Below are 230,686 nucleotides of genomic sequence, written 5' to 3' on the forward strand. Positions count from 1 at the left end.
AGGACTGGGCTACGGTACCGATGAGGAGGCCGCGCGCGTTATCAAAGGCATGCCCCGTTGGGAACCAGGACGGCAGAATAACCGCCCCGTAGCGGTGCGCTACACCCTGCCCATTTCATTCAACATGGCGGAGTAGCGGTTACGGCAATCGGATTCGGTCTAGGCGAACAGCGCGTCGGGGTAAAGCACCCCGGCGCGCTGTTCGCTTTTAACCTTGCCTAGTGCCAATTGCGTATGAAAAGCAGACTGCGAACAAAGTGGCTATTTTTGAGCGTCACCCTTACTTCAACGGACTTTCCTTGCCATGTTAGATACCAACGCCGACGAGCGCATTGGCGGCCAGAGTAGCCAGCGTCTTAGTCGTTACTTCGCGCTGCTGATGGCCGTTATATACGTTGCCTTAGGCATTTTTCTGTTTCTGGCTCCCGATGGTATGCTCACCCTCTCGCGTACTGCGCGGCAGATTGTAGGTGGGCTATTCGTCCTGTACGGATTAATTAGATTTGTCCGCACCATCCGTCAGTTTTCCCCTCGCTCCCGCCATGACTCCCTTTCGCACTAACCGGCTGCTAACCCGTTTTGACTGGCTATTTACTCTAACCATAGGGGCAGCACTGCTGGCTGGTTGCTCGGGCGGCTCGGGCGATAAGTCAGACGCCAACGATACACCTACCAGCGGCAGCGTGCGGCTGTCGGCGGATGCTACCTTCGAGCCCATTCTCCGCTCGCACGTCGACACGTTCCAAAAAATTTATACGCAGGCCAAGCTCAACGTCAGTTATAAGCCCGAGCAGGAAGTAATAACCGCCCTATTGGATGATAGCGTACGGGCGGTGGTGGTGGCGCGGCAGCTAACGGCCGACGAGAAAGCCGTTTTCGATCAACTGAAGATTGTTCCCCGCACTGCCCATGTGGCAACCGACGGGGTAGCCATTATTGTGCACCCCTCCAACCCGGATTCGCTGCTGACCATGGCCCAGCTGCGTGACATATTTTCCGGGGCCAAAACCCAGTGGAAACAATTAGGTGGCAAAAGCGGCGCGTTAGGCGAAATAACGGTGGTATTCGATCAGAACCGTTCTAGCACAGCCCGTTACGTACAAGACAGCGTTACGCGCGGTGCCGCGCTGGTGAAGAAGGCGTTTGCCAGCGAATCGAACCCTAAGCTCATCGAGTACGTAGCTTCGCATCCGAACGCAATTGGCGTGATTGGCGTTAACTGGATCAGCGACCAGGATGACTCGCAGGTACAGAGCTTTCTGCGCAAAGTGCGCGTAGCCGGTATCAGCCGTTCCGACTCGCCCAAAAAAGCCGATGAGTACGTACAACCGTTTCAGGCATACCTGGCCACCAAAGAATATCCGCTGCTGCGCAACGTGTATATCATCACCCGCGAGGCACGCGCCGGACTTGGCACCGGGTTTGCATCCTTTGTTGCCGGCAACCAGGGCCAACTGATTTTTCTCAAATCGGGCCTGATGCCAGCTACTGGTCAGGTGAGGCTTATTCAGGCTAACCCGCAGTAGCATCTCCACATTTGTCTCTCACATTCATTCACTCACTCTCACCACATGACTATTAAGCCCTGGAAGCTCACTTTCCTCGCTGCTTTTTCGCTTGCCGGTCCGGCTGCCTTTGCCCAAAACGTGCAGAGCGCACAGAAGGCCATTGAACTAGAGCGTTACAGCGAAGCCAAGCGCACGCTGCTGGCGCAAAGCACCAACCCCGAGGCCGCTTTCGAACTCGGCCGTTTGTACCAGATGCAGGAGAAGCCCGACTCGGCGGCTTTTTACTTCAACCGTGCTTCTATCGACCCCAAGTCGCCGAAGTCTATGGTTGCGGCTGGTCGTGCTTTCCTTGCCCAAGGCAAAAAAGCCGAAGCCGAAATTCAGTTTGACAACGCGGTAAAAGCTTCCAAAGGCAAAGACGCGCAGATTCTTGCTTCTATTGGCCAGGCGTACGCCGAAACCAAAACCAAGGACAACCAGAAGGGCATTGATTACCTGAATCAGGCCATTAAGGTGAACAAGAAAGACGACGCGGCCATGCTGGTTGCGATGGGCGACATTTACCAAAACCGCGAAAACGGCGGTGGTGACGCCATGAACGCCTACGACCGCGCTTTGCGTGCCGACCCGAACTACATTCAGGCCTACTATAAGAAAGGCAAGCTGAACGTACGTGCCCGTAACGGCAACGAAGCCTTGGCCAACTTCCAGAAGGTGACTAGCCTCGATGCGAACTACGCGCCGGTGTACCGCGACATGGCCGAGATGTACTACTACGCCAACCAGTACGACCAGGCGGCGCAGACGATGAAGAAGTACACCGACATGTCGGAGAAGTCGGCAAATACGCAGGCGACTTACGCGGCGTTCCTGTACCTCAACAAAAAGTACCCCGAGGCCCTGACCCAGATTCAGGAGGTTTTAGCTAAAGACCCTCAGAACGTGACCATGAAACGCTTGCTGGCTTACACCTATTTCGATATGGGCCAGAACGAGCAAGCCTTGGCCGCTATGGACCAGTACATGAAGACGGTGCCCGCCGATAAGATCATCACCGAAGACTACGTATACCAAGGCAAGATCCTGACCAAGGCCGGCCGAGCCACCGAGGGCATTGCCATCATTGAGAAGGCCGTGAAGGCCGACCCCAGCAAGGCTGCTGATTTGCAGAACGACCTGGCCTCGGCTTACCTCCTCAACAAGGACTACGCCAAGGCCGCCAAGGTGTACGAAGCGAAAATGGCTGGTGGCAAGGGTGAACTGGCCGATCAGGTGCGCTTGGCCACGGTATATAACGCCGGCAAACAGTACCAGAAAGCCGATAGCCTGTACAACAACGTGCTAACTGCCCGCCCGACGTACGCCGCTGGCTACCTGCTACGTGCCCAGAACGCTTACAACCTCGACTCGGACTCGAAGAAGGGGCTTGCCAAGCCGTTTTATGAGAAGTACATCGAGTTGTCGAAGGCTGAAGGTGCTGACCCTGCAAAATTCCGCAGCGGTTTGATCGATGCCAACAACTACCTAGGTTACTACTACTACCTGCAGAAGAACGACAAGGCTACTGCCCAAACTCACTTCCAGCAGGTTCTAGCCCTCGATCCTGCCAATGAAGATGCTACCAAGGCGATGAACGCCATGGCCGGTAAAAAAGCAGCACCTGCTAAAACGGCTACCAAAGCGCCGGTTAAACGCAAGTAATTCCTGCTTATAGAGTGAAAGAGCCCGCAGCTTTAAGGCTGCGGGCTTTTTTATGTGCGGTGCTTACGAGGCCACTTGCGCCGCATACGTTTCCCACCGCTTAAGGGCCGCAGCAAAATCTTCAGGCAGTTCGGTTTCAAACTGGAGCTGCTGCCCGGTCGTCGGGTGTACAAAGCCTAGAGACTTGGCGTGCAGCGCCTGCCGAGGCATTACTTCAAACGTGCGTTCCACAAAAGCCTTGTAGGCGCCGGTACGTTGGCCATACAAAATAGCGGCTCCACCGTAAGCAGCATCGGCGAACAAAGGGTGACCTAAGTGCTTCATATGGGCCCGAATTTGATGAGTGCGGCCGGTTTCGAGGTTGCATTGCACCAGGCTTACATAGCCAAAGCTCTGCAATACCTTGTAGTGCGTTATGGCGTGCTTGCCGTCGGGGCTGCCTTCGGGAAACACGGTCATCAGCTTCCGGTCTTTGGGGTGGCGCCCCACGTTCCCCCGAATGGTACCCGTGGCCTCTTTGGGCACTCCCCAAACCAAGGCCCAGTAAGTTCGCTCAATGGTATGGTGAAAGAACTGCTGCGACAAATGGGTCATGGCCCAATCTGTTTTTCCGATAACCAACAACCCAGAGGTGTCTTTGTCGATGCGATGTACGAGGCCAGGACGTATTTCGCCGTTACGGCCCGTTGGCAGGTTCCGAATGTGCCAGGCTAGTCCATTGACCAATGTACCAGTCCAGTTGCCGTAGGCGGGATGTACGACCATGCCAGCGGGCTTGTTAACCAAGAGCAACTGCTCGTCTTCGTAGGGAATGTCTAACGACATTTCTTCGGGCTCTACCTTTCCTTCACGCGGCGGCTCGGGAAGAATCACCGTTACTACGTCGCCGGGCTTCACTTTGTAGCTCGATTTAGCGGCTTTGCCGTTAACCTGTACCGCTTCGGCCTCAATTCCCGCCTGCACCTTGGAGCGCGACACATTGGGCAAGCGGTTCAGCAGGAATTTATCGAGCCGCATGGGCTCTTGGCGCCCGTCGGCCTGAATGCGGTGGTGTTCGTAGAGTTCGTCTTCGGCACCGGCTTCTATGCCGTCGTCGGGCAGCAGATCGGGGTCTAGGTCTTGCATAAGGCAAACTATAACGACGGAAAACAGAAAGCCGGAACCTCTAACAGGCTCCGGCTTTCATTGCTGAACAAAGAAGTATTACTTCTTTTTGACTTTGGTTTTGCTGTTGGTGGGCGCTGCCGGCGTAGCGGCCGGGGTAGCGGGTTTTACCGAAGCAGCTGGCTGGTTGTTTTGGCCGGGCGTAACGCCCATTTCCTTCAACACGAGGTCCGAGATGTCGCCATCTTTGGGACCGTGCAGCAGAATGGGCGTAGTGCCGTAACCGGCGTCGGAGTTAAAGACATAAGTGTAACCGTTCTTGGTGGCTACGGCATCAATGGTCTTCTGCACCTTGTCCAGCACCGGCTTCAGCAACTGCTGCTGCTTCTGCTGCACCGACTGCTCGGCGTTCTGCTGAAACTCCTGAATAGACTGCTGCAGATTGGTTAGCTCCTTCTCTTTATCGGCCCGAATAACGTCGGTCATCGTGGCAGCACCTTTTTGGTAGGCTTCGCCCTTGGTGCGGTATTCGGTTACTTTGGTATCGAGCTGGTTTTTCAGCTGGGTGCTGTAGTCCTTCAGCTGCGATTCAATTTGCTTGCTTTCGGGCATTTGGCTCAACACGTAATCTACGTTGGTGTAGCCAATTTTGAGGGGGCCAGCGGAGGCAGTGGCCGGGGCCGTAGTCTGGGCCAGGGCGGCGGGCACAGCGGCTACTGTGAGGGCTGCAACAGCCAGCGCGAGGCGAAACGTGCGGGTCAGAATCATTGGGTTGGAAAGCGTCTGGAAGAGTTTACGAGACAAATGTACTTATTCTGGTTTGGAGCCTTTGCGAACGGGCTGCTTGCTCTGAGCGGGCGTCTTCGAAGCCGGGCGTTGGTCTTCAAAAACAGCATCGTCGGCGGCACCACCGGGCGTTGTGGGCGGGGTTACGGTGCGCACCGCGCCTTTCTGCGCTGCTTGGTTGCGGTCTTCAGAAGCCAAACCTAATTCTTCCATAACAAATTCCGTGTAGTCGTGCGCCGGGTTGGTGTAAAGCATGGTTAGGTCACCGGCCTTATCGAACACAATGGCCAGCTGCTTTTTCTTGGCCACTTTCTCAATGGCCTCGAACACGCGGTCCTGCACGGGTTTGGTTAGCTCCTGCCGTTTTTTAAACAACTGGCCCTCGTAACCAAACACCTTGTTTTGGTAGGACTTGATGTCTTGTTCTTTTTTCAGAATCTCATCCTGCCGCTTTTTTTTCATCGGCTCGGTGAGCAGCACTTCCTCGGCCTGGTAGGTGCGGTACAAGCGGTCCAGGTCCTTTTTCTGCGCCTCCACTTCCTTCTGCCAATTCTGCGACAAGGTATTCAGCTCCTGCTGAGCCTGCGCGTACTCCGGCATTTTGCCCATCAGGAACTCCGAATCGACGTACCCAAACTTCTGGGCCGAGGCAATGCCGGGGAGCAGAGTCAGCCACAGCAGCGGCAATACAAACAAAAATCGTTTCATAGGCGGAAAACGCTCAGACCGGGGCATTTGGTGCCCTAACGGATTTGCTGGCCGATGATGAAGTGGAATTTGCTCTTGTCCTGGGTGGCTCCGCGAACCGGTGCTACGTTGTCGAAGCCGTAACCGTAGTCAAAGCCCAGCAAGCCGAATGCCGCCATAAACACGCGGGCACCTACCCCCGCCGAGCGGTAAAGCTTGTACGGATTGTAGTTGCGGTAGCTGTCGAAGGAATTACCGGCTTCGGCAAAGCCCAGCACGTACACCGTGGCCGCTGGATTAAGCGACACTGGGTAGCGCATTTCCATAACAAACTTGTTGTAGGCAATGCCGCCACTCTCGCCACGGCGGGCAGTGGGAATAGCAAAAGTCTCGTTCGGGTCGTCGTAGCCGCGCAGGCCGATAAACTCGGTGCCGGCCAAAAAATTCGCCGCACCCCCAAAGCCCAGACCAGCTCCGCCCAGCTTGAAGCGTTCGAAGGGACCGTAGTTACGGTCCTTATTGTACCGACCAATGAAACCAAAGTGCGCCCGGGTATTCAAAACCAGCTTACCCACCAGTGGGGTAAACCACGAAGCATCGAACATCCACTTGTGGAATTCTACCCATTCGTTCACGTTCGGGTGGGCGCCGGGGAATATGGAGTAGGGAGGCGTGAGATTAAGCGAAAGGGCCAATGCCGAACCACGACGAGTGAAGGTCGGGTTGTCGGTGCTGTTGCGCGAAAGGGTGGTGTTGAAGGTGAAGTTCTGCGCGTCGCCGTTGCTGAACTCAGGCGAAATCGGGAATTCCTTTACGCGGTATTGGCTAAAGGAAAGCGAATTGCTTAGCGTAAAGTAGTCGTCGGGCCAACGCAGGCGGCGGCCTAAGCTTACAGTGGCGCTGTTCACTTTAAAGAAGGAACCATCCCTGATGTCCAGCGCGCTACCCGTTAGGCTTTGCCGAGTAATGCTTTTGTTCAAGCTTACCGAGAAGGAATTTGGCTTGCGGCCACCCAGCCAAGGCTCAGTGAACGAGAAGGAGTACGCTTGGTACTGCAAACCGTTGGCCTGAATGTTCAGACCTAAGCGCTGACCGTCACCGCCTGGAACCGGGCGCCAGTTGCTGAAGTCCCCGGCTTTGCGCAACGAGAAATTGTTGAATACCAAGCCAACAGTGCCGATAAAGCCAGCGAAACCACCCCAGCCACCCGAAAGGGTAATCTGATCAGAGGGCTTTTCCGATACCGTGTAGTTAATGTCCACCGTGCCATCGGCAGGGTTGGGTATTGGATTCATGCCAACTTTCTCGGGGTCAAAATACCCCAAAGAGGAAAGCTCACGCTGCGAACGAATAAGCAGTTCGCGGTTGAATTTGTCGCCCGGCAGCGTCCGGATTTCCCGGCGAATCACGTGGTCCGAGGTTTTCGTGTTGCCGGCTATGTTGATTTCCTTGATGCGGGCCTGTACACCCTCGCTGAGGCGCATCTCGATATCAATGGAGTCGCCTTCGACGCGCGTTTCCACCGGTTCGATGCTGAAAAACAGGTACCCGTCGTTCATGTAGAGCGAGGTTACGTCCTGTCCCGTGGGGTTGTAGTTCAGGCGCTTGTCCAGCGTCTCTTTGCTGTATACGCTGCCTTCCTTAATTCCCAGCACCGAAGAAAGGGTCTTCGAATCGTACAGGTAGTTGCCCGACCACGTAATGTTGCGGAAGTAATATTTCGGGCCCTCGTCCAGATACACTTGCAAGGCCAGTCTATCGGCCTCGCGCACGGTAGCCTTATGAATACCGAACTTACCATTCTCCTTCCCTATCCAGTAGTAGCTACGCTCGGCCTTTATCGTCACTAGGGAGTCACTCGTGATAATGGCATCACGGTAGCCTTCTGCGTTGTAGTATTCCAGTACCTTCTCTTTGTCAGCCTCAAAGTCAGTCCGCTGAAATTTGCCGGAGTTCAGGAATTTATAGGCCTTCTTCTCCTTGGTTTTCTTCATCTGGCCCTTCAGCTTCCCGTCTTTAACCGCTTCGTTGCCGATAAACGTAATTTCAGAGAGGCGCACTTTGGCTCCTTTACGCACGTCTACTACCAACTCCACGCTGTTAGGCAAGGTCGAATCGGGCTCCTGCGTGATGTTCACCGCCGCGTTCATGAAGCCTTTGTCGGTGTAATACTTGCGCACCGTTTGGCGGGTATTATTAAGCAACGCGTCGGTCACTACCTTGCCGCGCACTACTTTAATCTTGTTGCGCAGCTCGTCGGCTTGGGTTTTGCTGATGCCCGTAAAGAAAATCTTGGACAAGCGCGGACGTTCCTTCAGTTGAAAGTTCAGGAACACACGCTGCCCTTCGACACGGTCAACCGCCACGTCGATATCCCCCAGAATACCCTGTTCCCACAGCTTACGGATGGCCCGGCCCAGGTCTTCGCCCGGAATCGAGATTTTGTCGCCCACCTTCAGGCCCGTTAGGCCGATCATGGTGTTCGGGTCGAGGTATCGGGTACCGCTAACGGTAATGCCCCCGATTTCATAGCGCTGCGGCTCCTGTTCGGTGGTAGAAGGCTGGTTTTGGGCCTGTAGCGGTCCGGCGGCTAGCCACAGCAGCAACCACGCAAGGGCCACGGCGCGCAGCCGATAAAAAGAAGAATGCATTCGACGGAAAAACTTACGAAACGGTCAGTTGCTCACTGGTTTTACCGAAGCGTCGTTCCCGGCGCTGATACGCCAGAATTGCTTCGTAAAAATGCTGGCGCCGGAAATCCGGCCACAGTAAATCGGTGATATATAGCTCGGTGTAGGCCAATTGCCAGAGCAAAAAATTGCTAATGCGTTGTTCGCCGCTGGTCCTAATGAGAAGTTCCGGATCGGGTATACCGGCAGTTGCTAACCGGCTCGCCACGGCTTCCTCTGTTACCTCTTGTGGCTGCAGCTTCCCTTCCGATACCTCTTGTGCCAGTTGTCGTGCGGCTTGTGCCAAATCCCATCGGCCGCTATAGCTTAGAGCCAGCACCAAGGTCATTCGGTTGCCAGCAGCCGTTAATTCCATGGCTTCGGCCAGCTCTCGTTGGCAAGCAGCCGGAAGTTGGGAGGTGTCGCCAATAGCTTGTAAACGCACGCTATTTTTAAGCAGCGTAGGTGTCTCCTGCCGAATGGTATGCACCAGCAACTGCATGAGCGCCATCACCTCGTGCTTGGGACGGCCCCAGTTCTCGGTTGAGAAGGCGTAAAGCGTTAGGTAGCCTATACCCAGCTCGGCGGCAGCCTCTACTGTATCCCGAACCGCCGTAATGGCACTTTGGTGCCCGAAGATGCGCATTCCGCCACGCTGCTTTGCCCAACGCCCATTACCGTCCATAATAACGGCTACGTGGGTGGGCAAACGGGTTTGGTCAATAGCGGGGTGAACAGAAGACATGCGTTGCGTTTGCGTAAAGAGGCCGCAAGTTACGCAAATGGTTGCACACGCCCGGGGCGCCGGGAAGCTGTCTTAGCGCAGTAACTTAGGGTTTTGCTTGTAGCTCTCGGGACAGGGTATCTTATAAAAGGTGTAAGACACACTGACACCCGTCAAGAAATACCAATCCTGATCGTGCTTGTTGGCCAGAACAGGGCTTTGCTCACTCACGTTATCCAACAAGTCAGTAAATGCTTTGCGTGCGCCCGTTTCCAAACCGAGGTTCCAGTGCCGCGAAAGCGCCAATTTGAGGCCCACCCCGGCCGGAATAGCAAAGCCAAGCCGCGTAGCCGATACTTTGAAGCCCGGCTGTGGCCCGTCGGTTTTAACCGATGATAAAAAAGGCGCGACTCCTGCAAACACATAGGGGGTGAAGTGGATCTTGTCGCGGCGGTTTCGGTATTCTAGAAAATTATACTCTACTATACCTGCTGCTTCTAATACCGAGCCGCTCATACTGGCTTGCCGGAAAGCAGGTAATGGTAATGCGTTGTTGTTCTCGCCGGTAACGTTAGCATCGGCGGCGCGGAGCATGCCGTATGCCACGTTGGCTCGTAACGTAATGGGTATTGATATATCCTTCCGGTAAAAGGCAAACACCGCGGGCCGGTTGTTGGCTATGCGGTATTCCGGCGACAATTCGCCTTTGTAGGCCAATCCGCCCAGTCCGATACCTAGTTCACTGGTGTTTTGGGCGCTGGTACTGCAAGCAAAAAAAGCACCCCCAACTTGCACGAGGCAAGTGAGGAGTGCTTTTTGTGAGGTTGAGTTGATCATCAAATCTGGCTGCGTTGGCAGGCAGCCAACGATTGATTAACGGAATTTGGGACTCTTGATGCGGGGAGCAAGAATGTAGTTCACCGACAGACCAGTAACGATGTACCAGTCATCTTCATTGCTCTTGCCACGCTGACCACCGGCTTGGTTGGCAGTAGAGTACGTACCATCAATACCTTTGGTGATGTCGTAGCCAAAGTATTGGGCCGCGCCGGGCGTCAGGTCGTTACGATTGGCTACGTAGTTCGTGCTTACGTCGTCGAGGTAGTCGGTGAAGGTTTTGCGCCAGCCGATTTCCAAACCCAGGTCAAAGCTCTTGTTCAGTTTGTAGCGTACACCGCCGCCGAAAGGAAGCGAGAACTGCCACAAGCCGTACTGGTCACCGGTTGCACGCTGGCCTTCAGTGCCGAGGGGCTGGAGCGCAATGTAGTTACCATTCTGGTCCAAACCTTTGGGGTTGTGGTGGAATGCAGCAACACCAGCGAATACATAAGGAACGAAATCCGGACGCTTCAGGTAGTTATTGCGGTTTTCGATCAGGTCAAACACGCCTACTACTGCACCTTCCACGATATCGTTGCGGAAGTTCATGTTGCGGTTGAAGCGGTAACGGGCCTCCGGATCAGTGTCATCGGCGGCTTTAGCGTCGTCGCCGGTGATGCGGCCGTAAGACAAGCTACCACGAACGGAGATACGCGGAGCAAAGCGGTGCATAAAGGTCAAGCCGATGTTCGGACGCGTAGCGGCGAAGCGGAAGCTGGCAATGCTTGGCTTGGGGGTGATGTCCCCGAAGTAGTTCATAGCATTTAGGCTCACGCCCACAGTGTTGTACTGCTTACGCTTGCTGAACTGCTGTGCACTGGCTTGGCTGCTTACCAGCACCAGCGCCAGCACCAGCGACAGGGTGAGAGTCAAAAATTTCTTCATATGGGGGCAAGGTTAAAATATCGAAGTCAAGAGAAGCAGACCCGTGTGGGCACGGTTGCAGTCGGGGACAAAAGTAGCATGCTAAGCCAATTATAAAAACAATTCATAGAAAAAATCCGATGCTTCATGCGCTGAATGCTACGGAATTGCGGCGGTCGAGGCCCCAATTGAGCTTGCTGCGCAAGGTGCTCAGAAAATTAACATGATTGAGTTTAACCAGGCATGCATCAAAAGTTTCACGTCGCACCGCTATTTGCACGCTGTTTTCCACGGGCATCGACCGTGAATCGAGGGACAATAAGCAGTTGTTGCTGCGGCCTTCGATTTCAAAGGAAATGACACTGCGGTCAGGGACAATCAGGGGGCGAACATTGAGATTGTGCGGACATACGGGAGCTATGGTAAAATTGTTGGTTTGCGGTAGCATAACAGGCCCCCCACAACTCAATGAATACCCCGTAGATCCGGTTGGTGTTGAGACAATTAGCCCATCGGCCCAGTACGAGTTTAAATATTCACCGTCGATGTAGGTATGCACGACAATCATGGAAGACGTATCGCGCTTGAGGATGGAAAATTCGTTCAGCCCGAAGTTCAGCCCGCCGAATACATCGGGGTCGGTGTCTACGTGAATGAGGCTGCGACGGTCGAGCACGAAGTGGCCGCGAAAGAGGGCATCGACGGCTTGGGCAATGCGCTCAAGGGTTATGGTAGCCAGGAAGCCCAGGCGCCCGGTGTTTATTCCTAGAATGGGTATTTCCTGGCGGCCCACATAGGTAACGGTATCGAGCAGGGTGCCGTCGCCGCCAATGCTGAGCACGAACTGCGTACCCGTAAGGGAGTCCCCGTGGCGGAAGGTGGTGAGGCCATCAGGTAGCTGCAGGCCGTCGAGGTGCTGGCGAAAAGGTTCGGCAACGCTGATGGTGGCCCCGCGGGCGGCCAGATCATCGAACAAAGCCTGAAGAAAAGGGGCCGCAGCCGGCTCAAAGGGCTTGCCCAGAATAGCAATGCGCATAGCAAGTAGCAGCCTCAATGGCTGGAAGAATCAGATGGGGAATTCACTGCGGAAAAAAAAACCACCGAAGCCATGCCGCGTGCGGGTGTACTCCAGGGTAAACACCCGGTCATAATACGTGACCAGGTGCAAGCCGATGCCCACGCTGGCTAACAGTTGGTTGGGCAATTGGTTGGTGCGCGGCACGGTGCGCTCGGCCACGTACCCGGCGTCGGTAAATGTATTCAAATAGAGCTGCAACGGCACCGAGCCGAAGCGGGGGTCGTTGAAAAATGGCAAACGCAGCTCGTTGGCATCGAGCAATCGATACGAGAAGCCTTGGCGCAGCAAGCCGTAATGCCGGCCGTCCACGACGTACGCGTCGTAACCGCGAACCGAGGCCCGTTTGAAACCGAGGGCATGGCTGTCGGTATAAGCCAGGCGCCGGGCAAAGCGTAACCGGCCTTCTGCGCTGGCACTGTAATAGAAACGGCGGCCGAGGTCGAAATACCGGGCATAGCGGCCCAACAAGCTGGTGATGGGCGGGGTATTAGAGCCGAGGAAAGCGCGCTGCGTGAGGCTGAGCTGCACGAAGCGGCCCGTGAGCGGATACGCGAAAGTATTTCGCTCGTTCACGGTTCGGCTAAGCACCATATCAACGTAGCGGCGCTGGTTTCCGGACAAGAAATACGTGGGGTTGCGGCGGCTGATAGAGTCACTGACCTGCTCGTTGAAATAAAAGCCTTCGAGAGTAGTGAGGCGCTGTACATCGCGGCGCCAGCGCAGACCGCCCGTTACGTACCATCGCTCAATGGGGAAATCTTGGTCGTCGCGGAACGCAATGAGGCTGTCGTTTCGGGTGGTAAAGTCGAGGGCGTGGCTGCGGTAATACGAGCCGCCAGCTGAAATACCGGCGCCGCGCCGGCCCAATTGCGGTACAGTGTAAAAGAGCTCGTAGCGGCGGTTAAAGCCTAGCTGCAGGTTCCCGCGAATTTCTTCGTTACGCCCACGGAAGTTGCTGCGCACGAGGTATAACCCGTAGTCGATCCGGCGCCACCGGTCAGGCCGATTGTACCAAGCCTTAAAGTTGCGGTCGGCAATGCCCAGAACTGGTACCGGGAAGGTATACCAGCGTTCCTGCACGGCGATGAGCACGATCAACTCGCCGTCGCGGCAGGTTATCTGTTGCTGCACACTGGTGAAAAGGCGCAGGTTAAACAGGCGCAAGCGGTTTTCCTCGAGGCGCCCCGTCAGGCTGGCAACGTTCAACGAGTCACCTTCGCGATAGTCGAGCTCGGCCCGCAGAATCCGTTCTTTGGTAACGTTATTCCCCGCGAAAAGCACTTGTTTAACGCGCACCTTTTGGTACCCCGGGCACTGCGTCAGCATCAGGCTGTCAACCGCAAAACGCCGCAGGCTATCGGGAGCCGCTGGCGCCGTGGACGCAAAGCCGAGCAGCCCGCCCGCTAAAAACGCAGCCGCCAGCACCAACCTAGAAGCTCAGGTAGCGCATCAAGGAATCGAGACGTTCCTGATCGGATTCGGTTATTTCGCTGGAGCCACTGAACTGGGCCGTTATAACGTAGCCGAAACGCTCGAGCGTAGCCACGATGCGGCCCATGCTGCCGGTGTTGATTTTCAGGGTGAGCCGGATGCGGTGCGGCTCAAGCTCGTCCTGGGCCACGTGGGCACTGAGGATTTTGGCGTTGTTTTCCTCCACGTAGCGGCTGATCTGGCTCAAGGAGTAGTCGCGCTCGTCCATGGCCAGCACCAGAATGCCGTTGTCGCCGGCGGCACCCGGCAATTGACCGAAGGCCGCGAGGGTGTCGCCCACAGTCACCACCCCAATGTATTCGCTTTCCTCCCCCAGCACCGGCACCAGCTGCACTTTGTTACGGATGGCCATTTCCATCACGGTATAAAAGTGCTGGTCGCGCTGCACGTGCACGTCGGCAAAGCCAAAGGGCACGGTGGAAAGCAACTGGTCGGGGTCGGCGGCCACATCGATGAGGTCGGCTTCGGTGACCATGCCGCGGTATTCTCGGTTTTGCACCACCGGGAGCTGATCCACGTGGAATTCCTCCAGCCAACGCGCGGCTTTGCCAGCTGAGTCGGAAACCTTCAGCGGGGGAATCATTTGATTAAGCAGGTCTTCGGCGAGCATCGAATGCATGGCGGCTCGGGAAAAGCAGTGGAAAGTGGCAACCGTATAAGCGGCAAGCGCCCGGCAGGGTTTTCGGCTGCCGGGCGTGTTGTGTACGGAGGCGGCGCCCGGAAGCTACAAGGCGGAACGAACTTTTGCCAGCTCGTGCTGCCGGATTTGCCGCTCTTACCGGAAAGATGCCTAAATGCTGGCGGTAGGTTGCAAGACTTCCTGCGCCAAGAATGCACGCAACAGGCGGTTGAACGCCTGCGGCCGCTCCATCATGGGGGCGTGGCCACAATGGTCGAGAAAGTGCAGTTCGGCGCGGGGCAGCAGGCGGTTGAACTCGTGAGCTACTACGGGGGGGGTAATGGTGTCGTTCAGGCCCCAGATTAACAGGGTAGGCACTTTAATCCGACTCAGGTCTTTACCGAGGTTATGCCGCTGCGCCGAACGCGCTATGGTAATGATGCGCAAACACTTGGAGTTGGAATTGGTTATACTGAACACTTCGTCGACCAACTCTTTGGTGGCCACTTTGGGGTCGTAGAACGTGTAGGCTACCCGCTCCTGCACATAGGCGTAGTCGCCGCGGCGGGGGAACGAGCCGCCCATGGAATCTTCGAACAGGCCACTGCTGCCGGTGAGTACCAGCCGTTTTACCTGGGCCGGGTGGCGCAGGGTGTACACCAGTGCCAGGTGGCCGCCCAAGGAGTTGCCGAGCACGGTGGTGGGCTCCTGCAGGCCGAGCGCCTTCACGAAATCCTGCACAAAATCGACCAGGCCGGAAATACCGGCGCGGGTTAGCGGCATTTCGTAGAGCGGCAGCATGGGAATGATGACGCGGTGCTCCCGGGCAAACTCGTCGATGACGCCGCGCCAGTTGCTGAGCGCGCCGAACAACCCATGCAGCAGCAACAGTACTTCCCCGCTGCCTTCGTCTACATAACTAAACCCGCTTTGCTGCTTGATCTGTAATTCCATCGTCAACAATAAGCCCGTGCATAACGGCCGAATTGGGGGCCGCATCCTTGCAATTATACGCAATCCGGACCCAATTGCGCAGCAACGACAGCCCGTGCGCGGTCAGCAGCGCCTCAGGGTGAAACTGCACGCCGTAGAGCGGCAGGGTGCGGTGGCGCAGGGCCATAAGTTCGTGGGGCGGCTCAACGGTTTGGGCCAGAGGCACCAACTCGTCTGGAAGCTCGCGCACTACAAGAGAGTGGTAGCGTGTAACGGAAAAGTAGGGTGGCAGTCCGAGAAACAACGACTCGGCAGGCGCCTGCAGGCGAATTTCGGACACCTTGCCGTGCATAGGGCGAGCCCCGCGGGTTACTTCGGCGCCAAAAAACTCACCCAGCGCCTGGTGCCCAAGACACACCCCCAGCACAGGCAGGCGGTTGTGCACGTGAGCCAGTAGGTCCATCATCACGCCGGCGCGGCGCGGCGTGCCCGGCCCCGGCGACAACACCACGGCATCGGCGTTGAGGGCCAACAACTCCGCCAAAGGCACGTCGTTACGGCGCACGAGTACGTCAATGTTCAGCTGCCGGAAATAATCGAGCAGGTTGAAGGTGAACGAATCGAAATTATCGAGCAGCAACAGACGCATCAGGTCAATGACTGAATGACTGAATGACTGAATGAGTCAATGATTGAATGGTTGTTCTCGCAGCAGAACGACCAGCCATTTGACAATTCAGCCTTAAAACACGTTCCGCAGCGTGCTTAGCAGTTCGGTGGCGAAGGGCATGACTACGCCCACCACATTCAGAGCTACGGGTGTAGCCTGCTGCACCAACGGCAGCAGCATGGAATCGTGTGTGAGTTGCTGACCGATGGGCAGGCCCGCAATACCGGTGGCGTAAAGCACTAGGCTCAGGCCCAATACCCATTTAATCAGCCCCGCTGCCCCGCCCAAAATGTGGTCGAGCACGCCTAGGGGGGTGAGGTGAATGGCGCTGCGCACCATCCCCCCTACCAGATGCACGCCCCAGGCCAGCAAGGCAAACACCAGCACGAACGACACCAGCGGCAGCATCCCGAAGGCTTCGCCCACGTAATGCCGCACCAGCGGAATAGCTGCGCCCAGCAGTTTCAGCCCGCCAATAATGCCCAGCACGAAAGCCAGGAGCGAAACGGCTTCCATCACGATACCGCGGCGGAAGCCTTTCACCGCGCCCACGGCCAGCGGCACCAGCAGGAGCAAATCGAAACCCGACATTTCTGCTTAATGTGAAGGAATGTGGCGGAATGTGGCGGAATGTGGCGGAATGTGGCGGAATGTGCGGAATGTGAAAAATGAGCTGAACATGGCCTTATGCATCGGCAAAATCCCTTTCCTCATTCCGCACATTCAGCCCATTCTCGCACATTAGAAATTGGTGTTGTTGAGCAGGCGGTTTACGGTCTGCGAAATGGCTTTGCCGTCGGCCTGGCCAGACAGTTCACGGGCGGCTACGCCCATTACCTTGCCCAAATCCGAGGGCCCGGCCGCGCCCACGCGCTGAATGATTTCAACAAGCTTATCTACCAGATCGGCTTCTGAGAGCTGCGCGGGCAGGTATTCTTCGATAATGGCCAGTTCTGCCAGCTCTACTTCTTCCAGGTCGGAGCGGAACTGCTGCTGGTAGGTCTCGGCGGCTTCGCGACGCTGCTTGGCGGCTTTGTTCAGCAGCTTGAGCTCGGTATCGGTGGTGATGGCGCCGTGCGCACCCTCGGCCGTTTCGGCCAGCAGAATCTGCGACTTGATGCTGCGCAGGGCAGTCAGGCGGACTTTGTCTTTGGCCAGCATGGCCTTCTTAATATCGGCGTCGATGCGTTCTTTCAGCGTCATAGGGCAAGGAAAAAGAAGTGCAAGATTAGCTTTTTTGGGCGCAAGCGTGGTAGCGGGGGCTAGTCTGTGCTGAGCTTGGTGCGTAACTGCCGCAGAAATTCGGCGCGGTCGTCCACGTACAGCGCTACCTGCTTCGTTTGCCGCCGGATGCCGTAGAGGCCGGTTATGGTTACGGACTCGGCGAAAGTAAGTCGTACGTTGGGCGCGGTGAACAATAGCTTGGCCAGGTTCAGGGTCAGCTTGTCGGGCTCCGGCGTATCCCGTAGCTCGTCGGCATGCACAACGGCCTGCACCGGCACCGCAAAACGCCACGCAAACCCTATGCGCACCAGCAACTGGCCGTTTTCGAGCGTGGCGGGCCGTAGCATTACGGCGCGCAGATGAGCCAACAGAAACACCAGCGTGTACACGTCGAGCACCAGCACTACCACGGCCGCTGTGGCGTTCCAGCGGCTGACCAGCATATGCATGGCCGCCGTTTCAATAACCGACAGGGCGCAACACGTTATAACCAAGGCCAGGAAGCCGGAGTCGCGGTGGTTACTGAAAGCCCTTTGACCGGCTCCTACTTCAGGCCGGGCCCACCAGCCCAGCAAGGCGTAGCGGAACATGACCACTTCCGACACGAGCGGCGCCATGGAACGGCGAAAAACCGCGGCGAAAGCCGCGTTCAGGTTTTCCACGAAATCGGCACTGCGCCGCGCGGCTTCGGCGTAGGCGCGCACCAAACGGCGCAGGTTTGCCACGGCCACCACCAGCACGCCTGCTTCCAGCAACACCAAGCTCTGCCGCGCCCAACCTAGGTACTGCTGCTGGCCGGCCGGAATAAGGTAGTAGCCCAGCGCCAGCGCCCCACCAAACGCGCCTACCACGGTGGTTACCGGTAGGCGGTAGCGCCGCACAATAAAGAAGTAGAACAGCAACGGAATGCCCGCCAGCAGATCGAAAGTTACGGCGGCGGGCAGCGCGGGCTGCAGCGCAAACTGCGGCTGCAGGGTAATAAGCCGCTCCACAAAGAGCAAGGCCAGCAGCAAACCGGCAAACCACAGGGCGGGGCGGTAGTTATAGGCGGGGGTGAGCGTCATGGCGGCGGGCTGGGTCCGGTACGTATCTTTGACGGCCTCTCCTCCGACCGCGGCGCCCCGGCTATTTCCAGCGAAGAAACGGCGCCCCTAGCCCAATCAGCGTAAACCTGCACGGCATGACCAAGCTTAGCGTAAACATAAACAAAATTGCTACCCTGCGGAACGCCCGCGGCCACAACCGCCCCGACGTATTGCAAGCCGCCCGCGACTGTGAACGGTTTGGCGCGCAGGGCATCACGGTACACCCGCGACCCGACGAGCGGCACATCCGCTACCAGGACGTGCGAGACCTGAAACCCATCGTGACCACCGAGCTGAACGTGGAAGGCAACCCCACGCCTGATTTTCTGGACTTGGTGCGCGAGGTGCGGCCCGAGCAAGTGACGCTGGTACCCGATGCGCCCGATGCTATTACCTCAAATGCCGGCTGGGACACCGTGCGGCACCAGCAGCAGCTCATGGGCATCGTGCAGGAACTGAAGTCGTACGGCTGCCGCGTGAGCATCTTCCTCGACCCCGACTTGGATATGGTGAAAGCCGCCGTGGGAACCGGCGCCGACCGCATCGAACTCTATACCGAAGCGTACGCCAGTGGCTACCACCACAACCGCGAAGCTGCCGTGGCTCCCTACCGCGCCGCGGCCGAGCTGGCCCAGCAGCTGGGCCTGGGCCTGAACGCCGGCCACGACCTCGACCTCGACAACCTGGCCTACCTCAAACAGCAGCTGCCGGGTTTGGCGGAAGTCAGCATCGGCCACGCCCTCATTTGCGACGCGTTGTACCTGGGGCTCGAAAATACTGTACAGCTGTACCGCCGGCAGCTCGTTTAAGGAGGACTGAGGAATAACGAAAGTGGAATTGCGTGCTTCACGCCTGCCCGCCTCTACCATTCACCCTTCCTCGTTTCTCATCCTTCATTCCGCCTCATGCCCCGTCTTCCCCTCCACGAGTTCCTATCGGGCCCACCCGACGCCCCCATTTTCGATGCGCGGGCGCCGCTGGAATTCGCGCAGGGTCATATTCCGGGTGCGGTAAGCTTCCCCATCTTTTCCGACGACGAACGGGCCCGCATCGGCACCACCTACAAGCAAGTCAGCCAAGACAAGGCCGTGCTGCTGGGCCTCGATTTTTTCGGGCCGAAGATGAGCCAGATGGTGAAGGAAGCCCAGAAGCTGGCGCCCACTAAGGAGGTGCGACTGCACTGCTGGCGCGGCGGCATGCGCTCGGGCGCCATGCAATGGTTGCTGGAGCTGGCGGGCTTTCGGGTGCATTTGCTCGACAAAGGCTACAAGGATTACCGCCGCTGGGCCCTGGCCGAGTTTGCGCGGCCCCAGCCGCTGCTGGTGCTGGGCGGCCTCACCGGCTCGGGCAAAACCGATGTGCTGCACGCACTGGCCCGGCGCGGAGAATCGGTCATCGACCTCGAAGGGCTGGCCCACCACAAGGGCTCCTCGTTCGGCGCCATTGGCTTGCCGCCGCAGCCCACGCCCGAGCAGTTCGAAAACGAGCTGGCCTGGCAGTTGAGCCAGCTGCCCGCGGGTGTTACAGCGTGGGTAGAAGACGAAAGCCGGATGATTGGGTCCGTACCGCTGCCGGGAGCTTTGTTCGAGCAAATGAGCTTGGCCCCGCTAATCGTACTGCAGGTGCCGCGTCCGGCGCGTACCCGCAAGCTGGCCGGTGAATACGGCAGCCAAGACCCACAACTGCTGCGCGAAGCCATCGGACGTATCCAGAAACGCTTAGGAGGCTTAGCCACCAAGGAGGCCTTGGCCGCCATCGACGCCGGTGACATGGAGAAGATGGTGGACATTGCCCTCGACTATTACGACCAAACCTATAGCCACGGGCTCCGCAACCGCCGGAGCACAAGCACACTGAATGTAGTTTCAGATACCTGCGACCCGGAAATTAACGCCGAGCTGGTACTGCGGGCTGTGCGGGAGCAGCGGCTTACGGGCGCTAATCCCCCGTTGCCGGTTTAACCAACAAAGGTGCACGGCATGTACCTGTATAAGCGGCCGGCACAGCACCGGGTCGTACCTTCTGCCCGTTTATCAGCCGAGTCCCGGCTTTGTAGTTTAAAAGGAGTCCGAATACCACACAGGACTTGGTGAGTCACTAGCAGATCATCAGCCCGTACCCGGTACGCACGCTTTATCAGGAAACCAAACCACGGGGTAACGCCGGCCGGACTCAAAACGCGACTGTTGGTATTTTACTATTCTAGCGTAGAACAATAGAAAGTTATTTTGCAGCAATTCACTATTGTTCCGCTCCGGCCTAAACCCGCTTGAATCCCCGCTTTGAGGCACTTCTGGGCACGCTTTTACGGCTTCATATGGCTGTTGGCTAGCACCATACCGAACACAAAGCCCTAACCAAAAAGGGTTTATTCACTTAACACTATCGTTTTATCTTCCTACATTTGCCAGTAGTTGTATCAGCTTCCGCAAATACGGCCTTTGCCTAACGACGTGCCTTAGAAATCGATTTAGGTTTTTAAAGTACCTGTTACAAGCAGAGGTCAGGAAGCTGAGGCAGCCGCAGGTCGCCTTGCATTATTTCCCGAAGCCCTAGCCCCAGGCCCCATCGCAACATAGGTGCTTGAGCGAAGCTTTGGAACGCCCGTTGTTTTCCACACTTTAGTTCACTGCCAGTGCCCCACTTTTATTCTCCGTTACGGGCCGCGCTTTTTTGTTTGTCGTTAGGGGCCGTTCAGGCCTCGGCACAGCAACGCCCTGCGGCTAATCCCTGGCGCGACGAAGCCGCTGCCCGCACCGCGGTTCAGTCCGGCCCCTTCGCCAACCGGCTCGCGCATTCCCGCGCCCTAACGCTCGATGTAGCCGCCATGCGGGCTGCCCTGGCCGCCACTCCGCGCGAGAACCTAAGCGCCCGTGGTACCCAGACCGGTGCCGTGCTGACCTTGCCCTTGCCCGATGGCCGCACCGGCCGCTTCCGCATTGTGGAGGCTCCGGTTATGGAACCCGCGCTGGCGGCCCGTTACCCCAGCATTCGTACGTACACCGGTGTGGGCCTCGACGACCCCCTGGCTACCCTCCGCTGCGACTTTACCGCCCAGGGCTTTCACGCCCAAGTACTGTCGCCGGTTTCGGGTTCCATCTTCATCGATCCGGTTAGCCTGACCGATACGCAGCACTACATCAGCTATTTCAAGAAAGACCTGCGCCGCAGCTCGCTCTCGGACATGACGTGCGGGTTTACCCCGACGCCGGAGCAGGCAGCCCAAACGCTGCCCAGCTTGGCCAATGCGGCACAGCGCACCGGGCAGCGCACCATTAGCGCGCAGCGCTCCACCGCCGCCAGCGGCTCCGTGCTGAAAACTTACCGCTTGGCCATGGCCGCTACGGGTGAGTACACGGCAGCCCGCGGTGGCACTGTGGCCTCGGCACTTTCTTCCATCGTGACCAGCGTTAACCGCGTGGTGGGGGTGTATGAGAAGGAGCTGGCAGTACGTATGGTTCTGGTAGCCAACACCGATCAGCTGATTTACACGAACGGTAACACGGACCCTTACTCCAACACCGACGGCAGCCGAATGCTGGGTGAAAACCAGGATAATGTGGATGCCATCATTGGCACGGCTAACTACGACATCGGTCACGTGTTCAGCACGGGCGGTGGTGGCGTGGCCTACCTGCGCAGTGTGTGCAGCAACGTCAAAGCCGGCGGTGTAACGGGTTCCGCGAACCCCACCGGCGACCCTTTCGATATTGACTATGTGGCGCACGAGGTAGGGCACCAGTTTGGTGGTAACCACACCTTTAACAGCTGCGGCAGCCAACGCAACGCCAGCACGGCGTTTGAACCCGGCTCGGGCACAACCATTCAGGCGTACGCCGGTATTTGCGGGGCTACCAACCTGCAGCCCAACTCCGATCCGTACTTCCACTCCGGCAGTTTCGAGGAAATGCGGGCATTTATTGCCTCCACGGCCTGCGGCAGCAGTTCGGCTACCGGCAACACGGCACCCGTAGTAACGGTGCCGGCCAGCGGTAAAACGATACCGGCCAACACGCCCTTTAAGCTTACGGCTGCCGCTACCGACGCCGAAGGAGACGCGGTAACCTACAGCTGGGAGCAAATGGACCTGGGTGCCACGGCAACTCCCACCGCCACGCAGGTGGCCAATGAGACGGTGCCGCTGTTCCGGGTATTTAACCCTACCACCAGCCCTACTCGCTACTTCCCGCGCCTGAGCGATATTCTGGCCGGCACCACCGTACTCGGCGAGCGGCTGCCCACGGTAACGCGCACTCTGAAATTCCGCTGCACCGCCCGCGACCAGCACAACAGCGGCGGTACGCTCGGCGTAATTGGCGGCGTTGATTACAGCAGCTTCGTGAGCCTGAACGTGACGAGCACGGCGGGCCCCTTCGTAATTACGGCCCCGAACACGGCCGTTAGCTGGGCCGGCAACTCCACTCAAACCGTTACCTGGAACGTGGCCAACACCAACGTGGCTCCCGTGAGCTGCGCCGTGGTGAACATCCGCCTCTCTACCGACGGCGGCCTAACCTACCCCACCTTGCTGGCCGCCAACGAGGCCAACGATGGCACGGCTACGGTAGTAATTCCCAACACGGTTACCAGCCAGGCCCGCCTGATGGTGGAAGCCGCTGACAACTACTTCTTCGACCTTTCCGACGCCAATTTCTCCATTACGCCAGCCCCCACCGGCCTAAGCGTAACCAGCTTTACGCCCACCAGCGGCCCGGTAGGCACCACTGTAACGGTTAACGGCGCCGAGTTTACTACCGGCACCGGCACGCTTGGTGTTACCTTCAACGGGGTAGTCGGCACGCCCACCAACGTTACCAATACCAGCTTCCGCGTACTGGTACCCACGGGTGCCACCACGGGCGCGCTAACGGTTACCAAAGGCAGCGCAACAGCTACGGGCGGCGTGTTCACGGTAACGGTGGTAGCTACGGCCGGCTCGAACAGTCCATTGTGTGCGGGCGGTACCCTGAACCTGACGGCTTCGGGCGGTACCTCCTACAGCTGGACCGGCCCGAACGGCTTTAGCAGCACCCAGCAGAACCCCAGCATTGCAAACGCTACTACGGCGGCCAGCGGCACTTACACCGTAACGGTTACCAGCGGCAGCATCAGCGCCCAAGCCAGCACCAATGTAACGGTGGGTGCCACCCCCGGCACTCCTACCATTGTGCCGGTAGCGCCCAGCGTGTGTGCCGGAAACCCGGTTACGCTCACGGCGTTTGCACCCACCAGCGGCTCGATCAGCACGTCATTGGTAAACGAAAACTTCAACGGCACAGCTACTGGCTGGACTGCAACCAATACGACCAGCGGCGGCGGACCAAACGCGGCTGCCGATACCCAGTGGCAACCATACACCGCCAGCGCCATTACGTTGGGCGGCAACCCGTTCTCGGTTGATGGCAGCCCGTACTACGGGGCCGCTTCTGCCTTGGGCGGCAACGGCACGGCCACCCGTACTCAGTTGACTTCCCCGGTATTTAGTGCCGCCAGCTACACCTCGTTGGAGCTGAGCTTCCAGCACCGCTACCTCTACTCGGCCGTTGACGTGGTAGCAGCCGTGGAAATTTCGACCAACGGTGGTGCTACTTGGGTAGCTGCTCCTTTGGTAGACTACAAAACCAGCGGCGCCGACCAAAGCGGTACCGTAACCATTAACCTCGATACTTACGCCGGCCAAAGCAACCTGCGGGTGCGCTGGCGCTACGAGTCCGGCCGCGGAAACATCTGGGCCGTTGACAACGTGCGGATTACCGGCTCGGTGCCGGCGCCCAACACCTACGCCTGGGCGCTGGTGAGCGGCAACGGCTTGCCCGCCACCACCAACTCGGCCAGCCTGACGGTTAGCCCCACCACCACCTCTACCTACCAGGTTACCGTTACCAACAGCAGCGGTTGCACCGGCGTAGGCATTGTGACGGTAAACGTTACCACCGGCCCCACCTGGACCGGCAACGTCTCAACCAGCTGGTCAGAGCCCAATAACTGGACGGGCTGCGGCGTGCCCAACGCTACCTCCGATGCCCGGATTCCAGCCGGCCGCATGCGCTACCCCAGCCTTCCGGCCGGAACCACGGCGCAGGTTCGCACCCTCACCATTGAAAACGGCGGCGGCCTCGTCATCAGCCCCACGGCCACGCTACAAGTGTCGGGCAGCTTTATTGATCTGAACACGAACGCCTACACGGCGGCCGGCACGCTGCAGATGACGGGCACCAACCCCCAGCTGCTGGGCGTGGGCGGTGTTAACAACCTTGTGCTAACCCTAGCTGGCGGCAGCCTCGACCTGGCTACCAACCTCAACGTTAGCGGCACGCTTACCACTACGGCAGGCCTGCTGAAAACCGGAACGTACACTGTTGTTCTGGGCTCTACCGCCTCGTTGGTTGAAACCGATGCCAGCTACGTGTTCGGCAAGGTACAAACCACCCGTACCCTTGCGCCCGGTACCACCGAGTCGTTCGGTAATATGGGTCTGACGCTGGCCCCCGTTACCGGTTCCCTGGCTCCGGGCCAAACGCTGGTTATCCGCACCACCGGCGCTGAGCTGACGGGCGTGGGCAACAGCCGCAGCATCAAGCGTTACTTCGATGTTCGCCCGGCCACCAACACGGGCTTGAACGTGAACCTGACGTTCCGCTACCTGGCCAACGAGCTAAACGGCATCGGCCAGAACAACCTGATGCTGTTCCGCTCGACCACCGGCACCGCCGGCCCCTGGCAGCCGCAAGGCGCTAGCAGCCGCGACGCCGCTGGTTTCAGTGTAACCAAGACCGGCGTAAGCGCCTTCTCGGTGTGGACTCTTGGCGACGGTCTGCTGCCGTTGCCCATTGAGCTGACTGCGTTTACCGCCGAGCGGCGCGGCGCATCGGTACAGCTTAGCTGGACCACGGCCCAGGAGAAGAACAACGCGTACTTCGCTATTGAGCGTAGCCTCGACGGCCTCCGCTTTGCCCCCGTGGGCCAGGTAGCCGGCCAGGGCACCAGCAGTTCCCGCCACGATTACGCCTGGACCGACGCCAGCCTGCCCGTAGCCACCACCCTCTACTACCGCTTGCGTCAGGTAGACACCGACGGCACAGCTACTACCTCGCCCGTGCGCTCGGTAACCCTGCCCGAAACGACTACCGTACTGGCTGCTTCGGTAGCACCGAACCCCTTCGATACCAAGTTGGGCGTAGCGGTTACGGCTCCGGTAGCGGCCCCCGTCACCTTCGTTCTCACCGATGCCGTTGGGCGCGTGCTGTTGCAGCATACCGCCAGCATGGCTGCAGGCTACTCCGAACTGGAAGTTCCCGGCGCGGCCAGCATTGCCCCCGGTGTATACTTCCTCCGCGTGGAGCAAGGCCGCTCTTACCAAGTGGTAAAAGTGGTGAAGAACTAAAGCGTTACATCGCCGCCAACTGGGCTTTTGCCTAGTTGAGGCTTTGCGAACCATGCCGGGCCGGCTGCTTCCGTGGGGAGGCAGCCGGCCCGAGTGGTTTAAGCCCGGGACCTCCTGTACCTTTACTGTACCGGCCGGGAGCATTTACCCGGTGGGCGGTTTGCCCCGTAAGCCGTTTCTACTCTAACCCGACTTCATGCTTCCCGATACCACCGAACAAATTCGGCTCACTCAATACAGCCACGGCGCGGGCTGCGGTTGCAAAATTGCGCCGAAAGTGCTCGACCAAATCCTGCACACCAGCATTCCACAGGTTCCCGATGAACGGCTGCTGGTAGGCAACGCCTCCCGCGACGACGCGGCCGTGTATGACCTCGGCACCGGTCAGGCGCTGATCAGCACCACCGACTTCTTCATGCCCATCGTCGACGATGCGTACGACTTTGGGCGCATTGCCTCAGCCAACGCCATTTCCGATGTGTACGCCATGGGCGGGCGCCCGGTACTGGCCATTGCCGTACTCGGTTGGCCCATCGACAAGTTGCCGCCCGAGGTGGCGCGCCGCGTAATCGAAGGCAGCCGCAGCGTGTGCGCCGAGGCCGGTATTGCGCTGGCCGGCGGCCACAGCATCGATTCACCCGAGCCCATTTTCGGCCTTGCCGTTACCGGCCTGGTCGACATTCCCAACCTAAAGCGCAACGACACTGCCACCGACGGCTGCCTGCTGTACCTCACCAAGCCTTTGGGCGTGGGCATGCTCACCACGGCCCAGAAAAAAGGGCTGCTGCGTGCCGAAGACGCCCAACTGGCTCCGCAGCAAATGATGCAGCTCAACAAATTGGGGGAGCCGCTTGGTCGCTTGCCGCAGGTAAAAGCCATGACCGACGTCACCGGATTCGGCCTGCTGGGGCACCTGGCGGAAGTGTGCGAAGGCAGTAATCTAACCGCTGAAATCGAATTCGCACGCGTACCGCGTATTGCTGCTGCCGAAAGTTACCGGGCCCAAAAGGCCATTCCGGGCGGTACGCACCGCAACTGGGACTCTTACGGCCACAAGATTGCCCCCATCAGCGACGAGCAGCTTCACTGGCTCTGCGACCCACAAACGTCGGGTGGCTTGCTGGTGTGCGTGGCCCCGGATGGCCGGGACGAGGTAGAAGCGCTGTTGCGCGCAGCCGGAGTGCCGGCCGAGCCGTTTGGCATTTTGCGGGCCCACCGCGGCAGTGAGCCTTACGTTCAGGTGCGTTAGATGCGGCGCTTGCTTTGGCCGATGCTGGAAATAGCCGCCGCCCTGGGCCTTACGGCCTATGGGTTGCGCTGGGTTCTGCGTTTGTTCGGCCGTAAGCGGGTGGTATTCGAAGTAAACTATTGGCGCGGGGTGTATCTGCTGGCTTGGCCGCTAGCCTGCCTGGCCGTGGCCCTGCCCTTTGTAGCCACGTTCTTCTCGGGAACCCGTTCCCCGCTGGAAACCGGGCTGCTGGTATGTCTGGGAATCAGTATGCTGGGCTTCGCCCTGCCGGCTTTCGTGCTGCACGCCCGCTTTTATGGGTGCAACAAAAACACGACCCTGCTCTTCGACCCCAAGCAGAACCGTTTGGATGTGGCCGAAGCCGGTGTACCCCTGGCTTTTGCCCGCCGCGACGTAGTGCAGGTGGAGCGCGTTACCTGCCGCTCGCCGCGCCTGTTCTGGAGCCCCTATGACTACCTGCGCCTGCACCTGCACGACGGCCGCATTATTACCCTTACTTCCTTGCTCACCGATTTAGATCCGTTGACCGATTTTTTGCGCAATACTAATCTGGTTCAGCGGCAGCGCTGGTTTTGCTGGGTCTGAATTTGCATTATGGCAGGCAAGCGCTACGTTGTATCTTTGTAGGAAGCCCGGCTGTAATGTTGGGTTAATTCCCTGGCCATAATGCGCTTACTCTCGCTTTGGTGTGCGTTGCTTTTGCTGGCTCAGGTGTCCTGGGCGCAGGACACGCTTGGCGTTGTACGCCTCCGCCGGCAACTAGCCGCATCAACCACCGACACGGCCCGGGTGCGTTTGTTGAACAGCCTCTGTTATTCCCTGCACGACCAGGCTCCGCTACAGGCCTTGCGCTTCGGGGAAGAAGCCGTGGCACTGGCTCGAAGCACGAAAAACGAGCCAGCCCTGATGCGCGCCTTGCTCCACCTAGGCAGCTGCTACGGCAATCTTTCCGATGGTCCGCAGGCATTGCGTCTGCAGCAGGAAGCCCTGGCTGTAGCACGCCGCCTGCGCAACACCGATGGCATTGTGCGGGCTTACGCCGGCATGGGCGGCATTCACCACGAGCGCGGCGACACGGCCATGGCCTGGCGCAGCTACCGCCGGGCACTGCAGAAAGTGCGCGACCCCGCCGTGAGCGTTCGGTCGCGGCTGATGCTGCTGGGCAACCTGGGCACTTTGTTTTCTTACATGGGCAAGCATGGCCAGGGCCTCAGCTACACCCGCGAAGCCATGATGCTGGCGCGCCGCTCCGGCGACCGGGCGGGCGAATCCATGTACGTTGCCAACCTCGGCACCCATTACCTACAGCAGGAGCGGTACGACGTAGCCGAAGGCCTGCTTCGCAAAGCCCTGTCCATTAGCGCCCCGCTTCAGTCGCCGCGCTACGAAACCAGCCAGATGGAAATGCTGGCCACGGTGCTGCTGCTCACCGATAACCTCACCGAAGCCGAGGAGTTAACCCGGCGCGCCCTGCAGGAGGCCCGCCGCATCGGCTACCAAGAGCGTATTCTGGATGCGTACAACCTGATGGCCAACATCAGCGTGAGCCGTCGCCAGTACGAGCAGGCCTATGACTGGCAGCAGCGCTACATGGCCCTGAACGATTCGTTGAACAGCAAAACGCGTCTCAATACCCTCACGGCGCTGCAAACCCGTTACGAAACCCACGAAAAGGAAAACCAGATTCAGCTGCTTACCCAACAAGGCGAATTGCAACGCGCACATAACCGCGAACTGTGGGCCGCCGTGGGCGCTTTGCTGGTGGGCCTGCTGGGCATAGGCATATTTTACGTGAAGCTGCGCCGTAGCGAGCAGGCATTGGCAGCTAACAATGCCGCCTTGGCCCAGGCTACCGAACAAACCCGGCAACTGGCCGCCAGCAAAGACCGCCTCTACTCCATTGTGGCCCACGACTTGCGAGGCCCTGTCACGTCCTTCGTGGGTGTAACCGAGCTGATCGACTTTTACCTGCGCACCGGCGACGAGAAGGGGCTGAAACGCCTGCCGCAGCAGGTGCGCAACTCGGCTCACAACCTGAACAACCTGCTGGATAACCTCCTGAACTGGGCCGTTAGCCAAACCGGCGAGCTGATTTGCCAGCCCGAGCCGCTGCCAGTGGCACCCTTGCTCGAAAGCACCATGGAACTGCACCGCCCCAGTGCCGAGGCCCGCCAGATTACCGTTACCCTCACCGACCCCGAACACCTCACGGTGCTGGCCGATGCCAACATGACGCGCACCATTCTGCGCAACCTCCTGGCCAACGCGCTTAAGTTCACGCCCGTAGGCGGCGCTATTCAACTTACCGCCGAAGCCTCGCCCGACGGCCAATCCGTTACGCTGGCCGTTACCGATACGGGACCAGGCATTCCACCTGAAAAACTAAGCCAGCTCCTGAATACAGACGCTCCGTTGGCGCGCACGGCGACCGGCGGGGCCCGAAGCGGCACCGGCTTGGGCGTACCGCTGTGCCGGGCCTTTACGCAGCGCCAGGGCGGCACCCTCGACATTCGAAGCACGCCGGGACACGGCACGCAGGTACGCGTGCGGCTGCCACGAGCCGTGGCATAGACCGGTTATCTGGCAGGTCGGCACGGGCCGCAAGCAGCGGCCTCGTGGCGTTTACCCATTCCTTCCGACCTTTGCCCGCATGATGCTTCCCTTGCATTTCCGCGAATTGGGCCAAGGTCGCCCGCTGGTAATACTGCACGGCCTGTTCGGCACCCTCGACAACTGGCAAACCCTGGCTCGCCGCTGGTCCGAGCACTTCCGCGTGATTGTGGTGGATTTGCGCAACCACGGCCGCTCTCCCCACGCAAACGAGCACACGTACGAGTTGATGAGCGCTGACGTGCTGGGTCTGTTTGACCAGTTGCAGCTTGGCAACGACGTTACGCTGCTTGGACATTCCATGGGCGGCAAAGTGGCCATGCGCTTCGCCCTCGACTACCCCGAGCGTCTTGCCCGGCTGGTGGTGCTCGACATTGCCCCGCGCTTTTCCGACATGGCGCATCAGGATGAAATTTTAGCCGGCCTGAACGCCGTGGACCTGAACACGGTGCAAAGCCGGCAAGAAGCCGACGATGCCTTGGCCCAGCACATTCGGCAGCCCGGCGTGCGGCAGTTTCTGCTCAAGAACCTGTACCGCCGCGAAGACAACTCTTTCGCTTGGCGCCCCAACCTGGCGGTTCTCACGGCGGAGATGAATGACATCGGAGCCGAAATCAGCCATGCACACCCGTTCCTGAAGCCGGCGCTGTTTATTCGGGGCGGCCGCTCGAATTATATCAGCACCGAAGACAAGCTGCACAGCATTCCGGCCCTGTTCCCCAACTCGCAAGTGGAAACCATTGTGGATGCCGGCCATTGGATTCACGCCGAGGCGCCCGATCAAGTATTCGAGATGGTGACGGCGTTTACAAATCAGTAACCGGGTGAAGACGCTTTACCTCATTCCCACCGTCCTGGCCGATGACACCGCTACCCAGGTACTGCCGCCTCAGATAGCGGAGCGCGTGGCGTCGCTGTCTTATTTCCTGGTTGAAAATGCCCGTACCGCCCGCCGTTTCATTAAGCAAGTGGCGCCGGCTCAGATAATCGAGGAACTGCGCATAGCCGTTATCGACAAAGACTCCACCGACGCCCAAGTGCGTGCTGCTCTGCAGCCCGTGCTGAAAGACGGCCTCGACGTGGGCGTAATCAGCGAAGCCGGTTGCCCCGGCATTGCCGACCCCGGCGCGGCCTTGGCGCAGGAAGCACACCGCTTGGGTTTAAAAGTGGTGCCGCTAGTGGGTCCGTCCAGTTTGCTGCTGGCCCTTATGGGTTCGGGCATGAACGGCCAGAGCTTTGCCTTTCACGGCTACCTTCCCATCGAGCGGGCCAAGCGCGCTGCCGCCATCAAGCAGTTGGAGCGCACAGCCGTGCAGCAGCGCCAAACTCAGTTATTTATTGAAACGCCGTACCGCAACGGGCAACTGCTGGAGGATTTACTGGCCAATCTGCAGCCCACTACCCGCCTTTGCATTGCCGCCAACCTCACCGCCCCCAACGAGTACTTGCGTACCGATACCGTGGCGGGCTGGAGAGGCAAGCTACCGGAGCTGCACAAGCAGCCGGCGGTGTTTCTGATTGGCATGTAACAACCGCTGTTGTTGCATACGCCTGTCATCCTAACGCAGTCGAAGGGCCTTATCACGCGTGAACGACCATCGTAACAACGACTCGCTCCACGATGACAAGGCCCTTCGACTGCGTCCCAGGATAACCACCGGCTCTTGCGGTGCTGCCTACTTCATCAGTTGGTAAACCACGAACGAGGCTACGTAGGCCAGGCCGGTCATGTACACCAGCTGCAGCATCGGCCAGGTCCAGCCTTTGGTTTCGCGGTAAGTAGTGGCCAGGGTGCTCACGCACTGCATGGCAAACACGTAGAACACCAGCATGGAGAAAGACCGGGCGGGGTTGAAGAACGGCTGCCCGGTAGCGTCTTTCTCGGCCAGCAGCTTTTCGCGCACCGTGCTCATGTCAGCATCCTGGCCCACGCTGTAAATAGTGGAGATGGTGCCCACGAATACTTCGCGCGCAGCAAACGAGGTAATGAGCGCAATGCCGATTTTCCAGTCGAAGCCCAGGGGGCGGATAACCGGCTCGATGCTGCGCCCGAACACGCCGGCGTAGGAGCTTTCCAGCTTGTGCGAGGCAATGAGGTTGTCGGTTTGCTCGGGCGTGAAGCTGCGTTGGGTGGCCTCGGCACGGGCCTGGGTTTCGGCCTGCTCCAGCGCGTTGCCGGGGCCGTACGACGCCAGCACCCACAGCAGTATCGATATGGCCACGATGACCTTGCCCGCCTGAAACACAAACGCCTTCACCTTTTCCACAATGGTGAGGCCCACGTTTTTCCAGCGCGGCCAGCGGTACACTGGGAATTCCATGATGAAGAAGCTACGCTCCTTGGCCCGCAGCACCGTTTTCAGCACCCACGCCGATAGCACTGCCGACACAAAGCCCAGCAGGTACAAGCCCATCAAGGCCATGCCCTGCAGGTTAAAAATACCCAGCACCCGCTCATCGGGCACCACAAGCGCCACCAGCACGGTGTACACCGGAATGCGGGCCGAGCACGACATGAGCGGTACCACGAAAATGGTGATGATGCGGTCCTTCCAATTCTCGATGGTACGCGTGCTCATGATGGCCGGCACGGCGCAGGCCATTCCCGAAATCAGCGGCACTACGCTCTTACCGTTCAGCCCAAACTTGCGCATGATGCGGTCCATCATGAACGTCACCCGCGCCATGTAGCCCGATTCTTCGAGCACGGCAATGAAGGCGAAGAGCAGCGCAATCTGGGGAATGAACATCAGCACACCACCCAAGCCAGCCAGAATACCATCGGCCACCAAGTCAACCAGCGGCCCCTCCGCGCGCTGCTTCAGCTGCCCGCCCAGCCAGGCAATGCCCTGGTCGATGAGGTCCATGGGGTACTGCGCCCAGGCAAAAATGGCCTGAAACAGTAGAAACAGGATGCTCAGGAAAATGAGGTAGCCCCACACCCGGTGCGTGAGCACCCGGTCCAACCGGTTGCTGCTCGATTCGTTTTTCTCGGCCCGCGTAACGCGCACCACGTCCAGCAGCAGCTCCGAAATGCGGGCGTACCGGTCGATGGTTTCTTGGGCCTGCAGGGCCACGGAATTAAAGCCGTATTGCTGGCACAGGTCGTGAATATAAGCGCGGTCGTCGGCCGAGAGGAACTTCAGTCGCTGGTACTGGTGGGCGTAGTGCAGCGCCAGGTAGTCGTTGTGCAGGTTAAAGTAGTAGCGAATCTGCCGGATCATGGGCAGCAGTTCCTCCGAGGGCACATAAAACTGCTGCGTAGGCGCGCCCAGCTCCTGCGCCATTACAATTTTGAGCGCCGTTACCCCCACGCCTTTGCGGGCGTTCATGGGAATAACCGGCACCCCCAACTGGGCTTGCAATTCGGCCACATCTATCTGAACGCCGTGCTGTTCGGCCGTGTCCATCATGTTCAGGGCCAGCACCATGGGCAGCTGCAAATCGGCCAGCTGGGTATAAAGCAGCAGGTTGCGCTTCAGGTTGGAAGCGTCGGCCGTTACTACTACGAAGTCGGGATATTCACTCGAGCCCCGGTCGTAGAGCAAGTCGGTGATGACCTTCTCGTCGAGGCTCTTGGGGTAGAGCGAATACGTGCCGGGCAGGTCAATAATAGCGGCCCGGTGCTGCGGCGTGAGTTGCGCGGTGCCGGTTTTGCGGTCCACGGTAACGCCGGGGAAGTTGCCTACCTTTTGGTTTAGCCCCGTGAGCTGATTAAACAGCGACGATTTGCCCGAGTTCGGGTTACCGATCAGCGCAATGCGGGTAAGCCGGGTTGGTTCGGCCAAAGCCGGTTGTACCGCCGGCCGTTCGGCCTCAATTACTGCCCCACGCCCCATTCGGTTGTTATTCTTTAAGCATGATCGTCGCCGCTTCGCTCACGCGGAGCGAAAGCGTGTACTCCCCATCAACGTGCAAAGTGATGGGGCAGCCCAGTGGAGCACGACCATTAAGCGTTACCTGCGTGCCCGGAATACAGCCCATTTCCAGCAGTTTGAGGGCCATTTCGGGGTCTTTTAAGCAGCAAATCGTGCCGGTCTCGCCAAGGCGCAGATCCTTCACGCTGCGTTGGGCAGTCACAGAAGCAATGGTCGGGAAAGCCACGGGCGGAGTTATTTAGACGAACTATAAACAAAGATACACCGCCCAAAGGTTTCCGCCAAAGCTCACCAAGTACTATTGGGGCAAAGTATCATTTAGTTAAACACAAATTGGATTCTTATAAATATTCGAAGCCGATGCATGGTAACCGATTAAACTGCTTGTATTTTTGACATATAATCCACCGCTTATGCTCAAACGCCTACTCTTTTTTATTGCGCTCGGATGGCTGCTCCCCCAGTTGGTATCGGCGCAGGACAACCGCATCACGGGCCGGGTTGTGGACTCTAAGACCAAAGAGCCCATTCCGTTTGCTTCTATCGGCCTGAAAATCGAAGAAAGCGGCGCCCTCACCAACGAGTACGGTTTCTTCCAGTTAGCGCAGCCCGAAAAGTCGGCCCAAGACTCGCTGGTTATCCAGGCCCTGGGATACTTCCGCAAGGCTGTGTCTGTTAAAAAAGGCGACAAGCTGGAGGACCTCATCATTGAGGTAACCAAGCGCAGCATTGTGCTGAAAGAAGTAGAGGTAACTGCTGGCAAAGTAAAAGCCAAAGACCTCGGTGCCAGTTCCAATACGCCCGGCGAAGGCATGATTCAGGGCATGCCCGGCAGCCAGTACGCCTTCTTCGTGAAAAACGAAAAGGGCAAGAAGCTGGGTGCCATCCGCTCGGTATCGTTCTACATTGGGGAGCACGGCTTCCCGAAAGAGCCGTTCCGGGTACGCATTTACAAGGCCGACGGCGACTACAACGCCCCGAACAGCGACTTGCTGACCGAAAACGTAGTGGTGTCGGCTCCTGGTGGCGGCTCGTGGTTCACCATCGACATGACGCCGTACAACATCATGGCTCCGGACGAAGGATTCTTCGTGGCTATGGAGTGGATTGTGTCGGGCGACAAGTTCTACACCACCAACTTCATGGACAACTACACCCCGTACGGCCAGATTATGCGCCCCACCTTCGAGTTCAAGGAAAGCCGCACCTGGACGTACTCTCTGGGCAAAGGATGGAGCCTGATTACCATGTCGAACGGCTCGGGCTTGCGCTACAACGCCATGATCAAGGCCGAAGTAGATATCTACAAGTAAGCCGCGCTAGCGAAGCACATTATATTGAAAACGGCCCGGGCATACGCTCGGGCCGTTTTCTTTTGCTGTTGACTGAACCACGCAGTTTGGTGCAGACTTTAAGCTGCTGCACTTTTATGCCTTGCAGATCAAGGCTTGCCTTGCTGAAGCACCCAGGCCCGTATAATTTCCTGAGCCTGCGGTGAGAAGATTTCGCGTGGCTGGCCGTTAATCAGCGGCCATTCGGCTGGATCAGCCTGAAAGAGGTGGTTTACGCCGGGTAGCTTCTTGCTGGTCACATGCTTATTGGCTTTCAACCCCTTGGTCAGGGCCAGCAAATTCTCAGGCGCGACGTGCAGGTCGGCAGCCCCGTTGAGTAGCAGCACCGGGCACGTTACTTGGTTAAGCTTCTCTACTGGATCAAAAGCCAGAAAGTGCCGGTAGTGCGACGAGGTGAGTTGGGCCGCGCTGGCCAGGGCTGTGGCCGCGTCCATGGAAGCGTTGTTCTGCCGCAGCATGTTGGCCACCATGGCTTGCGCCTGGGCAGCATCCGGAGCCTGCCGGATAACCTCTACCAATGCTTCCTGTCGCTTAACGGCTGCTTCGATCTGCGCGGCATTAGTGCCCAACGAGCGGAGGATGGCGGCCTGCCGTTCTACCACCAAACTGCTGCCCGGCTGGCCGGCGGCGGCCATTGTAACTACGAAGCTTGGCGGCAACGGCTGGGCGGCTACCAACAAGGCCACATTTCCGCCCTCGCCGTGCCCGATAAGGCCCAAACGGGCAAAATCCACCTCGGGGCGGGTACGCAGGTAGTTTAGCGCAGCCTGAACTTCCACCACGCGTTGCGGCAAGGTGGGTAGAGGCGCGCCGGGTTTGGCATCAACGCGCAGCACGGCCACGCCGCGGCGGGTCAGGTAATCGGCTAGGGCGCCCAACGGACGGTACTCGCCCACCGTAGCGTCGCGGTCGATACTGCCCGCGTCGGCTACCAGTACCACGGTTGGAAACGGGCCAGCGCCCGGCGGTACGGTTAACATGCCGCTCATGGGCTCGGCAGCGGCTGAGAATGTTACTTCGTTTTCGCGGTAAGGGGGTGTCAGGCGTACTTTGGTTTCGCTCCTGGCCCCTGCGGCTACCAATTGCAACGTAAGCGGGGCTTTGTAGCCGGGCTGGCGCCAAACGCCTTTCACTTGCTTGCCATCGGGTGAAATTATGCCTGTGTAGCGGCTGCCTGCTTCCTCGGCACTGAACACCACCGAGTCGCCCTGCATTTCTACGGCTACCGACATCCGGTTAACGCGTTGCAGCGGCACATCCATGGTGGCGTGGTATTTACCTCCCGTAAGCGTTACCACCCGGAATATAACTTCCCATTGGCCACCCGGCACCTTGAGCGGTCCTTTCCATTGCCCGTCTAACGCAATATTCTCAGCCCACGCACCGGTGCTGGCCAGCAGCAATCCAAAGCAAACAGAAAAAAAGCGGAGTAAAAACGTTTGTTTCATGGAAGCTGACAAACTCAAATTTCAGGGCGTGAAGTTGGTAGACCAACGGACCTGACTGCTAAATTATGTCAAATATAATAGCGAAATAAACATATCATATATGAATTGAAGAATTCCCGCAATGAATATTCTTCATCAACGAAACACTGCCTGGATAACAGGGCTATAGACTATCAAATAGTAGTTACGGTATTACTCGGAAATGAACACCCGTTTAACTCGTTCGCTCACGCTTGTCAGCAGCTCGTAGGGAATAGTACCGATGCGACTGGCCAGTTCGGTAAGGCCCAGGCCCTCACCGAATACCACGGCCGCGTCGCCCTCCTGCGCTTCGGGAATTTGCGTTACGTCCACCATGCACATGTCCATGCACACGTTGCCAACGAGTGGCGCACGCCTTCCCCGGATCAGCACTTCTCCCACCCCGCGTGAAAACCGCCGGTCGTAACCGTCGGCGTAGCCAATGGCCAACGTAGCAATGCGGCGCGGGTAGTCGGCGGCTTCGCCACGGCGACCGTAGCCCACAGTTTCGCCCGCTGGCAGCTGTTTGATCTGTGACACCGTGGTGCGTAGGTTACTCACCGGCCGCAGGCCGGCGGGGTCCAGGCCGGCAGCTTCCACACCGTAAAGCCCAATACCGAGGCGTACCATATCGTAGTGCGCCTCAGGAAAACGCATGATGCCAGGCGAATTCAGCGCGTGCTTGATGACGGCGTACCCCAGCCCGGCTTCCACCTCAGCGGCCATACGCTGGAACGCGGCGAGCTGCCGGTGCGAAAACGCGTTGTGCTGCTCTTCATCGGCACCAGCCAGGTGTGTAAGCACACTGGCCACACGCAGAGACGTGGTATGTTGCCGTAGCAGGGCCAGCAGCTCGGGCAAGTCGGTTTCGGTGAAGCCCAAGCGGTGCATGCCGGTATCCAGCTTCAGGTGCACCGCTGGCAGCGGGCCAGCCGCGGCGGCCTGTAGGTACTCGCGCAAACGCGCAAACGAGTAGATTTCGGGCTCCAGGTGGTACTGGCGCAGCAGCCCAAAACTATCGGGCGAGGGGTTCATTACCATAACGGGAAGGCTGATGCCGCTCTCGCGCAGCTGCACGCCCTCGTCGGTGTAGGCTACGGCCAGGTAATCGACGCGGTGAAACTCAAGCAGGTTGGCTACTTCGTACGACGAGCTGCCGTAGGCAAAGGCCTTCACCATTACCATAAGCCGCGTGCCGGGCTGCAGGCGGGCCCGGTAGTAGTTCAGGTTGTGCACCAGCGCGTCGAGGTTCACTTCCAGCACCGTGCCGTGAATCTTCTGCTGGAAGGCTGCTACCACCCGCTCGAACTCGAAGCGGCGGGCGCCCTTGACCAGAATGGTTTCCTGCCGGAACTGATCGGGGTGAAACCACCGCAACAGGCTTTCGGTGTCGGGAAAAAACTGAGCGTCGGCCACGCCCGCGGACAGCAGCGCCTGGTGTTGCCCAATGGCTTCGCCCACAGCCAGCAGCCGCTGTACACCGTGCTGCGTTGCCAGCTGGGCCACACGGCCGTACAACTCGGCGGCGGGTAACCCCGATTCCAGCACATCGGACAGGATAAGCGTGCGGCGGCCGCGGCGGGGCTGGCGTTGCAGCGCATCCAGGGCCAGGTCGAGGCCGGTGAGGTCGTTGTTGTACGTGTCGTCGAGTACGTAGCAGTCGTGAATGGCCTGCTTCATTTCGAGGCGCATGGCCACAGGGTGCAGCCGCTGCAGTCGGCGCTGGATTTCGGCGGGCACAAGGCCGCGCCAGAGCAGCACCACTAAGCAATGCAAGACGTTTTCCACCGATGGCTCGTCGGCAAAGGGCAGGGTGAAGGTGTGCTGCTCGGAGGCGTAGCACACGTGCGCAAGGGTTTGTCCAGGATCGGCGGAGGGTTCCAGCTGCACCTGCACGGCAGCACCAAGCGCCGCGTGGCGCGACCAGGTGAGCCGCTGCACGGAAGCGGGCAGTTGGCCGGCGGCCGCGTGCACGGCGGCGTGGTCGTGGCAGTACACCAGGGTTTCGACCCCGGCAAAGAGCTGCATTTTTTCGGTGGCTTTTTGCTCCCGCGAGGCAAAACCGGCGTCGTGGGCCGGGCCGAGATTGGTGAACAAGCCCAGCGTCGGCTGAATGACGGCGGCCAGACGGGTCATTTCGCCCGGCTCCGAAATACCTGCTTCGAAAATGCCCAATGTGTGCTGCGGGCGCAGCTCCCACACGCTCAGCGGCACGCCCACCTGAGAGTTATAGGAACGCGGCGAGCGGCAGATCAGCTCGTCGGGGCTGAGCAGCTGAGCCAGCCACTCCTTCACAATGGTTTTGCCGTTCGAACCCGTTACAGCCCACACCGGCCCTGTAAACGCGCGCCGGTGAGCGGCGGCAAGGCTCTGGATGGCGTTCAGGCTATTTGCGACTTCAATAAAGCCGGCTTCGGGACAGGCAGCCAGCAAAGCAGGCGGCAGCACCTCCCCCACAAACAAGCGCACGCCGCGGCGGTACAACTCGGGAATGTATTGGTGCCCATCGTGGTGAGGGCCGCGTAGGGCGAAAAACACAGTACCGGCGGGCACGCCCACGCGGCGGCTATCGAGCAGCAAATGCTGCACCGTGGCCGTGGCATCGGCGGCGGGCTGACGAAGAATGCCGGGCAGTACAGCGGATAGTTCGGTGAAGAGCAGCATGGTTCGGCAAAGGTAGCCCGGCCGTGGGGTCTGTTAGCAAAGCGCCGTTATCCTCCCAGCCGCCACGTAATAGAGGGCTTTCTTCAAACCCTTAAAACCCAATCCCGATCCGGAAGCCCTGCTGCACTTTCTGGCCCGATTGCAGGGCCGTGAAGTAATCGACGCGCAATAGCTTGAACACGTGCTCGATGCCGGCGCCTACTTCCACGTAATGCCCGGCTATTTGGGTGCGCAAGTAGTTCAGTGTTCCGACTTCCTGCCACTTCAGGCGGCGCATCAGCGGTATTTTATTCAGGAAGAAGCCGTTAAAGTGGTGGTCGAAATGCGCTTCCACGAAGGATTTACGGGTGGCAAAGCGGTAGTAGTCGAGCAGCTGGAACCGGGTGAAGTCGGCGGCAAACAGGGTTTGGTTGCCCGAAAAATGGCGGTAGTCCATAAACGACAGCTCCGGTTTGCCCAGGAAACCGCCCGCCTGCACGCGGTAGCTGCTGGTCCCCAGCAAGCCAAACTGTACCGACTGCTGAATGCCCGCTTCCAGAAAGGTGTAGCGCACATCGGAGCCGGGCGCGTTCCAGCCCTGGCGCCACGTTAGGCTTAGCAGCGGGTATTTGGAGCCCAGGCTAACCTTGCCGGTAGGCCGCGTGATGTAGCGTTGGCCCGGCCGGTAGTTAACCCACACTTCCGTGGCCAAAGCGCGACTGCGCCCGAAGCCGGAACCCAAAGGCAGTTCGTCGGCCACGGGGTCGTTCGGGGTAAAAGCGCGGCCCGGCACGTCGGTAATCAGCTCGACGGTGGCGTTTTCCAGCTCGCGGCGGTCGAAGTAGCTCACGGCGGCACGCATGTTAAGCCCGTTCAGCACCTCGCTCAGGTACCCTACCTCGGCGCCGCGGCGTTGGTAATACTTGGCAAAGTTGCGGTTGCGGAACAGCGTATAGTTGGTGTTAATAGCCGGCGTGAGCTGGGAATTCGGGTCGAAGTTTTCGATGGTACGCCCCACCACAACCTGTAGCCGGGCCGTGCGCACGGCATCGTGCTGCCAGTTCAGCTCTACCGAGGGGCTGAACAGTTTGGCCTCTACACCGTAGCGGAACGAGGGCGTGAGCCAGAAGCGGCGGCGGTCGTCGGTGTAGCGCGAATACGTGAACTGTGGGTTCACAATCAGGCCTTCCACGGTGCTGTACTGCACAATTTGGAACACCGGTGCCACGTAATATTGCTGCTTGCGGTGCGAGTCGTTATAGGTGTAGCCGCCCAGCAGGAAGCTCTGCGGGTCGAACTTATTGCGCAGGCGGTCGAGCGAATCCTGGTAGGGCTTGGAGTTGCGAACCACCTCGGTGCTGTCCTTTACGCGGTAGTCCTTCAGCTCTTCGTCGGTAAGGGGCACGGGGCGAATCTGCGACCAGTAGGCGCTGTCGCGTTCGTTCACGCCTTTCTCTACCCGCATAATTTCGCCGGGCGCCATTTTCTCCACCTCCAGCAAATCACCGCGACGGGCCAGGGAATCGACCACGGCGGCGGCTGTCTTGCGGCTTTGGCGCTTCACTTGGCGGGCGGCCGCGCGCACGGCGGGCCGCTCCTGCCGGGCTTCGGCCACGGTTTCGGCGTGGACCGGCTCGTTGGAGGCAGGGGCCGGCGTGGCGGCCGGAACCGGGCGGCTGGCGTAGGTGGGCGTAACCTTGTAGCTGGAGAAAACGGCCGTCAGAAAAGCGTTGCCTTTAAAGCCGAAGGCCGAGATGTTGGCCGTGAGCGTTTGGGACTGCATTACCCACACGTGCGGAGCGTTGGGTGCCGGCGCATACTGCTGCTCAATGCGCACGTTGTCCACGTAGTCGAGCTGGGCGTCTTCGTTCAGGGTAAGGGCCACCGAATGAATGCGCCACGTGCCGTCGGCAATGTAAATGTGGCCGGCAAACACGGGGTCGGTGCGGCGGCGTGGCACCACCCGGATCTTGTGCACCAGCTGCCCGTTCTGCTCGGTGGTGCCTTCCAGCACGTACTGGTAAAACAGGAAGGCGTTCGGCGCGATGGGCGAGACAAAGCCGCGCTCGGAAAACGCTTTCAGCACGGGGTTGTAGAAGCTCAGGCCGCGGCCAGCCCCGGCCCGGTTCAGGCTGAACGCCTTGGCGTCGCCGCTTACGCGCGAGGAAATCATGCGCTCCTTCACAATGTTCGGTTGCCGAAACGCCACCTCCGACACCGATTCGGAGAGGTAGATAATGCCGGGCTTTAAATCGGGGCCCACTTTGAACATGCCCAGCACACGGCTAGGCGCATCCTTTAAGCGGGCCAAGGCTTTGATGTAAGTACGCGCCGTAAAAGCGGCCACTTCGCGGCGGTGGTAGTTGCGCCAGTCCATGGCGTGCTGAATAATAGCGAAGGCCGGGTCTTTGTCTTTGGCCCGCACCACCACCTCGCGCAGCTGGTAGTTTTCGGGCGTCATGGTTACGTTGAGCACCGTCACGGTGTCGCCGCCGGCAATGCGCACGCGCTCCATTTGGGGTTTGAAGCCCACGTACAGAAACACAATTTCATACTCGCCGGCCGCTAGCGGCAGCTGGTAATTGCCCTGCTCGTTCGAGGCGGTGTTGGTGGTGGTTCCCTTCACGGCCACGTTGGTGAAACCCAGCGGTTCGCCCTTGGGGTCGGTAACGCGCCCCTTCAGAATACCGGCCGCGCTCAGCAGCGGCAGCAGGCACAGCAACAAGCTCAGTAACGGGAGTACACAACGGATCATAACAAAGCAAGCAATGACAGGCAAGTTAGGCGGTAGAGCCCGTAGCCGGTAAAGGCGTTGCCTGCCTGCGCAAAATTTGTGCGCGACGCTCCATCAACCCTACCGCGGCGACACCGGAATGGCATCGGGCTCTGGTACGGGCAACGGAGCGCGTCGGGCGTGGCGGGCCAGGTACCAGGCGTTCAGCAGCACGCCCGCCAGCACCAGAGCCATACCGGCGTAAGCGCCCGGCGGAAAGGCCTCACCAAAAAAGACCAGGCCAAAACCTAACGCGTACAGGATGCCGAGATAGTTCCAGTTGGCTACTTTCGAGAGCTGCTCGGCCTGGTAGGCCTTGGTCATGTACACCTGGGCTCCTTGGGTAAAAACACCGATGAGCCCTAGCCACAACCAGTCGAGGCCCTGCGGGGGCACCCAGCGGAACAGGCAATAAATAGCCGTGATGGGCAGAGACACCATGGGGAAGTAAAAAACCACCACCAGCGGATGCTCTCGGCCTTTAAGCTTGCGAATGGAATTGTAGCTCAGCCCCGAAAACACCGCCGACAGCACGCCCAGTCCCAGCCAGATCGGCTCCACGCGCGTATCCACGCCTTCGGCCCACAGCACGCCCGCAAACGAGAGCAGAAAGAACAGCCATTGCCAGGGTTTTACGGGTTCTTTCACGATAAAAACGCCCAGAATAGCCGTGAAAATGGGCGCCAGGTACTGCACCGTTACGGCCGTGGCCAGCGGCATTTTCTGCAGGGTACTGAAGTACAGCATGAGGGCAATTGCCCCGGTGGTACCGCGCGCAATCAGGAAGAAATGGTTAGTGCCCCAGGGCCGGATGCGCAGGGCGCGCAGCGTGAGGTAACTGAGCACTACCGAGATGAGCGAGCGGAACAAAATGATTTCCATAGCCGGCAAATGCGGCAGCATTTTTACGCACACGTTCATGAGCGCAAAGCACAGTGTGGAAAGCATCATGTAGCGGACGCCACGGGTAAAAACCATAATTTGAGTACAAAAACAAGACGTCGGCAAAGGTCGGATACTCAAGCGCAAACGCCTACTTCCTGGCTTAAACAAGCCAGGAATTGATCGGTTATATATGGAAATGTGCGCATTGCGTGCTACCTTGTCACTCGGTAATCCACCGGACTTCAAATAGTACAGTGGACTACCAAAATTTGGATGAATCAATCCAACTTGTTTATGTGAGCGAACAGCCGCCACCTTCTGGGTGGCGGCTGTTTTTTTAATTAGTGGGTTTTGCACAAAAAAAATTAGCGCCGCTCCAGCCACCTTCGGGTCCGGCTTCGGCGTAGATAAATACCCGAGCCACTTACTGTGGCAATCCTATTTGCCCCGCCGCCCGCTATGGAAGACGCCCCGCGCAAACGCAAAACCTACACCCCGGGCGAAGCCCTGCAAAAGATTGCCTCCTTTTGCGCTTACCAAGAGCGCAGCCATAAGGAAGTGGAGGACAAGCTCCGCAGCTACGGCCTGGATGAGGAGGAAGCCGGCGAAATCACCATTCGGCTGGTGCGCGAAAAGCTGCTCGACGACGAACGGTTTGCCCGTTCCTTCGTGCGCGGCAAATACCGGCTGAAGAAGTGGGGCCGCCGTCGCATTCGGCAGGAGCTCAAGATGCGCGGCGTGTCGGAGTTCTGCATCAAGGCTGGCATGAGCGAAATCGACGGCGACGAGTATTACCGCAACCTGGTGGAGCTGCTGGAGAAAAAGAACGCGCTGGAAAAGGAGAGCAACCCGCACAAGCGGCGGCAAAAGCTTACCCTGTACGTTACGGCCAAAGGCTACGAGGGCGAGTTTATCCAGGATGCGCTGCGCGAGGTGCTGGGCACCAAGTAAGCCAGCCCACTTGTGTGCTCTGTGGCGGCGCGCTACCGAAGCGGCGCCCGTTCGGGCGGAGCCATTTGCGGTACCAGTACCACCCGGCGGCCGGTGAGGGTTTCCAGCATGGGCCGCAGAATCTGCTCGGCGTTTTGCTGGGTTTGCGCCAGTATGCCCGACTGCAACGCTGCCCGGCGCACGTTCTGCTCGGCGTACTTGTAACCGGCATCCACCAGTTCGGCATCCTGTAAGAAACCGTTTTCCACGCTGTACACTTTGCTGGCGCTGTGGTCGATGCGCCAGGTGCACAGCTCGGGCGCGGGCAAGGCAATGCGCACCACTGAGTCGCCGACGAAGACCACGTCCAGCGGCTTGATCTTGCGCAGGTCCACGCAGCCCACGGCTTCGCCGGCCACAATGAGGGCCACTTTGGCATCGGGCAGAAACCGGTAGGTGCTCTTCTTGTATTCCACCACGTCTTTGAAGCGGTAGCGCACCAGCTCCAGCTTGCCCAAACCCTCGATTTTCTCCAGAACGGTGTTGTGCGTTACGGTTACCCGCGGCTCGGCCCGCAAGGGGTCCAGCCCGGCCAGACTCGGGGCTACCTTTTGCCACAGAAACCAGCCCAGGGCAAGCAGAAACAACAACGGCAACAAGCGGCGCACCAAACGAAACAACGGAACCATAACGTGGGGAAAGGCCAAACTCAGCTCTAAGCTATACGGTAGCGGGCGGCCGGGCGCCGAAACGCTCGGTGAAGCCGCCCCAACCTTGCAGGCCGCCGGTATGCACCGCTACCACCGTGCTGCCCCGCGCAAAGTAGCCGGCCTCAACCAGTGCCAGCGCGCCGTATAGCAGTTTGCCGGTGTACACCGGGTCGAGCAAAACGCGGTGCTGCTGGTAAAACTGCTCAATAAAAGCCAGCAACGGCGCCGAGTAGCGGGCATACCCTCCGAAGTGAAACTCGGTGCGCAGCTCCCAGTTACCCAAGCGGCGGCCGGTAACCTGCTCCGTCAGCGCGTGTATTTCGGTGCGCAACGCGTCGCCCTGGCCCTTTAGCGCCGACACGCCCACTACTTGCTTTTCGTCCTGCAAGCCCACTACCAAGCCCGCCAAAGTACCGCCCGTGCCGCAGGCCACCGTTAGTGCATCAAATGACGCGCCGTGCGCGCCGAGTTCGGCCACTATGTCGGCGCAGCCGCGCACGGCCAGGGCGTTGGTGCCGCCTTCGGGTAAGAGGTAAGCCGGCCCGAACTGCCGGAACAGCTCCGCGTGCCACGCGGGCTCGTGGCGGCAACGGTATTCATCCCGGCTCACCCAATGGAGCAGCATGCCATCGGCCACGCACTGCGCAAGGGTATGGTTTAGCTGCGCGGTTTCGTCGCCACGCACTACACCGATGGTGCTGAAGCCGTAGAGCCGACCGGCGGCCGCCACGGCGGCCAGGTGGTTTGAGTAAGCCCCGCCAAAGGTGAGCAATCTGTCAAACCCCTGATTTTTAGCCTCGAGCAGGTTGTATTTGAGTTTGCGCCACTTGTTGCCGGGCAGGGCCGGATGGTGCAAATCGTCGCGCAGGAGCCGCAGCCGCACGCCGTGCCGCTCGGTTACCGGCTCGGGCAGGTCGGTGAGAATGGGCGACGGGCTTTCGACGAACATGGCGCTTGAAACGACTGACTGGCCTCCGAGATAAAATGAGGGTGCCACGACTGGAAGGCCGTGGCACCATAGTTAACCAGTTGGTTGAGATTAAGCAGCCAGCAGCTCGTCTTGCTCTTTGTCCTGCTCGGGCGGCGTGGGGCGCCGACGCAGGGCGTATACCACGGCCCCTATCAGCAGCAGAAACAGCAGGATGGACGACACCAGCGACACAGTGTTGCCAATGCTGTACTCCTTGGGCTCGAACTTGAAGGTGATGTTGTGCTTGCCAGCCGGTACCGCCATGGCACGCAGCACGTAGTTAGCGCGTACGTGCGGCACCGGTTTGTCATCGAGGTAGGCGTTCCAGCCCTCGGGGTAATAGATTTCCGAGAAAACCACGAAGCCGTCCTGCGCGGCATTGGCTTCGTACTTCAGCTCGTCGGGCGAGTAGTGCGTCAGGCGAATGGTGGAGCCGGCAGCGGTGTAGCTGGTCTTGGGCTGCGGAAACTTGCTCACGTCCACGATGGCCGTGGTTACGGGGTCGAAGGTGCTAAGGGCCGCCATTTCCTGGTCGGCATTCTGCACCGGCTGAATGCCCGACACAAACCACGCGTTGCCCAGTGCGCCGGGGTTTTGCTGAGCCACCTGAGCGCCGGTTTTTTGGTCGCGCCCGATGAAGTAGCGCGCGTTCAGCATGGACGTGATACGCGGGTTATTCTGCGAAATCTGCCGCTCAATCAGTTCCTGGTAGCGGCGCAGTTTAGCCCCGTGGTAACCGCCAATGCTCTTGTGGAAGTACGAGGTATTGGCCTCGTTGAAGGGGTTGTCCACGTTCAGCACCCGGAAGTGCAGCGTGGGGTCGTTGAAAATTTGCTGGTCGGCGGCCGAGGGCACGAACTCCTGGGCCACGGTCTTGTCCTGGAAATTCGACTCGCCGAGGTAGCGTTTATCAACGGCCCACAAATCGACCAATGTAAGCGCAGCCACGAGGCCAGCGGCCACGGTTACCGTAAGCTGCCGGCGCAGGTAAAACCACAGCACAGCGGCCGTAGCCAGAACGAAGAACAAGGAACGAAGCACGTCGGAGCGCATCATGCTGGCGCGGTCCTGCCGCAGGGCATCGAGCGGGAAACCTTGCTGCTGCAGGTTGGCATCGATGGGCGAAGCGAAGTCGGCACCCATTCCGAAGATGAAAGCTAATAAGCAGATACCGGCCGTAATACCCGTAGCTAGTAGCAGCTTGCGGCGCAGCTCGGCAGTTTCGGGTGTATCGGTAGCGCCGGGCAGCTTGGGCACAGCGGCGGCCGAAGCGGCGCGGACGCGCAGCACGCGGGCCAGGGCCAGCACGCCCAGCAGCGGCATGGCCAGCTGAGCAATAACCAAGGCCATGGATACCGAACGAAACTTATTGTAGCCAGGGAAGTAGTCAAACATCAGATCGTTAAACGACGAGAAGTTCTTGCCCCAAGCCAGCAACAGCGAGAGAATGGTACCGATGAGCAGCCACGTGCGCGTACGGCGGTCGGCAATAAACAAACCGAGCACGAACAGCAAACACACCACCGCGCCCACGTATACCGGGCCGCTGGTAATGGGCTGGTCGCCCCAGTACGTAGGAATGCTCTGTAGGTAGTCGCGGAGCTGCACGGGCGGCACGCCGAGGCCAGACAGGGCTTTGCCGGTGGCCGAATTCTCATCGAGCTTGCTCGACGAAGCCCCGCCGTAGTAATTGGGAATGAGCAGCGTAATGCTTTCGCCCACACCGTAGCTCCAGTTAAAGGCGTAGTCACGGTCGAGACCCGAGCCGCTCTCCGGCTGGACCGCGGGCTGGCCCGGTGCCGCAGGGGCCGGCGTCGTTAGTTCCGACTTGCCGCGGATGCTGTACTTACCGTACGTAGCCGTGGTGTACAAACGGCCAAAGCTCACGCCTACGGCCAGCAAAGCGGCCACACCCAAAATGGCGGTGCGTTGCAGAAAGTCGGCTAGGCGCTTTTCCCGGATGGCAAACACCAGCTCCACAATGCCGAAGATGAGCACCAACAGCAGCAAGTAGTAGGTGATTTGCAAGTGGTTGGCCCGCACGTTCATCGTGAGGCCCAGCGCAAACAAAGCCGCGCCCAGCCAGCGTTGCCGCCGGAACGTGACCAGCAAACCGCCCAGTACCAGCGGCGCGTAGGCCAGCGCATACGACTTGGAGTTGTGGCCGGCGGCCAGAATCACCAGGTTATAGCTCGTCAGGCCCACGGCCAGGGCGCCGGTAAGGGCCACCAAGGAGCGCATGCCCAGCGCCACAAACAACAGGTAGCCGCAAAGCAGCGCCACAAACAGGTTGGCCACCACGGCCGGCAGCCCCAGAGTGAAAATGTTGTTCAGGTAGCGCGACAGGTCGCCGGGAAACCGCGTGCCAATCAGGTACGTGGGCATGCCCGAGAACATGGAGTTGGTCCAGAGCGCTTCCTGCCCGGTGGCTTCGCGGTAAGCGGCGGCCTCGCGGGCGCCGCCGTTGAACTGCACAATGTCGTGCTGGCTCAGGGTTTGGCCCTTGAAGACGATGGGCGAGAAGTACACAACCGCCACCACCATGAGGAAGGCAACGGCCAGCAAGTGCGGCAACAGCCGGCGCCAGAGGGGGGCAGCCGTCGTCGGCGAAGCAACAGGGGTCATTCGGGTTGGTTGTTGGTTGATGGTTGGTGGTTTTTGGCTGCTAGTTGCCAGCGTTTGGCGTGGTTGAAAACCAAAACCACCAACCAAACCCAGAAAGCCGAAAAGCAACAAAAAACCCGACCCGCGCGCAGCAGGCCGGGCGTGGGCAGCCCGAAGGTAGGCCGATTATTTTACTTCCTCGAACTCCACGTAGTCGCCGCCGCGGAATTCATCGGTGCCGCGGGCTTTGGTAACGGGCGGTACGTAATCCACGCGTACTTTGCCCTCGGGGCCGGGCGTGGGAGGCGTAGGCGGCGGCCCGAACGGAGAAGTCCCCGGCCCAAACTGCACTCCGCCGCGCTGCATTTGCTTGCGCACAAACGAAGCCAGGGCCCAGCGCAACAAAGCCGGCAACACCATGCGCAGCACCATGGCAAACAGGAAGAAAATGAGCAGACCTTTGAGGAAGAGCATTAGCGCGCAGGTTCGTCAGCGGAAGGTTTAAAGTAAAAGTCACGGTCGGCGGTGCCTTGCAGCTCGGCCGGTGGGCAAGGTACTAACCGCGAATTTGCGCCGCTAGTTTCCAGCACGTAAGGCTGGTAGCCGAGTTCGGCCAGCAGCTGGCTAACGCGCTGGCGGTTGGTGGCGCCGTTCAGCTCGGTTTGGATAACGGGCTGGTGGCGGCGCAGCGTTTCCTGCATGTGCTGAAACACTTCGTGCTCGAAACCTTCCACGTCGCACTTAATGAAGTCGAGACGATCGAACCCGGCCAGCAGCTCGTCGGGCACGCGCATGTTCACGTCGTAGAACTGCCCGTATTGCTCGGCGGGGTTCGAGTCGGCAATTTTGGTCATGCCGTGGTGCAGCAGGCCGTTGCGGGCGGGCGTGCCCATTTTCACCGAGGTGTTCTGCCCGCCCAAAGCGAAAGGCAGCAGCAGCAGGTTGTCGTAGCCGCTGAGGCGCACGTTGTCTTCCCAAATACGCTGAAACAGCGGCACCGGCTCCACGGCCAGTACCTTGCCCTGCGGCCCCACCAGCCGCGACAACGCCACGGAGTAGTAGCCCAGGTTGGCGCCGATGTCGAGGCACACGTCGCCGGGTTTTACCAGCCGGGCCAGGAAAAACAGCTCCGGGTACTTGGCTTTGCCCCACCCCGCCGCCACCAGCCGCAGGTAAATGCGGCTTACGAACCGGATGTAACGCTCGAAGCCGAGCGCGCCGACGAGAAGTTTGCGCAACGCTTTCATGTGCAGGCAAAGGTAGCACCGCGGCGTTACTGCACAGGGGATACCCCCATACGCATGCGTTGTTCCAGCCAAATACTGAAGGCTCCTAAGCCCCAAGCCATAACAGCTTGCCCAGCTAGGCTTGCCAATACGCTGCTCCACATGTACTCAACACCGTCTTGTGCGCTCATAGACAACCACATGGATAGTATTTGAAGTAGAACAGCTACGCCAGCGTATACTCCCGCCGCTGAAGATGTCTGCGGCCAATCAGTCCATTCCAGCGGCTGGTATTTCTGTACTTGCTTCAGGACCAACCACCAAGCACCAATAGTATATGCTACGCCCATTACCCACCCTAGCATAGCATATAGTTGATAGCTATTTGCTGCCACATACAGCAGCAACCAGCTCAAGACTTGACTTAGCAAAACCGACAGTCCTACCACACCCACCGCTATGCTAATGGCACGCCTCCTCCAGTTTGCAGCACGACGCGCGTATCTAATTCCGTTTAGCCAAAGCGCTACCGGAAGGCATAAACCCAGAAAAGGATTTATTACTAGAAAAGATAAGGTGCCCGAACGTCCACCAAATACCTGATTCCAGGCTAGGCCAATTAACAGACTTACACCAATTAAAGCCCATTGTACCCATCTAAGGGAGGCAAAACGCTCCAGACGATACGCCAGCACTGTTGCCAATATCACCAAGCCAGCAAAGGCATACAAACCACCTATTAAGCTAAACATATACATCGCCCCATCGAGCGCATCGGCCCGAACACCCAATGGCAGCAAAAGCGTCGGCAGCAGGCTTAGTGTGCGGAGGATAATACGAGTGCTCATGATGCTCAGCAATATAGAAGCACCAATGTCTGTAGTTTTCTCCTAACGCCACCCCGCTGCGCTCCACCACCGCGACACCCCCGCCGCTACCAAGCCGCCCAGCGTGTACCATGCTACCGTCATGAGCTGGGTTTGCGGGGTGCGGTTACTGGGCCCGTCGCCCAGGCCCAGCGGACCGGGCAGCACCACGCCCCCTACCCCGGCGGCAATGCCCAATGCTGCACCGCGTACCCAAGCATCTTCACCTGAACCCACCAAACTGTAATACAGACCGTTGCTGAATAAGTCACCGGCCATGGTGGCGTTGTACAGGGTCTGTCGGTCAGGCTGTGGAGCGTCGGCGGCGTCCAGAATCTTGCGCAGGCCGCGCATACCGAGGATATCCATGCGCGGCGCGTTGGGTGTGAGCTTGCGGGCCGCTTGGTGTACCAGCGTGAGGGCAATGGCGCCGGCAAAGCCACTTACCAGGGCTTGGATAACGTTAGCGGAATGGTTGGCTTTCATGGCAGTGACAGAAGGTTCTGTTATATCCAAACGAACCCGCATCGGCGGGGTTAAGGGCTTTCGAGGGAAAAATTTCTCCGGAACCTTTGTTCCGCGTTTCCCGCGCCTGTTATATTTGCACTCCCGTTGCGGCGCGTGCGCCCGTCGGGAGCAAAAAGCCTGCTTAGCTCAGTTGGTAGAGCAGCTCATTCGTAATGAGCAGGTCGTTGGTTCGAGTCCAATAGCAGGCTCACGAAGCAAAGCGGCCCGTTTCCTTTTCAGGAAACGGGCCGCTTTCGTTTTTCAGACCAAGCGCGGGCTTAGCCGTTGCGCTTGTTCATTTTCGAGAGGTAGCTGATGCCGAAAGCCAAAGCCAAGCCGCCCACTACCTTTTGGGTGGTGCTCAGCTTGCCCAACTGCCCCGAGGCAGCGTTGCCAAACTTGGTCAGCTGATCGTTGATGCCGCCCATCACGCCACCTTGGGTGTTAGCGGTTTTGCCGGCCAGGGTTTGGTTTACGCCCGAAGGCTGGTTGGCGCTGGAGTTGCCAAAGAAATCGGTGTTGCCGGAAGTGTTGTTGGTTGCCATGATGTAGAAACAGGTTATCGTGGAAAATCAGGGAAGGCCGCAGTTGCAGCGGCTGTTATCTATTCGTAAAGCCGGTCTCCAGGGTTACGGCAAATTCGCCTGTCGTCCATTCAGTACTCCATTATAAGCAGTCCATACGCCGGTCGTTTCACAGGCAGTAACAGCCGCAGCCGAAACAAACAACCGCCTGAAAGGGTCTTCAGAACTGTCGCCATCGGCTGCCTGATGCGTAACCGCGGCGGCACCCGGTCTTGCATTTCCCCGTTACATACCTTTTCGCGTTTATGGCCGAGCGTTTTCAAGACAAAGTGTGCGTAATAACCGGTGCTACCTCCGGCATCGGGCGGGCCGCTGCCGAGCAAATGGGCCGCGAGGGCGGCAAAGTAGCCGTACTCGGCCGCGACGCCAAGGCCGGTCGGGAGGTGGTTAGCGTTATTCGGGCAGCCGGCGGCGAAGCCCGCTTCGTTAGCTGCGACGTAGGCCGCGATGCGCACCTGCGCCGCGCGGTAGAACGGGTGCTGGGTTACTGGGGCCGGGTAGATGTGCTCGTGAACGACGCCGCCACCATGACTTTCGAGCCCATTCTGAAGCTCGACCCAGCCGAGTGGGATCAACTCATGAACGTAAACTTACGGGCCTTGTTTCGGCTGTGCCAGCTGTGTCTGCCCCACATGAAGAACGGCAGTATTGTGGCCATCAGCTCGGTGCATGCTCACCAAACCACGCCCAACGTAGTTCCCTACGCCGCCAGTAAAGGCGCTATGGAAGCCTTTGTGCGGGGCTTAAGCCAGGAAATTCCGCACACTCATGCTCGCATTAACGCCGTAGCCCCGGGAGCCGTTGATACGCCCATGCTCTGGGAAAACCCCAATGTAAAAAGCGGAAAAGAGGAGGTTACCGGCCAAATAGGCACGCCGGCTGAGTTGGCCGAGGCCATCTGCTTTTTGGCCTCTTCCGATGCAAACTTCATCAACGGCACGTCTTTGGTTGTGGACGGTGGGCGACTAGCCACATTATAAATAAGGCCCGCGCCCTTTTATACCACCACATCGGGCTGAATGCCGCCGGGGCCATCGGGGTCGGTGCCGCGGCCGGGCGTGGCGGGCGCCGGTACGCCCAGCACCTGCGCATAGTAGGCCGCGTCTCGCTGAGCATCTTGTCGGGCTTCCACCTCAAAGCGGTTGGCGTAGTAGCCCACTCGCACCGATTCCAGCAGGTATTGCCACAGAAAATTCACCAGTCCGTACTGCCGCACCTGCCGAATGTGGCACATCTCGTGCGCCACCCAGGAAGGGTCGCGTAAAAACTCGCCGCGCGTTACGCCGCTGAGGTGAATAGACTTGCCCAATACCATGGCCACGTTGGGCTGGCCCAGCTTCCAGCGGGCTATACGGGCCAGGGGCGAATGCTCAACAATTCGGGGCAATTCCATAACAAGATTAAAGCAAGAAACGCCTACGCGTTGGTTAAGGCATCAGTTGCTAAGTACAGCAATACTTTTCAGGAACTGAATTGCATTCGCCAAGGAATTTACCCCTGTTTAGTGCCCTAAATTTGGACCCTTAGGCTGTCTGGTCTAGCTTTACCCTATAAGGCCGGATAGAATCTTTCCGTTTTGGCCTGAACAAACAGATTTTTTACCTTCTCCAACGACCTGAACTAGAGAAGAAAAGTACGCCACATGACCCCCTTGGGTCGCCGCCTGGGGGCGGAGTTTCATACCCACACGACGGACAATGAAGAATACCTTTTTGTGTTGCCTCGCCGCTGTTTCACTGGCCCTTTCCTTTTTCTTTGACTACGCACCTGAGTCGCAGGTTGCATCAGCAGCTGGCAGCCCGGCACTGGCCGAAGCCTCCCTGCTGGACCTAACCAGCGGCGACGAAGGCGACCGGCCCACCTTTCGGGATTCGCTGGCAGTTGGCTACTACGCCCAAACCCTCGGCATTAAGGCCGATTACGACGAAGACGCCTCCCTGCTCCGCACCGTGAGCGAATGGATGGGCACCCCCTACCGCTTCGGCAGCAACACCAAGAAAGGCACCGACTGCTCCGGCTTCGTGACCCGCGTGTTTAAGGAAGCATACGGTATTAATCTGGTGCATAGCTCCCGTTCCATGTTCAACAACGTGAAGCGCGTGGCCAAGGACGAAATGCAAACCGGCGACCTTGTGTTTTTCCGCCGCGGCCCCGGCCAGCCCATCTACCACGTGGGTATCTACCTGAAAGACGGCAAGTTTGCCCACGCTGCCACCAACGGCGGCGTTATGGTCAGCTCGCTTTCCCAGGCTTACTACCAGCGCAACTTTTACGCCGCCGGCCGCGTGCCGAACGCCGAGTAATACCCTCATTCGCCCGAAGCTTTCGAAGCCCTTGCTCCACCGCAAGGGCTTTTTTATTTGCTTTGCGGCCTGAAACATGCGCCAATAACTATTTTGGCGCGAAACAGTATAGAACCGCAGTTGCCCGGTTTCCCGCGCCCGCTGATTTTTGGCGGGTTAGCGCCCGGCACCTTCCACTCGTTTCTCCCAACAGCCCTACCAATATGGCTTCCCAACAACCCAACGGCGAGCGAATAGCCTCGTCGCCGATTTTTAAAACGTTCCTCGGTAAAGCCGAAGGCTACCTCAAACAGCCACTGCGCATTAAGCAACTCGTGAACGATGCCTACCAGAAGGCAAGCGAGAAAAACGACCTCGGCACCATTGCCAACGAAGCTTGGCAGAGCATGCAAACGCTGTTTCGTTTGGTAAAAGCAGCGGCTTCGGGCGAATACACTGGCATTCCTACCCCCACCATTTTGGGGGCCATTGCCGTGCTCATTTACTTCCTGAGCCCCATCGACTTAGTGCCCGACTTCATTCCTGTAGTGGGCCTCCTTGACGATGTGGCGCTGATGGCGTGGTTTATGAGCACGCTGAAAACGGAGCTCGACCACTTCCACGAGTGGGAAAGCACCCGGCCCAGCGTAGTGGCCGTATCTGGCAATGCCGGTAACGAACAAGGCGCTAACGCTTCGCGCGGCAGCCACTCCCCTTCGCGTGAACTGGAAAAGGCCGAGCACAGCGTGAGCAGCGGCTCGTTCACCGAAAGCAACGAATCGGCTAAGCGGGCTGGCAAGGCCGACCTACCCGGCGGCTCCAGCCCCGACCCGGCCAACTCAGCCGCTCCTACCGAGCCTCACCACCCCACCATCGACATAACCCCTAACCCGAACGTGGAGGGCGCCAGCACCGCCGGCAGCCGCGACCCAAAGGACACCGGCACCCGCGGTGGCGATACGGGCGGCAACGTGCGCTAGTGTACCCGCCTATCATGAAGCACGAAAGGCCCGCAACCAGTGGTTGCGGGCCTTTTGGCGTTTTTCAGACCCTTGGGCTTAGCGTGCCCGCCGCCCCCCGAGGTGGGAAGCCACGTAGCGAACAAAGTCGCGTACCGTGTTCAACGGCACTTCGTCGGGAATGGTGATGTGGAAGCGGCGTTCCACCTCAAGGATGATATCGACGACGTCTACCGTGTCGAAGCCCAGCTCGCGGCTCAGGTTGCTGGATACACGCAGGCGCTGGGGCTTAATGGCCTTGCGCTTGCTGATGATACGCAACACCTGTTGTTCGATGTTGGCGGGTGCGGAAGTCGTTTGGGGTAGCATGGCTGAAACGACGGATCAGGTAAAAAAGAGGGAAAACGGAAAAAAGCGCTGGTTAGTACTCGGCCAGCACCGGAGGGCGGGCGGCTTCTTTTTCCTCCGCGTCGATGGCGGCGGCCTGGGAAGCTTGCGAATCGGGGTCTTTGCCGGTAATCCAGCCGCGCAGCTGCTCGTTGAGCAGATACATAACCGGGACTACCACAAGGGTGATAATGGTTGCAAAGGACAACCCAAAAATTATCGTCCAGGCGAGCGGACCCCAGAACACCACCGATTCGCCACCGATGAAGAAGTGCGGATTGCCACTGGCAAACAGCTCGTAGAAGTCAATGTTCAGGCCGATGGCCAACGGAATCAGGCCCAGAATGGCGGCCGTAGCCGTCAGAATTACCGGGTTCAGGCGCGTTTTGCCAGCCAGGATGATGGCTTCGCGCAGCGGCATGCCCTGCGACCGTAGCATATCGGTGAATTCGACCAGCAGAATGCCGTTTTTCACCACAATACCGGCCAGGGCAATGATGCCCACACCCGTCATTACGATGCTGATGTTCATGCCCGTAATGGCCAGGCCCAGCAGTACGCCGATAACGGAGAAGATTACCTCGGTGAGAATGATGATGGGCTTGCTGAACGAGTTGAACTGCGTTACCAGAATCAGGAAGATGAGGCCAATGGCGCCCAGACCGGCCAGCGGCAGGAAGTCACTGGTTTCTTTCTGGTCTTCCTCGGCACCGCCCATTTTAATGGTGTAACCGGGCGGCGTGGGGAAAGCCTGCAGTGCCTGCTTGATGTTGGCCACTACATCGGGACCGGTGTAGCCGTTCAGCACGTTCGACGAGATAGTAATTACCCGCTTCACGTCTTTGCGCTTGATGCCGCCGTAGGTGGTTCCGTAAGAAACCTCGGCCACCGAACTGATGGGCACCTGACGAACCTGGCCGGTGGCGTCGCGGAAGGTCAGCGGGGCGTTAACCAGGGCGTCCACGTCGTCGCGGTAGGGCTTGGCATAGCGCACCTGAATCGGGTACTCGTCGTCGGCGGTCTTGAATTTGCTGGCTTCCGAGCCGTAGATGGAGGTACGTACTTCCATGCCAATCTGAGCCGTGCTGATGCCTTCGCGGTTGGCGCGGGTGCGGTCGATGCTGATGGCAATTTCCGGGTTGCGGTCTTCCAGGTTGGAGCGCAGCTGCTCCACGCCGCCAATCTTCAGTGAGTCGATGTAGCGCGTGACCTGCTTGGAGAGGGCCGCCAGCTTCACGTAGTCGTCGCCGGCTACTTCAATGGCAATTTCCTTACCTACGGGCGGTCCGCTGGCTTCCTGATCTACCGATACCTCGGCGCCCGGAATGCCTTTCACCACCTCACGGATTTTGTCCATGTAAATGCTGGTAGCTGGCCCAGTCCGCTCGCTGAGCTCCTTGAACGCCACACCTACTTTGCCTAGGTGCGACTGCGACACCCCTTGAGCCGAAGCTTCGCCAGGGTCGCCGGCACCAATGGCCACGTTGGTAATTACCGATTCTACGTCGGGGTTATTGCGGCCGATGACACCGTAGATGCGGTTCTCCAGCACTTTCGTAACGGAGTCCGTTACGTCTACGCGAGTACCCACGGGCATCTTCAGGTAGGTGTACACAAATTTCGGGTCACCCTTCGGGAAGAAGGCCACCTTGGGCTTGCGGATTCCTACCGCCACGATGGACAGGATGAACAGAACGACCATGCCGACCATGATGCCAACTTGGCGCCAGATGGAACCGCCGGTTACCACTCGAACCAGACTGCCGTAGCCGTTCTGGAAGCGTGGCAAGGCCTTGGTCTGGAACCAAGCAATCATCTTCACAAAGACGAACTTGTCCAGGAAGCAGAACAGGATGACGGTCAGCATCAGGTTGCCCAGGAACGACGAGCCGGCGATGTAACCGATAACAGCAACGACGGCTAGCGCGCCCATGGCGAGCAGGAAGGTACGCGTCAGCTTGGGCTTGTTATCTTCGGCGTGGTGGTCTTCGCGCTCCATGAAGCTCACGGCAAACACCGGATTCATGATGAAGGCAACCACCAGCGACGACATCAGCGTGAGAATGAGCGTAACGGGCAGGTAGTACATGAACGAGCCCACAATGCCGGGCCAGAACAGCAGCGGCACAAAGGGTGCTACCGTGGTAAGGGTACCCGCCAATACCGGCACGAATACCTCACCGGCCGCAAACTTGGCGGCGCGGGGCGTGTCCAGGTTGGGGTGCTCGTGCAGCAGGCGGTGGGTGTTTTCGATAACCACAATAGCGTCATCGACCACGATACCCAGGGCCAGCAGGAAGGCAAACAGCACAATCATGTTCAGCGAGAAGCCGAAGATGGGAATGAGCAGGAACGCCAGGAACATCGAAATTGGCACCGAAAGGCCCACGAACAAGGCGTTGGTGGTGCCCATGAAGAACATCAGGATCAGCGTTACCAACAGGAAGCCGATGATGATGGTGTTGATCAGGTCGTGGAGGGTAACGCGGGTGTCGTTCGAGGTGTCGCCGGTTACAGTAATGGTCAGCTCCTTGGGCAGGCTGCTCTTCGAATCTGCAATGATCTGTTTGATCTTGTCGGAGGCGTCGATGAGGTTTTCGCCCTGGCGCTTTACCACGTTCAGGCTGATGCTGGGCTTGCCGTCGAGGCGGGCGTACGACTCCCGGTCTTTAAAGCCGTCTTCCACGGTGGCAATGTCGCCGAGGCGCACGGCCGCACCGTTCAGGTTCTTGATCTGAATATCGGCAATGTCGGCGGCGCGCACGTACTGGCCGGCCACGCGCACGGCACGTTTCTGGCTGCCCACGTCAATGGTACCGCCCGAAATGGTAATGTTTTCGGAGCCAATGGCGCGCTGAATATCCGAGAAGCTCAGGCGCGAAGCCCGCAGCTTGTTCAGGTCCACGTCCACGTTTACTTGCTGCTCCAGAGCACCTACAATGTCAACCCGGGTAATTTCGGGCAGCGCCTCAATTTTGTCCTGGAAGTCGTCGGCGTACTTCTTCAACTGGCTGACGGTTAGGTTACCGGCCAGGTTGATGTTCATAATGGGCAGCTCGGAGAGGTTCACTTCCTGCACCGTAGGAGGTGTGGGCAGGTCGTTCGGCAGGTCGCTGGAAGCTTTGTCCACGGCGTCCTTAATGAGCTGCTTGGCGTACTGCACGTCCACGCCCGAGTCGAACTCCACGTCTACGATACAGTAATCCTGGTTCGAGGTAGAGCTGATCTTCTTCACCCCGTTCACGCTCTTGATTTCCTTCTCGAGCTGGCGCGTCACCAGGTTCTCGATATCGGCCGGCGAGGTGCCCGGGTATACCGTGGCCACGATGATGCGCGGAATCACGATATCGGGGAATTTCTCCTTGCCCAGCTTGATGTAGGCGAAGATACCCGCGATACAGAGTATCACCGTGATGATGTAAATACTCGTCTTATTGTTAATGGACCAACTGGTGGGTCCAAATTCTTTTTCCACGTCCTGCATGGCTTTTTTAAGCTATTGGCTATTAGCGGTCGGCTATTAGCGTGGTGGATTATTGTTTTTCGGCTGGTAGCGGGTTCTGACGAAGCCGTCTGATGAAAGCGTGGAGCATCATGATTTCTTCCTGGAGCAAAGCCAAAACCAGGTCGGTGGCCGTGGAAGCAAGCAGGGTGGTCTGTTTGGCTATGAGCAGTTGGGTTTCGACTTCGAAGCAGGAACCCAGCGCCATTTCCAAAAACCGCGAGTAGTCCTTCTCACTGCCGCGGCTGCTTCCTTCGGCAATGTTTGAAGGAATAGAAACAGCCGCTCGGGTTAGTTGGCTTCGCAACCCGAACATTTCTTCCTTCGGTAGCACTCGGGCCAGTTCATACACCCCAGCCACGATGTCCATACCGAACTGCCACACCTTTAACTCTTTGTAATTTTTCATGAGGGCAACTGTGGTGCCAGGCGAGAACAACAGCTAACAGCCAAAAGCCATCAGCTAACAGCAGCCTTACAGGCTAACAACCTGTCCTTCGTTCAGATTCTGATACCCAGCCGAAATAACCTGGTCGGCGGGCTTGAGGCCGCTGGTTACTTCTACTTTACCGTTGTAGGTGTTGCCGGTCTGGATAACGCGCTTAGCGGCCACTTTTTTGCCGTCTTTCTGCTCCACCACATACACGTAGCTGTTCTGCTCGTCTTTCTGCACGAGGTCAACGGGCAGCACGGTGGCGTTGGGGCGGTCGTAGTTCTGGATGCGCACCGTGGCCACCATGTTGGGGCGTAGCTGCGCGGCATTCTGGCCGCTGGGCCGCAGCTCTACCAAAAAGGTGCGGCTGGTGGGGTTAATGGTGCGGCTCACGGTGCGTACCGTAGAGGTCATTTCGGCACCGCCGAGGTCGGGAATGGTTACAAGGGCTTTGTCGCCGGCCTTGATGTTGTTGGCATACGCCTCCGATACATCGGCCACGATTTTGCCACCGGCACCGCTCACCAAACGCACTACCGGTACGCCGGGCGCACCGTTTTCACCCACTTTGGCCGGCACATCGTCAACGGTGCCGCTGAACGGCGCCACTACGTTGTACTGGGCGCGCTGGCGCTGCTGGGTAGCCAGGCTGCGCTGCAAGGCCTCATAGTTGTTCTTGGCTTGCAGGTACTGAATTTCGGTTCCGATCTGCTGTTTCCAGAGGCGGTCCTGCTTTTCGTACACGGTGCGGGCCAGCTCCAGGCGGGTGCGCAGCTCGGCAATGCCCGACTCGAGCACCGAGGCGTCCTGCGTGGCCAGTACCTGGCCTTTGCTCACCCGGTCGCCGCGCCGCACGCGGATATCGGTAATTACACCGGGCATGCGGGGCGACACCACGGCGTTTTCGTCGAAGTCCACGCGGCCCTGCACCTCCAGGTAGCTCTTAAAGCTTTCGGGCTTCACGTTGATAACCGATACCGGCGTGGCCATTACCGGGCCGCCCACAGGCTTACCGGTTTTGGCTTCCAGTTGGGCAATCTTGGCCTGGTTGGCAGCTTGTTCCTTTTTTAGCTGGGCCAGTTCGGCAGCGGGGTCTTTTTCGCCGCCGCAAGCGGCCAGCATGGCCAGCGCCAACAGGGCCGCTGAGGTGGTGTATTTCATGGTGCGGAAGCGTTTCAGAGGAGTTTGCGCGGTAGCGGCGGCGGAACGGTTCATGAGAAGCGAAGAAGAAGTCATCTGCTGAGGGGTCGTTCGGGCGTTACCTTATTTCTTGCCTTGGTAAAGGGTACCGGCGGCTTTGCCGTAATCCACTTTCGACACCAGCGCGTCGTACAGCGCCGAGTAGTAGTTGGTCTGGGCTTGGCGCAGGTCGGTTTCGGCCGTAATAACTTCCAGGTTCGAGCCTACGCCCTCCTGAAACTTGATTTTGGCCACGCGGGCCACGTCGGTGGCCAGGTCGAGGTTGGCTTTCTGATTGCCCAGTACGTTTAGCGTGTTCTGCAGCGAAGTCTGGGTTTGCACGCGCTGCAAATCAATGCTCTGCTGCAGCGTGGTGAAGCCTTTGTTTACCTGATCCAAGGCCAGTTTACCCTGCTCGATGGAGTACTTCTTGCGGAAGCCGTCGAACACCGGAATATTGAGCTGCAGGCCCACGCTACCGAAACCAAACCAGTTCTGGTTCACGAAGCCCTGCTCGTTACGCGAGCTGGCACCGCGGAATTCCATCAGGCCGCCAAAGCGGGGGTCGGAACCGTTAAAGCCGTAGTTGGCAATTAGGTTCAGGGTGGGCAGGTAACCCGAGCGGCGGTTGCGCACGTCGAGCACGGCCAAGTCGCGCTGGGTTTCCAGCACCGAGTACTCGATGCGGCTACTGTAGTTAAACCCTTCGCTCAGGCCAATGAGGCTGCCGCGTTCGGCTTCAATCACGGCGGCATCGAGGCGGTCGGTCAACTCCACGGGCTGGCGCTGGTCGAGGCCCATCTGGAACTTCAGCAGGGCCACGCTCAGCTCAATGAGGCGCTGGGCGTTTTGCTGCTCGATTTTCAGGTTGTTTACCTGCACCTGCAACCGGTCTACGTCGAGCTTCTCCACGAAGCCTTCCTTGTAGGTCTGCTGCGTCTGGTATAACAAGGTATCGAGGCGCTGCACGTTGCGAGCCAGCAGGGCCAGCCGCTCGCGGGCTACCAGGCTGCTGTAGTAGGCTTTCGACACCTGCTCCACCACGTCGATTTCGGTTTGCTGCGTCTGCTTTACCGACAGCTGCTCGTACACCTTGGCCGCTTTCAGGCCTAGCAGGTAAGAACCGTTAAACAGCATTTGGGAAGCCGAAACGGCCGTGTTACCGGCGTAGCGCAAACCAAAAGCCAACGGCTGCGGCCCCGTAGACGGAATGGGCGTGGTGGTGTAAGTAGGCGCCAGCGTTACATTCTGGCCGTTGTTCAGGGCCTGCAATTGGGCGGGCGTGAGCGTGAACGGGTCGAGCGTTTGCACGGAACCGCCCCCGAAGCGCGAGAAGTCCACCAGTGACTTTTGCAGCTTAAAGTTGTCGGTGAGGTTCGCCCCCACGTTCACCTGCGGCAGGCCGGCCGAGCGAATCTCGCCCACGCGGGCTACGGCAATCTGCTCGTTAATACGCGCCGACTGCACCGTCGACTTGTTTTTCAGGGCGTAATCAATGGCCTGTTGCAGGCTTAGCTGCAAGGGCGTGTTGGTGGCTACCGGCTGGCCCGTGGAGGGCGTTTGTGCCAGCAATTGGTGCAGCCCCAGGAAGCCCAAGGCAGCTAGCAGCAGCAGTAGGCGGAACGCTTGTTTCATAAAGCGGAAGGATGGGAGGGTGAGGGCGGGTGATTAATCTATTTCCGTCACCTGACGGTATTCGTTGATGAGCTTGTGGCCTTTGAGCGTTGACATGCCCATGAGGAAGTGTTCCACCATTACCGAGTTCACGCGCTGTATGCTGAACTGCCGGGTGGGAAACACGGCGCTGTTGAACATCAGCTCTATTTCGGCCAGGTGCAGGCGGGCCAGCACGTCCACGTCCAAATCGGGACGGTAAAGGCCTTCTTCCATGCCGCGCCGGATGTTGTCGACGGTTTTCTGCAGGATGAAGGTGTTTTTGTGTTGCTCGAACACGGCCCAGGCTTGCGGGTAGTATTTCTGGAGGTCGTGAAAAATGCTGGGGTGAATGCGGGACAGCATTTCCTTGTGCCACTGAATCAGGTTGAACATGGCCTCCAGCGCGTTATTACCGGTGGCAAACACCTCGTGGCAGTTGCATTCTTCCTGCGCCACGTGCTGCTGCATTACGGCCAGCACAATCTGGTCCTTGTTCTCAAACCACTTGTAAAGGGTCTTTTTCGACATGCCCAGTTGCGCGGCAATGTCATCCATCGAAACGCTGCGGATGCCGTTGCGCATGAACAGCTCGACGGCCGCTACCAAGATCCGGTCCTTGATTTCCATACTCACGCCACAAAGGTACGGCGGAAACTTTTAATGAATCCAAAGTTTCCATGTTATTTTTTAGATACATAATCATGTGGCTGGTTGGTTCAATGCTCACGCAGACGCATAAACCACCCGGATACTTTACCATTCCGGGCAAATATTTTCGGGCCGCTATGCAAGCTGGGCCATTTCCAAGCCGCAGCTCTGCACCTCAACCAAAGGAGCCGCTTCCGAACAGTACCTTTGGCCCACTTACTTATCTACTCCCGGTTCCATGCGCATTCGTACCGGCTTCGGCTACGATGTTCACCAGCTGAAAGAGGGCCTGCCCTTCTGGCTTGGCGGCATCCAGATTCCCCACACCCACGGCGCCCTCGGCCACTCCGATGCCGACGTGCTCATTCACGTGATTTGCGACGCGCTGCTGGGCGCGGCCAACCTGCGCGACATCGGTTTCCACTTCCCCGACACCGACCCGCAGTACAAAGGCATCGACTCCAAGCGCCTGCTGCACGAAGTAGTGCGGCTGCTGCAGGAGCGCGGCTACCAGATTGGCAACATTGATTCCACCGTGTGCCTGCAGCTGCCCAAGGTGAACCCGCACATTCCAGAAATGCGCCGCGTGCTGGCCGAGGTTATGCGGGTGGACGAAGACGACATCAGCATTAAAGCCACCACTACCGAAAAGCTAGGCTTTGTGGGCCGCAAAGAGGGCGTGGCCGCTTACGCCACGGTGCTCATCACCAAGGCGTAAGTAAGCCTTACAAAGCGCAAACTCACTTTCTGAGTTATCTTGGTGCAACTCCGGCTTCCGGGCTGCGTCCCGTTGCTGACCACATTTGTTCACTCACCTCCGTTCCCGTCGCCCGTTGCGGCGGCCTCTCTATGTCGAATAAACTGTTTCCGGTACTGCTGCTTGCCGCGAGTCTTATGGCCACGTCGGTTAGCGCGCAGGACACTCCCTCCAAGAAAAAGGTAAAGGTTAAGCGCAAAGCCAAAACCGAAGCTGCCACCACTCCCGCCGCCACCGAGGCCCCCGCTACCGGCCGCCAAGCCCCCGTGGTATCCGATTGGAACGCGGAGTACGGCGCTACCATTAACATGAACGACCTGCGTCAGCACCTCTCGGTACTGGCGTCCGACAAGTTCGAAGGCCGCGAAACCGGCGAGCCGGGCCAGAAACTAGCCGCCGAATACATTTCGCAGCAGTTCAAGGCCATGGGCCTTGCGGGACCAGTTAAAGAAGGCAGCAACCCCTACCTGCAGCAGTTCGGCATGGAGCGCAGCAGCTGGACGGGTACCGGCACGCTGAAAGTAGGCGGTCAGAGCTACAAGTGGATGCAGGATTTCTACGGCTACGGCAGCACACCTTTCCAAACAGAAACCACGCTGCAGCCGGTGTTTGCCGGTTACGGCATTGAGCAGGAAGGCTACTCCGACTACGCCGGCCTGGGCGACGTGAAAGGCAAAGACCTGATTATACTACTGGGCGAGCCGCAAAAAGACGGCAAACCCTTGCTCGGCAAAGAAGGTGCCCCCAGCAAATGGGGCATGGACTACCGCGCTAAGGCCGCCATGGCCACCGAGAAAGGCGCCCGCAGCGTGTTTTTCGTGAATACCGGAGGCAAGGAAGTATACGCCAAAACGGCCGAGCGCCTGGCGCCATACCTGAGCAAGCCCAGCATTTCGTTTGCCGACAAGAAAAACACCCGCGCCGCCACGTTTTTTGTGTCGCCGGCTTTGGGCGCTAAGCTGCTCGGCAGCACCGATGCCGGCCTGACCGCCTACGCCGCCGCTACCAGCAAAGCAGGCAAACCGGCCGCTACCAAGTTCAAGCCCGCCAAGCTGACGCTGAACGCGCCCAAGAAAATTGAGCCGTTTACTACCGAAAACGTACTGGGCTTCCTCGAAGGCTCCGACAAGAAGGACGAAATCATTGTGGTGTCGGCCCACTACGACCACATCGGCATTATCGACGGGCAGGTGCACAACGGGGCTGATGACGACGGCTCGGGTACTGTATCGGTAATGGAAATGGCGCAGGCCTTCCTTCAGGCCAAAGCCGAAGGCCGCGGCCCGCGCCGCAGCATTCTGTTCCTGGCCGTAACGGGCGAAGAGAAAGGTCTGCTGGGCTCGGAGTACTACACCGACCACCCCGTGTTTCCGCTGGAGCAAACCGTTGTCGATCTGAACATTGACATGGTAGGCCGTACCGACAAGGAGCACGAGGGGAAAGCTGACTACGTGTACGTTATCGGTTCCGATAAACTATCGTCGGAGCTGCACAGCATTGTGGAAGCGGCCAACAAGCAGTACACCCAGATCGACCTGGACTACCGCTTTAACGACCCGCAGGACCCGAACCGTTTCTACTACCGCTCCGACCATTACAACTTCGCCAAGCACAAAATCCCGGTGGCCTTCTTCTTCAACGGCGTGCACGATGACTATCACGGCGCCGGCGACGAAATCGAGAAAATCGAGTTTCCGAAGATGGAGAAGCGCGCCCGCCTTGTGTTTCACGCGGCCTGGGAGCTAGCCAACCGCGAAAACCGCATTGTGGTGGATTCAAACAAGCCCTAATGCTTTGTTAAAATGAGCAATCGGCTGATTGTTGCAAGGGCCCCAAGCTCCGCGACAATCAGCCGATTGTGTTTTTAAGCCGCCCGATTTGGCAAGCAGAACTGCCGCCCGTGCCGTACTTTTGGAGCTTGGATTGCGCGAAACTTTAGCCGTAGCTCTCCAGGCTTGCTTCTCACTCCTCCCCGATGCACAAATCCTTACTCTATGCGCTGGCCCTCAGCGGCGCAACCCTGGCTTCGGTAGCTCCGGCTGCGGCCCAGAAAACCAAGGTCAAGGTTAAAACCAAAACGGCGCAGCCCGCTGCTCCGGCTCAACCTGCCACCGATTGGTCGGTTACCTATGCCGGCTCCATCACCCAGGAAGACCTCCGCCAGCACCTTTCGGTAATAGCCTCCGACGCCTTTGAAGGTCGCGAAACTGGCACCAAAGGCCAGAAAATGGCGGCCGATTACCTGGCCAAGCAGTTTCAGGAGTTGGGCCTCACCGGCCCAGTAGCCAACTCCGACAACCCCTACGTGCAGCACTTCACGCTGGAGCGCAGCCTGTGGGACACCGAGAAAATGAAGCTGCAAATCGGAAAGCAGTCGTACACCTGGCTGACGGACTTCTACTCCAGCAGCGACTCGCCGTTTGGCCAGGAAACCACGTTGCAGCCCGTGTTCGTGGGCTACGGCATTGAGCAAGGCGACTACAACGACTACGCCGGCCTCGATGTGAAGGGCAAGGACTTAGTAGCCTTACTGGGTGAACCAACTGCCGACGGCAAAGCCCTGCTGGGCGAAGGTGGCAAGCCTGGCAAGTGGAGCCTGGACTCGCGCGCTAAAACCGCGCTAGCCACTGAAAAAGGCGCCCGCAGCATTATTTTCGTTAACCCGAACGCGGCCAAGTTCACCGAAAACCTCACGCGCTTTAAGCCATACCTGCAGCAGGCCCGCGTGAGCATGCCGGGCAAAAACCTGTCGTTGGGCAAAGACAAAGCCGAGCCCGCACGGGTGTCGGCCTTCTTCGTTTCTACGCCCCTGGGCTACGAGTTGCTCAACACCTCAGAAGCGGCCGTAGCCAAGTACCAGGCCGCCGTGGCGGCGGCCGGCAAGCCGGTTAAGGCTTCGTTCCGGCCCGGCAAAGTGCTCATTCGGGCCCCGCGCAAAACCGAGACGTTTGCCACCGAAAACGTGATGGGGTACATCGAAGGCAGTGACAAGAAAGACGAGGTGCTGGTGGTGTCGGCGCACTACGACCACATCGGCGTCATCGACGGCAAAATCCACAACGGGGCCGACGACGACGGCTCGGGCACGGCGGCCGTGCTGGAGCTGGCCCAGGCCTTCGCCCAGGCCAAGGCCGAAGGACACGCTCCCCGACGCAGCGTGCTGTTCCTGACGGTAACGGGTGAGGAAAAGGGCCTGTTCGGCTCGGAATACTACACCGATAACCCCATTTTCCCGCTCGCTCAAACCGTTGCCGACCTGAACCTAGACATGGTGGGCCGCATCGACGAAAACCACAAGCCCGGCGACCAATACGTGAGCCTGGTGGGTTCCGACAAGTTGTCCTCGGAGCTGCACGCCATTAACGAGGCCGCCAACAAGCAGTACACCCAGCTCGACTTCGATTACCGCTACAACGACCCCAACGACCCCGAGCGCGTGTACTACCGCTCCGACCACTACAACTTTGCCAAGCACAAAATCCCGGTGATTTTCTACACCACCGGCGACCATGCCGACTACCACAAGGACACCGACGACATCGAGAAAATCGAGTTTCCGCTGCTGGAGAAACGGGCGAAACTAGTATTCCACACCGCTTGGGAGCTGGTCAACCGCGACAACCGTATCGTGGTCGATTCCAATAAGCCATAAGCGACTCGTTTTTCACTGAAGCCGACTGGCTGCACGTTGCCCGATATGTTTTGGGCGGGTGCAGCCAGTTTGTTTTGTCGCTTTCTTTGTTGTTGCGTTTCCTATCAGCAGTACCTATGCTCCGTTTTTCGCTCGTTGCCGCGCTGTTCGTCGGTGCTATTGCCGCCGGCACCAGCATTCCGCTCGTGGCCCAGAGTAAGGTTAAAATCAAGACCAAAACCACCGCCGCCAGTCCGGTGCTGGCGGCTTCCGACGCCTTCTCCCCCACCGCCTACGCCGCCACCATTACCGCCACCGACCTGCGCCAGCACTTAACGGTGCTGGCTTCGGATGCAATGGAAGGCCGGGCCACCGGCGAAAAAGGCCAAAAGCTGGCCGCCGAATACCTAAGCAAGCAGTTAGCTGCCTTGGGGCTTCAAGGTCCCGTTACCGGCTCCGACAATCCTTATTTGCAGCGGTTCGAGCTGGTGCGCACTACCCCCAACCTCAACGGGTTGATACGCGCAGGCGGGCGTTCCTTTCAGCCCATGCGCGACTTTGTGGCCGTGGGCACCGCCGTGTTTTCGCCCGATTCGCTGCTGAAACCGGTGTTTGTGGGCTTCGGCATTGAAACCAAAACCTACAACGATTACGCGGGCAAACCCGATGTGCGCGGTCGAGACGTGATTGTGCTGGAAGGCGAACCATCGAACGGCCTGGGTCGCTACCTGCTTAGCGGCAGCCGCCAAGCCAGTATCTGGACTTCCCCCTTCCGCAAGGCCGCGCTAGCCCGCGACAAAGGTGCCCGCAGCATAACCGTGGTATCGTACGCCACCGCGGCCGATTTTCAGCGCCTGGCAGCTGACTTTGCGGCTCCTTTGGCCGAACCCGTGAGTGAGTTGGCCGCGCCGGTTTTGCCGGTTCCTCCTTCGCCCGAGAGCCAACTGGCTGCTGCTCCGCCGGCTTACATCACCACCATTATTACCTCCGGGCCGCTTGGAAGCTTACTGATGGGCGCGAACATAGCGACCATGCGGCGTTACGAAACGGAAAGCTACCGGCTGGGCAAGCCGGCTCCGGCTACGTTTAAACTGGCGCCTTTCGCAGTTGACATTCCGCAGCAACGGCAAGTGCTAGCTTCGGAGAATGTATTGGGCTATATCGAGGGCAGCGACAAAAAGGAGGAGGTGCTGGTGGTGTCGGCCCACTACGACCACATCGGCATCATCGACGGCAAAATCCACAACGGGGCCGACGACGACGGCTCGGGCACGGCGGCCGTGCTGGAGCTGGCCGCGGCCTTCGCCCAGGCCAAAGCCGAAGGCCGCGGCCCCCGCCGCAGCGTGTTGTTTTTGCTGAATTCCGGCGAAGAACTCGGGCTGCTGGGCTCGGAATACTACACCGGCCGGCCGGTGCAGCCGCTGGCCCAAACCGTTGCCAACCTGAACATCGACATGATCGGCCGCAACGACGCCAGCCAGAACGTTCGCGAATCCTACCTCTACATCATCGGCTCCGATAAGCTGTCCTCTGAGTTGCACGCGGTAAACGAAGCAGCCAACGCGCGCTACACTAAACTCAAACTCGACTACCGGTATAACGTTCCGAACGACCCCGAGGAACTGTACTACCGCTCCGACCACTACAACTTCGCCCGCCAGGGTGTGCCGGTCATCTTTTACACCAGCGGCCTGCACCAGGATTACCACAAGGCCACCGACGACGTGGAAAAGATTGAGTTCGACAAGCTGGCCGAACGCGCCCGCTTGGTTTTCCACACGGCCTGGGAGTTGGCGAACCGCGAGCAACGCCCGGCAGTTGACTCCAACAAGCCTTAATTTTTCCCTATAGCAGCAGTGCGTTTCGTACGGAAGTTCGAGGAGAAAGAACTCTCGTCGGGTTTCCGCACTTTACTTTGCATAAATACGCTCACCGTTGACTTCGTGCTGCCATGCCTACCGTTGCCAAAGCCACCCAGTTTCTCGCCGATTCCGACTCGAAAGCCTTCGACTTAGAGCACCGGCGCAAAATCCGCTTCAACATTGGCAAGTACAACGCTGCCGTGGAGCAGGGCATGACGTGGTACCGCGACCATGAGCTGGCCCGCGCCCGCGCCGCTTACCGCAAGTCGCAGATCATCAACAACCTCGACCAGTACCTGCTGCAGTGGGAGGAGAACTTCACCAAGCGCGGCGGCAAGGTTATTTGGGCACAAAACGCGGAGGAAGCCCTGCGCGAAATTGGCCGCATTGTGCAGCGCCGGCGGGCCCGTACCGTGGTGAAGGCCAAGAGCATGACTACCGAGGAAATTCACCTGAACCGCTACCTGGAGAAAAACGGGGTGGAGTCGGTGGAGACGGATCTGGGCGAATACATCGTGCAGCTGAACGGCGAGCGGCCTTACCACATTGTGACGCCGGCCATGCACCTGAGCAAGAAGGACATTGCCGATATCTTCGTCAAGCACCTGAAAATCAAGCCCACCGACGACGCCCAGGAATTGGTGTACACGGCCCGCAAGCTGTTGCGCGGCAAGTACACTTCGGCTGAAATTGGCATTACGGGCGGCAACTTCCTGGTGGCCGATGTGGGAGGCGTGGCCGTAACCGAAAACGAAGGCAATGCCCGCCTTTCGGCCACCTTTCCGCGCACGCACATTGCCGTGGTGGGCATCGAAAAGCTTATTCCCAGCTTGCAGGACCTGGACTTGTTCTGGCCCCTGCTGAGCACCAGCGGCACCGGCCAGCAGCTTACCGTGTACAACACGGTGTACTTGGGCCCGCGTCAGCCGCTGGAAAAAGACGGCCCCGAGGAAATGTACGTGGTGCTGCTCGACAACGGCCGCACCAACCTGCTGGCCCAACCCGACAAGCGCGAAGCCCTGCAGTGCATTCGGTGCGGCGCCTGCCTGAACGTGTGCCCGGTGTACAAGAACATTGGCGGCCACACCTACGAAACCACCTATTCCGGTCCCATCGGCTCGGTTATCACCCCGCACCTCGACGGCATGGCCGACAACAAGCACCTGAGCTACGCCTCCAGCTTGTGCGGCGCCTGTACCTCGGTGTGCCCGGTCAAGATTCCCATTCACAATATTCTGCTGCTCAACCGCCAGCAAGCCGTAAACGAGCACCTGAACGACAAAGAGGAGGAGCGCGGCATTAAGCTCTGGCTCTACGGCATGCAGCACCGCTGGACCTGGGGCCTGGCCCCGCTGGCGGCCAAAAAGTGGGTACTCGACCGCCTGCTGGGCCAGGTAGGCTGGAGCAAGCGCCGTGAGGCCGTGCAGCTGGCGCCTAAGTCGTTCCGGCAGTTGTGGAAGGAGCGCCCGAAAAAGTAGGAAACGCGAAACGGCCGGCATGTACCCGGCCGTAATCAGTTTGCGCAAGCCGGTTGTAGCAATTTCCAGGCCTGTTCTGTGTACGTGGACCCCACCCCCGTCCCCTCCCCCGTAGGGAGGGGTGCGTTCTGGCAAACAACGAAGTCGTCTGGCACCCCTCCCTACGGGATGTCGCGCATCAAGCGAGGTGGGACGGGGGTGGGGTTCCGAGAACCTATTTAAGTATCTTATTGCTGCATGAGCATGGACGTAACGGCCGCTGCCACCGGCCCTTTTACCTCCGGCGAAAGCGAAGGCGACAACCACACCCGGCCCCGGGCCATTAGCTCCACGGCGGCTACCACCGTCCCGTTCGGGCGCACGAACTCGTAACCTACGGGCACGCCGAAGGGCAACGTCATGGGGCGGCCGTCGCGGCGGAGCAGTTGCGCAATGCCAGCTAGCCGGTAACGGCCTGGCCATGGTTGCCGACCGGCAGGCTGCGTGGGAGCAGTATTGCGAACTACGCGGCCGCTACGAAGAAGCCTTGGTGTTTATGGCTAAGCTCACGGTAGCGCCGGAGGTAAAATCTATTTAAACCCACATTTTATGCTCTGCAAAAGCATCAACGGAGTTCATTATGCCTATCCAGCCTTTGCTCAATCCTGACTTCTTGCTTACCTCATTAGGTTCGTCAAGAAGCTGAGGGGAAATTAAATTTTACCTAGCCACGCAAAACAAAAGCCCCGTCGGAACACCGGCGGGGCTTTTGTTTTGCGTGAATTTGAAGAATGCTGTTGTCTTTTCTAGCTAGGCAGGCTTACAGCTCCGAGGCTTCGTCAGGCAGAATCTGGATATCCTGAATAAGCACTTTCTGCTCGATTTGCCGGGCGCGAGAAGTGTTGGCTAAGCCTCCGAGGGCGGTTTCCTTGTAGCGCGTTTCCATGCTCTCCCCCACTTCGCCCAGCGCCTGCACGCACTGATCAACCGGAATAACTGGGTCGACGCCGGCAATGGCAATTTGGGCCGAAGAGAAGGCAATGGCGGCGGCCGAAGCGTTGCGCACCACGCAGGGTACTTCTACCAAACCGGCCACCGGGTCGCAAATAAGGCCCAGCATGCACTGAATGGTAATGGCCACGGCCGCTAGCGACTGGTCGACGGAGCCGCCCAGGCAGTACACGATGGCCCCGGCGCCCATGGCGGCGGCGCTGCCGGTTTCGGCCTGGCAGCCGCCCACGGCACCAGCCAGGGAGGCATTTTGCTCGATGATGAGGGCAATACCGGCGGCCACCAGCAGACCTTCCAGAATGCTGCGGTCTTCCAGCCGGTGTAGGTCCTGCAGCGTTACCAGCACGCCGGGCAAAATACCCGAAGCGCCAGCCGTGGGCGCGGCTACCACACGGCCCATGCAGGAGTTAACTTCTTTGGCACCGAGGGCGCGAGTAATGAGCTGCTTGAACTCCGGCGACAACACGGTAACGGGCGAGGCGGCCACCTTTTTGGCGCCGTTATCAATCATGCCCGAGCGGGAGGTCATGTTTTCCGTGAGGCCGGTGTGCACGGCGTCGCGCATTACGTCGTAGGCGCGTTGCAGTCCGTCCCAAATGTCGGCTTCGGAGCGGCCTTTCTGCTCCATTTCGTAGTCCAGCACGGGCTGCCAGAGCGGTTCGCCGGTGCGGGCGCAGTGCTGTTGCCAGGAGGCAAAATCGGTGAAGAGAAGTGACATGGGGAAAGCGGATTGGGAGCGGGAAAAAGCGACCGAGCAGGCCGATAGGATTACAAACGTACACCGCGCCCGCCGAGTGCCAATAACGGCGTCCTCATTTCAACTGGCTGGCTCGTACCTGCTGCTTCCCATCATACGGGGCTTGTGTACTTTGCGAGGCATTTGACTCCTTTCGGCCATGCCTTCTGCCTTCACCATCAGCACCGACCCAGCCCGGCTTAACATAGCCGTGATTCACGATTACCTGAGCTACCACTCTTACTGGGCGCCCGGCATCAGCCGCGAGCTGGTGGAGCGTTCCATCCGTAACTCGTTGTGCTTCGGAGTGTATGATGCCAATGGCCAGCAGGTAGGCTTTGCCCGCGTGGTATCTGACCGCGCCACGTTCGCCTACCTCTGCGACGTGTTCGTGCTGGAAGCTTACCGCGGGCAGGGCCTCAGCAAGCTGCTCATGCAGCACATCATGGCGCACCCCGAGCTGCAGGGTTTGCGCCGCTGGATGCTGGGCACCCGCGACGCGCACACCTTGTACGAACAGTTCGGCTTTACGGCGCTGGCCAGTCCGGCGCGCTTCATGGAAAACGCCAGGCTCGATCCGTACCGGCAGCCGCAGTAACGCGGCTTAGGCGTTGGCCGCGTCCTTCTCACTCACCAGCTTCACCGAGGCCGAGTTGATGCACAGGCGCAGGCCGCTGGGAGCCGGACCGTCGGGAAATACGTGGCCCTGGTGGGCGTCGCACACGTTGCAGAGCACCTCCACGCGGGTCATGCCGTAGCTGGTGTCTTTCTTGTACTTGATGGCGTTTTCATTAACCGGCTGCGTGAAGCTCGGCCAGCCGGTGCCGCTCTCGAACTTGGTGCGCGAGTCGTAGAGCGGGGTGCCGCAGCATACGCAGGCGTAAAGGCCGGCCTCGTGGGCCTCGCAGTACTCACCCGTGAAGGCGCGCTCGGTGCCGTGCTCCCGGGTTACGCGGTACTGCTCGGGCGTGAGCTGGGCGCGCCATTCGGCGTCGGTTTTCTCCACGCGGCGGTCGGGAGCGGGGTTGCCGTTATTGGCAATGCGGATAACATCGGCCCAGGTTTGCATGGCATGAAGGGTAAAAACCCGTGGTTAGTGAGGTAGCAACGGTTTTCGGGCGCGGCTTGTTTAATAAACCCCGTCGTTTTCCGCATCAGCAAGCTGCCAGTACTGATCCTGTGCCGCCCACCGCTGCCACTGCCGGCGAGCGAAACGCAGAAACGCGGGCGGAGCTGCGCGGAACTCCTTTTCATTTTCGTAGCGGCCCATAACGGCGAAGCCCAACAAATCGTTGGCCAGGGCTTTGCGGTCAAGCGTATCAATGCAACAGGCATTGGCTGGCATGCGTTGGGCCAGCGGCACCGAGTCGGGCGTCACGACCATGTAGCCTCGTAAGGCATACTTGGTTGGGCCTTCGTGCATCACCAGCTTCAGGTTCGAGGGGCTCACGTCGCTGCGGCAGGTGAGTTTGTAAACGAGGGTGGTTTCGGTAGTGCCGTCGGCGTCGAGGTCGGTAATACGGGTGGAGCGCGGCAACGTACCCAGCCACATATCGAACGGGCATTTGCGCACGGCGTCCTGCAGGCGCCACAACTCCCGCCACGCCCCGCCCGGCGGCCGCACGTATTGCCGGGCAAAGAGCTCCACGAACTGCTCGCCCTCCATTTCGGGCCGCTTTTCCGCGGCCGGGCCGGTTCGGTACACCACCAGCGCGTTTTCACCCGCCTCGTCGGTCCAGCGCCGGGCTTCCAGTAATTTTCCTTTTACCGCAATTCCTGCCGGCGCCTGCCTTGTGGTATCTACCGCGCCGTGCCAACCGCCGCTTGCCTGTGCTTCGGCCTGGGTTGTACGCGGGGGTGCCACTGCCGTTGGCGCGTCGCGGGCCTTTTCGGCCGGCTGCTGGTTCGACTCGCACGCGGCAGCGCCCAGGAGTAACACGCCCAATGTCAAGAGAAAAAGAGGATGCATAAGTAATGACCATGTGGAAGAACGGAGGCCTAATCAACGCAAAAAGGAACTTGCGCTAGCACGCTTCCTGGCAGCCGCGCCGGCCTCTGCACCCACTGCGCTTATTCCGAGGTGTTTATACTCTTGCTAAACATTAGCGTCAGCGAATTGACATTGGTCCGATAAAACCAGATGTTTAATAAAAGGCGCCGGCCTAAGCCCCTCTTAATTCGTTGTCCAGCAGACCGACGCGCTATCCATTCACTTGTTTGGCTCGGTCATGTCTGGTCTTTACTTGTTTCCCTGGTCGCACTTGCGCGGCCCTTCGCTTCGCCGCGGCGGCTGGTTTTTGGTGGTTTCACTTGTTGGCCTGTTACAAGCTACTACGCTCCTGGCGCAGCGTGTAGCCTGGACCGACCACTCCGTTGGGGTAAGACTGGCATCTGAGTTTATATCTCCTCCTAACAAAAGCGTCCATATGAAAGTGGACGCTGCAGGCAACGCCTACATAACCTACACCTATTTAGGCAGCGGCCGGGTTGATTACATCACTTGCAAGGTGTCGGCGGCCGGCACCCTGCAGTGGACGGCCGAATACGACGGCACCGGCAACGGAGACGACAGCCCCGCTGCTTTAGTGGTTGATGCCAACGGGAACGTCTATGTAACAGGCACATCGAAGAGTCCCTTCGGGGTAGACGAATTTGCAACCGTGAAGTATAACGCCGCTGGGGTGCAACAATGGGTTCAACGCTACGGCGCAAACGGCTATACCTGCCGAGCTGAAGCAATGACCATAGACGCGTTCGGCAACCTGTACATCGTTGGCATGACACCGTCGAGAAACGACCCTTTCACCGATACCTTCAACGACTTTATGACCCTTAAATACAGTGCTAGCGGGGTGCTGCAATGGGCACGACGCGGGGGCAGTACGACCAAAGGCGATGACCCGGTAGGTATTGGGGTGGATGCAAAGGGCAATGTGTATGTGGCCGGCACCAGCGTGGAACAAACAACCGCAACTGTTGGCACGTGGCGGGTAGAAACGGTTTACTTAATCGAGAAATACCTACCGAATGGCTTCCATCAATGGTCTGCACGCCACATATACCCCCGCGGCGGCCGCCACCACAATACCCGGGCCATGGCAGTAGATGCTGCAGGCAATACGTATGTAACCGGCACACTGAGGCTAGATGGCGGAACAACTCCTGTCTATTACACCGTCAAGTACAACTCGAGCGGCTCGCGTCAATGGTACGATTACTACCGTGCCGAAGACGATTATTATTCGCACCCCAACGCCATTGCCGTAAGCTCGGTGGGCAACGTGTATGTGACCGGCCGTTTGTCTCTGCGTGATTTAGGCAGCTACTACGGCACCCTAAAATACAGCCCTACGGGCATGCTGCTGTGGGGCAGCTACCACGGATACGGCAATCGAAACGAGGGCTTAGCTGTTGCGGTAGATGCCAGCGACAACGCTTACGTGACTGGCCTAACAACAGGTAGCTACAACTCACTCACCGACTGTACTACCTTGAAATACAACTCCGACGGCACCAAGCTCTGGGCGAAAACCTTTAATGGCTACGGCAATGGTGATGACCGCGGCGAAAACGTTGTGGCCGACGGCTCGGGCAACGTATACATATCGGGCACCACCAACGACGGCGCGCATTATTACGATGCCGTAATCATCAAGTACGCACCAATTACATCCGGTCTTAAAACAAACCTATACCCCACTCTTGCCCAAACGGGCATACGCTCAACGCCTCCCAGCCAAGGCAATTCTCCCAGTAGCTTATCCAGCACTACCTCTGAGCTGATGGCCTTTCCTGTGCCTTTCACGAACGGCACCACCATCCACTTCGGGCTGGCAACAGACGCAGCACGCGCACGTCTGCAGGTGTTCGATGGGTTGGGCCGCGTAGTAGCCACGTTGCACGATGGCCCACTGGTTGCCGGACAACGGTACACCGCCCAGCTACACGGCGCAGCGCTGGCCGGTGGCCTTTACGTATGCCGGCTGACCACGCCCACCACTACGCAGCAGATTCGCCTAACCCGAAGCCGTTAACACGGTGCTGGAATTTTCAGCGGGGCTACTTACCCATTATCAAGCTGATAGCGTACTGGCGGTAAGTAATTCGTCGTCGTTTACCGCCCTTATGAAACTCCTCACCGCCGCCCAAATCCGCGAAGCCGACGCGGCCACCATTGCCGCCGAAGGCATTCCGTCCGAAGCCTTGATGGAGCGGGCCGCAACAGCGTTTACCAACTGGCTAACGGAGCGACTCGGCCTCAAACACCCACCGCAGATTCTGGTGCTCTGCGGCCCCGGCAATAATGGCGGCGACGGGCTGGTGGCAGCGCGCCTGCTGCACCAGCGCGACTACTCCGTGCAGGTATGGCTGCTACCTGCCGCACAATACAGCCCCGACTGGACAACCAACCGCCAACGCCTGCCCCCGGCCGTGCCCGTACTGGCCCTAGACATGCACCAGCTTCCGCCCATCGAACCCGGTACCGTCGTGGTAGATGCGCTGTTTGGCACCGGCCTGAACCGGCCCCTCACGGGACTTGCGGCGGCCGTGGTGCAGCACCTAAACGATTCTCAGGCGCGGGTGGTGAGCATCGATGTGCCCTCGGGCCTGCTTTCAGATGCGCCCCAGCCAGCCGGCAGCGCGGTGGTGCGGGCCCGGCATACGGTGACGTTCGAGCTGCCCAAGCTGGCCTTCCTGCTGCCGCAATTTGCCGCGTTCGTGGGCGAGTGGCACCCGGTTTCCATCGACCTCAACCCCGCTTTCCTGGCGCAGGTGGCCGCCGACATGGCACTGGTGGATGCCGATTTTGTAGCCGGTCGCCTGCCCAAACGCAGCCGGTTTGCGCACAAAGGCACTTTCGGGCACGCCCTGCTGCTGGTGGGCAGCCGCGGCAAAGTGGGCGCAGGGGTACTGGCGGCCCGGGCGTGCCTGCACGGCGGCGTGGGCCTGCTGACCCTGGCCGTGCCCGCCGCCGGCTACGGCGTGGTGCAAACGGCCGTACCCGAAGCCATGTGCCTGCCCGACGACTGCAAAACCCACCTCACGCAACTGCCCGACCTCGCCGCGTACGCCGCCGTGGGCATGGGCCCCGGCATTGGGCAGCACGACGACACGCGGGCCGTATTGGAGGAATTACTGTGTACTGCCCCCACCCGTAATCAGCCGCTGGTGCTCGATGCCGACGCGCTGAACCTGCTGGGGGCCAACCGCAGCCTGCTCGACCTGCTCCCACCCGACTCGGTGCTCACGCCGCACCCCAAGGAGTTTGAGCGCCTGACCGAGCCGGCCCGAGACGATTACCACCGCCTGGATCTGCTGCGCGACTTTGCCCGTCGCTACCAATGCTACGTGGTGCTGAAAGGCGCCTACTCCTGCCTGGCCGCGCCCGACGGGCACCTGTACTTCAACACAACCGGCAACCCCGGCCTGGCCACCGGTGGCACCGGCGACGTACTCACCGGCCTGCTCACGGCCCTGCGCGCCGACCGCCGCCTACCCGTCCTCGATGCCGTTTTGCTGGGCGTATACGCCCACGGCCGCGCTGCCGACCTGGCTGTTGTGCACACCGGTGAGGCCGGCCTCACGGCGGGGGCGCTGCCGGCTTACATCGGGCTGGCTCTGCAGGAGCTTACCGCCACCGAGCTATTCTGAACTTACGCCAGCGTGGCCGCCACCAGCGCCGCGGCCTGTAGCAGCAGCAAGCCGTCGGCAAGCAGGGCGAAATAGTAGTCGGAGCGGGTTTCGTCGGCAAACCAGGTAACCAGGGCCGAAAGCAGCGTGGGCACCGCCAGCACCAGTTGCCCAATTACCGACAAGCCCGGCAACAGCAGCGCCGCCGAGGCCAGCACGCAAGCCAGCGCCAACCAACGCCCCCGCTGAAAACCCAGCAGCACCGGCAAAGTGGGCGTTCCGCTCTGCCGGTCTTTGGAATAATCCCGCAGGTCGAACACCAGGGCCACGGCCAGAATAAAGCAGAACCGACGCGCCAGCAGCATCCCACCGGCCGGACTCAGCAGCGAAACCTGCGTGCAGATGGCCGGCAGCCACACCGTAACGGCCGCCCACACGTAGCCGATGAGCAGGGTTTTGAGCACGGGCACGTCGCGCAGGCCGCGGCGGCGCCCACCGTGGCGCCCCGGCAGCACCGGCCAGGAATACGCCAACGACAACAAAGCCAGGTGCCCCAGAAACCACGTAAGCTGCCCCGCAAACGAGTTGCGTAGCCACATAGCAACGTACAGCGCTACGAGTACTACCGCCGACGCACTCACCACGCCTGTCAGCAGGACGCGGTGCTGCACAATCCAGCGGCGGCGGGCCGGGACGCCGGGCGGCAACTGCTGGCGGTAACGCCGGGTGCCGTTCAGGTTGTAGACCAGCAGCGTAGCGGCGAATACCAGCGCTGGCACCGTCCATGGCAGGCGCTGCCGCCAGTAATAGGCCGAAGCCGCCGTAAGCGCCGCCGCCGAAGCCGCTACCAGCCCGTTACCGTAGAGCAGCGCATCGGCCAGCGCCCAGCCGAAACGGCGCAGGTGAGCAGAAAACGACGTCGGTGCGGAAGAGTGCGGCATGGACCAGAAACCAGCCCAGCGCCGGTAGCGGCCGCAAAATACGGCTCCCGGCCCGCTCACCCGTCGGTTTTAAGCAGTCGTTCAAAAGTAAACGGGTTGTTCGTTTTTCGTTGTTAGTTGTTAGTTGTTAGACAGAATCTTGCAGACCTGGCAACTAACAACCGGACAACTGACAACGAACACCGGGCAACTTATTTCCCGGTTTCGCTGTGGGGTGCATCCACGGGCTTGGATTCCGGCGAGCCGTGCTGCCGCAGCCAGATGCTCAGTACCACAATGGATACGATGCTCAGGAATTCGCTCTGCCAGTTCTGCAATGACTCGAACCAGAACCGCGCCGTGCCCATGTAGCCCCACACGTCTACGGTAGGCTCGCCGTGGGCCTGCTGCTCAATGTTGTAAACCTCGGTGCCACCCACGGCGTGCAGGAAAAACGCTCCCAGAAACAGCAGCAGAAAGGCTATACTGAGAGAGTTCTTGTACAGAAACAACACCACCCCACCCTGCTTCACGGGCCAGGGCGCGTCGTCGTTGTAGGGGTTGGGCTCCCGGTCTACTTCTTCCTCTTCGTCCAGCTTCTTGGATTCGGCCGATCCTTTCTGGCGCAGTTTCACGGTGAGAATAACGTACAGCGCCATTTGCAGAAACTCACTTTCCCAGTTCTCAAAGGTGGCTTCTACCCAGTGGCCGGAGGTAACGTAGGCGGGCAGTTCCAGCTTGGCCCGGCCCAGTTGCTTCAGCTCGTCGTTGTAATCGTGCCAGCCGGTTAAGGTTTGGCCCGCCAGGCTTAGCAGAACGAGTAGCGTAACGGTAAGCGAGAGGCCGTTTTCGTACAGAAACCGGCGCCAGGGCGAGGCAGGCGTTTGGTGGGGCATGGATGTACCGCTAAAGAATGGCTTCGTGTACGCACCTTGTGGGTAGCTGAACATTTTCAGCCGGACTTTTGCCCATAAAAAAGCCCCGTGTAAGTACTTACACGGGGCTTTCCGTAAAACACGCAAGCTCTTACAGCATGGAAAGCTGGGCCTGCTGGTTTTTGTGGCGGTAGGTTTCGTCGTACAGGCTGATGCTGTTCTGCACGATGCGGTAGGCGTCTTCGCGGCCCATGAACTTCTCCACGATAACCTCTTTGTTTTCGAGCTTTTTGTAATCCTCGAAAAAGCGGCGCATTTCCAGCAGCGTGTGTGGGGGCAGCTCCGAAATGTCGTTGTAGTGGTTCATCGACACGTCGTTAGCGGCCACGGCAATGATCTTGTCGTCTTCCTCGTTGTTGTCGATCATCTGCATCACGCCGATAACCTTCGCCTCGATCAGGCACATGGGAACCACGTCCACGGAGCACAGCACCAGCACATCCAGTGGGTCTTTGTCGTCGCAGTAGGTCTGTGGAATGAAGCCGTAGGCGGCAGGATAATGCACGGCCGAGAATAGCACGCGGTCGAGTTTCAGCAGGCCGCTGTCCTTGTCGAGTTCGTATTTGCCCTTCGAGCCTTTCGGAATTTCGATAATGGCGGTAACTACTTCCGGTGCGTTGGAGCCGTAGTTGACGTCGTGCCAGGGGTTAAAATGAGCCATGTCAGGTAGCTGTTAGCTGTCAGCTGTTGGCTGTTAGCTTAGGGATGGAAGGAAAATTGAGCGGGTGGTTCTGCCGGTGTGGCCATCAGCCAACAGCTGGCGGCCAACGGCTTTATTTCTTCTTGATGAGCACTTCCTGCAGCGGCGTTCCGGTGCAGCCGTCGGGCTCCTGAATACGCAGGAAGCTGGCCAGCGTGGGGGCAATGTCGGTGATGCGCGCCGGGAAGTGCGATTCGCCCCGCGGCACCCGCCAGCCCCAAAACACCAGCGGCACGTGGGTATCGTAGGCCCCGGCCGAGCCGTGGGTGGTACCCTTGTTCACCGGGAAGGCATACGATTCCAGCCAGCCCGGCTCCAGCACCACCATCACGTCGCCGCTGCGCTTGGGAAAGTAGCCGTTTTCGAGGTACATGAGCATACCGCTTTCCCAGTGCGACTTCTGCAAGTCGACGGCGGTAATGGCGCGGGTAACGCCCGCAAACGTGGGCATGATGGTGGCCACTTCTTCCTGCAGGTCCTGCAGTTTCAGCTGCTTCTGGGCAATAAGCGGACGGTTCAGGTACACCTGCTGATTTTCGTAGCTCAGCACCCAGGGGCCGGGGCCGTGCTTGCGCACCAGCTTGCGCTCCAGCGAGTCGCGCATAATGCGCGGGCCCACCGAGCCGGCCGGTATGCGCATGCTGCGCATAAACTCGGGTGAATTGGCCGCGCCGTGGTCGGCCGACAAAAACACCAGCGCGTTGCCTTTGCCCACGGTTTTGTCGAGGTAAGTCAGCAAGCGGGCAATGTCCTGGTCGAGGCGCAGGTAGGTATCTTCGGTTTCGATGGCATTTACCCCAAACTGGTGCCCCACGTAGTCGGTGGAAGAAAAGCTGAGGGCCAGGAAATCGGTTTGGCCGCGCTGGCCCAGCTGCTCGGCCCGAATGGCTTCGAGAGCGAAATCCAGCGTGAGCGTATTGCCGAAAGGCGTGGAGCGAATCACGTCCAGATTAGCCGCTTTGGCCGTGGCTGTGGTTTCGCCACCGGCCGGCGCCGAGGCCGGCGTTTGGGCAGGCGTCAGGCCGCTGAGGCGGGGTAAATCGTGTGGGAACACCGGCTTGTCTTCGCCCCGGAACGCTCCTTCCCAAGGCACGTCGTCGGCGGTGCTTTCGGTGTACTGACTAATGGGCAGCAGCGTTTCCCAGGGCTTGCTCAGGTACTGCTCGGGCAGCTTGCGGCCGTTGAACTGGTTAACCCATTCGGGCAGCTGCGGCGCGTAAAACGTGCTGGTGATAAACGCTCCGTTGGTGTTATCGAACCAGTAGGCCGCGGTGGCAGCGTGGCCAGCTGGCAGAATGGAGCCGCGGTCCTTGATGCACACCCCAATCACCTTGCTTTGGAAGTTGGTGGCCAGCCGCAGCTCGTCGGTAACGGTGGAGGTAAGCATGTTGCGCGGCGACTGTTGTCCGGCCGCAGCCGAGCCGCCCACCGCCTGCACGGATTTGTCTTCGGTGCAGTACATGCCTTTGCTCGTCTCGCGCACGTACCAGTTGTTGCCCACAATGCCGTGTACCGAGGGGGTAGCGCCGGTGTAAATGCTGGCGTGACCGGGCCCGGTATAGGTGGGCACGTAGTTGTAGTGCGTGTTTTCGTAGCTGAAACCTTCGCCCAGCAGCCGCTTGAAGCCGCCACTACCGTACTTGTTCCAGTAGCGGTAGAGGTAGTCGTAGCGCATTTGGTCCACCACCACACCCACCACCAGCTTAGGCCGGGGTACCGCGCTGGTTTTGCCCTGTCCCACGGCGGCCTGCCCGCTCAACAGAGCGGTTGCCGTTAGCGCACCAATCCAAAAGTTCTTTAGCATAGAAAAACGCAGGCCGGCATTCCGCGCACGGCGCCGGCCAAGTTTGCGGCCGCAAAGTTAACCACGTATCAATGAAGAATGATCAACGGATAATTATCAATGCTCGGGGGACAATGGAGTGCCGCCACTCAATGCTCCGTCGCCGTATGCAGCCTGCTTGGGTGCATCTCGTTAAGAAGCATTGCGCGGCATCCCTTTGCCCTACCGGCTGATCATTCTGGGTTGCCCATTCCTGACGGCTCATCTCTCCCTCTTCGTATGCCCATAATTATATGCCCGATTACGCCCTGATTTTCGACATGGACGGTGTGCTCATCAACAACACCCGCTACCAGGCCCGCGCCTTTCAGCTGCTGTTTCGCGAGCTGGGCCTGACCACCAATGCCCTCACGCTGCTTAAACGCCTGAACGGCATGCCGGCTACCAACATCCTCAAAACGGTATTCCGCCACCCCGTGCCGGAGAAGGAGCTCAAGCAGTACGCCGACCGTCGCGAGTTCCTATACCGCGTGCTGTACTGGGAAAAGCGCCAGGAAACCGCCGGCCTCACGGCGTTTTTGCAAGCCGCCCGCGCCGCTGGCTTCAAAATCGGACTAGGCACCGGCTCCCCGCCTGAAACCATCAGCTACATCATCGACCACCTGGACCTGCGCCGCTACTTCGATGTCGTCATCGGCAAAGAAGACGTGGACAAAGGCAAGCCTCACGCCGACACCTTCACCGTTACGGCCCGCAAGCTCGGCGTGCCGCCGGAGCGCTGCGTGGTGTTCGAAGACGCCCTCCTGGGCGAGCAGGCCGCCTACAAAGCCAAGATGCGCTGCATTACTATTAGTAGCGCCTTGAAGGCAGAACAGTTTCAGGCCCCCATGCAGGTCATCCCGGACTTTCGCGGCCTCACCCCCGAGCGGGTGCTGGAGCTGCTGGCACAACACCCCGAAACGCCGAAACCCAGTAAGGAGCTTGCCGAGCGGCAGTACATGCACCTCTAGGCCCAAACAAAAAGGGCCCCGGCATTTTGCCGGGGCCCTTGTAAGCAACAACAGCCGGGCTATTCCACCAGCAGGCGCACGGCCTGCGTGCCGGTACGCACCACGTACACCCCGGCCGGGCATCCGCCGGGCATCACCAGCAGGGCCGTACCCGTGGCATCGGCAGTAGCCATCAGCACCTGGCGGCCCAGCGCGTCGTACACGGCCACAGCGGCACCGGCCGGCGCACCGGCCAGGGTGGTGGTCCGGGACGGATTCGGGGCCAGCGTGAGGCTAGTGGCGGCAAATGGGGCCGTTAGGGTGACCACGCGCACCGGCGAATGGCTGAACGTGTCGTCCTGGTCCACTTGCCGCAAGCGGTAATAGAGCGCCACGGCGTTGGTCGGCAGCGCCGCGTCCAGCAGCTCGTAGCGGCGCGGGGCGCTGCTGTGGCCGGCCGCGGCCACCGTGCCAATGGGCGCAAAGTGGCTGCCGTCGAGACTACGCTCCACCTCAAAACGGGCGCTATTGGTTTCCGTAGCCGTAACCCAGGCCAGGCGTACCGCCCGGTGGCCCGTGGCCGTGGCCGAGAAGGCGGTCAGCGCCACCGGCAGCGGGTTGGACCGGCTGCCCAAGGTCCAGATGGAGAAATCCGTGATGCCGGTTTTGGTTACCACATTCGGCCCCGCTACGCCCCCCTGCGGTGCCCAGGGGCCCGCAAGGCTGCTCTCCGATTCGAACAGGGCCAGGTTAGCCGGTGCAATGCCGTTCAGCTCGTGGTCGAAGTAACGGAAATCCATGGTCACGTTCAGGCCGGCGTTTACGGCGGGCTGGATGTCGTAGTAGCGCCGGATGCTTTGGCTGCTGCCCGTACCCGTGAGGGCCGTGCCGGTTACGCGGCTCACCAGCGTGGCGCCGGGAGCGGTGGAGCCGGCGGCCGGCGTCAGCGTCAGGCCCAGGCCGCCGAAAGCCTGGGCGGTACCGGGCACCAGGGTGCGGTTCACCACTGCTTTGCCCACCACGTAGCCAGTGCTGCTCTCGCTCAGAACGGCCGAGCCGCCCAGGTCAACCTGGTAGGCGCCGGTGGTCGTGAGCGTGCCGCTGCTGAGCGTGAGGGCTGTGCCAATGGCGAGGTTCCGGGCCAGCTGCACCGTGCCGGCGGGCTTGTTCACCACCAGGGTGGCCACGGTGCCGCTGCTCAGCGTTTGGGTAGCGGCGCTGCCCACAAAAGCCACCGTGCCGTTGAGGGTGGTCGTGCCGTTGTCGGTCAGGTCGCCGCTTACTTGCAGGGTGGTGCCGGCGTTGGTCGTTAGGCTGGCGCCGCTGGCCACGGTCAGGTTCTTCGCGGCAACGGTGCCGGCGCCCACTACCGGGTAGCGGGCCTGGCCCGCCGGAACAACCACGTCGGTGGTGGCGTCGGGCACTTTGCCGAAGCTCCAGTTCTGGCAGGCCAGCGGGGCGGTGCTCAGGCTGCCGTTCCAGGTGGTGGTGGGCGTAGGCGGCACGCTCACCGTTACCACGGCCGGGGCCGTGGCGGTGTTGCCGCCCGCGTCGGTCACGGTGAGCGTCACGGGCACGCCGTTGGTTACCGGGGCCGCGTCGGTGGTCCAGGTGGGAGACCCCACAAAGCTGGCCTGGTTGGCTGCCGCGCCGGTGGCGTCGTTCACCAGCGTGCCGCTGCCCTCGTTGAAGCGGTAGTACGCTACCAGTCCGCTCGTGCCACCCGGCAGGCCAATGCCCTTGGCCGCGTTGATCTGGGCGGCCGTGCGGGCCACGCTCCACACGCGCACCTCGTCGAGGCTGCCGTTGAAGAACTCGGTGCCGACTGTTTTTCCAATGGTCAGGTTGTCGGCGTTGGGCACGGCGTGGGGGCCGGGGTTGTCCGTCGCAATGGCCACGCCGTCGAGGTAGAGCGTGCGCGTGTTGGCCGCCGCGTCGTAGCTCGCCGCTACGTGGTGCCAGGCGCCGCTCAGGTCGGCGGTATTGCGCAGGATGTCCGGCCCCCACCAGTAGTGGACCAAACCGATGCCGCGAAAGTCGTTGAAGAGGCGCAGGGCATTCACCTGCGGGCCGGTGCCGTAGTTGCCCCAGCCAATGATGCCGTAGGCGCCCATGTTGGCGGGCTTGATCCAGGCTTCCAGCGTGTAGGAGTCGTTACCAATGGGCATGGCGTTGCCGGCGGCCACGCTCAGGTATTGGCCGCTGCCGTTCAGGTGCAGGGCGCCGGCCACGGTGGGCGGCACGGCGTCGGCGCAGCTGAAGAGGCTGGGCGACACGCTCAGCGCGCCGGCCGGGGCCGCGGCGCAGTCGGCGGTGCTGCCGTTGTTCACGGCCGCGGCCGTCAGGGTGGCGTTGCCGTTCACGTCCAGGCTCACGCTGGCGCTTTGGGCCAAGGCCACCGGCGCCGCGCACGCCGGCAGCGTTACGGCAACGGGGTTGGAATAGCCCCCCTGCCCGGTTACCGAGGTCTTATCGGCCCGCACGCGGTAGTAGTACGTGGTGCCGCCCACCAGCCCCGTCAGGGCTACGTTGGTGGCCGTGGCGGCCACGGTGCGCGAGGACAGGCCGGCGGTAAAATCCGCGTTGGTGGCTACCTCTATTTCGTAGGTGTTGGCTGTGCCCAAGGCCGGGGCCGTCCAGTTGGCGGTGAAGCCACTGCTCGTTATTACCGTAGCGGGCGTGGCCGTGGGCAGCACCTGGGCGTAGCTCTCCACGTAGTTGCTGGTGGTGTTGCCGCTGGTCAGGGCCAGGTTGGTGAGCGTGCCGGCGTAGCCGTTTACCAGGTCGTAGAGGGTAATCAGGCCGGCGTTGTCGCCGGTGCTGGCCGTGGCCGGCGTGCCCTGGTCGAAGTTCAGGTGCAGGCGCAGGCTGGCGGGTACGCTGGCCACGTCGCTGGTCATGTCGGCCACGATGTTGGCCGGGGTCAGGGCCGCGTTGTAGATGCGCACCTCGTCGAGGCGCCCACGGAAGTGCTGACCGGGTATGGCGTCAGACCCGCCCACGTGCAGGTTTTCGGTGCCGGAGCTGATGCCGGTGTTGGTGGTGGTGGCCGCGTCCGGCACGCCGTTCACGTACAGCAGGAAGGCCGTACCGGCGGAGTTCCAAGTGGCCGCCACGTGGGTCCAGCGGTTGGCGGGCACGGGTACCGAACCGCTCACCGCGCGCACGTTCCCCGCGCTGGGCCACACGTCGGCGGCGAGCCGACCGTTGATGATGTGCAGGCCGTAGTCGCCGATTTTGCGCACGATGGGGTTACCCCCCGTGTTGCCGTCGTAGTACACCCAGGCTTCGAGGGTAAAGGCTCCCGCCCCGAGGCTGGCTACCGCCGGCGTAGCGTCGAAGCTCAGGAAGTCGTTGGAGCCGTCCAGGGCCAGGGCGTTGCCGGGAGGCGCCACCACGGCGAAGGGCGCGGTGGCCGTGCCGAAGGCCGTGGTCAGGGCAATGCTGCCGCTGCCGGTTGCGGCCGCGGCCGGCACGCGCACCACCACGCTGCGGCCGGTGTTGCTCAGGATGCCGGCCAGGGCGTCGGCCCCGTTAACAGTCAGGGCCGTGGGGTTGCCCAGGCTGGTGCCGCTGAGCGTGAGCACCTGGCCCCGCCCGCCGGGGTTGGGCGTTACGCCGCTGAAGCTGGGCTCGGGCACGGTTACCTCGAAGGGCAGCCCGTTGCTGGTGCCGCCGGGCGTGGTTACGGTTACGGTGTAGGCGCCCAGGGCCAGGCCGGCGGGCACCGTGGCGCCGGTAATGCTGGTGCTGCTGGCCACCACGTAGCCCGCCGGGGCCGCCGTGGCCGTGCCGCCGCTGCTGGTAAAGGTCACGGCCGTGGCCCCGGTCAGGAAGGTGCCCGTGAGAGCGAACTGGCTGCCGGCCGGTCCGCTGGCCGGCGCCAGGGCGCTGAGCACCGGCGGCGGGGGTATGTCCACGAGCCGGGCTGCGAAAGCCGCCTGCCCGGCGGGACTGAGCGTGGTGGCCCCGAAAGTGGCGGGCGGATTTATCAGGCCCGCCACGTACACGCCCGTGCCGCTCACGGCCAGGCTCTGGCCCTGGTCGACGGAGCTGCCGCCGCCGGCCACGGCCCAGTCGCAGGCGATGGTGCTGCCCGCGTCGGTGTATTTAACCACGAACGCGTCGCTGCTGTTGCTGGCACCGAGTCCGGGCAGGTCCACCGACAAAAAGCGCACAAGGTTAGTGTTGGCGGCGTTATTGGTGACAAAGCCCGTCAGGTACACGCTGCCGCCGCTCACGGCAATGGCCAAGCCCTGGTCGGCGCCGTTGCCGCCGGCGCCCGTTACCCAGCCCAGGGCGCCCGTGTCGGCGTACCTGGCCACGAACACGTTGAAATTGAGCGAGGTGCCGTTGCCGGGCAGGGCCACCCCGCCGAATTGCACGGCGCTGGTATTGGCGCTGTTGTTGTTGGTGAAGCCCGTCAGGTACACGCTGCCGCCGCTCACGGCAATAGCCTGGCCCTGATCGGTGCTGGTGCCGCCGGCGCCCGTTACCCAGCCCAGGGCGCCCGCGTCGGTGTACTTGGCCACGAACACGTTGGCATTGAGCGAGGTGCCGTTGCCGGGCAGGGCCACCCCGCTGAATTGCACGGCGCTGCCGTTGGCGGCGGTGTTTTGGATGTAGCCCGTCAGGTACACGCCCGTGCCGCTCACGGCAATGGCCTGGCCCACGTCGACGGTGGAGCCGCCGCCGGCCGTGGCCCAGTTGCAGGTGGCGCCGGTGCCCACGTCGGTGTACCTGGCCACGAACACGTCGAGGGAATTAGAGGCGCTGGCCCCGGGCAGGGCCACGCCGCCAAAGCGCACGGCGTTGGCGTCGGCGGCGGTATTTTGGAAAGAGCCCGTCAGGTACACGCTCGTGCCGCTCACGGCAATGGCCCGGCCCTCGTCGGTGTTGCTGCCGCCGCCGGCCGTGGCCCAGTTGCAGGTGGCGCCGGTGCCCGCGTCGGTGTACTTGGCCACGAACATGTCGGGGAGGTTGTTAGAGCTGGTCCCGGGCAGGGGTATTCCGCCGAAGCGCACGGCGCTGACGTCGGCGGCGGTGTTGGTGATGGAGCCCGTCAGGTACACGCTCGTGCCGCTCACGGCAATGGCCCGGCCCTCGTCGTTGCCGGTGCCGCCGGCGGCCACGGCCCAGGCCCAGGTATTGGTGGCCGGGCTCCATTTGGCCACGAACACGTCGGAGTTGCCCGTGCTGGCCAGCGTGGTGGTCCCAAAACCTACCTGCCCGGAGAAGGTGCCGGTGATGAACACGTCGCCGGCCGCATTCACGGCCGTGGCCCGGACCACCGACGTACCGGTGGCCGTAACCGCCGTGCCGGTATTCTGCCAGCTGCCGGTGGCCGCGTCGAGCGCGGCCCGGCCGGCCGCGCTCGGAACCACGGCTGCTGCCGCCCCAAACAGGGCCGGCGCGTTGCCGCTGCTCAGTCCCACCTGCACGCTGCTGCCGCTCACGGCAATGCCTGCGCCAACGTCGGCGCCGGTGCCGCCGCCGGCCGTGGCCCAGTTGCAGGTGGCGCCGGTGCCCGCGTCGGTGTACTTGGCCACGAACACGTCCTGGCTGTTGCTGGTGCTGGTCCCGGGCAGGGCCACCCCGCCGAATTGCACGGCGCTGCCGTTGGCGGCGGTGTTCGTGGTGTAGCCCGTCAGGTACACGCTGCTGCCGCTCACGGCAATGGCCCGGCCCTCGTCGGCGGCGGTGCCGCCGCCGGCCGTGGCCCAGTTGTACGTGGCGCCGGTGCCCGCGTCGGTGTACTTGGCCACGAACACGTCGAAGCCATTGGTGGCGCTGGCCCCGGGCAGGGGCATTCCGCCGAAGCGCGCGGCGTTGGCATCGGCGGCGTTGTTGTTGAGGTTGCCCGTCAGGTACACGCCCGTGCCGCTCACGGCAATACCGCGGCCGAAGTCGTTGCCGATGCCGCCGCCGGCCGCCGCCCAGTTGCAGGTGGCGCCGGTGCCCGCGTCGGTGTATTTGGCCACGAACACGTCGGGGCTGCTGGTGGTGCTGGCCCCGGGCAGGGATATTCCGCTGAAGCGCACGGCGTTGGCGTCGGTGGTGTTGTTGTTGCAGTAGCCGGTCAGGTACACGCTGCTGCCGCTCACGGCAATGGCCCGGCCCTCGTCGATGCCGGTGCCGCCCCCGACTACGCCCCAGTTGTAGGTGGCGCCGGTGCCCGCGTCGGTGTACTTGACTACGAACACGTCCTGGTTGTTGCCTACGCTGGTCCCGGGCAGGGCTACCCCGCTGAATTGCACGGCGCTGCCGTTGGCGTTGTTGTTCGTGCAGTAGCCGGTCAAGTACACGCTGCTGCCGCTCGCGGCAATGCCGTACCCCTGGTCGTTGCTGGTGCCGCCTCCCACCGTGGCCCAGTTGTAGGTGGCGCTGGTGCCCGCGTCGGTGTACCGGGCCACGAACACGTCCTGGGTGTTAGCAAAACTGGCCCCGGGCAGGGGCACCCCGCCGAAGCGCACGGCGTTGGCGTCGGCGCTGCTGTTTTGGATGTAGCCGGTCAGGTACACGCTGCTGCCGCTCACGGCTAAGGCCCGGCTCTCGTCAACACCCAGGCCGCCGGCGGCCGCGGCCCAGGCCCAGGTGCCGGCGGCCGTGTTCCACTTGGCCACGAACCCGTCGGAGTTGCCCGCGCTGGTCAGCGTGGCGGTTCCGAATCTTACCTGCCCGGAGAAGATGCCGGTGATGAATACGTCGCCGGCCGCATTCACGGCCGTGGCGTTGATGGTGGCCGAGCCGGCACCGCTGGCTTGGGTAGGGGCCAGGGCAGCGGCCCAGGGCGGGGCCGTTTGGGCCCGGGCCGCCGGCGGCAGCAGCAGGGCCAGCAGCGCCCCGAGGGCAAGAAGCAACCGGGCGCCCAAAGGGCGCCGGCAAGCAGCGTAGCAGTGATTCATGCGAAGGTGTGGAAAGGGTTGCGCCAGCAGGCGCAGAGCAGTCAACGGGTAGTGCCCTGATAAGAAATCAGGTACACTATATATTCTATAAAGGTAGGCACGCCCCGGCGGTGTTCGGCTATGTAAGCTCAACAATTCCTACCAGTCCCGTTTTACTGTGACCAAAAAATCAGCCCGTTACGCGAGTTGGCGCTGGTGCCGGTCTGGTGGTGTGGCGGCGGCGGCTGGGTGGTATATCATAATGGCATGGTAGCATAGTCTGTATACCATAGATGGTATACAGACGGCTTTAGAAAATGCCACGTGTATATCTACACTAGTATACGGGCTACTGTTTTAACTCGCGGCTGTATACTTACGCCCAAACTGGTTTTGCAACCAGGTGCTAGGCGCGGCTTGCTGGCGTAACGCCTCTGGTTCGGCCGGCGGCTGGCCGTTTCGGCCGGTTCTGGTACCGGCTGCGTATGTTCCGCCACCCGCTCTCTCACCTGCCGGCCGGCGCGGCCGGCCCGCCTTTGTTTCCTCGCCCGTGTCTACCACCGCCTCTCCCCTGCCCGACATCAGCCTGACCACCGCCGTGCGCCTGCACCTGGGCCTTTCCATGCGCCAGCTGGCCCGCTACTTGGGCGTAACGGCGGGCTTCGTAAACCACCTTGAAACGGGGCGGCGGGGGCTGCCCCCGGCCCTGGCCCCGCGCCTGCTGCACCTGGCGCAGCTGCTGCCCCCGCCCCTGGGGCCGGGGCCCACCACCCCGCCCGAGCCGCCGGTTTACGCGCCCCTGGCCCCCCTGCCCGCCCCCGACGCGCAGCTGCCGCCCGCCCCGCCCGACGCCGCCCCGGAGCCCCTGCGCCGCCGCCGGCGCGACTGCCAGCTGCGGCTGCTCGTCCAGGGCCAGCGCCTGGCGCAGCTCCAGGCCCGCGCCGCCGTGCTGGCCCACCGCCGCTGGGGCCTGGCCCTGCTGCAAATCACCCCTGCCCCCCCCGAGCCCCCGGAAGCGGCCCGCTACGCCCGCTGGCTGGGCGAGCTGGCCACCGACCTAGCCCGCGACGAGCCCGACCCCGCCGCCGCCGCCGCCACCCGCCACCTGCTGGCCGCCCGCGTGGCCGGCCTGCGGGCCGAAGTAGCCGCCCTCACGGGACCTCACCCCTAGCCCCCTCTCCCCTGGAGCGGGGGGACTAGCATGTAGCCGTAGCCGCCTCGCTTGATGCGCGACATCCCGTAGGGAGGGTTGCGTTCTGGCAAACAACGAAGTCGTCTGGCACCCCTCTCCTTTTGGGGAGGGGATGGGGGTGGGGTGCCTTCCCTACGGAGGTGGGGTCCCCTTCCGCCGTATGGTTGAGCTTGGGATTTTCTTCTACCTTACGGCCGGCAACTCCGCCACCTTTATCTTCATTTTTATGCCATTTCCTGTTGAATTATTGACCACCCCAGCCGAGTGCGACACCGTACTCACCGCCCTAAACCAGGAGCGGCGCGTGTTTACCGTGCGCGACCAGGTGCTGGATTTACAGGCCGACCAGTCGGCGGACCGGGCCACCGACCGCAACCAGGACCTGGCGGCAGCCACGGCCAGCGTAACCCGCCTGACGCCGCTGGTGGCGGGCCTAACGCCCGGCAGCGCCGAGCACGCCACCCTGGACCGGCTGCTGACCCGCGCCCAGCGCCGCGTGGAAGACCTGAGCACCCCCGCGGCCAGTGCCGCCCGCACGCCCACGGCCGCCTTCCTCAAGGCCGTAGACGTGCGCCAGGTAGCCGTGCAGGTGCTGGAGCTGGAGGCCGCCATTGCGGAAGTAACCGCCCGTCGCGCCGCCCTATAAGCGCAACCCGCCAGGGCTCGGTTCTAGCCCTATTAAAACGCCAAAACGGCCCGCCTCCTTTCCGGAGGCGGGCCGTTTTGGCTTGTTGAACAAATCTTGCTTTTTACCGACCCGCAGCCAAGGCTTCAGCACCACCCACGATTTCGAGAATCTCGGTGGTGATGGCCGCCTGACGCGTCCGGTTGTAGGTCAGCTTGAGCGACTTGAGCAGCTCACCGGCGTTGTCGGTGGCTTTATCCATAGCCGTCATGCGGGCGCCGTGCTCCGACGCGTTGCTTTCCAGTACAGCCTTATAGAGCTGTACTTTCAGCGACGTTGGGATAAGCGTACGCACAATTTCCTCTTTGCTCGGCTCGAAAATGTAATCCACGTTCGAGGTGGCACCGGTAGTTACCGGCGCTTCAGCGGGCAGAATAGGTAGCAGTTGCTCGGCACGGATGATTTGGGTAGCAACGTTCTTGAACTCGTTGTACACCATCACCACTTGGTCGTATTCGCCGTTGGCAAAGCCAGTCATGGCTTGCTCAGCAGCCACGCGCACCGTATCGAAGGAAAGCTGGGCAAACACTTGGGTGTAGTTGCCTACCAGCTCGCCACGACGGCCGTAGTAATCGTGGGCCTTGCGGCCGATGGCCATAAAGCTCACGTTACCGGCCGCAGCCTGTGCCTGGTAGCGCTCCTGAATCAGTTGATTCACGCCCTTGAACACGTTGCTGTTGAAAGCACCGGCCAGGCCGCGGTCCGAGGTAATGGCAATGATGAGCACACGACGCACGTCACGCTGCACGCCGTAGGCGCCGGTTACATCGGCATCGGCACCCTGCGAGAGGTTGGCCAGAATGCTGTTGAGCCGCTGGGCGTAGGGCCGCATGCGCATGATGTTGTCCTGAGCGCGTCGCAGCTTAGCCGCCGCCACCATTTTCATGGCTTTGGTGATTTGCTGCGTCGAGCTGACCGACACGATGCGGTTGCGAACTTCTTTTAAGCTAGCCATTGCGTTGAAAAAGAGTTGTCAGTTGCTCGTTGTCGGTTGTCAGGATGGGCGAAGCAACGTAACCGCCGCATCTTCCTGACCCCTGACAACCAACAACTGACAACTAATAAATTACTTCGTAGCGTACGAGGCCGACAGGTCTTGCGTCACCTGGCGGATGGTGCCCGTGATGGTGTCGTCGAGCTTCCCGGCCTTCAGGCCTGCCAGCACGTCGGCATGACGGGTGTTCATCACCTGGGTGAACTCACGCTCAAACTCGCGCACACGGTTTACCGGAACGCGGTCGAGCAGACCGTTCGTGGCTGCGTAGATGATAGCTACCTGATCTTCCACCTTCTGGGGCGAGAACTGGGGCTGCTTCAGGATTTCGAGGTTGCGACGGCCGCGCTCAATGGTGAGTTTGGTCGAGGCATCGAGGTCCGAGCCGAATTTGGCAAAAGCTTCCAGTTCGCGGAACTGAGCTTGGTCCAGCTTCAGCGTACCGGCTACTTTCTTCATCGACTTGATCTGGGCGTTACCACCCACACGCGATACCGAGATACCCACGTTGATAGCCGGACGAATACCCGAGTTGAACAGGTTCGTTTCGAGGAAGATCTGGCCGTCGGTAATCGAAATTACGTTGGTCGGGATGTACGCCGAAACGTCACCGGCCTGGGTTTCGATCAAGGGCAGAGCCGTTAGCGAACCGCCGCCTTTCACCAAGTGCTTGATGCTCTCGGGCAAGTCGTTCATGTCGCGGGCAATCGTGTCGGAGGCGTTGATCTTGGCGGCACGCTCGAGCAAACGGCTGTGCAGGTAGAACACGTCCCCAGGGTAAGCCTCACGTCCGGGAGGACGACGCAGCAACAGCGACACCTCGCGGTAGGCTACCGCTTGCTTCGACAAGTCATCGTACACCACCAGAGCCGGACGGCCCGTGTCGCGGAAGAACTCGCCGATGGCGGCACCCGTGAAGGGCGCGAAGAACTGCATCGGAGCGGGGTCGGAAGCCGAAGCGGCTACTACCACGGTGTAGTCCATGGCACCGCCGCGCTGCAGCGAGTTAACTACCTGAGCAACCGTCGAAGCCTTCTGACCTACGGCTACGTAGATGCAGAATACCGGCTCGCCGCGCTCGAAGAACTCGCGCTGGTTCAAGATGGTGTCGATGGCTACGGTCGACTTGCCGGTCTGACGGTCACCGATGATCAGTTCGCGCTGACCACGACCGATCGGAATCATGGCGTCGATGGCCTTGATACCGGTTTGCAGGGGCTCGTTTACCGGTTGACGGTAGATTACACCAGGAGCTTTGCGCTCCAGGGGCATCTCGTACAACTCGCCGGCAATGGGGCCACGGCCGTCGATAGGCTGGCCGAGCGTGTTTACCACGCGGCCTACAATGCCTTCACCAACTTTGATCGAAGCAATTTTCTTGGTGCGGCGTACGGTAGCGCCTTCCCGGATTTCAGAGTAGTCGCCGAGCATTACGGCACCTACGTTGTCTTCTTCCAGGTTGAGCACCAGGGCCTGCAGGCCGTTTTCAAACTCGAGCAATTCGCCCGATTGGGCCTTCGTGAGGCCGTAAATGCGGGCTACCCCGTCGCCAACCTGCAGCACCGTACCGACTTCTTCGAGTTCGGATTCGGTCTTGAAATTGGACAACTGCTCCCGCAGAATGGCGGATACTTCATCCGGACGTACTTCTGCCATGACGCTGACTTATAGTTGGGCTTGGTAGGGGTTCTGTTTGAAGGTGGTGCGCAGGCGGTTGAGGCGCGTGCGAACCGAGTCATCGATCTGCCGGTCACCCAAACGCAGAACGATGCCACCGATGAGGCTGGCGTCGACGTGCTCGCGCAGTTCGATGGTGCCGCCGCCGGTTTGTTCTTGTACCAGACGCTGAACCTGCTCACGCAGTTCCGGGGTTAGCGGCGTGGCCGTGGTCACGTCGGCAATCTGGATGTTGCGCAGTTTGTTGAACTGCGTCTGAAACTCACTTGCCATGAATTCCAGCGCCGTCTCACGGTTTTTCTGCGTGACAATGGTGAAGAACTTCATGGTGAGGTCCGACACCTTGCCTTCGAACAGCCGCCGCAGGATGTTCAGCTTCTTGTCGTGCTGCACAATGGGGTTGCGCAGGGCCAGGCGCAGGTCGCGGCTGCCGTCCAGCGTGTTGCCGAAAAGCTCCATGTCCTGTTGCACCTTGTCCAGCGTACCCTGCTCCTGAGCCAAATCCAGCAAGGACTTGGCGTAGCGGGCGGCGACTCTTTGTTCAGACATATTATGAGTATTGAGGAGCTAGGAGTTGGGAGCTAGGAGTCAGAATATTGTTGTTCTAACTCCTGGCTTCTCACTTCTATCTTCTAATTCAACTTTACCTCTTGCAGGTAGTCGTTCACGAGTTGCTTTTGGGCACCCGAGTCCGTCAGTTCGCGGCGCAGGATGCGCTCGGCAATATCAATCGACAACTGAGCGGCCGTGTTCTTCACTTCAGCTAGCGCGGCCATCTTTTCGTTCTGGATGGCTTCGCGGGCTTGCATGATGAGGCGGCTGCCTTCGTCGGTGGCTTTCTGCTTAGCCGTTTCGATGAGCTGGTTGCTCATCTCGTTGGCTTCTTTCAGCATCCGGTCGCGCTCCAGGCGGGCTTCGGCAATCAGCTTTTCGTTGCCGGCCTTCAGGGCCTGCATTTCCAGCTTAGCCTGATCGGCCATACGCAGCGCGTCGTCAATGCTGTCTTCCCGCTCGCGCAGGGAGGCCAGAATTGGTTTCCACGCGAAGGCGCGGAGGATGAGCAGCAGAATTAAAAAGATGGCGAGCTGCCAAAACAGCAAGCCGAAACTAGGGTTGGTAAGCATGGGCGCTTAGCAAAGGCTAGATGAGAAATAGGCTCCGCACCGAAACCGCGTTCAGCGAGGCAAGCCATTACAACCCGGTAACAATAGTGAAGGAGCATGAACCAAGGCGCCCGTTTCCCAGGTGGAAAACGGGCGCTGGTTTATGCGCACTACTACTGCAGTTTCAGGGCAATCAGCAGGCAGACTACGACTGCGAACAGAGCAGCACCTTCTACAAGGGCAGCTACAATCAGCATAGCCGTCTGGATTTTACCCGAAGCTTCGGGCTGGCGGCCAATAGCCTCCATGGCGCTGCCGCCAATGCGACCGATGCCCAGACCGGCACCCAGGATAGCCAGACCGGCACCGATACCGGCACCCATAACGGCCAGACCAACAGCATTAACGACCTGCAGCAACAGAGTGAGAAGCATAAAACAGAAGTTTGGGGAGTGAAAAAGAAAAGAGTCAGTAGAAAAAGAAAACGAAGTGGGGCGACCTAGTGAGCGTGCACGTGGGCCGGCGCGTTGGCGTCGTCACCACCAATGCCGTGGTCATGGTCGTGGTGCTCTTCCACCGCGCCGCCGATGTACATGGCGGTCAACAGCGTGAAGATGTACGCCTGCAACAGGGCCACCAGCAGCTCAAGGCAGCTGATGAACAGGCCGAAAGCCAACGACAGGGGCGAAATAGCCACCGTGTTGAAGATGAAGATGAGCGAGATAAAGCTCAGGATGATGATGTGACCGGCCGTGATGTTGGCGAACAGTCGAACCATTAAAGAGAAAGGCTTGGAGATGACGCCAATCAATTCCACCGGAATCATAATCGGGCGCAGCCACAGCGGAACACCGGGCGTCCAGAAAATGTGCGTCCAGTAGTATTTATTAGAGCTGAACGTGGTGATGAGCAGCGTAATAAAGGCAAAGAGGAAGGTAACGGCGAGGTTACCAGTGAGGTTAGCAGCACCCGGCAGCAAGCCCAACAGGTTGTTAAACCAGATAAAGAAGAAGATGGTCAACAAGTAGGGCAGGTACTTCTCGTACTTGGGGCCGATGGCCTTCTTGGCTACTTCGTCGCGAACGAAGATGATGATGGGCTCGAAAAACGACTGCAAACCTTTGGGGGCGCGGCCATGGTTTTTCTTGTAACCCTTTGCTACCGTGGTAAACACCAGAATCAACAGCACCACGCTAATCAGCAGCGACGCTACGTTCTTGGTAATGGAGAAATCGTACACCGTGCTGCCATCTTCGGCTACGAGGTGCTCGTGCTCCAACTTCAGGCCGTTGTAGCTCTCTTTAAAGTCGTGACCGAAACGGCTCGACGAGAAAACCGACAAGCCCTTGCTAGGCTGGTAAGCAATAATGGGCAGCGGCAGGGTGATGTGCGAGTGGCCAATCGTAGCGAAATGCCATTCGTGGGAGTCGCCAACGTGGTGCAAAATCATTTCGCCCGCGTTGAACTTGCCCTCTTCGGTGGCTTCTACCTGCGTGTCGGCGGTGGTTGAAACCTCGGTTGGATGCTCTTGCGCAAAAACCGGCAACGTCAGAACCCAGAAGAAAAGGACAAATAACCGCTTCATGCAGAGTGATTTAGGTCTAATTTCAAACAAGGCTAAGATGCTTCTAAGTCCTGTTTTGAAAACGGGCGCAAGTTAGTCACGACATTCCAGACTTCAAACCCGGTGTAGAGGAAATACAGAGCGAAGAACAGGCCCAAAAATGTCCAAGTGTTACGCCCATCCTGAGCGCCACCGCGCACTAAATAGGTTACAACAACGACTAAAGCCAGTACAAGGCGCAGAGCGGTGGTGCTAAACCATGCCGTGAGCAACGATTCCGGGTCGCGTTGGTAAGCTCGCCACGTTAACCAAAACGTGAGCAGCGTGAGTCCAACGTAAAACAGCAGCAGCCAGTCTGCTTTGGGATGCACTATCGATTCGCCGTACTGCATCCGGAGAAAATACAGCAGAGCCCCGAGCAGGACCGAAAAGAGCAGAAGGTTGCGGAAGAAACGATTCAAAGCGAGAACGAAACAGACTGAGTATAGCGGCTCAGCTTGGCAAAAGGAAATGCTTATTTGTCGCTGGAAGCGGCCCGAATGATCTGGTACATGGCAGCAAATACGCCCGTCAGGGCCAGAACTACCGTGCCCCAGGGGCTCCAGCCCATTTTCTCATCGAGCTTGATGCCCAGCCAGGTGCTGATGCCGATGGTAGCCAGCATCTGCATGCCCACACCCGAATAGCGGGCCAGCTGGCTGGACCGTTTCTGCTCGGAATCAGGAGGCGTAGGCGTGGCGGGTTCCGACATGAAACACTAATGAGGGGCGACAAAGGTACACCACGGCGCCCGTAATACAGGCCGGAACCCGCACATTATGAGGCCTGTTCCGCGTTTTTGCCGACGAGCCGGGCAAAATTGACGTACTTTAACCTGATTTGCGGCGTTGTACTTGGTCTTCGGCCCTCCGAACTGGGGGCTGAACGAAAGAGCTGCTCAGCAGCGTTTTCCAAGCACGACTACCTTCCACCCCACCCGCTGTTGTCTGTGGCGAATCCTTCGCGTATTGCTTTGTTACCGATTGGCGGCCTGCTTGTGGCCGCAGCTACTTGGCTGAGCGGCTGTTCGGCCGAGCGGCACAATTTCGTAGCCCGCTCTTATCAGAACCTTGTCGCCCGCGACAACGGCTACTTCTTGGCCCGCGAGAAAATGCGGGAAGTGGAAGCTGGTCTATATAAGGAGCGACCGGCCGATTACAACCGCACGCTGCCGCTGTTGCCGGTAGTGGATTCGGTGAAGGCCGTGCAGCTCACCGCCGACCTCGACGATGTGGTGAAGAAAGCCTCGCTTCCCATTCAGCGGCGGCCCGGCAGCGACTACACCGACGACGCCTACATCCTCATTGGCAAAACGCGCTTTTATCGGCGCGAGTTTGAGGACGCCACCAAGACCTTCAAGTACGTTAACACCACCAGCCCCGACGCCAACGCCAAGCACGAGGCGCTGATCTGGCTGATGCGTACGTACATGACCACCAAAGAGTGGGACAACGCGGCCTATGTATCGGCTTTGCTCGATAAAGAGCAAGGCACCGAACGCAATGCCCGGGAGCTGTTCCTGACTCGCGCGCAGTACTACATCTGGCAAGGCGACGAAAAACAGGCCATTGAAAACCTGAACAAGGCCATTCCTTACATTCCGCAGAAGGATGAACGCTCCCGCACGCGCTACGTGCTGGCTCAGCTTTACCAAAACCAGGGGCAGGACAAGGAAGCCTACGCGCAGCTCAACCAGATTCTGAAGCGCAACCCGCCGTACGAGCTGGACTTCTTCTCGAAGCTGATGCTGGGTCAGGTATCGGACTTGAACCAGACCGACCGGGCCCGCCTCGACAAGTACTTTGCAAAACTGCTGAAGGACTCCAAGAACAAGGAATACCGCGACAAGATCTACTATGAACTGGCGCGGCTCGAATACCGTCAGCAGCGCTACGATAAGGCCTTGGGGTTGCTGAACCAGTCGGTGCGAGCCAACACCCAAAACCGGGCGCAACGGGCGTATGCCTACTTGCTGTCGGGACGTATTTACTACGAGAACCTGCAGAAATACCGCTTGGCCGCAGCGTATTACGACAGCACCACGCAAAGCCTGCCGCGCGAAGCGCCCGAGTATGCCGCTACGGCCGAACGCCGCGACATTCTGCGCGACTTTGCTCAGCAGCTGACCACCATTGAAACGCAGGACAGCCTGCTGGCACTGGCGCGCCTCGATACGGCTACGCTCCGCACACGCCTGACGGCCTACGCCACCGCCGAGCTGGCCGCGCAGCAGCGCGAAGCAGAGCGGCAAGCAGTGCTGGCGGCTCGTTCGGCCAACCAAACCGCCACCGGCCAGGACCCCGGTCGCGCTGGCAACCCCGACCTCGACCCGTTGGCTTTTGCCAATGCTTCTACCGGAGCCCAATGGTATTTCGATAACCCCACGGCTCTGAGCACGGCCCGCAGCGACTTTCAGCGCCGCTGGGGCGACCGGCCCCTCACCGACAACTGGCGCCTGAGCAGCTTGGCTACCCAAGCCCCCATTGCCAACGGCGGGGCCCCGGTAACCGTAGCGGGTAACGCCGACAGCAACGTAAACCCGCCGGCGCAGGCCCAAGCCGATCCGGCCACGCAACGCGCGGGCCTAGTGGCCCAGTACCGCCAGCAGATTCCGTTCACGGCCGAGCAACAATTGCAGGCCGAGGCAAAAATTGAAGAGGCTACTTACGCTCTGGCCGCTATTTACAGCCAGCAATTGAAGGAGCTGCCCAAATCGGCGGAAACGTACGACCAGTTTGTAAAGCGCTTCCCCACCAGCAAGCGTTTGCCTGAAGTGTACTACAGCGCCTATCTGGTAAACCAACAGGTACCCGATGCGCCGCGGGCCGAGCAATACGCCCAGAAGCTGCGGGAGCAGTTTCCCAACTCGTCGTATGCCCGCCTGGTGGCCGACCCCGAGTACCTGCGCCGCACATCGGTAGCGAACCAACAAATGGCGGTGGTACTCGACTCGGCTTTTGCCCTGTATAAGAAGCAGGAGTTCAAGAAAGCTTCCGCCACGGTAGCACGGGCCCGCAAGCAGTACCCGCAAACTGACTTGAACGACCGGGCAGAGTACCTACAGTTACTGCTGACGCTGCGCACCCAGCCGCCCACTGCCCACAAACCCGCGGTAGATGCCTTCGCCAAAAAGTACCCCGAAAGCCCACTGGTACCCAAAGCCCAGGAGTACTTGACTGCCTACGCCAAGTATGAAGCCGGTCAGTTGGCCGGTGCTTTGGCTTCGACGGAAAAGCCGCGGGTATCTTACTTCCGCCCCGGCGAGATAGAAAACCGCATGCGCATTTCTACCGGTGACGACGAGCCATCCATTTCAGCGCCGACCAAACAGCCGGCCGCTGCAACTGCCACACCTGCGCCAACCGCAACGAAATCCTCATCGGGCACACCTGCCACCTCTGCTACCGACAAACCTTTGGCGGCAGGCACAGCCAAACCAGCGCCGGCCGTTGTTACTCCCGTACCTACGCCCACAACCGAGCAACCAGCGGCAGCGGCCGGAACACCCGCAGCTGTTACCGAACCTGCGCCTGCGCCTGTGTCCCCATACAAAGCAGACTTGAGTGCTCCCCAGGCCGTAGTCATTTCCTTTCCTACCGATAACGCCACGTTCAAGGACCTGCAAGCGCAGCTGGTTGCTTACAACAACCGGTTTTACAAAGCCAGTAACCTGACGATTCAACCCCAGACGGTTGGTCCTAACACCTTGCTGGTGGTGCAGCCCCTGGCAGGTAGTAAAGTGGCCCAGAGCTATGCACTTAAGCTCCGCAGCCCGCAAGGCCCGCTCATGAAGCTGCGCAACGCGGGTTACCAATCCTTTCTGATTGGTATTGACAACCTGCCGGTGCTGCTGCAGCGCGGCAATCTGGAGGAGTACCTGCAGTTCTTCCAGCAAACTTATCGTCCGTAATTCTCCGGCATGTCCCCTACTGTTTCGCGGTCCAAGCCTGCTTTTCGCGCCAAGCCCAATCGTCCCGAGCGTTTTTCAGCCCTTACGCGTACCCTGTGGGTGCTATTTGGCGCCGGCATATTGGGTTTCGTGCTCTATGTTTTTGCCGTCAGTATCAACTTTCTGAACCTGTTTGGGCGCATGCCCAACCTCAAAACGCTCGAAAACCCCAAGAGCGAGCTGGCTTCGGAAATCTATTCGGCCGATGGGGTGCTAATGGGCAAGTATTTCCGCGAGAACCGCACACCCGTGGAGTACCAGGAGCTGGCCCAGAGCACCATCGATGCGTTGGTGGCCACCGAAGACGCCCGCTTTGAGGAGCATTCGGGCATCGACCCCAAGGCCATGGCCCGCGTAGCCACGGGCTTTGTGCGGGGCGGTAAAAACGGCGGCGGCTCTACCCTTAGCCAACAGCTGGCCAAACTGCTGTTTCGCACCCGCGAAGACCTCGACGACGGCCGCCTGAACGACGTGCCCGGCTTGCGCATGCTCATCACCAAAACCAAGGAATGGATTTTGGCCGTGCGCCTGGAACGCAACTACACCAAGCGCGAAATTCTGCGCATGTACCTGAACACGGCCGAGTATGGCTCGAACGCGTTTGGTATTCACACGGCGGCCAAAACGTTTTTCAACAAGCGCCCCAAAGATCTGAGCCTGGTGGAATCGGCTACGCTGGTGGGCCTCGTGAACGGGCCTTCGTGGTTTAACCCCGTGCGCAACCCCGAACGCTCCCGCCGCCGCCGCGACTGGGTGCTGAGCCAGATGCGCAAGTACGGCTACATCGACGAGCCGACGTACACCAGCGCCATTGCCAAGCCCATTAAGCTCGATTACAAAGTAGAAAACCAGAACGAAGGCATTGCGCCGTACTTCCGCACCGAAGTCAGCAAGATGCTGCGCGAATGGGCCAAGGACACCGAGCACGATTTGTACGCCGACGGCCTGAAGATTTACACCACCATCGATTCGCGCATGCAGAAGTATGCCGAAACCGCCGTGGCCGACCATATGAAGCTGCAGCAAAAGTGGTTCGATGCCCACTGGAAAGGCCAGCAGCCGTGGCGTGACGAGAACGGCAAGCTCATCCCGAACTTCCTGAGCACCTCCATCAAGCGCACCGAGCGGTACCGTGCCCTGCAGGCCCGTTACCCCGATAACCCCGATTCTGTTAAGTACTACCTGAACAAGAAGTACAAGATGAAGGTGTTTACCTGGCAGGGCGGCGAGAAAGAGGTGTTGATGTCACCCATGGATTCGCTGGCGTACTACAAACGCCTGTTGCACGCCGGCTTTATGGCCATGAATCCGCTTAACGGCCAGGTTAAAGCATGGGTAGGTGGTATTAACTACAAGTACATTAAGTACGACCACGTAAAGCAGGGCAAGCGTCAGCCAGGCTCCACCTTCAAGCCATTTGTGTACGTTGCGGCCATCGACCAGGGCTATTCGCCCTGCTACCAGCGCCCCGACGTGGCTACTACTTTCCCCGCCGTGGCCGGCCGGGCAGCTTACACGCCCCGTAACTTCGAAGGCAGTTTTTCGGGCCGCACGTTCACGCTACGCGAAGCTTTGGCCCGCTCCATGAACTCCATTACGGCGTGGCTGGTGCAAAAGCTCGGTCCCGAAACCGTGGTGGCATACGCCAAGCGTTTGGGCATCACATCGCCCATTGAGGCCGTGCCCGCCGTCGGTTTTGGCTCTTCCGATGTGAGCATTTACGAGCTGTCGGGCGCTTACAGCACCTTCGTGAACAAGGGCGTATGGACTTCGCCCATGATGGTGACGCGCATCGAGGACAAAAACGGCAATGAACTACGTGTATTTGTGCCCCAAACCAAGGAAGCCCTAGGCGAGGAAACGGCCTACCTGATGACGCACATGATGCGTGGCGCCGTGGAGGAGAAGGGTGGCACCAGCATCATTCTGCGCGGAGGCTTTAAATTCAAGAACCAGATTGCGGCTAAAACCGGCACCACTTCCAACTACTCCGACGCTTGGTTTATGGGCATGACGCCCGACCTGGTGTGCGGCATGTGGGTAGGCGGCGAAGACCGTTCCATTCACTTCCGCACCGGCTCTTACGGGCAAGGGTCGCGGCTGGCGCTGCCCATCTACGGTCTGTTCATGAAGCAAGTGTTGGCTAACAACAAGCAAATCGGCATTAGCACGGCCGACTTCCCCAAGCCTTTGCAGCCGCTGAGCATTGAAATCGACTGCTCGCGCTACTACGGCGGCACCCGCGACACTATTCCGTATGAGCAGAAGCTCAACCAAGTGGACATGCAGGATATTGACGACGAAGACATTTAGCCGCACGCAACGCCACTTCGCTCTGCCACCGCGAGCTAGCGTCACGTATTTGCAACCGCCCACTCTCCTAGGTAAACGTAACGGTGCCACGACTACGAAGTCGTGGCACCGTTACGTTTACGGTCCAAGCTCCACCGCATGCATTCAGTCGCACGTCCCAACTACGCCTCGGCACATCCCAGGCGTCTCATCCCGACCGGGCGACGCCGCCTCGTTGCCAAACGATGGTCACGGGCCTCTCGAAGGTGCGGGCACTACTCTCCCGGTACAACCTCCGTGGGATGCTAGTGAATTCTGCCAACCCCGCCGTTGTTTTGGTAGTTTAAATGCCTGCTGACTTACCGCATCTGCCCTTATGGCTGCTCAAGAATACCTGCAAGACCAGATTCGCCAACTGCCCCACCGCCCGGGCATCTACAAATACTTCGACGACGAAGGCCGTATTATATACGTGGGCAAAGCCGTGGACTTGCGCAAGCGGGTGAGCAGCTACTTCACCAAGCAGGACCACAACAAGAAAACCCAGCAGCTGGTCAAAAACATCCGCCGCATCGAGTTTACCATCGTCGACTCCGAATCGGATGCGTTTCTGCTGGAAAACAACCTCATCAAGCAGCACCAGCCCAAATACAACATCCTGCTGAAGGACGGCAAGACCTATCCCTACTTGTGCGTCACAAACGAGCGGTTTCCGCGCGTTCTGCCCACGCGCAACAAGATCAACGATGGTTCGCGCTACTACGGCCCGTACGCGAGCGTCACGGGCATGAATTTGATTTTGGAGCTTATCCGGGCCCTCTATCCGCTGCGTACCTGCACCTATAACCTTTCACGCGAAAACGTAGAGGCTGGCAAGTACAAGGTTTGCCTTGAATATCACTTGGGCAACTGCAAGGGGCCTTGCCAGGACCTCATTGACGAAGAAACCTATAACCTGAACATTCAGCAAATCCGCAACATACTGGCCGGTAACCTCACCGTGGCCAAAGGTTATTTCAAAGACCGCATGATGCAGGCGGCCCAGGATCAGCAGTATGAGTTAGCGCATCAGTTCAAGGTGAAGCTCGACAAGCTCGACGACTTCCAAACCAAGTCAACCGTTGTGAATCCCGCGCTGTCGAACATCGACGTGTTCAGCATCGCGTCCAATGAAAAATCGGCCTTCATCAATTACCTGAAGGTGATGAACGGCTCCATTATCCAGACACAAAGCTTGGAGGTTCAGAAAAAGCTCGACGAAACCGATCCTGAAATCCTGGCCCCTATGGTCATGCAGCTACGGCAGGATTTTGAAAGCGAGTCGCGGGAAATCCTGGTGAATGTGGAACTACCCGACCTGCCCCTACCGGGCGTGAAAGTGGCCGTTCCCGAAATTGGTGACAAACGCAAGCTGCTGAACCTCTCTATTAAAAACGTACTCTACCTGCGCAAGGAGAAGGAGTCGATGAACGAGAAGTCCAAGGATGTGAACGAAGTGCGCATCATGGAAACCATCAAGAAGGACCTCCGCCTGAAAGACCTGCCACGTCACATCGAGTGCTTCGATAACTCAAACTTTCAGGGCGACAACCCCGTGGCTGCTATGGTGTGTTTCCGCAACGCCAAGGCCAGCAAAAAGGACTACCGCCACTTCCATATCAAGACCGTCGTGGGGCCCAACGACTTCGACTCGATGTACGAAATCGTGACGCGCCGCTACCGTCGTTTGCTTGACGAAGGAGCCAGTCTGCCCCAACTCATCATCGTTGATGGCGGCAAAGGCCAATTGGGTATGGGTGTCAAGGCTCTCCGTGACTTAGGCATCTGGGGCCAAATCCCCATCATTGGTATTGCCAAGCGCCTCGAGGAAATCTACGTTCCCAACGACCCACTGCCGCTTTACATTGATAAAAAGAGCGAAACCCTCCGTCTCATTCAGCGCATGCGCGACGAAGCCCACCGCTTCGGCATCACCTTCCACCGCTCCCGCCGCGACGCTGCCATGCTTAAAACCGAGCTGACTGACGTGAAAGGGTTGGGGCCAGCTACAGCTGACAAACTGTTAAGCAAGTTCAAGTCCGTCAAGAAAATCAAGGAGCTCAGCGAAACTGAACTGGTAGCCGAAGTAGGTAAAGCTAAAGCTCGGGTTTTGCTTACCTATTTCGCCGAGCGAGAGCAGCAAAACGCCACTCCTACTACCCCTACTGAATAATTACTCACTCTAATACCCCAGCCAAGGCTTAAATCCCTAAGAAGCTCTTCAGCTGTTTATGCCAATGTATAAACGAAAAGGCCCTGCCAAGATTGGCAGGGCCTTTTCGTTTTTCTAAAGAACTATAAGCAATGGACTTTTTCTGCTTAGAAGCTCCAGAGGCTGTATTCGTACTCGATCAGATCAGCTGCGGCTTGCGAAGCAGCCAGTACACCTTGCTGTTGGCCACCGTAGATTTCGTCAAGACGCGAATCACTTGGGTTCGACACCTTCACGATGTAGGAGTTAAACAGCCACAGTTCGAATGCATCAGCTAGGTTTTTGTGCTGGGCGTCGTTCTGAGGGTTAAACCAAATGGCTTTGTCCGGATTGGCACGGAACACACGCACCAAGTCCGAGTACTTGAAAGTACCGATTGACTTTTCAATACCCGAGGTGTTAGAGCTCAACGTAGAGGGCACCAACAATGTCACGGTTTTGATGTCGTGGTACATTCTCGACCGCTTTTTATCAAAGATCATGTCCTCCTTCAGTTCCATCTGGTAGAGGTCTTTGTAGCGGTACTCGTATGAAACCGGTGCTGGTGGCGCCTTTTTTACTGGCGCAGCGGCTTTCTTGCCCTTAGCTCCTTTTTTAGGAGCTGGAGCACCCCAGCCGTCATCAGCAGCAACATCATCCTGCGTGAAGCCAGCCGCCTTTTCTTCGTCGCTCAAGCCTGCAGAGGCTTCCGCGTACGACATGTTAGCCGAAACTTCCTGCGGGTTGTAAGTCGACGTGAGCGAGTCGTTTTTGTAAGCTTGCAATTCGCCACGCTTCACCGCCTCCATAATGACGCGGCTGATTTCCTTGCCTTCCGAGAACATAGGCTTGTTCTGCTTTTCGCGCAAATCGATGGCACGCCATACGGTTTTGCGGAACATGATATCGGAATTCGGAATGGGGCGGTACGAACCGTTGCTGCTGGCCGTGGTGGCCTGCTCTTGGGCTGAAGCCGAAACCGACAGCGTCAAGCCAGCGGCTAAGGCGGCGAATGAAAGAAACTTATTCATGTGAGGTTAAGCGAAAAGAGCGGGGAATTAGTTCAGCAAAAGCTTAGATCAGCGGCACGTTGAACTGCTTCGACACGCGCACTTCCTCTTGTTCGCCACGGAAATTCATGCGGCGCACTTCTTTCACTTCAATGTACAGACGGTCACCTTCACGAGCCGTGTTAACAACGTCGCTGAGGTTAGCCTCCGGGCCATCGATTACACGTGGGAAACCCGAAACGGGACGCTTGCCACGCACCAACGTCACTTCATACCGCGTAACGCGGTATTTAGCGTCGTCAGGCAGGAAAGTCTGGAAACCTTGGTCGGCCACGGCACGCAAGCTCAGGTTACGTACAGCCGTAATCGGCGTACCCTGTTTCTCGTTTGCCTCACGGCCACCCACGATGCATTTGATTTCAGGCTTGGGAACCGGGCGAACTTGGAAAGTTTGCGAGCCGATGGCATTACCACCGCTGCTTACGTTCAGTGTTACTTCACGGGAGTTAGGAACCAGTGTTACGTCACCGGTTTTTTCACCCGTAATAACCTGAGCACCCGAAGCCGAGAAGCCCGGCTTGTACTGAGCACCCAAAGCAGGTACTTGTACATTCAGCTTGTTACCGCACTTGAAGTACAATGCCTGTACCGAAGCCGACTGAATCTGCATTACCGGCTTCGACACCACGTATGGTACCGTTACCTTAAACGTAGTATCACGTCCGGCATTGCGGATGCGCACAGTACCCGTCCAAGTTTTCTTGGCGTTGCCAGCAGCATCGAACGCGCCGGGAGTTGCCGTGAATTCAATCTTGCCACGGCCATCCGGACCAACCTTCAGCGGCGAACCGTTCAAGGTCATTACAGGAGTGATGCTCGAAGCCGAAGCCGTCAGGAACAACTCTGCCTTGTACTTGGTACCGGCCGCAACCGTGTTGGACTCAGCACTGGCGAATGCTCCGATTTTGTCGAATACAATCGTTTTAGCACCTACTTTTTCCGACAGCTTAGCTAATGCATCGGCTTCGTACTTCAGTACTTCCGCTTCCTTCTGAGATAGAACAGCCAGAGCAGCTACTACTGGAGTATTCTCAAAGTTCAGTTCTGCGAAGTTTTTGTTTTTCTGGTCCTTGGTTACCGACGGGTCGTCTTTGGGCTCGATTGCCAAGGGCTTAGCATCGGGAGCGAAACCCTTGATGTAATCCGAGTACTTGTTCAGCTCGTCTTTCATCTTGTACGCTTCGCCGTTTTTCTTACCGCCAAGCATGTACATCGCTACCTTATCCTCAGCGCTAACGTTTTTGTAAACGTTGCTGCCTTTCACGTTTTCCGTCTTCACCAATAGTTCGTCACGTACGCCACGCAGATACGAAATCATGGACTTGGTACGCTCCCGAACTTGCTTGCTTTGCTCCAGTACCGCTAAGTCCTGCTTCTGGTTCTGGTTTTTCGCAACCTGTGCCTGAATGCTCTTAACCGTTCCGTCGTGGTCTGCTGTAACCTTTTCGTTGATGTTAAGCAGGCTATCGTCCAGAAACTTGAACTTAAGCAAGATTGCGGAGTTTACTTGCAGCGCAAGAAGGGCAGTCAGTACCAAGTACATCATGCCAATCATCTTTTGCCGCGGTGTTTCTTTACCTCCCGCCATTGTAGTGGGTTCCTAAATTCTAGTGTGGGTGGATTGGAAAGATGCTGATTATGTACTACTAACAATTAGTTAGGAGCACGCATAGCATTCAGCATGTTGCCGTACACGCGGTTCAACGAATTGAGGTTGACGGTCAGCTTGGCAACTTCATCCTTAAACTGCTCGGTGTCTTTGCCAGCGGTTACCAAGTTCTCCATGGCTTGGCTCAAAGTGCCGTAGAACTTGTTCATCGACTTCAAGTGCGTGTTGGCATCCTGAAGTTCCATTTCGTACACTGCATTCAGCGCGCCCAGGTTCTTGGTAACGTTCTGCACTTGCAAGTGGTATTCCTTAGCATCAGCCGTTGCGCTCGACATTGCAGTCATAGCTTCAGCAGTTTGCTTGTAAGCAACGTTAATGTTATCCAGCGACTGAGCAGCCGAGCGTACACGCTGGGTGTACTCGTCTGTAGCATTGGTAGCATCACCTAGGGTGCTCAATTGCGCCGTGGTAGTGCTCAAGCGGTTCAGGCCTTCGCCCAGCGAACGGATAGCATCCGGGGTTACATTGGCATCGTTGAGCATGTCGTCGAGCTTGCGCGTCAGGCCTTTGCCCGAGTTGTCAACCAGCGAGTTGTCTCCCGTCGAAGGGTCGTAGCCTTCCGACAGCTGTGGGTAAACCAAAGCCCAGTCCGGCTCTTTCGACGTGGGCTGGAATGCACTAAGAGCAAAGATTAGAGCTTCTGTTCCCAACCCCACGATAAGCATCGTGTCAGCACCATCCCAGTGCATGATTTTGAAAAGTGCGCCGATGATTACAACTGCTGCGCCAAGGCCGTAAACTTTCGGCATGACCACATCATAAAGGAAGCTTCCTTTTTGTGCCATTTTTAAGTAATTCTTTGAAAGAGGTGGGTGTCGTGTGAAAAAGCAGGGAAGGAATTACAAGGCCGTGTTAGTGCCCATGCCAATCTGGATCATGGTGCAACGGAAGCCAATGTAAGAGCGGGCCGAGTCCTGGTATTCGAAGTTACGCGTACCAGTTTCGAGGAAATACGCAATGTCTTTCCAGGAACCACCACGAACCACTTTGCGCGGCTCGTTATCGTCGGGGTTAGTGGGGTTCATGTCCCACACGACTGGCATTGTAGCCTCCATGTAAGCATCATCGCACCACTCCGATACGTTACCTGCCATATCGTACAGGCCAAAATCATTCGGGAAGTATGCTCCTACTGGCGAGGTGTAAGCAAATCCGTCGCTTGCATAATCGCCGCGACCGGGTTTAAAGTTCGCCAGCATACAACCTTTTGAGTTGCGCAGGTACGGTCCACCCCAAGGGAACGTAGCCAATTCGCGTCCACCACGAGCTGCGTATTCCCATTCTGCCTCCGAAGGCAAACGGAAACCGGGCACACCAGCCACGCCCTCTTCAGCAGCAGCCGTGTTCTTATTCTTTGTGCGCCAGCTGCAGAAATATTTAGCAGCGAACCAATCAACACCCACTACCGGGTAATCATCGAAGGCGGGGTGAGAGTAATAATACTCCATCAAAGGGTCACCCATGTGGTAGGTAAAATCACGCACCCACACGGTTGTATCCGGATACAATTCGGTCATGATGTATTCCTGGCCCAAGATGTCAATGGAATCTTGGAGAATAGCATTCATGAACTGACGGTACTCGTTATTCGTGATTTCCGTCTCATCCATGTAAAAGCCGGCGATGGTCACCTGCTTGTTCATGTTTACCATTGAGGCCGCAATGTCCTCGTCAGTTTGACCCATGTGGAAGGTACCACCTGGGCAAGGAACCATGCCAAACGGCACCTCCTGCGGGTTAAATTCGGGCCGATCTTCAGCACCCACCAAGTCGCCCTGGGGACCTTTGCTGAAACTACAGCCGCCCAACATTAATGCCACGTAGGCAATGAAGGGCAAAGCGAAAAACTTGTTCATGTGAGGGTGATAGTGACTGTACAGGAGGCGGTACCCAAAGATTCCAATTTTGCAGTTGGCAAATTTAGTGACAAAGGCTTTCATACGCAAGCCTTTCGCCTAACCACATCGGTTTGTCTACGAAGCGGTTAGAGTGCTCGGTAAACGGCCGATGCTGTTAGGTTATTTTACAAGGCCTAAAAAGATAGGCTTACACCAACTGAACATCAATATAGACGGTCGCTGTGGGGTAAATTAAAAGCTGTAGCGCGGGGTGCGAACAGCGGGGCGTACGGCGAGCCCAGGTTTGGGCAAACGATACGACAACATGATTTCATGCGAACTGGTAGCTCGCGCATCCTGATTAAATGCAATAAAGTCGAAGGCGTATCCCAGGCGGAGCGCATTGTCCTTAGCAAAGGCAATGCCAGCCATACCGGTAAAGGATTCCTCGAAGCGGTAACCAAGGCCTCCCCAGAACTTATCGTTGATCGTGGCACGAGCGCCGAGTTCGAACGAGTTGTTATCCAGCGTGAAGCCTGACTTGCCCGGGATAACTAGTTTCGCAATACCTGTAGGGGTTAAAACGATGGCATCGGTGAGGTCGAAATTATAACCGAGGGTTAAGTAGCCGTGATTAGCTGCCGACATTTGCGCTGTATTTCCTCCACCTTCGCTTTGGAACTGGAATTTCGAACGCAACAAATTATTTACGCTCAATCCGCCATACCAACGAGGCGACTCATACCATACCCCGATACCAGCGTCTACTTTGCGGTCGGAACTGTTGATAGGTACGTTCGGGTCATTCGCATCGACGGCGCGATACTGGCCGTGATTGATGTTGTGAAAAATGCCTTGAATACCTAAGCCTAAACGGCCTTCTTCTCCTACTTTGAAGTGTTTGGAATATGATAAGGCGCCCGTTGTGATGCCTTGTTCCGCAATGATATCGTGGTAAATCGTTAGGCCTATACCCCCGCCGATGGCAGCAATAGGCAAGTTCGCGGTGAGTACACCCACCTTTTCATCGCCTCCTGAATCGATAGTACCCTTGTAGTTAAAGTACTGGTTACGGACGATGGCAGTAACGTCGCCCTGACCTTTAATGCCCGCATAAGCAGGGTTAAGATACATGCCATTAAATCCATAATGGCTAAACTGGGGTTGCTGCTGCGCAAATGCAGTGGAGGCTGCAGCCGTGAGCAGCAGGGTGGCAAGTAGAGTTCCCTTCATATGAAAGCGGGTGGTTTGGAACGTTACGATGGGGTGGTCAACGTAAGTGTTTTCAAATGTAAAGAATTTTGCTCCTGCAACAAACGGATGCCAAAAAACAAAAGGAGAAGCAAAAAATTTTGCTTCTCCTTTATAATCAAGCCATTAAAGCGTGATTACGCTTTTTGCTTATTGTTCCGAGATTGGTCTTTGGCAATTTCAGCACCGTGGTGGTAGCGGATATACGCTTCAATTGCTCCCGTCATTGAAGGCGCATTGGGGTGTGGAGCCTCAATATCCAATTCCAAGCCGGCATCACGTACTGCTTTGGCCGTGGTCGGGCCGAAGGCAGCAATACGGGTGCCCTCCTGAACGAAATCCGGGAAGTTGATGAAAAGGGAGCTAATACCGGAGGGGCTGAAGAAGGCCAGACAGTCGTACTTCACATCCGACAGATCGGATAAGTCGCTGGCTACAGTCCGGTAGATAACGGCCTCGGTGAACTTGAAACCATTAGCTCGCATGAACTCCGGAATATCGTCCTTCCGGATATCGGAGCACGGGTAAAGAAACGTCTCGCTCTTGTGCTTCTTAATTACATCGAACAGATCAACTGCCGTACGTAGCCCAACGAACAGTTTGCGCTTACGCAGCACTATGTATTTCTGCAGGTAGTTTGCCGTTTGCTCCGAGATACAGAAGTATTTCATCTCGGCGGGCATTTCAATTTTCGCTTCCTGGCAGATGCGAAAGAAATGATCTACCGCATTGCGGCTGGTGAAGATAACGGCTGAGTGGTCGAGGATATTTACCTTCTCTTTGCGAAAATCCTTGTAGGAGACAGGATCTACTTGAATGAATTCGCGAAAGTCTACTTTGATGCCGTATTTTTCAGCAATAGCAAAGTAAGGCGATACATCGTTAGCCGGCTTTGGTTGGGTCACCAGGATACTACGGATGCGTTGCGCATGCCGACCCGTTCCCGGCTTATCTGTGCTCTCGGCCATAAGAAAGAAGAAGGTAAACTTTGAGCAATACTGAGGGGTGTACGCGACATGCCGCCGCTCGAAAATCAGTAAGTGAAAACTAAAACCTTAAGCAAAATGGCTAAAGGGATGATTTCCGTGGCGCAAAAGTACGAAAACAAATGCAGATTTAGCAGGGAGGTACGTCGATGAATAGTTCGGGCAACCCGCGCTACTGTTGCTAACAACATAATGGTTACCACACCATTGGAAACCCACAATACCCCCTCCGACCACGATTGGTTGAGGATTAAGTAGAGTAGCATAACCCCCGGCAAAAAGAACCCCATAAACAGAATACTGCGCACGAATTCGCGGTACTGGGGCGTGACGAGCGGGGATAAATCAAAGATGTATCCCATAAGGGCCAGGAAAAGAAACCGCAGCAGCACGAAGGCACTGACGAGCAGAGTGTACAGCAACACTCGGATAACCAAATCGGACTCGGGGACGGCAAACAAGCGCCGTAGGATAAGAACGTTCTGAACGTTGGTGTGAATAGCCGTAAGCAACAGGGCAAACGATAAAGCAAAAACCAACACCAATACCAAGTTTAGCCAAGTAATGGTGGGGCGGGTCAGGAAGTTTTGTTCGCCGGGGGCATTACTCCAAAGCTCGTAGATACGAGCGAAGCCGGGCTGATATGCCGTGCGAATTCCGCCGTATAAAAGGCCAACTAAAAGCAAAAAACACAGAAAAACGTTTTGCCCCTGATAGATAGGGACCTTGGCTTGCGGCTGCCAACTGGAGGCAGCGCTGTTGTTTTTAAAGGCCACCGACGCACTCTGCGGCAGCTCATTAACGAAGGAAACGTAGTTCGGCGAAGCCTCGGGGTGCCAGACGCAGAGCAAGTGCTTGCCCGTAGTAGCACCAGCCGGAAGCAAACGACTCAGGTCCAGTGTGTATGACGATGACCGTGGCGCGGTAAAGACCAGCTGGTTATCGAGGAAGAGGCTTAATGACTTCTGCGCCGTGAAGGTGACCGGCAACGGTCGTTGAGGGGTGATGTCAACCCACTGATAATACGCCTGCGTAGGCGTATGATAACCCGGCAGGTACAGCACCAAGGCATTGCGCGAGGCATCGAAAATCAGCCAATCGGAAGTAATGCCGACGGGTGCCACGGGTGGCAAAGGCCGGTATTCGATGGCCGATGCCGGGTACACACCAAGCCAAAGCAGCCAGCAAACGGGCCACAAAACAAACCGGCGTAGCTTCCGAAGAGAACTATGAAGCCACGCGCTGTTGGGAACTGCGGCTGCGGTACGTCCCAAGAAAGACACTTAGAGCAAGTGAGAAAACCAGCAGGGCAGCAATGATCAGCGTGTTGCCCTGTATGGCGAAGTTGATGACGAACAGGATGACCACCAAGTTGAGCAGAGCCAGCAGCAGCACGGTGCTAATTTGCTGGAAGCCCATGGCTAAGATTCGGTGGTGAATGTGGTTTTTATCCGGAGTGAAAGGCGAGGTTCCTTTTAACACCCGTACCGTGAATACCCGTAGCGTATCAAACAATGGGACGAACAGAATACCAATTGCCACGGCCGGATTAGCCGTGCCGAAAGGCTGACTGGTGGTTACGCCCATTTCGATAAACTGGATGGTGAGCACCGACACAATAAAGCCGCACATCAATGAGCCCGTGTCGCCCATGAAGATAGTGGCCTTGTGAAAGTTGTAGCGCAAAAAGCCTAAGATGCCGCCTATTACGCACACCGCCACAAACACGTAGTTGCTGAAGTTTTCCCCGCCGTAACGGTAGAAATAATACCCAAACGTGGCCACAATAATGATGACCACGGAGCCGGCTAATCCATCGAGCCCGTCGATGAGATTTACGGCGTTGGTGATGCCCGTAATGGCAAGAAAAGTAAAGGCGTAACTTACTCCTATGGGCAATTCGTGTATGCCGAAAATGCCTTGAAAGCTGGTTACGCGCACATCGGCCATAAACATTACAATGCCGGTAGCCAAAAGCTGGCCAATGAGCTTCTTGGAGGCCGAGATGGAAACCAAATCGTCCTTAAGCCCCACGAAAAACAGCACAATGCAGCCGGCAAGTAAATGCTGGACGCCATTGTTCAGATCGGCGAAAATGGTGAGGGCCGACATGAAGCCGGCAAAAATGGCTACGCCCCCCAAACGGGGGGTAAGCAAGGCATGCACCGTCCGCTTATTAGGCTGGTCGAGCATGTTCTTGAGGTGGGCAATGTAAATGACGGACGGCACGGCAAACAGGGCTACCAAAAAGGCCCAGAGGAAAGCCAGTCCCAACGTCACGACGTCTGTCTTCATAAATTGGTTGTGAGCGGGTAAAGTTACGCAACAGGTACTGAAGCAGATGCGACTCAGCTGTGTAACACCCCTTCGCGCCCCAGCAACGCAATGGGTATCAGGTTATCGGGCACAATGGAATCGGGCACGAAAACGTACTTCTTGTCGAAAATCTGGGTACCACGGTAGTAGCTTACCCAGTACTGGTTGTTGAGGTGAAATAAAGCGGGGTCGATGGGTTCGATGGGAACGGCAGACTGCGGCTCTACTTCCGGAAAGTGATGGCGCAACGTGGAAGTGCGCACAGTATGCCCACTGGCATCGAGGCCGTAGCCGTTAGAGCTGATGATGACGTTGCTGAGCGCGAAGTCGTTGTAGTTAATGAGGTACACCAACCACCCCGCTTTGCCTTGCTCTACTGCGGCGGCCTCATCGGGCACTACCGCCACCGCCACGCCCTCTACGGGCTCGAAGGGTATGTCTTTTTTCATGAAGCTTTTTCAACGATTTCCGCCCCCATGAGTTCCGCCAAATGCGGCAGAAAACGGTCTTCTACTTCCCGCATAGGCACAGGATGGCCAAGTTCCTGGGCCAGCGAAGTCACGGCCTTGTCGGTAATACCACAGGGTACGATATGCCCGAAGTAGCTCAAATCGGTGTTAATGTTCAAAGCAAAACCGTGCATCGTTACCCAGCGGCTGCATTTTACACCCATGGCGCAAATCTTACGCGGGTTGGGCGCGCCGGCTTCGTAATCGAACCACACGCCGGTTAAGCCTGCGATGCGACCGGCGGAAAGGCCATAATCGGCCAAGGTTAAGATAACGGCTTCTTCAAGCGTGCGCAGGTACCAGTGAATGTCGGGCTTGAAGTTTTCGAGGTCGAGGATGGGGTAACCGACGAGTTGACCGGGGCCGTGGAAGGTTATGTCGCCGCCGCGGTTTATGCGGTGAAATGTGGCCCCGTGGGCTGCCAGACCGGTTTCATTCAACAGCAGGTGCTCGGGCTTACCGCTTTTGCCCAAAGTATACACGGGCGGATGCTCGCAGAGCAACAAGCGGTTGGGCGTTAGCTCGGGGGGCGTACCAGCGGTTTCGTGCTGGCGGTTGCGCGTTTTTATGGCAACGGCCGCTGCCAACAACTCTTCCTGGTACGCCCAGGTAGGCTCGTATTCTACGCGGCCCAAACGCTCCAGCTCCACACGCTGTACCCCGAATGCGTTATGCCCGGCAGTGGCCAGGTTATCGGCTGCGGACGAGGGAAGGGCAACGGACTGGGACATACGCGGAAAAAGCAGTTAGCCGAAGCTGGTAAGTGCAATTAAGTAAGTAGTTGCTTGTCAGCGGTGTTGTGCATTAGCAAAAACACCTCCAAAAGAGCATTTTGCTGCTTTTCAGGAGCAGTACCTCCCCAACTGCGGCTCGGTACCTTTATCAGGAGGAGCCCTGCAAAGGTAGTAGATTAAGGACCCTTTCGGGGAATAGCCCGGTTTGCACATGCCTACTTCTGCCCACCTCGGCGCCACGGGCGAACAAGCCGCCGCCGATTTTCTTACCACTCAAGGATACACCGTGGTGGCGCGCAATTACCGACACGGTCGGGCCGAAATAGACTTAATAGCCCAACAAGGCGGCAAGCGACTGGTGTTTGTGGAAGTGAAAGTTCGTAGCGACCTGCGCTACGGCTTCCCCGAGCAAAGCGTAACACTCGCCCAGCAGCAGCGCGTGCGCCGCGCCGCCGAGCACTACCTGCTCAGTACCAACTGGCTGGCCGATATCCGTTTCGACATCCTAGCCCTCACCCCTACTACCGGGGGGTTCCGCGTTGAACACTTCGAAGACGCGTTTTAATTGCGGCGCGGCAGACTGGGGTTCTTAGCGTCGGCTTCGCGCTTGTCGAGCTTGTCCTTCTCGTAAATGAGTACGCCGTTGCGGTTGTACTCCTTCATCAGCACTGGCTCGGTTTCGGGCTCGTAGCCCGATTCGCCGTACTCGTACTCGTAGTGACGGCGGTTACGGAACCCCCAGTATTTGGTCCAGTTACCAACTTTCCGCCCGTTCTCGAACTGTCCGGTCCAGTCGAGCTGCCCATTAGGCTTGAAGCTCACGTATTCGCCCTCGAGTTTGCCGTCGATGTAGGGAATTACCTCCTTAATCATGGTGCGGCCACCGTCGTAGTAGCTAATGTTGGCGTCACGCGGGTAACCCTGCTCGTAATGGACTTTGGAAACCAGAATGTTTTCCTTGGTCAACCGCTCCCACCGCAGGTGGCGTGTACCCACATTATAGAAGCCGGTTTCGACGACTTTGCCGCCCTGCATTTTCTTGTACGGGCCGTGCAGCACCTTCACTTTGGTCAGATCCTGCTCGGCGCCGTCTTTATAGATGCGCTTTTTGGCCGGATTAAAGTACCACTTAGTGGGAGCGTACGTGTTAGGCTGCTTGGGCACTTTCAGATAATAGAAAACCTCTATTATCTGATTTCGCCCTTTCGCACCCGACTTGGAGTAGCCTTTCTTGATTCGCTCGCCCAGGAAAATGTTCTTCTTTTTCTTGGCCGATTTCCGCTGGCTTTCCTTCTGTTTTTCGGCGGCTTTTCGCTCTTCCTCTTTCGTTAGCTTTTTAGCCGTGCTTAGCGAAGGCGCGTTGGTTGTGTCACGCGTCGAGGCCAAAGAATCGGTGCTGGCCAGCAGCGACGTGGCAGGCACATCGGGCCGGCTGTTGAACGAAACGGTTTTCTTGGCGCAGGCACCGAGCAGAAATATTAGCCCCAGAAAGGCTGGCAACAAGCGAATCGGACGCATTGGGTAAGGCAGGCGGGTATCGAAGTGCGAAACGTAAAGATAGGGGTTGATAGTGCCCGTCATTGAAATTGGCTATACAACCCCAGAGCCGTCAGCCCGAACGCAGCGAAGGACCTTACCCCGCTGGTTCTAACGGGGTAAGGTCCTTCGCTGCGTTCGGGTGCTACGTTTATTCGGCGGCTAGCAAATCGGCACTACGCTTCACGAAAGCCGTGAGGGCCTCGCCTTTCAGCATGCCTTGGGCCAGCAAGGCCAGATCGAAGGCTTGCTTGGCTAGCTTGGCGGCGGCTTCGTCGTCGGCTTTCAGCACGCGTTGGGCCACCGGATTGTTGGCGTTTACGCTCACGGTGTAGCTATCGGGCAAGGAGCCGAACATAGCCATGCCGCCTCCACCGCCGGCTCGCTGCATGTCTTTCATGCGGCGCATGAACTCGGGCAGCGTGATGATAACCGGGGCATCCTGCGGAGCCATGGCATCCACCTGCACGTTCATCTGGGGGTTGTTGATGGCCTTGGCGAAGAGCTCCTGCAACTTGGTTTTCTCGTCGTCGGTCAGCACGCTTTCGGTGGTTTCGTCCTTCTCGATGAGCTTGCTCACCGTGTCGGCATCCACGCGCTTAAAGGTGGTTTTCTCCAGCTTCTGCTCCAGCAAACCGATGAAGTGCGAGTCGAGCACGCCGTCGAGCTTAAGCACGTCGTAACCGCGGTCCTGGGCTGCTACCACGTAGGCGTGCTGGGCTTCGGCGTCGGTGGTGTAGAGGAGCACGGTTTGCTCGTTCTTGTCCTGCTGGTTGGCTTGTACTTGCTCTTTGTACTCGTTCAGGGTAAAGAACTTGCCGCTCACGTTCTGCACCAGCGCAATGTCTTTGGCGCGGTCGTAGAACTTGTCGTCGGAGAGCATGCCGTACTTCACGAACATGCCGATGTCGCCCCACTTTTCCTCGAACGAGCTACGTTCTTTGCGGAAGATTTCGGCCAGCTTGTCGGCTACCTTCTTGGTGATGTACTGGTTGATTTTCCGCACGTTGGCATCGGCTTGCAGGAAGCTGCGCGACACATTCAGCGGAATATCGGGCGAGTCGAGCACGCCGTGGAGCAGCATCAGGAACTCGGGCACCACGTCCTTCACCTCGTCGGTAATGAACACCTGGCGCGAGTAGAGCTGAATCTTGTTGCGCTGCAGCTGCAGCTCGTCCTTCACTTTCGGGAAGTATAGAATACCCGTCAGGTTGAAGGGGTAGTCCACGTTCAGGTGAATCCAGAACAGCGGCGCGTCGGAGAAAGGGTACAGCTCCTGGTAGAACTTGGTGTAGTCCTCGTCGGTCAGCTCGGCGGGCTGCTTGGTCCAGATCGGCTGCGTTTGGTTGATTACCTCGCCCTCGAACTCGATGGGGATAGGGAGGAACTTGCAGTACTTGGTGAGAATGGTGCGCAGGCGCTGGGGCTCCAGAAACTCGTCGGAGTCTTCGGCCACGTGTAGCACCACGTCGGTACCGCGCTCGGCCTTCTCGGTGGTTTCGAGGGTAAATTCCGTGCTGCCGTCACAAATCCAGCGGGCGGCTTCGGTGCCCTCGCGGAAGCTCTTGGAGAAGATTTCGACCTCCTTGGCTACCATGAAGGCGGAGTAGAAACCCAAGCCGAACTGACCGATAATCTGGTCTTTGGCGGCGGCGTCTTTGTCCTTGTACTTCTCCACGAACTCGGTGGCCCCGGAGAAGGCAATCTGGTTGATGTACTTCTTGATTTCCTCGGCCGTCATGCCGATGCCGCGGTCCGACACGGTAATGGTGCGGGCTTCTTTGTCGACGCTTACCGTCACTTTCAGCTCGCCGGCTTCCCCTTGGTACTCGCCCAGCTGCGCGAGGCTTTTCAGCTTCTGCGTGGCATCCACGGCGTTCGACACCAACTCACGGAGAAAAATCTCGTGGTCGGAGTACAGGAATTTCTTAATGATGGGGAAGATATTCTCGGTGTGGATCGAGATGCTACCGGTTTCTTGCATAGCAGTTTAGCGAAGCAGGTTTGAGGTTCAGGAAAACAGGTTTACGCCCAAAACGGCGCGGAGCCAGCTCTTCAAACCTCGGTCCATGCCTACCTGCGTCCCGGCTTTAGCGCCAACTTGACAGCCGGACTTTGTTTACAACTGCCGCATTGCCACGCCCGGCTGCTTGGCGCACCGGCCAACCATTGGGTTCTAGTGCTCAAGCCGACATCCGCCACTTGGGCTCCGGCACGAATAGTTTTGGAGCATCGGGATTTACCAGCCACTCATCGGCGGCTTGGACATCGGCAAAAAACTGCATGTCGCACCGGATGTAACGGGCTTCCGTTTCGGCCATGCTTTCCACGGCGCGCTGGTTGTGAAAACTGCTGCTGAACACCACCGCTAAGCTCTTGATGGGCAGCGTGGCCAGCACGGGCACAACCACCGTGGCAAACCACATCTGGTCTTCCAGGCTGAGGTGCGGCATGCCGTTCAAATCAACCAGCCAGCGCCGTACACGCCACTCCTGCAGTTGCTGCACCACCCGCTCCACATCGGCCCGAAAAGTAGAACGGCTGTAATGCCCGTTCCAGCGTTGACGCAGTAATAACCACTGCGGATCAAAGGATAACACCCACGGCTCAATCGATGAAACGACCATACTGGTAAATAGTTAAAGGCTCTTTCATTGAAGAAAGAACCTTTAACCAACAGTTGCGCAAATTTTCGGTGAACGACGGCAAGTGCCCGCCTAAGTCGCAGATCTTTCTGACTAAGTGCGGGTTAAATAAATAGGTTTTCAGCCGAATCGGCGGGCCTAGACCTGGCGTGTAGCAAACGGGCAACGGAACGCAAAAGCCAAACGGGTAACTTTCTCATCATCGAAGGGTGGTTAAAGTGGGCTTTCTTCAAACGAAATTGCTCGTTTGGTGTTACCCATCACGCAGCCACAAGGCAACTAATTCTTCTCGCTTGCGTCAGTGGGCAGGCTGTCATTTCGGATAAATCCTATCTTTGACGCAATCGGTTCTGCTCTATGCACACGCTTCGGTCCCGTTTGGCTCTGGTACTACTCGCCTGCTTTATGCGGGTGTTGGTGCCGGAGGCGTGGATTTTAGCCCTGCATACGCACCAGCACACCGAGCGTGAAGCAGCCCACGAGGGACGGGGCGCTAAGGCCTTGCTCACGCAGAAGCACCAGCACTGCGGTGTCGACCACCTTTACGACGTGCCTTTCCAAGCCTCGTCGGAACTGGTTTTCCTGCCCGTGCAGGTACGTTACGCTCCACTTTCGTCGCAGGCCCAAGAATCAGTTTGGGCCACTACCGCGCCCACGGCGGCGCACCTGCGCGGCCCGCCCGCGCAAGCCTGAATTGCTGCGCGCTTAGCCGCGCGGGCAGCCGTGTAAGCCTGTGCTTACACGCGCTATGGTCAGTTGCTCGCAGCTACGTCGGTTAAGACGTCCCCTGCGCATTGGCAACGGCCGGTCCCTTCTTCGGGCTATTCCCCCTTTCCATGATTTTCCGCCTTGTGGCGGTCCTGCTATTGGCGGGGCTGTGGCTGGGAGCAGTGCCTTTCAGCGCTGCCCAAGCCCCGTGCACCTTGCCCCTGGCAGGCCGTATCACCGATCATGAGTCGCGTGAGGGGTTGGCTGGCGCTACGGTAGTTTTACTGCCCAGCCAGGAAGCCACTCAAACCGACGCCGACGGCCACTTCCATTTTCACGTGTGTTCGGGCACTTACCGCGTGCAGGTCAGCTTTATTGGCTACCGGCCGGAGGAAGCCGAGCTGCGCGTGACCGGCGCTGCCGTGCGCAACTTCCAGCTGCACCCCAATGCCGTAACGCTACGCGGCGCCGTGGTGCACGGCGAACGAGTGGCTACTCCCACCCCCCATGCCCAGACCAGCCTTAGCGGCCGGGAACTGGAGCAAACCCGTGGGCAGGCACTGGGCGAGGCGCTGCGCCGAATTGTGGGCGTATCGGCGTTGCAAACCGGACCCGGCATCTTCAAGCCTGTTATTCACGGCCTGCACTCCAACCGCGTAGCCATTATTAACAACGGCGTGCGGCAGGAAGGCCAACAATGGGGCCAGGAGCACGGCCCCGAAATAGACCCGTTTGTGGCCTCCCAGCTAACGGTGGTGAAGGGTGCCGACGGCGTGCGCTACGGTTCCGACGCCATGGGCGGGGTAGTATTGGTGCAGCCCCGGCCCTTACCCGATACGGCCGGCGTAAACGGCGAGGTCCACGCCGTAGCGGCTTCCAACAACGGCCTAGGCGCGCTGCACGCCACGCTTGAAGGCAATGTTCGCCAGCTACCGGCCCTGAGCTGGCGGGTACAGGGCACCGTGCGGCAGGCAGGCAACGCCCGCACCCCCGATTATTGGCTCGACAACACCGGCCTGCGCGAACAAAACGCGGCGGCGGCGGCGGGCTGGCGCCGCGAGCAGTACGGGGTTGAAGCTTTTTTCAGCCGTTTTAATGCTCGTACGGGCCTGTTGAGCACGGCCATTGTGGGCAATCCTACCGATTTGCGGGCGGCCATAACCCGCGGCCGCCCGCTAACCGATGGCCGCTTTTCGTACCAAATTGACCGCCCTTACCAACATGTGCGCCACGATTTATTTAAGCTCACGGGCTTTGTGAAGCCTGGTTTTGGCGGACGGCTGACCTCTACCCTGGCCCACCAAAACGACCAACGCGACGAGTTTGACGTGGTACGTGCCACCAGCGACGCCGCTCGCGCCAACCGCCCACAACTTAGCTACCAAAACGGTACTACCACCGCCGAGGTGGCCTGGGAACATCCGCACTGGGGCGATTTTGGTGGAACATTTGGAGTAAGCGGTACCTACCAGCGCAACCGTTACGCGCCACGCAGCCGGCAGTTTATTCCGTTTTACACCAACCGCGTGGGTGGCGCTTTTGCCGTGGAACACTGGCAACGCGGGCGGGTACTGCTGGAAGCAGGCCTGCGAGTTGACATACGCGACCTGCGCACCGAACGCCTTACCCGAGCCGTGGTGAACGACAGCCTGTTGCGCGCCGTGGAACGGCGCCGCTTCCGGCTCTGGACGCCGGCGGCCTCGGTGGGCATGGTGTACGACGTGCAGCCTCACTTCGCGCTGCGCGCCGACGCCGCCCTGGTGCGCCGCGCCCCCGCCGCTAACGAACGGTACGCCCAGGGCCTGCACAGCGGCATTTACGAAGAAGGATACGACGTAGACCGCTCCGACGGCGCCCCAGAGCTACGGCCGGAAACGGCACGCAACCTCAGCCTTACCGCCACCCTGCACGACAACGCCCGCTTCAACGGCGAGCTGACGCTCTACCAAAACACCATCGACGGCTACCTCTACCAAGTGGTGAGCGACACGGTGCAGACCATTCAAGGGGCATTTCCGCGCTGGCGTACCCAGCAAAGCGACGCCGTGCTGCGCGGCCTCGACGTTAGCTTCAGCTACCAGCCTACGTCCCGGTGGCTGTTCACGGGCAAAGCCGCTTTGCTGCGTGCCCGTAACCGCCAGCTGAACGAGTACCTGGTGTTTATGCCCGCCGACCGTTTCGAAGCCGGAATGCAACACAGCTGGCCCGACCGGGCCAACGCCCGTCTGCGTCAGCGCTTTATCGGGCTCAGCTTTGCCGCTACCCGTCGGCAAACCCGGGTTCCGAGCGCGACTTACGACCTGCAGGCAGCCCCCGACGGTTATGGCCTGCTTGGTGCAGAACTGGGCGGAACGCTGCAGCTGGGCCGCACACCACTTACCATAAGCATAACGGGCACCAACCTGCTCAACGAGCGGTACCGCGACTACCTCAACCGCTACCGCTACTTCGCCGAAGACCTGGGCCGCAACGTGACGCTGCGTCTGCGTGCACCCTTGGTATTTGGTCGACCAGTTCACTAAAACACTTCTCACTTCACTTTTCTCACGTTTCAACCCATGAAAAATTCCTTGTTCCGCCCCTTCCTGTCTGCCCTGTTGCTGGCCACTCCTTTGATGCTGGCTTCCTGCGACGATGACAAAAACGAGCCTGAGCCAGAAGAGGAGGAAGAGCTTATTACTACCGTGCGCTACACCCTCACGCCCAGTGGCGGCGGGCCAGCGGTTACGGCCGAGTACAAAGACCTCGACGGCAGCGGCGGCAACGCCCCCACCGTGGGCACGCTGCGCCTGGTGCCCAATACCACCTACACGGGCACGGTGGTTTTCCTGAACGAGACAAAAAACCCGGCCGAAGACATTACAGCCGAAGTAGCGGCCGAGAAAGACGAGCACTTGGTGGTATACGAACCCAACCCCGTCGGGCTGCTCACCATCACCCGCACCGACCGCGACTCCCGTAACCTGGAAGTGGGCCTCGCAACCACGCTGCGGGCCAACGCCGCAGCTACCGGTTCACTCAAAATCACGCTGCGCCACCAGCCGGGTACCAAAAACGGCACGGCCGGTCCTGGTTCGAGCGACGTGGAGGCCACCATTCCCGTGACGGTGCAATAAAGGCTTCTTGTTATTAAGGAGTGGGCTGGCCCCGCTCCTACCAGCTTCTCCTTGGTTTGGTTATGGAGAGTTTGGGTAAGACACCGGCTTCTAGCCGGTGTTTTCTTTTTCGGGGCGCATCCTCGCAGGCTTTTTCCCGTTCATTCGCATCCAGCTTTTCTACTCCATGCTCCGAATCTTTCTGCTACTTGGCTTGCTGTTACTGGGCCAGGTGGCAACGGCTCAACCCACCACGCCTGCCCGCACCACGGCCTCGGCCCCTGTAACCGGGCGAGTTATCGACCAGGCCACGCAGCAGCCTATTCCCGGAGCCACCGTTCTGTTCCCCGACCTGCGCCAAGTTACCGCTACCGATGCCGACGGCCGCTTTGCGTTTGCGAACCTGCCCCGCGGCCGCTTTCTGGTGCAAATACGCTCCTTGGGCTACGGCAACGTAGTGCGCACCGTGGATACCGGCAGCGGCCAGCCCTTGGCGTTTGCCCTGACTACGGCAGCCACCGAAATCGGGCAGGTAGTGGTTACAGGGGTGTCGGCTTCTACGGAAATGCGCCGCTCGCCGGTGCCCACCACCGTAGTAGACCGCACCCGGCTAAACCAGACCGCGGCCACCAACGTGGTAGACGCCATTGCCCGCACGCCGGGCGTGTCGCAGCTTACCACCGGTGCGGCCATCAGCAAGCCCGTTATTCGGGGGCTGAGTGCCAACCGCGTTATTACCCTGAACAACGGCGCCAAGCAGGAAGGCCAGCAGTGGGGCGACGAGCACGGCATTGAGGTAGACGAGTACAGCATCGACCGGGCCGAAATCATTAAGGGCCCCGGCTCCTTATTATATGGCTCCGATGGCATGGCCGGCGTTATCAACTTTGTGGCCCCCGACCCCGTGGAGGAATGCCGGGTACTGGGCTCGGTAACGGCTAATTACCAAACCAACAACTACCTGCAGGGCTACTCGGTGATGAACGCCGGCAACCTGGGCGGCTTTAACTGGCTGGCCCGCGGCTCGGGCAAAGTGGCCGGCAACTACCGCAACCGCTACGATGGACGGGTGTACAACTCCGGGTTTCGGGAGCTGAACGGCAGCGGATACGTGGGCTTGAACAAGAGCTGGGGCTACTCGCACCTTACCGTCAATTCGTTCAACCAGATAGTGGGCCTCGTGGAAGGCGAGCGGGACTCGCTCACGGGCCGTTTTCTGAAGCAGTACAACGTGGGCGGCAACGTGGAGGAACGCCCCGTAACCAATGACGAGCTGGGCGGCTACGGCCTCGACGTGCCCCGCCAGCAAATCAATCACCTGCGCATCGGCACCGATAACAACTTCGTCATCGGCGCCTCGCGGCTGACGGTGAACGTGGGCTGGCAGCAGAACCTGCGCCGCGAGTTTGGCAACCCGCTCGATTACTACGAAAAGTCGTTATTTTTCCAGCTACGCACCCTCGATTACGCCGTGCGCTACTTTTTGCCCGAAATGAGCGGCTGGAACACAACCGTGGGCGTGAGCGGACTGGCGCAGGAAAACCAGAACAAGGGCGTGGAATTCCTGATTCCGGCCTACCGCATGTTCGACGGTGGCGTGTTCGGCGTCAGCAAAAAAACCTTTGGCCGCCTCGACGTAAGCGGCGGCCTGCGTTACGACCGCCGCCGCATTACCGCCGATGCTCTGGCGCTGAACGACGAGGAAGCACCCGTGCCCCTGGGCACGCCGGGCGCCGAAACCAAGTTTTCGGCCTTCCAGAACACCTATGATAATTGGTCGGGCAGCTTGGGTGGTTCCCTGAGCGTGACCGAGCAACTGGTGCTCAAGGCCAACGCGTCGCGCGGGTTTCGGGCGCCCAACATTGCCGAGCTGGCCTCCAACGGCAAGCACGAAGGCACCATTCGCTACGAAATTGGGGAAACGGGACTGAAGGCCGAAACCAGCCGCCAGCTCGATGCCGGCCTGAGCTTTACCTCCGACCACGTGGGCCTAACCCTCGATGCTTTCGACAACCGCATTCAGAACTACATTTTCCCGGTGCGCCTCGCCGACTCCCTGTCGGCCGAGGGCGACCCGGTGTTCCGTTACAGCCAGGGCAAGGCCAGCCTTTACGGCGGCGAGGTTTCCATCGACCTGCACCCGCACCCGCTCGACTGGCTGCACTTCGAAAGCTCGTTCTCGATGGTGCGCGCCCGCCGCACCGGTGCGCCCGAGGGCGAACAATGGCTGCCCTTCACGCCCGCCGACCGCCTGCAGTCGGAGCTGCGCGTAACCAAGGAGAAATTCGGCTCGCAGCTGGCGCACCTATACGCCCGGGCCGGGGTGGAGTACAATTTCGCCCAAAACCGGGTTTTCTCGGCCTTCGAAACCGAAACGTCCACGCCGGCTTACACCTTGGTGAACATTGGCGCCGGCGGCGACGTGGTCAACGACAAAGGCACCACGCTGTTCTCGCTGTTTCTGGCGGCCAACAACCTCTTCGATGTGGGCTACCAAAACCACCTCAGCCGCCTGAAATACGCTGCTTTTAACGTGGCTAACGGGCGCACGGGCGTGTTTAGCCCGGGCCGCAACGTGAGCGTGCGGGTGGAAGTGCCGGTGCGTTTTAAGTAGCCCCGGCCTGCACTGTCCGCCGAACGCGTCGTGGCCACTGCCTGTTTAGCCACTGGCTACCCCACCACGTAGCTTTACCGTTATGGCACACGCGCACTCGCACGACCACGGGCACCACCATCATAATCACGCGGCCGACATCACGCATTTCGGGCGGGCATTTGGTATTGGCATTGGCCTGAACCTGGTGTTTGTGGCGGCCGAAGCTGCCGGCGGCTGGTGGGCCAATTCCTCGGCCCTGCTCTCCGATGCCGGCCACAACCTCAGCGACGTGTTGAGTTTGGCCCTGGCCTGGGGTGCCTCGGTGCTGGGTCGGCAGCCCACCTCGGCGCGCTACACCTACGGGCTGAAAAGTGCTACCATTCAGGCCGCGCTGCTGAACGCGGCTCTGCTGTACGTAGCGCTGGGCTTTATTTTGTGGGATACGCTCAACCACCTGCGCCACCCCGAGCCGGTGAACAGCCAACTGGTGATGCTGATTGCCGGCCTGGGCATTGTGATAAACGGCGCCACGGCGCTGCTGTTCCGCAGCGGCCAGAAAGGCGACGCCAACGTCCGCGGTGCCTACCTACATATGCTTACCGATGCGCTGGTGTCGTTGGGCGTGGTGGTGGGCGGCGCGCTGGTGTACTTCACCGGCTGGGTGTGGCTCGATCCGCTCATCAGCCTCATTATTCTGGCGGTGGTGGCCGTGGGCTCCTGGGGACTGATGCGCGAAACGGTGCAGCTGAGTCTGCACGGCGTACCCCACGCCATCGACCCCGGCGCCGTGCGGCAGTTTCTGCTGGCCCAGCCCGGCGTTACCCACGTGCACGACCTGCACATCTGGCCCCTGAGTACTCGTGACACGGCCTTAACCGCTCACCTGGTACGGCCCAGCGGCTCCGATACCGACTTCCTGCACCACTTGCAGCATAAGCTGAAGGACGAGTTCAACATCGGCCACATGACCGTGCAGATCGAGCCGGATGCTTGCACTCACGGCAGCTGCGACGCGCCGGAATAACGGGGCGACATAGTCTTGTTGGGTTAACACGGCTGCCACACCGGCCTGGTGCTACAGGTCCGGGGCTTTCTTCGTAATCTGCAGCCTCCAATTTCCGCTTACATGCCTCAAACCTCTACTCCGCCCGCTTCCCCACCCAAAACCGCTTCCCTGTTTTCGGCCATCGTGATAGTGGCCGCCCTCGGGTACTTCGTGGATATCTACGACCTGATCCTGTTCAGCATCGTGCGGGTGGAAAGCCTGACCGACCTGGGAATTAAAGATGTTACCAACGAAGGCCTGTACCTCATTAACATGCAAATGGGCGGCATGCTGCTCGGTGGCATTTTGTGGGGCATTCTGGGCGACAAGCGCGGCCGGTTGTCGGTGCTGTTCGGTTCTATTGTGCTGTATTCGCTGGCCAATATTGCCAACGGTTTCGTGCAAACCCTGGAGCAATACGCTTGGCTGCGCCTGATTGCCGGCATTGGACTGGCCGGCGAACTGGGCGCGGGCATCACGCTGGTATCGGAAACGCTGCCCAAGGAAAAGCGCGGCTACGGCACCATGATTGTGGCCACGGTAGGAGTCTCGGGTGCCATGCTGGCGTACTGGATCAAGGAGGAATTTGGTTGGCGCAACTCTTATTTCATTGGTGGAGGGCTGGGGCTGGCATTGCTGGCCCTGCGCGTGGGCGTGTTCGAGTCGGGCATGTTTGAGCAGGCCAAGGAAGCCAACGTGGAGCGTGGCAACTTTTTCCGGCTGTTTACCGGCCCGCGCCTGCTGCGCTACCTCAAATGCCTGCTGATTGGCGTGCCGCTGTGGTTTGTAGTGGGCATTCTTATTACGCTGGCACCGGAGTTTGGCGCGAAGCTGGGCATTACCGGGCCGGTTTCGGCAGGTTTGGCGGTGTTCTGGTGCTACTTCGGCCTCGTGTTCGGCGACTTTGCCAGCGGCGGCCTTAGCCAGCTCATCAAAAGCCGCAAGCGGGCCTTGCAGCTGTTTCTGCTAATGTGCGGCGCGCTGATTGCCACGTACCTGTTCTTGCTGAACGGCAAGTCGCCGACGGCGTTTTACCGTGTCTGCTTTGTGCTGGGCTTCACGGTAGGCTTCTGGGCCTTGTTTGTGACGGTAGCGGCCGAGCAGTTCGGCACCAATCTGCGCGCTACGGTGGCCACCACGGCCCCCAACTTTGCCCGCGGCTCGGTGGTGTTGCTGGTACCGGCGTTCAAGTGGCTGTCGGGTTTGCAGGTGGGCGGGCAGCCGTTGGGCATCATCGGGGCCGGGGCCGTTCTGGGGTTGGTGTCGTTGCTGATTGCGTTTTGGGCCGTAAGTACCATGCCCGAAACCCATGGCAAAGACCTCGATTACGTGGAGCCGCTGTAACCGGGACAAACTACTCCCGGGCGAAAACGTACTACGCTTATACCTTTTGTATCAGACTCATGCGCTTCGCCCTGCCTTTCGTTTTTCTGGCCGCCGGCCTCCTGGTTTCCTTTGCTAGTCGTGCCCAGGGAACCCCGCCGCCCGCTACCCGCCCCGCTTCCGATCCGCAAGCTGCGGCCCCACCGCCTTCGGCCGCTGCGCCGCCAATAGTTCCGCCCCGTTCGGCTCCGCCGCTGGAGGGTGCCAAGGCCGAAAAAGCCAAGGAGCACCTCGCCAAGGAGCGGGAACGAGCCGAAAAAGACGAGGAAAAGGCTCGTCGTCGGGGCCAACAATAACTTTCTACCTTTTTTCAGCCCTAATGGCCGACAACCCCCAGTTCACCCGCCGCTACTACTGGCCCCACCATTTTGTTGTACTGCCTTTGGCGCTGGTGTTGGCATTTTATGCCGGCCGCCGCTACGCCGCCGTAGCCGGCGACGATTCCGAAGATTCGCGCCTGTGGTTTACCCTGGCCGGCGTGGCGGTGGTTTTGCTGCTTACAGCGGTTATCCTACGGCAGCACTACGCCCTCACGCTGCAAGACCGTATTGCCCGGCTTGAGGTACGGCAGCGTTACTTTGAAGTCACGCAGCAACGCTTTGCGCCGCTGGAACAGCAGCTGAGCTTGGGTCAGATTCTGTCCTTGCGCTTTGCCTCCGATGCCGAACTGGCAACGCTGGCCCAAGCTGCGGCTACCGAGGAACTGGCGCCTGCCGCCATCCGTGAACGAATCAAGCGGTTTCAGCCCGATACCATGCGGGTATGAAAACGGGCGCTTTCCGCTAACGTGGAACCCTGGCCTCAGACAGCAGTTTTCGCGTATTACCCGGTGGTTGCCGGGCCGAAAACGCTTTTCTGAGTTCCTTTGCCCTTCTGTTCCCGAATTTCACCCATGATTCTATACAACGTCACCAGCAGCGTCGATCCGGAAGTGGCCGACGAATGGCTTACCTACATGCGCGATGTGCACATGCCCGAGGTTATGGCTTCCGGCTTCTTTCTGCGCAGCCAGATTTGCCGCTTACTCAACGAAGAAAACGACGGCTGCACCTACGCCACGCAGTATTACTGCGTGAGTATGGAACAGCTGGAAGAATACCAGGAAACAGCCGCCCCCGGCCTGCGCGCCGACCTCGAAACCCGCTTTCCGGGTCAGTACGTGTCGTTCCGTACCGTGCTGGAAGTCATCGAATAACGCGCGCTTATCAATCTGCTACGTGGCCAGTTGGCCGTTGGCGTCGGTTTTCCGGCGGCCGCGGACCAGCTGGCCACGTTACTATTTCATTGCATCCACCGCTGAGTACCCAAGCCTTGAAGCTTATGCGTTTCGCAGGCTTTGGGCCACGGCGGCCTCCACGGCGGCGTTGCAGGCATAGGCCCGCAGCTGGGCTTCGCTGAGGTTACCGTTGTGCCACTCCGGGTCGAGGTCGGCCCCGATTTTCTTGTAGAAGCCGATGGCTGGCTCGTTCCATTCCAGCACCTGCCATTTCAAGCGATGCGCGCCGGTGCGCCGGGCTTCGGCCACTACGGCATCGAAAAGTAGTTTGCCAATGCCGGTGCCGCGGGCGGCTTCGGTTACCACCAAGTCCTCGAGGTACAGCATGCGGCCCTTCCAGGTTGAGTAGCCAGTGTAGAATAGAGCTATGCCGAGGATGCCCTGCTCAGGCGTTTCGGCCACAAAGAAACCGAAGATGGGCTCGGGCCCAAACCCGTCACGGCGCATGTCGGCCAGCGTGTTCGTGACTTCGTCAGGGGCACGCTCGTACACGGCCAGTTCCACGATGAGGGCATGCACGTGAGGTAAATCGGCTTCGGTGCCGCGGCGAATAACAAGGGAGGCGGGAGCAGGCATACGGATAGAGCTTTCAGCAAAACTACGGCGCGGGGCCGGGAAGGCATGCCTCTTTGGCCCGAAACGGCCGTACACACAACTGTATCTTCCCTTTGCCTCCTAATCGTTGCTGGCATTTAGGGAGCTTTTGTATTACCCTCAGTCAGCAACTGAGATGCGAAGGGTTGCCCTAATGCCTGCATGAACACAACGGCCCGGTTTCCTTGCGGAAACCGGGCCGTTGCAAAAGCTATGATGGATGCCTACATCGTGGGCTGCATCCGCTTGATGGCCTCGGTGGCGTTTACCGCCGAGAGTTCCTGCTTGGCCAGTTCGGCGGCGGCAGCAGCGGAGTCGCGGCCAGCCGTAGCAGGCGGCAGGGCAGGCAGCGGAGCAGCGCTCAGGTCAGCGTTTTCCTTCTTCTCGTAATCGGGGTTGCTGCAAGCCGAAACCGACAGCATGGCGCCGGCTACCAGGCCGAGCATCAACAGTTTTTTCATTTCAAGTGCTACTATAATTCCAGGCAAACGCGTTTCGCGGCGCAAGATACACAGGCAACGGCTATTAGCTGATGGCTGTTGGCCGTTAACGATGATTGATTGGTAGCCATCAGCTAATAGCTAATAGCCATCAGCTAATAGCTACTAGCCTATTTCACCAGCTGGTACGGGTTTACGCCCATGTTCTGGTACGCAAACGACCACACATCGGCCCATTCCTGAATTTGCAGGGCCGTGCTTTTGCCCGCGCCGTGACCGGCGTTTACGTCGATGCGGATGAGCTGGGGCCACGGACCGGCGTTTTTCTCCTGCAAGGTGGCCGCGAACTTAAACGAGTGCGCGGGCACCACGCGGTCGTCGTGGTCGGCGGTGGTAATCATGGTGGCGGGGTAGCTGGTACCGGCCTTCAGGGTATGCAGCGGTGAGAACTTGTAGAGGTTCTGGAACTGCGCGTAATCGTCGGAGGTGCCGTACTCGGGGGCCCAGTTCCAGCCGATGGTGAACTTCTGGTAGCGCAACATGTCCATTACCCCCACGGCCGGAAAGGCCACGCGGGCGAGGTCGGGTTTCTGCGTCATGGTGGCGCCCACGAGCAGGCCGCCGTTCGAGCCGCCGGCAATGGCCAGCTTTTCGGTGGAGGTGTAGCCTTGCACCTTTAGGTATTCGGCAGCGGCAAAGAAATCCTCGAACACGTTTTGCTTGTTGGGCGTCATGCCGGCTTTGTGCCAGGCTTCGCCGTACTCGCCGCCGCCGCGCAGGTTGGGAATGGCCAGAATGCCACCGTTTTCCAGCCACAGCATGCGCGCCACCGAGAAGCCCGGCGTCATGGACACGTTAAATCCGCCGTAGGCGTACAGGTACGTAGGGTTCTGCCCGTTCAGCTTCAGGCCCTTTTTGTGGGTGATGAACATGGGCACTTTCGTACCGTCTTTGCTCTGGTAGAACACCTGCGTGGTCACGTAGTCCTGCGGGTTCACCTCCACTTTCGGTGCCCGGAACACGGTGCTCTTGTTCGAGGCCAGGTCGTACTGATAAATGGTGGTGGGGTACGTGAACGAGGTGAAGGCGTAGTACACCGTTTTCGAGTCTTTGCGGCCGCCAAAACCGGAGGCCGTGCCCAGGGCGGGCAACTCCACATCGTGCAGAAACTTGCCCTGCTCGTCGTACACTTTAATGAGCGAGCTGGCATCCTTCAGGTACGAGGCCACCAGCTTGCCGCCCACGTGGTCGATGCCTTCAAGCTTGTTCTCGGTTTCGGGTAGTACGTCTTTCCAGCTGGCTTCGGTCGGCTGCTTGGGGTCGACGGCCACAATGCGGTACCGCGGCGCCTTGTAGTTGGTGTACAGCAGCAGCTTGCCGCCCACGTTGCCAATCAGGCTGATGTCGGAATCGAAGTTCGAGCCTACGTTCACCCACTTACTGGCCTGCTTGGCGTCGGTGAGGTCACGCACCAACAGCTTGTTGCCGTCGGACTTGCCGTCGGTTAAGGCCACCACCAGGAACCGCTCGTCTTCGGTTACCGAGGCAATGCGGAAGCCCAGGGCCATTTGCGGGTTTTCGTACACCACCTTATCGGCCGACTGCGGCGTGCCGAGCTTGTGGTAGTACACCTTGTGGTACTCGTTTTTGCCGGCCAGCTTGCTGGCTCCGGCCTTGGGGGCGTCGTAGCCGCTGTAGTAGAAGCCGTCTTTGGCCCACGCCACGCCCGATACTTTCACCCAGTTGATTTCGTCCTTCAGCGGCTGGCGCGTTTTCAGGTCGAGCACGTGAATGGTCTGCCAGTCGGAGCCTCCGCCTGAGGTGGTGTAGGCCAGGCGCTGGTGGTCGTTCGAGTAATAGGTGCCCGACAAAGCGGTGGTGCCGTCGGCCGAGAACTTATTGGGGTTGAGCAAAACTTCGCCGTCACCGGTTTGGCCCTTGCGCTGCACGTACAGCACGGCCTGATTCTGGAGGCCGTCGTTTTTCTGGTAGTACAGGTAGTCGCCTTCTTCCTGCGGCACGCCGTACCGCTCGTAGTTCCACATTTTCGTGAGCCGCTCCTTAATTCGGTCGCGGTACGGAATCTGGCTGAGGTAGCCGAAGGTGACCTTGTTCTGGGCTTCTACCCAAGCCTTTGTTTCGGGCGAAGTATCGTCTTCCAGCCACCGGTACGGATCGGTTACGGAGGTACCGTGGTAATCGTCGGTTTGGTTGACTTTCTTGGTTTTGGGGTAATCCAGGGCCGTGGGTTTGGCCGATGTATCCTTCTCTTTCACTGGAGTCTCTGTAATAGGGGCCTTGGCGGTGGGCTGGTTTAGGGGCTTGGTGGTGCCGCAAGCGGCCAGCACAGCCAGCGTCACGCCGAGTATGGGGCGAGTTGATTTCATAGAGCGGGAAGGGTAAAACGGGGGTAGTAGTACAAGTATACAACGCAACAGCGAGGAACGGCAGCCGGTTCGGCCGTCTTAAATACTATTGCTTAGCGCCCACCGTGGCACTCTGCATCTTACCTACTTTGGGAATCACCTGAATAAGGAAACGCTTGTTGTCGTCTTCGCGGCGGCCGGAGTAGCGCCCGGTACCAAAGAAGCCGCTGCCGCCGATAATAAGCTCCACGTTGCGGTCTTGCCCGAAGTTCAGGCCGTTTTGCTTCCACAAATTCAGTAGGCTTAGGGCGCGGCGGTAACTCAGTTGATAGGCTATCTGCTCCTCGATGCGGTTACGCGGGTCGCCCTGGGGGTAGCGGGCCGCCATGCCCTCCACAATTACCAGGTAGCGCACGGGCAAATCGGTGCGGATGCTGCGCAGCCGCTCGCGCAGCAGGTTGCCGGCTTTCAGCAGCGTGGGTTTGTACTGGTTCTGAATTTCGTCGCGACCGGCTTTGAACTGCACGTCCACGCGCAGTTCGTACCGCTCGTTCTGCGGGTCGTAGCGGAAGTAGTTGCCCTCCAGCCGCCGCAGCGCCTCTCGAATGCGGGTTATCTGCTCCAGCTCTTCGGCCTTGGCTTTCAGCTCGGTATTGGCCTTGCGCAAGCCTTCTTCGCGGTCCTTGAACAGCTTGAAACTGAACACAAACAGCACCAACATGACCACGAACAGGGAGGTCATCAGATCCACGTAGCTGGGCCAGAAAAAGTCGGAGCGTTGCGGGTCGGCTGAGGGCATGGTTACTTAATCAAAACTCGCGTCTGTCATCCTGAGCGTGAGCGAAGGACCTTATCACGCATGAACAGCTAGCATTGGCGAGTTACTATCAGACGTGATAAGGTCCTTCGCTCACGCTCAGGATGACACATTAAACAACATGCTCTATTCCTTCACGCCGCCAAATACCTTATCCATCGTCCGCTGCCAACGGTTCTTGGCAGTGGCTTTGCGCAGAATGTCGTTCAGTACGCTCATTTCGGCCAGCAGCTTGGCATCCACCTGCGCGTCAAGCTCAATTTTACGCAGCAGCTCGCGCTGGGTAGCGGTTACGTCGCGGGTTAGGGCTTCCTGGCTGTTCTTCACGTCTTTCAGCGGGTCGAGTTGGCGCATGATGCGTTCGAAGGCGTTGTCTTCGTTGATGCGGCGGAAGTACTCGCCCCACTTCTCGTAGGCCATTTGGGCGTCGCGTTCGTGGTGTTCGAGGCGGCGGCGCATCAGCTCGGTCAGGTGCTGGGAGGCTTCGTCGAAGTACTGCTCGGAGCGGGCCGCGAGGTTGCCCATTTCCGTTTGGTGGCGCTGGAAGAAATCCAGCTGGTGCTGAATCAGGTTGTCGTGCTGGCCGATGTACTGGCCCAGGTTATTAATGCCGCGCTCGAAACCGGTTAATCGGTCCAGAATACTGCCCACGGCCTTCCCCGATTCGGCGCCTTTGTCCAGCATTTGGTTGAGCTGCTGCTGGTAGTGCGTGAACTGCCCAAACAGCTCCGCCGACTGGCTCACTTTCTCGAACACAGCCAGGTTGGCCTGGGCCATCTTATCGAACCCGACTTCTTCCAGCTTCACCAGGAAGTCGCGCTGTACGCGGATGTTTTCGGTGATGGTGTTCAGAATGGGCTCGAACAAGGTGACTTTGCCCACAAAATCCTGGTTGAACGCATCCAGCACGCCTTTCAACGTGGAGAGGCTGTTGGCCATGTCGTTGTGCAGAATGGGCAGCAACCGGGCCTGCAGAAACGTGAAGTAGTGGTTCTGCCGCTGGTCGCGCTGGGCGCGGGCATGGCGCAGCACCGAGTTACCGAACAGCGTGAGCATGAGACCCATGAACGAGCCGGCCATGGCAATGAGCACACCCATGAGGAAAGGCGTCAGTGCATCTTCGGCCGAAACCCCGCGGCGAGCCAGGCTGATCAGGCCCAGAATTACGCCCAAAAACGTGCCCAGCAAACCCAGGTACAGTGGAGTGGCCACGTTGGCCTGCGCGCTGAATTCGGGACCTTGGGCCTGCCGAATGGCAATGTCTTTTAGAATGCCGAAGTCGGCGGCGGCGCCTTTGTTGTGGCGCAGGTAGTCATTGGTGTCGCGCACCAACTCGCGGAAATCTTCCGAAGCTTGGTCGAAGCGAATGATGTCGACCGGGAAGGCATCGGCGGGCGCGTCGGCGGCGTAATCGGCCATGTCGCGGCCATCGGGCGTTACCAAGCGGTGCTCTACGCGCAGCTGGTCTTTGGTGGGGTACACCTCGGCTAGCCGGGTGGCCTGGCTACGGGTGCGCAGAAACGCCCGCACCTGTAGCGCCACAATGACGGCTATGACGACTAGTTCAAGGATGATTTCGAGCATGGGGTAAAGCTAGGCAGTATGAATACGCAATAGCCACTCATCGGGTAAGAAACCGCCATAGGGCCATGCTACCCGGCTGCCTTTCCGGCGGCCACAGCCTTTTTCTCTAATCCGACGCTGACGGTACACCTGCACCCGCTGCAAATAGTGGTTGCGGCGCTTCTCCAAATCCTGAATGGCAGCCACTAGCCCTATGTCGTTGGGCGGCAGTGTAGCGTCTCCGCGTGGATCCGGTATGCTGAAATGGACTTGGTAGTACGGTATTAGCGTATCCGTGAAGAATTCCTTACGTCTGTTTTCTTGATGCCAAAGCAACCAGTGGCAACATAACAGCGCTGATCGAAACGAACTCAAACGCCAAGCCAACGGCAGATCAGCACGACGCGCGCGGTTCAGGTTTGCGCGGTAGCTCATTCAAACCGAATGGCCGCTTTCTGCTCGATTTGCCAGGTACCGCCCACTTTGCGAAGGTGCCCGGGCTCGTCGGTAATGATTCGCCCAACGGCTCCGGTGGGCGGCTCGTAACGGCAGGCTTCGCGCAGGGAATACTGCGCACTTTGAATGGCGTAAGCGTGCACGCTTTGGTTCGGGTTGATGCGGAACGTGGCAACGTCGGGGCGTTGCGGGTCGGGCGTTATTTCGTAGATGCTGTCGTGCTGGGCCGTGGTATGCAGGTCGTATTCGGAGAAGCCGCCGTTCACGGGCACTTTCACATAAAACTTCCCTACGGGCATTGGCTCGGGCAAGTGCGGCGCGGGAGCTTCGGCCACGGGCGGCGCTGGTACCGGAGCAGGCAACTGCACGGGTGGCACCAGACTATCGAACTCGTCGTGCGGAGCGGCAGCGGGTGAACCTGCCGGGACGGGTGCCGCAACCGGTGCCGGAGGCATGGGCGGTGCAGGCGGCACTACCGCCACTGGGGCAGGCTTCGGCTGCGGTGCCACAGGTGCCGGGGCCGCACTGGTACGGCCCCCGCCGCCGTTGTTACCCGACTCACGTTTAGCAGCTTGCCGGTTTGGCTCCTGCCGCAGCGGCATAGCCGGCTCCGGCGACGCCGCAGGCCGACCGTGCGGCTGCAAATCGGCCATGCGCTGCTGCACCAGCCGTTCTACCAACTCTTCAATCTGCTTGCGCTGGGTGAAGGAAATTTCCTTGGTGCTGTCGTTGGGCGTCATGGTGCTGGCAAACCCGCCAGACTTAATCGACTCCAACTCATTGCGGTGCCGCGACGACCGGTCGCGCAGCTCGCTGATGTGGTTGCGCAGCACCCGCCGCTCCAGAAACCAAAGCACTAAGCTCAGCAACGACAAAATCAGAGCAATGGGACCGAACAGGCGCGTCATCGGGCTATCGGCTGAAGCACGTGCGGGCGTAGCCAAGGTATCCGTATCCCCCGCTTCGTCGGCTACCAGCGACTCTGCTCCCGCCGCGCCAGTTGTAGCCGTGGTGTCGAAGGTTTCGGTAGCGGTTACGGCGTCTACCTGCCCGATGTCGTCGGTAATGGGCGTGCCCTGGTTTATATAGGCGGCAAACGACTCTTTAAGGCGCTGCACCTGCGCCATGCGCGCCGGGTCTTTGCGGCGGGCCGGCGAGGCTTCAAGCGTCCGCACAATCTCGTTGGTGAGCTTGGTGAGGCGCGACTGGTCGTTGCCAAGGCCCTTGTACATCACGCCTTTGCCTTCCAGCGGCTGGTACAGGCGCGAGTACACGCGCTGGCTATCCGAGCGGATGCTGTTCTCAAACTCCTTGAGCGTACCGCTGCAGTTGAGGGCGTTGTTCAGGTTCGAGCGGCCGTTATCGTTGTACACGAAACGGGCCGTGGCGCACCAGATCTGGATTTTCTTTTCGTCCAGCGTCGGCTGGCCCAGTTGGGTTTGGGCTTGGACGTTGGCTGAAATGGTCAGCAGTAAGCCAGCGACAAAAGCGGCGAGGCAGGGAGAAATCCTCATGAAGGACAAGTTTGGGGAAGCCTTTAGGTGTGCCATATCCGATAAGCTTACTCAAAATCAAGTTTTGCCAGCGAGTATACTTTCGATTGGGTAACGCTGTCTCGGGTCACGAAGCAAAGCTTGAGTTTGCCTGCTTCAACAAGAGACGTTTTGCACTGCCACCAGATCGAGGATCTTGAAGCCAAATACCGATTGAGTGGAAAAGGAGAAATCTGCTCTAAATTGTATTGTCGCAGGAGGCTTCCTTGATGATTGTATACTACCATCACATCTTGGCCATAACCCACAGAATGATGATTGTTGAAAGTCACTACGTACTTCCCATCATCTGAAACCATCGCCTCAACTGGTGCAACTTGGTTGACTAAGTTCTGCCGCCAAATCATACGAGGGCTAGACCCTGTACGCGCAAAGAGCACGGCATAACAGGGTACAATTACCGTATCCTGGGCGCTGAATCGGCGCTTCTGCTTTGGTGCTGCTTGTTGCCATTTGTAATATTTCTCTGGAACGGTACGAGGAAATACCCGAACGAAGTAGTTTCTGTCCGAGCTGTAATAATCCTGCACCCTTGGTGGAGGCCATTTATCAGCTAACATCGACAAAGGCCACCATGCCGTAAGCAAAAGCAAAACGATTTTGGACTTCATAGAGCTTTTCGTTGCGGGTGCTTTACTAATCGCCCCCTAACAGCGCGGACGCCGTCAACCACCCCGGCTTTGGCTAAAGCCAAAGCATCCCCTCCTCATCTGAGGAGGGGAGCTTGCTTCTGGCTTACCCGTTCAGCAACTCCCGGCTCAGGTTGTACAACGCCTGCTTGAGCGGCAGGAAGAACAACGTTTCGGGAATGGTTTCCTCGGCACCGAGCAGGCGTTCCATCTGGTGCAGGCCCAGGTTCAGGCTGTCCTCGATTTCACGCTGCATAGATTCCAGCACACGGGCCCGATCTACGTCCACGCCAACTTCGCGCATGAGCGGAGCCACGTCGTCGTTGATCAGCACCAGCTCTAGGAAGGTGCGCATGTTCGAGAGTACCGACTGGCGCAAATCGGCGTCCACCTGCTTGGCTTTCAGGCGCATGGTGCCAATGTCGCTCATTTCGGTGCTGCCCAGCATCCGCACCGACTTGATGCTGTCCACATCTGGTGCCGACTGGCTGTCCTCGAACAGCACGCCGCCGTTGGTGGTGGCTTCCTTGGGGTTGTCGGCCAGAATCACGCGGAAGTTGTGCGGCGGCTCCTGCCCCGTTACGGCCTTCATAATGGCTTTTGTGATGCGCTCAATGGCACCCATGTTGCTGCCACCAGCTAACAGGCGCAGGTACAGGCTGCCTTTGCCCGAGAAGCAGAGGTAACGCGGAAGCTTCAGGCCGAGGTGCTCGGTGAGCTGTGCCGTGTGGTAGATAATGCTGGTGTAGTGCAGGTAAAACAGCACCCGCAGCTGCCGGCCTTTGCCCAAGGCAAGGCTCTGCGAGAAGCGTAAAGCGTCGTCGTAGAGGAACAGCAGCGAGGTCACGTCGGCCGAGCCGAAGTCGTTGTTGGCCAGCGCGGCGCGCAGGTAGCCCTTGTACTCCTGGTTTTGCTCCGAGTCGGGCAGGCTTTCCACGTGCTGCACGCCGAGGCGCAACAGACCGTTCTGCTTGGGCGCACCCTGCACGCGGGCGTAACCGTCGCCCCATAAGTCGTTGCCGGCAAAGCGGAACGAGGTGCTGTAGGCGGGGCGCGAATCGGCAAACAGCAGCAAGTCGGTGGTACCGCCACCGATATCGATGTTCACCACGTTTTCGTCGCGGCTCGGCACCACTTGGTTAGTGGCCGTGAGGTAGTAGTACGGCGCCACCGATTCGGTGAGCGTGAGGGTTTCGCGGCGCGAGCGGAACATCTGTTGGAAAGCATCGTCCCACTTGCTCTTGAACTGGTTGCGCAGGAAGGCATCGAAGCTCAGCGGCGCGAACCACACTACGCGGGTGTCTTCCAGAATACCGCCGTTCAGCGCGGCTTTGTGCTTGAGCAACAGCATCACCTCGCGGAAAAATGCCTCAATGCGCGTCACCCCGCTCGGGTCCAGCTCCGCCGACCACTTCAGATTGGTCACAAAACGGTTCTGCGGCAGCTCGGCCGAGGTTTCGGTGTTGATGCTGAAGCCGATGTTGATGTTGCTCAGCATGCGGGCCGGCTCGTTGGTAAACGAAGCAGTTTCGCACACGGCCGTCCGGATGGGGAAGGCATACGCCGCGCCACCTTCGCCGATAAACGAAGGCACAAACTCGCGGTTTTGCAGGGCCGCAATATCGTTGTGCAGCTGCTGCGCACCTTGGCGGTAGCGCTGCGCCCCAGAGAGGCCCATGTCGGGCAGCGGGGCGTGCAGCCACACCACCTGCTGGTCGAGCTCGGCAATGGTAAACGGCCGCGGGTGACTGCTGGGGCCGTCGGAGTAGGCAATGTGGGTGTTGGTGGTACCGAAGTCCACGGCGAAGGTGAACCGGCGGGTGCCGCGGTCCAGCTCGCGCCAGCGCGGGATGAGCAGGCCGCGGGCCGGCTCCTGGCCGGGACCGGCCGGGCACACCAGCTCGGCCACGTCGAAGTGCGTGCCGGTTACCTCGTAGTAGGTGCTGCCGGCCGTGGCGAGGCTCTTGCGGGTGCGCTCGTAGCGGGTGGCGCGGCGGGCAGCGCCCTGGTCGGTGAGCCGTTCGCCGCCCACGTAGAACTCCACGCTGTACTGCTTCTGCAGCTGCGCGGGGCCGTTGTCGGCGTCCACCAGCATCACCTTGTACAAGTCGTTGTACTCGGGCTGCTGGCGCATTTTGTAGAACGGAAACACGCCCAATCCCACTTGTGCCTTCACGATGCGGCCCTTCTCGGGGATTTCGCGGCCCATTTCGTCCTTGGGGTTCTGCGGGTTGGTGTAGTAGCTGCGCTCCAGCGTAATGAAGCGGCCCTGCTGCACCGGCACCCGCAAACTCACGCGCACGTGGTTCAGGTCGATGGTGAAGTTGAGCAGTTCGGCCAGATCGTGCTCGGTGAAGTACTCGAAGAAGGCGGGCTGCAACGGCAGCAGGTACGGGAAACGGGCCCGGCCCTGCGCATCGGCACCGTACTGAAACGTAACACGGCCGGTGTGGAAACGCTCCGCGTTCAGCTCGTAGGGCAGCTCTACTAAGGAGTCAGCCAGCAAGTCGCCCACCGTGAGGTAGGGGTACTTGAAGCCTTTGCCGGGCAGCACGCGGCTGCTCATCGGCTGATCGTCCATGTAGGGAACCGGCGTGCGGTCGTCCCAGGGCTGGCCGTTCAGGTAGTTCACGCCGCCCATGGCTAGGTTGGGGCGCAGCACCAGCGGCCGTACCTGGCCGGGCGCCAGCTCGCGCGTGGGCTGAATGAACAGATCCGACGAAACCACGGCCGTTTGATCGGCGCGGCCGGGCAGCGGAATGCCGCGCACGTAGGCCGGGTTGCCCTGCGCATCGGCCAAGGTGGGGAACTTGGTGGCGAACAGCTGCGCGTTTCGGTCACCCTGCAATTGCATCTGGTTGATGCGGTTGCGGTCGAGCACAGCAAACACGCGGCTGGCGAAGTTGCGGTTCTGTAGCTGCGGGTAGGTCAGGAACAGCTCGTACACGTAGTCCTGGAACTGCGGGTCGCGCTGCTCCAGTCCCACGTATTGCTGATCGAAGTAGCGCCCACCGGCGCGGGGCCGCTCGATGTCAAGCACCGGTACGGCCGGTGCAGTGTAGAACAAGGTCAGCGGCGAGGTACCGCCCAGCAGGCGCGGCCCGCCCGGCAGGCCCGGCGACTCGTAGAACACCATGTACAGGTCGGGCGTCTCGCGGAACTGCTCGTCCTGCCAGTACAGCCGCAACGTCTCGCCCAGCAGGCGCGTGTTCGGGTCCGATTGCATGCGGTTCAGCTCCGTCTCGGCGTTCCAGCGGCGCAGCGTAAGGCGGCGGCCGGCCTGGCTGTAGAGGTGGTAGTTGTAGAGCAGCTCCAGCAAGTCCCAGTAGTGCGACACCAGTTCGTGGTACACCGAGTTGGGGTTGCGGTTGCCCTCACGCGCCACAAAATCGAAGGCGGTTTCGAAGAGGTGCATCCGCGCAAACGGCGTGGGAATGGACACCGCCAGATTGCGCGCCCGACCGCCCGTGGGGTCGGTAATGGTGTTGATTTCGGTGCTCGTGAGCGGACCGGTCTGTTGCCAGCCCTGGATTTGCTGCGAGCCGCTGGTATGCAGGCGAAGGACTTTAGCCATGCTTGGGGAGAGTCTGTTTTAAGAGAACGAACTCCCCTCCTCAGCTGAGGAGGGGTGCCCGAAGGGCGGGGTGGTTGACAATCGTTGGACGATTATCGGAGGTCGTCATGCTGAGCTTGCCGAAGCATCTTTACTGCTTCGGCAAGCTCAGCATAGGTTAATCATCATCGTCGGTTAACCATTCCGACTCGTCATTCACTGGCCGAGGCAATCTGCCTTCAAGCCACGTTTTCAAATCGTCTGGTGTGAAATCTTTCTGTTTTGTCTCGATTATCCAAGACAGAAACTCTTTCGGGCCACCATTCATGTAGGGAGGAGGTGAAACTGGGTAAAAGCTAGTAGGCAGCCGCTCATCAAACGACAAGTAGTTGGCAATATGCCCTAGCTCTTGAACAACCTGCCAAGCCAATGGATGCTGAACGTCGATTCTAAATTTCACCCACCACAAACCTGCTTCGTCCGCTCCTTTACCAAATCCTTTTTCAATGGCAGGTACTTGAGCAAGGAAGCTTACAAGCGCATCAAACGCACTGTCGTTCATGGAAAACTGGGTTCTACGTTAAGCCAAAGCAGTAGAGATGCTTCGACAAGCTCAGCATGACGCTTATCTCTTGCCGAGTTGGTCTACACCACCTTTACCTTGTCGCGGAAGGCTTCATCCGTCACGCCGTACATCAGCGTGATGAGCTTGCGGAAGCTGTCGTCGTCGGGCACTTTCTTCTCCTGAGTATTCAGTGCATCCAGCAGGTAGTTGCGGCTGATGCCTTTGTTGAAGAAGCCCGTTTCCACCGGCTTACCGTTGATCATCATGTTGAAGTCGTCGGTAGCGAGGTTGAAAGGACGGAAGGCGCGGCGGTTCTGGCTTAACTCGTTGAACCAGTTATCCACGCCAAAATCCGGGTTGTGCAGAAAGGCGTCGAGCTGCTTGAAGATGGGCTCGTTTTTCAGCGCGTACTGCAGGTTTAGGTTTTTGGCGTAAGGCGCGTCATCCGAGGGCAGGTGCTGCTTGTGGTACTTGGTGAAGTACTGCAGCTGCGTGAGGTGCTGCGCCACCATGTCCTTGGTTTCGGTGGGCAGGTGCTGGAACTGCACCTCGGCGGTGTCGCCTTCCAGGCCGTACTCGTGGAACAACGGGCCCTGGCCGTTGCGCAAGTCCAGGCTGGAGTAGTTCATGAAATCCACGATGCTCAGCGCAGCCAGCATCTCAATGATGTGGGCTTTATTGCGCTGGCCCACGCCGCCGGGCTGGTTGTCGTAGGGCGTGTCGGGCGTATCGGCAAGGTAGTAGAGCGCGTCGAGGCCCTGCAGGTGATTTTCGTAGTAGCCGAGGGCCGCCTTGGTCTTGGTCAGGAAGTTGTTCGAGTCGATAACCTGCTGATCCTCACTCTGGAGCGCGAAGTAAGGCATTACCGTTACGGCACCGGTGAGGGCGTCGCGCAGGTAGCGGGCGTTGCTGAGGCGGGTGTTCGGGTCCTTTAGGTTCTTGAGCAGCAGCGGGAAGCCGGCCGCGCCGGTTCCGCCAAAAATGCTCGACACGAAGAACACGCGGTCGTCCTGCTGGAAGTTGTCGGCGAAGAAGCGCATCTCCGGCGACTCGGCCAGCTTGTTCAGCACAATGGAGCCCACGTTGGGCGAACCGCGGAAACCGATGGTCAGCGGGCTTTCCAGGTTGTCGGTGGTGAACAACGACTCCACCAGCGCCTTCGACTCCACGGGCAGCGAGTTGTAGCCTAGGTAGTCGCGGAAGCTCCGGTTAATGCCGCCGAAGTCGAACACGAAGGTGTCCTTCACCGACCCGTTCACGTCCTGGCTGATGGACGAGAGCGTGCTGATGTCGGTTTTGAAGAAGCCTTCTTCGCGCGGCCCGAGGCGCTTGTAAATCTGCTGGTAGGTTTGCAGCAGCTGCACGGTGCGGTTCATGTCCGCGTTGTGCGCATCGGGGTCGATGATGATGGGCACCACCTGTTGGCAGTTGGGCAACTCAATGCCCGAGGCCAGCAGCATCGTGAGCGAGCGGACCACCCGCGAGCCGGTGCCGCCGATGCCGAAAAGAAAGAGTTTAGCCATTCGTGAAGGAGAAGTGCTGAAGGTGGAACGAACTCCCCTCCTCAGCTGAGGAGGGGTGCCCGAAGGGCGGGGTGGTTGACTTTTTAAGCTACTAGCTGTTAGCTATTGGCTTGTAGCTCTAGCTTTTCAACCACCCCCTACCCCCTCCTCAGCTGAGGAGGGGAGCTAGAATTTTAGCTCTAAAAAGGCGTGGTGCTGGCGTTGACCGACAGCTTGCGGAAGATGAGCGAAAAGACGAAGAAGAACAGCGCCGCGTAAATGGCGTTGAGCAAGGCCAGCCAATAGATGTACGAGTGCGACTCCACGTTCTGCCCGCTGGCCTGCGCTATAACGATGACAAAGGCAATCAGCGCATTCAGGCCCAGAAAAAGAGCCCAGTGACGCGGCCGGCTGAAGGTAGCCACGCGCATGTAGCGGTTGATTACCAAGTAGAACAGCACCAGCAGCGCCAGCGTGATGCCGATGTTCAGCAGGCCGATGTTAGGGAAAATGACCTCGCGGTATACCGGGGTTTCAGACGACGGCTGGGGCAGGCCAATGACCTCGTAGAGGGCGCGGAAGAAGCTCTTCATGCGGAAGGGAGCGGGTTAATCGGGTTGGACTGAGAGAGAGACGCGAAGCACGTCGGCAGCATTCGTGCCAGTGTTGCGGCTGGCGAGAAGTCGTTGCAGGCCGTCGAGCTGGCGGTTGAGTGCGAACGTGTACGGACCGGGCTTGCTGTCGTTGGCCGTGGACCATTGCTGCACCCAGGTGGGGCGGGCGGCGGGCAGGGCTAGCGTGAGGTCTTGCTTGCTGCGCGGCTTGGCTGTTACTCGAATGGTAGCGAAGTGAGTATAAGCAGCTTCTGGCCCGCCGCTGCGGCGTGTGGCCTCGGTGGCAGCTTCTATTTTCAGTACTTTGGCCGTAGTGGTGTTGCCGCGCAAAGCCAGATTTTTTTGCAGGTACTCGGGCTTTTGGAACAGCTCGGGCATCTGATTTAAATCGAGCCCGATTACAAATTCCGCTGGCTCTTCAGCCGATGCTTCCTCGATGGCCACGGCATGGCCGCCAGCCCCGGCTTGCTTGCCGGCATCGGCCACAAACCAGGTGCCTTTGCGCTTAAACCGGCTCAGTACCGAGCTCGGCACTTCGGCGGGCACCAAGCCGAAGTGGGCTTGTTCGCCTTTCAGGTCCTTCATAAGGGTGGCATCGAAGCGGCCAACCAGCTCTGCGGGACCGAGCACCCACATGTAATACGGAATGGGTTGGGGGCAGCAGTTCGGCAGCTTGCCCTTCACAGCCGGGTAATACGTGCCTTTGAAGTCCGATTTGAAGGCGAATACCGACACGGCCAAATCTTTGCGGCTTTTGGCCAGCGCATCGGCTATATCGGTGTTGATGTAGGGCACGTCGCCGGGGTTAGCGGGCGAGTAGATGAAATCAGAAATGATGACGCTGATGGCGTTGTCTTGCAGGTAGCGGTTGGCCACCGTATCCAGAATGGCCGGAATGCTGGTACTCATGGCTGGCTGCCGAATACCGCGGCGTACTGTTTCGCTCATGGCCCGGTACGAATCGGCCAGCGGGCGGTCGGCAATGCGGAAGTAGCGCCGCTGCTGCACGCGTGGGTCGCGCTCCAGACCCGAGAGCCACTCCGAAATCTGCTGCTGAAACTGCGTGGTTTGGGCATCGGCACCGGCGGCGGGCATAAAGCCCTGCATGGAGCCCGATACTTCCAAAAACACATTCACCTGCGGAAAGCGGGCTTCTCCGGTAGCTGCGGCAGCGGGCGCCGGCTTGGCGGCCGAAGGCGCAGTTGCCGGCGCTTTTTCGGGGGTCTCCGTTTGGGTAGGCGCCGATTTAGCAGAACCGCCTTCCGAGTCCATGTCGGAACGGGAATAACAGCCGGCTAGCAACAGCGCTGCGGCAGGCAATACTTTACAGAACGACAACGAGGGAAAGTGCATTGGACCGAACATACGCACCGCCACACGACTGGTGCAAGTGCAACTACTCCCCATGGCCGCGGCGGGTTGTGGGGCTGAACGACCAAATGAGGCGAAAATTTTACACTAAGGCACCGTTGCTGCCTTTTTAGCTTTAGAAAGGCGCCTTGAACCAACCAAACCGACAGTGCGTTACGTAACTCATCAAAAGATTATAAAACAACCTTCTTATCAACCAATACCCCATTTACCGCGGCGCGTAAACACAGGGCCAATCCTCACTCCACCGTTATGATGTATACCGTAAGTGATTTTGTTTGCGTGCAGCACGACTGGAATATTGGCTTGTTACGGCACCGGTGGAATGGGGTGGAGCGTTTTGCGGGTCTGAGCCTGTTCCAAAGCGTGCATGAGTCGTTGCTCGACATTGCCCGGCAGGAACACGCCTGCTGCTGGCTGATTGAACTGGGCGCCGCGCCGCTGGCGGTTGAAGATCAGCTGTGGCTCGAAAACGAATGGCTGCCCGCGCTGGCCAAAACCGATGTTCGGCGCCTCGCCATTGTGGCCGACGACGCTTATAACCTGATGGTGCTGGAAGATTTATTGAACATGCAGCACCCCGGTACCCAGCGCCACGTGCAGCTATTCGCCGATGCTACCACTGGGTTGGAATGGCTTACCCAGTCTTCGGAGCAGGCCCAAAACATGCAGCGCGAATGGGAGGGCAGTACTCCCCCGCTGGCCATAGGCGCGTAGCACCCCGCGTGTTTACCCGCTGGTGGTGTAATCTATTTCGGTGTTGTCGCCGATGTTCAGGCTGTGGTTCAACCCACGGAACGAGGCATCCGAGCCCACAATGCAGTCGTGCATTACAGCCGAACGCAACTCGGAGTACGAGCCTATGATACTGTTCTTCAGAATACTATCCTGAATAATAGTTCGCTCGCCAATGGCCACGTTCGGGCCAATGATGCTGTTGCTAATGGCGCAGTCGCGGGCAATGCTGACGGGCGGAATGATAACCGTATTCGGGAAATCGTACGGTTCGTCGGGCCGTAGGAACTCGGGCCGGTTAAGCAGGCGGGCATTGGCTTCCAGCAACGTATCCTTGCGGCCGCAGTCGAACCAGCCTTCCACCGACCAAATGCTCATTTCGGCGCCTTGCTCAATCATCACCATGAGCGCGTCGGTGAGGTAGAACTCGTTTTGGGTGCGCCGATCGTCCTCAATAATGCGCTCCAGCGCCGAGGCCAGCCACGCCGGGTTTTCGATGCGGTACAGGCCTACCAAGGCGTAGTTCGACTTGGGAATACGCGGCTTTTCCACCGCTTTTACCACCCGGCCGCTGGCGTTTAGCTCCACCACACCGAAGGAGGACGGGGTTTTCACTTCCTTCACGGCCAGCACCGTACCGGTAGCCTCAATAAGCTGGCGCAGCTCCACATCCACAATGGTGTCGCCGAGCTGAATAAGAATAGGCTCGTTTTCGTGGCGAAACAGCTCCCGCGCCAACCATAGCGCATGCCCGATACCTTCGCGCGGTTCCTGTACCACAAATGCCACCCGCAGCTCGGGGTAGCGCAGGCGTACGTACCGCTCGATTTTTTCGCCCAGGTACCCCACGATGAACACGAAATCCTGCACGCCGGCGGTTACCAGCCGATCGATGATGTGCCCCAGAATAGGGGTACCGGCTACTGGCACCAACGACTTGGGCTGGGTGTGCGTGTGCGGGCGCAAACGCGACCCAATACCAGCAACAGGAATAACAGCTTTCATAAACGCGGAGGCAGCAACGGGGTGAAGCCGCAAAATAGGCATTTCAGCGGGTGCAAGGGCAGCATACAACCGCCCTCATCCGAATTCGTACTTTGCAGCACCCCAACCGTCGAACTTGGCTGGGCTCCCGCCGTAAGGCAGGGCTACGCACGCCTGCCTGGCCCCTACCCCGGCCTTCTACCGTCTCTCAACTCACCCTTCCTTTCTTCTCATGACCAACTCTTCTTCTCTCCCAACCCTGAAACGTTTGTTGCTGTACGTGGCCGGCATCGTGCTGATGCTGTCGCAGTCGTCTTGCGGCTACAACAACATGGTGAACCTCGACCAGCAGGTGCAGGCGCAGTGGGCGAACGTGCAGAACTCTTACCAGCGCCGCTCCGATCTGATTCCCAACCTGGTAAACACCGTGAAGGGCGCCGCCAACTTCGAGCAGTCGACCCTGACGCAGGTGATTGAGGCCCGCGCCAAAGCCACCAGCGTGCAGCTTTCGGCCGACCAACTGACGCCCGAAAACATCAAGCGTTTTCAGGAAGCGCAGTCGCAGGTAAGCGCCGGTTTGGGTCGTTTGCTGGCCGTTTCGGAAAATTACCCCGATCTGAAAGCCAACGCCAACTTCCAGGAGCTGCAGGCGCAGATTGAAGGCACCGAAAACCGCATTAACGTGGAGCGGCAGAAATTCAACGACGTTACCCGCGAGTACAACACGTACGTGCGCTCGTTCCCGAACAACCTGTTCGCGGGCATCTTCGGCTTCCAGCAAAAAGGCTATTTTGAAGCCGATGCCGGTGCCCAGAAAGCCCCCACGGTAAATTTTGAGTAGCCGCGTTTCGGTTGTTAGTTGTCGGTTACCCGTTAAGAGTTGGTGATTTATGCTGGTGCATTACTGAAGCCAACTCCAACCGGTAACCGACACTTTCTGCCTGATAACTCCCTCCCGCTTATGTATTCACCGCTTACGGCCCAGCAAGAACAGTTGCTGGTAGAGGCCATTCGGCAAGCCGAGCTGGCTACATCCGGCGAAATCCGGGTGCATCTGGAAGAAGATTGCCCCACACCCGAGCCCATGGACCGCGCTGCGCAGGTATTTACCCAGTTGGGCATGCACCGCACGGTTCAGCGCAACGGCGTGCTGTTTTACGTGGCCTGGGCCACGCGGCAGTTTGCCGTGGTGGGCGACGCCGGCATTAACGCCGCCGTTTCCGACGACTTCTGGGAGCGAACCAAGGAGCTGGTGCTCGACCACTTCCGCCGTCAGGATTACGTGAAAGGCCTGCAGGAAGGCATTCAGCTAGCCGGCGAACAGTTGCACCGCTACTTCCCCTACGACGCCAAGACCGACAAAAACGAGCTTGACGATTCCATTTCTTACGGCGACGCCAAACCGCCGCGCGTATGACACACTCTTTCATGCGTTTGCTGCGCTGGGCCCCATTGCTGGGTTTGCTGTTCTGGCTGGCCGGTGCTGCCCACGCGCAGGATGTTCCGCCCAAACCCAACCCGCCGCGCCTCGTGAACGACCTGGCCGGCATGTTTACGCCCACCGAAGCCCAGGCACTGGAGCAAAAAGTATTGGCCTACAACGACAGTACCTCCACCCAGCTGGCTATTGTTACGGTAAACACGCTGGGCGGCGACGAAATTGCCAACTACGCCCAGCGGCTGTTCGAAACCTGGGGAATTGGGCAGGAAGGCAAGAACAACGGCCTGCTGATTCTGGTAGCCAAGCAGGAGCGTAAGGTCACCATTCACACCGGCTACGGCCTGGAAGGTGCCATTCCCGATGCGCTAGCCAAGCGCATTATCACCAATAACATTGTGCCTGCGTTCAAAGCCGGTCAATACTACCAAGGCATCAACGATGCCGTGGACCGGTTAGTAGCGCTGGCAGCCGGCGAGTACAAGGCCGAGCCCCGTGCCCAGGGCGACTACGCCGACCGCGACTCCAGCGGCAGCGGCTTCTCGTTCTGGATTGTTATTGCCGTACTGGTGCTGTTCCTGATTCTGCGCAGCCGCGGGGGCGGAAAAGGCGGTGGCGGACGGCGTAACCGTGGCTTCGGCGGCGGTTTCTTCCCGCCTATTATTCTGGGTGGAGGCGGTTTCGGTGGCGGATTTGGCGGAGGCGGTGGTTTTGGCGGCGGTGGCGGAGGCGGCTTCGGTGGCTTCGGCGGCGGGTCATCCGGCGGCGGCGGCGCTTCGGGCAGCTGGTAGAATCCTGTTCTAGAACACGAAGCGCCCCGCGCCGGGAATTAATCCGGCGCGGGGCGCTTCGTGTTTTGGTTGCTTAACGGTACACAGTGCCCGTGAACAAAATGTGCCCAAGATCGAAGCAACCCTTTACGAAGAAAATGAGGCACATAAACGCCATCAACCGGTAAATGAAAACGTCGGGCCACTTCGTAACGTGTGCCTTGCGCTTTATGAGGCGCCAAGCACAGGCGAAGTTGATCAACCCAACGGCAAAGCCTGCCAATTGCTTAAGAGCAAGTGTCATCGGTAGCGAATATAATGCTCGATAACACTGCCTAAAACACATTTTTTAGCCAGTATGTGCGTGCGCTATCCACACTCCTACAACAGCGTGCCACCAAGTGCTGACTACTTCCGATGCGCTATTCCCCGGTAGGCTCTTCTAGCTCCTTTGCGCGTACCTGCTGGTAAACCGGCAGCTCGTAAAACGGGCGCAGCAACTGAATCACGTCCAAGGCATCGGCTACGGCTTCGTGCGCCACGCTGTGGTCGTCGAACTTTGCGCGGGCCTTGCAAATACTCATGGTGGGCAGGCGGGAGTCTTTGCGCCAGTTTAGGTAGAAGACCGCCGGGTCCAGCATGGCTGGTTCGGCCCTTACGAGGGCGCCCCAGCCGGGCAGCTGCCGCAGAAACAGCAGATCAAAGGAGCCAATGTTTTTACCCGCCATGGTAACCGTTACCCGGTCCTGGCTATCGGCCCGAAAACCTTGAGTTAACAGCCATTCACGCAACTGGGGTAATAGCTCATTGGCTGTGCAAATTTCCGGATGGTCGATGGGCGCCTCGGCTAGTTCCTGTAACAAACGGGCGTTCAGTGCCAAGGCTCCGGCAGTACCCACGTACTCGGAATGGCGCACGGCTCTGCGGAATGTGGGCAGCTCGGTAAGTGGACGCAGGCGTTTGGTGTCTTCTACCACCGCTGCCAGCTCAATTATCTGGTGCCGTTCCGGGTTGCTGCCGGTCATTTCGAGGTCGAGAGAAACGTAGCGCATGAGAAAGGGACTTACGTAAAAAGAGCCGCACTGGCGTACCAGGCGGCTCTTTTTAACTAGGGGCAAGCAACTTACTCTATCACCACGCGGCGAGTAGCGGTGCTGCCGGTGTACCCAGCCCGCAACAGATATACACCGGGCTGCAACCCGCGCACGTTTACTTGCTGTTCTATGCCCGCGGTGGGCACAAATGTGCGTACGCTGCGGCCCAGAGCATCTAGCAATTGTAGGCTTTGGAGTTGGGCATTGGGCAGGTGTACGTGCAAGACGTCGTGCGCCGGTACAGGCCATACGGCAAGTTGCTGCTCGGCTTTGGCTTGGCCGGTGCTCAGAATTCCCGTATTGGTAAGGCGCACCAACGAAAACTGAGGTTGGGCGGAGGAGCGTGACGCAACAATGTTGCCGCCTATCAGCAGCTTCCCGTCGGGTTGTACCAGCAAAGAGTACACCGTACCGTTAATCAGCTCGGGGCTGGCTACAAAGCCGTTATCCAATGTGCCGTCGCCGTTGATGCGGAACAGGCTGCCTTGGTTTAGCCCGCTTACCGACTGCGCACCGGCGGCTCCTACCAGGATGCGGCCGTTGGGCTGCACCACCATATCAATAGCGCCGCCGCCCACAATGGACGCGTTGAAGGCAGGGTCTACGGTACCGTTTGCGTTGAGGCGCACCACATTGTTGCGAGCCACGCCCCCGAAACTGGTGAAGCTACCGCCCACCAGCACTTGCCCATTAGCCAATGGCAGTACCTTCTCGATAACCTTGCTGGCAGCAAGGGGAACCGAAGGCAGCACGAAGCTGGGGTCGAGGGTGCCATCGGGCAGCAAGCGTACTAGTCCTTCCGCCGGAATGTTGTTGAACCGGGTGAAGAAGCCGGCCACATAGAGGCGACCATCGGCCAGCAAGGCAATGTCGCCTACCGAGCCAGCCGGCCCAGTGCCAATATTCTGCCCGAAAAAGGGGTCTGGCTGGCCATCGGGCTGAAGGCGGTGCAAGTACCCGGTGCGTCCCGCGAGCGTGTTGTTCGACGTAAAACCAACCAAGATATTGCCGTTGGGCTCTAGCTCCAGGCCCCGCACCGAGTTGCGGTTGTACGCAGCAAAGCTTCTAAAGCCCGTATCCAAAGCCCCAGTAGGTAGCAGGCGGACCAGGTGCGACGAAGTCGTACCCCCTACCGTATTAAAGGCCCCGGCCACCACCAGTTTTCCATCCGGTTGCAGGGCCATGCTTTCAATTAAGCCGTCGAACTCTGGGGCTGCGTAGCTGGCATCACGTGAGCCGTCGGCATTCAGTCGCACCAAGTTGCCGGCCGGTTGCCCGTCAATCTCGCGAAATACTCCTCCCACCAGCAGTTTACCGTCGGCCTGCCGCAGCACTTTGTACACAATGCCGTTGCTATCGAGTACCGGACGGAAAGTCGCCGAAGGCTGCCCAGCATTGTCGAGCCGTACCAAACTCACGTTCACGAGTGAGCCAAAGCGCTTGAAGGAGCCTCCTACCACAACCTCGCCGTTGGGCTGACGAAAAATAACGTTGGCCGTTCCATCCAAGGCATTTTGCACATTGAATTGGGGGTCTACGGAGCCATCGGGCAGCAGGCGCGTAAGCGGCTCGCTGCCGAGGCCCGAAGTGCCGGTGCAGGCTCGGGCCAGCAAGATCCGGCGGTTGTTATCCACTACCAAGCGCGTGGAGTTGGTGTTGCCGAAGCTGATGCAGTACGAAGTGGCTGTCGATTGAAAACTTTGGTCCTGGCTGCCATCGGTGTTCAGGCGCACCAGTTCGCCGTTACCCAATCCGCCAACCACAGCTTGGTTGGTTACCGGGTCGAGGGCCAGGTACACGGGACCGGGCGCATTGGTGGGTACCACTGGGTTATAACTGGTGTCCAGCGCACCCGTGGGGAGCAAGCGCACTAGTTTTTGCCGGCCCGAGTTGTTGAAGTTGGTGAAGCGGCCACCCACTACCAGCCGGCCATTGGGCTCCACGGCCACCACGTACGCGTCGCCGCCGGTAAAGCCCGAGCCAATGGTGCCCGCTAAGCCTTGGTCGACGGAGCCGTCTTGGTTCAGGCGCACAATGCCCGGTGCTGGCACCCCGTTAAAAGTGGTGAAGGCGCCCACCATTACTACTTTGCCGTCGGGCTGCACCGCCACGCTGCGCGGAGGGCCACCTGCGGCACCGGTGCCCACGTTGAAGCCCGCGTCGAGAGTACCGTTGGCATTTAGGCGCACCAAATTGGGGTAGTTCTGCCCGTTGATAATGAACAAGCCCGGCCCAAAAGCCAGGACCTGCCCGTTGGGCAGCAGTGTCAACGACACAGCTGAAGTTGAGGCATTTAGCGAAAAAGACGTATCCAGTGTACCATCGGCGTTTAGGCGTGCCAAGGCAAAAGCCGGAGTGCCGTTGATACGGACGAAATTGCCGCTGATTACGTACTTGCCATCGGGCTGCTGCACCACTGCATTCACCACGGCTGTTTGGTACAGGTTTACGGGCTGAAAAGCCGGGTCTAGGCTCTGTGCCTGCGCTCCGGCACAAAACGCTAACCACAACCCGAGCAGCCAGCCCAAGCGTAGGAGTTTAGTCATTACAAACGTTCAGTTATTGTGGTGGAATTGAAGCCGCAAGTTACTGTTTTGTCTGCTCCACATTCTAGCTAATTGCCCAGCCGCTACCTTCGCCCGACTTATGTCCGACGCCCCGAAAAAACTCTTCCTGCTCGACGCCTTCGCGCTGATTTACCGCTCGCACTTCGCCTTCAGCAAGAACCCGCGCATCAACTCCAAGGGCCTCAACACCGGGGCCATCCTGGGCTTTACCAACACACTGGTGGAAGTGCTGCAAAAGGAAAAACCCACGCACATCGGCGTGGCATTTGATGCGGCCAAAAAGACCTTCCGCCACGAGCAGTATGCCGAGTACAAGGCCCAGCGCCAGGCCATGCCCGAAGACATTGGCGTGGCCATTCCATACATCAAGCAAATTATCAAGGCCTTCCACATTCCCATCCTGAAAGTGGATGGGTTTGAGGCCGACGACGTCATCGGCACCTTGGCCCAGCAGGCCGAGCGCGAAGGCTTCGAGGTGTTCATGATGACGCCCGACAAGGACTACTGCCAGCTGGTAACCGACCGCATCAAGCAGTACCGCCCGGCCTTTATGGGCAACGCCGCCGAGATTTACGATGTGGCCCGCGTGCAGGAAAAGTTTGGCGTGGAACGTGTGGAGCAGGTTATCGACATTCTGGGCCTGATGGGCGACGCCTCCGACAACATTCCCGGCATTCCGGGCATCGGCGAGAAAACGGCGCGGGTGCTGGTGCAGCAGTTCGGCTCGGTGGAAAACCTGATTGCCAACGTCGACCAGCTCAAGGGCAAGCAGCAGGAAAACGTGCGCAACTTCGCCCAGCAGGGCCTCATGAGCAAGGAGTTGGCCACCATTCACACTTCGGTGCCCATTGCCTTCGAAGCCGACAAGCTGGTGCTGGATAAGCCCGACGAAAAGGAACTGACCGCCTTGTTCGATGAGCTAGAGTTCCGCCAGCTGGCCGCCCGTATCCTGAGCGACGCCGGTGCCCGCAGCGGCGGCGCCACCACCGGCGGCACTCGCGGCGCCCGTCGCCCGAAAATTGCCACCGCCGGCCCCAGCCTTTTCGACTCGGCCGATGCCGCCGTGGCCCGCGCCGCCGAAGGCGCCGATTTCGACGATATTGAACTGGAAACGCCGCAGCACAACGGCCCGCGCCGCACCATCGACGACGTGGAGCACCACTACCACTTCGTGGACTCGCCGGGCGCGCGCAAAAGCCTGCTGCAGTTCCTACTCAAGCAAAAGGAAGTCAGCTTCGATACCGAAACCACCGGGCTCGACACCATGACGGCCCGGCTTGTGGGCCTCTCCTTCTGCTGGCGCGTGGGCGAGGCGTACTACGTGCCCGTGCCCTCAGGCCCCGACGACCAGCAGGCCGCCCAGGCCATAGTGGACGAGTTCCGGCCGTTTTTCGACGCTGAGAACATCACCAAGGTCGGCCAGAACATCAAGTACGACCTGACCATTCTCAAGCACTACGGCGTGAGCATGCGCGGCAAGCTGTTCGATACCATGCTGGCCCATTACCTACTGGAGCCCGACATGCGCCACAGCATGGACGTGCTGGCCGAAACCTACCTGCACTACGCGCCCATCAGCATCCTAGAGCTTATTGGGCCGAAGGGCAAAAACCAGAAAACCATGGCCGACATTCCGCCGGCCGAGGTATCGGACTACGCCTGCGAAGACGCCGACGTGACCCTGCAGCTCAAGCACGTGTTCGAGCCGCGCATCCGCGAGCAAGGCCTCATCGACCTGCTGAACGAAGTAGAAAATCCTTTGGTGCCGGTGTTAGCCGACATCGAGTACGAGGGCGTGCGCATCGATTCCTCCGCCCTGGCCGACTACTCCGTGACCTTGCAGGGCTACGTGCAGGAAGTGGAAGAACAGATTTTTAAGGCGGCCGGCGGACCGTTCAACATTGGCTCGCCCAAGCAGTTGGGCGAAGTGCTGTTCGACAAGCTGCAAATCGGCGGCAAGCCCAAGAAAACCAAGACCGGGCAGTACGCCACCGGTGAGGAAATTCTGAGCGTGCTGGCCGCCGAGCACCCCATTGCGGCCATGATTCTGGAGCACCGCCAGCTCACCAAACTCAAGAGCACCTACGTAGATGCCCTGCCGCAGCTGGTGTGCGAGCTGGACGGCCGCATTCACACGAGCTTTAACCAAGCCGTGACGGCCACGGGGCGCCTCAGCAGCACCAACCCTAACCTTCAGAACATTCCCATTCGCACGGAGAAAGGCCGCGAAATTCGCCGGGCCTTTGTGCCGCGCGACAAGGACCATATTCTGGTGGCGGCCGATTACTCGCAGATTGAGCTGCGCATCATGGCCTCGTTCTCCCAGGACCCCACCATGATCGAGTCGTTCCGCCAGGGTATCGATATTCACACCAGCACGGCCAGCAAAATCTTCAAGGTGCCGCTGGAGCAGGTAGACGGGGATATGCGCCGCAAGGCCAAAACGGCCAACTTCGGCATCATCTACGGCATTTCGGCTTTCGGCTTGGCCCAACGCCTGAGCATCAACCGCAAAGAGGCTACTGAGTTAATTGAGGCCTACTTTGAGGAGTTTCCGGCCGTGAAACAGTACATGGACCAGAGCATCCAGAAAGCCCGCGACCTGGAGTACGCCGAGACGCTGCTGGGCCGCCGCCGCTACCTGCGCGATATCAACTCCCGCAACGCCACCCTGCGGGGCTACACCGAGCGCAACGCCATTAACGCGCCCATCCAGGGCACCGCCGCCGACATTATCAAGGTGGCTATGATTCGGATTCACGACTGGCTGCAGCAGGAAAAACTAGGTACCCGCATGATTCTGCAGGTACACGACGAATTGGTGTTCGACGCCCCCAAAGAGGAAGTGGAATTGATTCAGCCTCGCATTCGGGATTTGATGATCAACGCCTTACCGCTACAGGTGCCCATGGAAGTGGAAATTGGCACCGGTATGAACTGGCTGCAGGCCCATTAATACCATTGCATACAAAAAAAACCGAGCCGGCTTGCCCTCATAGGGCCAAGCCGGCTCGGTAATGATTTTAAGCGAAACCTAGAACGAAGCGTAGGTCTGCTCGGTGGTGTAGGTGTAGCCCTGGGAGGTGGTGCTGTACTTGATTTTCAGCGTGCTGCTGCTCAGTTCAATTACGTCGAACACCAACGACAGGCCCGATCCTTGGTCCGTTAAGGTCAGTTTGGTTTGGTCGCTGTTGAAATCCCACGCGCCAATTTCGGTCTGCGGGTCAGACTGAGCGCATTTCGTAGGTCCCTCGTTGAACTCTACTTTTTTATCGGTCATGAACTTGAGAAAGTTGTCTTTCTCGCAGGCCTGGTAGGTGGCATAGTCATCCGACGTGCTCGACTGGCCGTTGCCGGAAATCGAAGACTTGTCGGCCGTCACACGCCAGCTTTTCGCCGTAATCATCTCGGTCTTGGTCTGGGTTTTTTCGCTGTCCTTTTTGCAAGCGGTAAATGTGCAGGCCGCAGCCAGCGTAGCGAGTAGAACTACTTTTTTCATAAAAAGAAAGAAGGGGAAGGGTGGAAACACATCAGATCAGGAAGACGGGCATTAGCCTTGATAAATAGCTTATTGCAAATCGAACACAAATCTGCTGATCAAAGCTACGTATTAATATTTGACGTAATAATGCAGTGACAAAAAAAAATTAACGCCTTTTAATGAAGGCCCCGTTTGTCTTGCTTGCTTCTGCCGAACAATTACCCCAGCCAGCGCATTTAGCCTGTTATGCTTGTTCCTGTATTACCCGCAGTCCTTTTCGACGTAGTCATCATCGGCGCGGGCCCAGTAGGCCTTGCTTGCGCCATCGAAATTCAGCGGCGCGGCTTTACGGTGGCTGTCGTCGACAAAGGCGCTCTGGTTAACTCCATTATCGGTTACCCCACCAACATGGAGTTCTTCTCCACGCCCGAGCTGCTGGAAATTGGCGGGCACCCCTTTGTAACCGCCAACTACAAGCCCCACCGCGAAGAAGGTCTCGACTACTACCAGCGCGTGGCCCGCGCCGAAGGCCTCACCCTGCGGCTCTACGAACGGGTAACCGGCCTGAGCGGCGAGCAGGGCCGCTACCGTGTGCAAACCGAGCGCGGCGAGCTAACAGCCCGCTTTGTAGTAGTAGCCACTGGCTTTTACGATGTGCCGGTAATGCTGAACGTACCTGGCGAAAACCTGCCCCACGTAAGCCATTACTACAAAGAGCCCTACCAACACGCCGGACAGCGGGTGCTGGTGGTGGGCGCTAAGAACTCCGCCGCCAAGGCCGCACTGGCCCTAACCCGCGCCGGAGCCCATGCCACCTTGGTGGTGCGTGGCGCCCAGCTCAGTGAATCGGTGAAGTACTGGATTCGGCCCGATTTACTGAACCGCATTGCCGAGGGCCGCATTGCAGCGCATTACCAGAGCACGGTTCAAGCCATTCGGCCCGGCGAGGTGGACCTGTTAACGCCCGATGGCCCGCTAACCGTGGCCGCTGATTACGTGTATGCTCTCACCGGCTACCACCCCGATTATAGCTTGTTGCAGGCCCTCGGCATCAGCACTCAGCCGGATGCCGCCTGCACACCCACGTACCACCCGGATACCTTCGAAACCAACCGCCCCGGCGTGTATTTGGCCGGCACCGTGTGCGGAGGACTGAACACCAGCCGCTGGTTTATCGAAAATGGCCGCCACCACGCCCGCGTCATTGCCGAGCATTTGGCGGCTCAGGCGTAACCTGTGGTTTACGCTTACAATGACGCCAGCGCCTCTTACCACCGCGGTGGTAAGGGCGCTGGCGTCATTGGTTGCAGTGAACTAGCGTTTGGCGTAGGTAAACGTAACGGTGTACACAGTGCCGTCGTCGTCGGTTTCCTGCCCGCTGAACTTCAGGGTGTTCTCGCCCACTTCCAGTAGGTTAAAGCTGTTGCCTGTAGTCTGGCTCTGCAGCTTGGTGTTCAGCACTTTTTCCTCGTTGGCGAACGACCAGGTACCCGAGTAGCTTTGGGGCAATTGCGGATTTTGCTTAGTCGCGCCCTCATCGAGCTTGTAAACGTCGGGCTGGTCGAAGCGGATGAAATCGTCGCGGTCGTAGCTGGCCTTCTCGGCAAACAGGTCCGTTACCATCCGGCCATCCTCGGTTTCTATGGCGGGGCTAACGGTTTCGGCGGTCATGATCCAGTCTTTGCCCGTTATCAACTCGGTTTTGCTTTTGGGCTTCACTTTGTCCTTCTCACAGCTTGAGAGAGTGGCAGCAGCCAGCAGGGCCAGGAACAGGGGCAGACGAGCGGTTTTCATAGCATTAGGGTTTGAAGAGGCGTGAATGATGATGCAAACCTACCGCCTAGCCCCACGCCTTTCCGAATTTTATCCTGACACAACTATGTTATATCCCATTACTTAACAGCATCTTATTAAACGTTTTTTCTGCTTCCGCATCACACGTTCATGTACGCAAGCCCACTCCTAAATCCGGCCGGCCTCGCCTTAACCCAACGCATTTAAAACAACAGCCCCCTCCCGGATGCATCCGGGAGGGGGCTGTTCACTTATTCTGATTTACGGATTACGGAATCAAAATACCGCGGTAGGCATTGGGATTCACCTGCTGAATGGTCGAGCCGTACTTCTCGTTGATGGCACGAATCATTTCGTTAGCAATAACGGCGTAACCACGCGGCGTGGGATGCACCCCGTCAAGCGAAAACAGGTTACCCGAAATGAAGCTAGCCGTGTTGCGCACGCCGTTGGTCGTGAAACCGTTCTGGGCTACACCCGCGAAAAACGCGTTGGAGTCGAAAATAGCCAGACCCTTGGAATCGGCTTTGCTACGCAGGGCGTTGTTGTAGGCGGTGGTGGTCGTATTAACTGTGTTTTGCTCCTGCGGGTCGAGGACGAACTGCGTGCTCAGGGGGTTGGCCTGGGTTGGGGAGAGGCCCGCGCCTACCGGAAACGGGTTAGGCGGAGTGCTTGTGCCAATCACCGACGACGAAGTCAGCACCAACAAGTCGGCGTCGGTAGCCTCGCGCACAACCGTGGTATTGTTGGGCCCGGTGGCTTGAACATAGAGGCTCAACGCGGGATTCGCAGCTTTAAAGCGCGCCTTGATATCAGCAACCCGCACGGTGGTGAAAAAAGGCACGTTTGCTACGTTGGGAATAGTAGCTACCAATCCTTTCGCGCCATTGAGCGTAAGGTCGTCGATGATGCGGCTGTTCAATGCCTCAAAAGTGGCCGGGGGCGTTACCGGCACCAAGCCACCTGACGTAGCGTAACCCAGCACATCGTTATTACCCAGCCAGTAGGTAAAGAACGTTGGAGCCGAAGCCGCCACGCGGGCTCGATACGTTTGAGCGGCGTTAGCATCAGGCGTAATGCGTTCAAAATAAGGATTGCCCTGGGTACTTCCGTAACCGACTATGTCAATGTCGGACATGCGGATACCAGGCACTCCTAAATTGTTAACGGGGTCAGTGTATTTCGTATACAGAGGGCGCGTAGGGGTTGCCCCTGGGCGGAGGGCCAAACGCGTAGTAACGTTGGCGGTTACCGGTCCAGCCGCCTGCAACGATACGAGACTCAAATAACCTGATCCGTTGGACTGGTCGGCGGTAAACAACGGCTGCACAAAATTTCCGCCGCCTACGCCGCGAAACTGTTCTGCCAGAATGGCTGGATATGAGGATGTTTGTCCTTCGCGGTATAAACCGCCGTCCATGAAGCCCGCCGTGAGGGAATTACCAACGGCCACGTATTTCGTAAAATCTGCTGAGCCCCGATCCGCTTTAGGAGCGTCCAGGTCGGGTTGGCAGCTTCCCAGGGCCAGACCCAGCAGGGCCAGGGCAGGAGAAGTTTTTTTCAGAAGCGTATGCATGAGTAGAGAAGCAAAGCCAGATTAAAAGTTGTAGTTCAGCCCGATACCCGGAATGACGATGCTCGTCTTGTAGGTTCCGGCTACGCGGTCGGTCACGTTGTTGTCGATGAGCTGCTGCTGGGTTTGGGTACGCTCCTGCAGGCTCACAAACTGTCCCGACAAGTCGATGCCAAACTTCTCCCCAAACTTGTAGCTCAAACCAGCCGAAACACCTACACGGTTCGCATCGGGGGTTTCGGGGGTTACGTAACCGTCTTTAACCGGCGAAATGTCGTAAATGCCGCCGGCACGTAGCGTCAGGGCATCCATTAGCTGGTACTGGCCGCCCAAGCGGAAGGTGAACGAGTTTTCGTAGTCGCGCACCGACGAGCTGGTGGTGGCGCCGGCTACGGGCTGGTCGAAAGTGAATTCGAGCTTTTCGTACTCGCTCCACTGGGTGTAGTTCACATCGAAGCCCACGGTGAGCTTTTCGGTGGGCGTTACGCCAATACCCAGGTTAAACGTAGCGGGCAAGGGAAGCAGCACATCGAACTTGGTGGCTCCGAAGTTACTGGCAATAAGCGGGCTGGAAGGCAGGTTGGTGAAGGTTACGTCGCCGCCTTTTACCACAGCGTCAATTTTAGAGCGGTAGCTCAGGCCCAGGCTCAGCTTGTCGGTGGGCTTAAAGTACACCCCGGCGTTGTAGCCAATTTTGGTGTCGGCTTTGCCGTCCAGCTCAATATGACCAAACTGGCCAGCGCCGTTCGGGCTTTGCACCGGAATGTCGCGCTGCAGGTTTACGGCGCCGTAGGCAAAAATAACCAGGCCGGCACCCACGCTCAGCTTATCGGTAATGGCGTAGCTGGCGGTGGGCTGCACAAAAATGGACGCCAGGTCGATTTCGGTGAGGGAAAAGCGGCCTTCCCAGCCGTCGGCGTAGTCCAGCTTGCTGCCGAATGGCGTGTACACGGCAATACCCGCGCGCCACTTGCCTTCGGTGGGACCAAAGCCGGCGTACAGGTTAAAGGGCGTGGTAACGGTATTGTCCAGCTGCCGCTGATTGGTATCGTAGTTCGTACCGGCGGCCTCAGCTCGGAAAGCCTGGCGGGCCATGGTGGCATTAACCCCTATCTGCACGCCCCGCTCCCGCACCATGGCCAGAGCCCCTGGGTTGTAGAACATAGCGGCATGGTCGAGAGCCAAACCGGTACCTACACCGCCCATGCCGTTGTTCTTCTGCCCAGCTAATGTTACCTGGAACCCACCGGCCTGCACAGCCGTGGCACTCAGCAGAGCACCTCCGGCGATGAGTAAAAATTTTAGATGCATACTGAGAAAGTAAGGGAAAGGGGTTGTGTGAGCTAAATGTAGGGAGAATTTCCACACAAAAGCGCGGCATGCCGACTACTTTGCTTGGAAGGGTAGCTGCAAGTACAACAATCTTCTGAAAGCGACCTAAAACATGCCACCAGGGCCGCTATAGCGCCAGCGCATGTGGATCGGCGGCCACGCGGCGTGTGCGCAAATCGTAATGCTGACCGGCTACCAGCAGATGCACGCGCAGATCCTGGCCGGCCACGGGTTCACCCCGGCCAATACGCCCCAGGTTGTCGCCCACCAAGTGCTGTCCGTCTACCACCATCACCACGCCGTCGCCGAACACCTCGGTGGCATGCCCGTTGCGAATGATAATGCCGGTTTCCTGCCCCAAACCTAACCCAATGGTAGCAGGGTGTTGCAGCACGGCGTGGGCCAGGCGGCCGAAGCGGCCGCGCTCGGCAAAGTGCTGGTCGATAATTACTCCGGAAATAAGGTTTAGCCCGGCGGCGGTGTGCATGCCGCCTTTGGTAAGCGACCGGGCACCGTACCCGGCCACAATCATTTGGCTGGGCATTACGGCTGCGCCGGCGCTGGTACCGGCTACTATAAAGTTAGCATCGTGCTGGTACCGCTCGCAAAGCAGGCGCAGCGCGGGCGTGCGCAGCCAATGCTCGGTAATGAGCTCCTGGTCGCCGCCGGTAAAGAACACGGCCCCGGCTTGCTCCAGGCGGCGCAAGGTTGCGGCCCGGTCACCGGGGTTATGGGCATCTACTCGCAGGTGCCGCACCTGCGTGCAGCCCAGTTCCTGTAGGGCAGCCACGTAAGCGTTTCCGGTTTTAACGGGGTGCCGATAAGCCGCCGTTGATACTACCTCTACCGGGGTATCGGCCGAAGGCAGCATGTCGTTGAGCAGCGCCAACACGGGGTCGTCGTCGCCGCCGCCCAGGGCTACGAGGGTTCCAAGCGGATATTTAGTAGAAGGCGCCATAAGCCAGCAGATACAACGATAAACAACGAACCACGGGGCACCGCAACCGGTCAAACCTACGGTTATCCACCGAAAAGGCTACATTTTATCTAATGCAGTAGTAAAACCAGTTAATCGGCCCTGTGTTAACTGGCAATTGGTTATTCCTTCACTGGTGCTTCGATGCTATACAAGCTCACAGCGGGTATTGTACTGAACCTCCTTAGTAGGAGCTTCTATTTCGCCAAGTGGCCTTGTTGTTATAACGGCTGAGTTCCGCAGCCTAGCGTAAGCAGTATTATTTGCCGACGCAGTCGGCCTGCCAAGCGGCAACAGCCCGCGTATGCGGAATTTTTCCGGGATAAATGACCGTTTCCCTGACGGATTTCTTCGGGCTGCCGAATACCTTTGCGCGCCGTTCACCAAACCCCGTTTTGCCTAGCGAAACACCCTCTTTGCCGCTACCATGACTACGCAACAGCAACTGGCCCTGGACCAAATTACGGACCTGCTCGCCCAGCGGGAATTCCTGCGCTTGAAGAAGCTATTGCGAAGTTTGGACACGCCGGAGATGGTGGAGCTGATTGAGGCGCAGGAGGAGCGCGACCAACTGATTTTGTTTCGGCTGCTGCCCCTAAAGCGCGCCACCGAGGTGTTCGAGTACCTCGACCTGGACGTGCAGCGCCACTTCCTGGAAAACCTCTCGCAGGAAAAGATTGCCGACATCCTGAACGAGATGTCGCCGGATGACCGCACGGCCATGCTGGAGTTCCTGCCCGATGACCTGGTGCGGGAGCTGATTCAGACGCTGTCGGAGCAGGAGCGGCGGGTAACGCTGGAGCTCCTGGGCTACCCCGAGTACTCGGTGGGCCGCCTGATGACGCCCGACTACATTGCCATTCGCGAAGACTGGACGGTGCAGCACGTATTGGATTACCTGCGGGAGCACGGCGGGCAGTCGGAAACGCTGTCGGTGCTGTACGTAACAGATGAACGCGGCGTGCTGCTCGACGACATTCGCATTCGGCAGATTCTGCTGGCTCAGCCCACGCAATCCGTGCACGAGCTGATGGACCGCCGCTTTGTGCGCCTGACGGCCCGGCAGGACCAGGAAGAAGCCATTGATGTGTTCCGCAAAAACGACCGCACTGCCCTACCCGTGGTCAACGAGGAAGGCGTGCTGTTCGGCATTGTGACCATCGACGATATCCTGGCCATTCGCGAAGAGGAAGACACCGAGGACATTCAGAAGCTGGGCGGCTCGGAAGCTCTGGACGAGCCCTACCTGGTAACCTCGGTGGCCCAAATGGTGAAAAAGCGCGCCGGCTGGCTGGTGTTGCTGCTCATCGGTGAAATGCTGACGGCTTCGGCCATGGGCCATTTCGAGGAAGAAATTCAGAAGGCGGTGGTGCTGGCCAGCTTCATTCCGCTCATCATCAGTTCGGGCGGCAACTCCGGCTCGCAGGCCGTTACGCTGGTTATCCGCGCACTGTCGTTGGGAGAAATCAGCCTCAGCGACTGGTGGCTGATTATGAAGCGCGAAGTGTTATCGGGCTTGGCGCTGGGTGCTATTCTGGGCGTGGTGGGTTTTCTGCGCATCGCACTGTGGGCCAGCGTTTTTCAGGAGTACGGCCCGTACTGGCAACTGGTGGGCGCTACCGTAGCCTTGGCGCTAATGGGCATTGTGTTGTGGGGCACCTTAGCCGGTTCCATGCTCCCGCTGCTGCTTAAACGCTTGGGGCTGGACCCCGCCACCTCGTCGGCACCGTTCGTGGCAACGCTGGTGGATGTTACCGGCCTGATTATGTACTTCTCCTTGGCTTCGTGGCTGCTGAGCGGCACCCTGCTGTAGCCTCGCTCCTGCGCTGACTCATCCCGTCTAGTCGTCCAACGAACGGCGGTTGGCTTTCTTCTCGCTGTTCTTCTTCTTGGTTTCGAGGCGCTTGCGCACGGCGCCTTTGCTGGGCTTGGTAGGCCGGCGGGCTTTGGGCCGATGCAGGGCTTTCACCAAGGCGTCGTGCAGCTTTTTGAGGGCTATTTCTTTGTTGCGCAGCTGGCTGCGGTCTTCCTGGGCCGTCACCACAAACAGGCCCTCGGCCGTGAGCTGGTTGCCGAGTTTTTCCAGAATGCGCTGCTTTTGCTCGTCGTTAAGCAACAGGGAGTTAGATACGTCGAAGCGCACCTCCACCCGCGACTCTACCTTGTTCACGTTCTGGCCGCCGGGCCCGCTGCTGCGGCTGGTTTGTACCTGGAGTTCAGACCAAAAAGATTCGGGAGGGGGGAGCATGAGCAGGCGTAACGAGAGAGTAAATGGGTTGGGAAGCCCGATTTGTAGACAACAATACGCAAAGCCGGGGTATGGCGTCGGTTTATCGCGCCTGGTAGAGCATAGCTCCCGTTAGCCCCAAGCGTACCGTCCAGAGTGCGGTGCGCAGCCAGTTGGTACGCACCAGGCTGGCAATGGCCGCGGCATCGTACCCTACGGCGGCCAGGCGGTTGTGCAGCGGCACCGAAATCAGGAAGGTTACCAGCCAAATAGCTACTACCAACCCCAGGCCCCACGCGGCTGCCGGACTGCGCCCTTGCCAAAAGAGCCAGGCCGCCAACCCCAACTCAGCCACCATCGGGGCCATGACCACCCAGCCCATACGCGCCATGTGCGCTTGGTGAAAGCTCCGGAAAGCAGCCGGCGGAACCTGCGCGAAGGCGGGATAGTGCACCAGCTGCACCACCCAAATGAGCCCGGTGAGGTAGGCGCTAAGGCCGAAAGCAAGCAGCAGAAGCAGTTTAACAGGCATAATGCAAGACTACGGATGAGCTTGAGCGGCCGGAATGGTACACGGCCGCGCTCTACTGCAACCTTTACCCGCCGCTTTGTTCCTATTCGCTCGGGCAGAAACTTTACCTTGTGCCCCTCTCTTCACCTCTCTAGGCTTACGATGAACCACACCTTTACCCTAGGCAAAGCTCTTATGCTAAGCCTGACGCTGACCACGGCCTTGCAAAGCTGCCAAACGGACGGCAAGTCCGGCAGCGGGCAGCCCGATTTGCTGCAGGCCAACCTCGACACCACCGTTAACCCCGGCGACGACTTTTTCACCTACGCCAACGGCGGCTGGTTGAAGAAGCACCCTATTCCGGCGTCGGAAAGCTCGTGGAGCATTGGCAAGGAAGTGCAGAACGAGATTTACGCCCGGTTGCGCGCCATCAACGAGGAAGCCGCCTCGGCCAAAGCCGCGGCCGGTTCCAATCAGCAGAAAATCGGGGACTTTTGGGCTACCGGCATGGATTCGGTAACTGCTAACAAACAGGGCATTGCGCCCATTAAGCCCGAGCTGGACCGCATTGCGGCCATGCGTACCCCGCAGGATGTGCAGGCTGAAATAGCCCGCCTCCGCCCGCTGGGTGTGTCGGCCCTCATTGGTACGTACGTGGGCCAGGATGCCAAAAACAGCGACAAAATGGCCCTGCAGCTGTGGCAAGACGGCCTGGGCATGCCCAACCGCGACTACTACTTCAACAAGGATGCGCGCACGAGCAACATCCGCAAGGAGTACGTGCAGCACCTGACCAACATGTTCAAGCTTTCGGGTCAGGATGCCGCTACGGCCGCCGCCAACAGTGCCCGCGTTATGCAGCTGGAAACCGCGCTGGCGAAATCGAGCCGGAAGCTGGAAGACCTGCGCGACCCGTACGCCAACTACAACAAGATGTCGGTAGCCGAGCTGGGCAAGCTCACGCCCGGCATTGAATGGAAGTCGTTGCTCGCCCAAATGGAGCTGCGCAAAGCCGATACCGTGATTGTGGGCCAGCCCGAGTTTTACCAAACCGCCGGCAAGCTGCTGACTTCGTCTTCAATCGAGGACTGGAAAGCCTATTTGCACTGGCACCTGCTGCACGCCTACGCCGAGGTGCTAAGCAAGCCGATTGACGACGAGCATTTCCGTTTTTACGGCGCTGTGCTGCAGGGCAAAAAGGAACAGCGGGCCCGTTGGAAACGCGTGCTCGACAACGAGGAGGCCGCCATGGGCGAAATGCTGGGCCAGCTTTTCGTGAAGGAATACTTCAAGCCCGCCACCAAGGAGCGGTACGAGAAGATGGTGCAGAACGTAACGGCTTCGTTCCGCGAGCATATTCAGCAGCTCGACTGGATGAGCGACTCCACCAAGCAGAAGGCCTTGGCCAAGCTCGGCAAAATCACGCCGAAAGTGGGCTACCCCGATAAGTGGAAAGACTACTCTTCCCTGACCATTGACCGCAGCAGCTACGCGCAAAACATGATGCGCGCCAACCAGTGGCAATACCGCTACAACATCAGCAAGCTGGGCAAGCCCGTGGACCGCACCGAGTGGGAAATGACGCCCCAGACGTACAACGCTTACTACAACCCCTCGAACAACGAGATTGTACTGCCCGCCGCTATTTTCGCCATTCCCGGCCTGCGCGACGAAGACGCCGACGACGCCGTGGTGTACGGTTACGGCGGGGCTAGCACCATCGGCCACGAGCTAACCCACGGCTTCGACGACCAAGGCAGCCAGTTCGATGAGAAAGGCAATCTGCGCAACTGGTGGAGCAAGAAAGACCGCGCCGCCTTTGAGAAGCGCGTGAACAGCATTGTGCGCCAGTTCAATGGCTACCAGGTACTGGATTCGCTGCGCATTAACGGCAAAGCCACGGCTGGCGAAAACATTGCCGATTTGGGCGGCATCGTCATCGGCCTCGATGCCTTCAAGAAAACCGAGCAGTACAAGAAAGGCGAGAAGATTGGCGGCCTTACGCCCACGCAACGCTACTTCCTGGGTTATGCTCTGGGCTGGCAAAGCCACCAGCGCGACGAAGTGCTGGCCCAGCGCATTCTGACCGACGTACACTCGCCCGCCAAATACCGCGTGAACGGCCCCATGGCCGATGTTCCGGAGTTTTACGAAGCCTTCGGGGTGAAGCCTACCAACGCCCTGTACCGCCCCGATTCGGCCCGTGTGACCATCTGGTAATTCAATGCTAACAGGCATGTAAAGCCCGGCTGCACTACGTGTGGCCGGGCTTTTTGCTGACTCTGTTTGTGAGCGGACTGCCAACGAGCACGAAGGGGCTAATGGACTGCAGAAGCAGGAAGATTCCTTAAGGATTAGTAGCTTGAGGTAGCGCAATAATAAGCCGCCATGGTCCCGCCTTTCGTCCAGTTCTACCGTCCGTGCCCGGCCTTACAGCCGTTTGTGAGCAATTACATGCTCATGCACGTGCAGCTGGATGCGCAGCTTCCGCGGGCCGTGAATCCCTACCCCACCAACCCCGAGCAGTGCCTGTTTTTCTATGCCCGCGACGTAATTGAGGTGTTCAACTACGCCCAGGAAAAAGAGCGTAGCAGCGGGCCCAGCATTATTGTGGGGCCGCAAGTGGCGCGGGTAAACCTGCAAATGGGCTACAACCAGCTCACTATCAAGGTCGGGTTTCAGCCCGGCGGCCTGTTCCGGCTGTTCGGCATTCCCATGTGGCAGCTGCTCGACCAAATGGTGGACAGTTCCGACGTGGTAGGGCGGGAAATAGAAGAAGTAAACGAGCGGCTGCGCGACACCGACGACTACGCCCGCATGATTGCCGTGGTGGAACAGTACCTGCTGAACAAAATCAACCGCCTGAAAACCGAAACGCACGCCGTAGATGCCGTGGCGCGGCTCATGCTGACCGCCCACGCGCAGCCCATGAGCGTCGATGGCTTGGCCGACCACGCTTGCCTGAGCACGCGGCAATTCGAGCGGAAGTTTCTGGAGCGCGTGGGCATGAGCCCCAAGCTGTTTATGCGGGTGGTGCGCTTTGCCAAAGCTTACCGCCTGAAAGACCAACAGCCCCACCTCGACTGGCAGGACATTGTGTACCAGTGCGGGTACTACGACCAAATGCACCTCATTAAGGACTTCAAGCTCTTTGCGGCTGTAACGCCCACGGTACTAGCCAAAGAGGAAGCCCGCTCGCCGGTGAAAATCTTCGCTGGCAGCCCCTTTTAACGTCGGGTTTTTACTATTTGCCGCTTGGCTGGGCGGCTAGTTTTGCTTCATCACTCTAACCCGATGAGCAACATGAAAACCCTGTTCAGCTTCCTGCTGGCCCTCGTGCTGGCCACCGCCTCCCAGGCACAATCCGCCAAAACCACCGCCGACGAAAAGGCCGTGCTGCAAGTATTGGAAGGCACAGTAGATGCCTGGAACAAGCACGACCTGAACCTGTACTTCCGCCACTTTGCCCCCGAAGCACAATGGGTGAACGTAGTGGGCATGTGGTGGCAAAACACCTCCGAACACCGCTACGCCCTGGACATCTTTATGCAATTGATGTTCAACAAAACCAAGCACACCACCCTGCGCTCCGAGGTAAGAATGCTGCGGCCCGACCTGGCGCTGGTGCGCTCGGCTTGGAAACTCGACGGCTGGGTAATGCCCGACGGCAAAGACATGAGCGACGTTTCTACCGGCGTGCTCACCATGATTATGGAAAAGCGCAAAGGCCAATGGCTCGTTATCGATGGCCACAACACGTCCATCGACAAGAAAGCCCAGGATCCGGTGCTGACGATGAAAAAGTAAAGACTGAAGCTGGTCAGCAATGCATTTAGCGCGCTGAGCCTAGCTCTACGAAGCCCGGCGCGCCTGAAACTGCCGCAGCCCCTGCAAAGCCGACGCCTGCACTTTGCGGCGCAAAAAAGGCGACCAGCCCAGCAGCCACCCCACCGGCCCCAGCGCCTGCCGCGACCAGCGCCAGAAGCTAAACTCGTCGTGGTGCGTCAGGATCTTGTTGTCGCGAAACGTGAAGCGGGCCTGAATGTGGTTGTGCACCTTGCGTTTGGTTTGCGAAAACGTGTAGTGCGCGTCCCAAGTGGCTTTGCCTTGGTGCTCATCTGCTTTAATGTCGTTGAACGTCAAGCGCAAGTCTTTGCCCCGCTCGCAAAGCATTTGCCACATGCTGCCAATGTCGGCGGCGCCCTGTAGCCGAAATGCAGCGTCTTCGAACGTGGCTTCGGGGTGGTAGCAGGCGGCCATGCCGGCGTGGTCGCGGCGCTGGAAGGCTTGGTAGAAGCGGTGCAGCAGTTTTTCGTGGGGCGTCATGGCAGCGTACTTAAGGCAGGCAACGGGCTTAAAGCTGGCGAAAAAACAGCGCCCTTCACCGGTTAGGCGAAGGGCGCTGCTGCTTTGAAGCTTCAAGCAGAATGTTAGGCCACCGGCTGCGCTGCCGAGGCGCCTTGGAAAGCTGGCGCGAACACCTGCTCCGCAAATTGCTCAAGCGTGGTGGGCGTCGTGTTTTCCGGGGTACGTACCTCGCTTTGCATAATGCGGCCCTCGTTCAGGTTTTGCGTCATCTCGATGTAGAGGTTGGCCATCGATTCCGACAAGCCAGCGCCCATCATACCTTGCTTGGCTTGGTCATAGGGAAACTGCACGTAGGGCAATTCGGGCCGGCCAATGGCTTGCCCGAAAATGGCCGTTGCTTCTTGGTTGGTGTAGTTGCGCGGGCCCAGCAGCAGTTGTTCGGAATGCCCAGCGGGCACGCCCGTCGTCAGCACTTCGGCAGCGCGGGCTGCAATGTCTTGCGTGGCAATCATGGGAAACGCCACATCGGGGCGGGTGGCCGAGCCGTTAATGCCCATGCCCTGAATCAGCGGAATGCCAGCCAATAGGTTTTCCATGAAGTAAGCCGGGCGCAGGTGCACCACATTCAGACCTTCGACGGCGTTTAGCCGCTTTTCCTGCCGGTGTACCCCCACAATCGGGCCGGTACCGGCTTCCAACTCGGCCCCAATGCTGCTCAGGTTTACAGCCTGGCGCAATCCGGCGGCGCGCACAGCGGCGGCAATGCTGCTTCCCACTTCATCCTGGTACGCGAGGTTATCGGGGGCACCCACGTTGGGCGGAATCATGAGAAAAGCCGCATCGGCTCCTTGTAGGGCTTCGGTTAGAAACGCGGTGTCTTGTAGGTTACCGGCTTTGGTTTCAGCGCCGGCGGCCTGCAGGGCGTTGAGGCGGTTGCTGGCCCGGGCCACGGCCGTTACGCGGTGGCCGCTTTGCAACAACCGGTGAACCAGTTGGGAACCGATGTTTCCGGTAGCGCCAACAACTACAAAGTGCTTATTCATACTATTTCGAAAAAAGAGCAAGCGTGAAAAGAAAGTACCCAACGGCTTTCTGCTTTAGCGCAGCGCCTCAGTGGCCCAAAGGAAATTCCTTACCTTTCCCCAAAGCAAGTACCTACGATTAAGTAGGGTGCCTACCTTTTTCTCAGTAATACTGATTATCAAGCAGTAAATTTTATGAGTAAACTCACAAAACAACAGCAGGCCGAAGCCCAATGGGCCGAGTGTGCCGAACAACCGGCCGGCGCCATTTGCCCGGTGCGCACTACCCTCAACGTACTGGGTGGCAAGTGGAAGCTGCTTATCCTCTCCTATCTGCTGGACGGCCCGCGCCGTTACGGCGAGCTACGCCGGCTGGTGCCCGAGGTAACCGAAAAGATGCTGATTCAGGAGCTGCGCGAACTGGAGGCCGATGCCATCATACAGCGGCTGGTTTACCAACAGGTTCCTCCCAAAGTAGAGTACCAACTCACCGAACACGGACGGCGCGTGCAGCCCATGTTTCAGGAGTTAATTAACTGGGGAACTGGCTACTTGGGGCGCGAGGGCAGTGGAGTAGCGGCCACTGCCACGCTAGCCGCTGGGAGTTTGCAAGCATAACTTACACGGAACAAGGGAAAACAGCTCCCACTGCTGACCACATAATGCGGGAAGCTGCGGTTGGCTCCCTTCAGCTTTTGGCTTAGGCAAGGCGAAAAACCTGCGCCTCTTAGTAGAAGCGGAGCCCGCACGTTCAGGCCTGTTCAGCCACGAATACCAGCGGCCGCGCTGGGTGAATTTTAGTCGGTGCGCCAGTACCGTAGCCCACCAAGCCACTAGTGGGAGTTCTTCTAGAGCCCGAAATTTGCCCTCATCTTTGAGGTCCATTATGCAAGAGCCGCACGTGAAGAACGCGACCGAACAGGAAGAGCGAGAGTACCTGGAAGAAATCAAAGAGCAGCTGCTGCTATCGGTGAAGCGGGTGGATGACGCCGTTCGGCAGTTTTCCAATGAGCTGCGGGAGAAAAAGCAGTACATCCACGAGCACCAGTCGGGCATGGACGACGCCGATATGGTGGCTGCCGGCCAGTCCATTAACCGCATGGCCTTTACCGGCGACGCGGCCGTGGCCCGAAAACGCAAGCTGCTTAAGCTGGCGCAGTCCCCGTACTTCGGCCGCATCGATTTTACCACGCCGGGCCAGCAAACCGCGCCGGTCTACATCGGCGTGCACTCGTACTCCGACGAGCGGCAGCGCCAGAACCTGATCTACGATTGGCGTGCCCCCATTTCCTCGCTGTTTTACGACTTCGAGCTGGGCGAAGCCTCCTACCCTACCCCTTCGGGTACCATTCAGGGCCTTATTGAGCTGAAACGCCAATACAAGATCCGCGACGGCCGGCTGGAGTTCATGCTCGACAGCGACGTGAACATCCACGACGACGTGCTGCAGCAGGAGCTGGCCAAGTCTTCCGACGATAAGATGAAGACCATCGTCGCGACGATTCAGCGCGACCAGAACGCGGTAATTCGCAACGAAGAGGCGACGGTAATGGTCATTCAGGGCGTGGCCGGCTCGGGCAAAACATCCATTGCCCTACACCGCATTGCGTTTCTGCTGTACCGCTTCCGGGAAACCATTGCGGCCAAAAACATCCTCATCATTTCGCCCAACAAGGTTTTTGCCGACTACATCTCGAACGTGTTGCCCGAGCTGGGAGAAGAACACATTCCCGAGATGGGCATGGAGGAGCTGGCAGCTGATTTGCTTGATACCCGCTTCACGTTCCAGACCTTTTTTGAGCAGGTTTCCGCGTTGCTGGAGGCGCACAACCCGGCTTTCATCGAGCGTATCCATTTCAAATCATCCTTTGAGTTTCTTAGCCAGTTAAACCAGTACCTACTTCACATCGAGAATACCTACCTGAACGTTACCGAGCTTCGGGTGGGCAGAACCGTTGTTCCTGCTGCCCTTATCCAGCAAAAATTCCGGACGTATCACCGCGTACCGCTGCTAAAGCGCTTCGGGCTGGTAGCTAACGATGTTCGGGCTTACGTGCGGGACGCCGCGGGCCGTAAGCTAACCGGGCAGGACAAAGCCACGATAGGAGACGGTATTTCCCGCATGTTCAAGCTGCAAAACCTACCCGACCTGTACCGGGATTTTTACCGCTGGCTTGGGCGGCCTGAACTGCTAAAGCTCGACCATCGGCTGCACCTGGAATACGCCGACGTTTTCCCCTTGATTTACCTGCGCCTTCGCCTGGAAGGCATTACTGCCTACGAGCAGGTGAAGCACTTGCTGGTGGACGAAATGCAGGATTACACGCCGGTGCAATACGCCGTGCTGTCCCGGCTGTTCTCGTGCCGCAAAACCATCCTGGGTGATGTCAGCCAGACGGTTAACCCGTACAGTGCGTCGTCGGCCGAAACCATTGAACGCGTTTTCCCGCAGGCCGACGTGGTGAAGCTGTTTCGCAGCTACCGCTCCACCATAGAAATTACGGCCTTCGCCCAGCACATTACACCAAACCCACACATCATACCGCTGGAACGGCATGGCCCGGAGCCCGAGCTGGTGCCTTGCGCCGGCAAAAACGAGGAGTGGGAAACCATCCGCCAGCGAATTAAGGCCTTTCAAGGCGCCGGAAACCATTCCCTGGGAATTATCTGCAAAACGCTCCGGCAGGCCGAGGAAGCGTACCAGGTGCTGCAAGCACCCGGGGTGCATTTGCTTACCGACGAGTCTACGTCTTTCAAAGAAGGGGTGCTTATTACCACGGCCCATTTGGCGAAGGGTCTGGAATTCGATGCGGTCATCGTGCCTTTTGCCTCGGCCCGGAATTACAAAACGGAGGTGGACAAGGGCATGCTCTACATTGCCTGCACCCGGGCCATGCACCAGCTTACGCTAACGTATGCCGGAGAGCTGACTGCCTTTCTATCGGCATAAAGCGCGTACAGCTAGTTTACTCGTATTCCAAACGCCAACCGCTTGCGCTGCTCCGGCAGTCGATGCGCATGTTTTCAGCGTAGACATGTAGCACTGATCAGCAAAGCCGGGAGGCCGGTATTCCAAACCCCTATCGGTTGATTCCTGAGGCCGACTCTTATGAACGTACTCTACTGGACTGATCTGCTCGGCACGGGGGTATTCGCCATATCGGGTACGTTGGCGGCATTGCACAAGAAGAAAGACCTGGACCTGCTTACGCTGTTCATCTTCGCCTTCGTGACTGCGGTTGGGGGAGGCACTTTGCGCGATGTAATCATTCAGGCTCACCCGGTGGCCTGGATCAGCGACGCCAACTATCTGTTGGTCGTCATTTTCAGCGTAATTCTTGCCGTTGCCTGCCGCCGTTGGTGGCTGGGCGTGCTGCAACGCCCCTTGCTGGTGTTCGATACGCTGGGCATCGGAATTTTCACCATTCTGGGGCTTGAAAAAGCACTGAACGCGGGCGTGAATGCGTGGGCGGCAGTCTTGCTGGGCATCGTTTCGGCACTGTTTGGTGGTGTTATTCGAGATACGCTTGCCAACGAAGTACCCTTGGTGTTTGAGCGGCAACTGTACGCTACGCCCTGCCTGACCGGCGCCACCTTTTACGTCCTGGCACTTTTCCTGGGCCTCGATCCGACAGTCAACTTCCTGCTGTCGGTGGGCTTGATAACCATTTTCCGCCTGCTGGCGGTGAAGCATGGCTGGTCGTTGCCACCTATTCGGGTTTGAAATCCAGATTGAGGTGATTATCAAAACCCGGCGTACAGGCGCCCCGGGCGCAACTCCTGTTCTGGAAGCTTGAGGTGTGGGGCATGAAGTCAGTAGGGTCCTGATTCATTACACCACACTGATTAACAATAATTTACAACGCCCTTATCTACATTAGGCAACGGTTATATTAAACCGAGCATCTGTACCGCAACGTGTTTCACCTATTTCCCTGTTGTGCCATGAAACTACCGCAACTTCTGTCCCTTGCCGCGCTTTTGCTACTGGGCTTGCCCGCATTTCGTCCGGCTACGCCCGTGGCTACCGCCGTATCACCCTCTTCTTTTGCTGCCGGGCGCGAAGTACGGGAGGTAGCGCCTTTTACCGAACTCTCGCTTTCCACATCGAGCGAGGTGGAAGTGCGGCAAGGCGCCACGCAGCGCGTGGAAGTGGAAGCCCTAGCTGAGGACTTGGCCGAACTGGAAACAGTGGTGAAAAATGGTCGGCTCAGCATTCAGGCCAAGGACCATCGGGGTTTTAACTGGCGCGGCTTCAAGGGGAAAGTAAAAGTGTACGTTACCATGCCCCAGGTGAATGCCCTGCTGCTTAGCGGCTCGGGCAAGATCCGCGCCCTGGACATGGTGCGCACCGAGCGGCTGAAGCTAGCCGTTAGCGGTTCGGGCAGCCTGGAAGCGCCGGTGCAGGCCAAGCAGCTTACCTCGTCGGTTTCCGGTTCGGGTTCCATGCGAATCAGCGGCGCAGCACCCAGCCTGGCAGTACACATTAGCGGCTCGGGCAGCATACAGGCTGCCGACCTGCGCTCCGATGCCGCCGAAGTGCACATCAGCGGCTCGGGCAGCTGCCAAATACAAGCCAGCCAAACCCTCGACGCCCGCATTGCCGGCTCGGGCAACGTGCGCTACGCCGGCAGCCCGCGTATAACCCAGCGCATCAGCGGCAGCGGACGGGTGGTTCGCAGCTAGCCTAGCACCCTTCCCTAACGCGAACGGGCCCCGCCGATGGATATCGGCGGGGCCCGTTCGCGTTTCGTGCTTAAACTACTCTACGACGAGCCGGAGCGTAGTGCTGACACCCGGCGCCAGTAGGCGCAGCGCGTAAACGCCCTTGGGCAGCTTCGGATCCGGCACCAATTGTTCGCGGGTGCCTTTGGGAAGCAGCTGCTCGTACACGCGCCGGCCGCGCATATCAACTATGTGCAGCTGCGTGGCAGCTGCCACTGGCTCGCTGAGGCGCAGGACAAAGTCGCCGCGGCTGGGGTTCGGAAACACTGTGGCTTCCAGACGGCCGCCGCGGGCTGTTTGCACGGCCACGGGGCCGTAGTACGTGGCTGTTCCGTCGAAATCGACCTGACGCAGGCGGTAGTAGCCCGAGCCGGCTAACGCCTCGGTATCCAGGTAGCGGTAGCTACGCGGGTTGCTGGAGTTGCCGTTGCCGGCTACTCGCCCGAGGGTGGCATAGCTGCGGCCATCGGCGGAGCGTTCCACTTCAAAGTGACTGTTGTCGCGTTCCTGGGCCGTTTGCCAGGTAAGCTCCACCCCTGTGTTTATAGATCGGCCCGCAAAACGCGTCAGGGAAATGGGCAGGGGCCGCACGGCTTGTGTGGCCGAGCAGAACGAGGTGGTGGGCACTAATTGCAGGGCAACACCGGCATCGGCGCTGCTCCACTCTAATTTCAGGGTGTTGCCGCCGTTGAACTCGCCGTAGTGAATGAGCACGTTGTGCAGGCCCGCCGACAGGTACACGCTGTTTTGCTTGGTGATGGGCGAGTGACCGGTGCCGTTGTTGATCAGCGCGTCGGCGGTTACGGGCGGCGACAGCAGCGCCGCGTTGTCGACCCAGAGGTAGGAAGCATCGTCGGAAGTCAGGTAGAACGTGTAGGTACCTGCTGTGGCCACGTACACGCTGCCGCGCAGGCGCAGGCTGAAGTAATCGGGGTCGTCAGCGGTGCCCTGCGCGATGGGCAACAGGTTACCCCAGGTTGTGGGCGACACAAAATTGATGGACGCCTCCTGGCGCATCATCTGGGGTGTGCGGGAACTGAAGTACGCCTGGTTGTTCGGCTCGTCGTCGAAATACCCCACGTAATACTCACCCAGCAGGCTGGCTGTTACCGGCTGACCTCTGGGGTCGGTGCCGGTGCAGTTGGGCGGCGGCGTGGGAGTTACCACAAACGTGAAGGCATTGCTGAACTGCGTGGCCCCCTCGGCGTTAGTGGCAATAACGCTCACGGCGTAGGTGCCAGTGGCCACGGTAGCATCGGCCGTTAACACGCCGGTGGCTGAGTTTACCCGAATACCGCTCGGTAAGGCCGCCGCATTACCCAGAATAAACCGGGTTATGGGCCCGTGCCCGTTTGCATCGACAACCGGTGCTACCGACGAGCGTGCCACGCCCGATACCATGGAAAGCGTAGCCGGGCTGTAGGTTAGAGCCAAGGGAGGAAAGCGCAGCGGCTGCACCACCGAGCACAGTACGTTTCGGGGTACTATCTGGCGGGTAATGCCGGCGTCGACGCTGCTCCACTCCAGCTGCAGGGTGTTACCGGCAGCGCTTTCGCCGTAGTGAATGAGCACGTTATGCAGGCCTGGGGTAAGGTAAATTTCAGCTTGCACGGTGTTGTCGCCGTGCAGGCCGCCGTTTTTAATCAGGGCCGTGCTGTTCTGGATGGTGGCGGCAATGGCCGCGTTATCCACCCACATGAAAGAGCCGTCGTCGGAGGTGAGGTAAAAGGTGTAAAAGCCCGGAACATCTACCCGAATGCTGCCGCGCACGCGCGCACTGAAAGCGTCGGGGTCGGTTACCGAGCCTGTGGCCGGCGGCACAATATTGCCCCAGCTGCCTACGCTTTGAAAATCGATAACCGGGTCGACGCGGCTGATGACGGGGGCGTTAGCATTGAAAAAGGCCGGGTTGTCGCCGTAATACCCCGTGTACAGCTCCATGTATAGGCCGGCCGCCGGAGCGTTGCCACCGGGGTCGGTGCCGGCACAGCCCGAGGGCGGCGGCGGCAGAATATCGAAGGTGAATACCGAGTTGAAGGTGCTGGTACCATCGGCGTTGGTTACGGCCACGTTTACGGTGTATTGGCCGGTGGGCAAGGTGCCCGCAGCCGTAAGCACTCCGGTGCTGGGGTTAATGGTAATGCTGGCCGGCAAACTCGCGCTGTTGGCAATAGCAAAGCCCGTAACCGGCAGGCCGCCGTCGTTTACCACCGGCACGACCGAACTAATGGCTGTACCGCTCGATATAGTAGCCGTGGGCGGGGTATAAGTAATGGATTGGGGTGGCTGGCGCAGGTTTTGAACGCGGGTGCACAAAGCCGAGGTAGGTACCGGCTGCCGGGTAATACCGGCATCGGCACTGGCCCATTCCCACACCAGGCTGTTGCCGTACTGGTCTTCGCCGTAATGAATAAGCACATTGTGCAAGCCTGCGGCCAGCGTTATAGTTACCTGCTGCGTGATGGGCCCGTGGGTGCCACCGTTTATAATAGCAGCCCGACTGTCTTGGGCAGGCAAATCAAGCGTGGCGTCGTCAAACCACAGGAACGAGGCATCGTCGGAGGTCAGGTAAAAGGTGTACTGGCCCGTTACCGGCACATTTAAACTGCCCCGATAACGCGCGCTAAACCGTTCGGGATAAGCCAGGGAACCGTCGGCGGGCGGCAGGATGGCCCCCCAGCTGGCATCGTTCACAAAATTCACCTGGGCATCCACCCGCTGCAGTGGAGCTGGGCCGGTAGTAAAAAAGGCGTGGTTATCGTTGAAATAGCCTGCGTAGTATTCTGCGTAAAGACCGTTCGTGACGGGGTTACCCCCGGGGTCGTTACCGGAACAGCCCGAGGGCTGAGCAAAGGCAACCGAGCTCCAGACCAAGGCCAGTAGCGTAAGAAACCAGTGCTGCGGTGGAACGAATGCGAAGACGTTCTTCATATTCATACAGCATAAAAGGGTGGAGAATGGTGTGGCGGCACCATTAGTAAATATACCTATCTAATATTAATTAGCAACATATTTATATAAACAATGTAATAATTTATAATATTAAAGTTCTATAATCAATCCATCGGTGCTGTATTCCCCCACTCCTTACCGAGCGTCACATAATAGCAAATCGTTAAATACCAATCAGATACTATAAAAACAGTAAGCGCATATGGACACGACTTACCCCAACTGGTTCAGCCAGCACGTCAGTAAAAGGCACGACTTAACTGAAGCGGCTTAGAAGATGCGGTCGAGCAGGCGCGGCTGGCTCTCCGACTTCTTGTTCCGGCGCGGCTCCCTTGATCTTTCGCGGTCCTTGTCTCCGCCAAACAAACCGTCGAGCATCGACTCCTTCTTTTTCTCCTTGATCAGGACGTAACGCACGGAAAAGGCCGAGGGGAAACGAAACCAGTCTTCGCCGCCAATCTCATAGCTGGGCTTAAAGTCAAAGCTCAGCACCACGGGCAGGAACGCCACCTTGTACTCGGCACCCGCCAGCACATCGAACCCGCCCACAGCCCCAAACTCCTTGTGCCGGCCTACGTGGCCACCAGCCCCAAAGTAGTAGTTCAGGCTGGGGCCCAGAATGGGAAAGTGACGTTCAGCCAGCAGCGTGGCTGTTACCTCGCGGGTACTTACGATCAGTCCCAGGCCTTCGAGCGTGGTTTTCTCGCCTATTTTCTGCTGAACAGTGAGGCCGTAATTGCCGCCGCCAATGCGGGTACCAATGGCGGTGCGGTATTTCTGGGCTGAGGCAGCGGAAGTAACCAGAAGCAGTACGAACAGCGGTGTGCAAGCGCGTAATAGAAACATAGCAAAAGCAAAAGTACGGCGCGGCGAGCCGCTGGCGCAGGGCGCCTGCAAAAAGCCTGCGAGTTTGCCGGCAGCCGCTAGGAATTTACGCATGACTATACTAGCTTGTTAGCTGTATTACCGCGCGCCAACAGCTTACCGCGCACACCTTATATCACTGCTTCCATTTCTATTCACTTTTCACCATACCCAACTTATGAAAAAAGAAGCTACTCCTTCACTCCGTTGGGCGTTTGCCCCTGGCCGAACAGGCAAACGTTGGCTAGCCGTTTTGCTGCTGGCCAGCGGCACCATAGCTGCTTGGGCACAGGAACAGCCCGCTCCCACTATATCGCCTATTCACCCGGCGTACTTCAACACGTTCAATTGCTATCCGGAAAGCCCCAATGGCAAATCCAGCGTTAGCACCCCTCCACCCATACTGACTATAGGCCCGGCGCCTTCGGGTCCCCGCACCTATTACGGGAACTGTCAAACGCCCCGTGGCGTGCTCAAAGTGCTGGTGGTGTAAGCTGGTTTTACGGAGGATAATGAGTTTGACTTCATTAGAAACGAGCCTAACCCGGCTATACCTAACAACAACAATAATCCAAACAACGCTTGGCCGCAGCAACTGAACGGGTCGGCCTGGGGCGAGTCGCTGCCTCGCAGCGCGGCCAGCAATTTCTACACCAGCCTGGCACAGTTCAGCAGTTCGGCTACCGACCGCACGCTGTCGAACTTCTACTACCAGATGTCGCAGCACAACAGCAAGCCGCTGAAAATGCTGGCCGTCAACTTTCCCATTCGGGTAAACGTGCCGGCTATTGACCGGGCCAATATTAGAAACCGTAGGTGGCAGGGCTTCAGTCAACAGGTATTGGAAAAGATTCGGACCGACTACCAGGCGGAGTTACAAAGCCTGAACCCCAGCCAGCTTGACGCGCGCACCAACGGCCCGCGCTACCTGACCGACAATTCCACGTCGGCGCCCGACAACCAAATCGACTACACCATCATTGTATGGCGCTACGCCGGCGGCAGTCCTTACGGCACCACCGGCCTCGATTTAATACAGGGCAGCGGCGGTGGCTACGCCTCCGTTCCGTACGTAGAATTAGCGCCGGCTACCAGCACCTCGGCGGCGCTGTACACCGCCCATGGCTTCACCCAGTGCGTTGGCATGGCGGGCATGAACAAGGAGCTGTTCACCCACGAGTTCGGCCATACGCTTTACGACGCCCCTCACTACCTCCACGCCAACGGTGTAACGGGCAGCCACTATTACTCATCGGAAGGGTACGGCATGATTGGGGGCCCCATGCGCATGTGCGCCAACGGCTGGGAGCGGTGGCTGCTGAATTGGGCCCCGCTGCAGGCTTCCGGTGTCAGCGGCGACGTGTGGGGCGCGGGTGCCCTGCCAACCTCCGGCGAATACACGCTGCGCGATTTTATTACCTCGGGCGATATGCTGCGCATTCGCTTGCCCCACACCTACGATGACGCCACCGATACCTGGCAGCACCTTTGGCTAGAAAACCACCAGAACCGTAGCGTATGGGACGGCCCTGCCTGGACCCTGGACGGCCGCACGCCCCCGCAGGCATTTCCGCAGGCCGGGCCGGGCTTGCAAGCGTACGTGGAAGACATGGAGATGGTGCGCAACATGGCCCCTTACTTCTGGGACGGCCTGGGGGCCGGCGGGCTGAAGTTCCTCTCGGCCGACGGCAACTTCGACGCGGACTGGAGCGGGGCGGCTTCCACGTTTGGACTACACTTGTGGCTGCCCCAGAATGTCGTTTACGACATGGGCCACCGCCGGCCCAATCCCACCAGCGGACAGTGCGAACTGGCCCCTATGCGCTACGACACTAACGGCAACAACCGTATTGACTACGACCCTTACATTAACTCGGGCGGCCGAAACGAATTCCGCCCTTTCTGGAGCCTGAACGGGCAGCTGGTAGACGGCATGATGGGCGCCCGCAGCCCGTTTTGGCAAGTAGGCCACAAAATAGGACTCGACCGCAACCCCATGCCGCTGCCCCACCAATCCTTCGACCTCAATACCCAGCAGCTCTCACCGCTGTACCTGAACGGCATTTCGGTGCGCATCGTGAACGTGGCCGCCAACGGCGACATCACCGTGCGCGTCCGGTTCAACGATACCAGCATTCATAGCACCCGCTGGACGGGTGAGCTGCACGTAAACGATGTACCCGACGCGACCAATGGCTACGACGTAAACGTGCTGACCGACGCCGTACTGCTGCTCGACCGCAGCGCCACGCCGCAACGCACAACCCGCTCGGCCGCCGGCGATTTTATCAACCCCACCCGCCTTACCTGCCGCAACGGCGCTACCGTGCACGTAGAGCGCATTAGCCAGATAGTGCTTGGAGCGGGCAGCACGTTCTACGTAGAGGACCATGGGCAGCTTGTGATTGACGAGGAAGGGCGCGTAACGGTTGAAAACGAGGCCCTACTGAGCGTGCCCACCCAGGCCATGGCCGACGAGCTGACCCGCTACGGCCAGCTGGAGTTGCAGCGGGGCGGGCGGCTGGAAATCCGCGACCGGGGCGTTGTTATCGTGGGCCGAAATGCCGGCGCCTCGCTTACACTGAACACCTACCCCAACCCCGCCTCGGCGCGGCAGGTAGTTTTTGAGCTGCGCGGCGCCGGCGCCGGCACGCCGTATCAGTACCGGGTGCTCAATGCCTACGGCCGGCCGGTGCGCGCCGGCCGATGCTCCGGCGCCGAGGCAGCCCGCGGCGTGACCGTGCCCGACGTACCGGCGGGCGCCTACCTGCTGGAAGTGCTGAGCGCCGACGGCCGGCAGCGCGTAACCCGCCGCGTGCAAGTGAACCCCTAACCGCCCGAAGCCATGCGTTTTATTTTTCTTCTTCTACTATTCTGCGGGCTGCTGGCCGCAGGTTCCGCCGGTGCCCAGGTGCGCTGGCAGCGCACCTTCGGGCGGGCCACCAGCAACGAAGCCGCTTCCGAGCTGCTACCGCTGCGGGCGGGCGGCTACTTAATTGTTGGCCGGCAGGAGTTCCCGGCCCGCGTGTACCTGGTGCGTACCAACTCCCAGGGCGATACGCTCTGGACCCGGCGCTTCGCCATCCGCGGTTTCGAGGTGCTCTACACGGGCCGGGCCTGCGAGGACCCCTCCGGCCGGGTGCTGATTACGGGTGATGGGGTTATGATCAACAACAACTCCAGTAACGGCGACGCCTTTCTGATGCTCGTTGACACCAACGCCCGCGGCGACTCGCTCTGGACCCGGCGCACGACGGGTCCCACTCACGATATGTACTACGATGTGACGCTGGATTCCAACAACAACTTTTTTCTCAGCGCAGGCCTCATGACCCAATCCCAGCTGCTGCGCATTGCTGCTAGCGGGCAGGTGCTGCAGCAGATACTGCCGCCGCCTAACACCGCTGTTTCTTGTATAGTGAAGGTCCCAGGAGGCTTTTGGGTAACCTCTCCCAACTTCTTTACGCCCGCCAACGCCCGGTTTCGGTTTGTCAGCGACGCCGGCGTGTTCGGTGCTACCAAGCCTTACCTGCCCGGAAATCTTATCTGTTATTTCCTGACGGCGGCCGAGCCGGGTTACGTGCTGATGGGTGGCGACGGACGCCTAATAAAGCTCACCACCGATATGGACACGGTCTGGTCGCGCCAGCTACGCTACTTTCAGCGCTTGCCCAGCGTGCGCCACGTTCGCGTTACCCCCGACAACAACTACGTGGCGCTGGCAGAAAATTACACGCCCGGCGGCATGAGCCTTAGCCTGCACAAGCTCACCCGCCACGGCCAGCAGCTGCGCGATACCCTGTTTTACCGCGGCGACAACACCTACGCCGCCGGCCTGGCGGTGGGCGCCGCCGGCGACTACGTTTTCGCGGCCAGCCTGCAAACCGGCACCATTGGCCGCGGCGATATTGGCCTGGCCTCCCTGCGCCCGTGGAGCACCGTGCTGGCTACCGGCCCTGCTGCCTCCATAACCCACACGCTGGAAGCCTGGCCCAACCCCACTAGCGAGTTCGTAACGCTGCGGCTGCCCCGCCCGCTCGTTGGTAAAATCGAGCTGCACAACACGCTCGGCCAACTAATGCGGGCCTGGCCGGCGGCGCCCTCCGTATCCTCTACCGGGCAGCAAGTTTCTTTGGCCGGCCTCGCCTCCGGCCTGTATTTGCTAACGGCCACCGATGCCGCCGGAAACCGGAGCACGGTCCGGCTGCTCAAGCAGTAAAACCGGCGCTTCGGGCCCAATGCCCAATGCCGGGCTGGTGGGCATTGGGCATTGGGCCCGAAACACCGGCCTGCTACTCCAGCTTGATAATCGGCAGGGTGCCTTTTTGGTCCGGGCCTTCCCAGCGCAGGGCGTACCAGCCGGCGCGCAAGTTAGCGGGCAACGTAATACTGAGCTGGTTGAGGCCCACTTGTTGCACTTGTAGCCGCTGGCCGCCCCGGTAGCGCCCCACGGCGTCGTAGAACCGCACCACCAGGTCGCCGGGCGCGGTGGCCACGTATTCCAGCTGAACCGTAGCGCCCGCAGTGGGGTTAGGGAAAACCTGAAACGCCCGGGCCGAGCCGCCCTGTGCCCGCACCGGCACCGATGGCGCGGCCAGACTTTCGCCGTCGGTGGCCAGCACCACCCGCAGGCGGTAGTAGCTCAGGCCCGGCAGCGGCTGGCTATCGAAGCGGGAGTAGGTGGCGGCGGGCGGAGTGGCCGGCACCTGCGCTACGGTTTGCCAGGTCTGGTTATCGGCGCTGCGTTCCAGCACAAAGCTCTGCACGTTGCACTCGTCGCGGGTAACCCAGGTAAGCCGAACCCCAGCGCCTTCGTTTACCACGCTTTGCAATGCGCCTACCAGCGGGGCGGGCTGCATGGGCGCGGGGCCGCAGGCATCGGCCACGAAACTGCGGGTGCGCAAAATGGTACGGCCGCCGTTTATGTCGCTGTCGCGGTTCAGGGTGCGCTGGTTTTGGCCATTGGCCACGGCAAAGTGCATAACCGCGCCGGGCCGAATGATGTGGCTAAGCTGGTGCCCGTGCCCAAGCTCGTGAACGGCAACGGTCTCGAAATCGAACTGCCCGCCGGTGGCCGGTGCCGGACCGAATTGCCAGTTGATGCCGTCGTCGAACTGCATGTCTATTTCCCGAACCCAGAACAACAGCTGCCCCGTGGTACTGCGGCAGCCCGAGTAATAGCTGGTGGTGCGCCCCAGCACCCGGGCCGGTAGCTCGCTGCCCTGGTCAAACTCCACGGCGTTAACGTTATCGGCCGAAACGCCGCGGCTGGTTCGCGTGGCTCCCACTTCCCAGTTAATAGTGGTTTGGCAGCGCCACTGAGCCAGGGCCCGTTGAAAAGACTGGGCGGCCGGAGCGTTCTGCGCGAAACCAGGGTCGTAGCGGAAGCTGTAGCCGCCGTTGCCGTTCTGATTAAAGTGGTCGGTGGGCACCACTTCCTTGGTGTTCGTTTCCTGCACGTTCGACTGAGCAAACACGATGGTAACGGGCGTGGGACTTTGCCCCTGTTGCCCATCGGACGTGGTTACGCGCACATTGCCGGTGCCAGCCGGCTTTTGCTCGGCACTATAGGAAGGCACACGCACCTGAATCTGGGTATCCGACCACGAAAGAATATCGGTACCAAGCACCGGCGTGAACGTAGCGCCGCCGTCGTCGGCGTTGCGGAAAGCCACCGAACCCGTGGTCGGGCCAAAACCTGAACCCCGAATGGTAAGCACGGCGCCGGTGCCGGCACTGAGGGTAGTGGGGCTAAGGGTAGCAATAAGCACTACGTTTACACCGCGCCCCGCCGTGGCTTTGCGGGCCTGGGCTGCGGCCAACGCGGCGTTAGGCGCCAGCTCGCGCGGCGCCTGGGTTACGCCCGGCAGTAATTGGCGGTAAAAGGCGGCGTCGATTTGCGCGTAGGTGCGGAAGGGCTCGGCAGCGCTAAGGTCGGCGAGGCTGTACCGTACGAAACCTTGCTGACTGGCGTAGGCCGCCCAGCTTCCGGCCATGGTAGCCGGCAGGTTAGGGAATGGCGCCGATTCCAGAAAAAGCACGCCTTGCGTGCCGATCTGCAACTCCAGGGTATTGGTTAACTCGTGCCGCTCATAGCCCACCGTACCGCCTTCGGTTATAATTGTCAGCTCCGAAGACCCGCCGGGCAGGTTGCCTTTCAGGAGTTTGTACGCCCGCACGGTGTTAGCCGTGTAAATCCGTCGGCGTTCCTGGTCCCAGAAGCTGGTTTGAGCCACTACCTCTCCCTCCACCACCAGCGGCACGCGGGCGGCGCGCTCGGCCACGTCCAGCGGCAGCAGCAGGCACGAGGTGCGTTCCGCTACGGGCGCGGGCTGTTGCGCCAGCGCCCCGGCGCCCGGCACCATTAATCCGAACAACACAAGGCTGAGGGCCTGAAAACGGGAGAAACGTAACATACAAACGAAGTAGGCGGTTCGACAAAATACGTAGTTCGGCCGTTGCCGGGCATGCAATGGGGTGATTCGCGCAGCACTTTTTTAGGCCGGTGCATCTTGGTAGCGCCACCACGCCTTTTTAGCACTGCCGCCGCCGCTTTTTTACTGTTTTTGATAGCGTCAGAAACGGCTTATTTAAGTCGTATAGCCATGTCGGCGTAAGACCCACACGTGTAACTAGCCCAATTACCGGCGGGCAACCCGCTCAAACGAATACCTAAACCGCCAATTGCTGCGTCGGTTTCTGGTATAATACCCGAAGGCGCCAATGCAACTGGCCCTTAACGGCCTTCCCGGGTGTGCATTCTTAAGTTCATGCTGCCACCAGAGCAGAGGTAACCTTGTACGGCGCGGCTATGCCGCTCATGCTGGGCTGGAGCCGGCAGCGGCCCGGGTCCTCAACTTTATATTGATAGGAGCAGCTGTTTAAAACAGCTTGCCCTGTACCGGCTGCACCACCAACTTGGGTAGATGCAGCTCGCGCCCGGTCAGTTTGCCCAAACGCTGCAGGAAGTGCTGCGCCCACACGGGAGCATCGTTTACATCGCGCTGGTGAATAAAGAAGTACACCTGTTGCAGCCCCTGCGTAAGCCAAGCGGCAATACGCTCGGCCCAGGCGTCGGCGCGGAGGTAATCGGAGCGGTGGAGCTGGTGGCCGTTAAAACGGATGAAAGCACTGGACGTGGTCAGGCGCTGGTGCAGCACGTCGCGGCGGCCGGCCACGTCGCTAATTACCCAGGTTTTGCCCAGGGCTTCGAGCAAGGCGGCGGTTTCAGCCACCAGGCCCGCGTCGTGGTACCAGGCGGGGTGGCGCAGCTCTACGGCCAGCGGCAGGTGCGCGGGCCAGTCGAGCAGGTAGCGCTCCAGGCGCGGCAGCTGGGGCGGCGCGAAAGTGGGCGGCAGCTGTAAAAACGCCGTGCCGAGGCGCGGCCCTAAGGCCTCCAGGGCGCGGCAAAAAGTGTTGGTCAGGTCTTCGGTGCGGAACAGTTCCCGGTCGTGGCTGATGGCCTGGGGCAGCTTGGGGCAGAAGCGAAAGTGCTCGGGCGTAGCGGCCAGCCACCGGCGCACGGTTTCGGCATCGGGTACGCGGTAGTGCGTTACGTTTACCTCTAGGCTGTTGAATTGCCGCGCGTACCAATTGAGCTGCTCGGCTTCGCGCAGGCCCAGCGGATACCAAGTGCCCAGCCAGGACTTGTTGGTCCAGGTAGGACAGCCTACCCATATGCCCGCCGACGCGGCGGGCGGCGGGGTGCGCTGCAGCAGGGCGGCGGTATCGGGGTGGTCGGGCGGAAGGGTAAAGTCTACTCCCTGCAACTCGGGAAGGCGGCCGAAATCCATGCCGCAAACCTACGCAATTCCGAGGGTCTGCGTGGGCCAGGGCCTTACGCAAAAATCACCACCTGTGCAACCAGGCTTTGGACAAAACCCGGAGTAGCCCGGCCGTTTTTTTTCGGCGGCGGATAATCTTATTTCGGAAACGGCGCGGATATACTCCTTTCAGAATACAAAACCAACCTTTTCGAAACACAAAAGGCTATTTTTTAACGACGCCGCAGTTAAACTAAATGCAATAATTACCGACAAAAGACAATTTTCGGGAACTTTTGCTTTTATTGGCTAGGCCCAATTCGTTTTGGATTAGAATTAGGCTAATAGTTTTGGCCCGTTCACCATAGTAGCGACAGAATGAAGTTTAAACAACGACTCAACCTCTCGGGCTTCTTGATGATATGGCTGACGGCAACTTTGCTGCTCGCCTCTCCGCTTCGTACCATCGCCGACGACACACCGGCTACTACTACCAGCAAATCAAGCGTTTTACGCGGCCGCGCCTCCTGGTACGGTCGTGAACACCAGGGCAAACGCACCAGCAACGGGGAGCGTTTCGACCGCCACAAGTACACCTGCGCGCACAAAACGCTGCCCTTCGGCACCAAGCTGCGCGTAACCAATGCCCGCACCGGCAAAGCCGTTATCGTACGCGTTTCCGACCGCGGCCCGTTCCGTCACCAGCGCATCCTCGATCTGGCCGAAGTAGCGGCTCGCCCCCTCGATATCATTCGCCTGGGGGCCGTGGATGTGGTAGCGGAAATTGTGCCCGCCAACACGCCCGTGGGCCCCGTAGCCGGTACCGTTGACGTGGCCGGCCTCAACCCCGAAGCGCCCGAAGTACCCGCCGCGGTGCTCGAAGCCACGGCCGCCGTTAACGCCACACCCGAGCCCGCGCCCACGTTTGTAGTGCAGGCCGGCACTTTCGGCGACCTGCGCAACGCCGAGCAGCTGCGCCAGCGCATTGCCGAGTTCGACAACAACCTCCTGATTGCCGTGCAGCCAACGACTACCCCCGAAGGCCGCGCCGTAAACCGCGTGGTGGTGGGTCAGGGCCTCGACCGCTCAGCCGCCGAAGACCTGCGCAAGCGTTTGCAAACCCGCGGCATCAGCGGCCTCGTGCGTCAGGCCGAAAATCTATAAGCCTCTCAACCCAAAGCGCCTGAACCCAGCGGTGCCCCGACTTCAGGAGTCGGGGCACCGCTTGTTTTTACCGGGCCTTACACCGCTATGAAAGCCGGAACTTGTTTGCCAGCGGCAGAGCATGCATCTTGATGGCCTTACGTTTCGTTGTGTATGATGCTTCGATGGATTAAGGCCACGCTGGGTTTACTGCTTACAGGGTCACTGGTTTGGGTGCTGAACACTTCGCACGGCCAGGTGCCCGCCTTCGGCAAGTTTCTGAGCCCGTTTGAGGGCTTCTGGCGAAACGGTGAGGCCGACAGCGACTTTGCCCTGGAGCAAACCCTGCGCCTACCCGGCTTGCAGCAGCCCGTTACGGTGCGCTTCGACGACAAGCGCGTGCCACACATCTTCGCCCAAAACGACCACGACCTGTACTTTGCCCAGGGCTACCTCACGGCCCGCGACCGGCTCTGGCAGATGGAGTTTCAGACCCACGTAGCCGCCGGCCGGCTGTCGGAAATTGTGGGCGAGAGCCGCCTGGAAACCGACCGGTTTTTCCGGCGCATGGGCATGGTGTACGGCGCGCAACGCTCCCTCGACGTGATGATGGCCAACCCTACCACGCGCACCGTGCTGGAATCGTACTCGGCGGGGGTGAATGCCTACATCGACGGCCTTACGCCGCGCACCTTGCCCTTCGAGTACAAGCTGCTGAACTACCAGCCCGAGCCCTGGCAGCCGCTAAAATGCTCGTTGCTGCTTAAGCTGATGGCCTGGGACCTAAGCGGCCGTTCCGACGACCTGCGGATGTCGAACGCGCTGAATGCCTACGGACCGGCCGTGGTACGGGACCTGTTTCCCGACTACCCCACCCGCGAAGACCCGATTGTGCCCGTGGGCACACCCCTGGATTATAAGCCGGTAGCGGTGCCCGAAGCGCCGAACACGTTCCAAGCGGCCATGTCGGACCGCGTGCCGCAGAACGAGCCCGACCCCGAACTGGGCTCGAACAACTGGGCCGTGAGCGGCAACAAAACGGCCACCGGCTTCCCCATGCTGGCCAACGACCCGCACCTGCAGCTTAACCTGCCCAGCATCTGGTACCAGGTGCAGCTGGTGGCGCCGGGCGTGAACGTGTACGGCGTTACCATTCCCGGCTCGCCGCTGGTCATCATCGGCTTTAACCAGCAGGCCACTTGGGGGGTAACTAACGTGGGCGCCGATGTGCTCGACTGGTACCAGATCAAGTTCAAAGACAACACCAAGCGCGAATACTGGCACGACAACCAGTGGAAGCCGATACGCCGGGTAGTAGAACACATCAAAGTGCGCGGCCTGCCCGACCGCGTGGATACCGTGCTCTACACCCACCACGGCCCCATTGTATACGACCAGGACGAAAAGCCTTTCCTGGACCAAACGCCCATTCGGCACGCCTTGCGCTGGACCGCCCACGACCCGGCCAACGAGGTACTGACGTTTTACCGTCTGAACCGCGCCCGCAGCTACCATGATTATACCGCCGCGCTGGCCTCATACGGCTCGCCGGCCCAGAACTTCATATTCGCCAGCAACCAGCAGGACATTGCCATTTGGCCCAACGGCCGCTTTCCGCTGAAGTGGCGCAACCAGGGCAAGTTCATCCTCGATGGCTCCGACCCCGCCTACGACTGGCAGGGCTGGATTCCGGCGGCTCAAAACCCGCACGTAAAAAACCCGCCGCGCGGCTTCGTGTCGTCGGCCAACCAGTTTTCGGCCGGGCCCGACTACCCGTATTACCTGGGCTGGAGCTTTGGCAGCTACGAGCGTGGCCACCGCATTAACGAGCGGCTGGCGCAAATGACCAAGGTAACCGTGGACAGCCTGCGCCTGCTGCAAAACGACAACCTGAACCTGAACGCCCAGCTGATGCTGCCCCGCATGCTGAGCCTGGTGCAGCCCCAGCAACTCACTGCCGCCCAGCGCCGCGCCTTCGATGAGCTGCGCCGCTGGAACTACTTCTACGAAGCCGAAGCCATCGGGCCGAGCATCTTCGACATGTGGTACAGCAACCTGGTGAAGCGCGTGTGGGACGACGAGTTCGGCAAAGGCGTGGGCCGCGAAATGCGCTACCCTGCCCGCGACCGAACCAACACGCTCCTTTTACAGGAGCCCGCCTCGAAGTGGATCGACGACCGCCGCACCCCCGCTACCGAAACCCTGGAGCAGCTGGCACTGAACTCGTTCCAATGGGCCGCCGATTCCCTGCAACGAAAGCACGGTGACTTCGGGCCCAACTGGCGCTGGGCCAACCAAAAGAGCACCGACATTCTGCACCTGGCGCAACTGCCCGGCTTTGGCCGCATGGACGTGGACTGCGGCGGCGGCGCGGGCATTGTAAACGCCACTTCCGAGCGCAACGGGCCCTCGTGGCGCATGGTGGTGGCGCTGGGTCCGCAGCCCCAGGCCTACGGCGTGTTTCCCGGCGGCCAATCGGGCAACCCCGGCTCCCAGCATTACGACGACTTGATTGAAACCTGGCGCGTGGGGCAGCTTAACGAGCTGGTGTTTTTGCGCACCGCTACCGAACAACACCCGCGCGTGCGCGCCGCCTGGACGCTGGCCCGCTAACCAACAGCAGCGTATCTTTCTACTTGATTTCGTTGCTGCTATGTTCTCTGTCTTACCTATTTGGCCCCGAATGCTGCTGCTAGGCGGCGTACTGGCGCTACCGCTGCTGCCGGTAGCGGCGCAGCAACGGGCAGGCGTTAAAAAAGCGCCGGTTAAAGCAGCTCCTGCTACTGCTGAGCCGGTGTACGAGGCCTATCAGCTGCAAGTAAAACCCGAATACGCCGAAGGTCAGTTTGCTTTGCAACAGTACCTGAAAGCGGCGCGCCTGCCCAGCGAGGTACAGCAGGGCAAGGTGCAGGGCGCGGTGCTGGTGGGATTTGTGGTACGTTCCGACGGCCGCCTCACCGATACCTTTATAGCCCGCGGCCTGAGTGCCGCTACCAATGCCGAGGCCCTGCGCCTGATTCAGGCCATGCCCAAATGGCGCCCGGGCCGGCAGTCCGACAAAGCCGTGGCCACCCGATTCGCGGTAACCGTACCGTTTCAGAAGCTCGCAAGCCCATCCAAGTCCAGTGACTTAATGGACTTGGCCGACTTGCAAAAGCCGCAGGTGGTGGAAACCGACCGCTCCAAACAGATTTACACTTACGTGGAGCAAATGCCGCAATTCCCGGGCGGCATGCCAGGCCTGCATAACTACCTGGTTCAGAACCTCAAATACCCGGAATTGGCGCAACGCAACCAAGTAGAAGGCAAGGTTTTCGTGAACTTCGTAGTGCGCCAGGACGGCAGCATTAACGACGTGAAGGTGCAAAAGGGCATTGGCGCCGGTTGCGACGAAGAGGCCGTGCGCGTTATCAAAGCCATGCCGGCCTGGACGCCCGGCAAGCAGAACGGCCGCGTGGTGAACGTGCAGTACACGGTGCCTGTCACGTTCAGTGCCACTCCCGCCAAGCCTGACGTGGGAGCGGCCGAAACTCCGACGCCCGCCGAAGAAAAGGTTTACACTTACGTGGAGCAGATGCCCGCCATCGGCGGCTCACCCGGCGGGGTAACGGCGGCGGTACAAACGGCACTGAAACTCCCCGTTGAAGTACGCGAAGGCCGTACCGCAGGGCTGGTGTTCGTGAAGTTCGTGGTGCGCGCCAACGGCTCCGTGACCGACGCCGTGGTGGCGCGTAGCCTCTGCGCCAGCTGCGACGAAGCCGCTTTAACGGCGGTCAACTCCTTAACGGGCTTCGAGCCCGGCAAGCAAAACGGCCGTGCAGTGCCGGTGCAGCTTACCGTACCCGTGCCCATGTACGGCCCCAATCACGTGTTCGACGGTGGCCAGGTAGCCGTGCAGGCCAGCTTCCCGGGCGGCGGTACGGCCTTGCGCCAGTACATGACCGATAAGCTGCGCGAGCCGAAAGTGCTGAAGCAGGAAAACCTGCGCGGCGCCGTGGAGGTGCGCTTCGTTATTCAGAACGATGGCCGCATTGGCGCTGCCGAAGTGGTGCGCCGCCTGTGCCGCAGCTGCGACGAAGAAGCCCTCCGCCTCGTGCGCGACATGCCCCGCTGGACACCGGCGCGCAACGCTGCTGGTCAGCCCGTAGCGCAACGCCAGAACGTGATAATTCCCATGCCTGTGAAGCCCGCCGAAACTGCGCCGCGCGACCGTTCCGGCAAAACAGCCACTCCCGGTGAAGCGCCGGGCTACGCCGCCTCCGCACACCAGCTACCGTCGGCGCCGCGCTTTGTTCTTACCTATCGCTCGCTGTAAACTCCATGAAAAAATCGTTTATCGGGCTACTGTTGCTCATTTTGATTGCTGGAATTGCTTTGCAGGCCGTCTCGCCTTGGTGGACAGTGGCGCCGCTTTGTTTAGCTCTGGCTTTTGCCTGGCCCACCACCGGCGCCCGCAGTTTCCTCGCTGGTTTTCTGGGCATAGGGTTAGGGTGGTTATTGCTAGCCGGCTGGCAGCATCTGCGCACTGAAGGTGTGCTAAGCCAGCGCGTGGCCCAACTGCTGCCGCTGGGTGGTAATGGCTGGGCCTTGGTGTTCGTCACGGCCCTGGTTGGTGGATTGGCCGGAGGCATAGCGGCATTGGCAGGTTATTGGTTGCGTCAGGCCGTTTCGCCCAAGCCAGCCACGGCTGAAAATGCCAACCGCCCCGAGCGCGCTGCCAAGCTGGCTTAAGCAATTCCGCCGGCCAAAGCTTAAAATGGCCGAAAGCGTTTCTGCTATGTGCATGGGCTGGCTCCCCAAGTGCGGCAAGTTGTATCGACTTTATTTCATACTGCCCGTTTCATTTGTGCGTTAATTCCACACAAGCTAACGGCCCGCTGGACTATTCCAGCGGGCCGTTAGCTTTTCCTCTTTACAATACGGGAACCACCTTGTAGCTGGCTTGCTGCAGTTGCAGGCGATGTTGGGCGCGCTGCTCGTGGTAAAGCAGCAACCGCTGCGGGCCGGCATGCCACAGGTCCAGGTATCCGGTGGCGGGCACCTGCTGCACCACGCTCGGCTGGCCCGTGCGCAGGTCGTATGTGAGTACGCGCCGGGGAGTGCGCAACACCACATGGTTGCTGTCGGGGGTGAGGCCACGCAACCGGAATACGCCCGACATGGCGGCCTGTTTGGCCATGCGCCGCGCCTGCAGGTAGCCGCCCGTGGTGTATGATCCGCCATCGGGCAGGGGCATAACCCGCACCTCGGTGATTTGCGACGTGGGCGTGAGCTGGAGCGTCAGCAGGTCGCGCGGGTGCAGGGTGGTGATGTTCAGGCGCACAATGCCGAGCGTGGCAATGCCCGTGGCTACACCAAGGGCAATATGGCCGCCCAACGAGGTGCTGGTGTAGGTTTCCCCCACGAGGCGCACGTTGCCGGCAGCATCGGGGGCCATTACCTGCCACAGCACTTTTTGCCGGGCGGCCCGCAGTATGGGGTCTTGGCCCAGCTTCACGAGGCGGTTGGTAAGGCGGGCGCTGTCGGGACTAAGCTGGGTGTAAAACAGGTTGCCAGTATTTACGCGGCTGGGACGCATGTTGGCGTACGAGTAGCCTGCCACCAGCAACGAGTGCTTCAGCCCCATGCTAATGATGCCGGGCACGCGCCGTTCGCCGCTGTAATCCAGCGGCAGCCGGCACAGCACACGGCCGGTGGCCAGCTCCATGCAGTAGGCCTTTGAGGTAGCGCGGCGGCTCTGGGCGTTGCTGGTTACCATCAGCCAGAGGTGGGTGCTGTCGGCCGCCATGTCGTCGATGGTTACCGCGCCGCCGCTTTCCGAGGCAAAACCGTGCGACCAGCGCGTGCGCAGCTGAGTATCGAGGAAGCGTACCATTATGGGTCCGCGCTTGCGGCCGGGTTCGGATACCAGGAAACCGTTGGTCAGCGGAAAATCGGCCCCGCGCAGTTCCTGCCAGCGCAGCATTCGGTCGCGTTTGCGTTCCAAGACCACGGCGCGACCGGTACTGTCGAGCACAGCGGTTACGATGCTATCGGAACCGCGGCGCCGCAACTGGTAAAGCAAGTGATGGCGGCTGGAGGCTTGGTTCACCAGGTCGTAGCGGCCGGGCAGGCGCAGGTCGTGGCGGTGGCGCACGCGCAGGCTGGAATCGAGCGCGTACTGCCGAAACGAGGTACGGCCTCCGCTTTGGTCGAGGTAGAACAGCATGGCCCGCTGCGCAGCGGGCATGTATACACCACCGGTGCGGGCCAGCTTAATACTATCGAGGTGAAACTCTTGGGCATGAGCTACTTGAGTTTGAAGCGCCCAAATAACCAGCAAGAGGCTGGCAACGCGTAAAAACGGCATCGGTAAAAAGGATAACAGCGCGCAAATTAGCACCGCAGGGAAGCATCTGATAAGGGCTTCGGAAAATATAATGACTGAGCAATCAGGCGAAATGCCCTAACTTCGTAGCTCTATTGCTTGCCCTACCAACCCCTTTGTAGTGACCCGTTTTCCGCTTTTTTCGCGCTTCGCCGCGCCTCTTTTGCCCGTACTGGGCCTGCTCCTGGCTCCTGCTCTGCTTCCCAGCTGCTCTACCCGCACCGATGCGGAAGCCGCCGGTACTGCCACCGCCGACTCGGCCGAAGCTGCCAAACCAGTTGTTATTGATTCAGTGCAGCTGCAGGCACAGGCCATGCGCCGCGACTCGCTAAAGGCCGATTCCATTGTGAAGGCCAGCGGCCAGCTACCCGGCGCTATTCTGCCGGGCAAGCGCATCATCGCGTTTTACGGCAATATTCGGGCGAAGGGCATGGGCATTCTGGGCCGCGAGCCGAAAGAGCAGATGTTGGCCAAGTTCCGTAAGGTGCAGAAGGAGTGGCAGGAAGCCGACCCAAGCATTCCGGTTCAGCCGGCCCTGCACAGCGTAACCATTACGGCGCAGGCAGCCGCGGGCAAGGATGGCAAATACCGCCTGATGAACTCCAAGGCCACCATCGACGAAACGATTCAGTGGGCCAAGGACAACAACGCCATCGTGTTTCTGGACGTGCAGGTGGGCCTAAGCAACCTGCCCAACGAGCTGCACAAGCTGGAGCCCTGGCTGAAGGACCCCATTGTGCACATGGGCATCGACCCGGAGTTTGCCATGGAAACCAAGGGCGTGAAGCCGGGCCGCAAAATTGGCACCTACGACGCCAAGGACGTGAACTACGCCATTAACTTCCTGGCCCGCATCGTGAGCGAAAACAAGCTCCCGCCGAAAATCCTGACCGTGCACCGCTTCACGCAGGGAATGGTTACGAACTACAAAAACATCAAGCTTGATCCGCGCGTGCAGGTGGTAATGCACATGGACGGCTGGGGTAACCCCACGCTGAAAAAGGATTCCTACAAGGCGTACATCGAAAAGCAGCCCGTACAGTACACCGGCTTCAAGCTGTTTTACGAGTACGATGCCCGCCCGGCGCCGCACCACATCATGACGGCCAAGGAAGTGCTGAGCCAGCTGAACCCCAAGCCGCTCTACATTCAGTACCAATAAACAACCCCCGGGGCTTAGCCAATAGGCCCGTGGTTAAATCATTACCCAACAAAAAGCCCCGGCCTGATAAGGCCGGGGCTTTTTGTTGGGCACATAGCTGTGTGCTTTCTTGACCTCATGGCTAAAAGAACAGCCAGCGGCGCTTCTGTTTGGCTTTTTGCTGGGCTTCGCGTGGCAGAAGCGTCACGTTTTGCACCCCACCGGCTACCTGCAACTCGTCGTCGGTGTAGCCACCGTAACCGAACTGCAGGGTGGTTTTGGTACCGGCGGGCAACGTTAGGGCGTAATAGCCTTCGGCATCGGTACCCACGCCGTAGCGGGATGATTTATCCAAAACGGTAGCGCCGGCCAGCGGGCGGCCGTTTTCGTCGAGGATGCGGCCACGCACGGTTACCATGCGCATAGCGCTGGCCTTGGCAGGCGCAACAGCCGTCGTGGGTACCACGGATAAGTCGGCGGACTCGGTGGGCAGGTTGGTGGCAGCCATGGTGGCTCCGGTTACCAGCGCAGCACCGGCTACCAACGTTGCGGCACGGCGGCGGAAACGTTGCGGCTCGGTCCGAATCAGCTCGAACTGGCGCTGCACCCAGCCTACGGGGCGCACTTGCTCACCGGCCTGCTTCATCTCGTAAAAGCGGCGCAGGGTGTCGTCGGCACGGTGGCGGTTGTGCCGGAGGTAAGCATCAACTTCGGCGGTATTGCCCCGCGACAAGTCGCCACGCAGGTAGGCGTCGCGGTACACGGGCAGCAGGTCACCGGTGTTGGCATCGAAGGGAGAAGCGGTCAACTTCATAAAGCAACGGGTTGGTGGTGGAAACAAAAAATGCGCAATCCAAACGGCCTCAATCGGCCAGCTAGGTCGACGTCAGATCATGCTCCTGGTACCTTTAGTGCGGCAGAACGGGTACGGAGGCGGTAATTGGGAAGTGCTGTGGGCTACTTCCCGGCATGTGCTTTCGGCCTGGGAAGCCCAAAGCAGCGGATCGTATGGCTGCTACTTGAGCAGTTCGGCCTGCTGGCGAAGCACGTCGCGAGCAATGGCCAAGTTGATGTCGCGCTTGTTGACGGCCAGGTAAATGAACTTCTTGCCGTCGTCGAGCAAGTTGATCAGGTGCAGCTGGTTGGTGAGCGTGATGAGGATGTCGTCGATCTGCTCGCCCTGCAGCTTGAGGGCGGCCATGGCCTTCTGCTTTTGCTTCACCACCTCGGTGTTGTAGGCGGCGGCCGTCTCGGGGTTGATGCTGGGGTTGTTGGTGTGCGAGGCCAGGCACATGCCCGACTGCGCGTCCACGATGGCCACGGCCACCAGCTGGGGCAGCTCGTTGATGATGTTTTGCACGGCCTGGCCGGCGGCATTGGAGGTAGAATACGCCATGGGTAACAAAGAAAAAAATGTAGGAAGGAAGCGGCCCTAGAGTGCACTAATTGCTGTGGGCCCGGAGCACATTGCGAGCAATGGCGAGGTTGGTATCCTGGCTATTTACAGCCAGGTACAACAGATGCTGGTTGTTCTCGCTTACCCGGAGTAAATGCAGCTGTTCGCGCAGGGTGATGAGAATGTCTTCGATTTTTTCCCCCGACAGGGACATAGCCGCCAAGGCCCGCTGCTTTTGCCGCACTACTTCCACGTTAAAGGAAGCGGCCTTGGCTGGGTTGAAAGTCGGCAAGCTTGTGTAAGTCGCCAGGGCCTGGCCACTGACAATGTCAATAACTGCTACTCCTAACAGCTCCGGCAGCTCGGCACGTATCCTGTCCACTGTGGCCGTCGCCTTGGCACGCGTCCCCGCATTGACCGTGGGTACGCTCAGTTGGGTCATGGACTGCAGACGGTTGAGGAAAGGTATATTCATAAGAGAAGCCCGAAGCTTGTACTTTAGGAAGGCAGGGCTTTTACGTCGGCAAATGTAGCTTTGTTTAATCTTCAGCTATAATTCATTAAACACAAGTTCCCGTTTCTAGACGAACCTGTCCCTATTTGGGATGAACAGCCTAAAATGCCCGATGAAAAAGTATTGCTTTCAAGCATAAAAGCTTGAAAAACATCTATATGATCTAATATTAGCAATACTATCAAACGCAATAGATTCACTAGTATTTTGCCAATCCTGTCCTTTTTTGTGGGCAAAATACCAGAGCTGCCATTTCCCGCTCCGGGCCACGCAAGTGTTGTCTTTCGTTAAGTGGCCGAAGAAAAACGCGCCACCCGGAGGCGCGTACACTAAGGCATTGTTCACTTAACCCAGCCACAGCCATGCCTGATACCAATGTTCCGAAAACGCCCAAGCACGACGACCCGGCCCGTAAAAAGGAGGAGGATAAGCGCCCCGCTACCAACGAGCGAAACAAGCCCACCCCCGACAAAGCCCACGACCCGCAGCGCAGCGCCTAAGCCGCGCTGACCTTTGCCTGATGCGCCCCGCGCCCGGCCGTTTTCGCACGAGCCGAGCGCGGGGCGTAGCTTTTACAGCCGTGCTGCCACCGAACTACCGCCGGCCTATTAGCGTTTTGCCAGTACCTTACCGCCTGCATGCCTCACCCCGCTACGCCGCCCGATTCGTCTGCCCTCACCCGTGAGCACGTGCTGCGTGCCCTGCGCCAGATCGACCGCGAGGCGTTGGCATTGCCGCCGAGCACAGTCTACGACTTGGTGTTCCGGGGCCGGCGCTACCCGCCGCGCCCGGTAGCGGAGCTAGCTTTTCGCCTGGCTACCGGCGCCCCCGACGCTGAATGGCCGCTGCCCGCCGGCGCCCCCACCAACCAGGCCTTGGAGAAGCTGAGCTTCACGGTAACCACCAAGCGCCCGGTGCTGGCCAACTCCCCCCACGACGGCGACGTGGCCGCTCAGGAAGCTATGCAGGGCTTGTATACTGGGTTGGCTACCGACGAAATACCGCTGCCATCGGCCCCGCGCAAGGCTGCCGCTGCATCGGAAAGCAAGGATGCGGTGCAGGCGAAGGAGCCCGAAACAGCTTATGGGGCTGCATCTTCCGTACCGTACGACCGCGCCAAAGCCTTGGCGGAACTGTTCATATCCGGTGAAAAGCTGGACGATGCGTTGGCCGGCCTGGAACGCAAGCGCAACCTGATTTTGCAGGGTCCGCCCGGCACCGGCAAAACGTTCCTGGCCCGCCGCCTGGCTTGGCTCCTGCTGGGCAACACCGACGAAAGCCGCGTGGAGCTGGTGCAGTTTCACCCCAGCTACAGCTACGAAGACTTTGTGCAGGGCTTCCGGCCCGATGGCCGCGGCGGCTTTCAGCTTGCCGACGGCGTGCTGCCCGATGTGTGCCGGCGCGCCGCGCAGCAGCCCAAGCGCCCGTTCGTGCTGCTGATTGACGAAATAAACCGCGGCCACTTAAACCGCATTTTCGGCGAGTTGCTGGTGCTGCTGGAACCCGACAAGCGTGGTCCCCGGCACGCCGTGCGCCTGCCCTACTCGCCCGCCGACGCGCCTCGCTTCTTCGTGCCCGATAACCTATACCTGATCGGCACCATGAACACCGCCGACCGCTCTCTGGCGCCGCTTGACTACGCGCTGCGCCGTCGCTTCGCTTTTGTAGGCATGGAGCCGGCTTTCGGCGAGCCGCTGCGGCAGCTACTCGTGCGGCAAGGTGTTACAGCGGCTGTGGTGGAGAAGTTGCTGAGTCGGATGACCGAACTAAATCAAGCCATTACTGCCGACCCTGAGCTCGGAGCTGATTTTCAATTGGGGCACAGCTACTTCTGCCAACCGCCGGCCCGGCCCGCAGATGCTCCGGCGTGGCTGCACCTCATTCTCGAACAGGAAATAGCGCCGCTGCTCGATGAATACTGGTTCGATCAACCAGCCCAAGCGGCCGCGCACAAGCAGCGGCTGCTTGCACCTTGATACTCATACTGACACGCCCTGACAAACTAGCAAAGCAAATGCGCAGGTAACACTTCGCAATGCCCAGGCGTCCACAAAATCCGTGAAATCCGACCAATCTGCTTGAATCCGTGGTCCCGATCCAGAACCTGTATTACTTGCTTTGTTACGCATGGAACCGCCTGCCCGCGCACGGCGAGTGGCAGCGCGTAGACACGAGCACGTTTCATCGGCCGCTGGAATTGCTCACGCACATGCTGCTGATTGGTACGCGGCGTTTGTTGCAACAGGGTCTGCCGCTGGGCTATGCCGAGCGCGAAGACGAACTATCGGAGCTGCGCGGCCGGGTGCTGCTTACGCCTACCATTGCCCGCGACCTGCTGCGCCAGGGCCGCGCCGTATGCGCCTACGATGAGTTAGGCCCGAATACACCCTTTAATACTTTACTGGCCGGCACGCTCGAAGTCCTGGCCCGCACGCGCCACCTACCCACCAGCCTGCGCCAGGAAGTGCGCCGGGTACGCGCCCGTTTCCCGGAGGAGATAGAGCCGGCGCCTTTCACCCGCCACCAGCTGCGCACCGTGCGCCGCCTGCGTCTGCCCGGCCCCGAAGGCTTCCTGCTTAACCTCTGCGACCTGATTTACCGCACAGCCCTGCCCGAACCCGATACCGAAGGCCGCACGCGCTTCTACGATTTTCGCCGCGACGAAGTGCTAATGGCGCAGATTTTCGAGCGGTTCGTGCGCAACTTCTTCCGGCTGGAGCAGCGCCGCTACCGGGTACTGAGCGAAACCATCAGCTGGCAAGCCCAAGCCGACGATGCAGCCGATCTGGACTTGCTGCCCAGCATGATTACCGACACCACGCTGGAAACGCCGGAGCGCAAAATTATCCTCGATACCAAGTATTACACGGCCGCGTTCAAGCCCCACTACGACCGGCAGCGGCTGATTTCACCTCACTTATACCAGTTGTACGCCTACCTGCAAAACCAGCCTGCACCGGCCAATCAGCAGCTGGAAGGCGTGTTGCTTTACCCCGCCGCCACCCACACCGCCGACCTGCGCTACACCCTAGGCGGCTTTCCGGTGCGCGTGGTAACCATCGATTTAAACCAGCCCTGGTCCGGCATAGCCGCCGATTTGCTCGCGCTAGTTGCTTGATCAACTGCAGCATTGCGTCGCAGACCCGCCCGGATCTTCCGCTGTTTTTGCTTTTCTGCTAATGTTAACGGTTCTTTTCTGAGCTTTTAGCGTCGAAAGCGTGCATCCACTGCCAAACGGCTTTGTCATTGAGCTCGAAACGAGCTTTCGACTTTTCCCCTTTCTGTTACCAAACCACTACGCTTTTGAAACGACGTGATTTTGTAGGGCTGACCAGCCTCGCGGCCGGCGCCCTTTTCCTGCCGAGCTTCCCCGGCTTCGGCGGCACGCTGGTAGATCCTTCGCGGCTGCTGGAGCCGGTGATGGACGCCGCCGTGAACAAGCGCCTGGCCGATGCGGCCATGAACGCGGCCAAGTCGGCCGGCGCCAGCTACGCCGACGTACGCATTGGCCGCTACCTGAACCAGAGCATTTTCACCCGCGAAAAGCAGGTGCAGAACATTGCCAGTGGTGAGAGCTACGGCGCCGGCGTGCGGGTGCTGGCCAACGGCACCTGGGGCTTTGCGGCTACCAACACCGTGACCGAGGCCGGCTTGGCGAAAGCCGCGCAGTTGGCCGTGCAAATTGCCAAGGCTAATTCCAAGGTGCAGAAAGACCCGGTGAAGCTGGCCCCGCAGAAAGGCTACGGCGAGGTTACCTGGAAAACGCCCATTCAGCAGAATTCCTTTGAGGTACCCGTTGCCCAGAAGGTGGACTTGCTGCTGGCCGCCAACGCCAAGGCCTTGGACAACGGCGCCAACTTCGTCAACTCAGCCCTGTTTCAGGTGAACGAGCAGAAGTACTTCGCCTCCACCGACGGGTCGTACATCGACCAGGACGTACATCGCATTTGGCCGACTTTTTCGGTAACGGCCATTGACCGCGCCTCGGGCAAGTTCCGGACCCGCGAAGCCCTTAGCGCCCCTATGGGCCTCGGCTACGAGTACCTGGTGCCGAAAGCCGCCGATAAAATTGCCGGTCCGGCCGGCACAGGCCTCATCGGCTACAAAAACAGCTACGACATCATCGAAGACGCCACACTGGCGGCCAAGCAGGCCAAAGAGAAAATAACCGCGAAATCGGTGACGCCGGGCAAATACGACCTCGTGCTCGACCCCAACCACCTGGGCCTCACCATCCACGAGTCGGTGGGGCACCCCACGGAGCTGGACCGCGTGCTGGGCTACGAAGCCAACTATGCCGGCACTTCCTTCGCCACCCTCGACTGGAGGAAGCAGGGCAAGCCCTACGGCTCAAAGTTGGTCAACATTTTCGCCGATAAAACGCAGCTTGGCTCCCTAGGCGCCGTGGGCTACGACGACGAGGGCGTGAAAACCAAGCAGTGGGACATCATCAAGGACGGCAAGCTGGTGGACTACCAGAAAACCCGCGACCAGGCCCACATCGTGGGCCAGAACGAGTCGGACGGGTGCAGCTACTCGCAGTCGTGGCAAGATGTGCAGTTCCAGCGGATGGCCAACATCAGCCTGAAGCCAGGTACGCAGAAATTGAGCGTGGACGACATGATTAAGGGCGTGGACAAGGGCATTTACATTGCCGGCCGCGGCTCGTTCTCCATCGACCAGCAGCGCTACAACTCCCAGTTCGGCGGCACGGTGTTTTACGCCATCGAGAAGGGCAAGATTGCCGGCATGATTGAGGATGTGGCCTACCAGACCAACACCATTGAGTTCTGGAACTCCTGCGCCGCCATCTGCGACGAATCGGACTACCGCCTGTTCGGCTCTTTCTTCGACGGCAAGGGCCAGCCCAGCCAGGTTTCGGCCGTGAGCCACGGCTCGGCCCACACGCGCTTTAACGGCGTGAACGTTATCAACACCGCCCGCAAAGTCGGCTAATTGCACACCCCACCAATGGCAATCCTTTCCAAAGACGACGCGAATACCATACTCAAGAAGGTATTGAGCTTCAGCAAAGCCGACGAGTGCGAAGTAACGCTCAACGGCCAGAACGGCGGCAACATCCGCACGGCCCGCAACATGGTTAGCACCAGCGGCGCCGTGGATAACGTGGCCCTGACCGTAGAGTCGCGCTTCGGCAAACGCTCGGGCATAGCTACCTGCAACGAATTCGACGACAACACCTTACGCCGCACGGTGCAGCGGGCCGAGGAAATTGCGCGCCTCGCGCCCGAAAGCCCCGAGTACATGCCCCTGCTCGGTGCGCAGCAGTACCTGGCGCCCAACGCGTTTGCCCAGAACACGGCCAACATCACCCCCGACTTCCGCGCCAAGCAGGCCGGCGCCAGCATCAGCCTCTGCGACCAGAAGAAACTCTCGTCGGCGGCTTTTCTGGAAGACACCACGGGCTTCGTGGCCAAGCGCAACAGCAAGGGCCTGGAAGCTTACCAGCAGTTCACCAACCTCGACTTCTCGGTAACGGTGCGCACGCCCGACGGCACCGGCTCGGGTTACGCCATTGCCGACTTCACCGACATCGGCAAGTTCGATGCGGCCAAAATGACCCAGATTGCGGCCGAGAAGGCTGCCGGCTCGGTGGGCGCTAAGGCCATTGAGCCCGGCAAATACACCGTGATTTTGGAGCCCGCCGCTTCCGTGGAGCTGCTCGGCAACATGATGCAGTCGTTTGATGCGCGCAACGCCGACGAAGGCCGGTCGTTCCTGAGCAAGAAAGGCGGCGGCAACCGCAAGGGCGAGAAGCTCTTCGACCCGCGCGTGACCATTTACTCGGACCCCACGCACCCGGAAGTGCCCGACCTCGCCTTTGCCGGCGACGGCCGCCCCCGCCAGAAAGTAACCTGGATTGAGAAGGGCGTGGTGAAAAACATGTACAGCTCGCGTTTCTGGGCCCAGAAATCGGGCATTACCGACATTCCTTTCCCCGGCGCGTTTATCATGGAGGGCGGCACGCAAAGCACGCAGGACATGATCAAGAGCACCCAAAAAGGCATCCTGGTCACGCGCCTGTGGTACATCCGCTCCGTAGATCCGCAAACGCTGCTCTATACCGGCCTAACGCGCGACGGCACGTTTTACATCGAGAACGGCAAGATCAAGCACCCCATTAAGAACTTCCGTTTCAACGAGTCGCCCATCATCATGCTCAACAACATTGAAGCATTGGGCCGGCCCCAGCGCCTGAACGGCAGCTTGGTGCCGCCGATGAAAATCCGCGACTTCACCTTCACCAGCCTTTCCGACGCGGTTTAAAACCTCCTTTAGAAAGCCCGTTCGGCAACCTGAGCGGGCTTTCTAATTAAAAAATCCGACACGTAAGGGCGTCGGGCATTGGCCGCAGTTGGATTTCTTTCCCGCTCGGACCGCCTCATGCTTTAGTACCCTCTCTTAACGCCAAACCACTACGCTTTTGAAACGACGCGACTTTGTCGGGTTAACCAGCCTTGCCGCTGGGGCCCTGTTCCTGCCCTCTTTCCCCAGCATGGCTGGCAACGCGGTCGACCCCTCGCGGCTGCTTGAGCCGGTAATGGACGCCACCGTGAACAAACGCCTGGCCGATGCGGCGCTGAACGCGGCCAAATCGGCCGGCGCATCTTATGCCGATGTGCGCATTGGGCGCTACCTCAACCAAGGCATTTTCACCCGCGAAAAGCAGGTGCAGAACATTGCCAGCACCGAAAGCTTTGGGGCCGGGGTGCGCGTTATTGCCAACGGCACCTGGGGTTTTGCCGCCACGAACACGGTAACGGAAGCTGGTATTGCCAAGGCGGCCCAACAGGCCGTGCAAATTGCCAAGGCCAACTCCAAGGTGCAAAAGGAGCCGGTGAAGCTGGCTCCGCAAAAAGGCTACGGCGAAGTGGCCTGGAAAGCGCCGATTCAGCAAAACGCCTTCGAGGTGCCCATTGCGCAAAAGGTCGATTTGCTGCTGGCGGCCAACGCCAAAGCCTTGGAAAACGGCGCCAACTTCGTCAACTCGGCGCTGTTTCAAATCAACGAACAGAAGTACTTTGCCTCCACCGACGGGTCGTACATCGACCAGGACATTCACCGCATCTGGCCCACGTTCTCGGTAACCGCCATCGACCGCGCCTCGGGCAAGTTCCGAACCCGGCAGGCCCTGAGCGCCCCCATGGGCCTCGGCTACGAGTACATGGTACCGAAAGCCGCCGATAAAGTGGCCGGCCCGGCCGGTTCAGATGTGATTGGCTACAAAAATAGCTACGACATACTGGAAGACGCTGCCCGCGCTGCCAAGCAGACCAAGGAGAAGCTAACGGCCAAGAGCGTGACGCCGGGCAAGTACGACCTCGTGCTCGACCCGCATCACTTGGGCCTCACCATCCACGAGTCGGTGGGTCACCCGCTGGAACTCGACCGCGTGCTGGGTTACGAAGCCAACTTTGCGGGCACCTCGTTCGCCACGCTGGAATGGAGGAAGCAGGGCAAGCCCTACGGCTCGAAAGTGGTCAACATCGTGGCCGACAAGCGGCAGCCCGGCTCCCTCGGCGCCGTAGGCTACGACGACGAGGGCGTGAAGACCAAGGAGTGGATGCTGATTAAGGAGGGCACCCTCGTTGACTACCAGAAGATTCGCGACCAAGCCCATATCGTGGGCCAAAATGAGTCCGACGGCTGCTGCTACTCGCAGTCGTGGCAGGACGTGCAGTTCCAGCGCATGCCTAACGTGAGCTTGCAACCTAACAAGAGCAAGCTGAGCGTAGACGAGCTGGTGAAGGGCGTGGACAAAGGCATTTACATTGCCGGCCATGGCTCGTTCTCCATCGACCAGCAGCGCTACAACTCCCAGTTCGGCGGGCAGGTATTCTACGCCATTGAGAAAGGCAAAATCACGGGGATGCTGGAAGACGTGGCCTACCAAACCAACACCATTGAGTTCTGGAACTCCTGCGCCGCAACCTGCGACGAGTCGGACTACCGGTTCTCGGGCTTCTTTAACGACGGCAAAGGCCAACCCTCGCAAAGCTCGGCCGTGAGCCACGGCTCGGCCACCACGCGCTTTAACGGCGTGAACGTGATTAACACCGCCCGCAAAGTCGGTTAGCCGCACGTCTTCCCTTCCCTCCCGACTACTTTTTATATGGCACTTCTATCCCGCGACGAAGCCCAGACGATTCTCAAGAAGGTCATCAGCTTCAGCAAAGCCGACGAGTGCGAGGCCGCGTTAAACGGCCGTACCCGTGGCAACATTCGCTACGCCCGTAACGCCGTGAGCACCGCCGGCGGCGCCGACAACATAGCCCTGGTGGTGCAGTCGCGTTTTGGTCGCCGTTCCGGTGTGGCAACCTGCAACCAGTTCGACGACGAAACGCTGCGCCGCACCGTGCTGCGCGCCGAGGAAATTGCGCGCCTAGCGCCCGAAGACCCAGAATATATGCCGCTGCTGGGTCCGCAGCAGTACCTCTCGCCGGCCACGTTCGCGCCCGCCACGGCCGCCATTACGCCCGATTTGCGTGCCCGCGTGGCCGCCGACAGCATTGGCTTATGTGAAAGCCGCAAGCTGAACGGTGCCGGCTACCTCGAAGACGAAATCCGTTTCGTGGCCATGCGCAACAGCAAGGGCTTGGAGGCGTTTCAGCAGTCCACGAACGTGGATTTCTCGGTAACCGTGCGCACGCCCGACGGCACCGGCTCGGGCTACGCCGTGGCCGATTTCACCGACGTGGGCCAGTTCGATGCCAAAGCCCTAACCAAAATTGCGGCCGACAAAGCCTCCGGCTCGGTAGGCGCCAAGGCCATTGAACCCGGCAAGTACACCGTAATTCTGGAGCCCGCTGCCTTGGTTTCCGACGAGGGCCTGCTCAACCGCCTGATGTACTCCATGGACGCCCGCGAAGCCGACGAAGGCCGCTCGTTCCTGAGCAAGAAAGGCGGCGGCAACCGCATGGGCGAGAAGCTCTTCGACCCGCGCGTGACCATTTACTCCGATCCGCTCAACACCCAAGCTCCCGGCGACGTGTTCGACGGCGACGGACTGCCGGTGAAGAAGATGACCTGGATTGAGAAAGGCGTAGTGAAAAACCTCTACTACTCGCGCTACTGGGCCGAAAAGAACAAGAAAGCCGCCACGGCTTTCCCCAGCGGCTTCATCATGGAAGGTGGCACGCAAAGCCTGCAAGACATGATCAAGAGCACCCAGAAAGGCATTTTGGTGACGCGCCTGTGGTACATTCGCGACGTGGACCCGCAAAGCCTGCTGCTCACCGGCCTAACGCGCGACGGAACGTTCTACATCGAGAACGGCAAGATCAAGCACCCGATTAAGAACATGCGCTTTAACGAGTCGCCCATCATCATGCTCAACAACATCGAAGCATTGGGCCGGCCACAGCGTTTGGGCCGCAACCTGGTGCCGCCGATGAAAATTCGCGACTTCACCTTCACCAGTTTGTCAGACGCGGTGTAAGCCCAAGGCGGCATCGTACCGGCATCAGCATAAAACGGCCCCTAAACACTGCTGTTCAGGGGCCGTTTTATGCTGATGCCGGTGTTTGTGTTTTAAAGCACCCAGGGCCTTGAAAGCGCAGTAACTTCCTGTTGAGCTACCTACTGCCGAACTTGAACGCCACGTAGCCCTGAACCACCCGGTTTTTTAATTGCGGATCGTTAGGGCTGCGCACTTGGCCGAAGTCGCTAATCTCGTTAAGGCCAGCATTAAAGCGGCCGCCCACGGTTAAGGTTCGGCCAAGGTCCAGTTCTAGGCCGGCGCAGAGGCTGAAATCTTGCTTCTTGTATTGCCCGGTTACTTGGCGGCTTACGTTGGCGTACTGGGCTTGGCCGCTCATAGGGTTGTAGCCGGTTAGCAAAGTGCCGGTTTCCTTGGCCGTGAGCAGCACCCCAAACTGCGGCCCCGCCTGCACGTGCACCGGGCCCAGCTTCAGGTCGAGCAGTACCGGCAGGTTCAGGTACTGCAGCTTGGTGGCATAATCCTCCTGCACCGATTTGAACTCGCCACCTTGTAAGGAGTACTGCAACTCGGGCCGCACAGACAGCGGCCCCACTATGTTGTAGTTATAAAAGGCGCCTACGTGGTACTGGAAGCGGTAATCGGTACTGGTGGAAAGCTTTTCGCCGTCAAGCACAGAGGCATTGGCACCCGCCTTCAAGCCGAAATCTTGGGCGTGAACGGCCGGGGTAGCGAGGGCGGCACCGAGCAGGAGGAGGAACAGGCGTTTCATAGGGACGAGGCGTGAGCGTGGATGCTCCGCAAAGGTCCGCCGCCCGGGCACTCCGCACAATCACATCAATAAGTGACGCGCCGGGTTACGGCAGCTGAAATGCTACAAAGCCTTGGAACACCCGGCTCTTGAGCTTTTCATCGTTCAGTCCCGTGATGTTCTGGGCATCGTTTACATCGTTCAGTCCAGCTATAAACCGGGCACCCAGGGATACGCCAGCCAGTAGCTTCACACCGGCTCCCACGCACAGGCCGAAATCGGTTTTCTGGTAGCGGTTCCAGGCGCCGCGGTCATCGTTGGCGAAAATGGCCCCGGCTTCGTCCTGGCCGATTAGCACGCTACCGTCTTCGCGGGCCTTCAGCAGGAAACCTACCTGGGGGCCGGCCTCTACGTAAGCGCGGGCAAAGCGCACTTTGGCCACCACGGGCACCTGCAGGTAATGCAGCTGGGCATCAAAGTTGGCGCCGTCGGACTTGAACTCGCCGCCTTGCAACGAGTATTGCACCTCGGGCTGAATGGAAACCGGCCCGAACACTTTGGCCTCGTAGAACGCGCCAATGTGGTAGCTGGTCTTGAACTCGGTATCGGCGGAGAGGTTGTCGCCGCCGAGTACGGCCGCGTTCAGACCGGCTTTTACGCCTAGCTGGGCGTGGGCAGTACCGGCTAGTAGCAGGGCCAGGGGCAGTAATAAAGCAGCAGGTTTCATAACAGTGTGGTTAAAGGCTGAGGCAAGGCAGCAGTAAGTACACGTCACCTCTGTACGCGCTTCCCAATTTTTTGGGCGGGCATTACCGCCCCTTTTTAGTTACCTCAACGTTATTAACCGCACACTGTCAGCTTTATAGAAAAGCTCGCTGCTTGATTCTACGCCTTGGCGCAAAGGCTTCAGATGCTTAATTAAGCCTCCGGGCTGCTTCTTATGCCACCTGCCGCCGCGCGTTTGCGTCCTTGCCCCTGCTTACCTTTAATCCATGCCTTCACCCTTCACGTTCGTGCGCCTCAGCTACCGGTCCGGCGACTGGCATTCCGTGGATGAGCGCATGCCCGCCAACTTGCTTCACTCGCTCATCGAGTACACCACGGTAAAGGTGGAGCTGAAGGAAAAAGTGGTGGCGCTGGATTCGCCCGAACTGTTCAATTACCCGTTCTGCTACCTCTCGGGGCACCGGCTGGTGCAGTTTACCGCGGCCGAAAAAAAGAACTTCACGCAGTACGTGCAAAACGGCGGCTTCGTGTTCGTAGACGACTGCAACCACGACATTGACGGCCTGTTTGCCCGCTCGTTTGAGGAGCAGATGCGGGTTTGTTTCGGAGCCAAAGCCCTAAAAAAGCTTCCGAACAACCACCCCATCTACACGCAGTTCTTCAAGTTTAAGGACGGCCCGCCCGCCACCGGCTTCGAGCTCAACGGCTGGGGCGACGACCTGGTGCACGACTACCTGAAAGCCATTGAAATAAACGGCCGCATAGGCGTGCTGTACTCCAATAAAGACTACGGCTGCGAGTGGGACTACGACTTCCGCAACAAGCGTTTTCTGGCCGAAGACAACACCAAGTTTGGGGTGAATATCCTGCTGTATGCGCTAACGGCGTGAGGCATACCAAGCAGGCAAAGCCCCAACGCCTGGTTCTTCAGCCACGGCTACGGCGTGCATTATGTTTTTGTAGTCGCTTGTATTTAACAAATCAAGGAGCAACATTACCACGGTCAATAAATCATTTCACTATTAACCAATTGCTTATGTTCACCCATTACCCCCCCCGTTTAACGGCCGCCTTTTCCGCTTTGTGCTTGGCGGCCACCGTGCTTAGCTGCCAGAAGGCCGGCCCAGAGTTGCAGCCGCAGCCGCGGTTGAGTTCCGCCAACGCGGAAAGCGCCGGCGACTACCTTGTGTTCAGCAGCCCGGCCGAATTTGCCGAAACGCAAAACACGATTGACGATTTAGCGCCCGAGGAAAGCATTAACGGGCACCTGACCGCCTGGGAAGAAAAGCACGACAACTTTTACTCCCTGCGGCGCTACTACGAGGAGTTGGAGCAACAAGGCGATACGGTATCTGTGCGGCCGGTTACGGATACGTACCTGGCAGCGGTGTTCTCGCCCAAAGGCCTGGTGTAAGTGGGCGCCAACATCTACCGCGTGGATTTCGTCGGCGACAAAATCTATTACATCCCGGCGGCGCTAAAAGCGGAGCTGTACAACGATTTTGTATCCGGCGCCAACAACCCGAACATCCGCTACTACTACACCAGCGAAAACGTATTTGCGCTGCAGGCCGACCAAGACCTGGGAACTACAGTGGGAACCGAACGGCCTACCGAGGACCCGCAGCAAAGCTGCCCGAACGGGGCGAAATCAAAAGATACGGGTGATAAGAATAGATGGTACAGTAGCAACCAGCGTTTGGTATGCAGACTGACATATAATAAATTCGGGATATACTTTACGCTTACAGGTAGAGCCAGAAACCAAAAAAGATTTTTGGGTGCCTACCTAGCGCAACGTGCATGTTTGTTTACGCGACCAAACCCTGGCGCAAGCTGGGTGGAAAGATGCCCGTTTCCATACACGGGTTCTTACACCAATTCAGATACCAATAGCTGCGGAAACGGTCCTCAAAACGACAATAACGAGGTGGTTGCCAGAGCCTACCATTCGGTTAATGGTTTGCGTAGCTATGATTACGATGTTGCTTTCAATATAGGAGGAAACGGGGGATTTACCACGGAAACCTTCCATATTGATGGACTTTAACGATGTAAGCCCCAGCAACATGCTGCTGGGGCTTGCTTTTCCTAAACCATGTAGCCGGGCTTTGTTGGCTTTGTTCCTGTTCATTAGCTTTGCTGACATCCAGGCCCAGAACCGCCTCTACTTGGATGCCCAGCTCGGGGTTGACCACACATTCGCAGAGGGTGCTTTCTGGAAAACTGGACAGCGGCCACTTAACGCCCGGGTTGTTAGAAGAGACGAAATAGCGGCGCCCATGCTGCGCTGGCAGGGCGAGCAATGGTCGGTGTCGGTGGGGTACTCGGGCGGTAACTACGGCTGGGGCTATAAGGTGAGGCTACCCAAGGACCTGATCCAAAATCCCTATGGCCAGCGAGTGTTTACCGGAGGCACAAGCAGCGCTTACGCCCATCGCATCCCGGTGCTGGTGAGCCGCAAGCTGACGGACGTAAACTTCCTGGCCCTAGGCGATGAGCAATACCTGCTCAGCTTCCGCCTGGAAGGTGTGGTAGGCGGCGGCGCGCAAGCCAAAAGCTACACCTGCTTGGACTGTGGCAGCCTCAACCCTGGCGGCAACGGCTACGACAGCATCACGTTCACAGAGCGCCCCTACTGGCGCCGCCGCTGGGGCGGCTACCTTACGGCCGGGGCTACGGCGCGCTTCTACCGCCGCGGCAAGGAGCGGGCCACGCTGCACCTGCTCGTTACGCAAGGCCTGCAGGACATGATTGTGGTGCCGCTCGACTATTCCTACAACGGCCGCCAAGGCAGCACCACCCTGCGCGTGCGCGGCTCGGGGGTAAGCCTCATGCTGGGCTACCCCTTCAAGCTGCACACCTTCCGCCGGCCCGGTCCGCTGTAACCGGGGTAACTTTTTATCCCCCGCACGCAACATGTAAGTAAAAAAGCCGGACTTTGAGCCGGCTTTTTCCTTATTCCTACTTGCCTTGACCGAACCCGACCTCCACCGCCTCCTCGATAAACTCCCCCGCCTGCGCCAGGAAATCGGCAAAGCCATTGTGGGTCAGGCCGAAGTGCTTGATGAAGTACTGGTAGCCCTGCTGGCCGGCGGCCACGCCCTGCTGGAAGGCGTGCCGGGACTGGCCAAAACCTTGCTCGTGCGCACCCTGGCCGCCGCTACCGACCTCTCGTTCCGCCGCATTCAGTTCACCCCCGACCTAATGCCGACCGACATTCTGGGCACCGAAGTGCTGGAGGAAGACCACACCACCGGCCGCCGCACCTTTCAGTTTGTGCGCGGCCCCGTGTTTGCCAACCTCGTGCTGGCCGACGAAATCAACCGCACGCCGCCCAAAACCCAGGCCGCGCTGCTGGAAGTCATGCAGGAGTTTGAGGTAACGTACGCCGGCCAAACCCATCAGCTGCCCGACCCGTTCTTCCTGCTGGCCACGCAAAACCCCATTGAACAGGCCGGTACCTACCCGTTGCCCGAGGCCCAGCTCGACCGTTTCCTGCTGTACGTACGCATCGGCTACCCCTCGGAGCAGGAGGAGCTGGCTATTCTGCAGAACACCACCGGCACGGCCCACGCCCAGCCCCAGCCCGTTATTGGGGCCGAGGAGTTGCGGCAGCTGCGGCAGCTGGTGCGCGAGGTAACCATCAGCCCGGAGCTGCTGAGCTACATCACGCGGCTGGTGCGGGCCACCCGCCCGGCCGGCAGCCCCGTGAAATTTGTGCAGGACTACGGCCGCTGGGGTGCCGGCCCGCGTGCCGGGCAGGCGCTGGTGCTGTGCGCCAAAGCCCGCGCCTTGCTGCACGGCCGCTTTGCCGCCACGTTGGAGGACATTCGCATTCTGGCCGCTCCGGTATTGCGCCACCGCATTCTGCTAAATTTTCAGGCCGAAGCCGACCAGCTCACCACCGATGATGCCGTGGCAGCCTTGCTGCAGGCGGTGCCGGTTACTCCGTAAATGCAGCCGTAACCGCTATGCTCGACGCCGCCGCGCTGCACGCCCTGAACGACTTGTCATTAGTGGCCCGCCTCATTGCCGACGGGGCCCAGGCCGGGCTGCACCCTAGCCGCCGCCGCGGGGAAGGAATCGAGTTCAGCCAGTATCGCCCGTACCAACCCGGCGACGACCTGCGCCGCCTCGACTGGCGCCTGGCGGCCCGCTCCGACCGGTACTACCTGCGCGAGTCGGACGTGGATACGCGCCTGACGGCCCGCCTCTTGCTCGACGCCAGTGCTTCTATGAACCACTTGGACGCGGCTGGGGTGAGCAAGCTTCAGTACGCCCGCCTGCTGTTGGCGGGCCTGGCCTACATAGCGCACCACCAGGGCGACGCCGTAGGGCTTTATGCGCTACACCACAGCGGATTACAAACAGTACCTCCTTCGGCTGATGCCGGCCAGCTACCGCGCATTTACCATGCCCTGCGGCAGCTATCGGCTACCGGCACGTTTCCGGCTACGGCAGTGCTGGCTCCCTTGCTGGCGCGGCGCGGCGCGTCGGTAACCATCGTCGTCAGCGACTTGTACGACGTCGGCCCTGAGCACCCCAGCAGCCCCTTGGCCCAGCTGTTGCGGCAGTTACGGGCAGCGGGCGGCGAGGTACTGGTGCTGCACTTGCTGGCCCGCAACGAGTACGACCTCGACTACCCCGCCTCGGCCATGCTCGAGGACCTGGAAACCGGGCAGCGCCTGCAGCTCGATGTTACGCAACGCGCTACGTATCAAACCCAACTGCAACAGTGGCTGCGCGAAACCGAGCAAACCGTGCGCGGTTACGGGCTTTATTACCACCGCCTGTTCACCGACGAAGTTCCGGCCCAGGCCCTGCGCCAAGTGCTTCGGGGCCAGCTGCGGAGTCCGGTTTAAGTCGCTTATTGCCCGTAGGCAGCTTTACCTACCGCGCCCACGTCTGTTCACTTTCCGCTCTCACGCCACTGTTCGTTGTTCTCCTTTGCTTATCCAGCTGCCTTGTGGGCCCTTGCGGGGCTGCTCGTGCCCGTGGCCATTCACCTTTGGAACCGGCGGCCCGGGCAGGTAGTGCCGGTCGGGGCGCTGCGTTGGCTTACGCCCGGCGCTAACCGTCGGGTAAGCCGGTTGCAGCTGAGCCAGAAGACCTTGCTGGCCTTGCGTCTGCTCATCCTCGGCCTGCTAGTGGCTGCCTTGGCGGGCCCGCAGTGGAGTACCCCGGCACCGCCGGCGCGTCCTCAGGTACTGCTGAGTGCGGGTGTGATGCAACCATCCATCGTTGACGCCCTGCGTCCGAGCCTCGATTCGTTGCGGCGGCAGGGCGCGCAGTTTCGGCTGCTGGCAACGGGTTTTCCCCTCTTGCCCGATTCGGCTTTTTCCGAAACGACTTTGGCCAACGGCAGCCCCGCACGCAACGAGCATGCCGCTTACTGGCCTCTGGCCGTGCAGGCTGTCGGTCAGTTTCCTGGAAGTGAGCTTCGTATTATCAGCGACAACGCCCAGCAGCATTTTCGCGGCACCCGCCCGGCTTTACCGCCCCGGCTGCGCTGGCAGCTGTTGCCCGCTGCTACCGACTCGGGCGCCTGGCTGCACAGTGCCGCCCGCATTACCCCCGACTCACTACGTCTGCTAACGGGTCACGACCGAACGGGCAACAGCGTGTTTAAAGTCTACCGACTGCCGTTACCGGCCGCAGGTAAAAGCTTGGCGCCCGTTGCCGGTTTACCGCCGCTTACTCTGGTAACAGAGAGCGGGCACCTGAGCATTCGGGTAGGCCGCGCCGCCGATTCTGCCGCTTACCAAGTGCCCGTGCTGCAACCGCTGCGGGTAGCGGTGTACTTCGATGCCCAAACCCGCGCCGCCGACTCCCGCGCGGTAGCCGCCGCGCTGCGGGCGGCGGCGCCTTACGTACCGGCTTCCCTTCAATTACATGTTACTTCCACTCCTCCAGCTACTTCTGATTCGCTGAATTGGCTTTTTTGGCTTTCTGATACCCCCGCTCCCGCGGTTTGGCGGCAACGGGCAGCCACCGGCCTGCGGCTTTTTACCGATGCCAAAGGCTCAGGCACCGCCTCGGAAAGCTTGGTATTTACCCTCGACGGCACTACGTTTCAGCTTCGCCAACGCCATGACTTGCCCGCTCTGCCATCGTCAATGCCTCTATGGGCCGACGGTACCGGCCAGGCCGTACTTGATTTTGAGCGCGTGGGCCGGGGAGGCATTTACCGCTTGCATACTCGCCTGCACCCCGCCTGGAGCAGCCTGGCTACCGATGGGCAGTTACCCGCCGCTCTGCTCACCCTGCTGACTCCAGAACTCGCTTCCGGCCCCGACCGTCGCGCCCTGGCTGCCAGTCAACTCCGGAGTACCACGGCGGCCTCCGAGCAACTGCGGCAGCCCGCGGCTCAGGTACTGGGCTTCGGACCGTGGCTGGTGTTGCTGGCGGGGCTGCTGTTTGGGCTGGAACGAATCTGGCGCCATCGTACGCTTCCTTCTTCTTCCCCGGCATGAATACGGCAGCCAGTTCATTCTTAACGGTTTCGCCTTCGGTAGCAGCGGCACAGCAACAGTTACACGCCGCCAGGCAGCGGTTTCTGGTGCAGCAGGCCACCACCATTTCAGTGGTAGCAGCGGCCGCCTTGGTGCTGCTGACCGCGGTTGCGCACCGTTGGCCGCAGCTGAACGGGGCGGCAGTTGCAGGAGCGTTGGCGGCACTGCTGGTCACCGCTTGGATGCTTTGGCGACTCCGGCGCTTTAACCCGGCGGCTGTTGCCCGGCGGCTCGACCGGCACTTCCCCGAGCTGGAAGACAGCACCGGCCTGCTGCTCCCATCGGGAAGCAATGAGCCCGAAACGCTGCTGCCCACTCTGCAACGACAACGGGTGGCCGAGCGGCTCGCGGCCCTGTCCCTGACCCACGCCTTACCGGTTCCGGCACTTCCCCGCCTGGCCGTGGCGGCCGTGCTGGCAGCGGCAGCGGCGGGCCTCTGGTTCTGGCCCGTGCGCCCGGTCGCGGCGCCCGAAAGCACGGTGGCCCTGCGTTTTCCCGATGCGCCCAAAGCCGCTCCCGCGCAGCCCCGCATTCTGAGCACCACCATTCGGGTTTCGCCCCCTACTTACACCAAACGAGCTGCTTACACTGCCGCGGCTTCGTCGTTTCAGTGTCCGCAAGGCTCGGTGGTGCGCTGGACGATACGCCTAAGTCAGCCCGGCCCGGCCCCCGAGCTGCGCTTGGCGGGACGGGGCGGGAGAGTGTTTCGGGCATTAGCCAATCAGCCCACGGTATTCGTGGCCGACCAATCGTTTACAGCTTCCACTCTTTATCAAATCCGTTTCGCCGGGCAGCTTTCCGAAGATTACGCCGTGGAAGTTATTCCCGACCGTGCCCCGGTAATCAGTATGCTGGCGCCCCGGCCCTACACGCTGGTAGGGGCGCGCCGGCGGCCCGAAATAGCGGTACGGGTACAGCTGCGCGATGATTACGCCCTGACCCGGGCCCGGCTGGTTATTACCACAGCCCAAGGCAGCGGAGAGGCCGTGAAATTCGGCGAAACCACTACCGACCTTAATTCCTTCGTGCGGGCGCAGCCCCGTGCGGCTACGGCTACGGCCACGCTGCGCTTGCCAGCATTGGGCCTCACTTTCGGCGACGAGCTCTACGTGTACGCCGAAACCTGGGACAACGCGGGCCACCGCGCCCGCACCGATGCGCACCTCGTGCAATGGGAAGACACCGCCGCAACCGGCGACCTGAACAGCATTGCCCTCGGCGTAAATCCCGTGCCGGTATACTTTCGCAGTCAGCGCCAGATAATTATCGACACCGAGAAGCTGCTGGCTGAACGGCGCCGCCTGACGCCGGCCCAAATTCAGGAGCGAGCCAATAGCCTGGGAGAAGATCAAAAAGTGTTGCGCCTGCGCTACGGCAAGTTTTTGGGCGAAGAATACGAGCAAAGCATTGGCGAAAGCGCCCGCCCGCCCGTGGCCGAAGGCGACGAGCCGGCCGAAGAGCACCACGCCAACGACGGCCACGACCACAGCGCCGAACCCGGTGAAGGCGGTATTCCCACAGCCGAGGCACTAGCGGAACCTTACGTGCACCGCCACGACGACTCCGAAACCGCTGATTTCCTGGAGCCTCAGGTAAAAGCCAAACTGCGGACCGTGCTTAGCCAAATGTGGGATGCGGAGTTGCAGCTCCGCTTGGCCCAGCCGGCAGCCGCCCTGCCTTTCGAGTACCGTGCCCTGCGCTTGCTGAAAGAAGTGCAGCAGCAAACCCGGGCCTACGTGCGCAAATCGGGCGTGGACCTGCCGCCGCTGCCCGAAGCCGAAAAACGCCTGACCGGCGACTTAAGCGCAGCTACCATTACCCCACGTGAAGCAGCGCGCACCTTGCCCCTGGCCCAGGCCGAGGTGCGGGCCGCCCTGGCTGCGCTGGGCACCTATCAGGCCGGACAGCCGCTGCTGCCCCGTGAGAAACAAGCGCTGGAAGCCGCTGGGCCGGTACTGGCAGCGGCGGCGCTTCGCCAGCCCGGAACCATGCTGCCAGCCTTGCAGGCCTGGCGCCAGCTTATGCCTCGCGTGCGCAGCGGCCAGCCTAGCCGGCAACAGGCCGTGGTTGTTGAGCGGGCCCTCATTCGGCTGTTACCGGCGCCGCCGGCATCACCCGTCCGGCAGCCGGCTAACCCACTGGCGCGGCGGTACTTCAAAGAACTAAGCCGCTGATTACGTTCCCCTTTATGCCCGCTGCTTCGCTGCTGTTTTACGCTACCCTAACTCTGTGCCTGCTTTTGGGCGTGCTGCTGATTTGGCAAGCCTGGCGGCGGCCCGACCGGCGCCGCCGCGTGGCGCGGGCCGTGGCGGGCATTGTGGCTAGCGTGGCCCTGTGGTTCAGCGTATTTCCGCCGCACCGCTCGGTTGAAATGGTATCTGAGCAAACCGGTATTCTGATTACGCCCGGTACTCCCGCCGATACGCTGCGGTACTGGCAGAAACGCCTTGGCCGCGTGCCGGTGCTGCGCTACACTCCCAATCAGTTCAGCCCCGACTCCAACGCCGTAACTCACCCCGGCCTTATTGGTCCGCGCTACCCGCATTTGCGGCAGCTGTACGTTCTGGGACAGGGCATTCCGGCCACCGATGCGGCCTCGGTTGATGCTCGGTTGCAGTTAGTAGCACGTCCGCAGTGGCCCGCCGCAGGGTTTAGGAGCGCCAACTGGCGTCCGTCGCTTGCCTTGGGGGAAGAATTGCGGGTAGAAGGACGCTTTGCGGCGTCGGTAGGTAAATCGGTAAAGCTTTACCTGCGTGCGGCTGGAGTAACGCAGGACTCCGTGGCGCTGACCACCGGCAACGGTGCCTTTCGGCTCCGCGGTATCCCGCGCGCCGTTGGCCCTCAGCTGCTTCGGCTGGAGGCTTACCGCGACGGGCGCCTGCTGGCTGCTGAACCCGTGCCTGTAACGGTAGAGCCGACGCGCACGCTTCAGGTATTGATTTTAGGCGGCGGGCCGTCGTTCGAGCTCAACCTGTTAAAAAACCGCCTGGCCACCCGAGGGCACGGCGTGGCTCAGCGCCTTAGCATTAGCCGCAACCTGCGCCAAACCGATTTTCTGAATATCAATACGCGGCCATTGGCCACCCTGACGCCCGCCGCGCTGGCCCGCTTCGATGTACTGATTGCCGACGATACCGCCTGGGGCACTTTGACTGCTGCCGAAACCCGGGCAGTAACCCAGGCGGCGGCCCAGGGCCTGGGGCTTGTGGCGTTACCCGGACCTTCGGCCCTACCCCGTACCCTTCCTCAGCGGGCAGCCTTTCAAATCCTGCCGCGTTCGGCACAGCAGGTTGCCCAAACAACCCCTGTCAGGTGGGAAGGTGGCTCGGCAATGGCTCGGCTACCAGCCACCCTGAAGGGCCTGGAGCTGGAGACGCTGGTACGCGCCACGGGTGGTGCAACGGTAGCGGCGGCGTATCGTGGGGGATACGGCACTATGGTGGTGGCTACTCCCTCCGATACCTACCGCTGGTTACTGGCCGGCCAAAACACCGCTTACGATTCTTATTGGGCTCGGCTGCTAACGGCAGCGGCACGTCCAGTCGAGCCTGCTTCGGAGTGGCAGGCCCATTTATGGTCCCGCCCGCACCAACCCATGCGCTTAAACCACTTTGGCGCGGGCGCAGGTGTCCAGATCCGGGAGCCGGACGCCCGTGTAACGTCTGTTGGGTTACGCCAGCTTCCGCTGCGCAGCTTCCAGGCCGAAGCCACTTTTTGGCCGAGGCAGCCTGGCTGGCACGCTGTGGGTAACCCGACGGAAGGTTTTGTTCCTTTTTACGTGTTTGATACCGCAGCGTGGATCGGCCCGGAAATTAGCTTGCGTGCTCAGGCTCTCGGTAGCCGGCCACCCTACACCACTGGCAATGCCCCTGAAACGGCCCAGATGCAAACGCTCATCCCATCGGGGTGGTTTTTCGCGCTGTTCCTGCTGGCAGCTGGATTCATGTGGCTGGAAGAAAAGCTCTAATGCACGCGGGCTAGTAAAGAATATTGGGGTGCCCGTTTAGCAGTACGTCTTCTTCTTTGCCCACGATGTAGCTGCCAACCCGTAACCCCAGCTCGTCCAGGGTCGCGACAGAGGGTGCAGGAACCGGAATAGATGCCTGGGGCAGGGCTGCGGCGGGAACAGTATCCTCTTCGTCGGCAGAATGGGGTACGTCTAAATTAGGCACAGTTTAAACAGCTAACATGAAAGCCAGAGGGGAAATATATATACAAATCTTGTTATTTTATAAATACAGACCGCTCAATGTAAGGCCCAAAAATAAAAAAAGCCCGAATGGCTGCCATGGCTGCCATTCGGGCCCAGAAAAGTAAAGTGACCGGCGCTAGGTCAGCCGCCTACACTATTCTTCTTTCATCGTCTCGGTAGTGGTGGTCGTCGTCGAAGCTTCGGTCGTGGCCGGAGCAGTCGTGGCAGCAGCCGTGGTGTCAACCGTGGTGGCTTCGGTGGTAGCCGGAGCAGTGGTTTCTACCGTAGTGGTTTCGGTCGAGGTAGCCTCGGTGGTTTCAGCAGTCTTCGATTCGCAAGCGCTCAGGCTAACAACAGCGAACAGGGCGGCAACCTTCAGGAGGTTCTTCATGTGATGTAGTAAGTTTGAAAAAGTTGGTCTGAAAAACGCCCTTCATACCAACAATCAGCAGAGGTAACCTCACCCGATAAAAAAAATATTCGGTGGGTTACTTGAAGCGGGGGCCAGTATTAAGCAACGAGTAACTGCATACATGGGCAAGGGTCAGCCTTCCTTTTCCGACGACGAGCTGGTGGCGGCTATCCGCGACGGCGACGAGCGGGCATTGGCGCACCTCTACCGCCTTCATTTGCCGATGGTAACGCACTTGGTGACGCAGAACAGCGGAACCGAAGACGAAGCCAAAGACATTTACCAGGAAGGGGTAATGGTGTTTTACGAGAAGGTGCGAATGGGGACGCTCGAGCTGAGCTGCCAGATTAAAACCTACCTCTACGCCGTGTGCCGCCGGTTGTGGCTGAAACGGTTGGCCGAGAAGGGTCGTTACGGCGGCCGCCTCGATGACTACGAGCCCTACCTCGAAACCGGAGCCGAAGCCGATTTGGCCGAAGCCGAGGAGCGCGACCGGCGCCTGGCTCTGATGAGCGAGGCCCTGTTACGTCTCGGGGAACCATGCCGGTCCCTGATCGAGGGCTTTTACCTCCTCGACAAGAGCATGCAGGAGCTTACGGCGGACCACGGCTATACCAATGCCGATAACGCCAAGAATCAGAAATACAAATGCTTGGTGCGTTTGAAGAAGCTCTTTTTCGCTCAGTACACCGAAGAACCGCTGCCCTAACGCGCCTGTGCCCTTTTGCCTGGTGGGAGTAATACCTGCCCTACTGCCATGATGACCGAAGCCGACTATTACGCGCTCTTTGAGGACTACGAAGCCGGGCGGCTTGATGCGGCCGTGCAGGCTGATCTGGCGCGCCGCCTGGCCGCCGACCCGGTGCTGGCCAACCGCTACGCCGAGTACCAGAACGTTACCGGTACGCTGCATACCTATGGCCAGCGCCTGCGCGTAAGCGAGCAGCTACGCGCGCTGCAGGCTGAAATAGACGCCGAACAGGAAACCACGGTGGAAACCGGCCGCCCCCACATGCCCGTGATGCACATATCGCGCACCGAAAAATGGTTGCGGGAGTTTTGGCACGGGCACCGGGCAACCATGGGCGTGGCCGCTTCGGTAGCGGTGCTGGCCGTGTTCTGCACCTTGCTGGGCCTGCAGTGGTGGCGTGCCCGCCAGCAGCCCACCGCCATCGGCTACGCCAAGCTGCGGCGCGAGGTAGATACCATTAAGAAAAACCAGCGGGTGATGGGCCGCGCCATTAATCAGATTGGGGCCACCAAGCCCGCGGCTTCCAGCCCCGGCAACTTCAGCGGCACCGGCTTTGCCCTTACCTCCGACGGCTTTATTGTTACGAGTTACCACGTGGTGCAGGGCGGCGACTCGGTGCTGATTGAGAACCGCGCCAAGCAGCGTTTCCGGGCCGAGCCGGTGTTCATGGACGCGGCCCGCGACATAGCCATCCTGCGCATCCGCGACCGGCGCTTCAGCGGCTTTGGCCGTTTGCCCTACGGACTAAAACGGCGGCAGTCGGACTTGGGCGAACGGATTTACACCCTGGGCTACCCCCGCGAAGACCTGGTGTACAACGACGGCTCGCTGAGTGCCCATACCGGTTTTGAAGGCGACACGGCATTCTACCAGATTAGCATTCCAGTGAACCCCGGCAACTCCGGCGGCCCCGTGCTAGATGACCGCGGCAACCTCATTGGCGTTATCAGCGGCCGGCAAATGGACGTGCAGAGCGCGGCTTTCGCCACCAAATCATCGTACCTGATGCGTCTGGTGGATTCGCTGGCTACGGCTGGCTCGGCGGCCGATTACAACGTGCCGCGCTACAGCCAACTAGCCGGCCAAACCCGCCCGCAGCAAATCCGGAAGCTCCAGGACTTTGTGTTCGTAGTAAAGGTTTACGAATAAAGCCCCGAACCGCTCCGCAGGCAACCGCTTTTTGCGAAGCCCCTCCATCGGGTCCGAAAACAAACCGCCCCGGCAGTTCCTCTGCTGGGGCGGTTTGTTTTCGGACTTAATGATTTACCTCCAACCGGTTTAGCGCAACTGAATGGTGCGGGTTCGGCCGTTGATGGTAACGGAAGCAATATTGTCGCAGGCTTGGGTTCCGGCTGGGTCGTAATTCAGGAGTAGGGTTTTCTCACGCGAGGTGGTGATTTGCAGCGTGCCCGAAATAAAGTGGCGGGCGCAGCCGGCCTGAAATTTCTTCACTAAAGGCTGCTGAATGGTAGCCGTGTAGGAAACGCCCTTGCGGTTAGTGCCCGCAGCCGAGCCGCTGATGCTGTACAAATCGTCCTGAATGGTGCGAGTACCTACGCCGGCGGTTTGGGTAACGGTGCGCTGGGCCGTCCAGGTAGCGGTACCGGTGGCGGTAACCACACTGGCGTTCTGCACGTCCACGGTATGCACATTGGGCGCAATCCAGGTAATGGTGCGGGTGCCGGTACGGGGGTTTCCGTTCACCGAAAAGTTAACCAGCGTAACCACCACCGTGGAACCTACTTGGCGGTGCTGCCCGGTGAAAACGGCTACCAGCTGGCCCCGGCGCAGTTTTCCGTCGCGGCCTACGCAGCCGTTAGGGCCGAAATCGATGGTAAGGGTGCGCGTGGAAACATTGTAGGTGCGCGTGGCACAACCGAAAAGAATGCGCTGGTCGTCGGGGTTTAGGGCACCCGCGCGGCCGGGGTCCTCCGGCGCGGCGGCATCTACGTATTCGTAAGAAGCGGCGTCATCGGCTTCGGCATCGGCATTGTCCTCGGCCGATACGGTGGAGTCGGGTCCAAGCGAATCCGATTCTTTGTCGCAGCTGCTGAAGCCGATAAGAAGGCCGACGCAGAGGGTCGAACCCAGCAAGGAACGTAAGATTTGGCGTTGCATGTGCAAGTGAGGAAAACGTGAGGGTGTAAGGAAGCTGCGGGGGTGCCACCCGGCATTTCATTGGCTTGGAAGCTCTTCGGCTGCTATAGTTTAACGGCTTGCAAATTTTTTTCTGCAGGGCGGAACTTATTGGCGCCGAACCGATAGCCGACCCGGCCGTATAGCCTTTTGCCGTGCCTTTCACCGGCAATTCGTTTATGCTGTACCGCATTCATCTACCATGGGCGTGCCTGCTGCTGTTTGTAACCAGTTGTGGATCGGGTGAGCGTGACCCGGTGGCCGAGGCGAAGTTTCAGAACGAAAAGCGAATTGGCGACGCCAACATTACCGAACGGCAGGAGCAGGATGCTGAGTTTATCGTAAACACCGCCAGCCGTGGCCTGCTCGATGTGGAGTTGGCCAAGCTGGCCCAGCAACGCAGCACCCGCCCCGACTTAAGCGCCTTGGCTCAAACCCTAGTACGCGACCACACCGGCATGCACACGGCCCTCAGCACGCTGGCCGAACGCAAAGGCCTGGCCATTCCTCAAGGACTGGGAAGCGACCAACAGGACACCTTCAAAGAGCTGAGTGCCCTTACCGGCGCCGAGTTCGAACGCGAGTACCTGGAGGTAACCACCGAACATCACGACGATGCCGCCGACCGGTTCGAGGACATGGCCGAAGATGCCTACGACGGCGACATCCGGGCATTTGCGGCGAAGTATGCTCCCGTGCTTAAGCAGCACCACGAACAAGCCCAGCAGATACAAAAAGCGCTGCCCAAGCAGTAAGCTCTTCACTCAATTCATCAACCTGTTCCCTTATGAAGCGTTCCTTTTTGCTACTCGGCGCGTTAGCCGCCTGTCTTTCGCTAAGCGCCTGCGGCGACTCCGAAAAACGTACCGACGGCACTGCCGGTGAAGCCGTCAGCGACATGGACCAAGCTGCCGAAGAAGGCGGTGTGGAGTCCTCCGAAGCCGTGGTGATTGACAACGACGCCGGCCCCACCGTAACCGCCGATGCCGACACGGCTGGTGCCGCCACCACTGCCCCCGCGGCCGAAACGCCCCGCCCTTAATCTTACTTTCAGTACTTGCCGCCTGCCTACCACACCCTCATACCAACCACAACACCAGATTCATTACCATGAAAAAGCTATTCCTGCCAGCCTTGCTGGCGGCTGCCCTGCTGGGCGGCACCTCTGCCTGTACCGATAACAAAGGCAGTAACCCCGATGTAACGAGCACCGAGGGTAATAATGCCGACGATAACTACATGGGCGGCGCCACCAATGGCTCGACCAACGCCATGACCGACGGCGACACCACGGGCTCGATGGCGGCCGCTAACGCCATGCCGGCTAACGATCCGAATGCCGTTGGTCCGCACAAGGATGACCCCGAGTTCATGAAGACGGCCGCCCACAGCGACCAGAACGAAATTCAGCTCAGCCGCATGGCCCTCGAAAAGGGTGTAAGCGGCATGGCCAAGGAGCACGCCAACATGATGATCAAGGACCACACCAAGTCCACGGCCGATCTGAAGGCTATTGCCGATAAGAAGAAAGTGACGCTACCGACCGACATGGACCCCGAGCACAAGGCCATTGCCGAGCAAATGAAAGGTCTTTCGGGCCAGGAGTTTGAGAAGCGCTACCTGCAGCAAATGGTAATGGACCACCAGAAAACCCTGAACACCCTAAATGCCCACGCCGGCATGACTCAGGATGCTGACGTTAAAGGGTTTATTGGCAAAGTAACGCCAGTGGTGCAGAACCATTTGGACATGTCGAAAAAGCACGCCAGCATGTAGCCTCGCTTTAGACGTGCACCCCGCCAACAGACGAGCCGGCCGCTACTCAAAGCGGCCGGCTCGTTTGCGTAATGAGCTACATGATGATGTGACTGGGGCGGCCGGCGTGCAACGCCACTTGTTGAGAGACGTTTTTGGCAAGTCATACCCCATCGTTGCTTATGAAACGCGTTCTACTCGCTTGCCTGCTGCTTGGCAGCATCCATGCAGCTACTGCCCAAGCCACGGCTCCAGCCAAACCACTTGTCCGCCAAACCTTTAACCTGCACCCGGCCGGCGAAAACCAGTACGGCTACGCGCAGGCGGTGCTGGTGGGCAACACCCTGTACATATCGGGCACGGTGTACCCCGGCAAAACCATGCAGGAGCAGGTAGAGGGCATTTACAAAACGCTGGAAAAGACGCTGGCGCACCACGGCCTTACCTTTCAGCATGTGGTGAAGGAGAACGTGTACACCCTCGACCTCAACGCCTTCCCTCAGCAGAACGAACTGCGCAAGAAGTTTTACAACGGCGTATACCCAGCCGCTACCTGGGCAGAAGTCAAGCGCTTGTTAATGCCCTCAGCTTTGGTAGAAATCGAGCTGGTGGCTGTTAAGCCGTAGGGCTGTTACTTAGCAGCGCCATCGGGTGCCGCGGCCCACTCCAGCTTGTAAGTGTCGCAGCCCATGGCGGTTATATTCATGCGGAAAGTACCCTTGGCCGCTGCTTTGCCGCTGAAATTGCCTTGCAAATCGAAGCGCCAAGCCGTACCACCACCGCCGGGCGGATCGAGCACTACGCCACTTACCTTGTTGTTTTCAATGGCGAAAGAACCTTCCGGTCCTACTACCTGGCGCTCAAGCTTGCCGCTGCAGCGCCAGTAGCCGTCGAAGGTGAGGTTGGTGAGCTTCTTGCCGTCGGGCGATACGTCGAAGCTGATCTTGTCGCCTTTCATGCCGTTGCTGATGGTTCCAGCCCAGTGCACAGACTTGGTTTTGGAAGGTGCAGCCACAACGGCTACCGTCAGCAGCAGCGGAAAGAGTAAGAGTTTGAACATGCGGAAAGGTGGCAGGGAGCGGAAACAAAGGGCTTAAAATACGGCTATCTGCATGCTCAGCCAAGAAAAAAAGCTGCCGCGCCCAAAACTTAATATGGGGCACGGCAGCTTTTTTTCTTCTAAGCCCGGAAGAGCGCGCAGTTACTTAAACCGCGGGCTCTTCCGTCTCCGTTTTCTCGTCGGCGTACTTGCTGATTTTCAGTTCCTCCGCCAGGAAACGCGCCGTGTGGCCCTTCTTTACTTTGGCTACTTGCTCGGGTGTGCCTTGCGCTACAATGGTGCCGCCGCCCGAACCGCCTTCCGGTCCGAGGTCGATGACGTGGTCGGCCACCTTAATCAGGTCCAGGTTGTGTTCGATGATTAGCACCGTGTTGCCCTTGTCGGCCAGCTTCTGGAGCACGTCGGCCAGGTGGCGGATGTCCTCGAAGTGCAAGCCGGTGGTGGGCTCGTCTAGAATGTAAAAGGTTTTGCCGGTGTCCTTTTTGCTGAGCTCAGTGGCCAGTTTCACGCGCTGCGCTTCCCCACCCGAAAGCGTAGTAGCCTGCTGACCCAGGGTGATGTAACCCAAGCCAACCTCGCTCAACGTTCTGATCTTGCGCAGGATGCGCGGCTGAAACTCAAAGAAGTCGACAGCCTTTTCAATGGTCATATCGAGCACATCGGTAATGCTCTTGCCTTTGAAGCGCACTTCCAGCGTTTCGCGGTTGTAGCGGCGACCCTTGCAGGTTTCGCACTGCACGTGCACATCGGGCAGGAAGTTCATTTCGATGGTACGAATGCCGGCGCCCTCGCAGGTTTCGCAGCGGCCGCCCTTCACATTAAACGAGAAGCGGCCGGGTCCGTAACCGCGAATCTTGGCCTCGGGCAGGTTGGCGTACAGCTGACGAATTTCGGTAAACACGCCGGTGTAGGTGGCCGGGTTCGAGCGCGGCGTGCGCCCAATCGGCGACTGGTCCACTTCGATAACCTTGTCGATCAGCTCCAAGCCTTCGATGCTGCCGTAAGCCAGCGGCTCCTTCTTCGCGTTGAAGAAGAACTTATTTAGGATGGGGTACAGCGTATCGTGAATGAGCGACGACTTGCCCGAACCCGAAACGCCTGTAACGGCCACCAGCTTGCCTAGCGGCACTTTCAGAGTTACGTTTTTGAGGTTATGGCCTCTGGCGCCTTTCAGCACCAACTCCTTGCCTTCACCGGCACGCTTGGTTTTGCGCAGCTCAATATGCTTTTCGCCGCTCAGGTACTGGGCCGTGAGCGAACCGCTGCGCTGGAACTCCTCGGGTGTGCCTTCGGCCACCACGTGCCCGCCGTGTACGCCCGCACCGGGGCCAATGTCCAGCACATGGTCGGCGTGCTGAATCATGTCCTTATCGTGCTCCACCACAATGATGGAGTTGCCCAGGTCGCGCAAGTGCTTGAGGGCGTTGATGAGCCGCTCGTTGTCGCGCTGGTGCAGACCGATGCTGGGCTCGTCCATGATGTAGAGCACGCCCACCAGCTGGGTACCAATTTGGGTAGCCAGACGAATGCGCTGCGACTCGCCGCCCGAGAGCGTACGCACCGAGCGGTGCAGGTTCAGGTACTCTAGGCCTACTTCCAGCAGGAAGCCGATGCGCTTGCGGATTTCCTTCAGCAGCTCGCGGGCAATCAGGTTCTGGCGGTCGGAAAGGCGGTCTTCCAAGCCCTCAAACCAGCGGGCCAGCTCGCCAATGTCCATCACCGACAGCTCGCCGATGTGTTTGTCGGCCATGCGGAAGTGCAGGCTTTCTTTTTTCAGGCGGTATCCGTGGCACTCGGGGCATTCGGTGGCCTGCGTGTACTGCTGAATCCATTCGCGGATGTTCTCCGAGTCGGACTCCATTTGGCGACGCAGGAAGGGAATGATGCCCTCAAATGGCTCCGAGTACGTGGCTTTTTTCTTGTCGTCGGCGTCCTCGTCTACCTCGATGCCGTGCAACAGACGCTGCACCAGCTCGGCCGGCAGCTTCTCGATGGGCGTGGAAAGCGTGGCTTTGTGCTTCTTGAGAATGAGGCCGATTTGCTGGAAAATCCAGATGTCGCGGTACTCGCCCAGGGGCGCAATGCCGCCGCGGCTGATGCTCAGCTTGGGGTCGGGCATCACCGAATCCTCGGTAATCTGCTGAATTTCGCCCAGGCCGTTGCAGGTGGGGCAGGCGCCGTAGGGCGAGTTGAAGGAAAAGGTATTGGGCGCCGGATCGTCGTAGGCAATGCCGGTGGTGGGGTCCATCAGGAAACGCGAGAAGAACTGGGTCTTGTTCGCGTCGGCATCCAGCACCAGGGCCGTGCCCTTGCCGTGGGTGAGGGCATTTTGCATGGAGCCCGACAGGCGGAACCGGTCTTCTTCCTTCACCACCAGCCGGTCGATTACAATTTCGATGTCGTGGATTTTGTAGCGGTCCACCTGCATCTTGCTCGTAATGTCGAGCAGCTCGCCATCCACGCGCACTTTGGTAAAGCCCAGCTTGGCAATTTGCTGGAACAGCTCGCGGTAATGACCCTTGCGGCCTTTCACCACGGGGGCCAGCACCACCAGCTTTTTGTCGGCGAAGTGCTTGAGGATGTAATTGATGATCTGGTCGTCGGACTGCCGGATCATCTTCTTGCCCGTGGCGTAGCTGAAGGCCTCGCCGGTGCGGGCGTAGAGCAGGCGCAGGAAGTCGTATATCTCGGTGATGGTGCCCACCGTGGAGCGCGGGTTGCGCGAGGTCGTCTTCTGCTCGATGCTGATTACCGGCGACAGGCCCTCGATCTTATCCACGTCGGGGCGCTCCAGGCCGCCCATAAACGAGCGGGCGTAGGCCGAAAACGTCTCCATGTAGCGGCGCTGGCCCTCGGCGTAAATGGTATCGAAGGCCAAAGACGACTTACCCGAGCCCGAAATACCGGTAAACACCACCAGCTTGCCGCGCGGGATTTTTACCGTTACGTTCTTCAGGTTGTGCTCCCGGGCGCCGTATACTTCAATAAAAGGCGCCTCAATGGTGGCTGCCGATGACGTGGCAACGGCGGCCGGCACTGGGGTAGCTTGCCCGTTGCCAGCCGCAGGGGCTGCCTTGGGAAGTGCCTCCGCCTTTTTGCGGGCAGTGGGTTTAGGCGCCGAAGCCTTTACCGGCGCAGCCGAGGCGGCAACGGAAACGTCTGATGCAGCCGAGGCCGCCGATTTTTTCTTTGCCATGCAGTGCGTAGCGAATAAGCCCGCAAAAGTAAGTTAAAACCCCGCCGGCGCAGCAGCTCCATGGGCATATTTGCCAGTGAAATTAGCTTGCGCGCAGGCCGGTATGCAGAAGCAGACAACCTCAATAACGTGCTTTTCGTTCGGCTTTTTGCTATTCGTATTAGAAGACAGAAACGCCTGTGCCGCCAAGCCCGTTTGTTTTGGCCTTGTTCTTGTCAATACGCAAACCCGACCGTTCCACTACAGCGTCTCTTTTGCCATGAAACGAGTTTCTCAGTTCCTTTTTGCGGCCCTTGTTTTGCTGGCCACGGCTGGTACCGCACACACGGCCCAGGCGCAGGTTAGCATTAACGTGCCCAACTGGGGTCCGGCAGCTCCGGCCGGTGCCCAATACTACTACGTTCCCGAGTACGGCGGCTACTACGACCTGCGGGCCCAGCACTACATTGTGCAGCGCAACGGTAAGTGGCAGCGCCTGACCAATCTTAACGGCTACAACCCCAGCAACTTCCACCCGGTGGTCATCAACTATGCGGGTGCTACTCCCTGGGTAAACGTAACCGAGCACAAGAACAAGTACGGCCACCCGCACGGCATGCCTCCGGGCCAGGCCAAGAAAATGCGTAGCACTTCTTACGGCCCGGGCAGCGGAGTAATTGTTGTGGACCCAAACCGCGGCAACCAAGGCGGCCATCCTGGCAAAGGCCACGGAAATGGTAACGGCAAGGGCAACGGTAAAGGAAAAGGCAAGAACTAACCCTTGATGAGCTACCGAGAAGCCCCTCCCGATACTCGGGAGGGGCTTTTCCTATTTCCGTTCAGCCGTAACGCGCTTTAATAGCGCCGACCAATCGGCACCGGCGCGCACTACCTCAGGCGGGGGCATTTGGTCGTGCTCCATCAGGGCTTCAATGCATATAAGGTCGGTGTCGCGGTTCATACCGGCGGCGGCCTGTATGCGGTTTTCGTGCACGTACAAGGTCAGGAAGTCCTGCTGGGCCACGTTGCCGTGGGTAATAAGCTCGTTCCACCGCTCGGCGTGGCCCACGTAGCGCAGGCTTTTGCCATACTGCTGCGTCCAGAAAAACGGTACGCTGCGGAACGTGGTCTGCTGCCCGAGCATGTTCAAAGCCGCCGTACGCCCCTGCTGCTGGGCCACGCGCCAATGTTCGATACGGACGGCGGGACCATCGGGAACCAAGGCAAAGCGGGCCACGTCGCCAGCAGCCCAAATACCCTCGGCCACTTGCAGCTCTTGGCTTACCCGCAGGCCGCCGTCGTTTTCCAGCGGCAGGGCTCCACCCAGGAAACCGGTTGCGGGCTGCACCCCAATGCCCAGCACCACGAGGTCGGCAGGCAAGGTCTCGCCGTTTTCCAGCACCACCGCTCCCACCCGGCCCTGCTCGTTGGCTTGCAGTTCTTTGGGCTGGGTGCCACCCAGGAAGCGCACGCCCTTTTCTTCGTGCAGGCGCCGGAACATGGCTCCAATTTCGGCCCCAAGTACTTTTTGAAGCGGTTCCTTTTCCTTGCCCACCACGGTAACCTGCCGTTCGGGGGTATCGGCCAGGCTGGCGGCGGCTTCCATCCCAATAAAGCTGCTACCGATTACCACCACATGCCGGGCACCCTGGGCGGCGTTGCGGAGGCGGTGGGCATCGGAGCGGGACCGAAGCAGGAACACGCCGGGAAGGTCGTGGCCCGGCAGGCTGACGGGCAAGGCGCGCGGCGTACTGCCGGGACACAGCAGCAGCGCATCGTAGGTCAGGGAGCCGTTGCCACCATCAAGCTGCAATTGCCGCTGGCTAACATCCAGGCCCACCACGCGGGTACTGCGGCGCATTTCAACCTGGTACCGCTCGTAAAAGCCGTGCTGACGCAGGGGCAGGCTGGTATCGTCGGCCTTGCCGGCCAGATAGGCCTTGGTTAGTTTGGTGCGGTCGTAAGGCAGTTGGTTTTGAGCCCCGATTAGCACCACACGGCCGGTGAAACCCGCGGTACGCAAGGTTTGTGCGGCCATCTGGCCGGCAGGACCGGCGCCCACAATCACAAACGTGCGGTTGTCGGGCGCTGGCTCCCCGGCAGGCAGGGGCTCTACACCGCCCGTTTGGGCCGTGGGCGTTTTGTCGGGCGAGTCGAGCACCTTGGGCAACACCGCGGGCAGCCTAACGCACACTCGGCCGTTATCTACCCGCACGGGGTAGCTGGGCAAATGATCCAGCGCGGGCGGTTCGCACAGCTCGCCACTGGGTACGCGGAAACAGGCGTGGTGCCAGGGACATACGAGCTTATCGCCGACTAAATGGCCTTTCTCGAGCGGGGCACCGTAGTGCGGGCAACGGGAGGCAAAGGCGTGGTACCGGCCCGCACGGCGAATCAGCAGTACTTCGGTACCAGCCACCGAAAACGTTTTTAACTCCTCGTCTTGCAGCGCATCGGCCGGGGCGAGGTCAATTTCCTGGGTGTCGGTCATGGGGCAACTAATTGGTCTTGCCAACGGCTTCCGGCTTGCGGAGGTTATCCGGCGGAAATAAACGGGCCTTCGGTTTGCCTGCAACGGGCAGCGCAGCAGCGTACCGTCTGCTACCGGTTTCCCCGCATAACACCCGCACTGTTTACAGCGCGAACATCGGCGGAGGCAAACTCCGT

At 59.4% G+C, this 230,686-nt stretch carries 190 protein-coding genes, 1 tRNA gene and 1 pseudogene (1 of these 192 cut by a window edge); 86 read left to right on the plus strand and 106 right to left on the minus strand.

Annotation, left to right across the window (positions count from 1 at the left end):
- From ABD903_RS07085 to ABD903_RS07100, 4 genes are all read left to right on the plus strand, one after another.
- A protein-coding gene (locus tag ABD903_RS07085) for an energy transducer TonB (protein ID WP_345222608.1) crosses the window boundary here: on the plus strand, positions 1 to 136 show its 3' end. The gene continues 692 nt to the left of window position 1, outside the view; 136 of the gene's 828 nt are visible here — the last part of the coding sequence; its start codon lies beyond the left edge, outside the window; its stop codon occupies positions 134 to 136.
- A 168-nt stretch (positions 137 to 304) separates the two neighbouring features.
- Complete coding sequence (locus ABD903_RS07090; protein WP_345222609.1) at positions 305 to 562, plus strand: hypothetical protein; 258 nt, start codon at positions 305 to 307, stop codon at positions 560 to 562.
- A complete protein-coding gene (locus ABD903_RS07095; protein WP_345222611.1) occupies positions 543 to 1,526 on the plus strand; it encodes a PstS family phosphate ABC transporter substrate-binding protein in 984 nt (327 codons plus the stop codon). The genes ABD903_RS07090 and ABD903_RS07095 overlap by 20 nt, the downstream gene beginning before the upstream one ends.
- A gap of 45 nt (positions 1,527 to 1,571) precedes the next feature.
- Positions 1,572 to 3,209, plus strand: a complete 1,638-nt coding sequence (locus ABD903_RS07100) for a tetratricopeptide repeat protein (protein ID WP_345222612.1) — start codon at positions 1,572 to 1,574, stop codon at positions 3,207 to 3,209.
- A 63-nt stretch (positions 3,210 to 3,272) separates the two neighbouring features.
- Here ABD903_RS07100 and ABD903_RS07105 read toward each other — a convergent pair whose 3' ends face one another.
- From ABD903_RS07105 to ABD903_RS07175, 15 genes are all read right to left on the minus strand, one after another.
- The gene (locus ABD903_RS07105; protein WP_345222614.1) at positions 3,273 to 4,334 is read right to left on the minus strand and encodes an RluA family pseudouridine synthase; all 1,062 of its coding nucleotides are present in this window, start codon (positions 4,332 to 4,334) and stop codon (positions 3,273 to 3,275) included.
- A gap of 78 nt (positions 4,335 to 4,412) precedes the next feature.
- Positions 4,413 to 5,081, minus strand: coding sequence for an OmpH/Skp family outer membrane protein (locus tag ABD903_RS07110; protein ID WP_345222616.1), 669 nt, complete (start codon positions 5,079 to 5,081; stop codon positions 4,413 to 4,415).
- Between the two features lie 42 nt (positions 5,082 to 5,123).
- A complete protein-coding gene (locus ABD903_RS07115) occupies positions 5,124 to 5,807 on the minus strand; it encodes an OmpH/Skp family outer membrane protein (protein WP_345222617.1) in 684 nt (227 codons plus the stop codon).
- A gap of 35 nt (positions 5,808 to 5,842) precedes the next feature.
- Entirely contained in the window at positions 5,843 to 8,437 is a 2,595-nt protein-coding gene (gene bamA / locus ABD903_RS07120; protein ID WP_345222619.1) for an outer membrane protein assembly factor BamA, read from the minus strand.
- Between the two features lie 13 nt (positions 8,438 to 8,450).
- Positions 8,451 to 9,200, minus strand: a complete 750-nt coding sequence (gene uppS, locus ABD903_RS07125; protein WP_345222621.1) for an undecaprenyl pyrophosphate synthase — start codon at positions 9,198 to 9,200, stop codon at positions 8,451 to 8,453.
- Positions 9,201 to 9,272: 72 nt separating this feature from the next.
- Positions 9,273 to 10,016, minus strand: coding sequence for a type IX secretion system protein PorG (gene porG, locus ABD903_RS07130; RefSeq protein WP_345222623.1), 744 nt, complete (start codon positions 10,014 to 10,016; stop codon positions 9,273 to 9,275).
- A 36-nt stretch (positions 10,017 to 10,052) separates the two neighbouring features.
- Positions 10,053 to 10,943, minus strand: coding sequence for a DUF6089 family protein (locus tag ABD903_RS07135; RefSeq protein ID WP_345222625.1), 891 nt, complete (start codon positions 10,941 to 10,943; stop codon positions 10,053 to 10,055).
- Positions 10,944 to 11,067: 124 nt separating this feature from the next.
- Positions 11,068 to 11,958: an NAD kinase gene (locus ABD903_RS07140; RefSeq protein ID WP_345222626.1), complete on the minus strand. Its 891-nt coding sequence runs from the start codon at positions 11,956 to 11,958 to the stop codon at positions 11,068 to 11,070.
- A gap of 30 nt (positions 11,959 to 11,988) precedes the next feature.
- Positions 11,989 to 13,425: a POTRA domain-containing protein gene (locus ABD903_RS07145; protein ID WP_345222628.1), complete on the minus strand. Its 1,437-nt coding sequence runs from the start codon at positions 13,423 to 13,425 to the stop codon at positions 11,989 to 11,991.
- Positions 13,426 to 13,429: 4 nt separating this feature from the next.
- On the minus strand, positions 13,430 to 14,110 hold the full coding sequence (locus ABD903_RS07150; RefSeq protein ID WP_345222630.1) for a CBS domain-containing protein: 681 nt from the start codon (positions 14,108 to 14,110) through the stop codon (positions 13,430 to 13,432).
- Between the two features lie 171 nt (positions 14,111 to 14,281).
- Entirely contained in the window at positions 14,282 to 15,064 is a 783-nt protein-coding gene (locus tag ABD903_RS07155) for an alpha/beta fold hydrolase (RefSeq protein WP_345222632.1), read from the minus strand.
- Positions 15,030 to 15,692 (minus strand): anthranilate synthase component II, encoded by a 663-nt coding sequence (locus tag ABD903_RS07160; RefSeq protein ID WP_345222633.1) that lies wholly within the window; start codon positions 15,690 to 15,692, stop codon positions 15,030 to 15,032. The genes ABD903_RS07155 and ABD903_RS07160 overlap by 35 nt, the downstream gene beginning before the upstream one ends.
- A gap of 93 nt (positions 15,693 to 15,785) precedes the next feature.
- Positions 15,786 to 16,304 carry a CvpA family protein gene (locus tag ABD903_RS07165; protein WP_345222635.1) on the minus strand — a complete coding sequence of 173 codons (519 nt, stop codon included), beginning with the start codon at positions 16,302 to 16,304 and terminating at the stop codon, positions 15,786 to 15,788.
- A gap of 150 nt (positions 16,305 to 16,454) precedes the next feature.
- Positions 16,455 to 16,916: a GatB/YqeY domain-containing protein gene (locus ABD903_RS07170; RefSeq protein ID WP_345222636.1), complete on the minus strand. Its 462-nt coding sequence runs from the start codon at positions 16,914 to 16,916 to the stop codon at positions 16,455 to 16,457.
- A gap of 59 nt (positions 16,917 to 16,975) precedes the next feature.
- The gene (locus ABD903_RS07175; protein WP_345222638.1) at positions 16,976 to 18,001 is read right to left on the minus strand and encodes a hypothetical protein; all 1,026 of its coding nucleotides are present in this window, start codon (positions 17,999 to 18,001) and stop codon (positions 16,976 to 16,978) included.
- Between the two features lie 116 nt (positions 18,002 to 18,117).
- On the opposite strand from ABD903_RS07175, the gene ABD903_RS07180 reads away from it, so the two are divergent.
- The 8 genes from ABD903_RS07180 (at position 18,118) to ABD903_RS07215 (ending at position 30,794) form a co-directional block, all read left to right on the plus strand.
- Positions 18,118 to 18,831, plus strand: a complete 714-nt coding sequence (locus tag ABD903_RS07180) for a pyridoxine 5'-phosphate synthase (RefSeq protein WP_345222641.1) — start codon at positions 18,118 to 18,120, stop codon at positions 18,829 to 18,831.
- Positions 18,832 to 18,927: 96 nt separating this feature from the next.
- Entirely contained in the window at positions 18,928 to 19,983 is a 1,056-nt protein-coding gene (mnmH, locus tag ABD903_RS07185; protein ID WP_345222643.1) for a tRNA 2-selenouridine(34) synthase MnmH, read from the plus strand.
- A gap of 674 nt (positions 19,984 to 20,657) precedes the next feature.
- A complete protein-coding gene (locus ABD903_RS07190) occupies positions 20,658 to 25,406 on the plus strand; it encodes a reprolysin-like metallopeptidase (RefSeq protein WP_345222645.1) in 4,749 nt (1,582 codons plus the stop codon).
- Positions 25,407 to 25,602: 196 nt separating this feature from the next.
- On the plus strand, positions 25,603 to 26,655 hold the full coding sequence (selD, locus tag ABD903_RS07195) for a selenide, water dikinase SelD (RefSeq protein ID WP_345222647.1): 1,053 nt from the start codon (positions 25,603 to 25,605) through the stop codon (positions 26,653 to 26,655).
- Positions 26,656 to 26,676: 21 nt separating this feature from the next.
- Positions 26,677 to 27,240, plus strand: a complete 564-nt coding sequence (locus tag ABD903_RS07200) for a PH domain-containing protein (RefSeq protein ID WP_345222648.1) — start codon at positions 26,677 to 26,679, stop codon at positions 27,238 to 27,240.
- An 81-nt stretch (positions 27,241 to 27,321) separates the two neighbouring features.
- Positions 27,322 to 29,226 (plus strand): ATP-binding protein, encoded by a 1,905-nt coding sequence (locus ABD903_RS07205; RefSeq protein ID WP_345222650.1) that lies wholly within the window; start codon positions 27,322 to 27,324, stop codon positions 29,224 to 29,226.
- Positions 29,227 to 29,305: 79 nt separating this feature from the next.
- Positions 29,306 to 30,085, plus strand: coding sequence for an alpha/beta fold hydrolase (locus ABD903_RS07210; protein WP_345222652.1), 780 nt, complete (start codon positions 29,306 to 29,308; stop codon positions 30,083 to 30,085).
- Positions 30,086 to 30,089: 4 nt separating this feature from the next.
- Complete coding sequence (locus tag ABD903_RS07215; RefSeq protein WP_345222654.1) at positions 30,090 to 30,794, plus strand: SAM-dependent methyltransferase; 705 nt, start codon at positions 30,090 to 30,092, stop codon at positions 30,792 to 30,794.
- A gap of 147 nt (positions 30,795 to 30,941) precedes the next feature.
- Here the strand turns inward: ABD903_RS07215 and feoB are convergent, their stop codons facing one another.
- On the minus strand, positions 30,942 to 33,104 hold the full coding sequence (feoB, locus tag ABD903_RS07220; protein WP_345222656.1) for a ferrous iron transport protein B: 2,163 nt from the start codon (positions 33,102 to 33,104) through the stop codon (positions 30,942 to 30,944).
- A gap of 7 nt (positions 33,105 to 33,111) precedes the next feature.
- Entirely contained in the window at positions 33,112 to 33,345 is a 234-nt protein-coding gene (locus ABD903_RS07225; protein ID WP_345222657.1) for a FeoA family protein, read from the minus strand.
- 211 nt (positions 33,346 to 33,556) lie between these two features.
- On the opposite strand from ABD903_RS07225, the gene ABD903_RS07230 reads away from it, so the two are divergent.
- Positions 33,557 to 34,456 carry a carboxypeptidase-like regulatory domain-containing protein gene (locus ABD903_RS07230; protein ID WP_345222659.1) on the plus strand — a complete coding sequence of 300 codons (900 nt, stop codon included), beginning with the start codon at positions 33,557 to 33,559 and terminating at the stop codon, positions 34,454 to 34,456.
- A gap of 128 nt (positions 34,457 to 34,584) precedes the next feature.
- Here ABD903_RS07230 and ABD903_RS07235 read toward each other — a convergent pair whose 3' ends face one another.
- The 4 genes from ABD903_RS07235 to ABD903_RS07250 form a co-directional block, all read right to left on the minus strand.
- The gene (locus ABD903_RS07235; RefSeq protein WP_345222661.1) at positions 34,585 to 35,943 is read right to left on the minus strand and encodes an alpha/beta hydrolase family protein; all 1,359 of its coding nucleotides are present in this window, start codon (positions 35,941 to 35,943) and stop codon (positions 34,585 to 34,587) included.
- 192 nt (positions 35,944 to 36,135) lie between these two features.
- Positions 36,136 to 38,628 carry a bifunctional UDP-N-acetylmuramoyl-tripeptide:D-alanyl-D-alanine ligase/alanine racemase gene (locus ABD903_RS07240; protein ID WP_345222663.1) on the minus strand — a complete coding sequence of 831 codons (2,493 nt, stop codon included), beginning with the start codon at positions 38,626 to 38,628 and terminating at the stop codon, positions 36,136 to 36,138.
- A 91-nt stretch (positions 38,629 to 38,719) separates the two neighbouring features.
- Positions 38,720 to 41,362 (minus strand): DUF5686 and carboxypeptidase regulatory-like domain-containing protein, encoded by a 2,643-nt coding sequence (locus tag ABD903_RS07245; RefSeq protein WP_345222665.1) that lies wholly within the window; start codon positions 41,360 to 41,362, stop codon positions 38,720 to 38,722.
- 99 nt (positions 41,363 to 41,461) lie between these two features.
- Entirely contained in the window at positions 41,462 to 42,358 is an 897-nt protein-coding gene (locus ABD903_RS07250) for a DMT family transporter (RefSeq protein ID WP_345222667.1), read from the minus strand.
- 336 nt (positions 42,359 to 42,694) lie between these two features.
- Between ABD903_RS07250 and ABD903_RS07255 the strand changes: the two genes are divergently transcribed.
- On the plus strand, positions 42,695 to 43,216 hold the full coding sequence (locus ABD903_RS07255) for a regulatory protein RecX (RefSeq protein WP_345222669.1): 522 nt from the start codon (positions 42,695 to 42,697) through the stop codon (positions 43,214 to 43,216).
- A 32-nt stretch (positions 43,217 to 43,248) separates the two neighbouring features.
- On the opposite strand, the gene ABD903_RS07260 is transcribed toward ABD903_RS07255, so the two are convergent.
- The 7 genes from ABD903_RS07260 to ABD903_RS07290 form a co-directional block, all read right to left on the minus strand.
- Positions 43,249 to 43,884 carry a DUF4230 domain-containing protein gene (locus ABD903_RS07260; RefSeq protein ID WP_345222671.1) on the minus strand — a complete coding sequence of 212 codons (636 nt, stop codon included), beginning with the start codon at positions 43,882 to 43,884 and terminating at the stop codon, positions 43,249 to 43,251.
- A 31-nt stretch (positions 43,885 to 43,915) separates the two neighbouring features.
- The gene (locus tag ABD903_RS07265; RefSeq protein ID WP_345222673.1) at positions 43,916 to 44,854 is read right to left on the minus strand and encodes a 1-aminocyclopropane-1-carboxylate deaminase/D-cysteine desulfhydrase; all 939 of its coding nucleotides are present in this window, start codon (positions 44,852 to 44,854) and stop codon (positions 43,916 to 43,918) included.
- A 90-nt stretch (positions 44,855 to 44,944) separates the two neighbouring features.
- On the minus strand, positions 44,945 to 47,500 hold the full coding sequence (locus tag ABD903_RS07270) for a YfhO family protein (RefSeq protein ID WP_345222674.1): 2,556 nt from the start codon (positions 47,498 to 47,500) through the stop codon (positions 44,945 to 44,947).
- A gap of 165 nt (positions 47,501 to 47,665) precedes the next feature.
- The gene (locus ABD903_RS07275; RefSeq protein ID WP_345222676.1) at positions 47,666 to 47,953 is read right to left on the minus strand and encodes a hypothetical protein; all 288 of its coding nucleotides are present in this window, start codon (positions 47,951 to 47,953) and stop codon (positions 47,666 to 47,668) included.
- The gene (locus ABD903_RS07280; protein ID WP_345222677.1) at positions 47,953 to 48,726 is read right to left on the minus strand and encodes an FkbM family methyltransferase; all 774 of its coding nucleotides are present in this window, start codon (positions 48,724 to 48,726) and stop codon (positions 47,953 to 47,955) included. Before ABD903_RS07280 ends, ABD903_RS07275 begins: the two co-directional genes overlap by 1 nt.
- A gap of 26 nt (positions 48,727 to 48,752) precedes the next feature.
- On the minus strand, positions 48,753 to 49,553 hold the full coding sequence (locus tag ABD903_RS07285; protein ID WP_345222679.1) for a hypothetical protein: 801 nt from the start codon (positions 49,551 to 49,553) through the stop codon (positions 48,753 to 48,755).
- Between the two features lie 42 nt (positions 49,554 to 49,595).
- Positions 49,596 to 50,057 carry a hypothetical protein gene (locus tag ABD903_RS07290; protein WP_345222681.1) on the minus strand — a complete coding sequence of 154 codons (462 nt, stop codon included), beginning with the start codon at positions 50,055 to 50,057 and terminating at the stop codon, positions 49,596 to 49,598.
- 157 nt (positions 50,058 to 50,214) lie between these two features.
- On the opposite strand from ABD903_RS07290, the gene ABD903_RS07295 reads away from it, so the two are divergent.
- A tRNA-Thr gene (locus tag ABD903_RS07295) sits at positions 50,215 to 50,287 on the plus strand.
- A gap of 69 nt (positions 50,288 to 50,356) precedes the next feature.
- Here ABD903_RS07295 and ABD903_RS07300 read toward each other — a convergent pair.
- On the minus strand, positions 50,357 to 50,623 hold the full coding sequence (locus ABD903_RS07300) for a hypothetical protein (protein ID WP_345222682.1): 267 nt from the start codon (positions 50,621 to 50,623) through the stop codon (positions 50,357 to 50,359).
- Positions 50,624 to 50,907: 284 nt separating this feature from the next.
- On the opposite strand from ABD903_RS07300, the gene ABD903_RS07305 reads away from it, so the two are divergent.
- Positions 50,908 to 51,642 (plus strand): SDR family NAD(P)-dependent oxidoreductase, encoded by a 735-nt coding sequence (locus ABD903_RS07305; RefSeq protein ID WP_345222684.1) that lies wholly within the window; start codon positions 50,908 to 50,910, stop codon positions 51,640 to 51,642.
- A gap of 17 nt (positions 51,643 to 51,659) precedes the next feature.
- On the opposite strand, the gene ABD903_RS07310 is transcribed toward ABD903_RS07305, so the two are convergent.
- On the minus strand, positions 51,660 to 52,055 hold the full coding sequence (locus tag ABD903_RS07310) for a hypothetical protein (protein WP_345222686.1): 396 nt from the start codon (positions 52,053 to 52,055) through the stop codon (positions 51,660 to 51,662).
- Positions 52,056 to 52,359: 304 nt separating this feature from the next.
- On the opposite strand from ABD903_RS07310, the gene ABD903_RS07315 reads away from it, so the two are divergent.
- Both ABD903_RS07315 and ABD903_RS23260 read left to right on the plus strand, forming a co-directional pair.
- Positions 52,360 to 52,965 carry a C40 family peptidase gene (locus ABD903_RS07315; RefSeq protein WP_345222687.1) on the plus strand — a complete coding sequence of 202 codons (606 nt, stop codon included), beginning with the start codon at positions 52,360 to 52,362 and terminating at the stop codon, positions 52,963 to 52,965.
- Positions 52,966 to 53,351: 386 nt separating this feature from the next.
- A pseudogene (locus ABD903_RS23260) lies at positions 53,352 to 53,522 on the plus strand (YkvA family protein); the annotation flags it as partial.
- 480 nt (positions 53,523 to 54,002) lie between these two features.
- On the opposite strand, the gene ABD903_RS07325 reads toward ABD903_RS23260, so the two are convergent.
- From ABD903_RS07325 to ABD903_RS07350, 6 genes are all read right to left on the minus strand, one after another.
- Positions 54,003 to 54,272: an acyl carrier protein gene (locus ABD903_RS07325; protein WP_345222691.1), complete on the minus strand. Its 270-nt coding sequence runs from the start codon at positions 54,270 to 54,272 to the stop codon at positions 54,003 to 54,005.
- Positions 54,273 to 54,324: 52 nt separating this feature from the next.
- Positions 54,325 to 57,774, minus strand: coding sequence for an efflux RND transporter permease subunit (locus tag ABD903_RS07330; protein ID WP_345222693.1), 3,450 nt, complete (start codon positions 57,772 to 57,774; stop codon positions 54,325 to 54,327).
- Positions 57,775 to 57,823: 49 nt separating this feature from the next.
- Complete coding sequence (locus ABD903_RS07335) at positions 57,824 to 58,201, minus strand: four helix bundle protein (protein WP_345222695.1); 378 nt, start codon at positions 58,199 to 58,201, stop codon at positions 57,824 to 57,826.
- Between the two features lie 66 nt (positions 58,202 to 58,267).
- Entirely contained in the window at positions 58,268 to 59,440 is a 1,173-nt protein-coding gene (locus ABD903_RS07340) for an efflux RND transporter periplasmic adaptor subunit (protein ID WP_345222697.1), read from the minus strand.
- Positions 59,441 to 59,488: 48 nt separating this feature from the next.
- A complete protein-coding gene (locus tag ABD903_RS07345; RefSeq protein ID WP_345222699.1) occupies positions 59,489 to 61,039 on the minus strand; it encodes a TolC family protein in 1,551 nt (516 codons plus the stop codon).
- Positions 61,040 to 61,072: 33 nt separating this feature from the next.
- The gene (locus tag ABD903_RS07350; RefSeq protein ID WP_345222701.1) at positions 61,073 to 61,687 is read right to left on the minus strand and encodes a TetR/AcrR family transcriptional regulator; all 615 of its coding nucleotides are present in this window, start codon (positions 61,685 to 61,687) and stop codon (positions 61,073 to 61,075) included.
- A gap of 259 nt (positions 61,688 to 61,946) precedes the next feature.
- Here ABD903_RS07350 and ispF point away from each other — a divergent pair, with 259 nt between their 5' ends.
- From ispF to ABD903_RS07375, 5 genes are all read left to right on the plus strand, one after another.
- On the plus strand, positions 61,947 to 62,426 hold the full coding sequence (ispF, locus tag ABD903_RS07355) for a 2-C-methyl-D-erythritol 2,4-cyclodiphosphate synthase (RefSeq protein ID WP_345222703.1): 480 nt from the start codon (positions 61,947 to 61,949) through the stop codon (positions 62,424 to 62,426).
- Positions 62,427 to 62,557: 131 nt separating this feature from the next.
- A complete protein-coding gene (locus ABD903_RS07360) occupies positions 62,558 to 64,255 on the plus strand; it encodes a M28 family peptidase (protein ID WP_345222704.1) in 1,698 nt (565 codons plus the stop codon).
- A gap of 185 nt (positions 64,256 to 64,440) precedes the next feature.
- Positions 64,441 to 66,117, plus strand: a complete 1,677-nt coding sequence (locus ABD903_RS07365; protein ID WP_345222706.1) for a M28 family peptidase — start codon at positions 64,441 to 64,443, stop codon at positions 66,115 to 66,117.
- A gap of 116 nt (positions 66,118 to 66,233) precedes the next feature.
- On the plus strand, positions 66,234 to 67,934 hold the full coding sequence (locus tag ABD903_RS07370) for a M28 family peptidase (RefSeq protein WP_345222708.1): 1,701 nt from the start codon (positions 66,234 to 66,236) through the stop codon (positions 67,932 to 67,934).
- Between the two features lie 113 nt (positions 67,935 to 68,047).
- Positions 68,048 to 69,436, plus strand: coding sequence for a LutB/LldF family L-lactate oxidation iron-sulfur protein (locus ABD903_RS07375; protein ID WP_345222709.1), 1,389 nt, complete (start codon positions 68,048 to 68,050; stop codon positions 69,434 to 69,436).
- A 227-nt stretch (positions 69,437 to 69,663) separates the two neighbouring features.
- Here ABD903_RS07375 and ABD903_RS07380 read toward each other — a convergent pair whose 3' ends face one another.
- Both ABD903_RS07380 and sdaAA read right to left on the minus strand, forming a co-directional pair.
- Positions 69,664 to 69,837: a hypothetical protein gene (locus tag ABD903_RS07380; protein ID WP_345222711.1), complete on the minus strand. Its 174-nt coding sequence runs from the start codon at positions 69,835 to 69,837 to the stop codon at positions 69,664 to 69,666.
- A gap of 398 nt (positions 69,838 to 70,235) precedes the next feature.
- Entirely contained in the window at positions 70,236 to 71,144 is a 909-nt protein-coding gene (sdaAA, locus tag ABD903_RS07385; protein WP_345222713.1) for an L-serine ammonia-lyase, iron-sulfur-dependent, subunit alpha, read from the minus strand.
- Between the two features lie 178 nt (positions 71,145 to 71,322).
- Between sdaAA and ABD903_RS07390 the strand changes: the two genes are divergently transcribed.
- A complete protein-coding gene (locus ABD903_RS07390; RefSeq protein WP_345222715.1) occupies positions 71,323 to 71,760 on the plus strand; it encodes a GNAT family N-acetyltransferase in 438 nt (145 codons plus the stop codon).
- A 6-nt stretch (positions 71,761 to 71,766) separates the two neighbouring features.
- On the opposite strand, the gene msrB is transcribed toward ABD903_RS07390, so the two are convergent.
- Both msrB and ABD903_RS07400 read right to left on the minus strand, forming a co-directional pair.
- Complete coding sequence (gene msrB, locus ABD903_RS07395; protein ID WP_345222717.1) at positions 71,767 to 72,231, minus strand: peptide-methionine (R)-S-oxide reductase MsrB; 465 nt, start codon at positions 72,229 to 72,231, stop codon at positions 71,767 to 71,769.
- 60 nt (positions 72,232 to 72,291) lie between these two features.
- The gene (locus ABD903_RS07400) at positions 72,292 to 73,131 is read right to left on the minus strand and encodes a M949_RS01915 family surface polysaccharide biosynthesis protein (protein ID WP_345222719.1); all 840 of its coding nucleotides are present in this window, start codon (positions 73,129 to 73,131) and stop codon (positions 72,292 to 72,294) included.
- Positions 73,132 to 73,588: 457 nt separating this feature from the next.
- Between ABD903_RS07400 and ABD903_RS07405 the strand changes: the two genes are divergently transcribed.
- Positions 73,589 to 75,196 carry an SBBP repeat-containing protein gene (locus ABD903_RS07405; protein WP_345222720.1) on the plus strand — a complete coding sequence of 536 codons (1,608 nt, stop codon included), beginning with the start codon at positions 73,589 to 73,591 and terminating at the stop codon, positions 75,194 to 75,196.
- Between the two features lie 91 nt (positions 75,197 to 75,287).
- Complete coding sequence (locus ABD903_RS07410; protein WP_345222722.1) at positions 75,288 to 76,814, plus strand: NAD(P)H-hydrate dehydratase; 1,527 nt, start codon at positions 75,288 to 75,290, stop codon at positions 76,812 to 76,814.
- Positions 76,815 to 76,816: 2 nt separating this feature from the next.
- Here the strand turns inward: ABD903_RS07410 and ABD903_RS07415 are convergent, their stop codons facing one another.
- The 4 genes from ABD903_RS07415 to pafA form a co-directional block, all read right to left on the minus strand.
- Entirely contained in the window at positions 76,817 to 77,734 is a 918-nt protein-coding gene (locus tag ABD903_RS07415; protein WP_345222724.1) for a UbiA family prenyltransferase, read from the minus strand.
- 191 nt (positions 77,735 to 77,925) lie between these two features.
- Positions 77,926 to 78,609, minus strand: coding sequence for a DUF6766 family protein (locus ABD903_RS07420; protein ID WP_345222726.1), 684 nt, complete (start codon positions 78,607 to 78,609; stop codon positions 77,926 to 77,928).
- Positions 78,610 to 78,739: 130 nt separating this feature from the next.
- The gene (locus ABD903_RS07425) at positions 78,740 to 79,309 is read right to left on the minus strand and encodes an inorganic diphosphatase (RefSeq protein ID WP_345222728.1); all 570 of its coding nucleotides are present in this window, start codon (positions 79,307 to 79,309) and stop codon (positions 78,740 to 78,742) included.
- 112 nt (positions 79,310 to 79,421) lie between these two features.
- The gene (pafA, locus tag ABD903_RS07430) at positions 79,422 to 81,152 is read right to left on the minus strand and encodes an alkaline phosphatase PafA (protein WP_345222730.1); all 1,731 of its coding nucleotides are present in this window, start codon (positions 81,150 to 81,152) and stop codon (positions 79,422 to 79,424) included.
- A 272-nt stretch (positions 81,153 to 81,424) separates the two neighbouring features.
- Here pafA and ABD903_RS07435 point away from each other — a divergent pair, with 272 nt between their 5' ends.
- The gene (locus tag ABD903_RS07435; protein WP_345222732.1) at positions 81,425 to 82,141 is read left to right on the plus strand and encodes an HAD family hydrolase; all 717 of its coding nucleotides are present in this window, start codon (positions 81,425 to 81,427) and stop codon (positions 82,139 to 82,141) included.
- Positions 82,142 to 82,200: 59 nt separating this feature from the next.
- On the opposite strand, the gene ABD903_RS07440 is transcribed toward ABD903_RS07435, so the two are convergent.
- Complete coding sequence (locus tag ABD903_RS07440) at positions 82,201 to 89,025, minus strand: LamG-like jellyroll fold domain-containing protein (protein ID WP_345222733.1); 6,825 nt, start codon at positions 89,023 to 89,025, stop codon at positions 82,201 to 82,203.
- Positions 89,026 to 89,554: 529 nt separating this feature from the next.
- On the opposite strand from ABD903_RS07440, the gene ABD903_RS07445 reads away from it, so the two are divergent.
- Both ABD903_RS07445 and ABD903_RS07450 read left to right on the plus strand, forming a co-directional pair.
- The gene (locus tag ABD903_RS07445) at positions 89,555 to 90,175 is read left to right on the plus strand and encodes a helix-turn-helix domain-containing protein (RefSeq protein WP_345222735.1); all 621 of its coding nucleotides are present in this window, start codon (positions 89,555 to 89,557) and stop codon (positions 90,173 to 90,175) included.
- Positions 90,176 to 90,422: 247 nt separating this feature from the next.
- Positions 90,423 to 90,842 (plus strand): hypothetical protein, encoded by a 420-nt coding sequence (locus ABD903_RS07450; protein WP_345222736.1) that lies wholly within the window; start codon positions 90,423 to 90,425, stop codon positions 90,840 to 90,842.
- A gap of 103 nt (positions 90,843 to 90,945) precedes the next feature.
- Here the strand turns inward: ABD903_RS07450 and atpG are convergent, their stop codons facing one another.
- From atpG to ABD903_RS07490, 8 genes are all read right to left on the minus strand, one after another.
- Positions 90,946 to 91,836, minus strand: a complete 891-nt coding sequence (atpG, locus tag ABD903_RS07455) for an ATP synthase F1 subunit gamma (protein ID WP_345222738.1) — start codon at positions 91,834 to 91,836, stop codon at positions 90,946 to 90,948.
- Between the two features lie 111 nt (positions 91,837 to 91,947).
- Positions 91,948 to 93,531: a F0F1 ATP synthase subunit alpha gene (gene atpA / locus ABD903_RS07460; RefSeq protein WP_345222740.1), complete on the minus strand. Its 1,584-nt coding sequence runs from the start codon at positions 93,529 to 93,531 to the stop codon at positions 91,948 to 91,950.
- A gap of 9 nt (positions 93,532 to 93,540) precedes the next feature.
- Positions 93,541 to 94,101 carry an ATP synthase F1 subunit delta gene (gene atpH / locus ABD903_RS07465; protein WP_345222741.1) on the minus strand — a complete coding sequence of 187 codons (561 nt, stop codon included), beginning with the start codon at positions 94,099 to 94,101 and terminating at the stop codon, positions 93,541 to 93,543.
- A gap of 83 nt (positions 94,102 to 94,184) precedes the next feature.
- On the minus strand, positions 94,185 to 94,676 hold the full coding sequence (locus tag ABD903_RS07470) for a F0F1 ATP synthase subunit B (protein ID WP_345222743.1): 492 nt from the start codon (positions 94,674 to 94,676) through the stop codon (positions 94,185 to 94,187).
- Between the two features lie 152 nt (positions 94,677 to 94,828).
- Positions 94,829 to 95,089: an ATP synthase F0 subunit C gene (gene atpE, locus ABD903_RS07475; RefSeq protein WP_111479763.1), complete on the minus strand. Its 261-nt coding sequence runs from the start codon at positions 95,087 to 95,089 to the stop codon at positions 94,829 to 94,831.
- A 65-nt stretch (positions 95,090 to 95,154) separates the two neighbouring features.
- Positions 95,155 to 96,240, minus strand: coding sequence for a F0F1 ATP synthase subunit A (atpB, locus tag ABD903_RS07480; protein WP_345222747.1), 1,086 nt, complete (start codon positions 96,238 to 96,240; stop codon positions 95,155 to 95,157).
- Positions 96,241 to 96,272: 32 nt separating this feature from the next.
- Positions 96,273 to 96,680 carry a hypothetical protein gene (locus tag ABD903_RS07485; RefSeq protein WP_345222749.1) on the minus strand — a complete coding sequence of 136 codons (408 nt, stop codon included), beginning with the start codon at positions 96,678 to 96,680 and terminating at the stop codon, positions 96,273 to 96,275.
- 53 nt (positions 96,681 to 96,733) lie between these two features.
- On the minus strand, positions 96,734 to 96,970 hold the full coding sequence (locus ABD903_RS07490; RefSeq protein ID WP_345222750.1) for an AtpZ/AtpI family protein: 237 nt from the start codon (positions 96,968 to 96,970) through the stop codon (positions 96,734 to 96,736).
- 285 nt (positions 96,971 to 97,255) lie between these two features.
- On the opposite strand from ABD903_RS07490, the gene porW reads away from it, so the two are divergent.
- The 3 genes from porW to uvrC all read left to right on the plus strand — a co-directional run bounded on the left by porW (position 97,256) and on the right by uvrC (position 104,711).
- On the plus strand, positions 97,256 to 100,168 hold the full coding sequence (porW, locus tag ABD903_RS07495) for a type IX secretion system periplasmic lipoprotein PorW/SprE (protein WP_345222752.1): 2,913 nt from the start codon (positions 97,256 to 97,258) through the stop codon (positions 100,166 to 100,168).
- A 9-nt stretch (positions 100,169 to 100,177) separates the two neighbouring features.
- On the plus strand, positions 100,178 to 102,520 hold the full coding sequence (locus ABD903_RS07500) for a penicillin-binding protein 1A (RefSeq protein ID WP_345222754.1): 2,343 nt from the start codon (positions 100,178 to 100,180) through the stop codon (positions 102,518 to 102,520).
- A gap of 355 nt (positions 102,521 to 102,875) precedes the next feature.
- Entirely contained in the window at positions 102,876 to 104,711 is a 1,836-nt protein-coding gene (gene uvrC / locus ABD903_RS07505; RefSeq protein ID WP_345222756.1) for an excinuclease ABC subunit UvrC, read from the plus strand.
- Between the two features lie 146 nt (positions 104,712 to 104,857).
- On the opposite strand, the gene porN is transcribed toward uvrC, so the two are convergent.
- The 10 genes from porN to lipB all read right to left on the minus strand — a co-directional run bounded on the left by porN (position 104,858) and on the right by lipB (position 115,099).
- Positions 104,858 to 105,760: a type IX secretion system ring subunit PorN/GldN gene (porN, locus tag ABD903_RS07510; protein WP_345222757.1), complete on the minus strand. Its 903-nt coding sequence runs from the start codon at positions 105,758 to 105,760 to the stop codon at positions 104,858 to 104,860.
- Positions 105,761 to 105,803: 43 nt separating this feature from the next.
- On the minus strand, positions 105,804 to 107,387 hold the full coding sequence (gene porM / locus ABD903_RS07515) for a type IX secretion system motor protein PorM/GldM (protein WP_345222758.1): 1,584 nt from the start codon (positions 107,385 to 107,387) through the stop codon (positions 105,804 to 105,806).
- Between the two features lie 65 nt (positions 107,388 to 107,452).
- Positions 107,453 to 108,217: a type IX secretion system motor protein PorL/GldL gene (porL, locus tag ABD903_RS07520; protein ID WP_345222760.1), complete on the minus strand. Its 765-nt coding sequence runs from the start codon at positions 108,215 to 108,217 to the stop codon at positions 107,453 to 107,455.
- 90 nt (positions 108,218 to 108,307) lie between these two features.
- Positions 108,308 to 109,324: a T9SS ring complex lipoprotein PorK/GldK gene (porK, locus tag ABD903_RS07525; RefSeq protein WP_425555419.1), complete on the minus strand. Its 1,017-nt coding sequence runs from the start codon at positions 109,322 to 109,324 to the stop codon at positions 108,308 to 108,310.
- Between the two features lie 234 nt (positions 109,325 to 109,558).
- Positions 109,559 to 110,539 carry a PorP/SprF family type IX secretion system membrane protein gene (locus tag ABD903_RS07530; RefSeq protein WP_345222761.1) on the minus strand — a complete coding sequence of 327 codons (981 nt, stop codon included), beginning with the start codon at positions 110,537 to 110,539 and terminating at the stop codon, positions 109,559 to 109,561.
- 155 nt (positions 110,540 to 110,694) lie between these two features.
- A complete protein-coding gene (locus ABD903_RS07535; protein WP_345222763.1) occupies positions 110,695 to 111,525 on the minus strand; it encodes a uroporphyrinogen-III synthase in 831 nt (276 codons plus the stop codon).
- 65 nt (positions 111,526 to 111,590) lie between these two features.
- Positions 111,591 to 112,607 carry a DUF4271 domain-containing protein gene (locus tag ABD903_RS07540; RefSeq protein ID WP_345223105.1) on the minus strand — a complete coding sequence of 339 codons (1,017 nt, stop codon included), beginning with the start codon at positions 112,605 to 112,607 and terminating at the stop codon, positions 111,591 to 111,593.
- A 163-nt stretch (positions 112,608 to 112,770) separates the two neighbouring features.
- Complete coding sequence (locus ABD903_RS07545; RefSeq protein ID WP_345222765.1) at positions 112,771 to 113,838, minus strand: MraY family glycosyltransferase; 1,068 nt, start codon at positions 113,836 to 113,838, stop codon at positions 112,771 to 112,773.
- Between the two features lie 53 nt (positions 113,839 to 113,891).
- Positions 113,892 to 114,308: a hypothetical protein gene (locus ABD903_RS07550; protein WP_345222766.1), complete on the minus strand. Its 417-nt coding sequence runs from the start codon at positions 114,306 to 114,308 to the stop codon at positions 113,892 to 113,894.
- The gene (lipB, locus tag ABD903_RS07555; protein ID WP_345222768.1) at positions 114,305 to 115,099 is read right to left on the minus strand and encodes a lipoyl(octanoyl) transferase LipB; all 795 of its coding nucleotides are present in this window, start codon (positions 115,097 to 115,099) and stop codon (positions 114,305 to 114,307) included. Before lipB ends, ABD903_RS07550 begins: the two co-directional genes overlap by 4 nt.
- A gap of 214 nt (positions 115,100 to 115,313) precedes the next feature.
- Here lipB and ABD903_RS07560 point away from each other — a divergent pair, with 214 nt between their 5' ends.
- Positions 115,314 to 115,667 carry a YraN family protein gene (locus tag ABD903_RS07560; RefSeq protein WP_345222769.1) on the plus strand — a complete coding sequence of 118 codons (354 nt, stop codon included), beginning with the start codon at positions 115,314 to 115,316 and terminating at the stop codon, positions 115,665 to 115,667.
- Here ABD903_RS07560 and ABD903_RS07565 read toward each other — a convergent pair.
- The 3 genes from ABD903_RS07565 to ABD903_RS07575 form a co-directional block, all read right to left on the minus strand.
- Entirely contained in the window at positions 115,664 to 116,683 is a 1,020-nt protein-coding gene (locus tag ABD903_RS07565) for a toxin-antitoxin system YwqK family antitoxin (RefSeq protein WP_345222771.1), read from the minus strand. The two genes, ABD903_RS07560 and ABD903_RS07565, sit on opposite strands and share 4 nt — an antisense overlap.
- A gap of 106 nt (positions 116,684 to 116,789) precedes the next feature.
- Positions 116,790 to 118,622, minus strand: coding sequence for a molecular chaperone HtpG (gene htpG / locus ABD903_RS07570; protein ID WP_345222772.1), 1,833 nt, complete (start codon positions 118,620 to 118,622; stop codon positions 116,790 to 116,792).
- Between the two features lie 199 nt (positions 118,623 to 118,821).
- Complete coding sequence (locus ABD903_RS07575; protein ID WP_345222774.1) at positions 118,822 to 119,265, minus strand: hypothetical protein; 444 nt, start codon at positions 119,263 to 119,265, stop codon at positions 118,822 to 118,824.
- Positions 119,266 to 119,640: 375 nt separating this feature from the next.
- On the opposite strand from ABD903_RS07575, the gene ABD903_RS07580 reads away from it, so the two are divergent.
- The 9 genes from ABD903_RS07580 to ABD903_RS07620 all read left to right on the plus strand — a co-directional run bounded on the left by ABD903_RS07580 (position 119,641) and on the right by ABD903_RS07620 (position 129,305).
- Positions 119,641 to 119,976 (plus strand): hypothetical protein, encoded by a 336-nt coding sequence (locus ABD903_RS07580; RefSeq protein ID WP_345222775.1) that lies wholly within the window; start codon positions 119,641 to 119,643, stop codon positions 119,974 to 119,976.
- A 143-nt stretch (positions 119,977 to 120,119) separates the two neighbouring features.
- A complete protein-coding gene (locus ABD903_RS07585) occupies positions 120,120 to 122,513 on the plus strand; it encodes a TonB-dependent receptor (protein ID WP_345222777.1) in 2,394 nt (797 codons plus the stop codon).
- Positions 122,514 to 122,549: 36 nt separating this feature from the next.
- Positions 122,550 to 123,107 carry a hypothetical protein gene (locus tag ABD903_RS07590; RefSeq protein WP_345222779.1) on the plus strand — a complete coding sequence of 186 codons (558 nt, stop codon included), beginning with the start codon at positions 122,550 to 122,552 and terminating at the stop codon, positions 123,105 to 123,107.
- A 166-nt stretch (positions 123,108 to 123,273) separates the two neighbouring features.
- On the plus strand, positions 123,274 to 125,700 hold the full coding sequence (locus tag ABD903_RS07595; RefSeq protein ID WP_345222780.1) for a TonB-dependent receptor: 2,427 nt from the start codon (positions 123,274 to 123,276) through the stop codon (positions 125,698 to 125,700).
- Positions 125,701 to 125,782: 82 nt separating this feature from the next.
- Positions 125,783 to 126,706 (plus strand): cation diffusion facilitator family transporter, encoded by a 924-nt coding sequence (locus ABD903_RS07600; protein WP_345222782.1) that lies wholly within the window; start codon positions 125,783 to 125,785, stop codon positions 126,704 to 126,706.
- A gap of 102 nt (positions 126,707 to 126,808) precedes the next feature.
- Positions 126,809 to 128,071, plus strand: a complete 1,263-nt coding sequence (locus ABD903_RS07605) for an MFS transporter (protein WP_345222784.1) — start codon at positions 126,809 to 126,811, stop codon at positions 128,069 to 128,071.
- Between the two features lie 59 nt (positions 128,072 to 128,130).
- The gene (locus ABD903_RS07610; protein ID WP_345222785.1) at positions 128,131 to 128,406 is read left to right on the plus strand and encodes a hypothetical protein; all 276 of its coding nucleotides are present in this window, start codon (positions 128,131 to 128,133) and stop codon (positions 128,404 to 128,406) included.
- Positions 128,407 to 128,429: 23 nt separating this feature from the next.
- On the plus strand, positions 128,430 to 128,876 hold the full coding sequence (locus ABD903_RS07615) for a DUF6526 family protein (protein ID WP_345222787.1): 447 nt from the start codon (positions 128,430 to 128,432) through the stop codon (positions 128,874 to 128,876).
- Between the two features lie 126 nt (positions 128,877 to 129,002).
- Positions 129,003 to 129,305: a DUF4286 family protein gene (locus tag ABD903_RS07620; protein ID WP_345222788.1), complete on the plus strand. Its 303-nt coding sequence runs from the start codon at positions 129,003 to 129,005 to the stop codon at positions 129,303 to 129,305.
- Between the two features lie 123 nt (positions 129,306 to 129,428).
- Here the strand turns inward: ABD903_RS07620 and ABD903_RS07625 are convergent, their stop codons facing one another.
- The 12 genes from ABD903_RS07625 to ABD903_RS07680 all read right to left on the minus strand — a co-directional run bounded on the left by ABD903_RS07625 (position 129,429) and on the right by ABD903_RS07680 (position 145,391).
- Positions 129,429 to 129,962, minus strand: coding sequence for a GNAT family N-acetyltransferase (locus tag ABD903_RS07625; protein ID WP_345222790.1), 534 nt, complete (start codon positions 129,960 to 129,962; stop codon positions 129,429 to 129,431).
- Between the two features lie 242 nt (positions 129,963 to 130,204).
- Positions 130,205 to 130,441, minus strand: a complete 237-nt coding sequence (locus ABD903_RS07630) for a hypothetical protein (RefSeq protein ID WP_345222792.1) — start codon at positions 130,439 to 130,441, stop codon at positions 130,205 to 130,207.
- 149 nt (positions 130,442 to 130,590) lie between these two features.
- Positions 130,591 to 132,807 (minus strand): prolyl oligopeptidase family serine peptidase, encoded by a 2,217-nt coding sequence (locus ABD903_RS07635; RefSeq protein WP_345222794.1) that lies wholly within the window; start codon positions 132,805 to 132,807, stop codon positions 130,591 to 130,593.
- A gap of 85 nt (positions 132,808 to 132,892) precedes the next feature.
- Positions 132,893 to 133,585, minus strand: a complete 693-nt coding sequence (locus ABD903_RS07640) for a hypothetical protein (RefSeq protein WP_345222796.1) — start codon at positions 133,583 to 133,585, stop codon at positions 132,893 to 132,895.
- A gap of 144 nt (positions 133,586 to 133,729) precedes the next feature.
- Positions 133,730 to 135,187, minus strand: coding sequence for a hypothetical protein (locus ABD903_RS07645; RefSeq protein ID WP_345222797.1), 1,458 nt, complete (start codon positions 135,185 to 135,187; stop codon positions 133,730 to 133,732).
- A gap of 410 nt (positions 135,188 to 135,597) precedes the next feature.
- Complete coding sequence (locus ABD903_RS07650) at positions 135,598 to 137,136, minus strand: hypothetical protein (RefSeq protein WP_345222799.1); 1,539 nt, start codon at positions 137,134 to 137,136, stop codon at positions 135,598 to 135,600.
- 47 nt (positions 137,137 to 137,183) lie between these two features.
- Positions 137,184 to 137,786 carry a hypothetical protein gene (locus tag ABD903_RS07655; protein ID WP_345222801.1) on the minus strand — a complete coding sequence of 201 codons (603 nt, stop codon included), beginning with the start codon at positions 137,784 to 137,786 and terminating at the stop codon, positions 137,184 to 137,186.
- A 124-nt stretch (positions 137,787 to 137,910) separates the two neighbouring features.
- Complete coding sequence (locus tag ABD903_RS07660; RefSeq protein ID WP_345222802.1) at positions 137,911 to 141,378, minus strand: hypothetical protein; 3,468 nt, start codon at positions 141,376 to 141,378, stop codon at positions 137,911 to 137,913.
- Positions 141,379 to 141,535: 157 nt separating this feature from the next.
- Positions 141,536 to 141,919 carry a hypothetical protein gene (locus tag ABD903_RS07665; protein ID WP_345222804.1) on the minus strand — a complete coding sequence of 128 codons (384 nt, stop codon included), beginning with the start codon at positions 141,917 to 141,919 and terminating at the stop codon, positions 141,536 to 141,538.
- Positions 141,920 to 142,002: 83 nt separating this feature from the next.
- Positions 142,003 to 143,445, minus strand: a complete 1,443-nt coding sequence (locus ABD903_RS07670; protein ID WP_345222806.1) for a hypothetical protein — start codon at positions 143,443 to 143,445, stop codon at positions 142,003 to 142,005.
- Positions 143,446 to 143,624: 179 nt separating this feature from the next.
- Positions 143,625 to 144,017 (minus strand): hypothetical protein, encoded by a 393-nt coding sequence (locus ABD903_RS07675; RefSeq protein ID WP_345222808.1) that lies wholly within the window; start codon positions 144,015 to 144,017, stop codon positions 143,625 to 143,627.
- A 15-nt stretch (positions 144,018 to 144,032) separates the two neighbouring features.
- The gene (locus ABD903_RS07680; RefSeq protein ID WP_345222810.1) at positions 144,033 to 145,391 is read right to left on the minus strand and encodes a hypothetical protein; all 1,359 of its coding nucleotides are present in this window, start codon (positions 145,389 to 145,391) and stop codon (positions 144,033 to 144,035) included.
- 270 nt (positions 145,392 to 145,661) lie between these two features.
- Here ABD903_RS07680 and ABD903_RS07685 point away from each other — a divergent pair, with 270 nt between their 5' ends.
- A complete protein-coding gene (locus ABD903_RS07685) occupies positions 145,662 to 146,126 on the plus strand; it encodes a hypothetical protein (protein ID WP_345222811.1) in 465 nt (154 codons plus the stop codon).
- A 12-nt stretch (positions 146,127 to 146,138) separates the two neighbouring features.
- Here ABD903_RS07685 and ABD903_RS07690 read toward each other — a convergent pair whose 3' ends face one another.
- The gene (locus tag ABD903_RS07690; protein WP_345222813.1) at positions 146,139 to 147,149 is read right to left on the minus strand and encodes a sugar phosphate nucleotidyltransferase; all 1,011 of its coding nucleotides are present in this window, start codon (positions 147,147 to 147,149) and stop codon (positions 146,139 to 146,141) included.
- 238 nt (positions 147,150 to 147,387) lie between these two features.
- Between ABD903_RS07690 and ABD903_RS07695 the strand changes: the two genes are divergently transcribed.
- The 3 genes from ABD903_RS07695 (at position 147,388) to ABD903_RS07705 (ending at position 149,357) form a co-directional block, all read left to right on the plus strand.
- The gene (locus ABD903_RS07695; RefSeq protein ID WP_425555436.1) at positions 147,388 to 147,969 is read left to right on the plus strand and encodes a LemA family protein; all 582 of its coding nucleotides are present in this window, start codon (positions 147,388 to 147,390) and stop codon (positions 147,967 to 147,969) included.
- Positions 147,970 to 148,089: 120 nt separating this feature from the next.
- Positions 148,090 to 148,545 (plus strand): TPM domain-containing protein, encoded by a 456-nt coding sequence (locus ABD903_RS07700; protein WP_345222815.1) that lies wholly within the window; start codon positions 148,090 to 148,092, stop codon positions 148,543 to 148,545.
- Positions 148,542 to 149,357, plus strand: a complete 816-nt coding sequence (locus ABD903_RS07705) for a TPM domain-containing protein (protein ID WP_345222817.1) — start codon at positions 148,542 to 148,544, stop codon at positions 149,355 to 149,357. Before ABD903_RS07700 ends, ABD903_RS07705 begins: the two co-directional genes overlap by 4 nt.
- A 401-nt stretch (positions 149,358 to 149,758) precedes the next feature.
- Here ABD903_RS07705 and ABD903_RS07710 read toward each other — a convergent pair whose 3' ends face one another.
- Together ABD903_RS07710 and ABD903_RS07715 are read right to left on the minus strand one after the other, a co-directional pair.
- Positions 149,759 to 150,388, minus strand: coding sequence for an exonuclease domain-containing protein (locus ABD903_RS07710; RefSeq protein ID WP_345222819.1), 630 nt, complete (start codon positions 150,386 to 150,388; stop codon positions 149,759 to 149,761).
- 71 nt (positions 150,389 to 150,459) lie between these two features.
- Positions 150,460 to 152,976 carry a T9SS type A sorting domain-containing protein gene (locus ABD903_RS07715; protein WP_345222821.1) on the minus strand — a complete coding sequence of 839 codons (2,517 nt, stop codon included), beginning with the start codon at positions 152,974 to 152,976 and terminating at the stop codon, positions 150,460 to 150,462.
- A 100-nt stretch (positions 152,977 to 153,076) separates the two neighbouring features.
- On the opposite strand from ABD903_RS07715, the gene polA reads away from it, so the two are divergent.
- Positions 153,077 to 155,953: a DNA polymerase I gene (polA, locus tag ABD903_RS07720; protein ID WP_345222823.1), complete on the plus strand. Its 2,877-nt coding sequence runs from the start codon at positions 153,077 to 153,079 to the stop codon at positions 155,951 to 155,953.
- A gap of 78 nt (positions 155,954 to 156,031) precedes the next feature.
- On the opposite strand, the gene ABD903_RS07725 is transcribed toward polA, so the two are convergent.
- Positions 156,032 to 156,496 (minus strand): hypothetical protein, encoded by a 465-nt coding sequence (locus ABD903_RS07725; RefSeq protein ID WP_345222824.1) that lies wholly within the window; start codon positions 156,494 to 156,496, stop codon positions 156,032 to 156,034.
- Positions 156,497 to 156,724: 228 nt separating this feature from the next.
- Between ABD903_RS07725 and ABD903_RS07730 the strand changes: the two genes are divergently transcribed.
- A complete protein-coding gene (locus ABD903_RS07730; RefSeq protein ID WP_345222826.1) occupies positions 156,725 to 157,711 on the plus strand; it encodes a YpdA family putative bacillithiol disulfide reductase in 987 nt (328 codons plus the stop codon).
- 81 nt (positions 157,712 to 157,792) lie between these two features.
- Here the strand turns inward: ABD903_RS07730 and ABD903_RS07735 are convergent, their stop codons facing one another.
- The 4 genes from ABD903_RS07735 to ABD903_RS07750 form a co-directional block, all read right to left on the minus strand.
- Positions 157,793 to 158,272, minus strand: a complete 480-nt coding sequence (locus ABD903_RS07735; protein WP_345222828.1) for a DUF5004 domain-containing protein — start codon at positions 158,270 to 158,272, stop codon at positions 157,793 to 157,795.
- 268 nt (positions 158,273 to 158,540) lie between these two features.
- A complete protein-coding gene (locus ABD903_RS07740) occupies positions 158,541 to 159,848 on the minus strand; it encodes an SGNH/GDSL hydrolase family protein (RefSeq protein WP_345222830.1) in 1,308 nt (435 codons plus the stop codon).
- A gap of 21 nt (positions 159,849 to 159,869) precedes the next feature.
- Entirely contained in the window at positions 159,870 to 161,156 is a 1,287-nt protein-coding gene (locus ABD903_RS07745) for an OmpP1/FadL family transporter (RefSeq protein WP_345222832.1), read from the minus strand.
- A gap of 148 nt (positions 161,157 to 161,304) precedes the next feature.
- Positions 161,305 to 162,135 (minus strand): cyanophycinase, encoded by an 831-nt coding sequence (locus tag ABD903_RS07750; RefSeq protein ID WP_345222834.1) that lies wholly within the window; start codon positions 162,133 to 162,135, stop codon positions 161,305 to 161,307.
- A 445-nt stretch (positions 162,136 to 162,580) separates the two neighbouring features.
- On the opposite strand from ABD903_RS07750, the gene mgtE reads away from it, so the two are divergent.
- Positions 162,581 to 163,966 (plus strand): magnesium transporter, encoded by a 1,386-nt coding sequence (gene mgtE, locus ABD903_RS07755; RefSeq protein ID WP_345222836.1) that lies wholly within the window; start codon positions 162,581 to 162,583, stop codon positions 163,964 to 163,966.
- Between the two features lie 27 nt (positions 163,967 to 163,993).
- Here the strand turns inward: mgtE and arfB are convergent, their stop codons facing one another.
- Positions 163,994 to 164,401, minus strand: coding sequence for an alternative ribosome rescue aminoacyl-tRNA hydrolase ArfB (arfB, locus tag ABD903_RS07760; RefSeq protein WP_345222837.1), 408 nt, complete (start codon positions 164,399 to 164,401; stop codon positions 163,994 to 163,996).
- Positions 164,402 to 164,483: 82 nt separating this feature from the next.
- Entirely contained in the window at positions 164,484 to 164,912 is a 429-nt protein-coding gene (locus ABD903_RS07765) for a hypothetical protein (RefSeq protein WP_345222838.1), read from the minus strand.
- 141 nt (positions 164,913 to 165,053) lie between these two features.
- Here ABD903_RS07765 and ABD903_RS07770 point away from each other — a divergent pair, with 141 nt between their 5' ends.
- The 3 genes from ABD903_RS07770 to ABD903_RS07780 all read left to right on the plus strand — a co-directional run bounded on the left by ABD903_RS07770 (position 165,054) and on the right by ABD903_RS07780 (position 168,698).
- A complete protein-coding gene (locus ABD903_RS07770) occupies positions 165,054 to 167,111 on the plus strand; it encodes a M13 family metallopeptidase (protein ID WP_345222839.1) in 2,058 nt (685 codons plus the stop codon).
- 168 nt (positions 167,112 to 167,279) lie between these two features.
- Entirely contained in the window at positions 167,280 to 168,122 is an 843-nt protein-coding gene (locus ABD903_RS07775) for a helix-turn-helix domain-containing protein (RefSeq protein ID WP_345222841.1), read from the plus strand.
- Positions 168,123 to 168,185: 63 nt separating this feature from the next.
- Positions 168,186 to 168,698 carry an SgcJ/EcaC family oxidoreductase gene (locus tag ABD903_RS07780; protein ID WP_345222842.1) on the plus strand — a complete coding sequence of 171 codons (513 nt, stop codon included), beginning with the start codon at positions 168,186 to 168,188 and terminating at the stop codon, positions 168,696 to 168,698.
- A gap of 45 nt (positions 168,699 to 168,743) precedes the next feature.
- On the opposite strand, the gene ABD903_RS07785 is transcribed toward ABD903_RS07780, so the two are convergent.
- Both ABD903_RS07785 and ABD903_RS07790 read right to left on the minus strand, forming a co-directional pair.
- Positions 168,744 to 169,217: a nuclear transport factor 2 family protein gene (locus tag ABD903_RS07785; protein ID WP_345222844.1), complete on the minus strand. Its 474-nt coding sequence runs from the start codon at positions 169,215 to 169,217 to the stop codon at positions 168,744 to 168,746.
- 104 nt (positions 169,218 to 169,321) lie between these two features.
- On the minus strand, positions 169,322 to 170,242 hold the full coding sequence (locus ABD903_RS07790) for an NmrA family NAD(P)-binding protein (protein ID WP_345222846.1): 921 nt from the start codon (positions 170,240 to 170,242) through the stop codon (positions 169,322 to 169,324).
- Between the two features lie 174 nt (positions 170,243 to 170,416).
- Here ABD903_RS07790 and ABD903_RS07795 point away from each other — a divergent pair, with 174 nt between their 5' ends.
- The 4 genes from ABD903_RS07795 to ABD903_RS07810 all read left to right on the plus strand — a co-directional run bounded on the left by ABD903_RS07795 (position 170,417) and on the right by ABD903_RS07810 (position 174,907).
- Positions 170,417 to 170,839 carry a winged helix-turn-helix transcriptional regulator gene (locus ABD903_RS07795; protein ID WP_345222848.1) on the plus strand — a complete coding sequence of 141 codons (423 nt, stop codon included), beginning with the start codon at positions 170,417 to 170,419 and terminating at the stop codon, positions 170,837 to 170,839.
- Positions 170,840 to 171,107: 268 nt separating this feature from the next.
- Positions 171,108 to 173,171, plus strand: coding sequence for a HelD family protein (locus ABD903_RS07800; RefSeq protein ID WP_345222849.1), 2,064 nt, complete (start codon positions 171,108 to 171,110; stop codon positions 173,169 to 173,171).
- 159 nt (positions 173,172 to 173,330) lie between these two features.
- Positions 173,331 to 173,945, plus strand: a complete 615-nt coding sequence (locus tag ABD903_RS07805) for a trimeric intracellular cation channel family protein (protein ID WP_345222851.1) — start codon at positions 173,331 to 173,333, stop codon at positions 173,943 to 173,945.
- A 221-nt stretch (positions 173,946 to 174,166) separates the two neighbouring features.
- Complete coding sequence (locus ABD903_RS07810; RefSeq protein ID WP_345222853.1) at positions 174,167 to 174,907, plus strand: head GIN domain-containing protein; 741 nt, start codon at positions 174,167 to 174,169, stop codon at positions 174,905 to 174,907.
- A 75-nt stretch (positions 174,908 to 174,982) separates the two neighbouring features.
- Here the strand turns inward: ABD903_RS07810 and ABD903_RS07815 are convergent, their stop codons facing one another.
- The gene (locus ABD903_RS07815) at positions 174,983 to 177,877 is read right to left on the minus strand and encodes a PA14 domain-containing protein (RefSeq protein WP_345222855.1); all 2,895 of its coding nucleotides are present in this window, start codon (positions 177,875 to 177,877) and stop codon (positions 174,983 to 174,985) included.
- A 291-nt stretch (positions 177,878 to 178,168) separates the two neighbouring features.
- Positions 178,169 to 178,744, minus strand: coding sequence for a hypothetical protein (locus tag ABD903_RS07820; protein ID WP_345222856.1), 576 nt, complete (start codon positions 178,742 to 178,744; stop codon positions 178,169 to 178,171).
- 733 nt (positions 178,745 to 179,477) lie between these two features.
- On the opposite strand from ABD903_RS07820, the gene ABD903_RS07825 reads away from it, so the two are divergent.
- Together ABD903_RS07825 and ABD903_RS07830 are read left to right on the plus strand one after the other, a co-directional pair.
- On the plus strand, positions 179,478 to 181,595 hold the full coding sequence (locus ABD903_RS07825; RefSeq protein ID WP_345222858.1) for a T9SS type A sorting domain-containing protein: 2,118 nt from the start codon (positions 179,478 to 179,480) through the stop codon (positions 181,593 to 181,595).
- Positions 181,596 to 181,607: 12 nt separating this feature from the next.
- Positions 181,608 to 182,981: a T9SS type A sorting domain-containing protein gene (locus tag ABD903_RS07830; protein WP_345222859.1), complete on the plus strand. Its 1,374-nt coding sequence runs from the start codon at positions 181,608 to 181,610 to the stop codon at positions 182,979 to 182,981.
- A 73-nt stretch (positions 182,982 to 183,054) separates the two neighbouring features.
- Here the strand turns inward: ABD903_RS07830 and ABD903_RS07835 are convergent, their stop codons facing one another.
- Positions 183,055 to 185,178 (minus strand): matrixin family metalloprotease, encoded by a 2,124-nt coding sequence (locus ABD903_RS07835; protein WP_345222861.1) that lies wholly within the window; start codon positions 185,176 to 185,178, stop codon positions 183,055 to 183,057.
- Between the two features lie 465 nt (positions 185,179 to 185,643).
- On the minus strand, positions 185,644 to 186,555 hold the full coding sequence (locus ABD903_RS07840; protein ID WP_345222864.1) for a DUF72 domain-containing protein: 912 nt from the start codon (positions 186,553 to 186,555) through the stop codon (positions 185,644 to 185,646).
- Positions 186,556 to 186,903: 348 nt separating this feature from the next.
- On the opposite strand from ABD903_RS07840, the gene ABD903_RS07845 reads away from it, so the two are divergent.
- The 4 genes from ABD903_RS07845 (at position 186,904) to ABD903_RS07860 (ending at position 192,399) form a co-directional block, all read left to right on the plus strand.
- Positions 186,904 to 187,689: a septal ring lytic transglycosylase RlpA family protein gene (locus ABD903_RS07845; RefSeq protein ID WP_345222865.1), complete on the plus strand. Its 786-nt coding sequence runs from the start codon at positions 186,904 to 186,906 to the stop codon at positions 187,687 to 187,689.
- Positions 187,690 to 187,842: 153 nt separating this feature from the next.
- Positions 187,843 to 190,281: a penicillin acylase family protein gene (locus tag ABD903_RS07850; protein WP_345222867.1), complete on the plus strand. Its 2,439-nt coding sequence runs from the start codon at positions 187,843 to 187,845 to the stop codon at positions 190,279 to 190,281.
- Between the two features lie 40 nt (positions 190,282 to 190,321).
- The gene (locus ABD903_RS07855; protein WP_345222869.1) at positions 190,322 to 191,983 is read left to right on the plus strand and encodes a TonB family protein; all 1,662 of its coding nucleotides are present in this window, start codon (positions 190,322 to 190,324) and stop codon (positions 191,981 to 191,983) included.
- A 5-nt stretch (positions 191,984 to 191,988) separates the two neighbouring features.
- A complete protein-coding gene (locus tag ABD903_RS07860) occupies positions 191,989 to 192,399 on the plus strand; it encodes a hypothetical protein (protein ID WP_345222871.1) in 411 nt (136 codons plus the stop codon).
- 181 nt (positions 192,400 to 192,580) lie between these two features.
- On the opposite strand, the gene ABD903_RS07865 is transcribed toward ABD903_RS07860, so the two are convergent.
- Positions 192,581 to 194,017 carry a hypothetical protein gene (locus tag ABD903_RS07865; protein WP_345222873.1) on the minus strand — a complete coding sequence of 479 codons (1,437 nt, stop codon included), beginning with the start codon at positions 194,015 to 194,017 and terminating at the stop codon, positions 192,581 to 192,583.
- A gap of 139 nt (positions 194,018 to 194,156) precedes the next feature.
- Here ABD903_RS07865 and ABD903_RS07870 point away from each other — a divergent pair, with 139 nt between their 5' ends.
- A complete protein-coding gene (locus ABD903_RS07870; protein ID WP_345222875.1) occupies positions 194,157 to 195,197 on the plus strand; it encodes a hypothetical protein in 1,041 nt (346 codons plus the stop codon).
- Positions 195,198 to 195,318: 121 nt separating this feature from the next.
- On the opposite strand, the gene ABD903_RS07875 is transcribed toward ABD903_RS07870, so the two are convergent.
- The 3 genes from ABD903_RS07875 to ABD903_RS07885 form a co-directional block, all read right to left on the minus strand.
- Positions 195,319 to 195,990, minus strand: coding sequence for a carboxypeptidase-like regulatory domain-containing protein (locus ABD903_RS07875; protein WP_345222877.1), 672 nt, complete (start codon positions 195,988 to 195,990; stop codon positions 195,319 to 195,321).
- A 201-nt stretch (positions 195,991 to 196,191) separates the two neighbouring features.
- A complete protein-coding gene (locus ABD903_RS07880) occupies positions 196,192 to 196,572 on the minus strand; it encodes a hypothetical protein (RefSeq protein ID WP_345222883.1) in 381 nt (126 codons plus the stop codon).
- Positions 196,573 to 196,618: 46 nt separating this feature from the next.
- Entirely contained in the window at positions 196,619 to 197,047 is a 429-nt protein-coding gene (locus ABD903_RS07885) for a hypothetical protein (RefSeq protein ID WP_345222887.1), read from the minus strand.
- A 401-nt stretch (positions 197,048 to 197,448) separates the two neighbouring features.
- Here ABD903_RS07885 and ABD903_RS07890 point away from each other — a divergent pair, with 401 nt between their 5' ends.
- The 7 genes from ABD903_RS07890 to ABD903_RS07920 all read left to right on the plus strand — a co-directional run bounded on the left by ABD903_RS07890 (position 197,449) and on the right by ABD903_RS07920 (position 206,546).
- Positions 197,449 to 197,586, plus strand: a complete 138-nt coding sequence (locus ABD903_RS07890) for a hypothetical protein (protein WP_345222889.1) — start codon at positions 197,449 to 197,451, stop codon at positions 197,584 to 197,586.
- A gap of 138 nt (positions 197,587 to 197,724) precedes the next feature.
- Positions 197,725 to 199,062: an AAA family ATPase gene (locus ABD903_RS07895; RefSeq protein WP_345222891.1), complete on the plus strand. Its 1,338-nt coding sequence runs from the start codon at positions 197,725 to 197,727 to the stop codon at positions 199,060 to 199,062.
- Between the two features lie 110 nt (positions 199,063 to 199,172).
- Positions 199,173 to 200,204: a 5-methylcytosine restriction system specificity protein McrC gene (locus tag ABD903_RS07900; RefSeq protein ID WP_345222894.1), complete on the plus strand. Its 1,032-nt coding sequence runs from the start codon at positions 199,173 to 199,175 to the stop codon at positions 200,202 to 200,204.
- A 185-nt stretch (positions 200,205 to 200,389) separates the two neighbouring features.
- Positions 200,390 to 202,042 carry a TldD/PmbA family protein gene (locus ABD903_RS07905; RefSeq protein WP_345222896.1) on the plus strand — a complete coding sequence of 551 codons (1,653 nt, stop codon included), beginning with the start codon at positions 200,390 to 200,392 and terminating at the stop codon, positions 202,040 to 202,042.
- Positions 202,043 to 202,057: 15 nt separating this feature from the next.
- Complete coding sequence (locus tag ABD903_RS07910; protein WP_345222898.1) at positions 202,058 to 203,374, plus strand: TldD/PmbA family protein; 1,317 nt, start codon at positions 202,058 to 202,060, stop codon at positions 203,372 to 203,374.
- A gap of 157 nt (positions 203,375 to 203,531) precedes the next feature.
- Entirely contained in the window at positions 203,532 to 205,184 is a 1,653-nt protein-coding gene (locus tag ABD903_RS07915) for a TldD/PmbA family protein (protein ID WP_345222900.1), read from the plus strand.
- A 36-nt stretch (positions 205,185 to 205,220) separates the two neighbouring features.
- Positions 205,221 to 206,546 carry a TldD/PmbA family protein gene (locus ABD903_RS07920; protein ID WP_345222901.1) on the plus strand — a complete coding sequence of 442 codons (1,326 nt, stop codon included), beginning with the start codon at positions 205,221 to 205,223 and terminating at the stop codon, positions 206,544 to 206,546.
- A gap of 136 nt (positions 206,547 to 206,682) precedes the next feature.
- On the opposite strand, the gene ABD903_RS07925 is transcribed toward ABD903_RS07920, so the two are convergent.
- Together ABD903_RS07925 and ABD903_RS07930 are read right to left on the minus strand one after the other, a co-directional pair.
- Complete coding sequence (locus ABD903_RS07925) at positions 206,683 to 207,318, minus strand: porin family protein (RefSeq protein ID WP_345222903.1); 636 nt, start codon at positions 207,316 to 207,318, stop codon at positions 206,683 to 206,685.
- Between the two features lie 85 nt (positions 207,319 to 207,403).
- Positions 207,404 to 208,024, minus strand: coding sequence for a porin family protein (locus tag ABD903_RS07930; protein ID WP_345222905.1), 621 nt, complete (start codon positions 208,022 to 208,024; stop codon positions 207,404 to 207,406).
- A 265-nt stretch (positions 208,025 to 208,289) separates the two neighbouring features.
- Here ABD903_RS07930 and ABD903_RS07935 point away from each other — a divergent pair, with 265 nt between their 5' ends.
- The 9 genes from ABD903_RS07935 to ABD903_RS07975 all read left to right on the plus strand — a co-directional run bounded on the left by ABD903_RS07935 (position 208,290) and on the right by ABD903_RS07975 (position 218,505).
- A complete protein-coding gene (locus ABD903_RS07935) occupies positions 208,290 to 208,913 on the plus strand; it encodes a DUF4159 domain-containing protein (RefSeq protein ID WP_345222906.1) in 624 nt (207 codons plus the stop codon).
- Between the two features lie 146 nt (positions 208,914 to 209,059).
- Entirely contained in the window at positions 209,060 to 209,437 is a 378-nt protein-coding gene (locus tag ABD903_RS07940; RefSeq protein WP_345222907.1) for a hypothetical protein, read from the plus strand.
- Complete coding sequence (locus tag ABD903_RS07945; protein WP_345222908.1) at positions 209,438 to 210,073, plus strand: hypothetical protein; 636 nt, start codon at positions 209,438 to 209,440, stop codon at positions 210,071 to 210,073.
- A complete protein-coding gene (locus ABD903_RS07950) occupies positions 210,063 to 210,911 on the plus strand; it encodes a hypothetical protein (RefSeq protein ID WP_345222910.1) in 849 nt (282 codons plus the stop codon). The genes ABD903_RS07945 and ABD903_RS07950 overlap by 11 nt, the downstream gene beginning before the upstream one ends.
- Before the next feature lie 85 nt (positions 210,912 to 210,996).
- Positions 210,997 to 211,980 (plus strand): AAA family ATPase, encoded by a 984-nt coding sequence (locus ABD903_RS07955; RefSeq protein WP_345222911.1) that lies wholly within the window; start codon positions 210,997 to 210,999, stop codon positions 211,978 to 211,980.
- A 17-nt stretch (positions 211,981 to 211,997) separates the two neighbouring features.
- Positions 211,998 to 212,888, plus strand: a complete 891-nt coding sequence (locus ABD903_RS07960) for a DUF58 domain-containing protein (RefSeq protein WP_345222912.1) — start codon at positions 211,998 to 212,000, stop codon at positions 212,886 to 212,888.
- Between the two features lie 75 nt (positions 212,889 to 212,963).
- Entirely contained in the window at positions 212,964 to 214,499 is a 1,536-nt protein-coding gene (locus ABD903_RS07965) for a BatA domain-containing protein (protein WP_345222914.1), read from the plus strand.
- Positions 214,496 to 216,712 (plus strand): hypothetical protein, encoded by a 2,217-nt coding sequence (locus ABD903_RS07970; protein ID WP_345222916.1) that lies wholly within the window; start codon positions 214,496 to 214,498, stop codon positions 216,710 to 216,712. The genes ABD903_RS07965 and ABD903_RS07970 overlap by 4 nt, the downstream gene beginning before the upstream one ends.
- 14 nt (positions 216,713 to 216,726) lie before the next feature.
- Positions 216,727 to 218,505 carry a hypothetical protein gene (locus tag ABD903_RS07975; protein WP_345222918.1) on the plus strand — a complete coding sequence of 593 codons (1,779 nt, stop codon included), beginning with the start codon at positions 216,727 to 216,729 and terminating at the stop codon, positions 218,503 to 218,505.
- Between the two features lie 10 nt (positions 218,506 to 218,515).
- Here ABD903_RS07975 and ABD903_RS07980 read toward each other — a convergent pair whose 3' ends face one another.
- Together ABD903_RS07980 and ABD903_RS07985 are read right to left on the minus strand one after the other, a co-directional pair.
- Positions 218,516 to 218,710 carry a hypothetical protein gene (locus tag ABD903_RS07980; RefSeq protein ID WP_345222920.1) on the minus strand — a complete coding sequence of 65 codons (195 nt, stop codon included), beginning with the start codon at positions 218,708 to 218,710 and terminating at the stop codon, positions 218,516 to 218,518.
- 174 nt (positions 218,711 to 218,884) lie between these two features.
- Entirely contained in the window at positions 218,885 to 219,121 is a 237-nt protein-coding gene (locus ABD903_RS07985; RefSeq protein ID WP_345222922.1) for a hypothetical protein, read from the minus strand.
- Positions 219,122 to 219,263: 142 nt separating this feature from the next.
- Between ABD903_RS07985 and ABD903_RS07990 the strand changes: the two genes are divergently transcribed.
- Together ABD903_RS07990 and ABD903_RS07995 are read left to right on the plus strand one after the other, a co-directional pair.
- Positions 219,264 to 219,851 (plus strand): RNA polymerase sigma factor, encoded by a 588-nt coding sequence (locus ABD903_RS07990; protein WP_345222923.1) that lies wholly within the window; start codon positions 219,264 to 219,266, stop codon positions 219,849 to 219,851.
- A gap of 48 nt (positions 219,852 to 219,899) precedes the next feature.
- A complete protein-coding gene (locus ABD903_RS07995; protein ID WP_345222925.1) occupies positions 219,900 to 221,042 on the plus strand; it encodes a S1 family peptidase in 1,143 nt (380 codons plus the stop codon).
- A 129-nt stretch (positions 221,043 to 221,171) separates the two neighbouring features.
- On the opposite strand, the gene ABD903_RS08000 is transcribed toward ABD903_RS07995, so the two are convergent.
- Positions 221,172 to 222,011: a hypothetical protein gene (locus ABD903_RS08000; RefSeq protein WP_345222927.1), complete on the minus strand. Its 840-nt coding sequence runs from the start codon at positions 222,009 to 222,011 to the stop codon at positions 221,172 to 221,174.
- 173 nt (positions 222,012 to 222,184) lie between these two features.
- Between ABD903_RS08000 and ABD903_RS08005 the strand changes: the two genes are divergently transcribed.
- From ABD903_RS08005 to ABD903_RS08020, 4 genes are all read left to right on the plus strand, one after another.
- Positions 222,185 to 222,784 carry a DUF4142 domain-containing protein gene (locus ABD903_RS08005; protein ID WP_345222928.1) on the plus strand — a complete coding sequence of 200 codons (600 nt, stop codon included), beginning with the start codon at positions 222,185 to 222,187 and terminating at the stop codon, positions 222,782 to 222,784.
- A 32-nt stretch (positions 222,785 to 222,816) separates the two neighbouring features.
- Entirely contained in the window at positions 222,817 to 223,071 is a 255-nt protein-coding gene (locus tag ABD903_RS08010) for a hypothetical protein (protein WP_345222930.1), read from the plus strand.
- 68 nt (positions 223,072 to 223,139) lie between these two features.
- The gene (locus ABD903_RS08015) at positions 223,140 to 223,805 is read left to right on the plus strand and encodes a DUF4142 domain-containing protein (RefSeq protein WP_345222931.1); all 666 of its coding nucleotides are present in this window, start codon (positions 223,140 to 223,142) and stop codon (positions 223,803 to 223,805) included.
- Between the two features lie 161 nt (positions 223,806 to 223,966).
- A complete protein-coding gene (locus tag ABD903_RS08020) occupies positions 223,967 to 224,410 on the plus strand; it encodes a RidA family protein (RefSeq protein WP_345222932.1) in 444 nt (147 codons plus the stop codon).
- Positions 224,411 to 224,415: 5 nt separating this feature from the next.
- On the opposite strand, the gene ABD903_RS08025 is transcribed toward ABD903_RS08020, so the two are convergent.
- Together ABD903_RS08025 and uvrA are read right to left on the minus strand one after the other, a co-directional pair.
- Positions 224,416 to 224,844: a hypothetical protein gene (locus ABD903_RS08025; protein ID WP_345222934.1), complete on the minus strand. Its 429-nt coding sequence runs from the start codon at positions 224,842 to 224,844 to the stop codon at positions 224,416 to 224,418.
- A 145-nt stretch (positions 224,845 to 224,989) separates the two neighbouring features.
- Positions 224,990 to 228,040 (minus strand): excinuclease ABC subunit UvrA, encoded by a 3,051-nt coding sequence (gene uvrA, locus ABD903_RS08030; RefSeq protein WP_345222936.1) that lies wholly within the window; start codon positions 228,038 to 228,040, stop codon positions 224,990 to 224,992.
- Positions 228,041 to 228,299: 259 nt separating this feature from the next.
- On the opposite strand from uvrA, the gene ABD903_RS08035 reads away from it, so the two are divergent.
- Positions 228,300 to 228,797, plus strand: coding sequence for a hypothetical protein (locus ABD903_RS08035; protein WP_345222938.1), 498 nt, complete (start codon positions 228,300 to 228,302; stop codon positions 228,795 to 228,797).
- A 51-nt stretch (positions 228,798 to 228,848) separates the two neighbouring features.
- Here ABD903_RS08035 and ABD903_RS08040 read toward each other — a convergent pair whose 3' ends face one another.
- Complete coding sequence (locus tag ABD903_RS08040; protein WP_345222940.1) at positions 228,849 to 230,510, minus strand: FAD-dependent oxidoreductase; 1,662 nt, start codon at positions 230,508 to 230,510, stop codon at positions 228,849 to 228,851.
- Positions 230,511 to 230,686: the final 176 nt, after the last annotated feature.

It is taken from the genome of Hymenobacter koreensis, from assembly GCF_039541855.1.
Classification (GTDB): Bacteria; Bacteroidota; Bacteroidia; order Cytophagales; family Hymenobacteraceae; genus Solirubrum; species Solirubrum koreensis.

Excerpts from the sequence above, each read along its gene's own strand:
- ABD903_RS07090 (WP_345222609.1), top strand. The coding sequence starts at position 305 with ATGTTAGATACCAACGCCGACGAGCGCATTGGCGGCCAGAGTAGCCAG.
- ABD903_RS07095 (WP_345222611.1), top strand. The coding sequence starts at position 543 with ATGACTCCCTTTCGCACTAACCGGCTGCTAACCCGTTTTGACTGGCTA.
- ABD903_RS07100 (WP_345222612.1), top strand. The coding sequence starts at position 1,572 with ATGACTATTAAGCCCTGGAAGCTCACTTTCCTCGCTGCTTTTTCGCTT.
- ABD903_RS07105 (WP_345222614.1), bottom strand. The coding sequence starts at position 4,334 with ATGCAAGACCTAGACCCCGATCTGCTGCCCGACGACGGCATAGAAGCC.
- ABD903_RS07110 (WP_345222616.1), bottom strand. The coding sequence starts at position 5,081 with ATGATTCTGACCCGCACGTTTCGCCTCGCGCTGGCTGTTGCAGCCCTC.
- ABD903_RS07115 (WP_345222617.1), bottom strand. The coding sequence starts at position 5,807 with ATGAAACGATTTTTGTTTGTATTGCCGCTGCTGTGGCTGACTCTGCTC.
- bamA (WP_345222619.1), bottom strand. The coding sequence starts at position 8,437 with ATGCATTCTTCTTTTTATCGGCTGCGCGCCGTGGCCCTTGCGTGGTTG.
- uppS (WP_345222621.1), bottom strand. The coding sequence starts at position 9,200 with ATGTCTTCTGTTCACCCCGCTATTGACCAAACCCGTTTGCCCACCCAC.
- porG (WP_345222623.1), bottom strand. The coding sequence starts at position 10,016 with ATGATCAACTCAACCTCACAAAAAGCACTCCTCACTTGCCTCGTGCAA.
- ABD903_RS07135 (WP_345222625.1), bottom strand. The coding sequence starts at position 10,943 with ATGAAGAAATTTTTGACTCTCACCCTGTCGCTGGTGCTGGCGCTGGTG.
- ABD903_RS07140 (WP_345222626.1), bottom strand. The coding sequence starts at position 11,958 with ATGCGCATTGCTATTCTGGGCAAGCCCTTTGAGCCGGCTGCGGCCCCT.
- ABD903_RS07150 (WP_345222630.1), bottom strand. The coding sequence starts at position 14,110 with ATGCATTCGATGCTCGCCGAAGACCTGCTTAATCAAATGATTCCCCCG.
- ABD903_RS07155 (WP_345222632.1), bottom strand. The coding sequence starts at position 15,064 with ATGGAATTACAGATCAAGCAGCAAAGCGGGTTTAGTTATGTAGACGAA.
- ABD903_RS07160 (WP_345222633.1), bottom strand. The coding sequence starts at position 15,692 with ATGCGTCTGTTGCTGCTCGATAATTTCGATTCGTTCACCTTCAACCTG.
- ABD903_RS07165 (WP_345222635.1), bottom strand. The coding sequence starts at position 16,304 with ATGTCGGGTTTCGATTTGCTCCTGCTGGTGCCGCTGGCCGTGGGCGCG.
- ABD903_RS07170 (WP_345222636.1), bottom strand. The coding sequence starts at position 16,916 with ATGACGCTGAAAGAACGCATCGACGCCGATATTAAGAAGGCCATGCTG.
- ABD903_RS07175 (WP_345222638.1), bottom strand. The coding sequence starts at position 18,001 with ATGACGCTCACCCCCGCCTATAACTACCGCCCCGCCCTGTGGTTTGCC.
- ABD903_RS07180 (WP_345222641.1), top strand. The coding sequence starts at position 18,118 with ATGACCAAGCTTAGCGTAAACATAAACAAAATTGCTACCCTGCGGAAC.
- mnmH (WP_345222643.1), top strand. The coding sequence starts at position 18,928 with ATGCCCCGTCTTCCCCTCCACGAGTTCCTATCGGGCCCACCCGACGCC.
- selD (WP_345222647.1), top strand. The coding sequence starts at position 25,603 with ATGCTTCCCGATACCACCGAACAAATTCGGCTCACTCAATACAGCCAC.
- ABD903_RS07200 (WP_345222648.1), top strand. The coding sequence starts at position 26,677 with ATGCTGGAAATAGCCGCCGCCCTGGGCCTTACGGCCTATGGGTTGCGC.
- ABD903_RS07205 (WP_345222650.1), top strand. The coding sequence starts at position 27,322 with ATGCGCTTACTCTCGCTTTGGTGTGCGTTGCTTTTGCTGGCTCAGGTG.
- ABD903_RS07210 (WP_345222652.1), top strand. The coding sequence starts at position 29,306 with ATGATGCTTCCCTTGCATTTCCGCGAATTGGGCCAAGGTCGCCCGCTG.
- feoB (WP_345222656.1), bottom strand. The coding sequence starts at position 33,104 with ATGGGGCGTGGGGCAGTAATTGAGGCCGAACGGCCGGCGGTACAACCG.
- ABD903_RS07230 (WP_345222659.1), top strand. The coding sequence starts at position 33,557 with ATGCTCAAACGCCTACTCTTTTTTATTGCGCTCGGATGGCTGCTCCCC.
- ABD903_RS07235 (WP_345222661.1), bottom strand. The coding sequence starts at position 35,943 with ATGAAACAAACGTTTTTACTCCGCTTTTTTTCTGTTTGCTTTGGATTG.
- ABD903_RS07240 (WP_345222663.1), bottom strand. The coding sequence starts at position 38,628 with ATGCTGCTCTTCACCGAACTATCCGCTGTACTGCCCGGCATTCTTCGT.
- ABD903_RS07245 (WP_345222665.1), bottom strand. The coding sequence starts at position 41,362 with ATGATCCGTTGTGTACTCCCGTTACTGAGCTTGTTGCTGTGCCTGCTG.
- ABD903_RS07250 (WP_345222667.1), bottom strand. The coding sequence starts at position 42,358 with ATGGTTTTTACCCGTGGCGTCCGCTACATGATGCTTTCCACACTGTGC.
- ABD903_RS07260 (WP_345222671.1), bottom strand. The coding sequence starts at position 43,884 with ATGGTTCCGTTGTTTCGTTTGGTGCGCCGCTTGTTGCCGTTGTTGTTT.
- ABD903_RS07265 (WP_345222673.1), bottom strand. The coding sequence starts at position 44,854 with ATGTTCGTCGAAAGCCCGTCGCCCATTCTCACCGACCTGCCCGAGCCG.
- ABD903_RS07270 (WP_345222674.1), bottom strand. The coding sequence starts at position 47,500 with ATGACCCCTGTTGCTTCGCCGACGACGGCTGCCCCCCTCTGGCGCCGG.
- ABD903_RS07275 (WP_345222676.1), bottom strand. The coding sequence starts at position 47,953 with ATGCTCTTCCTCAAAGGTCTGCTCATTTTCTTCCTGTTTGCCATGGTG.
- ABD903_RS07280 (WP_345222677.1), bottom strand. The coding sequence starts at position 48,726 with ATGAAAGCGTTGCGCAAACTTCTCGTCGGCGCGCTCGGCTTCGAGCGT.
- ABD903_RS07285 (WP_345222679.1), bottom strand. The coding sequence starts at position 49,553 with ATGAGCACTCGTATTATCCTCCGCACACTAAGCCTGCTGCCGACGCTT.
- ABD903_RS07290 (WP_345222681.1), bottom strand. The coding sequence starts at position 50,057 with ATGAAAGCCAACCATTCCGCTAACGTTATCCAAGCCCTGGTAAGTGGC.
- ABD903_RS07300 (WP_345222682.1), bottom strand. The coding sequence starts at position 50,623 with ATGGCAACCAACAACACTTCCGGCAACACCGATTTCTTTGGCAACTCC.
- ABD903_RS07305 (WP_345222684.1), top strand. The coding sequence starts at position 50,908 with ATGGCCGAGCGTTTTCAAGACAAAGTGTGCGTAATAACCGGTGCTACC.
- ABD903_RS07310 (WP_345222686.1), bottom strand. The coding sequence starts at position 52,055 with ATGGAATTGCCCCGAATTGTTGAGCATTCGCCCCTGGCCCGTATAGCC.
- ABD903_RS07315 (WP_345222687.1), top strand. The coding sequence starts at position 52,360 with ATGAAGAATACCTTTTTGTGTTGCCTCGCCGCTGTTTCACTGGCCCTT.
- ABD903_RS07325 (WP_345222691.1), bottom strand. The coding sequence starts at position 54,272 with ATGCTACCCCAAACGACTTCCGCACCCGCCAACATCGAACAACAGGTG.
- ABD903_RS07330 (WP_345222693.1), bottom strand. The coding sequence starts at position 57,774 with ATGCAGGACGTGGAAAAAGAATTTGGACCCACCAGTTGGTCCATTAAC.
- ABD903_RS07335 (WP_345222695.1), bottom strand. The coding sequence starts at position 58,201 with ATGAAAAATTACAAAGAGTTAAAGGTGTGGCAGTTCGGTATGGACATC.
- ABD903_RS07340 (WP_345222697.1), bottom strand. The coding sequence starts at position 59,440 with ATGAACCGTTCCGCCGCCGCTACCGCGCAAACTCCTCTGAAACGCTTC.
- ABD903_RS07345 (WP_345222699.1), bottom strand. The coding sequence starts at position 61,039 with ATGAAACAAGCGTTCCGCCTACTGCTGCTGCTAGCTGCCTTGGGCTTC.
- ABD903_RS07350 (WP_345222701.1), bottom strand. The coding sequence starts at position 61,687 with ATGGAAATCAAGGACCGGATCTTGGTAGCGGCCGTCGAGCTGTTCATG.
- ispF (WP_345222703.1), top strand. The coding sequence starts at position 61,947 with ATGCGCATTCGTACCGGCTTCGGCTACGATGTTCACCAGCTGAAAGAG.
- ABD903_RS07360 (WP_345222704.1), top strand. The coding sequence starts at position 62,558 with ATGTCGAATAAACTGTTTCCGGTACTGCTGCTTGCCGCGAGTCTTATG.
- ABD903_RS07365 (WP_345222706.1), top strand. The coding sequence starts at position 64,441 with ATGCACAAATCCTTACTCTATGCGCTGGCCCTCAGCGGCGCAACCCTG.
- ABD903_RS07370 (WP_345222708.1), top strand. The coding sequence starts at position 66,234 with ATGCTCCGTTTTTCGCTCGTTGCCGCGCTGTTCGTCGGTGCTATTGCC.
- ABD903_RS07375 (WP_345222709.1), top strand. The coding sequence starts at position 68,048 with ATGCCTACCGTTGCCAAAGCCACCCAGTTTCTCGCCGATTCCGACTCG.
- ABD903_RS07380 (WP_345222711.1), bottom strand. The coding sequence starts at position 69,837 with ATGACGTTGCCCTTCGGCGTGCCCGTAGGTTACGAGTTCGTGCGCCCG.
- sdaAA (WP_345222713.1), bottom strand. The coding sequence starts at position 71,144 with ATGTCACTTCTCTTCACCGATTTTGCCTCCTGGCAACAGCACTGCGCC.
- ABD903_RS07390 (WP_345222715.1), top strand. The coding sequence starts at position 71,323 with ATGCCTTCTGCCTTCACCATCAGCACCGACCCAGCCCGGCTTAACATA.
- msrB (WP_345222717.1), bottom strand. The coding sequence starts at position 72,231 with ATGCAAACCTGGGCCGATGTTATCCGCATTGCCAATAACGGCAACCCC.
- ABD903_RS07400 (WP_345222719.1), bottom strand. The coding sequence starts at position 73,131 with ATGCATCCTCTTTTTCTCTTGACATTGGGCGTGTTACTCCTGGGCGCT.
- ABD903_RS07405 (WP_345222720.1), top strand. The coding sequence starts at position 73,589 with ATGAAAGTGGACGCTGCAGGCAACGCCTACATAACCTACACCTATTTA.
- ABD903_RS07410 (WP_345222722.1), top strand. The coding sequence starts at position 75,288 with ATGAAACTCCTCACCGCCGCCCAAATCCGCGAAGCCGACGCGGCCACC.
- ABD903_RS07415 (WP_345222724.1), bottom strand. The coding sequence starts at position 77,734 with ATGCCGCACTCTTCCGCACCGACGTCGTTTTCTGCTCACCTGCGCCGT.
- ABD903_RS07420 (WP_345222726.1), bottom strand. The coding sequence starts at position 78,609 with ATGCCCCACCAAACGCCTGCCTCGCCCTGGCGCCGGTTTCTGTACGAA.
- ABD903_RS07425 (WP_345222728.1), bottom strand. The coding sequence starts at position 79,309 with ATGGCTCATTTTAACCCCTGGCACGACGTCAACTACGGCTCCAACGCA.
- pafA (WP_345222730.1), bottom strand. The coding sequence starts at position 81,152 with ATGCTAAAGAACTTTTGGATTGGTGCGCTAACGGCAACCGCTCTGTTG.
- ABD903_RS07435 (WP_345222732.1), top strand. The coding sequence starts at position 81,425 with ATGCCCGATTACGCCCTGATTTTCGACATGGACGGTGTGCTCATCAAC.
- ABD903_RS07440 (WP_345222733.1), bottom strand. The coding sequence starts at position 89,025 with ATGAATCACTGCTACGCTGCTTGCCGGCGCCCTTTGGGCGCCCGGTTG.
- ABD903_RS07450 (WP_345222736.1), top strand. The coding sequence starts at position 90,423 with ATGCCATTTCCTGTTGAATTATTGACCACCCCAGCCGAGTGCGACACC.
- atpG (WP_345222738.1), bottom strand. The coding sequence starts at position 91,836 with ATGGCTAGCTTAAAAGAAGTTCGCAACCGCATCGTGTCGGTCAGCTCG.
- atpA (WP_345222740.1), bottom strand. The coding sequence starts at position 93,531 with ATGGCAGAAGTACGTCCGGATGAAGTATCCGCCATTCTGCGGGAGCAG.
- atpH (WP_345222741.1), bottom strand. The coding sequence starts at position 94,101 with ATGTCTGAACAAAGAGTCGCCGCCCGCTACGCCAAGTCCTTGCTGGAT.
- ABD903_RS07470 (WP_345222743.1), bottom strand. The coding sequence starts at position 94,676 with ATGCTTACCAACCCTAGTTTCGGCTTGCTGTTTTGGCAGCTCGCCATC.
- atpE (WP_111479763.1), bottom strand. The coding sequence starts at position 95,089 with ATGCTTCTCACTCTGTTGCTGCAGGTCGTTAATGCTGTTGGTCTGGCC.
- atpB (WP_345222747.1), bottom strand. The coding sequence starts at position 96,240 with ATGAAGCGGTTATTTGTCCTTTTCTTCTGGGTTCTGACGTTGCCGGTT.
- ABD903_RS07490 (WP_345222750.1), bottom strand. The coding sequence starts at position 96,970 with ATGTCGGAACCCGCCACGCCTACGCCTCCTGATTCCGAGCAGAAACGG.
- ABD903_RS07500 (WP_345222754.1), top strand. The coding sequence starts at position 100,178 with ATGTCCCCTACTGTTTCGCGGTCCAAGCCTGCTTTTCGCGCCAAGCCC.
- uvrC (WP_345222756.1), top strand. The coding sequence starts at position 102,876 with ATGGCTGCTCAAGAATACCTGCAAGACCAGATTCGCCAACTGCCCCAC.
- porN (WP_345222757.1), bottom strand. The coding sequence starts at position 105,760 with ATGAATAAGTTTCTTTCATTCGCCGCCTTAGCCGCTGGCTTGACGCTG.
- porM (WP_345222758.1), bottom strand. The coding sequence starts at position 107,387 with ATGGCGGGAGGTAAAGAAACACCGCGGCAAAAGATGATTGGCATGATG.
- porL (WP_345222760.1), bottom strand. The coding sequence starts at position 108,217 with ATGCCGAAAGTTTACGGCCTTGGCGCAGCAGTTGTAATCATCGGCGCA.
- porK (WP_425555419.1), bottom strand. The coding sequence starts at position 109,324 with ATGAACAAGTTTTTCGCTTTGCCCTTCATTGCCTACGTGGCATTAATG.
- ABD903_RS07530 (WP_345222761.1), bottom strand. The coding sequence starts at position 110,539 with ATGAAGGGAACTCTACTTGCCACCCTGCTGCTCACGGCTGCAGCCTCC.
- ABD903_RS07535 (WP_345222763.1), bottom strand. The coding sequence starts at position 111,525 with ATGGCCGAGAGCACAGATAAGCCGGGAACGGGTCGGCATGCGCAACGC.
- ABD903_RS07545 (WP_345222765.1), bottom strand. The coding sequence starts at position 113,838 with ATGAAGACAGACGTCGTGACGTTGGGACTGGCTTTCCTCTGGGCCTTT.
- ABD903_RS07550 (WP_345222766.1), bottom strand. The coding sequence starts at position 114,308 with ATGAAAAAAGACATACCCTTCGAGCCCGTAGAGGGCGTGGCGGTGGCG.
- lipB (WP_345222768.1), bottom strand. The coding sequence starts at position 115,099 with ATGTCCCAGTCCGTTGCCCTTCCCTCGTCCGCAGCCGATAACCTGGCC.
- ABD903_RS07560 (WP_345222769.1), top strand. The coding sequence starts at position 115,314 with ATGCCTACTTCTGCCCACCTCGGCGCCACGGGCGAACAAGCCGCCGCC.
- ABD903_RS07565 (WP_345222771.1), bottom strand. The coding sequence starts at position 116,683 with ATGACGGGCACTATCAACCCCTATCTTTACGTTTCGCACTTCGATACC.
- htpG (WP_345222772.1), bottom strand. The coding sequence starts at position 118,622 with ATGCAAGAAACCGGTAGCATCTCGATCCACACCGAGAATATCTTCCCC.
- ABD903_RS07575 (WP_345222774.1), bottom strand. The coding sequence starts at position 119,265 with ATGGTCGTTTCATCGATTGAGCCGTGGGTGTTATCCTTTGATCCGCAG.
- ABD903_RS07580 (WP_345222775.1), top strand. The coding sequence starts at position 119,641 with ATGCACACGCTTCGGTCCCGTTTGGCTCTGGTACTACTCGCCTGCTTT.
- ABD903_RS07585 (WP_345222777.1), top strand. The coding sequence starts at position 120,120 with ATGATTTTCCGCCTTGTGGCGGTCCTGCTATTGGCGGGGCTGTGGCTG.
- ABD903_RS07590 (WP_345222779.1), top strand. The coding sequence starts at position 122,550 with ATGAAAAATTCCTTGTTCCGCCCCTTCCTGTCTGCCCTGTTGCTGGCC.
- ABD903_RS07595 (WP_345222780.1), top strand. The coding sequence starts at position 123,274 with ATGCTCCGAATCTTTCTGCTACTTGGCTTGCTGTTACTGGGCCAGGTG.
- ABD903_RS07600 (WP_345222782.1), top strand. The coding sequence starts at position 125,783 with ATGGCACACGCGCACTCGCACGACCACGGGCACCACCATCATAATCAC.
- ABD903_RS07605 (WP_345222784.1), top strand. The coding sequence starts at position 126,809 with ATGCCTCAAACCTCTACTCCGCCCGCTTCCCCACCCAAAACCGCTTCC.
- ABD903_RS07610 (WP_345222785.1), top strand. The coding sequence starts at position 128,131 with ATGCGCTTCGCCCTGCCTTTCGTTTTTCTGGCCGCCGGCCTCCTGGTT.
- ABD903_RS07615 (WP_345222787.1), top strand. The coding sequence starts at position 128,430 with ATGGCCGACAACCCCCAGTTCACCCGCCGCTACTACTGGCCCCACCAT.
- ABD903_RS07620 (WP_345222788.1), top strand. The coding sequence starts at position 129,003 with ATGATTCTATACAACGTCACCAGCAGCGTCGATCCGGAAGTGGCCGAC.
- ABD903_RS07625 (WP_345222790.1), bottom strand. The coding sequence starts at position 129,962 with ATGCCTGCTCCCGCCTCCCTTGTTATTCGCCGCGGCACCGAAGCCGAT.
- ABD903_RS07630 (WP_345222792.1), bottom strand. The coding sequence starts at position 130,441 with ATGAAAAAACTGTTGATGCTCGGCCTGGTAGCCGGCGCCATGCTGTCG.
- ABD903_RS07635 (WP_345222794.1), bottom strand. The coding sequence starts at position 132,807 with ATGAAATCAACTCGCCCCATACTCGGCGTGACGCTGGCTGTGCTGGCC.
- ABD903_RS07640 (WP_345222796.1), bottom strand. The coding sequence starts at position 133,585 with ATGCCCTCAGCCGACCCGCAACGCTCCGACTTTTTCTGGCCCAGCTAC.
- ABD903_RS07645 (WP_345222797.1), bottom strand. The coding sequence starts at position 135,187 with ATGCTCGAAATCATCCTTGAACTAGTCGTCATAGCCGTCATTGTGGCG.
- ABD903_RS07650 (WP_345222799.1), bottom strand. The coding sequence starts at position 137,136 with ATGAGGATTTCTCCCTGCCTCGCCGCTTTTGTCGCTGGCTTACTGCTG.
- ABD903_RS07655 (WP_345222801.1), bottom strand. The coding sequence starts at position 137,786 with ATGAAGTCCAAAATCGTTTTGCTTTTGCTTACGGCATGGTGGCCTTTG.
- ABD903_RS07660 (WP_345222802.1), bottom strand. The coding sequence starts at position 141,378 with ATGGCTAAAGTCCTTCGCCTGCATACCAGCGGCTCGCAGCAAATCCAG.
- ABD903_RS07665 (WP_345222804.1), bottom strand. The coding sequence starts at position 141,919 with ATGAACGACAGTGCGTTTGATGCGCTTGTAAGCTTCCTTGCTCAAGTA.
- ABD903_RS07670 (WP_345222806.1), bottom strand. The coding sequence starts at position 143,445 with ATGGCTAAACTCTTTCTTTTCGGCATCGGCGGCACCGGCTCGCGGGTG.
- ABD903_RS07675 (WP_345222808.1), bottom strand. The coding sequence starts at position 144,017 with ATGAAGAGCTTCTTCCGCGCCCTCTACGAGGTCATTGGCCTGCCCCAG.
- ABD903_RS07680 (WP_345222810.1), bottom strand. The coding sequence starts at position 145,391 with ATGCACTTTCCCTCGTTGTCGTTCTGTAAAGTATTGCCTGCCGCAGCG.
- ABD903_RS07685 (WP_345222811.1), top strand. The coding sequence starts at position 145,662 with ATGATGTATACCGTAAGTGATTTTGTTTGCGTGCAGCACGACTGGAAT.
- ABD903_RS07690 (WP_345222813.1), bottom strand. The coding sequence starts at position 147,149 with ATGAAAGCTGTTATTCCTGTTGCTGGTATTGGGTCGCGTTTGCGCCCG.
- ABD903_RS07700 (WP_345222815.1), top strand. The coding sequence starts at position 148,090 with ATGTATTCACCGCTTACGGCCCAGCAAGAACAGTTGCTGGTAGAGGCC.
- ABD903_RS07705 (WP_345222817.1), top strand. The coding sequence starts at position 148,542 with ATGACACACTCTTTCATGCGTTTGCTGCGCTGGGCCCCATTGCTGGGT.
- ABD903_RS07710 (WP_345222819.1), bottom strand. The coding sequence starts at position 150,388 with ATGCGCTACGTTTCTCTCGACCTCGAAATGACCGGCAGCAACCCGGAA.
- ABD903_RS07715 (WP_345222821.1), bottom strand. The coding sequence starts at position 152,976 with ATGACTAAACTCCTACGCTTGGGCTGGCTGCTCGGGTTGTGGTTAGCG.
- polA (WP_345222823.1), top strand. The coding sequence starts at position 153,077 with ATGTCCGACGCCCCGAAAAAACTCTTCCTGCTCGACGCCTTCGCGCTG.
- ABD903_RS07725 (WP_345222824.1), bottom strand. The coding sequence starts at position 156,496 with ATGAAAAAAGTAGTTCTACTCGCTACGCTGGCTGCGGCCTGCACATTT.
- ABD903_RS07730 (WP_345222826.1), top strand. The coding sequence starts at position 156,725 with ATGCTTGTTCCTGTATTACCCGCAGTCCTTTTCGACGTAGTCATCATC.
- ABD903_RS07735 (WP_345222828.1), bottom strand. The coding sequence starts at position 158,272 with ATGAAAACCGCTCGTCTGCCCCTGTTCCTGGCCCTGCTGGCTGCTGCC.
- ABD903_RS07740 (WP_345222830.1), bottom strand. The coding sequence starts at position 159,848 with ATGCATACGCTTCTGAAAAAAACTTCTCCTGCCCTGGCCCTGCTGGGT.
- ABD903_RS07745 (WP_345222832.1), bottom strand. The coding sequence starts at position 161,156 with ATGCATCTAAAATTTTTACTCATCGCCGGAGGTGCTCTGCTGAGTGCC.
- ABD903_RS07750 (WP_345222834.1), bottom strand. The coding sequence starts at position 162,135 with ATGGCGCCTTCTACTAAATATCCGCTTGGAACCCTCGTAGCCCTGGGC.
- mgtE (WP_345222836.1), top strand. The coding sequence starts at position 162,581 with ATGACTACGCAACAGCAACTGGCCCTGGACCAAATTACGGACCTGCTC.
- arfB (WP_345222837.1), bottom strand. The coding sequence starts at position 164,401 with ATGCTCCCCCCTCCCGAATCTTTTTGGTCTGAACTCCAGGTACAAACC.
- ABD903_RS07765 (WP_345222838.1), bottom strand. The coding sequence starts at position 164,912 with ATGCCTGTTAAACTGCTTCTGCTGCTTGCTTTCGGCCTTAGCGCCTAC.
- ABD903_RS07770 (WP_345222839.1), top strand. The coding sequence starts at position 165,054 with ATGAACCACACCTTTACCCTAGGCAAAGCTCTTATGCTAAGCCTGACG.
- ABD903_RS07775 (WP_345222841.1), top strand. The coding sequence starts at position 167,280 with ATGGTCCCGCCTTTCGTCCAGTTCTACCGTCCGTGCCCGGCCTTACAG.
- ABD903_RS07780 (WP_345222842.1), top strand. The coding sequence starts at position 168,186 with ATGAGCAACATGAAAACCCTGTTCAGCTTCCTGCTGGCCCTCGTGCTG.
- ABD903_RS07785 (WP_345222844.1), bottom strand. The coding sequence starts at position 169,217 with ATGACGCCCCACGAAAAACTGCTGCACCGCTTCTACCAAGCCTTCCAG.
- ABD903_RS07790 (WP_345222846.1), bottom strand. The coding sequence starts at position 170,242 with ATGAATAAGCACTTTGTAGTTGTTGGCGCTACCGGAAACATCGGTTCC.
- ABD903_RS07795 (WP_345222848.1), top strand. The coding sequence starts at position 170,417 with ATGAGTAAACTCACAAAACAACAGCAGGCCGAAGCCCAATGGGCCGAG.
- ABD903_RS07800 (WP_345222849.1), top strand. The coding sequence starts at position 171,108 with ATGCAAGAGCCGCACGTGAAGAACGCGACCGAACAGGAAGAGCGAGAG.
- ABD903_RS07805 (WP_345222851.1), top strand. The coding sequence starts at position 173,331 with ATGAACGTACTCTACTGGACTGATCTGCTCGGCACGGGGGTATTCGCC.
- ABD903_RS07810 (WP_345222853.1), top strand. The coding sequence starts at position 174,167 with ATGAAACTACCGCAACTTCTGTCCCTTGCCGCGCTTTTGCTACTGGGC.
- ABD903_RS07815 (WP_345222855.1), bottom strand. The coding sequence starts at position 177,877 with ATGAAGAACGTCTTCGCATTCGTTCCACCGCAGCACTGGTTTCTTACG.
- ABD903_RS07820 (WP_345222856.1), bottom strand. The coding sequence starts at position 178,744 with ATGTTTCTATTACGCGCTTGCACACCGCTGTTCGTACTGCTTCTGGTT.
- ABD903_RS07825 (WP_345222858.1), top strand. The coding sequence starts at position 179,478 with ATGTCGCAGCACAACAGCAAGCCGCTGAAAATGCTGGCCGTCAACTTT.
- ABD903_RS07830 (WP_345222859.1), top strand. The coding sequence starts at position 181,608 with ATGCGTTTTATTTTTCTTCTTCTACTATTCTGCGGGCTGCTGGCCGCA.
- ABD903_RS07835 (WP_345222861.1), bottom strand. The coding sequence starts at position 185,178 with ATGTTACGTTTCTCCCGTTTTCAGGCCCTCAGCCTTGTGTTGTTCGGA.
- ABD903_RS07840 (WP_345222864.1), bottom strand. The coding sequence starts at position 186,555 with ATGGATTTCGGCCGCCTTCCCGAGTTGCAGGGAGTAGACTTTACCCTT.
- ABD903_RS07845 (WP_345222865.1), top strand. The coding sequence starts at position 186,904 with ATGAAGTTTAAACAACGACTCAACCTCTCGGGCTTCTTGATGATATGG.
- ABD903_RS07850 (WP_345222867.1), top strand. The coding sequence starts at position 187,843 with ATGATGCTTCGATGGATTAAGGCCACGCTGGGTTTACTGCTTACAGGG.
- ABD903_RS07855 (WP_345222869.1), top strand. The coding sequence starts at position 190,322 with ATGTTCTCTGTCTTACCTATTTGGCCCCGAATGCTGCTGCTAGGCGGC.
- ABD903_RS07860 (WP_345222871.1), top strand. The coding sequence starts at position 191,989 with ATGAAAAAATCGTTTATCGGGCTACTGTTGCTCATTTTGATTGCTGGA.
- ABD903_RS07865 (WP_345222873.1), bottom strand. The coding sequence starts at position 194,017 with ATGCCGTTTTTACGCGTTGCCAGCCTCTTGCTGGTTATTTGGGCGCTT.
- ABD903_RS07875 (WP_345222877.1), bottom strand. The coding sequence starts at position 195,990 with ATGAAGTTGACCGCTTCTCCCTTCGATGCCAACACCGGTGACCTGCTG.
- ABD903_RS07880 (WP_345222883.1), bottom strand. The coding sequence starts at position 196,572 with ATGGCGTATTCTACCTCCAATGCCGCCGGCCAGGCCGTGCAAAACATC.
- ABD903_RS07885 (WP_345222887.1), bottom strand. The coding sequence starts at position 197,047 with ATGAATATACCTTTCCTCAACCGTCTGCAGTCCATGACCCAACTGAGC.
- ABD903_RS07890 (WP_345222889.1), top strand. The coding sequence starts at position 197,449 with ATGCCTGATACCAATGTTCCGAAAACGCCCAAGCACGACGACCCGGCC.
- ABD903_RS07895 (WP_345222891.1), top strand. The coding sequence starts at position 197,725 with ATGCCTCACCCCGCTACGCCGCCCGATTCGTCTGCCCTCACCCGTGAG.
- ABD903_RS07910 (WP_345222898.1), top strand. The coding sequence starts at position 202,058 with ATGGCAATCCTTTCCAAAGACGACGCGAATACCATACTCAAGAAGGTA.
- ABD903_RS07920 (WP_345222901.1), top strand. The coding sequence starts at position 205,221 with ATGGCACTTCTATCCCGCGACGAAGCCCAGACGATTCTCAAGAAGGTC.
- ABD903_RS07925 (WP_345222903.1), bottom strand. The coding sequence starts at position 207,318 with ATGAAACGCCTGTTCCTCCTCCTGCTCGGTGCCGCCCTCGCTACCCCG.
- ABD903_RS07930 (WP_345222905.1), bottom strand. The coding sequence starts at position 208,024 with ATGAAACCTGCTGCTTTATTACTGCCCCTGGCCCTGCTACTAGCCGGT.
- ABD903_RS07935 (WP_345222906.1), top strand. The coding sequence starts at position 208,290 with ATGCCTTCACCCTTCACGTTCGTGCGCCTCAGCTACCGGTCCGGCGAC.
- ABD903_RS07940 (WP_345222907.1), top strand. The coding sequence starts at position 209,060 with ATGTTCACCCATTACCCCCCCCGTTTAACGGCCGCCTTTTCCGCTTTG.
- ABD903_RS07950 (WP_345222910.1), top strand. The coding sequence starts at position 210,063 with ATGGACTTTAACGATGTAAGCCCCAGCAACATGCTGCTGGGGCTTGCT.
- ABD903_RS07960 (WP_345222912.1), top strand. The coding sequence starts at position 211,998 with ATGCTCGACGCCGCCGCGCTGCACGCCCTGAACGACTTGTCATTAGTG.
- ABD903_RS07970 (WP_345222916.1), top strand. The coding sequence starts at position 214,496 with ATGAATACGGCAGCCAGTTCATTCTTAACGGTTTCGCCTTCGGTAGCA.
- ABD903_RS07975 (WP_345222918.1), top strand. The coding sequence starts at position 216,727 with ATGCCCGCTGCTTCGCTGCTGTTTTACGCTACCCTAACTCTGTGCCTG.
- ABD903_RS07985 (WP_345222922.1), bottom strand. The coding sequence starts at position 219,121 with ATGAAGAACCTCCTGAAGGTTGCCGCCCTGTTCGCTGTTGTTAGCCTG.
- ABD903_RS07990 (WP_345222923.1), top strand. The coding sequence starts at position 219,264 with ATGGGCAAGGGTCAGCCTTCCTTTTCCGACGACGAGCTGGTGGCGGCT.
- ABD903_RS07995 (WP_345222925.1), top strand. The coding sequence starts at position 219,900 with ATGATGACCGAAGCCGACTATTACGCGCTCTTTGAGGACTACGAAGCC.
- ABD903_RS08000 (WP_345222927.1), bottom strand. The coding sequence starts at position 222,011 with ATGCAACGCCAAATCTTACGTTCCTTGCTGGGTTCGACCCTCTGCGTC.
- ABD903_RS08010 (WP_345222930.1), top strand. The coding sequence starts at position 222,817 with ATGAAGCGTTCCTTTTTGCTACTCGGCGCGTTAGCCGCCTGTCTTTCG.
- ABD903_RS08015 (WP_345222931.1), top strand. The coding sequence starts at position 223,140 with ATGAAAAAGCTATTCCTGCCAGCCTTGCTGGCGGCTGCCCTGCTGGGC.
- ABD903_RS08020 (WP_345222932.1), top strand. The coding sequence starts at position 223,967 with ATGAAACGCGTTCTACTCGCTTGCCTGCTGCTTGGCAGCATCCATGCA.
- ABD903_RS08025 (WP_345222934.1), bottom strand. The coding sequence starts at position 224,844 with ATGTTCAAACTCTTACTCTTTCCGCTGCTGCTGACGGTAGCCGTTGTG.
- uvrA (WP_345222936.1), bottom strand. The coding sequence starts at position 228,040 with ATGGCAAAGAAAAAATCGGCGGCCTCGGCTGCATCAGACGTTTCCGTT.
- ABD903_RS08035 (WP_345222938.1), top strand. The coding sequence starts at position 228,300 with ATGAAACGAGTTTCTCAGTTCCTTTTTGCGGCCCTTGTTTTGCTGGCC.
- ABD903_RS08040 (WP_345222940.1), bottom strand. The coding sequence starts at position 230,510 with ATGACCGACACCCAGGAAATTGACCTCGCCCCGGCCGATGCGCTGCAA.